Origin of the sequence: Terriglobus saanensis SP1PR4, from assembly GCF_000179915.2 — a bacterium.
Classification (GTDB): Bacteria; Acidobacteriota; Terriglobia; order Terriglobales; family Acidobacteriaceae; genus Terriglobus; species Terriglobus saanensis.
The window spans coordinates 4419568-4649432 of record NC_014963.1; the positions used below are offsets into that span (position 1 = coordinate 4419568).

The 229865-nt window shown below is 57.7% G+C and carries 208 protein-coding genes, 1 tRNA gene and 1 pseudogene (2 of these 210 only partly in view); 92 read left to right on the plus strand and 118 right to left on the minus strand.

Going from position 1 to position 229865, the window contains the following annotated elements; all coding sequences use genetic code 11:
* From ACIPR4_RS18205 to ACIPR4_RS18215, 3 genes are all read left to right on the plus strand, one after another.
* Positions 1-2110, plus strand: the 3' portion of a protein-coding gene (locus ACIPR4_RS18205) for an ABC transporter permease (protein WP_013570137.1). 608 nt of this gene lie to the left of the window's left edge; the window shows 2110 of its 2718 coding nt (coding positions 609-2718); its start codon lies off the left edge, out of view; its stop codon occupies positions 2108-2110.
* 80 nt (positions 2111-2190) lie between these two features.
* Positions 2191-3036: a creatininase family protein gene (locus tag ACIPR4_RS18210; RefSeq protein WP_245536382.1), complete on the plus strand. Its 846-nt coding sequence runs from the start codon at positions 2191-2193 to the stop codon at positions 3034-3036.
* A 99-nt stretch (positions 3037-3135) separates the two neighbouring features.
* Positions 3136-3555, plus strand: a complete 420-nt coding sequence (locus tag ACIPR4_RS18215; protein WP_013570139.1) for a hypothetical protein — start codon at positions 3136-3138, stop codon at positions 3553-3555.
* A 42-nt stretch (positions 3556-3597) separates the two neighbouring features.
* Here ACIPR4_RS18215 and ACIPR4_RS18220 read toward each other — a convergent pair whose 3' ends face one another.
* Together ACIPR4_RS18220 and ACIPR4_RS18225 are read right to left on the minus strand one after the other, a co-directional pair.
* Entirely contained in the window at positions 3598-6303 is a 2706-nt protein-coding gene (locus tag ACIPR4_RS18220) for an ABC transporter permease (protein WP_013570140.1), read from the minus strand.
* A 10-nt stretch (positions 6304-6313) separates the two neighbouring features.
* Positions 6314-6652: a PadR family transcriptional regulator gene (locus ACIPR4_RS18225; protein WP_041586188.1), complete on the minus strand. Its 339-nt coding sequence runs from the start codon at positions 6650-6652 to the stop codon at positions 6314-6316.
* Positions 6653-6867: 215 nt separating this feature from the next.
* Between ACIPR4_RS18225 and ACIPR4_RS18230 the strand changes: the two genes are divergently transcribed.
* Entirely contained in the window at positions 6868-7650 is a 783-nt protein-coding gene (locus ACIPR4_RS18230) for a lysophospholipid acyltransferase family protein (protein WP_013570142.1), read from the plus strand.
* Entirely contained in the window at positions 7651-8769 is a 1119-nt protein-coding gene (locus ACIPR4_RS18235) for a glycosyltransferase family 2 protein (protein WP_013570143.1), read from the plus strand. It begins immediately after the preceding gene.
* Between the two features lie 96 nt (positions 8770-8865).
* Here the strand turns inward: ACIPR4_RS18235 and ACIPR4_RS18240 are convergent, their stop codons facing one another.
* Positions 8866-10632 carry a VWA domain-containing protein gene (locus ACIPR4_RS18240; protein ID WP_013570144.1) on the minus strand — a complete coding sequence of 589 codons (1767 nt, stop codon included), beginning with the start codon at positions 10630-10632 and terminating at the stop codon, positions 8866-8868.
* A gap of 73 nt (positions 10633-10705) precedes the next feature.
* Here ACIPR4_RS18240 and trmFO point away from each other — a divergent pair, with 73 nt between their 5' ends.
* The 6 genes from trmFO to ACIPR4_RS18270 all read left to right on the plus strand — a co-directional run bounded on the left by trmFO (position 10706) and on the right by ACIPR4_RS18270 (position 17707).
* The gene (gene trmFO / locus ACIPR4_RS18245; RefSeq protein ID WP_013570145.1) at positions 10706-12052 is read left to right on the plus strand and encodes a methylenetetrahydrofolate--tRNA-(uracil(54)-C(5))-methyltransferase (FADH(2)-oxidizing) TrmFO; all 1347 of its coding nucleotides are present in this window, start codon (positions 10706-10708) and stop codon (positions 12050-12052) included.
* 266 nt (positions 12053-12318) lie between these two features.
* Positions 12319-13407 carry a DUF7544 domain-containing protein gene (locus tag ACIPR4_RS18250; RefSeq protein WP_013570146.1) on the plus strand — a complete coding sequence of 363 codons (1089 nt, stop codon included), beginning with the start codon at positions 12319-12321 and terminating at the stop codon, positions 13405-13407.
* Between the two features lie 153 nt (positions 13408-13560).
* On the plus strand, positions 13561-14466 hold the full coding sequence (locus ACIPR4_RS18255; RefSeq protein WP_013570147.1) for an ROK family protein: 906 nt from the start codon (positions 13561-13563) through the stop codon (positions 14464-14466).
* A 93-nt stretch (positions 14467-14559) separates the two neighbouring features.
* Entirely contained in the window at positions 14560-15576 is a 1017-nt protein-coding gene (locus tag ACIPR4_RS18260) for a proline iminopeptidase-family hydrolase (RefSeq protein ID WP_013570148.1), read from the plus strand.
* 171 nt (positions 15577-15747) lie between these two features.
* On the plus strand, positions 15748-16548 hold the full coding sequence (locus ACIPR4_RS18265; RefSeq protein ID WP_041586189.1) for a 3-keto-disaccharide hydrolase: 801 nt from the start codon (positions 15748-15750) through the stop codon (positions 16546-16548).
* A gap of 4 nt (positions 16549-16552) precedes the next feature.
* The gene (locus ACIPR4_RS18270; RefSeq protein ID WP_013570150.1) at positions 16553-17707 is read left to right on the plus strand and encodes a Gfo/Idh/MocA family protein; all 1155 of its coding nucleotides are present in this window, start codon (positions 16553-16555) and stop codon (positions 17705-17707) included.
* 240 nt (positions 17708-17947) lie between these two features.
* Here the strand turns inward: ACIPR4_RS18270 and ACIPR4_RS18275 are convergent, their stop codons facing one another.
* Positions 17948-18928, minus strand: coding sequence for a serine hydrolase domain-containing protein (locus ACIPR4_RS18275; protein WP_041586961.1), 981 nt, complete (start codon positions 18926-18928; stop codon positions 17948-17950).
* A 335-nt stretch (positions 18929-19263) separates the two neighbouring features.
* On the opposite strand from ACIPR4_RS18275, the gene ACIPR4_RS23360 reads away from it, so the two are divergent.
* A complete protein-coding gene (locus ACIPR4_RS23360; protein ID WP_013570152.1) occupies positions 19264-19386 on the plus strand; it encodes a hypothetical protein in 123 nt (40 codons plus the stop codon).
* A 380-nt stretch (positions 19387-19766) separates the two neighbouring features.
* Positions 19767-20810 carry a hypothetical protein gene (locus ACIPR4_RS18280; RefSeq protein ID WP_013570153.1) on the plus strand — a complete coding sequence of 348 codons (1044 nt, stop codon included), beginning with the start codon at positions 19767-19769 and terminating at the stop codon, positions 20808-20810.
* A 224-nt stretch (positions 20811-21034) separates the two neighbouring features.
* On the opposite strand, the gene ACIPR4_RS18285 is transcribed toward ACIPR4_RS18280, so the two are convergent.
* Complete coding sequence (locus tag ACIPR4_RS18285) at positions 21035-21778, minus strand: YoaK family protein (protein ID WP_013570154.1); 744 nt, start codon at positions 21776-21778, stop codon at positions 21035-21037.
* Between the two features lie 64 nt (positions 21779-21842).
* Positions 21843-23147 (minus strand): nickel-dependent putative hexonate epimerase, encoded by a 1305-nt coding sequence (locus ACIPR4_RS18290; RefSeq protein ID WP_013570155.1) that lies wholly within the window; start codon positions 23145-23147, stop codon positions 21843-21845.
* Positions 23148-23435: 288 nt separating this feature from the next.
* On the opposite strand from ACIPR4_RS18290, the gene ACIPR4_RS18295 reads away from it, so the two are divergent.
* Positions 23436-24125 (plus strand): OmpH/Skp family outer membrane protein, encoded by a 690-nt coding sequence (locus tag ACIPR4_RS18295; protein ID WP_013570156.1) that lies wholly within the window; start codon positions 23436-23438, stop codon positions 24123-24125.
* A gap of 561 nt (positions 24126-24686) precedes the next feature.
* On the opposite strand, the gene ACIPR4_RS18300 is transcribed toward ACIPR4_RS18295, so the two are convergent.
* Both ACIPR4_RS18300 and lepA read right to left on the minus strand, forming a co-directional pair.
* Positions 24687-28190, minus strand: coding sequence for an outer membrane beta-barrel protein (locus ACIPR4_RS18300; RefSeq protein WP_013570157.1), 3504 nt, complete (start codon positions 28188-28190; stop codon positions 24687-24689).
* A gap of 224 nt (positions 28191-28414) precedes the next feature.
* Positions 28415-30217: a translation elongation factor 4 gene (gene lepA / locus ACIPR4_RS18305; protein ID WP_013570158.1), complete on the minus strand. Its 1803-nt coding sequence runs from the start codon at positions 30215-30217 to the stop codon at positions 28415-28417.
* Between the two features lie 86 nt (positions 30218-30303).
* Here lepA and ACIPR4_RS18310 point away from each other — a divergent pair, with 86 nt between their 5' ends.
* Positions 30304-32178, plus strand: a complete 1875-nt coding sequence (locus tag ACIPR4_RS18310; protein ID WP_425358324.1) for a lytic transglycosylase domain-containing protein — start codon at positions 30304-30306, stop codon at positions 32176-32178.
* Positions 32179-32355: 177 nt separating this feature from the next.
* A complete protein-coding gene (locus tag ACIPR4_RS22620; RefSeq protein WP_013570160.1) occupies positions 32356-33210 on the plus strand; it encodes a hypothetical protein in 855 nt (284 codons plus the stop codon).
* A 104-nt stretch (positions 33211-33314) separates the two neighbouring features.
* Here ACIPR4_RS22620 and ACIPR4_RS18320 read toward each other — a convergent pair whose 3' ends face one another.
* The 8 genes from ACIPR4_RS18320 to ACIPR4_RS18355 form a co-directional block, all read right to left on the minus strand.
* The gene (locus ACIPR4_RS18320; protein ID WP_013570161.1) at positions 33315-33863 is read right to left on the minus strand and encodes a peroxiredoxin; all 549 of its coding nucleotides are present in this window, start codon (positions 33861-33863) and stop codon (positions 33315-33317) included.
* A gap of 39 nt (positions 33864-33902) precedes the next feature.
* Positions 33903-34784 (minus strand): LpxI family protein, encoded by an 882-nt coding sequence (locus ACIPR4_RS18325; RefSeq protein WP_013570162.1) that lies wholly within the window; start codon positions 34782-34784, stop codon positions 33903-33905.
* A complete protein-coding gene (locus ACIPR4_RS23220; RefSeq protein ID WP_049781159.1) occupies positions 34777-35019 on the minus strand; it encodes a helix-turn-helix domain-containing protein in 243 nt (80 codons plus the stop codon). The genes ACIPR4_RS18325 and ACIPR4_RS23220 overlap by 8 nt, the downstream gene beginning before the upstream one ends.
* A gap of 73 nt (positions 35020-35092) precedes the next feature.
* Entirely contained in the window at positions 35093-35461 is a 369-nt protein-coding gene (locus ACIPR4_RS18335) for a type II toxin-antitoxin system RelE/ParE family toxin (RefSeq protein ID WP_013570164.1), read from the minus strand.
* A 38-nt stretch (positions 35462-35499) separates the two neighbouring features.
* Positions 35500-36285, minus strand: a complete 786-nt coding sequence (gene lpxA / locus ACIPR4_RS18340; protein WP_013570165.1) for an acyl-ACP--UDP-N-acetylglucosamine O-acyltransferase — start codon at positions 36283-36285, stop codon at positions 35500-35502.
* Positions 36286-36287: 2 nt separating this feature from the next.
* Complete coding sequence (fabZ, locus tag ACIPR4_RS18345; protein ID WP_013570166.1) at positions 36288-36809, minus strand: 3-hydroxyacyl-ACP dehydratase FabZ; 522 nt, start codon at positions 36807-36809, stop codon at positions 36288-36290.
* Positions 36810-36837: 28 nt separating this feature from the next.
* Positions 36838-37620: a DUF2059 domain-containing protein gene (locus ACIPR4_RS18350; protein WP_013570167.1), complete on the minus strand. Its 783-nt coding sequence runs from the start codon at positions 37618-37620 to the stop codon at positions 36838-36840.
* Between the two features lie 16 nt (positions 37621-37636).
* Positions 37637-38446 (minus strand): SDR family NAD(P)-dependent oxidoreductase, encoded by an 810-nt coding sequence (locus ACIPR4_RS18355; RefSeq protein ID WP_013570168.1) that lies wholly within the window; start codon positions 38444-38446, stop codon positions 37637-37639.
* 195 nt (positions 38447-38641) lie between these two features.
* On the opposite strand from ACIPR4_RS18355, the gene ACIPR4_RS18360 reads away from it, so the two are divergent.
* Positions 38642-38905 (plus strand): DoxX family protein, encoded by a 264-nt coding sequence (locus ACIPR4_RS18360; RefSeq protein WP_245536383.1) that lies wholly within the window; start codon positions 38642-38644, stop codon positions 38903-38905.
* Here ACIPR4_RS18360 and ACIPR4_RS18365 read toward each other — a convergent pair.
* The gene (locus ACIPR4_RS18365) at positions 38895-39323 is read right to left on the minus strand and encodes an MmcQ/YjbR family DNA-binding protein (RefSeq protein WP_013570170.1); all 429 of its coding nucleotides are present in this window, start codon (positions 39321-39323) and stop codon (positions 38895-38897) included. The two genes, ACIPR4_RS18360 and ACIPR4_RS18365, sit on opposite strands and share 11 nt — an antisense overlap.
* Before the next feature lie 292 nt (positions 39324-39615).
* Positions 39616-39855, minus strand: coding sequence for a DUF3253 domain-containing protein (locus ACIPR4_RS23225; protein ID WP_041586192.1), 240 nt, complete (start codon positions 39853-39855; stop codon positions 39616-39618).
* A 40-nt stretch (positions 39856-39895) separates the two neighbouring features.
* Between ACIPR4_RS23225 and tyrS the strand changes: the two genes are divergently transcribed.
* The 3 genes from tyrS to ACIPR4_RS18390 all read left to right on the plus strand — a co-directional run bounded on the left by tyrS (position 39896) and on the right by ACIPR4_RS18390 (position 42396).
* On the plus strand, positions 39896-41149 hold the full coding sequence (gene tyrS, locus ACIPR4_RS18380; RefSeq protein ID WP_013570172.1) for a tyrosine--tRNA ligase: 1254 nt from the start codon (positions 39896-39898) through the stop codon (positions 41147-41149).
* Between the two features lie 139 nt (positions 41150-41288).
* A complete protein-coding gene (locus tag ACIPR4_RS18385; RefSeq protein ID WP_187290211.1) occupies positions 41289-42119 on the plus strand; it encodes an energy transducer TonB in 831 nt (276 codons plus the stop codon).
* 64 nt (positions 42120-42183) lie between these two features.
* On the plus strand, positions 42184-42396 hold the full coding sequence (locus ACIPR4_RS18390; protein WP_041586193.1) for a hypothetical protein: 213 nt from the start codon (positions 42184-42186) through the stop codon (positions 42394-42396).
* A gap of 85 nt (positions 42397-42481) precedes the next feature.
* On the opposite strand, the gene ACIPR4_RS18395 is transcribed toward ACIPR4_RS18390, so the two are convergent.
* The 4 genes from ACIPR4_RS18395 to rpsU form a co-directional block, all read right to left on the minus strand.
* Complete coding sequence (locus tag ACIPR4_RS18395; RefSeq protein WP_013570174.1) at positions 42482-43888, minus strand: ApeA N-terminal domain 1-containing protein; 1407 nt, start codon at positions 43886-43888, stop codon at positions 42482-42484.
* 102 nt (positions 43889-43990) lie between these two features.
* The gene (locus ACIPR4_RS18400) at positions 43991-44890 is read right to left on the minus strand and encodes an MBL fold metallo-hydrolase (protein WP_013570175.1); all 900 of its coding nucleotides are present in this window, start codon (positions 44888-44890) and stop codon (positions 43991-43993) included.
* Positions 44891-44944: 54 nt separating this feature from the next.
* Positions 44945-45397 carry a zinc-ribbon domain containing protein gene (locus tag ACIPR4_RS18405; protein ID WP_013570176.1) on the minus strand — a complete coding sequence of 151 codons (453 nt, stop codon included), beginning with the start codon at positions 45395-45397 and terminating at the stop codon, positions 44945-44947.
* 221 nt (positions 45398-45618) lie between these two features.
* A complete protein-coding gene (gene rpsU, locus ACIPR4_RS18410) occupies positions 45619-45816 on the minus strand; it encodes a 30S ribosomal protein S21 (protein WP_013570177.1) in 198 nt (65 codons plus the stop codon).
* Positions 45817-46105: 289 nt separating this feature from the next.
* Between rpsU and ACIPR4_RS18415 the strand changes: the two genes are divergently transcribed.
* From ACIPR4_RS18415 to ACIPR4_RS18430, 4 genes are all read left to right on the plus strand, one after another.
* On the plus strand, positions 46106-46816 hold the full coding sequence (locus ACIPR4_RS18415; protein ID WP_187290212.1) for a gluconate 2-dehydrogenase subunit 3 family protein: 711 nt from the start codon (positions 46106-46108) through the stop codon (positions 46814-46816).
* Positions 46817-46837: 21 nt separating this feature from the next.
* A complete protein-coding gene (locus tag ACIPR4_RS18420) occupies positions 46838-48406 on the plus strand; it encodes a GMC oxidoreductase (protein WP_013570179.1) in 1569 nt (522 codons plus the stop codon).
* A gap of 22 nt (positions 48407-48428) precedes the next feature.
* Positions 48429-49316 carry a sugar phosphate isomerase/epimerase family protein gene (locus ACIPR4_RS18425; protein WP_013570180.1) on the plus strand — a complete coding sequence of 296 codons (888 nt, stop codon included), beginning with the start codon at positions 48429-48431 and terminating at the stop codon, positions 49314-49316.
* Between the two features lie 178 nt (positions 49317-49494).
* Positions 49495-50628 (plus strand): acyltransferase family protein, encoded by a 1134-nt coding sequence (locus ACIPR4_RS18430; RefSeq protein ID WP_013570181.1) that lies wholly within the window; start codon positions 49495-49497, stop codon positions 50626-50628.
* A 23-nt stretch (positions 50629-50651) separates the two neighbouring features.
* Here the strand turns inward: ACIPR4_RS18430 and ACIPR4_RS18435 are convergent, their stop codons facing one another.
* The 3 genes from ACIPR4_RS18435 to ACIPR4_RS18445 form a co-directional block, all read right to left on the minus strand.
* A complete protein-coding gene (locus tag ACIPR4_RS18435; RefSeq protein WP_013570182.1) occupies positions 50652-51851 on the minus strand; it encodes a glycosyltransferase family protein in 1200 nt (399 codons plus the stop codon).
* A gap of 84 nt (positions 51852-51935) precedes the next feature.
* Positions 51936-52493, minus strand: a complete 558-nt coding sequence (locus ACIPR4_RS23565; protein WP_013570183.1) for an acyltransferase — start codon at positions 52491-52493, stop codon at positions 51936-51938.
* 167 nt (positions 52494-52660) lie between these two features.
* Entirely contained in the window at positions 52661-53995 is a 1335-nt protein-coding gene (locus tag ACIPR4_RS18445; RefSeq protein WP_013570184.1) for a lipopolysaccharide biosynthesis protein, read from the minus strand.
* 179 nt (positions 53996-54174) lie between these two features.
* Here ACIPR4_RS18445 and ACIPR4_RS18450 point away from each other — a divergent pair, with 179 nt between their 5' ends.
* On the plus strand, positions 54175-54642 hold the full coding sequence (locus tag ACIPR4_RS18450; RefSeq protein ID WP_013570185.1) for a cupin domain-containing protein: 468 nt from the start codon (positions 54175-54177) through the stop codon (positions 54640-54642).
* A gap of 236 nt (positions 54643-54878) precedes the next feature.
* The gene (locus ACIPR4_RS18455) at positions 54879-55115 is read left to right on the plus strand and encodes a coiled-coil domain-containing protein (RefSeq protein WP_013570186.1); all 237 of its coding nucleotides are present in this window, start codon (positions 54879-54881) and stop codon (positions 55113-55115) included.
* A gap of 13 nt (positions 55116-55128) precedes the next feature.
* On the opposite strand, the gene ACIPR4_RS18460 is transcribed toward ACIPR4_RS18455, so the two are convergent.
* A complete protein-coding gene (locus ACIPR4_RS18460; protein WP_013570187.1) occupies positions 55129-55641 on the minus strand; it encodes a cupin domain-containing protein in 513 nt (170 codons plus the stop codon).
* Between the two features lie 125 nt (positions 55642-55766).
* Here ACIPR4_RS18460 and ACIPR4_RS18465 point away from each other — a divergent pair, with 125 nt between their 5' ends.
* Positions 55767-56567: a helix-turn-helix domain-containing protein gene (locus ACIPR4_RS18465; RefSeq protein ID WP_013570188.1), complete on the plus strand. Its 801-nt coding sequence runs from the start codon at positions 55767-55769 to the stop codon at positions 56565-56567.
* 10 nt (positions 56568-56577) lie between these two features.
* Here ACIPR4_RS18465 and ACIPR4_RS18470 read toward each other — a convergent pair whose 3' ends face one another.
* Both ACIPR4_RS18470 and ACIPR4_RS18475 read right to left on the minus strand, forming a co-directional pair.
* Positions 56578-57132, minus strand: coding sequence for a sugar O-acetyltransferase (locus tag ACIPR4_RS18470; protein WP_013570189.1), 555 nt, complete (start codon positions 57130-57132; stop codon positions 56578-56580).
* A 285-nt stretch (positions 57133-57417) separates the two neighbouring features.
* A complete protein-coding gene (locus ACIPR4_RS18475) occupies positions 57418-58377 on the minus strand; it encodes an alpha/beta fold hydrolase (RefSeq protein WP_013570190.1) in 960 nt (319 codons plus the stop codon).
* Between the two features lie 815 nt (positions 58378-59192).
* Between ACIPR4_RS18475 and ACIPR4_RS18480 the strand changes: the two genes are divergently transcribed.
* On the plus strand, positions 59193-60281 hold the full coding sequence (locus tag ACIPR4_RS18480) for a PDDEXK nuclease domain-containing protein (protein WP_013570191.1): 1089 nt from the start codon (positions 59193-59195) through the stop codon (positions 60279-60281).
* Between the two features lie 65 nt (positions 60282-60346).
* On the opposite strand, the gene ACIPR4_RS23570 is transcribed toward ACIPR4_RS18480, so the two are convergent.
* From ACIPR4_RS23570 to ACIPR4_RS18520, 8 genes are all read right to left on the minus strand, one after another.
* The gene (locus tag ACIPR4_RS23570; RefSeq protein ID WP_013570192.1) at positions 60347-60784 is read right to left on the minus strand and encodes a winged helix-turn-helix transcriptional regulator; all 438 of its coding nucleotides are present in this window, start codon (positions 60782-60784) and stop codon (positions 60347-60349) included.
* A 209-nt stretch (positions 60785-60993) separates the two neighbouring features.
* Positions 60994-62073, minus strand: a complete 1080-nt coding sequence (locus tag ACIPR4_RS18490) for an alkene reductase (protein WP_013570193.1) — start codon at positions 62071-62073, stop codon at positions 60994-60996.
* Positions 62074-62293: 220 nt separating this feature from the next.
* A complete protein-coding gene (locus ACIPR4_RS18495) occupies positions 62294-63013 on the minus strand; it encodes a dienelactone hydrolase family protein (RefSeq protein WP_013570194.1) in 720 nt (239 codons plus the stop codon).
* 98 nt (positions 63014-63111) lie between these two features.
* Complete coding sequence (locus tag ACIPR4_RS18500) at positions 63112-63861, minus strand: alpha/beta hydrolase (protein WP_013570195.1); 750 nt, start codon at positions 63859-63861, stop codon at positions 63112-63114.
* A 65-nt stretch (positions 63862-63926) separates the two neighbouring features.
* The gene (locus tag ACIPR4_RS18505) at positions 63927-64523 is read right to left on the minus strand and encodes a redoxin domain-containing protein (protein ID WP_013570196.1); all 597 of its coding nucleotides are present in this window, start codon (positions 64521-64523) and stop codon (positions 63927-63929) included.
* Between the two features lie 157 nt (positions 64524-64680).
* Positions 64681-65100, minus strand: a complete 420-nt coding sequence (locus ACIPR4_RS18510) for a hypothetical protein (RefSeq protein WP_013570197.1) — start codon at positions 65098-65100, stop codon at positions 64681-64683.
* Positions 65101-65170: 70 nt separating this feature from the next.
* Positions 65171-65842, minus strand: a complete 672-nt coding sequence (locus ACIPR4_RS18515) for a peroxiredoxin-like family protein (RefSeq protein WP_013570198.1) — start codon at positions 65840-65842, stop codon at positions 65171-65173.
* Between the two features lie 232 nt (positions 65843-66074).
* The gene (locus ACIPR4_RS18520; RefSeq protein WP_013570199.1) at positions 66075-66374 is read right to left on the minus strand and encodes a putative quinol monooxygenase; all 300 of its coding nucleotides are present in this window, start codon (positions 66372-66374) and stop codon (positions 66075-66077) included.
* A 411-nt stretch (positions 66375-66785) separates the two neighbouring features.
* On the opposite strand from ACIPR4_RS18520, the gene ACIPR4_RS18525 reads away from it, so the two are divergent.
* A complete protein-coding gene (locus tag ACIPR4_RS18525; protein ID WP_013570200.1) occupies positions 66786-68519 on the plus strand; it encodes an FAD-dependent oxidoreductase in 1734 nt (577 codons plus the stop codon).
* 113 nt (positions 68520-68632) lie between these two features.
* Here ACIPR4_RS18525 and ACIPR4_RS18530 read toward each other — a convergent pair whose 3' ends face one another.
* The gene (locus ACIPR4_RS18530; RefSeq protein WP_245536384.1) at positions 68633-69598 is read right to left on the minus strand and encodes a LysR family transcriptional regulator; all 966 of its coding nucleotides are present in this window, start codon (positions 69596-69598) and stop codon (positions 68633-68635) included.
* A gap of 231 nt (positions 69599-69829) precedes the next feature.
* The gene (locus ACIPR4_RS18535) at positions 69830-70888 is read right to left on the minus strand and encodes an adenosine deaminase (protein ID WP_342612303.1); all 1059 of its coding nucleotides are present in this window, start codon (positions 70886-70888) and stop codon (positions 69830-69832) included.
* Between the two features lie 169 nt (positions 70889-71057).
* Here ACIPR4_RS18535 and ACIPR4_RS18540 point away from each other — a divergent pair, with 169 nt between their 5' ends.
* Positions 71058-71456, plus strand: coding sequence for a RidA family protein (locus ACIPR4_RS18540; protein WP_013570203.1), 399 nt, complete (start codon positions 71058-71060; stop codon positions 71454-71456).
* Positions 71457-71678: 222 nt separating this feature from the next.
* On the opposite strand, the gene crcB is transcribed toward ACIPR4_RS18540, so the two are convergent.
* The 3 genes and pseudogenes from crcB to ACIPR4_RS18550 form a co-directional block, all read right to left on the minus strand.
* On the minus strand, positions 71679-72062 hold the full coding sequence (gene crcB / locus ACIPR4_RS18545) for a fluoride efflux transporter CrcB (protein WP_013570204.1): 384 nt from the start codon (positions 72060-72062) through the stop codon (positions 71679-71681).
* 39 nt (positions 72063-72101) lie between these two features.
* Positions 72102-72233: pseudogene (locus ACIPR4_RS23240) on the minus strand (CocE/NonD family hydrolase); the annotation flags it as partial.
* A 132-nt stretch (positions 72234-72365) separates the two neighbouring features.
* Positions 72366-73277 (minus strand): LysR family transcriptional regulator, encoded by a 912-nt coding sequence (locus ACIPR4_RS18550; RefSeq protein ID WP_013570205.1) that lies wholly within the window; start codon positions 73275-73277, stop codon positions 72366-72368.
* A gap of 212 nt (positions 73278-73489) precedes the next feature.
* Between ACIPR4_RS18550 and ACIPR4_RS18555 the strand changes: the two genes are divergently transcribed.
* From ACIPR4_RS18555 to ACIPR4_RS18615, 13 genes are all read left to right on the plus strand, one after another.
* Positions 73490-74395, plus strand: coding sequence for an alpha/beta fold hydrolase (locus ACIPR4_RS18555; RefSeq protein ID WP_013570206.1), 906 nt, complete (start codon positions 73490-73492; stop codon positions 74393-74395).
* A gap of 97 nt (positions 74396-74492) precedes the next feature.
* A complete protein-coding gene (locus tag ACIPR4_RS18560; protein WP_013570207.1) occupies positions 74493-75062 on the plus strand; it encodes a pyridoxamine 5'-phosphate oxidase family protein in 570 nt (189 codons plus the stop codon).
* Positions 75059-75826 (plus strand): cytochrome b/b6 domain-containing protein, encoded by a 768-nt coding sequence (locus ACIPR4_RS18565; RefSeq protein ID WP_013570208.1) that lies wholly within the window; start codon positions 75059-75061, stop codon positions 75824-75826. The genes ACIPR4_RS18560 and ACIPR4_RS18565 overlap by 4 nt, the downstream gene beginning before the upstream one ends.
* Positions 75823-77061 carry a molybdopterin-dependent oxidoreductase gene (locus ACIPR4_RS18570; protein ID WP_013570209.1) on the plus strand — a complete coding sequence of 413 codons (1239 nt, stop codon included), beginning with the start codon at positions 75823-75825 and terminating at the stop codon, positions 77059-77061. Before ACIPR4_RS18565 ends, ACIPR4_RS18570 begins: the two co-directional genes overlap by 4 nt.
* On the plus strand, positions 77058-77792 hold the full coding sequence (locus tag ACIPR4_RS18575) for a class I SAM-dependent methyltransferase (RefSeq protein WP_013570210.1): 735 nt from the start codon (positions 77058-77060) through the stop codon (positions 77790-77792). The genes ACIPR4_RS18570 and ACIPR4_RS18575 overlap by 4 nt, the downstream gene beginning before the upstream one ends.
* A 69-nt stretch (positions 77793-77861) precedes the next feature.
* Positions 77862-78551, plus strand: a complete 690-nt coding sequence (locus tag ACIPR4_RS18580) for a TIGR04282 family arsenosugar biosynthesis glycosyltransferase (RefSeq protein ID WP_245536386.1) — start codon at positions 77862-77864, stop codon at positions 78549-78551.
* Positions 78548-79972 (plus strand): MptA/MptB family glycosyltransferase, encoded by a 1425-nt coding sequence (locus tag ACIPR4_RS21895; protein ID WP_013570212.1) that lies wholly within the window; start codon positions 78548-78550, stop codon positions 79970-79972. The genes ACIPR4_RS18580 and ACIPR4_RS21895 overlap by 4 nt, the downstream gene beginning before the upstream one ends.
* A complete protein-coding gene (locus tag ACIPR4_RS18590) occupies positions 79969-80673 on the plus strand; it encodes a glycosyltransferase family 2 protein (protein ID WP_013570213.1) in 705 nt (234 codons plus the stop codon). The genes ACIPR4_RS21895 and ACIPR4_RS18590 overlap by 4 nt, the downstream gene beginning before the upstream one ends.
* 33 nt (positions 80674-80706) lie before the next feature.
* Complete coding sequence (locus tag ACIPR4_RS18595; protein WP_013570214.1) at positions 80707-81837, plus strand: NAD-dependent epimerase/dehydratase family protein; 1131 nt, start codon at positions 80707-80709, stop codon at positions 81835-81837.
* 150 nt (positions 81838-81987) lie between these two features.
* Positions 81988-82332 carry an epoxide hydrolase N-terminal domain-containing protein gene (locus tag ACIPR4_RS18600; RefSeq protein WP_144312486.1) on the plus strand — a complete coding sequence of 115 codons (345 nt, stop codon included), beginning with the start codon at positions 81988-81990 and terminating at the stop codon, positions 82330-82332.
* A 60-nt stretch (positions 82333-82392) separates the two neighbouring features.
* Complete coding sequence (locus ACIPR4_RS18605) at positions 82393-84252, plus strand: DUF885 domain-containing protein (RefSeq protein WP_013570216.1); 1860 nt, start codon at positions 82393-82395, stop codon at positions 84250-84252.
* 96 nt (positions 84253-84348) lie between these two features.
* Positions 84349-84792 carry a hypothetical protein gene (locus ACIPR4_RS18610; RefSeq protein WP_013570217.1) on the plus strand — a complete coding sequence of 148 codons (444 nt, stop codon included), beginning with the start codon at positions 84349-84351 and terminating at the stop codon, positions 84790-84792.
* A gap of 119 nt (positions 84793-84911) precedes the next feature.
* Positions 84912-85502: a DNA-3-methyladenine glycosylase gene (locus tag ACIPR4_RS18615; protein ID WP_013570218.1), complete on the plus strand. Its 591-nt coding sequence runs from the start codon at positions 84912-84914 to the stop codon at positions 85500-85502.
* A gap of 21 nt (positions 85503-85523) precedes the next feature.
* Here the strand turns inward: ACIPR4_RS18615 and mug are convergent, their stop codons facing one another.
* The 3 genes from mug to ACIPR4_RS18630 form a co-directional block, all read right to left on the minus strand.
* Positions 85524-86069, minus strand: coding sequence for a G/U mismatch-specific DNA glycosylase (gene mug, locus ACIPR4_RS18620; RefSeq protein WP_013570219.1), 546 nt, complete (start codon positions 86067-86069; stop codon positions 85524-85526).
* Between the two features lie 30 nt (positions 86070-86099).
* Entirely contained in the window at positions 86100-86510 is a 411-nt protein-coding gene (locus ACIPR4_RS18625; protein WP_013570220.1) for a nuclear transport factor 2 family protein, read from the minus strand.
* Positions 86511-86629: 119 nt separating this feature from the next.
* Positions 86630-87175 (minus strand): carboxymuconolactone decarboxylase family protein, encoded by a 546-nt coding sequence (locus ACIPR4_RS18630; RefSeq protein WP_013570221.1) that lies wholly within the window; start codon positions 87173-87175, stop codon positions 86630-86632.
* Positions 87176-87332: 157 nt separating this feature from the next.
* Between ACIPR4_RS18630 and ACIPR4_RS18635 the strand changes: the two genes are divergently transcribed.
* Positions 87333-87896: a TetR/AcrR family transcriptional regulator gene (locus ACIPR4_RS18635; RefSeq protein WP_013570222.1), complete on the plus strand. Its 564-nt coding sequence runs from the start codon at positions 87333-87335 to the stop codon at positions 87894-87896.
* 258 nt (positions 87897-88154) lie between these two features.
* Here ACIPR4_RS18635 and ACIPR4_RS18640 read toward each other — a convergent pair whose 3' ends face one another.
* The 3 genes from ACIPR4_RS18640 to ACIPR4_RS18650 all read right to left on the minus strand — a co-directional run bounded on the left by ACIPR4_RS18640 (position 88155) and on the right by ACIPR4_RS18650 (position 91153).
* Positions 88155-89741, minus strand: coding sequence for a ParB/RepB/Spo0J family partition protein (locus tag ACIPR4_RS18640; RefSeq protein ID WP_013570223.1), 1587 nt, complete (start codon positions 89739-89741; stop codon positions 88155-88157).
* 84 nt (positions 89742-89825) lie between these two features.
* The gene (locus ACIPR4_RS18645; protein WP_013570224.1) at positions 89826-90242 is read right to left on the minus strand and encodes a DUF6908 domain-containing protein; all 417 of its coding nucleotides are present in this window, start codon (positions 90240-90242) and stop codon (positions 89826-89828) included.
* Positions 90242-91153 (minus strand): ArdC family protein, encoded by a 912-nt coding sequence (locus tag ACIPR4_RS18650; protein ID WP_013570225.1) that lies wholly within the window; start codon positions 91151-91153, stop codon positions 90242-90244. Before ACIPR4_RS18650 ends, ACIPR4_RS18645 begins: the two co-directional genes overlap by 1 nt.
* A gap of 715 nt (positions 91154-91868) precedes the next feature.
* On the opposite strand from ACIPR4_RS18650, the gene ACIPR4_RS18660 reads away from it, so the two are divergent.
* Complete coding sequence (locus tag ACIPR4_RS18660) at positions 91869-93008, plus strand: hypothetical protein (RefSeq protein WP_245536387.1); 1140 nt, start codon at positions 91869-91871, stop codon at positions 93006-93008.
* A 465-nt stretch (positions 93009-93473) separates the two neighbouring features.
* On the opposite strand, the gene ACIPR4_RS18665 is transcribed toward ACIPR4_RS18660, so the two are convergent.
* Together ACIPR4_RS18665 and ACIPR4_RS18670 are read right to left on the minus strand one after the other, a co-directional pair.
* A complete protein-coding gene (locus tag ACIPR4_RS18665) occupies positions 93474-94298 on the minus strand; it encodes an HNH endonuclease (RefSeq protein ID WP_013570227.1) in 825 nt (274 codons plus the stop codon).
* Positions 94298-95791, minus strand: a complete 1494-nt coding sequence (locus ACIPR4_RS18670; RefSeq protein ID WP_013570228.1) for an AAA family ATPase — start codon at positions 95789-95791, stop codon at positions 94298-94300. Before ACIPR4_RS18670 ends, ACIPR4_RS18665 begins: the two co-directional genes overlap by 1 nt.
* Before the next feature lie 512 nt (positions 95792-96303).
* Here ACIPR4_RS18670 and ACIPR4_RS18680 point away from each other — a divergent pair.
* From ACIPR4_RS18680 to ACIPR4_RS18715, 8 genes are all read left to right on the plus strand, one after another.
* Positions 96304-97098, plus strand: a complete 795-nt coding sequence (locus ACIPR4_RS18680; protein WP_013570229.1) for a hypothetical protein — start codon at positions 96304-96306, stop codon at positions 97096-97098.
* The gene (locus ACIPR4_RS18685; protein WP_013570230.1) at positions 97095-97676 is read left to right on the plus strand and encodes a hypothetical protein; all 582 of its coding nucleotides are present in this window, start codon (positions 97095-97097) and stop codon (positions 97674-97676) included. Before ACIPR4_RS18680 ends, ACIPR4_RS18685 begins: the two co-directional genes overlap by 4 nt.
* Positions 97677-101057, plus strand: coding sequence for a UvrD-helicase domain-containing protein (locus ACIPR4_RS18690; protein ID WP_013570231.1), 3381 nt, complete (start codon positions 97677-97679; stop codon positions 101055-101057).
* Between the two features lie 80 nt (positions 101058-101137).
* Positions 101138-101893 (plus strand): multiubiquitin domain-containing protein, encoded by a 756-nt coding sequence (locus ACIPR4_RS18695; RefSeq protein WP_013570232.1) that lies wholly within the window; start codon positions 101138-101140, stop codon positions 101891-101893.
* Entirely contained in the window at positions 101868-103046 is a 1179-nt protein-coding gene (locus ACIPR4_RS18700) for a ThiF family adenylyltransferase (RefSeq protein WP_013570233.1), read from the plus strand. The genes ACIPR4_RS18695 and ACIPR4_RS18700 overlap by 26 nt, the downstream gene beginning before the upstream one ends.
* On the plus strand, positions 103043-103495 hold the full coding sequence (locus tag ACIPR4_RS23575) for a ubiquitination-like system serine protease family protein (RefSeq protein WP_013570234.1): 453 nt from the start codon (positions 103043-103045) through the stop codon (positions 103493-103495). Before ACIPR4_RS18700 ends, ACIPR4_RS23575 begins: the two co-directional genes overlap by 4 nt.
* Before the next feature lie 2 nt (positions 103496-103497).
* Entirely contained in the window at positions 103498-104817 is a 1320-nt protein-coding gene (locus tag ACIPR4_RS18710; protein WP_013570235.1) for a metallophosphoesterase family protein, read from the plus strand.
* Positions 104818-104819: 2 nt separating this feature from the next.
* A complete protein-coding gene (locus ACIPR4_RS18715; protein ID WP_013570236.1) occupies positions 104820-108272 on the plus strand; it encodes an ATP-binding protein in 3453 nt (1150 codons plus the stop codon).
* 137 nt (positions 108273-108409) lie between these two features.
* On the opposite strand, the gene mobF is transcribed toward ACIPR4_RS18715, so the two are convergent.
* From mobF to ACIPR4_RS18815, 20 genes are all read right to left on the minus strand, one after another.
* On the minus strand, positions 108410-111967 hold the full coding sequence (gene mobF, locus ACIPR4_RS18720) for a MobF family relaxase (RefSeq protein ID WP_013570237.1): 3558 nt from the start codon (positions 111965-111967) through the stop codon (positions 108410-108412).
* A 6-nt stretch (positions 111968-111973) separates the two neighbouring features.
* Entirely contained in the window at positions 111974-114010 is a 2037-nt protein-coding gene (locus ACIPR4_RS18725) for a type IV secretion system DNA-binding domain-containing protein (RefSeq protein WP_013570238.1), read from the minus strand.
* Positions 114007-114399 carry a plasmid mobilization protein gene (locus ACIPR4_RS18730; RefSeq protein WP_013570239.1) on the minus strand — a complete coding sequence of 131 codons (393 nt, stop codon included), beginning with the start codon at positions 114397-114399 and terminating at the stop codon, positions 114007-114009. Before ACIPR4_RS18730 ends, ACIPR4_RS18725 begins: the two co-directional genes overlap by 4 nt.
* Positions 114400-114593: 194 nt before the next feature.
* On the minus strand, positions 114594-114920 hold the full coding sequence (locus ACIPR4_RS18735; RefSeq protein ID WP_013570240.1) for a hypothetical protein: 327 nt from the start codon (positions 114918-114920) through the stop codon (positions 114594-114596).
* Positions 114921-114944: 24 nt separating this feature from the next.
* On the minus strand, positions 114945-115889 hold the full coding sequence (locus ACIPR4_RS18740; RefSeq protein WP_013570241.1) for a DNA-primase RepB domain-containing protein: 945 nt from the start codon (positions 115887-115889) through the stop codon (positions 114945-114947).
* Positions 115890-115990: 101 nt separating this feature from the next.
* Positions 115991-116455: a single-stranded DNA-binding protein gene (locus ACIPR4_RS18745; protein ID WP_245536388.1), complete on the minus strand. Its 465-nt coding sequence runs from the start codon at positions 116453-116455 to the stop codon at positions 115991-115993.
* Between the two features lie 440 nt (positions 116456-116895).
* Positions 116896-117864 (minus strand): TadA family conjugal transfer-associated ATPase, encoded by a 969-nt coding sequence (locus tag ACIPR4_RS18750; RefSeq protein ID WP_013570243.1) that lies wholly within the window; start codon positions 117862-117864, stop codon positions 116896-116898.
* Positions 117861-118667 carry a VirB8/TrbF family protein gene (locus ACIPR4_RS18755; RefSeq protein ID WP_013570244.1) on the minus strand — a complete coding sequence of 269 codons (807 nt, stop codon included), beginning with the start codon at positions 118665-118667 and terminating at the stop codon, positions 117861-117863. The genes ACIPR4_RS18750 and ACIPR4_RS18755 overlap by 4 nt, the downstream gene beginning before the upstream one ends.
* Entirely contained in the window at positions 118642-118827 is a 186-nt protein-coding gene (locus tag ACIPR4_RS18760; protein WP_013570245.1) for a hypothetical protein, read from the minus strand. Before ACIPR4_RS18760 ends, ACIPR4_RS18755 begins: the two co-directional genes overlap by 26 nt.
* Positions 118828-119745 (minus strand): type IV secretion system protein, encoded by a 918-nt coding sequence (locus ACIPR4_RS18765; RefSeq protein WP_013570246.1) that lies wholly within the window; start codon positions 119743-119745, stop codon positions 118828-118830. It abuts the gene before it with no gap.
* 17 nt (positions 119746-119762) lie between these two features.
* The gene (locus ACIPR4_RS18770; protein WP_013570247.1) at positions 119763-120011 is read right to left on the minus strand and encodes a hypothetical protein; all 249 of its coding nucleotides are present in this window, start codon (positions 120009-120011) and stop codon (positions 119763-119765) included.
* Positions 120012-120023: 12 nt separating this feature from the next.
* Positions 120024-120809 carry a hypothetical protein gene (locus ACIPR4_RS18775; protein WP_013570248.1) on the minus strand — a complete coding sequence of 262 codons (786 nt, stop codon included), beginning with the start codon at positions 120807-120809 and terminating at the stop codon, positions 120024-120026.
* A 23-nt stretch (positions 120810-120832) separates the two neighbouring features.
* Complete coding sequence (locus tag ACIPR4_RS18780) at positions 120833-121063, minus strand: hypothetical protein (protein ID WP_013570249.1); 231 nt, start codon at positions 121061-121063, stop codon at positions 120833-120835.
* 12 nt (positions 121064-121075) lie between these two features.
* The gene (locus ACIPR4_RS18785; protein WP_013570250.1) at positions 121076-121318 is read right to left on the minus strand and encodes a hypothetical protein; all 243 of its coding nucleotides are present in this window, start codon (positions 121316-121318) and stop codon (positions 121076-121078) included.
* A gap of 26 nt (positions 121319-121344) precedes the next feature.
* Positions 121345-122676 (minus strand): TrbI/VirB10 family protein, encoded by a 1332-nt coding sequence (locus ACIPR4_RS18790; protein WP_013570251.1) that lies wholly within the window; start codon positions 122674-122676, stop codon positions 121345-121347.
* 2 nt (positions 122677-122678) lie between these two features.
* Complete coding sequence (locus tag ACIPR4_RS18795) at positions 122679-123509, minus strand: TrbG/VirB9 family P-type conjugative transfer protein (RefSeq protein WP_013570252.1); 831 nt, start codon at positions 123507-123509, stop codon at positions 122679-122681.
* Between the two features lie 29 nt (positions 123510-123538).
* Entirely contained in the window at positions 123539-125908 is a 2370-nt protein-coding gene (locus ACIPR4_RS18800; RefSeq protein ID WP_013570253.1) for a VirB4 family type IV secretion system protein, read from the minus strand.
* Entirely contained in the window at positions 125889-126152 is a 264-nt protein-coding gene (locus tag ACIPR4_RS18805; protein WP_013570254.1) for a VirB3 family type IV secretion system protein, read from the minus strand. Before ACIPR4_RS18805 ends, ACIPR4_RS18800 begins: the two co-directional genes overlap by 20 nt.
* A 13-nt stretch (positions 126153-126165) precedes the next feature.
* Complete coding sequence (locus ACIPR4_RS18810; RefSeq protein ID WP_013570255.1) at positions 126166-126510, minus strand: hypothetical protein; 345 nt, start codon at positions 126508-126510, stop codon at positions 126166-126168.
* A gap of 121 nt (positions 126511-126631) precedes the next feature.
* On the minus strand, positions 126632-127582 hold the full coding sequence (locus ACIPR4_RS18815) for a LysR family transcriptional regulator (protein ID WP_013570256.1): 951 nt from the start codon (positions 127580-127582) through the stop codon (positions 126632-126634).
* Between the two features lie 380 nt (positions 127583-127962).
* Between ACIPR4_RS18815 and ACIPR4_RS23580 the strand changes: the two genes are divergently transcribed.
* Positions 127963-128190, plus strand: a complete 228-nt coding sequence (locus tag ACIPR4_RS23580; RefSeq protein WP_013570257.1) for a helix-turn-helix domain-containing protein — start codon at positions 127963-127965, stop codon at positions 128188-128190.
* Positions 128191-128201: 11 nt separating this feature from the next.
* Positions 128202-129323, plus strand: a complete 1122-nt coding sequence (locus tag ACIPR4_RS18825) for a tyrosine-type recombinase/integrase (RefSeq protein ID WP_013570258.1) — start codon at positions 128202-128204, stop codon at positions 129321-129323.
* A 65-nt stretch (positions 129324-129388) separates the two neighbouring features.
* Here ACIPR4_RS18825 and ACIPR4_RS18830 read toward each other — a convergent pair.
* A tRNA-Phe gene (locus tag ACIPR4_RS18830) sits at positions 129389-129463 on the minus strand.
* Between the two features lie 161 nt (positions 129464-129624).
* Here ACIPR4_RS18830 and ACIPR4_RS18835 point away from each other — a divergent pair.
* From ACIPR4_RS18835 to ACIPR4_RS18845, 3 genes are all read left to right on the plus strand, one after another.
* Positions 129625-131064 (plus strand): adenosine deaminase family protein, encoded by a 1440-nt coding sequence (locus ACIPR4_RS18835; RefSeq protein WP_013570259.1) that lies wholly within the window; start codon positions 129625-129627, stop codon positions 131062-131064.
* Positions 131061-131372, plus strand: coding sequence for a hypothetical protein (locus tag ACIPR4_RS18840; protein ID WP_013570260.1), 312 nt, complete (start codon positions 131061-131063; stop codon positions 131370-131372). Before ACIPR4_RS18835 ends, ACIPR4_RS18840 begins: the two co-directional genes overlap by 4 nt.
* 79 nt (positions 131373-131451) lie before the next feature.
* Entirely contained in the window at positions 131452-132777 is a 1326-nt protein-coding gene (locus ACIPR4_RS18845) for an alpha-L-fucosidase (RefSeq protein WP_013570261.1), read from the plus strand.
* A 52-nt stretch (positions 132778-132829) separates the two neighbouring features.
* Here the strand turns inward: ACIPR4_RS18845 and ACIPR4_RS18850 are convergent, their stop codons facing one another.
* The 6 genes from ACIPR4_RS18850 to ACIPR4_RS18875 all read right to left on the minus strand — a co-directional run bounded on the left by ACIPR4_RS18850 (position 132830) and on the right by ACIPR4_RS18875 (position 140650).
* Positions 132830-133909: an IS30 family transposase gene (locus ACIPR4_RS18850; protein ID WP_013570262.1), complete on the minus strand. Its 1080-nt coding sequence runs from the start codon at positions 133907-133909 to the stop codon at positions 132830-132832.
* A 126-nt stretch (positions 133910-134035) separates the two neighbouring features.
* On the minus strand, positions 134036-135415 hold the full coding sequence (hemG, locus tag ACIPR4_RS18855; RefSeq protein ID WP_013570263.1) for a protoporphyrinogen oxidase: 1380 nt from the start codon (positions 135413-135415) through the stop codon (positions 134036-134038).
* The gene (gene hemH / locus ACIPR4_RS18860) at positions 135415-136530 is read right to left on the minus strand and encodes a ferrochelatase (protein WP_013570264.1); all 1116 of its coding nucleotides are present in this window, start codon (positions 136528-136530) and stop codon (positions 135415-135417) included. Before hemH ends, hemG begins: the two co-directional genes overlap by 1 nt.
* Positions 136527-137627, minus strand: a complete 1101-nt coding sequence (hemE, locus tag ACIPR4_RS18865) for a uroporphyrinogen decarboxylase (RefSeq protein WP_013570265.1) — start codon at positions 137625-137627, stop codon at positions 136527-136529. Before hemE ends, hemH begins: the two co-directional genes overlap by 4 nt.
* 4 nt (positions 137628-137631) lie before the next feature.
* Positions 137632-137904 (minus strand): oxidative damage protection protein, encoded by a 273-nt coding sequence (locus tag ACIPR4_RS18870; protein WP_013570266.1) that lies wholly within the window; start codon positions 137902-137904, stop codon positions 137632-137634.
* A 64-nt stretch (positions 137905-137968) separates the two neighbouring features.
* Positions 137969-140650, minus strand: a complete 2682-nt coding sequence (locus ACIPR4_RS18875) for a ribonuclease R family protein (protein WP_013570267.1) — start codon at positions 140648-140650, stop codon at positions 137969-137971.
* Positions 140651-140660: 10 nt separating this feature from the next.
* Here ACIPR4_RS18875 and ACIPR4_RS18880 point away from each other — a divergent pair, with 10 nt between their 5' ends.
* Positions 140661-141980 carry a Gfo/Idh/MocA family protein gene (locus ACIPR4_RS18880; protein WP_013570268.1) on the plus strand — a complete coding sequence of 440 codons (1320 nt, stop codon included), beginning with the start codon at positions 140661-140663 and terminating at the stop codon, positions 141978-141980.
* A gap of 56 nt (positions 141981-142036) precedes the next feature.
* On the opposite strand, the gene ACIPR4_RS18885 is transcribed toward ACIPR4_RS18880, so the two are convergent.
* Together ACIPR4_RS18885 and ACIPR4_RS18890 are read right to left on the minus strand one after the other, a co-directional pair.
* The gene (locus ACIPR4_RS18885) at positions 142037-145543 is read right to left on the minus strand and encodes a TonB-dependent receptor (RefSeq protein WP_013570269.1); all 3507 of its coding nucleotides are present in this window, start codon (positions 145541-145543) and stop codon (positions 142037-142039) included.
* A gap of 350 nt (positions 145544-145893) precedes the next feature.
* Positions 145894-146772, minus strand: a complete 879-nt coding sequence (locus tag ACIPR4_RS18890; protein WP_013570270.1) for a glycosyltransferase family 2 protein — start codon at positions 146770-146772, stop codon at positions 145894-145896.
* A gap of 74 nt (positions 146773-146846) precedes the next feature.
* On the opposite strand from ACIPR4_RS18890, the gene ACIPR4_RS18895 reads away from it, so the two are divergent.
* Positions 146847-148190 carry a Y-family DNA polymerase gene (locus ACIPR4_RS18895; protein WP_013570271.1) on the plus strand — a complete coding sequence of 448 codons (1344 nt, stop codon included), beginning with the start codon at positions 146847-146849 and terminating at the stop codon, positions 148188-148190.
* Positions 148191-148194: 4 nt separating this feature from the next.
* On the opposite strand, the gene ACIPR4_RS18900 is transcribed toward ACIPR4_RS18895, so the two are convergent.
* Positions 148195-149301 carry an acyltransferase family protein gene (locus tag ACIPR4_RS18900; RefSeq protein WP_013570272.1) on the minus strand — a complete coding sequence of 369 codons (1107 nt, stop codon included), beginning with the start codon at positions 149299-149301 and terminating at the stop codon, positions 148195-148197.
* 146 nt (positions 149302-149447) lie between these two features.
* On the opposite strand from ACIPR4_RS18900, the gene ACIPR4_RS18905 reads away from it, so the two are divergent.
* Together ACIPR4_RS18905 and ACIPR4_RS18910 are read left to right on the plus strand one after the other, a co-directional pair.
* On the plus strand, positions 149448-150950 hold the full coding sequence (locus ACIPR4_RS18905) for a glycosyltransferase family 39 protein (RefSeq protein ID WP_013570273.1): 1503 nt from the start codon (positions 149448-149450) through the stop codon (positions 150948-150950).
* A gap of 63 nt (positions 150951-151013) precedes the next feature.
* On the plus strand, positions 151014-151640 hold the full coding sequence (locus ACIPR4_RS18910) for a hypothetical protein (RefSeq protein WP_013570274.1): 627 nt from the start codon (positions 151014-151016) through the stop codon (positions 151638-151640).
* Positions 151641-151803: 163 nt separating this feature from the next.
* On the opposite strand, the gene ACIPR4_RS18915 is transcribed toward ACIPR4_RS18910, so the two are convergent.
* Both ACIPR4_RS18915 and ACIPR4_RS18920 read right to left on the minus strand, forming a co-directional pair.
* A complete protein-coding gene (locus tag ACIPR4_RS18915; protein ID WP_013570275.1) occupies positions 151804-153954 on the minus strand; it encodes a S9 family peptidase in 2151 nt (716 codons plus the stop codon).
* A 24-nt stretch (positions 153955-153978) separates the two neighbouring features.
* Positions 153979-154701, minus strand: a complete 723-nt coding sequence (locus ACIPR4_RS18920) for an RNA methyltransferase (RefSeq protein WP_013570276.1) — start codon at positions 154699-154701, stop codon at positions 153979-153981.
* A gap of 63 nt (positions 154702-154764) precedes the next feature.
* Between ACIPR4_RS18920 and ACIPR4_RS18925 the strand changes: the two genes are divergently transcribed.
* A complete protein-coding gene (locus tag ACIPR4_RS18925) occupies positions 154765-155253 on the plus strand; it encodes a DinB family protein (RefSeq protein WP_013570277.1) in 489 nt (162 codons plus the stop codon).
* A gap of 4 nt (positions 155254-155257) precedes the next feature.
* Positions 155258-157036, plus strand: coding sequence for a DNA primase (dnaG, locus tag ACIPR4_RS18930; protein WP_013570278.1), 1779 nt, complete (start codon positions 155258-155260; stop codon positions 157034-157036).
* Positions 157037-157367: 331 nt separating this feature from the next.
* Here the strand turns inward: dnaG and ACIPR4_RS18935 are convergent, their stop codons facing one another.
* Genes ACIPR4_RS18935 through ACIPR4_RS18955 form a run of 5 tightly spaced genes read right to left on the minus strand, consistent with a single transcriptional unit; the run spans position 157368 to position 162201 of the window.
* Positions 157368-158255 (minus strand): DUF3108 domain-containing protein, encoded by an 888-nt coding sequence (locus ACIPR4_RS18935; RefSeq protein ID WP_342612304.1) that lies wholly within the window; start codon positions 158253-158255, stop codon positions 157368-157370.
* 41 nt (positions 158256-158296) lie between these two features.
* Complete coding sequence (locus ACIPR4_RS18940; RefSeq protein WP_013570280.1) at positions 158297-158857, minus strand: methyltransferase family protein; 561 nt, start codon at positions 158855-158857, stop codon at positions 158297-158299.
* The gene (locus tag ACIPR4_RS18945; RefSeq protein WP_013570281.1) at positions 158854-159906 is read right to left on the minus strand and encodes a glycosyltransferase family 9 protein; all 1053 of its coding nucleotides are present in this window, start codon (positions 159904-159906) and stop codon (positions 158854-158856) included. Before ACIPR4_RS18945 ends, ACIPR4_RS18940 begins: the two co-directional genes overlap by 4 nt.
* On the minus strand, positions 159899-160885 hold the full coding sequence (gene lpxK / locus ACIPR4_RS21900) for a tetraacyldisaccharide 4'-kinase (protein ID WP_013570282.1): 987 nt from the start codon (positions 160883-160885) through the stop codon (positions 159899-159901). Before lpxK ends, ACIPR4_RS18945 begins: the two co-directional genes overlap by 8 nt.
* Positions 160882-162201 (minus strand): 3-deoxy-D-manno-octulosonic acid transferase, encoded by a 1320-nt coding sequence (locus tag ACIPR4_RS18955; RefSeq protein ID WP_013570283.1) that lies wholly within the window; start codon positions 162199-162201, stop codon positions 160882-160884. Before ACIPR4_RS18955 ends, lpxK begins: the two co-directional genes overlap by 4 nt.
* Positions 162202-162276: 75 nt before the next feature.
* On the opposite strand from ACIPR4_RS18955, the gene ACIPR4_RS18960 reads away from it, so the two are divergent.
* From ACIPR4_RS18960 to purF, 7 genes are all read left to right on the plus strand, one after another.
* Entirely contained in the window at positions 162277-162981 is a 705-nt protein-coding gene (locus ACIPR4_RS18960) for a hypothetical protein (RefSeq protein ID WP_013570284.1), read from the plus strand.
* A gap of 237 nt (positions 162982-163218) precedes the next feature.
* On the plus strand, positions 163219-163710 hold the full coding sequence (locus tag ACIPR4_RS18965) for a GNAT family N-acetyltransferase (protein WP_013570285.1): 492 nt from the start codon (positions 163219-163221) through the stop codon (positions 163708-163710).
* A gap of 176 nt (positions 163711-163886) precedes the next feature.
* Positions 163887-165185 carry a sensor domain-containing diguanylate cyclase gene (locus ACIPR4_RS18970; RefSeq protein WP_013570286.1) on the plus strand — a complete coding sequence of 433 codons (1299 nt, stop codon included), beginning with the start codon at positions 163887-163889 and terminating at the stop codon, positions 165183-165185.
* Between the two features lie 91 nt (positions 165186-165276).
* Positions 165277-165711 (plus strand): dUTP diphosphatase, encoded by a 435-nt coding sequence (gene dut, locus ACIPR4_RS18975; protein WP_013570287.1) that lies wholly within the window; start codon positions 165277-165279, stop codon positions 165709-165711.
* Positions 165712-165755: 44 nt separating this feature from the next.
* Positions 165756-168182: a phosphoribosylformylglycinamidine synthase subunit PurL gene (purL, locus tag ACIPR4_RS18980; RefSeq protein ID WP_013570288.1), complete on the plus strand. Its 2427-nt coding sequence runs from the start codon at positions 165756-165758 to the stop codon at positions 168180-168182.
* Positions 168179-168592 (plus strand): HI0074 family nucleotidyltransferase substrate-binding subunit, encoded by a 414-nt coding sequence (locus tag ACIPR4_RS18985; RefSeq protein WP_013570289.1) that lies wholly within the window; start codon positions 168179-168181, stop codon positions 168590-168592. The genes purL and ACIPR4_RS18985 overlap by 4 nt, the downstream gene beginning before the upstream one ends.
* Positions 168582-170441 (plus strand): amidophosphoribosyltransferase, encoded by a 1860-nt coding sequence (purF, locus tag ACIPR4_RS18990; RefSeq protein WP_013570290.1) that lies wholly within the window; start codon positions 168582-168584, stop codon positions 170439-170441. The genes ACIPR4_RS18985 and purF overlap by 11 nt, the downstream gene beginning before the upstream one ends.
* Positions 170442-170617: 176 nt before the next feature.
* Here the strand turns inward: purF and ACIPR4_RS18995 are convergent, their stop codons facing one another.
* The 4 genes from ACIPR4_RS18995 to purD form a co-directional block, all read right to left on the minus strand.
* Entirely contained in the window at positions 170618-171517 is a 900-nt protein-coding gene (locus ACIPR4_RS18995) for a VOC family protein (RefSeq protein WP_013570291.1), read from the minus strand.
* 120 nt (positions 171518-171637) lie between these two features.
* The gene (locus tag ACIPR4_RS19000; RefSeq protein WP_013570292.1) at positions 171638-174997 is read right to left on the minus strand and encodes a TonB-dependent receptor; all 3360 of its coding nucleotides are present in this window, start codon (positions 174995-174997) and stop codon (positions 171638-171640) included.
* 69 nt (positions 174998-175066) lie between these two features.
* Positions 175067-176188, minus strand: coding sequence for a glycerophosphodiester phosphodiesterase family protein (locus ACIPR4_RS19005; RefSeq protein ID WP_144312730.1), 1122 nt, complete (start codon positions 176186-176188; stop codon positions 175067-175069).
* Positions 176189-176385: 197 nt separating this feature from the next.
* Positions 176386-177672 carry a phosphoribosylamine--glycine ligase gene (purD, locus tag ACIPR4_RS19010; RefSeq protein ID WP_013570294.1) on the minus strand — a complete coding sequence of 429 codons (1287 nt, stop codon included), beginning with the start codon at positions 177670-177672 and terminating at the stop codon, positions 176386-176388.
* Between the two features lie 87 nt (positions 177673-177759).
* Here purD and ACIPR4_RS19015 point away from each other — a divergent pair, with 87 nt between their 5' ends.
* A complete protein-coding gene (locus tag ACIPR4_RS19015; RefSeq protein ID WP_013570295.1) occupies positions 177760-179100 on the plus strand; it encodes an Nramp family divalent metal transporter in 1341 nt (446 codons plus the stop codon).
* Between the two features lie 40 nt (positions 179101-179140).
* Here ACIPR4_RS19015 and ACIPR4_RS19020 read toward each other — a convergent pair whose 3' ends face one another.
* The gene (locus tag ACIPR4_RS19020) at positions 179141-179428 is read right to left on the minus strand and encodes an antibiotic biosynthesis monooxygenase (protein WP_187290214.1); all 288 of its coding nucleotides are present in this window, start codon (positions 179426-179428) and stop codon (positions 179141-179143) included.
* A gap of 256 nt (positions 179429-179684) precedes the next feature.
* On the opposite strand from ACIPR4_RS19020, the gene ACIPR4_RS21905 reads away from it, so the two are divergent.
* The gene (locus tag ACIPR4_RS21905) at positions 179685-180470 is read left to right on the plus strand and encodes a TIGR03435 family protein (protein WP_013570297.1); all 786 of its coding nucleotides are present in this window, start codon (positions 179685-179687) and stop codon (positions 180468-180470) included.
* A gap of 99 nt (positions 180471-180569) precedes the next feature.
* Positions 180570-181019 (plus strand): RidA family protein, encoded by a 450-nt coding sequence (locus tag ACIPR4_RS19030; RefSeq protein ID WP_013570298.1) that lies wholly within the window; start codon positions 180570-180572, stop codon positions 181017-181019.
* Positions 181020-181091: 72 nt separating this feature from the next.
* Here ACIPR4_RS19030 and ACIPR4_RS21910 read toward each other — a convergent pair whose 3' ends face one another.
* Positions 181092-182720, minus strand: coding sequence for a YXWGXW repeat-containing protein (locus ACIPR4_RS21910; protein ID WP_049781029.1), 1629 nt, complete (start codon positions 182718-182720; stop codon positions 181092-181094).
* A 322-nt stretch (positions 182721-183042) separates the two neighbouring features.
* Here ACIPR4_RS21910 and acnA point away from each other — a divergent pair, with 322 nt between their 5' ends.
* From acnA to ACIPR4_RS19050, 3 genes are all read left to right on the plus strand, one after another.
* Complete coding sequence (acnA, locus tag ACIPR4_RS19040; protein WP_013570300.1) at positions 183043-185883, plus strand: aconitate hydratase; 2841 nt, start codon at positions 183043-183045, stop codon at positions 185881-185883.
* Between the two features lie 102 nt (positions 185884-185985).
* On the plus strand, positions 185986-186702 hold the full coding sequence (locus tag ACIPR4_RS22625; protein ID WP_013570301.1) for a hypothetical protein: 717 nt from the start codon (positions 185986-185988) through the stop codon (positions 186700-186702).
* Positions 186703-186713: 11 nt separating this feature from the next.
* Complete coding sequence (locus ACIPR4_RS19050; protein ID WP_281047469.1) at positions 186714-187148, plus strand: type II toxin-antitoxin system VapC family toxin; 435 nt, start codon at positions 186714-186716, stop codon at positions 187146-187148.
* Between the two features lie 12 nt (positions 187149-187160).
* On the opposite strand, the gene ACIPR4_RS19055 is transcribed toward ACIPR4_RS19050, so the two are convergent.
* Entirely contained in the window at positions 187161-188828 is a 1668-nt protein-coding gene (locus tag ACIPR4_RS19055; RefSeq protein ID WP_013570303.1) for an alpha-L-fucosidase, read from the minus strand.
* Between the two features lie 31 nt (positions 188829-188859).
* Positions 188860-190092, minus strand: coding sequence for an NAD(P)/FAD-dependent oxidoreductase (locus ACIPR4_RS19060; protein WP_013570304.1), 1233 nt, complete (start codon positions 190090-190092; stop codon positions 188860-188862).
* 357 nt (positions 190093-190449) lie between these two features.
* Here ACIPR4_RS19060 and ACIPR4_RS22860 point away from each other — a divergent pair, with 357 nt between their 5' ends.
* From ACIPR4_RS22860 to ACIPR4_RS19070, 3 genes are all read left to right on the plus strand, one after another.
* The gene (locus ACIPR4_RS22860) at positions 190450-190614 is read left to right on the plus strand and encodes a hypothetical protein (RefSeq protein WP_013570305.1); all 165 of its coding nucleotides are present in this window, start codon (positions 190450-190452) and stop codon (positions 190612-190614) included.
* A 64-nt stretch (positions 190615-190678) separates the two neighbouring features.
* On the plus strand, positions 190679-191260 hold the full coding sequence (locus ACIPR4_RS19065) for a TetR/AcrR family transcriptional regulator (RefSeq protein WP_013570306.1): 582 nt from the start codon (positions 190679-190681) through the stop codon (positions 191258-191260).
* Positions 191261-191323: 63 nt separating this feature from the next.
* Positions 191324-192184 (plus strand): SDR family NAD(P)-dependent oxidoreductase, encoded by an 861-nt coding sequence (locus tag ACIPR4_RS19070; protein ID WP_013570307.1) that lies wholly within the window; start codon positions 191324-191326, stop codon positions 192182-192184.
* A gap of 85 nt (positions 192185-192269) precedes the next feature.
* Here the strand turns inward: ACIPR4_RS19070 and msrA are convergent, their stop codons facing one another.
* The 3 genes from msrA to murQ form a co-directional block, all read right to left on the minus strand.
* Positions 192270-192902, minus strand: a complete 633-nt coding sequence (msrA, locus tag ACIPR4_RS19075; protein ID WP_049781033.1) for a peptide-methionine (S)-S-oxide reductase MsrA — start codon at positions 192900-192902, stop codon at positions 192270-192272.
* Positions 192903-193011: 109 nt separating this feature from the next.
* Positions 193012-194424, minus strand: a complete 1413-nt coding sequence (locus ACIPR4_RS19080) for a serine hydrolase domain-containing protein (protein ID WP_245536389.1) — start codon at positions 194422-194424, stop codon at positions 193012-193014.
* Entirely contained in the window at positions 194424-195350 is a 927-nt protein-coding gene (murQ, locus tag ACIPR4_RS19085; RefSeq protein ID WP_013570310.1) for an N-acetylmuramic acid 6-phosphate etherase, read from the minus strand. The genes ACIPR4_RS19080 and murQ overlap by 1 nt, the downstream gene beginning before the upstream one ends.
* 150 nt (positions 195351-195500) lie before the next feature.
* Between murQ and ACIPR4_RS19090 the strand changes: the two genes are divergently transcribed.
* Both ACIPR4_RS19090 and ACIPR4_RS19095 read left to right on the plus strand, forming a co-directional pair.
* Positions 195501-196436 (plus strand): hypothetical protein, encoded by a 936-nt coding sequence (locus ACIPR4_RS19090; protein ID WP_013570311.1) that lies wholly within the window; start codon positions 195501-195503, stop codon positions 196434-196436.
* Positions 196437-196505: 69 nt separating this feature from the next.
* On the plus strand, positions 196506-198791 hold the full coding sequence (locus ACIPR4_RS19095) for a glycoside hydrolase family 31 protein (protein ID WP_483754776.1): 2286 nt from the start codon (positions 196506-196508) through the stop codon (positions 198789-198791).
* 358 nt (positions 198792-199149) lie between these two features.
* Here the strand turns inward: ACIPR4_RS19095 and ACIPR4_RS19105 are convergent, their stop codons facing one another.
* The 4 genes from ACIPR4_RS19105 to ACIPR4_RS19120 form a co-directional block, all read right to left on the minus strand.
* Positions 199150-199593 (minus strand): DMT family transporter, encoded by a 444-nt coding sequence (locus ACIPR4_RS19105; protein WP_013570313.1) that lies wholly within the window; start codon positions 199591-199593, stop codon positions 199150-199152.
* Positions 199594-199607: 14 nt separating this feature from the next.
* A complete protein-coding gene (locus ACIPR4_RS19110; protein WP_013570314.1) occupies positions 199608-201302 on the minus strand; it encodes a GH39 family glycosyl hydrolase in 1695 nt (564 codons plus the stop codon).
* Positions 201296-201910: a YdeI/OmpD-associated family protein gene (locus ACIPR4_RS19115; RefSeq protein WP_013570315.1), complete on the minus strand. Its 615-nt coding sequence runs from the start codon at positions 201908-201910 to the stop codon at positions 201296-201298. Before ACIPR4_RS19115 ends, ACIPR4_RS19110 begins: the two co-directional genes overlap by 7 nt.
* Positions 201911-202175: 265 nt before the next feature.
* Positions 202176-203498, minus strand: a complete 1323-nt coding sequence (locus ACIPR4_RS19120) for a Gfo/Idh/MocA family protein (RefSeq protein ID WP_013570316.1) — start codon at positions 203496-203498, stop codon at positions 202176-202178.
* 129 nt (positions 203499-203627) lie between these two features.
* On the opposite strand from ACIPR4_RS19120, the gene ACIPR4_RS19125 reads away from it, so the two are divergent.
* The 3 genes from ACIPR4_RS19125 to ACIPR4_RS19135 all read left to right on the plus strand — a co-directional run bounded on the left by ACIPR4_RS19125 (position 203628) and on the right by ACIPR4_RS19135 (position 206309).
* The gene (locus ACIPR4_RS19125) at positions 203628-204155 is read left to right on the plus strand and encodes a DUF1440 domain-containing protein (RefSeq protein ID WP_013570317.1); all 528 of its coding nucleotides are present in this window, start codon (positions 203628-203630) and stop codon (positions 204153-204155) included.
* A gap of 98 nt (positions 204156-204253) precedes the next feature.
* The gene (locus ACIPR4_RS19130; protein WP_013570318.1) at positions 204254-205144 is read left to right on the plus strand and encodes a VOC family protein; all 891 of its coding nucleotides are present in this window, start codon (positions 204254-204256) and stop codon (positions 205142-205144) included.
* A gap of 511 nt (positions 205145-205655) precedes the next feature.
* Positions 205656-206309, plus strand: coding sequence for a M35 family metalloendopeptidase (locus tag ACIPR4_RS19135; RefSeq protein WP_013570319.1), 654 nt, complete (start codon positions 205656-205658; stop codon positions 206307-206309).
* 250 nt (positions 206310-206559) lie between these two features.
* On the opposite strand, the gene ACIPR4_RS19140 is transcribed toward ACIPR4_RS19135, so the two are convergent.
* Complete coding sequence (locus tag ACIPR4_RS19140; RefSeq protein WP_013570320.1) at positions 206560-207381, minus strand: alpha/beta fold hydrolase; 822 nt, start codon at positions 207379-207381, stop codon at positions 206560-206562.
* Between the two features lie 125 nt (positions 207382-207506).
* Here ACIPR4_RS19140 and ACIPR4_RS19145 point away from each other — a divergent pair, with 125 nt between their 5' ends.
* Both ACIPR4_RS19145 and ACIPR4_RS19150 read left to right on the plus strand, forming a co-directional pair.
* Entirely contained in the window at positions 207507-207881 is a 375-nt protein-coding gene (locus tag ACIPR4_RS19145) for a RidA family protein (RefSeq protein ID WP_013570321.1), read from the plus strand.
* A 25-nt stretch (positions 207882-207906) separates the two neighbouring features.
* Positions 207907-208422, plus strand: a complete 516-nt coding sequence (locus ACIPR4_RS19150) for a DinB family protein (protein WP_013570322.1) — start codon at positions 207907-207909, stop codon at positions 208420-208422.
* Between the two features lie 20 nt (positions 208423-208442).
* Here the strand turns inward: ACIPR4_RS19150 and ACIPR4_RS19155 are convergent, their stop codons facing one another.
* From ACIPR4_RS19155 to ACIPR4_RS21920, 6 genes are all read right to left on the minus strand, one after another.
* Positions 208443-209171 (minus strand): AAA family ATPase, encoded by a 729-nt coding sequence (locus ACIPR4_RS19155; RefSeq protein ID WP_013570323.1) that lies wholly within the window; start codon positions 209169-209171, stop codon positions 208443-208445.
* 91 nt (positions 209172-209262) lie between these two features.
* Positions 209263-211404 (minus strand): radical SAM protein, encoded by a 2142-nt coding sequence (locus tag ACIPR4_RS19160; RefSeq protein WP_013570324.1) that lies wholly within the window; start codon positions 211402-211404, stop codon positions 209263-209265.
* Between the two features lie 222 nt (positions 211405-211626).
* Positions 211627-211857 carry a hypothetical protein gene (locus tag ACIPR4_RS19165; protein WP_013570325.1) on the minus strand — a complete coding sequence of 77 codons (231 nt, stop codon included), beginning with the start codon at positions 211855-211857 and terminating at the stop codon, positions 211627-211629.
* A 2-nt stretch (positions 211858-211859) separates the two neighbouring features.
* Positions 211860-212480 (minus strand): 30S ribosomal protein S4, encoded by a 621-nt coding sequence (gene rpsD, locus ACIPR4_RS19170; RefSeq protein WP_013570326.1) that lies wholly within the window; start codon positions 212478-212480, stop codon positions 211860-211862.
* A gap of 139 nt (positions 212481-212619) precedes the next feature.
* Positions 212620-213483, minus strand: a complete 864-nt coding sequence (locus ACIPR4_RS21915) for a hypothetical protein (protein WP_222829244.1) — start codon at positions 213481-213483, stop codon at positions 212620-212622.
* 185 nt (positions 213484-213668) lie between these two features.
* Positions 213669-214442 (minus strand): hypothetical protein, encoded by a 774-nt coding sequence (locus ACIPR4_RS21920; RefSeq protein ID WP_049781036.1) that lies wholly within the window; start codon positions 214440-214442, stop codon positions 213669-213671.
* A 225-nt stretch (positions 214443-214667) separates the two neighbouring features.
* On the opposite strand from ACIPR4_RS21920, the gene ACIPR4_RS19185 reads away from it, so the two are divergent.
* Positions 214668-214847, plus strand: coding sequence for a hypothetical protein (locus ACIPR4_RS19185; protein ID WP_013570329.1), 180 nt, complete (start codon positions 214668-214670; stop codon positions 214845-214847).
* A gap of 1 nt (position 214848) precedes the next feature.
* Positions 214849-215670: a septal ring lytic transglycosylase RlpA family protein gene (locus tag ACIPR4_RS19190; protein ID WP_013570330.1), complete on the plus strand. Its 822-nt coding sequence runs from the start codon at positions 214849-214851 to the stop codon at positions 215668-215670.
* A gap of 280 nt (positions 215671-215950) precedes the next feature.
* Here the strand turns inward: ACIPR4_RS19190 and ACIPR4_RS19195 are convergent, their stop codons facing one another.
* The 5 genes from ACIPR4_RS19195 to ACIPR4_RS19215 form a co-directional block, all read right to left on the minus strand.
* Positions 215951-216562 carry a response regulator transcription factor gene (locus ACIPR4_RS19195; protein WP_013570331.1) on the minus strand — a complete coding sequence of 204 codons (612 nt, stop codon included), beginning with the start codon at positions 216560-216562 and terminating at the stop codon, positions 215951-215953.
* A 60-nt stretch (positions 216563-216622) separates the two neighbouring features.
* Positions 216623-217690 (minus strand): sensor histidine kinase, encoded by a 1068-nt coding sequence (locus tag ACIPR4_RS21925; protein ID WP_013570332.1) that lies wholly within the window; start codon positions 217688-217690, stop codon positions 216623-216625.
* A 24-nt stretch (positions 217691-217714) separates the two neighbouring features.
* Positions 217715-218494 carry an ABC transporter permease gene (locus ACIPR4_RS19205; protein ID WP_013570333.1) on the minus strand — a complete coding sequence of 260 codons (780 nt, stop codon included), beginning with the start codon at positions 218492-218494 and terminating at the stop codon, positions 217715-217717.
* Positions 218494-219387, minus strand: coding sequence for an ABC transporter ATP-binding protein (locus ACIPR4_RS19210; protein WP_013570334.1), 894 nt, complete (start codon positions 219385-219387; stop codon positions 218494-218496). The genes ACIPR4_RS19205 and ACIPR4_RS19210 overlap by 1 nt, the downstream gene beginning before the upstream one ends.
* 63 nt (positions 219388-219450) lie before the next feature.
* Entirely contained in the window at positions 219451-219729 is a 279-nt protein-coding gene (locus tag ACIPR4_RS19215) for a hypothetical protein (RefSeq protein WP_041586204.1), read from the minus strand.
* 104 nt (positions 219730-219833) lie between these two features.
* On the opposite strand from ACIPR4_RS19215, the gene ACIPR4_RS19220 reads away from it, so the two are divergent.
* Positions 219834-222542, plus strand: coding sequence for a TonB-dependent receptor (locus ACIPR4_RS19220; protein ID WP_013570335.1), 2709 nt, complete (start codon positions 219834-219836; stop codon positions 222540-222542).
* 229 nt (positions 222543-222771) lie between these two features.
* Complete coding sequence (locus tag ACIPR4_RS19225; protein WP_013570336.1) at positions 222772-223857, plus strand: hypothetical protein; 1086 nt, start codon at positions 222772-222774, stop codon at positions 223855-223857.
* 70 nt (positions 223858-223927) lie between these two features.
* Here the strand turns inward: ACIPR4_RS19225 and ACIPR4_RS19230 are convergent, their stop codons facing one another.
* Both ACIPR4_RS19230 and ACIPR4_RS21930 read right to left on the minus strand, forming a co-directional pair.
* Complete coding sequence (locus ACIPR4_RS19230; protein WP_013570337.1) at positions 223928-225163, minus strand: threonine ammonia-lyase; 1236 nt, start codon at positions 225161-225163, stop codon at positions 223928-223930.
* A 70-nt stretch (positions 225164-225233) separates the two neighbouring features.
* The gene (locus tag ACIPR4_RS21930) at positions 225234-225683 is read right to left on the minus strand and encodes a MarR family winged helix-turn-helix transcriptional regulator (RefSeq protein WP_013570338.1); all 450 of its coding nucleotides are present in this window, start codon (positions 225681-225683) and stop codon (positions 225234-225236) included.
* 38 nt (positions 225684-225721) lie between these two features.
* Here ACIPR4_RS21930 and ACIPR4_RS19240 point away from each other — a divergent pair, with 38 nt between their 5' ends.
* Entirely contained in the window at positions 225722-227302 is a 1581-nt protein-coding gene (locus ACIPR4_RS19240; RefSeq protein WP_013570339.1) for a DHA2 family efflux MFS transporter permease subunit, read from the plus strand.
* On the opposite strand, the gene ACIPR4_RS19245 is transcribed toward ACIPR4_RS19240, so the two are convergent.
* The 3 genes in view from ACIPR4_RS19245 to aroF are tightly spaced (at most 25 nt apart) and all read right to left on the minus strand, a layout consistent with a single transcriptional unit that may run on beyond the window.
* Positions 227299-228156 (minus strand): prephenate dehydrogenase, encoded by an 858-nt coding sequence (locus ACIPR4_RS19245; protein WP_013570340.1) that lies wholly within the window; start codon positions 228154-228156, stop codon positions 227299-227301. The genes ACIPR4_RS19240 and ACIPR4_RS19245 overlap by 4 nt on opposite strands.
* 3 nt (positions 228157-228159) lie before the next feature.
* On the minus strand, positions 228160-228843 hold the full coding sequence (locus ACIPR4_RS19250) for a dienelactone hydrolase family protein (RefSeq protein ID WP_013570341.1): 684 nt from the start codon (positions 228841-228843) through the stop codon (positions 228160-228162).
* A gap of 25 nt (positions 228844-228868) precedes the next feature.
* A protein-coding gene (aroF, locus tag ACIPR4_RS19255; RefSeq protein ID WP_013570342.1) for a 3-deoxy-7-phosphoheptulonate synthase crosses the window boundary here: on the minus strand, positions 228869-229865 show its 3' portion. 32 nt of this gene lie beyond the right edge of the window; the window shows 997 of its 1029 coding nt (coding positions 33-1029); its start codon lies off the right edge, out of view — the gene reads right to left on this strand; its stop codon occupies positions 228869-228871.

A 229865-nucleotide genomic window follows, 5' to 3' on the forward strand; every position in this document is an offset into this window, starting at 1 on the left:
CACCTACTTCCCCATGCTCGGCGTGAAGCCTCTGATCGGCCGCATGCTTGCGGACGACGACGACAGGATAGAAGGCGGCCATCCGGTAGCCGTCATCAGTTATGCGTGGTGGGTGACCAGCCTCGCGCGCGATCCCAACATTCTCAGCAAAAAGGTTAAATTGGGCGAAACAACCTTCAACATCATCGGCGTGGCTCCGCCGGAGTTCTTCGGTACAAAAGTCGGCGAAGCTCCGGATCTTTGGGTTCCGCTCGCGATGATGGAGCAGGTTCCGCCGAACTGGCGCGGCTATAAAGATAACTTCAGCCAGTCGTTGCAACTCATGGGACGCCTGAAACCGGGCGTCACACTGGATCAAGCCACCTCGAACGTAAATCTCCTCTACCAACAGATCCAGCATGGCTTTCCCGATGCCAAGTTAAACCAGCAAACCCTAAAACAACTGCAGGAAGCGCACGTCCCACTGACGCCCATGTCCAAAGGGCTTTCGTACCTCCGCGGCCAGTTCTCTCAGCCACTCCGCATCCTGATGGTCCTCGTTGCGGTTGTCCTTCTCATCGCGTGCGCCAATCTGGCCAATCTCCTGCTCGCGCGCTCCACGGCCCGTATACGGGAGTTCGCTGTTCGCCAGGCGCTCGGAGCCAGACGCTCTCGCCTCATCCGTCAACTTCTCACGGAGAGCCTTCTTCTCGCCTTTGCGGGCGGCGCGCTTGGCATTGCCTTCGCTTCCGTCGCAAACCGCCTTCTACTGCGCATGGTCTCAGGAGGTCCGGAAGATCTGCCTCTGGATGTCTCCATCAATCCGCGCCTCCTCCTCTTCACGCTGACTATCACAGTGCTCACAGCGGTGCTCTTCGGCACCCTTCCCGCACTGCGCGCAACAAAGCTCGAATTGACCGATGCGCTCAAAGACTCTCGGGGTCCACAAACGGGCACGGGCAAAAGCCCCCTCGCGAAAATCCTCGTCATTTCGCAAATCGTCTTTTCGCTGGTTCTCCTCGTCGGTGCAGGGCTTTTCGTACGCACCCTTGTGAACCTCTCGAACATCGACACCGGCTTCAACAAGGAAGACGTTCTCCTGCTCCGGACCGACCCCAGTTCCATCGGCTATAAGGGCGATGATCCACGCGTCACCCGGCTCTATCAACAGATTGAAGAGCGCGTTGGCGCACTGCATGGGGTTACCACGGCCAGTTTCTCCCTCTTCACCTTCAACGAAGGCAGCTGGAACGGCGGCATCACCGTACCCGGAGTAGACCTTGGACGCAGTATTAACGTAAAGCACAACGTCATCGGCAACGATTACTTCAAAGCGATGGGGATTCCACTCCTCGCAGGACGGACGTTCGGACCGCAGGACACAACGACATCGCAAAAAGTGTCAATCATAAGTGAGCGACTCGCAAAGACTTACTTTCCGAAGACCAGTCCGCTCGGCCGTCACTACAGCATCGGCGGCGCGGACAGCCCGGAGAGGGAGATCATCGGCATCGTGAAGGATGTTAAGTTCGGCAACCTCTCCGAAGATCCGGAGACGCTCGACTACGTCTCTTACTCGCAGCGCCCCCAGTACGAAAACGATCTGGTCGTTCGCTATACCGGAGACTTCGCTGCCATCTCCGGTGCAATCCAGCAGGCGATCCACAGCGTGGATCGTAACCTTCCGATTGCAGAGATCACCACGCTCGACGAGCAGGTCGGACGCTCGATCACGCAGCAAAGAACCGTCGCCCAGCTCTCCGCCTTCTTCGGCCTACTTGCGGTCTTCCTCTCCTGCATCGGAATCTACGGCCTGATGTCGTACGTCGTCAGCAGACGCACCAACGAGATCGGTATCCGCATGGCGCTCGGCGCCAGACGCGGCAACGTACGCTGGCTGGTCATGCGCGAGATCACGCTTCTGCTCGGCATCGGCATCGGCATAGGCGTCCCAGTCACCCTCGCCGGAACGCGCATGATTCAGACCATGCTCTTCGGCGTAAAAGGCTCCGATCCCGCCAGCCTCGTGGCCTCCGTCACCCTGCTACTCGCGATCGGCCTCCTCGCCGGATATCTCCCGGCCCGCCGTGCCTCGCGCGTAGATCCCATGGTGGCCCTGCGTTATGAGTAGCTGACTCGATGCTAAAATCCGCGCAGAGAGTGAGCCCCTACATGACACGTACGAGCAAAATAAAATTCTTATCTGCCTCCTTGATCCTTGCTGCAGCGCAACTCGCCCACGCACAGACTCCAAAGCTCTCCGTCCACTGGGAAGAGCTTACCGGCCCGGACTTCGTCACCGCCATTCATCAATCGCAAAGCACCTGCATCCTGCCCATCGGCATCATGGAGAAGCACGGCCCCCACCTGCCCATCGGTTCGGACCTGATCAACGCGCGCTACGCGGCCATCCATGCCGCGCAGCAGAGCTACGCCGTCGTCTTCCCCGAGTATTATTTTGGCCAGATCTCAGAAGCGCGCCACGAACCCGGCACCGTCTCCTACAGCCGCGATCTGCAGCTCGCGCTACTCCAGGCCACGACAGACGAGATGTCCCGCAACGGCTGCAAGAAGATCCTGATCGTGAACGGACATGGAGGCAATACCAGTCTGCTCCCCTACTTCGCCCAGTCGCAACTCGACAAACCGCACGACTACGTCGTCTACCTCTTCTCGCAGCGCACTCCCACATCCGGCGGACCGAAGAAGAAGTCCACCAACGACCAGCACGCAGGTGAAAGCGAAACCTCCAAGCTGATGATCACACGTCCGGACCTAGTTCACCCTGAACGGGCCACGCAGGAATCGGGCGCCGACCAGCACCACCTCAACCTGCCCGAAGGCGTCTACACGGGCATCTGGTGGTACGCCAGCTTCCCCGATCACTATGCTGGCGATGGCTCCGTCGCAACCCACGAGCTTGGCGAGTACCAGATGAAGTGGTGGGTTGACTCCGTCACCAAAAGCCTCATCGCCATCAAGGCCGATGACGTTAGCCTCAAACTCCAGAACGAGTTCTACGAGAAGAGCAGACACCCGCTCGACACCAAACAGTAAGATTTTCTGATTTTGTGGCGGCAAGGAATACCTGCGCGCACTGAGTGTCTTATCTCCCAGCTTATGCAGACAGAATCTGGATAAGCTGGGAGTCTTCGCATGTCCAACGAAGTAGTACGTCAATTCTTTAAGAACTATCTCCTCATTCGAGAAGAGGGTTTCGACTCTTTTATAAGAGAACAATCAAAATTATTCTCCCCTGACCTAATAACGATCGCTTCGGATACCCGAGGCACATTCACTTATTACGGCATTGAGGGTTTCTTTGAAGGCATGGTTGCGTGGTCTAAATATTTTTTCGTAAGTGGTCAGTCCTTTCACGAGTACCTGGAAAAAGCCCCAACACATGTTTTGGTGCGGATGCATGGAGAACTCAAACTGCTGGAGCCTATCCATGGCACAAATGTCAGTAAAGAGGATCAGCATGATTGGACACAAGAATTCGAGCTCTCAGGGAACCTGATTACAAAAGTGACTGTACGGCTCTCGTTCCAATCTCCGGACAAATCCCGGTCATAAACTTGTCGGCTGCCGGACCGTAATCGATGATTATAGGCTTCCTCATTCCCCTCGAATGGCCGTCGCCGGTTCGATCCGGGCGGCCCGGATCGCAGGCAGAATGGAAGCCGCGCTGGCAAGCACAATCAGCGCTGCCACCGATCCCACAAACACCATAGGATCGTGTGCCGTCGTGCCGTAGAGAAAACTTGCCAGCACCTTCGAGGCGAGCACCGCAACGACCAGTCCAGCACCGCAACCCACCGTGGCCACCAGAGCGTTCTCTCGAAAGATCATCGCCACCACACCTCCACGCTCTGCTCCGAGAGCCATGCGAATGCCGATCTCGCTCGTTCGTCGCGCCGTCGCATAGGCCAGCGTTCCGTAGAGACCGATACCCGTCACCAACAGCGCGCAGCCAGCAAAGAAGATCGACAGGATCGCCATCAACCACTCCGCGCTCATTGAATCCGTAATCACCTCGTCCACAGTGGTCAGAACGGGCGCGGGAATCGTCGGAGCCAATCGCGCCGTGAGCGGACGAAGCGCACTTGCCAGCGGTGTCAACGAACCGTTCACGCGCAGTACGGCCGTCAGGGACTGCTTCGGCGCGTCGTCCTGTTGGATAGGAACATAGGCCGCAGGCGGCGCTGGCCTTCGCAGATTGCGGTACTTTGCATCGCCCACCACAGCCACAACTTCCATCGATGCGTGGTCATGTTCTCTAACAACTTGCTTCCCCACTGCAATGCTTCCCGGAAACAGAAGCTTCGCCGCGGACTCATTCAGAATGATCTTCAACCCCGAGCTCTTCGTATCGGTCCATCGGAACTCTCGCCCCATCTCAACGGGAATCCGCATCGTACCGAAGTAGTCAGGCCCCACGCTATTCAGGAATAAAAGCTGCGAGCTTTGTCCCGGTATAGCGAATTTTCCATTCCAGCCTCTGCCAGAGAGAGGCACGATGAACTCGAAGCTGACACTCTTCACATTCGGCTGCCTCTTCAAGTCTTCCCCGAGTTGCTGATACACCTGTGTCAGCGCGTCGCCTTCAAGAGATTGCTTGTCCATCTTGAACGCGACGTTTACAAGTCCCTTTGGATCGAACCCAACACCCGATTGGAAGAGTCGCACCATGCTCGTTGCCAACAGACCTGCGCCGACCACGAGCACCAGAGCCAGCGCTACCTCGGAGGCAAGCAACACCTGCGGCAGCATGCCTCTGCGCTTCTGCCCCTGTGTCGCCGCATGCTGCCCCTTGATGCTCTCGCTTAAATCATTGCCGGTAGCCCGAAGAGCAGGAAGTAGACCTATCAGCACCGTGGCTACGATCGCGATGATTGCCGCAAAAACGAACACCCGCAGATCGAGCGATGTATCCAGTTGCAGCCTGCTGTTGCTCATCGAGTTGCCGCTCATAATCAGTGCCGCCAACGATCGACTCACAGCCGGTGCCATAGCTAGCCCCGCGGACGTTCCCAGAACAGCAATCAACATACTTTCAACCAGCAGCTGCTGGATCAGCCTCCCTCTTGTTCCGCCCACAGCGAGCCGCGTACTCAACTCGCGCTCGCGTGCCGCGCTACGCGCCATCAGTAAACCAGCCAGGTTCAGGCAGGCCAGCAACAAAACTCCTCCGCACATCGATGCCATAGCCACCAGCGGCTTGCGAAACAGCGCCCTTGCGTAAGTAAACCCTCGCGATCCTGTCTCAGCCTCAACACGGAAATGTGCCTTCTCCATCTCTGCAATAAAAGCGCCGTCGGCGTCGCTCTCATGCAAGATCGCCCCGGAGTAAGTGAGTAAAGCAGCGTTGGCTTTCTCCAGACCAACCCCGGGTTGCAGCCGCGCCATTACCGTCAGCCACGAAGTGTTGACCCCTGCATCGATGTGGTTTCTTGGCGCATCGATCACCGGATCGGCGGAGAGAGGCGCGAAGATCTCCGGTCTCAGGGTTGGGTCCGCTCCTATAAACGACTTAGGCATCACCCCAACCACGGTGAACGGGACATTCGCGATCACCAGTTGCTGTCCTACGGCATTCGAAGCTCGACCAAATCGAGTCTCCCAGAAATGTTCGCTGATAACGACAGCAAGCCCCGCGGGACTTCCGCCAGGTTGATCGTCCCCCGGGGTCAGATAGCGACCGAGCAACGGCGCTGTCTCCAGCGCTTGAAAAAACTGGCCACTCACCAGTACTCCGGGGACATTCTCATTGCCGGATTCTCCCCGCACCTGCAGCGTGTCTCCATTGAACGCAAAGACCTGCGAGAAGACCTCGTGCCGCTTCTCCAGGCTGCGGAAGAAGGGCGTATTGAAGTCATATCCCGGTTGCGGCCCGCCTTCCTCATAGCGAAGCACGGCAAGCTGTTCGGATTCTGGCACCGGAAGCGGACGAAGTAATAATCCATTGATCAACGAAAAGACAGCAGTATTCGCACCCACGCCCAGGGCGAGCGTCAGCACGGCAACTGCCGCAAACGCTGGAGCTTTTTTCAGCATGCGTGCGGAAAATCGAAGGTCACGCAACAGATTTTCCACCGTCTGAAACTGCCGCAACTCGCTCAGCCGCTCCTTCCAGCGACTCGGGTTGCCAAAGGTACGGCGCGCCGCCGCGTCCACCTCCTGCTCCGTCGCGCCTTCCCGTAGTAACCGCTCGCGCAGCATCGTCTGGTGAAATGCAAGCTCCTCCGTCAGCTCGCGCTTCAGCTGTTCCCTGCGAAAGATGGACTTCATCCGTCCCGCAACTTCACTCAGATAGCGATTCATAAGGCTCCCTTCAAGACGCCTGCATCACAAATCCAATCGCCGCCGAAAGCCTCGCCCAACGCTGCGATTCGCTCTCAAGCCGCTTCTTCCCTTCTGTAGTCAGCTGATAAAACTTCGCTCGACGGTTGTTCTCTGAAACGCCCCAGTCGGCCTTCAGCAACCCGCGCAGCTCCAACCGGTGCAGCGCGGGATAAAGCGCGCCCTCTTCCACCTTGAGCAGATGCTGCGACGTCTGATGAATCCACTCCACCACGCCATACCCGTGCATCGGCCCGCGAAGAAGCGACTTCAACACAAGCATCTCCAGCGTGCCTTGGATCAGGTCTCCCGCCTCGCTCTTCTTTCCCATAATCATCTTAGGGAAACAATAAAAGAGCTATCCATGATCGTCAAGCAGAAAACGCAATCACATTCGTGGGCTGTGCCCCATTCTTTCGCCAGCTTTACCGGCGAAAGGGTGGGGTCGCGCAGAGCACACAAACCGGATCTCAAAGGACAGCCCAACCCAACCCTCCTCCGAGATCCGCCAGAAGAGAATCCGCAGCCGTGATCTAAACTCATCACATGCCGCAGATCACCCCAGTTTCGAGCACCCTGCGCGCTCTCTTCCTCCCCATCGCAAGGCACAATCTCAAAACATCCTTCCGTTCCGTCCGTCTTGCCAACGCAACGCGCCTGCGCAAAGAAGACGCTCCGCTCGTGGTCACCCTCAATCACGCCTCCTGGTGGGACCCCCTCGCCTGCATGGTCCTCGCGACCAGCCTCATGCCTACGCGAAACCACTACGCCCCAATGGAAACCGCCGCCCTCGACCGCTTTCCGTTCTTCCGTAAGCTCGGCGTCTTCCCGTTGGACCCCGGCACCCCACGCGGAGCCGCCCACTTTTTGCGCACCGCGCAACAGATCGTGCTCGATCGAAAGAATGTCCTCTGGCTCACACCGCAGGGCCGCTTCGCCGACGCACGCCTCCGCCCTGCGGGCTTTGCCAACGGCATCGGAGCTCTCCTCGCACGCAAACGCGAACTCACCCTCCAGCCCATCGCGCTCGAATACGTCTTCTGGAACCAGCGCCTGCCCGAACTCCTCATCAACATCGGCGCGCCGGTCTTCGTCACCCCCAGCGACAAACACACCACGCAGGAGTGGACCGCCCTCGCCGAAGCCGCCACGCTCGCAACACAGGACGAACTCAAAGACCTTGCCCTCACTCGCGACCCAGGCCACTTCACCACACTCCTCGAAGGAACCACCGGCACCGGCGGCGTCTACGGCATCGTCCAGCGGCTGCGCGGTAGACACCTCTCCGCCGACCACCCCGGCGGACCGCCCAAACCGGCCTCAAAGTAGATGCTCGCCCTGTCCATCGCCGCAGCCCTTTGCGCCCTCATTCCGGCAACGATGTTCTGCCTGAACCTCCTCGAGTACCGGACCCCACCACCCTCCGAAACCTGCGAGAGCATCACCCTCATCTTTCCCGTACGCAACGAAGCCGCAGGCATCACCTCAGCTCTGAAACACGCACTCGCGACCACCCACACCACGCTTGAAATCATCGTCCTCGACGACCACTCCACGGACAACACAGCCCAGATCGTCCAAACCCTCGCGCTCACGCACAATCAGATTCGCCTTATTCCGTCAGCCCCACTCCCCACAGACTGGAACGGCAAACAACACGCCTGCTGGCAGGGCGCGCAGCACGCCACGCACGATCTTCTCTGCTTCGTAGACGCAGACGTTCGCCTCTCACCCGAATCGCTTCCACGCATGGCCGCGTTTCTTCAGCAGACCAAAGCAGAACTGGTCAGCGGCTTCCCCCTCCAGCAGACCCTCACCCCGCTGGAGTACCTTCTGCTCCCGTTGATCCACTTCATCCTTCTGGGACTTCTTCCCATGCGTCAGATGGCCCGGAGTACCAGCGTCGCCTACGCCGCAGGCTGCGGACAGTTCCTCCTCTGCCGCCGCCCGAGCTACTTCGCGACCGGGGGCCACTCCGCCATCCGCCAGACCATGCACGACGGTCTTCTCCTCCCGCGCCTCTTCCGCCAGCACGGACACCTCACCCGCCTCGCAGACCTCACCAACCTCGCCACCTGCCGGATGTACACCAACACCCGCGACACATGGAACGGTCTGAGCAAGAACGCCACCGAAGGCATGGCCACCCCCGCACTTCTCCGACCCCTGACACTTCTCTTCGCCCTGGGTCAGATATTTCCTTTACCCCTGCTCGCAGCCTCCCTCTACAAACACAACACCGCAGCAACCATCCTCAGCGCGACAGCACTCGCCCTTTCCTACCTCCCGCGAATCCTCGGCGTCCTACGCTTCCGCCACTCCATCAAGGGCGCTCTCCTCCACCCGCTGGGAATCGGCACCCTGCTCGCCCTGCAATGGACTGCCCTCATCCAAAAGGCCCGCGGCAAAACCGCCACCTGGAAAAACCGCACCTACCCCGCCAACTGATCCGGCCCTCTGTGCCCATTCTTTCGCAGCTTTATCGCGAAAGGGTGGGTCGCGCGGAGCGCACAAACTGATTTATCAGCACTCGACCAAACCCGCTTACGGATGCGCAGTTCCCGTCTTCGCCACAATCAAACTCGCCGGTACCTCCAGCGCGCCTACCCGATCGCTCGCCAGATCATGCACACCGGTTCGGATATAAAAGTCTCCCTTTGCCGGAACGCTGACGTCCAAACCGTACTGCACACCCGCCTTCACCATCTCCGCATACTTCGCCTTCGCCAGCGCCCCTCGCAAAGTCTTGCCAGCCCAAGACTGCAACACACCATTCGCGTCATAGACCAGCGCGACAAATTCAATCCCTACGTTGACCTTGTCCGCCCCATCCGGCAGCGCAGTAATTGAGTTCGGGTCTGCGGTAAAAACCGCCTTGTAAAGCCGATATGGCCCTTTTGCTGCTGAAGTTGAAATGCTTCCCTTAGCCAACACGGGACTGAGAGACTCCTTTCCCCCGGGCACCGTAAAGCTTGTTGTGAAATAGATCTGTGTCGCTTCCGGAGCCCCACGCAGCATGGAACGTTGCATGACAGTATTACCCGCTTTTTCCGCGCTGAAAGCATGGGAGTCGATTGCGACCGTGTGCAGCTTTCCCGCCGCCGCATAGTAGCCCTCCCGGTAGGCTAGGCGATAGCCTCCGCCCTGCACATTCACCTTAATCCGATGAAAGCGACCTTCCTGCTTCTTGTCCGTCGGCGCATACGTCAGGGTGTAGTACGAAGATCCGCTCTGAATCGCATCCGTCACGGCGGCTGTCAGATCGTTCTTGTTCACATAGGCCTTGCCTCCCGTAGAAGAGGCCAGCACGCGCATCGCGGTCTGTTCGGTCGCCGTCTGTTCTGAGAAAGCCTGCTCCTCCGCGACCCGCTCCGGTCCCATCGCGAAGTGGCGCCCTGTGGCATCCGCGATCGGATTGCTAAAAAGCCCTCGGGAGTCTATGGGATAGACCGCAATCTGACTGGTGGCCAATAAATTCACCGTATCGCGGTACTCCTCGGCCATGGAGGGCATGTTAGAAAACGACGTCGAGATATCGCCCTGCGGAAAGATATTTACGGGGAAAGAACCCGTAAACCAGATGAGGTTTTTCCGGCCTGGAAAGCCGGACAGGTAGCGCGAAAGCTGATTGATCGCATCCAGCGTAAGCTGCGTTCGAGCCTGAACCTGAAAATCCTTCTGGTTCGTCGCAATCTCGTCGAGATTTGCCCGAACTTCAGCCTGGACCAGAGGGTGGGTGCTATCCACATCCTGTTTGCTATCGCTCTCGTCATCCGTCTGCGACTGCGGCTTAAGGAGCAGAGGAGGGCTCATGGTCTTTCGCGAAGCGATCGCTCCCCTCAGGATCTCCGGATTGGACGAAAATCCTTGCAACATCATCAGACGAGACGTCAGGGCAAAGATCGAAATCGGCGTCCCGGGCTGGAGCGTCATCACATACTTTTCCAGCTGCTGCCTTGCATACCCCTGATCCAGAAGAGGTGTGTTCAATAAATCCAGCAGCACAATGTTCAGCGGCACATCCTGTCGCAGTGGCACATAATTCGTGAAGGTCCCCGGAGGCATCTTCGGTAACTCTGGCATCCTCTGCGACGCACTTGCAGGATGCTCCTGAAAATTCAGTACCTTCTGCTCCGCGCCTTCGTCCCGCAACGCGAAATCAGTCTCCTTCAGGCCGTGGACAGGCGCACCATTCTTGTCCGTCACCACAACGTCCACAACCACCAACTGGGTCCCCGTCCGCAGCGTGGGTACACTCTGTGCTCCTACGACCGAAGCTACAAACAAAGAGAAGCTCAAAACTCGAAGCATAGGCGGAATCTCCGTGCCAGCAAGTCTAATTGCTGACTGAAATCTTTCCCGTCAATTACGAGACAATAGAAATGTGAAGAAAATCAAAGTTATTGGCGGCGGTCTTGCCGGCCCCGAAGCCGCACTCCAGGCCGCCAACGCAGGCTGCCAGGTCACGCTCTACGAGATGCGCCCCATCAAGTCCACCGAGGCCCATCAGACCTCCGACTTCGCGGAGCTCGTCTGCTCCAACTCGCTCAAGTCCGAATCGGAAAACACAGCCCCCTGGCTTCTCAAGCAGGAGATGCGTCTCGCGGGTGGAGCCCTCATCCGTGAAGCCGGAGCTACCGCCGTTCCCGCCGGGCACGCCCTTGCCGTCGACCGCATCGCCTTCTCGGAGCGCGTCGCCGTCCTCCTCGTGACGCATCCCAACATCACGATTCAGCGCGAAGAAGTCACCACCCTCGAAGAGGACTCCGAAGACACCCTCACCATCCTTGCCAGCGGTCCGCTGACCTCCGCGCCACTGACCGCCGAACTCCAGCGACTCACCGGTGCCGACCATCTCGCCTTCTACGACAGCATCGCCCCCATCGTCGACGCCACCACCATCAATATGGACCGCGTCTACATGGCCGCCCGCTGGGACAAGGGCACCGCGGACTACATTAACTGTCCCTTCACGAAAGAGGAGTACGACGTCTTCCTCGATGCCCTTATCGACTCGCAGACCGTCGAAGAGAAGCAGTGGGAGAAGCTCGACTACTTCGAAGGCTGCCTCCCCATCGAAGTCACCGCCCGCCGCGGCCGCGATACCCTCCGCTTCGGCCCGATGAAGCCTGCAGGTCTTACCGATCCCAAAACGGGTCGCTGGCCCTACGCCTGCGTCCAGCTCCGTCAGGAAAACCTCCGCGCCGATAGCTATAACCTCGTCGGTTTTCAGAACCACATCAAGTTCGGCGACCAGCAGCGTATCCTCCGGCTGATCCCCGGCCTGGAGAACGCAACCTTCCTCCGCTACGGCCAGATCCACCGCAACACCTATATCCATGCCCCCTCGCTGCTCACGGAGACCCTGCAGCTCAAGCAGCACCCCAACATCCTGATCGCAGGCCAACTCTCCGGCGTCGAAGGCTACACCGAATCCATAGCCTCCGGCATGCTCGCAGGGCGCTACGCTGCAGCTCTCGCCCACGGACAAACGCCCACACCGGCACCGCGCGAAAGCGCCCACGGCTCACTGATGCACTACATCACCCACGCCGAAGACATGGGCGGCGGCAAAGGCAAGGCCAACAAATTCCAGCCCGCCAACATTACCTTCGATCTCATCCCCCCACTCGAAGAAGAGCTTCGCAAGAAGATCCGCGACAAAAAAGAACGCCACCGCCTCCAATGCGACCGCGCGCTCGAGGCCTGGAACGCCTGGCTCACCGCCTAAATAGAGATCACCCTGTGCCCCATTCTTTCGCAGCACTATCACGAAAGAGTGGGGTCGCGCAGAGCGCATAAACCAGATCCATCAGGAAGCCAAACAGGGTGCCCCATACATCGCGCTCTTTGCGATGTGTGGGTTATGCGCAAAGAGCGACCAGAAAAAGCGCACAAACCGGATCCCAGAGGAAAGCCACTACCAAAGCTGACTCGCTAACTTGCTGACTCGCTGTCTCCAATGCGTTACCCTGTCTCCTCAAGAGGGAATGCAAAATGCGCCGCTACTCCGCAGCAGAAGCCATTAGCCCCGCCTGGGAACATGCCAAAGCCTGGCTCTGGCAGGGCACTTCCAAAAAGACTTATCTCCAACTGGCAGCCGTAGCCACGCTCGCTGGCACCTTCTCGGCCACCGCTGGCTTTAACTCCGGCAACTTTCGCCAGCGCATGCACAATCTCAATGCGCGCCAGCAAGCCGCCAACCCGCAGTTCGCCCATACGCCCCATTTGCACGGCGCTGCGCTCATCCCGCTCTTCCTGGTTCTCGCGATCATCGGCGGGGTCATTTTCTATCTTTCTGTGCGCTTCAAATTCGTACTCGTCAACGCACTCGCCACGCGCCGCCGCGAAATCCGCCTTCTCTGGGACCTCTACGGCGACATCACCTGGCAGTGGATCGCTCTCACGCTTGTTCTCACCGTGGCCGCAGGTGCCCTCGGATTCTCGGCCTTCTTCGGTCTGCGCCATACGACGCTCGGTCAGGCGGGCAACGCCTCCATGACGGTACTCGGCATCCTCGGGGGTCTCGCCCTCGCCATCGCCGCCTGGATCCTTAGAGACTTCGTCCTTCCCGTCCTGGCCCTCGAAGGTTCTACTATCGGCTTCGCCTGGGAACGCGCCATGAATACGCTCTCCGCGGAACCCGGTGAGTTTGCCCTCTACTTCCTGCTGAAAATCATCCTCTCCTTCATTCTCGTGATCGCCCGCGTGGTTGTCTTTATCGTCGGAATCCTCATTCTTATCATCCCGCTTATCCTCGTCGGCGTCGTTCCAGCGATCTTCCTTCGGCACGCCGGTATGGCGGGAACAGCCATCGTCGCGCTCATCGCTCTCGTCCTCGGTCTTATCTACGTCGCTGCCTCCATCCTCCTTCTCTTCGCCATCAACGGCCCGATTACCGCCTTCTTTACCTCCTGGGGGCTGTACTTCTACGGTGGCCGCTATCCCCTTCTAGGCGAGATGCTCGAACCCTCGATCGCCGTCTCCACCTTTACCCCGCCGCCCTCCTTCCCCTCGCGGGACGAGGAAGAAGACGACCCCGGCAGCGGCCCAGATCTCCCTCTGAACCCCCAACCCGTCACCTAACCCACTCGCGGACTTGCTGCCCTGTTGATTTGCTGAGATGCTGCCACGCCGGGCCACTTGCCCAACCTCCCCTGCGCAGTTCATAATCCGCTCACCACTCTCCCGCCCGATTTTTTTGTAGGCGGAACAACCCGAGCACTTCCGCGAGCCACCATGACCAAGAATGAAATGAAAAACATCGGCCTCACCGTCTCACAACGAATCGTCGCCGGTATTGTCGCGAACAATAAGATCACAAGCGAACTTCAGTGCTTTCCCGCCTCCGAAGAGGAAGAGGACGGCCTCGTCGAGCTGCCCCGCGAGACCCTCATCAAGGTCATGTGCGACGAGATCATCACCCTCGCCAAAACCGTCGAGACTGTCTACTCTGTCGGTGTCGCGCTTCCCGGCATTATCCGCAACGGGATCGTGGAAGATTCGCCCAACTTGCCCCAGATGAAGGGGGCCAAGGTGGAAGAAGAGCTCTGCACCGCGCTTAAAAACCAGGGCATCAGCACGACCGTCAAGGTCGTCAACGACGCCGATGCTGTCGCCGCAGGTCTGGCTGCTGTGCATGGCAAACTGGAAACCGTCGTCCGCATCTGGACCCTGGGGACCGGCATCGGCTTCGGACGCTACCCCCTGACCGAAGGCATCTGGGAGGGTGGACACACCGTAGTCTCGCTCGACGACAAGGAGACCTACTGCGGTTGCGGCGGTCGTGGACACGTGGAAGGCATCATGGGGCACCGCGCCATGCGCCTCCGCTTCCTCGACATGGAGCCCGAAGATGTCTTCGCCGCAGCGAAAAAAGGCGATCCCCGCTGCGTCGAGTTCAAGAAGCTCTGGCACAAAGCACTCGCCGCCGCCACTGCCTCCTCCATTCATATCTCGGGAGCAGGCAAGTTCTACCTCACTGGATACAACGTCCGCTTTGTAGAACTCCCCATGCTGCGCGACTACATCGAACAGATGGTCCGCATGAGTCCGCTGCAGGGCTTCTCCATCGAAACCCGTCCGGAAGACGCAAAAAACGAAGTCCTGGGTGCAGCCGTGCTTGCGCAACAGTCAGCAAAGTAGCTTCGCGTTTTGTTATGGGAATCTTCCTCCACGCACCGATTCGCTGATCGGATTGGCCGTGGATCGAAACGAGAGCTGCGTTAGAGTAATCGCATGTTCACTCTGACGACCATCCTTCCTGCTGTGGTGCAGCGTCTGCGAAACCTCGCTACGTTAACCCTGTTCCTTTCGATCAGTGCAACGGCCCAGGCCGTCCCGTCCACCTACGCCCTGCATGACGGTTACATCAACGCGCACGGCGTCATGATCTATTACAAGACCATCGGCGAACGCGGCGCCGCCACGCCCCTCGTCATTCTGCACGGTGGCCCGGGCGCAGCGCACGATTACTTCCTCCCCTACCTGCTTCCGCTCGCACAGCATCGCCAGATCGTCTTTATCGATGAGCGCGGCTCGGGCCGCTCCCAACGCCTGCAGGACGTAAAGCAGTACACCGCCGAAACCATGGCCGAAGACGTCGAAGATCTCCGCGTCTCCCTGCACCTTGGCAAGATCGACCTGCTCGGCCACTCCTGCGGAGGGGTCCTCGCCGAAGCTTATGCCCTGAAATATCAGCAAAACCTGCAGCACCTCATCCTCGCCGGCACCTTCGCCTCCACCACGAAGCTCAACGAGGTGCTTGCCGCTCTCCGCGATCGCATGCCCGAACCTCAACGCAAGCGCCTCCTCGAACTGGAAGCGCAAGGCCTCTTCGGACACGGCCAGCCCTGGGAGCGTAATCGTTATACGCCGGAGTACGAACAACTCGCCTGGGGCACCGGGTACTTTCCTGTCCTCTACGGCGCACATCCCGACGCCAACTACGATCCGGCCACGGGCAACGCGCCCAGCAACTGGGAGCTCTACCGCGAAATGTGGGGGTCGGACGGCGAGTTCAAGGTCACCGGCAATCTTCGCGAAGTCGAATGGGTTGAACGCCTGAAGACCGTCCACGTCCCCACGCTCGTCATGGTAGGCGATCACGACGAAGTCTCGCCGGAACTCGCAAAGCAGATCCAGACCGCCATCTCCGGAGCCAAACTGTATATCTCGCCCAACTCCGGACACATGCAGTTCGTCGATCAGCCGGACGGCTTCAATTCCACAGTCGACGGTTTCCTTTTGAAGTAGTCGCTACACCAATCTGCCGTCTCCGAAGACGTTCCGCAGTTGCGATCCATCGGGTGCCCCATACATGAGCAGCTTCACCGCTCATGTATGGGTATTCGCGCTTGAGCGAACCAATGCCACATCCGACACCATCGCCACGAAACACTGTATTCCTGTATCCTCTCGGCAATCATGCGACTACAAAAATCTCGTTCCCTTATGTTCGCCGCCCTGGTGATTCTGGCCCTTCCCCTTGCCGCCCAGACACCCGCCGCCCCCAAGCACGAAGACACCGAGGTCTACACCCCCGTCCCTCCCGTCGTAACGCCCGGAGCCACCAACGACGCCCCACCCTCCGACGCCATCGTTCTCTTCGACGGCAAGAGCCAGGACGAGTGGGTCTCCTCCAAAGACCACTCCCCCGCGAAATGGGATGTCGCTAACGGCACCCTGACTGTCAATAAGACCAACGGCTCCGGCAACATCGAAACCAAGCACACCTTCAAGGATTACCAACTCCATATCGAATGGAAGATCCCCTCCAACATCACCGGCTCCGACCAGGCACGCGGCAACAGCGGCGTCTTTCTCGCTTCCACCGGCTCCGGAGACGCAGGCTATGAGCTCCAGGTCCTCGACTCGTACGAGAACAAGACCTACGTGAACGGCATGGCGGGCAGCATCTATAAACAGGCCATTCCCCTCGCCAACGCCGCCCGCAAACCCGGTGAGTGGCAGAACTATGACGTCGTCTGGACCGCGCCGCGCTTCAACGGCGACGGCAACCTGCTCACCCCGGCCTACGTCACCGTCTTCTTCAACGGCATCCTCGTGCAGAACCACTTCGAGCTCAAAGGCGAGACCCGCTACATTGGCCAGCCCTTCTACAAGGCCTACGACAAGGCGCCCATCAAGCTTCAGGCGCACGGCGACCACAGCGAACCGGACAGCTTCCGCAACATCTGGGTGCGCGAAGTCAAAGACTGGAAATAAACCGATGACCAACCGCCGCAGCTTTCTCGTCGCCTCCGGCCTGACGGCCCTCGCCTCCACCCGCGCCTTCGGTGCCAATGAACGCCTTCGCCTTGGCATCATCGGCGCGGGCGGGCGCATGGGGCAGCTGCTCAACGCGGCGGAGAACAGCGGCGTTTCCTTCGAGATCGTCTCCGTCTCGGACGTCTACACGCCGCGCCGCGAAGAGGTGAAGCTTCGCGCCAGCGCCACCAACGCGGCCACGCCAGTGGATTTCCGCGAGGTCCTCGACGACAAGAGCATCGACGCTGTCCTCATCGCCACGCCCGACCACTGGCACGTTCGCACCGCTGTTGCGGCACTCTCCGCAGGCAAAGACGTCTACCTGGAAAAACCCGTTACCCACACGCTCGAAGAAGACGCGACCCTTCGTCACGCCGTCCGCTCCAGCAAACAGGTGCTCCAATGCGGCATGCAGCAGAGAAGCTGGCCGCACTTCCGCAACGCCGTCAGCCTCATCCAGGGCGGTGCTCTGGGACAAGTCCCGCAGGTCCGCACTTTCTGGTGGCAGAACTACGGACGCAACTGGATCCCCAAACCCGTCGACGCTGCGCAACTCGATTGGAAGCAGTGGCTCGGCGGTGCCCCCGACCAGCCCTTCTCCCTGGAAGTCTTCAACCGCTGGCGCTGGTTCTGGAACTTCGGCGGAGGTGCGATGACCGACCTCTTCGCCCACTGGATCGATGTCACCCACTGGGCCATGAAGGCCGACACACCCTCGACCGCGTTCGTGCTCGGAGACAACTACGTCTACCCGCAGTGGCAGTGCCCGGACACCATCCAAGCCGCCTTTCGCTATCCCGGTTTTGACGTCGTCTACGAAGGCATGATGGCCTCCTCTATCGACGACGGAGGACTGGAGTTCCGCGGCACCGAAGCCACCCTCAAGCTCAGCCGCTCCGGCATGTCCGTCTTCCACGAAGGCGTCAAAGCCAACCCCATCCTCCACGAAGAGAGCTTCGAAGACGGCACCATCCCACACATGCGCAACTTCTTCGACTGCATCAAGACCCGCAAAGATCCCAACGCCCCGGTAGAAGCCGGTCTAGCCGCCGCCAACGCCGGACATCTCGGCAACCTCGCCTACCACTCCGGCGGCATGGCAAAGCACCGCGCTTGAATCAACAACTCTGTGCCCCATTCTTCGCAGCTTTATCGCGAAGGGTGGGGTCGCGCGGAGCGCACAAACAGTCCCTCAGGAAACCAGGAACAGGGGGAACCACAAAAACCGGGTGCCCCATGTCCCGCTTTGGGACATGGGTTATGCGCGAAGCGCATCGTTCGCTCAAAGAGCGACCTTGGGAAAAGCAAAAAGCAGATCCCTTCGCTACGCTACGGGATGACAAACCTTTGGCGAATCTCACCTCACCGCCTCCAGAACCCGCAACAAAATCTCCTGCGAACGCCGCTGCCCGTACCCATGCCCATACGCGCTCGACATGATCGCCACCACCATATGCAGCGAAGGCACAATGTAAATCTTGTTGCCGCCATTCCCTGAAGCGAAGTGAACCTCGATCTTGCGCCCGCCCACCGGCGCCGCCCGCGTGTACCACATCCATCCATAGGCATCGGCATACGGATCGCTGTCCGAGATGGCCACCTCGCTGGCTAAACTCTTCGCGATCCACTCGTGGCTGAGCAGACGCCGACCGTTCACTACACCGTCATTCAGCATCAACCCGCCAATCGCCGCAGCATCACGAGCCGTGATCTCCAGGTTCCCCTGCCCCGTCGTCCGGTTCACCGGAACCTGACGCCAGCGAAACTTCGTAATCCCCAGCGGTCCGAAGAGATTGGCCTTGGCGAACTCGTCCAGAGGCATATGGGTCGCGTTCTCCACGATCGCACCCGTAAGAAACGCATTCAGCGAACAGTAGAGATACTTCTCCCCCGGCGCGCGTTTCATCGGAACGGCATAGGCCGCGCGGATCCAGTCGGTGGATTCATCCAGCCTGTCCTCGTTGCCCGGCGAGGTCGCCACCGTATCGTCGGCGTCCAGCCCCGACCGCATCGTCAGCAGATCTTCGACGGTGATCCTCTCCCGGCCATCCTTCGGCAGCCCTGGAAGATACGCGGCAATGGAGTCGTGCACACTGTGCACCATCCCCTTCTGCACCGCGAAGCCCATCAACAGCGACGTAATGCTCTTCGTGGCGGAGCGGATGTCATGCAGCGTCTCGGCGGAGTCGCCGTTGAAGTAGCGCTCGCTCACCACGCGCCCAGCACGCACAATCACAACGCCCTTCAGGTCGTGATGCTCCTCCCGCTCCATCTCTGCGTACAGCGTCTCCAACGCCGCCACATCCACGCCGGCGCCGGCTACCTTAGTCGTGCCCATATGCTGCGCCTGCGCAGATATCGCCAGACCGAAAGACAAAGCCACCCCACCACACAACAACACCGCTCTCCGCATGTCTGAGATACGAGCCGGCCGACTCTTCGGTTCCTTCGTATCTTCAGCCGATTCGAGGAGATAGGTAACGTTACTGACTCCCGGATAAAAGTCCTCAAAAGGTTGCTCGATAAAGGCGAAAGCTTTTCCTATATGGCAAATATGTCGCACAAAGGCAGGCGAAAACGGCCTCGATTTGTGCTATTTCGCCGAAATGTTGGCGCATGAATTGCTTTAGGTATTACGTACGATTTGATTCCTCACTTTGAAGGGAAACCCAAATGATCTCTACCGTCCGTACCCAAATTGCCACCAAAATTGCCGACAACCGCGAATTCTTCTTCATCAGCACGCCTCTCATGGGCGCCTTCCTTCTTGCCTGCGGCCTCGCAATCACTCGTTAGAAGCTGGCTGAAGTAAATCCTTGGATGAGGCGGGGGTGCCCTTCATGACTCCCTGCCTTTGATCTATCTCGCTCTTCCACGCACTAGCCTCGCTGCGCGCTTCCTTCGGCTCCCGCCTCTCACTTAGACAAGGTCGATGCCGAGGAATGCCCCCTCTCTCTTCGTTCTGCACAGCATTCCAGAAGGCAACTGCTCCTTTCCAATATCGACTAAGCGGAAGCGCGTCACGCCGACGAGTGGAAATGCTATGGTCCCGTGACTTTCTCCCTGACGAGCGCCCTTTAAATCTTGCAGTTAAGACAAAACTCGCGCTTGGAATAAAAGTCCTCTCTGGTTGTTATGAAACCAGCAGGGAACGCTCGGTTTAATTGGGTATCTGGATGCGCAAACCGCATATTGCATCGACGATCAAAAGCCTGGCGGAACCTTGGTTTATTGGGAGTCCGCTGGGATTGAAATACGGCATTCTTCTGAACGATGCCCTTGCCCTGAATCCGGATCGGGACCGCATAGAGGAGGCGCTGGCGCTGGGGAATTACACTTGGCATACCCAGTCCAACAAGCATCAGCGGGAGGCGCTGCGGGCCGTCTTACTCGCCTCTTTCCTGATGAAAGGGCAACCCCATGCGTTACGGGACAGCCTATATGCCAGATATAAAGACGAGAATGTAGAGTTTCTGACTCGCGAGTTTAAGCATTTATTTCCTGCAATCGCTGATCTTAACAACAATCGAGATTCGTGGGCACCGCATCATTTCACTGCCCCGAATACGCTAAACGCGTATAGAAGGCCTAGAAATTGGGCCACCGGCGGTGCGCCTCCATATCAATTCATCACTCATGGAGTTCGCTGCAATGTGCCCGTGAACGTTCTGGACAACCCCATCCCTACGCTCTCAGAATGGTGGTGCATTAGCATGGGTGTGCAGAGGGACAGGAAACCGGACAGCTTCTCGAATCACGGCGTGATACTCCGTGTACCCAAAGAAAATATCCTCACCACGTCTCCTACAGATCAATGGTTCGACAATTACGCCGGAACCGACGCAAGTGTCAGAGCGCCCGGCGTCACACTTGTCGACCATATCATTGACAAGAGTCTTCGCATCGGAGGGCTGCTGACTCCAACTCAAATCATCACCCGACAAGGGACACCCGGTGCAATAGCAAATTTTGCTGGCGCTGATCTAACTTCTTACAACGAGATAGTAGTCTGCGGTGTACCCAATATAAAGATGCCATTTGGTGGTGGAACAGGCCCACTGCAATTGCTGGGAGTGTTTATCCAAACGCGGATGGATGGCACTTTGCCCAACTTTTACTTTGGATCCCAAGGCCACTTTCTAAGAGTCGAAACTGCTGCAATGGCGTGCGCTGTTGTTAACAACGTTCCGTTACTCTATTTGCCAAATCCAACCCTCTAATGATTTAGGCGCCCGCTCGGCTCTAACATCGCAAGGAGAAGCGAGGCCGGAATGGCCCAGAGTCGCACGGTTTCGATCCAGGCAAATTCGGTAGCAACTCGGCGAAGGATCTAATCCATTTGAAGGCGAACTAGTTGTCCAGTTAGACAAGCGAACCGGGGCGGTACTTTCGTTCCTGCATACGCAGTAGGCCATAGGCTCTCTTGAGTGTTTCGAAACGATGCTCAGGAAGCCCCAATCCTATAACCTCGCCGCATATCATCCACTACCGGTAAAGCGGCCAGCAAAAACAGCGCCGTAGCCAAAGGAAGCGTAAAGAAGAACCCGGCGTGCTTGAACCCAACCGCGCCAATCACTCCACCTATAAAGAACAGCGCGATCAGCGACGTAAGCAGACGTAGTGTAGCCAGCTCCGGAGCGAGCGTTCCGTGCGCGCCTGCAAACCGCTTCGAGACGATCCTTCCCAGAGCGATTCCGGTATCCGTCACCATCCCCGTGAGGTGCGTCGTGCGGATCACGTTCTTGGAGAGCTTGGTGATGATGGCATTCTGAAGACCCATCGTGAAACAGAGCAGCAGCACCGTGCCCCATACGCGGCCTCCTGCGAAGACTCGCCCCGTAAATCCAAAGAGGATCAGAAGCACCGCCTCTGCGATCAGTGGTAGGGCGTACTCACTCTCCAGGCGGCGGCTTCGCGCCCAGCGGATGAAGAGCGTTGTGGCAAACGCTCCTAGCAGAAACGACATCACCGCAGCGAAGCCGCTCAACGCGACCGTCAAACTACCGACGGCGAAGTTATCCGCCATCGCGGACACGATTCCGGACATGTGGGAGGTGTACTGCCTCACCGCCAAAAATCCACCAGCGTTCGCAGCACCAGCGATGAACGCAAGATAGCGGGCCAGGTGACGATTGCTGGTCTCCGTACGTTTCCTTCCGGTCAGCCGGCGGAGATAGAAAAGCGGCATACCTCCATGATCGCAGGTATGCCGCTTCGTTTGCTCGTTTCTATTTCGTGCGATCGTTTCCGAACTAAGAGAGATCCAGCCGCGACGCATTGTTCAGCTTCGCTTCCGTGGACCACAGACCGGCGGAGGGCGTACTGATGTAGAAGACCTCTTCTCCATCCGGCATGGTGTTCCAGCCCTCTTTCATCGTGGCCGCATCGTAGCGCTTCTCCATCTCCTTCACGTCGGCGTACTGGTAGCCGACCTGTTCGATCTCTTCTTTTGTAAGATGGCCGGGAGCGTACGTGATCGTGAAGCGGCCTTCGCTGGAGCCGTGGATGAGATGCGCTACGCCGTGCGGGATCGCCTGCATGTCCGCTTCAGTCTTGTACAACTCCAACGTGCGCGGCGTTCCCTTGTAGCCATACTTCCGGATCAGCGCGTCCACGTCGGGCTGTTCCCCAAAGCGCTCCACACCCGGAGCGAGGATGAGCAGCTCGCCGCCGTCCGCAATCGCCATGCGTGTGCGGTAGACGGCCTTGTTCGCTACCCAGGTGGCGCGGAACTCGTCCGGCTGCATCACGGCGACGACCTTCTTCAGAGGCTTCTCGAAGGTGATGATGTTCTGCTCGCGGCTCTTGCGCGCGGCCTGAAGATAGGTCTCCAAATCGTCGCCGACGAACAGACCGCTGGTGACGAGCTTGTTGTCCGCATCCCGGTGCATCACGATCTGCACATAGAGGTCAGGAAGGTCTTTCAGATGCTCTTCTTCCGACCAGTTGTAGCAGGCGCGCAGCGGCGTGACCAGGCAGCCGAGGTTGTTCTCGATGCCGTATACGGCAGCCGCGATGTGCGAGGCACAGATGGTGTCCTTGCCGCCGAGGCCGATGTAGTAGTTCTTGTTGTGATTCGCGAAGCCAAGCACTTCATGCGGAACGACGTGGCCGATGTTGACGATCAGGTCCCACTGTTCGGTCATGAGTTTCGTGTTCAGGTCGACGGGGATCTCCCAGTCGGCGGCGCCGTTGGTGGTTTCCTTTACGAGGCTCGCTGGTATCGTTGCCACGTGGGTCACGCCACCGCGCCAGTCGTGCGCGAAGATCCGCTCCTCGGGGATGGAGCCGAACATCCACTTGTTCTCCGCCTCGGTGTGCGGGACGTGCTGTCCCAAAGTGGGAATCAGCTCCACATGCGCGTCGGGCAGGGCCTTGTAGAACATCTCCGTGATCTTGCCCGCGCCTGAGTGGGCGCGTGTAAGATCGGGAGGCAGCAGCAGGACCCGTTTCAGATCTTTATTAATGCGTTTGCGTGCTTCTTCTAACGTGCGCTCCACCGCGCCCTGAATTTGCGCCTCTGTCAGCGCCTCACCCTCGATTGCAAACCACGGCATCGCATTCTCTCCTGGACTGGATCAGTATTGGGGATAAGGGTAAACCAACGGCACCACGGCTGGCAGCAACCCCGGTGGGCTGGGCCCAGGGAATAAATTCTGAGAGCGCAGTTTGACCCGATTTCTGACCGACCCTATACTTTAGAGAGGTCACCGGCCTCTTTCGGGCGCGCTGTTCTTGGCGCGTTCATAGCGGTACCAAAAGATACACAGGCTCACGGACGGCAGAAGCGCTTCGTCCAAGCCATCGGGACCCCCGAAGATCTTCCAAGGAGCTCTACCATCCACATGAATCGTCGCCATGTTGCCTTGCTCTCCGCAGGCATGCTCTCCGTTGTGTTTGCCGCGTCTGCTGTTGCACAGACTGCATCTCCTACGGCTCCTGAACCCACTTCGCCTGCCGCTGCCGCAGTAAAGCCCGAAGCTATCCCTGCCAAGGTCGCACTTGTCGCCTTTGAGCAGGCCGTTTTCGCCACGAACGAAGGTCAGCGCGCTGTACAGGAAGTCCAGAAGAAGTTTGAGCCCCAGCAGACCAAGATCCAGGCCCAGGCTGCGGAAGTCGACAGCCTGAAGAAGCAGTTGCAGGCTGCCACCACGATCTCCGATGAAGAGCGCGCCAGCCGTGTGAAGACCATCGACACCAAGGAAAAGGCCCTGAACCGCGATGGCGAAGATGCCAGCGCAGCCTACCAGCAGGAACTGCAGGAGGCCTACAGCAAGGTGGCCGCCAAGGTGGCCGATGTGATGCGCAAGTATGTCCAGACCAGCGGCTTCACGCTTCTGCTCGATGTGAGCGGACAGACAAGCAGCGTCATGTGGGCAGCACAGCAGACTGACATCACCCGCGCTGTTGTGGATGCTTACAACACCTCTTCGGGTGTTGCCGCCCCGCCGCCATCCGCTCCGGGAGCAGGTCGTCCGGCCACGACGCAGCGCACCACGCCGCGTTCGACCACGCCCGCTGCGCCTAAGAAGTAAGCTCTAACGTATGCAAGAAGGGGGCCTAACGGCCTCCTTTTTTTGTGCGCATAAAATGTGTTTTGCACGGAATACTGTGGAAAAAAATGTGGATTGCGCATCCCGACTACATCTTCAGTGGAATCGATGCCGCGCCCCAACTAGTCTTTCCTTTTTCAGAACTGGCTTTTTCTCTTTAGATTGATAAGGTTAGGCGGAACCACACAGGTTAACCCTACCAAATCAGGTTCGAAATGTGGAAAGCCAGACAAAAACCTGTTTCCACAGACTGAGGTATGTCTCAATCCGGGAAGCCTATGTCTGACGTCGTGCATAATCCATGCATTAGAGAACGGCGAGCCAGGAGGCGAGCCGTTAGAAAGTACGTAGATTGCGTGGTTTTAGAACGCGCAGCAGAGGCTGAACCGCAGTTGCCGCGCAGCGTCGTAGGTGCCGCCTTTGCTGCTAAGGCCAAAGGTTGGTGACGTCGGTGTGGTGGTGGGTATTCGCCGACCATACCTTCTGTACGCAGAACGGCGAGCCTCTCCGGCTCGCCGTTCTGCGTACAGGATTGCGCTGTCTTTAGAAGGCGTAACGCAAGCTGAACTGCAGTTGACGGTCTGCTCCGTAGGTTTGTCCCTTTGTCTTGCTTAGACCAAAGGTCGAAGAGCCTGGAGTGGTGTTCGGATTATCTGCTGTGGGATGATTCGCGAGGTTGAATGCCTCGCCACGGAAGACGAGAGCGTGGTTCTCATGATTTGGTATGAGGTGCATGGTCTTTTGCAGCGCCGCACTGTAGCTTTGGAAGCCGGGACCATAGATCTGGTTCCGGGAACCGCGTGGAGAAAACTGACCAGCGTAGGTTGTGCTCATCTGCGCCGGGCTGGGATAGACAGAGGTATCGAACCATTTATCGGTTCCCGTCTGTCCTGCAAATCCCTTGTAAGTATGGACGCTCCCCAGGTGTCGGTAAAATTGCGTACCGGAACCCTGTCCCACGCCTGCATAGTCGGCACCACTGATGGAGATGTTTTCAGGGGGACCTGTCTGTGCCTGCAGAGTGCCGGAGAACTGCCAGTTCCCTAACGCCGCACGCTCTATGAAGTGAGTCGCATGTGTGCCATAGGGGATGTTGTAGACGAAGTTGGAGACGAAGACATGGCGCGTGTCGAAGTCGCTCGGGCCATAGCTGATGGACTTGTCGAACGCGTTCGTAAGATTGGTCCCGTTGCTGGAACCGAAGTCCATACTCTTGGACCACGTATAGGCAATGCCGAGGAGAAGATTGTTCGTCAATCTACGCTTCAGATTTGCCTGAAGGGAGTGGTACATGGAAGCGCCCTTATTCTGCGTCTCCGTAATATTTGAGAAGCCTTTGAAAGGACGAAGAGCATCTGGCTGGATGCCAGGGTTCGCCTGCGTGGTGCCGGGCTGAAGTTGATTGATATTGGCGAGCTGTTCCAGGTGGATTCCACGCCGTCCGACATAGGCAAGAGTGAACGTTCCAACCTTGTCGAACTCCTGCTCCACGGTGAAGTTCCACGCATAGGCTTCAGGGCTGGGATAGTTGAAGGCCTGAGACGAATAGTTGAAGGGGAAGCTATTCGTTCCGACGCCGCCCGGAGTGTCGACACTGCCATTCGTTACAGTGGACGACGGTTGGAAGGGTGCGTTGCCGCCCGTAAAGACGTTGTCGCTGATACCCAGCCGCTGGAAGTAGCGGCCTCCACCAGCACGCACTACGGTTTTAGGATCTACCTGCCAGGCGAAGCCGACGCGCGGTTGCACGTTCGATTTCACCGTGGGCGAATAGGTGTTGCTGAAGCCACGGAACAAACGGCTATAGGCTCCTCCGATAATGGAAGGATCTACGTGTCCGGCCGCCGAGGAAGGAAAGCCGCTGCCGGGAATGACGACGCCGTTGTACTGGTCTCCGCCCGTAACAGCATCCGTGATCGGGTTGACCGTCACTGCCAGTGCAGGGCTGTAACTACCAGGGTTGAAGACAGACAGGTTGCCCCACTTCGCGTAATAGGGATTCATAATGCTGTAGCGAACACCCATCTCAATCACGAGATTGGAGCGGGCGCGCCATTGGTCCTGCACGAAGCCTTCGTACATGGTGCCGCGATAGAGCGTGTAAGAACGTGTGCCGATTTCACCGTAGGTATCAAAGAGACCCGCAGCCGCGTTGGCTACCGCTCTTCCCGTGGTCGGAGCAGTGCCACCGCGGGTATCCGTAAAGCGAAAGAACCCATTCTGGTTGTTGGTCGCTCCGGGCGTTGTGCTGGAAACACTGATCTGATCGAAGTTGTTTTCTCCGGCGTACTCAAAGTTGAAACCCGCTTTGAGTGTGTGATTTCCCCAGACCTTGGTGAAGTTGTCGGCGGCTCCGTAGACAATACCGCCGGAGCTTGAGGGATAAGGCAGGCCGTCCAAGGTTCCGAAGTTTGAAATCTGGATCGTGGGAATCTTGTTCGGGATCTGCTTCGTTGCTGCTCCATACAGGTAGGGGTAGTTGATGCCATAGCTCGTACGGTCGTAGAGACCGGAAGATCTGTCGATGTTGATCTTCACGTGGTCGGCCGCGGCTGAGACAACGAGTTCATTAACCATGGTGGGCGAGATCGTCCACTGGTAGTGAAAAACCGCAACCTGATTGGGGCGATGGAAGGTCTGCGGCGTGCGGTTGAAATTACCGGAGTGTGGATTGCGGTTGTCGTAATTGAAGTTCAGGAGCGAGAAGCGAAAACGCTGGCTCTCTGTCGGCACGAAATCCACCACAATGGTGTCCTTGCGTTGGGATTCCGTATAAAGGGCCGTATCGCTCCAATTGTACGTAGAAGAGCCGGTTACGTTCGGTAGAGGATATGCGTTGAGAAGACCAAGACCGTTTGCACTCGTACTGCCAGGGACGGTCCGAAGATCGTTATTCGCGTACGGTACTCCAGTCAGCGGATTCTTAATCTGGTTATTGACGCATGTGCCGGTCGTGGTATTCCCACCAGCATCGAGGCAGCTATAGAAGATATTGGGAGAGAGCAACTCTCCGAAATCACCAGTGCGCATGCGCGCTGTTGGAGCGAACTGCGTGGCTGTGTCGTCGTGGTTGTACTTCACAAACTCCTGTCCAGCGAGAAAGAAAAGCTTCTGGCGGCCCGTGTTGAAGTGAGGAAAGGTGACCGGGCCATTGAAGTTCCAACCGAACTGGTTATAGCGAAACGCGGCAGGTTTATTGGGAGTGTTTGTGAGCACCGCGGTCAGCTTGCGTTGCCAGGTATTTGCATTCAGGGCTGTATTGCGGAAAAACTCGTAAACCGAACCGTGAAAGCTGCTGGTGCCGCTTTTGGGAACCATACGGATCTGTCCGCCGGAAGCGCGACCAAACTCCGCTGGGTAGCTGTTGGTGAGGATCTGAATCTGCGAAGTCGAATCAACGTCGGCCACACCGACGCTGGTGCCATTGGAACGCGTACGGACCATGGGAGCACCGTCGAGCGTGAGTACGCTCTCCTGCGAGCGAGCACCGCCAACGTTGATCCCGTTATCGAGCGAGAAGGCAAAGGCAGCCATGGAGTTGTTGCGGACGACGCCAGGCTCCATCTGGGAGAGGTAGAGCGGATTGCGACCGTTGAGTTGAATGCTCTTAACCTGCTCTTGCGTGACGAGCTGACCGACCGAAGCACTCTCAGTCTGCACAGCGTTGGCACCGGCTTCGACGGTGATGCTCGTGCCTGCTTCACCGACCTTGAGGGCAACATCCACACGACGACCGATGCTGGCATCCACCTGCACGTCGCTAACAGAGGCAGTCCGGAATCCTGGACTGGTAACGGTGACGGTGTAACGGCTTGGCCGAACGTTGACGAAGTTGTAGTTGCCTGATTCGTTCGTAGTGGTGTCGCGGTCCTGTCCTGTAGCGACATCGTGCGCGACGACCTTGGCGTTCGGAAGAGCGGCGCCATTCGAGTCTGTTACGGCGCCAGTGAGGGACGAGTTATCTGATTGGGCGGTGATGTTCTGACCTGCGGTCAGAATCAACACGACGAGTGCAACTCTCTTCCAGTGGTTCAAGAAACGGCGCATTGGCTCTCCAAAAACATCGCATAGGGTAAACGTCTTAGTTTTTTAGTTACCGATTGCGGGAGAATTTGTAGGCTTTTGCGGTCAAGAGTGTCAAGTGAAAATTCCGTAACTGAACTTCTCACTTCAAAAGGAACGATTTAGGACGTAGCCTTCCCTCCCTCTCCAGACTGACTGAAGAAGGTGCGTGAGCGGGGAAATAGGGGAGTAACCGCTATCGTAAACGACTAGTCTTCGCCGACCTTGAGGACGGCCAGGAAGGCCTCCTGCGGGATGTCGACCTTGCCGATGCGCTTCATCCGCTTCTTGCCCTCTTTTTGTTTATTGAGGAGCTTCTTCTTCCGGCTGATGTCGCCGCCATAGCACTTGGCGATAACATCTTTGCGGATGGCGGAGACGGTTTCGCGCGCGATGATCTTAGCACCGATGGCAGCCTGCAATGCAACCTCGAACATCTGGCGCGGGATGAGTTCGCGCATCTTGTGCACGAGCGATTTGCCGCGTTCAAAGGCAAAATCACGATGCACAATCACCGAAAGGGCGTCGACCGGATCGCCGCCAATGAGAATGTCCATCTTGACCATGGGCGAAACCCACATACCCGCGAGAGCGTAGTCCAGCGAAGCGTATCCGCGCGAAACACTCTTCAATCGATCGTAGAAATCGAGGACGATTTCGTTGAGCGGAAGCTGATAGGTGAGCAAAACTCGGTTGGAGCTGACGTATTCGAAGTTCTGCTGCTTGCCGCGCTTGTCCTCAACCAGCTTGAGAATGCCACCCACATACTCCTCATTGGTGAGGATCTTTGCGATGATGACGGGCTCTTCGATCTGGGCGATGTTTGTGGGATCGGGCCAGCGCGACGGGTTTTCGACTTCAACCACTTCCCCGCCGGTGAGCGTAATGCGGTACTTCACGCCGGGCGCGGTGGTGATGAGATCGAGGTTGAACTCGCGTTCGAGACGTTCCTGGATGATCTCCATGTGGAGCAGGCCGAGGAAGCCGCAACGGAAGCCAAAGCCAAGGGCTACGGAGCTTTCGGGTTCGAAAGAGAACGAAGCGTCGTTGAGCTTGAGCTTCTCCAGGGCGTCGCGCAGAGCACCGTGCTCGTGCGACTCGATTGTGTAAAGCCCGGCGAAGACCATGCTCTTGATGTCTTCAAAGCCCGGAAGCATTTCCGTGGCAGGCTCGGCGGGATCGGTGATCGTATCGCCAACCTTGGAGTCCACCACATTTTTAATAGTCGCGACGAAAAATCCGACCTCGCCTGCAGACAGCTCTGCAATTTCGACGGGTTTCGGCGTAAGGACACCCATGCTCTCAATATCGAAGACCTTGCCGTTCGACATGAGCTTGATCTTCTGGCCGGTGCGAAGCCTGCCGTTGATGACGCGTGCGAGCACAATGACGCCACGGTACGCATCGAACCACGAATCAAAGATCAAGGCCTGCAGAGGAGCCGAAGCATCGCCTTTCGGCGAAGGGAGCTTGGTGACGATGGCTTCGAGGATCTCTTCTACATTGAGGCCGGTCTTCGCGCTGACCGCAATCGCGTCGTCCGCCGGAAGGCCAACCGTGTTCTCGATCATCTCTTTCGTGCGTTCAATATCGGCACTAGGGAGATCAATTTTATTAATGACCGGAAGGATCTCAAGACCGTTGGAGATGGCCAGATAGGCGTTGGCGAGGGTCTGTGCTTCGACGCCCTGGGTCGCATCCACCACGAGGAGAGCACCTTCACACGAAGCAAGCGAGCGAGAGACTTCGTAAGAGAAGTCCACGTGGCCGGGCGTGTCGATGAGGTTGAGCTGGTAGGTGATGCCGTCTTTCGCCTTGTACATCATGCGGACGGAATGGGCCTTGATGGTGATGCCGCGCTCGCGCTCCAGATCCATGGCGTCGAGCACCTGGGCCTGCATCTCGCGATGGGTCAGCGAGCCGGTGAGTTCCAGCAGGCGGTCAGACAGTGTGGATTTGCCATGATCGATGTGCGCGATGATCGCGAAGTTTCGTATGTATTTTGGATCCATGAAGAGGCGGGATACTCCAGACTTCATCTTAACAGCTACGAGCGGGCAAAGAAGCCAGTCATGGGTTGGGTGACTACAATAAAGAGGTGCAATTGAACCTTCGGACCTCTCCCAAGAACGCTCTTCGCGCCCTGTTGTGTGTGCCCTTGCTCTTTTTGGCGGGGTGTCCCGCGAATGAAGGCGGAGGTACTCCGCCGAAGCAGGCGATGGCGCCTGCCCTGACAGCCTCAGCCGAAGCCGTGAAGGTGGACCCTGCGGCGCAGTTTGCGGAGCGGCAAACCGCCGCCAAAGTGCAGCAATTAATAGGCCAGGTGGACCGTACCTACCAGAGCGGCGTCGAGAACTATCGCTCCGGGCGTCTGGATGCGGCACGGTTGGACTTCGACTTCGCCGTCGACCTCATGCTGTCCAGCGGGATCGACATCAAGACGAATGACGCGCTGAACGACGAGTTTGAGCGCACAGTGAACGCGGTGAACTCTCTGGAGATGGATGCCCTGAAGCAGGGCAATGGCTTCTCTCCACGCATTGAACAGTCTCCGGTCGAGGCTGCGGGCGATCTGACCTTTCCCTCGAATCCCGAATTGACGGCTCAGCTGAACGCCGAGTTGAAGACGACGACCTCCGATCTTCCGTTGGTCGTCAACGATTACGTTGCCGGATATATCTCCTACTTCACCAACAATGCGGGCGGTCACGCCCATCTGGTGCGCTCTCTGGAACGCGCTGGCAAGTATGAAGGCATGATCAAGAAGATTTTGCGTGAAGAAGGTGTTCCGCAGGACCTGATCTACCAGGCCATTGCCGAGTCGGGCTTTCAGCCCCAGGCGTTCAACGCAAAGAGCGGCGCAGGAGGAATGTGGCAGTTCATGCCCTTCCGCGGCGCCTACGGCCTGGACCGCAACGGCTGGTTCGACGAGCGCTTCGATCCGGAGAAGTCTTCGCGCGCCTATGCCAAGTACATGAAGACGCTCTACAACCAGTTCGGCGATTGGTACCTGGTGATGGCTGCGTACGACTGGGGCCCAGGCAATGTGCAGAAAGCTGTCATGCGTACGGGATACGCAGACTTCTGGGAGCTTTACCGGCGCAACGCTCTGCCGAAGGAGACCAAGAACTACGTTCCTGCGATGCTGGCTGCCGCAATCATGGCGAAAAACCCCAAGCAGTATGGGCTGACCTCCATGAATGTGGAACCAGCCGCGAACTATGACACGGTGACGGTGAACTATGCCATGGATCTGCGCCTGGCCGCAGACGTGACGGACTCCACGCTGGCCACGATGGTGGGATTGAATCCTTCCCTGCTGCGGCTCAACACGCCGCGCGATATTTCGTTCGATCTGCACATTCCGGGCGGCACGAAGGAGATGTTCCAGAAGCGCATCGCTGAAATTCCGGAAGAGAAGAGAGCAAGCTGGCGCTTCCACGATGTACGTGCTGGCGAGACCTTGCAGCAGGTGGCGGACCTCTTTCACGTGAAGGCGGACGACCTGGCGACGGCCAACGATCTCTCCGCGGGAGAGGGCGTGGACACGGGCGATGAATTAATTGTGCCGGTCTACACGAGTGTTTCGGCGGCAAGCGCGCATCCGCAAAGGTACACCTCGCGTCGCGGCGATACGTTGGTAACGGTCGCGGATCGCTTCGGAGTTTCGAGCGAACAACTGCGCCGTTGGAACCACCTGAGCTCGAACTCCATCAGCACCGGACGCTCTCTCTACATTGCAGAGCCCGTGCGCCTGGCGCCTTCCGCGCATACGCGCAGCCGTGGTGGACGTGGCAGAAAATCCGCTCGTAGCGCGGGTTTGAGCGGATCGAGGGGAAAGAGCGGGGCACGATCTTCCTCCTCTGGACACGGCCCCACATCGCGTGGATCGAGTTCCACCTCATCCTCAAAGTCGAAGGTGGGAGCGACGTCGAAGGCGACGAAGAAGAGTTCCCCGAAGAGGCGTCGCTGAGCTGAAAAACATCGATCGACGCAACATCGATCGAAACTTCTTTCGTCTTCTTAGAATCTTTCGTCGAAAGTGCTTGCCTTCGCGCGCAGAGAGATGCACCATATTTCTGTATTGCGTGTTGCACTCTTTGTGCATCCAACTAAGCGAACCACCACACGCAACTCCGGAGCGAGAGCAATGAGAGACGAAGCAAACTTCAAACTATATGCCGCGGCCGAAGACGATAACTTCGACCAGGAAGAAGAGCTTGAAGAAGACCTGGACCGGGAAGACGATGAAGACTTCTCCGATGAAGAAGAGGATGAAGTAACGCTGACCTCAGACGACGACACCGACCAGGACAAGATGCTGCATGACAGTCATCACGCGGAAGACGCCTCTGTCTATGGCGCGCCCTCCACGCCGGTCGATCCCTACTCCCCACCCGAGAAGCTTTCCAGCCTGCCCGAGATGAGCGCAGCGGAAGTGCCGGTAGCGAAGACCCTGTCTTCGACGAAGAAGACAACACCGGTAAAGAAATCTGCCCCCGCGAAGAAGACCGCTGCCAAGAAAGTTGCCGTCAAGGCACCAGCAACGAAGGCGGTAGCCAAGAAGGCTCCGGCAAAGAAAGCGGCTGCCAAGAAAGTCGTCGTCAAGAAAGCTCCGGCGAAGAAGGCCGCAGCGAAGAAGACACCTGCCAAAACGGCAGCAAAGAAATCAGCGCCCGCGAAAAAGGCTGTCAAGAAAGCCTCCGCGAAGAAAAGCGCAACGAAGTCTGCCGCAGTGAAGAAGACGACCTCTTCACGCAGTGGAAAGGCCGTCTTGAAAAAGACGTCCGCAAAAAGCACCAAAATAAACCAGCGAGGTAAGACATTGGCTACTAAAAAGGCAGTGAAGAAGGCTCCGGCAAAGAAGGCCGTTGCTAAGAAGGCAGTTGCAAAGAAGGCTGTTGCTAAGAAGGCCCCAGCGAAGAAGACTGTTGCCAAGAAGGCTCCAGCAAAGAAGACCGCAGCAAAGAAGACCGCTGCTAAGAAGACTGCAGCAAAGAAGTAGTTTTACCGTAACAACGTAGTACCGCTGTAAACAGGCAAGCAAAAAGGCCCGGCTCCTCCTTCAGAGGCTCCGGGCCTTTTTGCGTCTGCCGATAAGTTCTTGCGCTATTTTTTCAGCTCGTTGATGGCGGTCAGAACTTCCTCGCTATGGCTGGGAACCTGAACCGCAGGCCAGACCTTCGCGACTTTGCCGTCGGGCGCGATGAGAAACGTCACACGCGAGGCATACTTGATCGGTCCCATGCCCTTGACCGGCACGCCGTACGAATCGACGACCTTGTGCTCCGGGTCAGCGAGGAGCTTGAAGGTCAAGCTCTCCTGCGTGCAGAAGCTCTTGTGGCTGTCCGCGGTGTCCAGGCTGACGCCCAGAATCACTGCGTTGGCAGCGGTGTACTTTGCCAGGTCGCGCTGGAAGTTATGCGCTTCGAGGGTGCAACCCGCCGTTTTATCCTTTGGGTAGAAGTAGAGGACAACCCACTTGCCCTTGTATTCGGAAAGATTCACAGCTTTGTCTTCCTGAGAAGGCAAGGTAAAGCCAGGTGCGGTGGCACCGGGCTGCAACATGTCTCCGCCAGCGGCATACGCCAGCTTCGCCGTCATTCCGCAGGCGACGATCGCCAGCGCCAGAACACTCCATAAACCAAGTCTTTGCATTGCCTCTCTCCTGTACCGCGTAAAACAAGATCCCGTTCGTTAAGACTGGCCCGACGGGGTGGAAGTCTCACCCACAACGCAGATTCCAGCGGCGTTGGCCCGCGCGATCAGCGCAGGTTCATCGAAGAGCAGTGTACGTCCTGCTTCGATGGCGAGGCAGGTCGCACCGGCGGAAATCATCGCTTCGATGGTGGGAAGACCGATCACGGGCACGTCGAAACGCATATCCTGCTTCGGTTTCGCCACTTTTACCACCGTAAGCGAGCGCCGCAGGGTGGAGGCTTCTGCTTCCAGCGTTCGGAAGAGTTCCCCCGCGCGAGCAATGGTGGCGTCCGTGCCTTCCATGGCCTCTATCGCAACGCAGGCCTGCGCGGCGATCACGACCGTCTGACCAAGATCGAAGCCAGCAATCCCACGCGCTACGGTCAGGCCGTAGGCGATGTCCTTCAGCTCTTCTTCGTCAGGCGCACGCTGCGTCAGAACGCCAGCTCTCGCGAGCATCGGTTCAAGATAGGCGGTGGACGAGATCAACTCAATGCCTTCGTCCCCAAGGACCTTCGCCACCGCGCCCAGGAGCATGTCCGTATTGCGCGTGCGGAGGCTCATGAGCAGCTTGGCTAGCTTCCAGTCAGGCCGTATGGCCGAGAAGATCTGTTTGTGCCGCACTTGGCCCGCCATGACGGCTTGCATCACGCCTTCAGCGTGGAACGTATCGATAAGTTTGGAAAGTTCGCCCAGGGACATCCAGTGAACGCGGATGCCGGCGTCTGCTGTGGCGCGTGCGTTCATCTCCGGATCGGTCTCTTCGTGGATCGCCGCAACGACGACTGCGATCCCTCGCGCGCGCGCCGCATCGAGGAGCAGGAAGGGGAAACGGCCGTTGCCTGCTATGAGACCGAGCTTGGACTGGCCTTCAGGCAACGAAATCGAGACCGTTTTTGTCGACCAGCGTGAGCAACTTGAGCGATGCGCCGCTCGGCTTCTTTTCCCCTCGTTCCCACTGGGAGATGAGATTAGTCGAAAGACCGAGATGGAGCGCGAAGACGGCCTGGCTTGCCTCTTCGCGTTTGCGGAGCGCCTCGATATCTTTCGGCTTGAAGTGACGAATGGGCGTGAGGCAGGACTCATCGAACTCGCGCATGGATCTCTTCGACATCACCCCTGCACGATGAAAATCCTGTGCGGTTTGATGGAGAACGGCCGCAATCTTGCTGCGGTAAACAAGATTCTTAGCCGCAGATTTCTTCGAGCGCACCGGCTTCGCAGAGTCTTTCAATATCTTCGTTGGCATATTTGAATGTGTCCTTAGCAAACCTTCTAAACTCAGCCAGGTCCTGCACCGTAATGTTTTGCATGTCTTTCTTCGCAAATCCAAAAATAAAGACCGAGATCTTCCCGTGCTTCAAAAGAACAATCGTCCTGAAGCCACCGGACTTGCCGGCACCGTGGCGGCGAACCCTCTGCTTGTAAACACCGCCACCCAAATCTGCATCAATGAGGCCTCGTTCCATGTCCTTCACGGTTGCGCAGAGGTCATGGTCGGTTATGCCGCTTTTTCTTGCAAATCGAGCGAACAGACGCCCCTTAAACACGCGCATCCAAAAATAACCTAACACTGAGTGCTATAGCTGTAAAGCTACTTGATCACGCCGCGCTCGCTCTTCGCGATGAACTCCGCGAGGTAGGCCACCCGTTCGCCGAACTCTCCGCTGGCCACCTTCGCCTGAATCGCCTCCAGCGCCTGGGTGGTATTCATCTTGGAGGCCTGCAGCATCTTGTAGGCCAGGCGGAGTTGTTTAATCTCGTCCGGCGTAAAGCCCTTGCGCTCCAGTCCGACCTTGTTGAGGCCGAAGGCGCGGTTTTCGCGACGGACGCTGGTCAGCGAGTACGGCATGACGTCCTGCGTAATCGTCGTGCCGCCGCCGATATAGGCGTACTTCCCGATGGTGCAGAACTGATGGACAGGATTTAGGGCTCCGACGCTGGCGTAGTCCTCGACCGTGACATGCCCGGCGAGCGTCGCTGCATTAGCAAGAATGCAACCGTTGCCGATGGAGCTGTCATGGCCAATATGGACGTAAGCCATGATGAGGCAGCCATCGCCGATCTTCGTCTCGCCCCCGCCGCCGTTGGTGCCGCGCGAGATGGTGACGTACTCACGGATGGTATTGCCGTTGCCGACCGTGAGCTTCGTCGGTTCGTTCTTGTACTTCAGGTCCTGCGGGGCGATGCCGAGGCAGGCGAAGGAAAAGATTCGATTGTCTTCGCCGAAGGTCGTATGACCGTCCAGCACGACGTGGCTGACCAGTTCGCAGCGCTCGCCCAGAACCACGTGGGCACCGATCGTGCAAAAGGGGCCAACGGTACAGCTCTCCGGGATAATAGCTCCCTCTGCAACGATGGCTGTGGGATGGATGGCCACGGCTAGACCGCAGCCTCGGAAGCGGCGGAGGCTTCCTCTGCAGGCTTCGGTTTCGGTCTTGCGACGAGCGCGCACATCACCGTGGCCTCGCAGGCGAGCTTGCCATCGACCGTTGCCGTGCCGCGCATCTTGACCGCGCTCGTGCGCCAGTTCAGCACCTTGACCTCAATGCGGAGCTGGTCGCCGGGAACCACCGGTTTGCGAAACTTCGCGCCATCGATGCTGGTAAAGACCATCAGCTTGTCTTCGCGGTCGGGGATGTCATTCAACAGAAGAAGTCCGCCGGCCTGCGCGATGGCTTCCACCATCAGGACGCCCGGCATGATGGGATAATCCGGAAAATGGCCCGTGAAGTGTGGCTCGTTGGCCGAGACGTTCTTGAGGGCGACGATGCGCTGGCGGGGTTCCACCTCGATGACGCGGTCGATCAGGAGCATCGGGTAACGATGCGGCAGGATCGCCATAATCTGCTGGATGTCCATGGTCAGCGGCGTTGCGCTGGGAAGGTTCTTTTCATCACTCATAACCTCCTGATTATAAAGCGATGAAATGTCACTTTTTCTTGGCGTTGTAGGGCTGGTCCGGGTTGAAGAGTATCTCCGGCGTCGCGGAGTTGTAGCTGATCTTCGTCAGGAAGCGCTGTGCGACCATATCTCCGTTGCGATAGCGGGTGATAGAGATAGGCGTCTGGATGCCCTGGTAGACGTGATAGTCAGAGTATTCCTCCTGGTCTTCGTCGTAGTCCTTGTAGACCAGATTCTTGTACTTGAAGGTGCGGCGCAGGGGCAGGTGCGTGTCCGCGTCCAGTTCGATATCCACGGAGTCATTCTTCGAGTTGATGACCGTCACCTTGTCCGCCTGGCGGCGTTGCACGGTGCTGGGCCCGTCGGAGATCAGGATGGTCTGCGGATCCTTCAACCAGACGCGAACGACCTCGTCGATCGTGTGATCGCGGACGCGGAAGTGCTCCTCCACGATGTCCTTCGGCAGAGCGCGCTTGCCCTTGTAGGTCAGTTCCCAACCTTCATCGGTCGTCCAGATCTGGACGACGTCGCGCTTCTTCGTCAGTTCGACGCGCTCCAGCCCCGGCGTTCCGGGAACCACTTTGTGAAAGAGGAAGAATGGCGCGTCCCCGGTGGGATTGCCCTTGAAGAAAGCCGCCGTCCGTCCCTGAAACTCCCACTCGGTGCGTCCCGCCCAGGCGTCACCGCCGAGGGCGACGACCATCTGCTGCAGCAGCGCGCGCGCCTTCTGCTCGCTGGCATCCTGCGCGTGGGTGGGCAAAGTACAGAGAAGAACTGCAGCAAGAATCCAGGCGGCTTTCCAACGGGGCATCGGTGAGACTCCTAAGTTATCCAGCAAGAACGGCACCGCCATTGACGTTGAAGATCTCGCCCGAGATGAAGCCTGCCCAGGGCGTGCAGAGGAACAGGATAGGGCCTGCGATCTCGACTGGCGTACCGACGCGACCCAACGGGATCGCGGACAGCACTGTATTGGACGCATCCGGCGCGCTTAGGGCTACGGCGGACATATCCGTATCCACCCAGCCGGGCGCAACGCAGTTCACATAAATGCCGTCGCGGATGAGCTCCGTAGCCAGCCCCTTCGTCATGCTGATGAGTGCACCCTTGCTGGCGGCGTAGTCGGCATGGAAGGCTTCGCCGCGCTGGCCTGCGGTCGAACTGACCAGAACAATATGCCCGGGCGGGCGACCCTCCGGCTTTGGCCGAGACTTCATCTCGCGGACGGTGGCCTGCACGAGACCGAAGACGCTGTCGAGATTGACACCGAGCGTTCCGCGCCACTGGCTCTCTGCCATCTCGGCGATGGATGCGTCCTGCGGCGGCCAGACACCGTGGTTCACCACAAGACAGTCGATTCCGCCGAGCGCCGCCGCTGCAGCAGCCACGAGGAGACGTCCGTCTTCAGCGCAGGCAAGCTCCTGGCGCAGGGCGACGCATTGGTCGCCGCCTCCACACTCTTCTGCGAGCGATTGGGCCTGGGCCTCCGCGTTGCGATAGGAAAAGGCCACACGTGCGCCAGCCTGGCGGAAAAGACGTACGGCGGCTGCGCCAATCCCGCGCGAGCCTCCCGTAATAAGAGCTGTGCGGCCCGCGAGCGACAACGGAACGCCGGTTGATTCAAAAATAGTCTGCACGTGTTGACGCTAACGCGTACTCTGATCCACACGCAACACCACCCTCCAGTGGAGCAACTATGAAAATCGCTGTGATCGTCGCTCGAATTCTTCTGGGGCTACTCTTTTTAGTCTCCGGATTGAATACCCTCCTTCACTTCTTCCCGGCCCCCCCCTTTGCCGCCCAGCGATTCCACGACGTTCGCGAATCTGCTGATGTCGAGCAAGTACATGACCTTCGTCGCCGTGCTGATGGTCATCGGCAGTCTGCTTCTGCTGGTAGGAAAGTATGTCCCGCTGGGCCTGACGCTGCTCGGGCCTATCATTGTGAACATCCTGCTCTTCCACTTCACGCTGATGCACGGCGGTGCGGCAGGGGGCCTTATCGCTGCAGTCTTTGAGATCTTTCTGATCGTGGCCTATCGCAGGTCGTTCCGCGGCATCTTCGACGCGGACCCGCCGCCTTCGACTACGATTTAGCCGCGGCTTTAAGTTTCCGTGCAGCGAGGATGAGTTTCTTCTGCTCCGTCTTCGTCAGCGCGAGAACGCGTTGGACCTTGGGCGGCAGTTTTTCGCGCGTGAGTGCATGCGCGGCGGCGAGATGCTCCCGCCACTCGGTATCGCGCAGCGCCGACCAGTAGGAGGTCCCTATCCAGAAGATGCGTGCGAAATAAGGCGCGGGCAGCAGACCGTCGAGCTCCAAAAGTTCGGAGCAGCGCTCACGGCCAGCGGCAAATGAGGCGACCGACTTCGCGTTGGCGCTGAGGTCGAAGACCGCAAACATCTTTCCGCCAATTGCCTTGTCTCCCACCCAGAAGACAAGGTTGTCGCCCCACTGGTGGGTCTCGACGACGTCGGGAAGGGACAACAAATATTCGCGGGCCAGTTCAACGTTCATGCGCCCTGAGTATAGCGTCAGGCCTTGTGCTTTTCTCGTTTGCTGGCGGCTGCGGCTTTGCTATCGGCCCCGCGCTCGGACGAAGTCGTGCGGGCCTTCTTTTGCAGCTTCCCTTGGCGCCAGTCTTCGTTCCGGGAACGCGTGTGAATCCGGGCCAGCAGGCCGGGCCTTCACCGGTGGATTTCTTCGAGGATCTTGTTGCAGTCGCCATTGTGTTCGATAGGAGATAGGCCCAGGAAAAATGGGTTCCCGATGCGCGCCGCAGTGTTCCACGTGGAACACAAAAACTACGTTATTTCAAGCGCAATCGAATCGGACCTTTGGCCGTGCGACCGTCGATCACTCTTCCCTTCTGGGTCACGACGATCTGTCCGGCGTCCACCAGGGAGAAGGCGGCTTCACGGGCTTCTTCCATCAGCGGCTCCCAGGCAGAGCGAGTCTCACTCCCCGCAACGGCCCGGGCGACTTCACTGGGACAGATCGTTTTGCCTGCACCACGCTCTTCGAGCAGTCGCAGGATGGTCTTCGACATCGCCTTCACCGGATGTGACCTCCTATACTTGGATGTAGCGATGACAACACAGCACACCTTTCCCCCACCGCAAGAGCAGCTCGACCTGATCACCAAGGGCGCCGCCGAGATTATTCCGGTGGACGACCTGACGCGCCGCATTGAGGCTTCGATTGCCAGCGGAACGCCGATGCGGATCAAAGCCGGCTTCGATCCGACCGCGCCGGACCTTCATCTGGGTCACACTGTGCTGATGCGGAAGCTGCGGCACTTCCAGCAGCTTGGGCACCAGGTCATCTTCCTGATCGGAGACTTTACCGCCCTGATCGGTGATCCCACGGGCAAGTCGCAGACACGCAAGCCCCTGACGCGCGAGCAGATCGCCTTGAATGCAGAGACCTACCAGGAGCAGGTCTTCAAGATCCTGGACCGCGACAAGACGGAGGTCCGTTACAACTCCGAATGGCTGGGCGAGCTGCGGTACGAAGACACGATCCGCCTGATGGCACAGTTCACCTTGTCGCAGATGATCGAGCGCGAAGAGTTCCACAAGCGCTTCAACGCCGAAGAGCCCATCGCCCTCCACGAACTGATGTACCCCGTCATGCAGGGATACGACTCGGTCGCCCTGAAGTCCGACGTGGAGCTGGGCGGGACCGACCAGAAGTTCAACCTGATGCGTGGGCGCGATCTGCAGAGACACTTCGGCCAGCAGCCTCAGATTGTGCTGACCATGCCGATCATCGAAGGCCTGGATGGCGTGCAGAAGATGTCGAAGTCGCTGAACAACGCGATCGGCGTGACCGAAGCTCCCTTCGACATGTTCACCAAACTGATGCAGGTCTCCGATGAGCTGATGTGGAAGTACTACACCTTCCTGACGGACCTGCCGCAATCCCAGATCGACGCTCTGCGCGAGCAGGTAGCCGCAGGCACGCTGCACCCGATGCAGGCGAAGAAGGACCTCGCCCGCACGATCACGGCTGGTTTCCACACCGCAGAGGCAGCTCAGCGCGCGGAAGAGAACTGGTCGACGCAGTTTCAAAAGGGTGGTGTGAGCGACGATACGGAGCGGATCACTGTTCCCAAAAGCGAACTCGGCGTGGAAACGGAGCCGCTCTCTCTTAATGTGGACCGTCTGCTCGTGACCGCAGGGCTGGCGAACTCCATGGGAGAAGCGCGCCGCAAGCGTTCCGAGAAGGCCGTGCGCATTGACGAGGCAGTGATCCTCGAACCCCGCTATGCTCTCGTCACCGATCCGGTCACCCTGACCGTCCGTCTCGGCAAGCGGGTAAAGCTTGTAACCGTTACGTAGATTTTCGAGGGTATAGCAAAATTCGTCCGGGTTGAAACGTTGAGCTGACGTAAGCTCACATGAGTAAAGTTGATGTTCTAAAGGTGAGAATGCATTGCTCTATAAACGCTTCTTCATCCTATCGGTACTTGCAGTAGCCTTGTCGAAAACGGTCGCGAACGCTCAAGTGGCCAAGACGGACTGGAACGCACGCCTGGTGGGCAGACCGCTCTATTTGCGTGGGTTCTGGCATAGTGATCAACTCCGGTTCGATCCATCCGGTAAGCTCATAACCCCATCGGAGCCAGGACCGGTCACGCTGAGCGGGGTAGATGTGAAGTCGGCGAAGGTGAAAAATGGCCTGCTCGTCCTTCAGGCGAATCGCGTGGCGCTGGTGCGGCGTGCTGACCGGGAGCCAGGTCTCGAGCGCCTTCCTATCTCCTCTACCACTCATATTGAGTTCGCGCTTCGGAACAAATTTATCGCGCCGGAAGAGATGAAGATCGTGATCGAGCCGGATACATCGGGAGATTTTGAGGCTGCACTGCGGAAGATCTTCGCGGATGGCTGGGAAGATCTGAAGGCATCAGTCCCGCTGTATTGGAAGTGCTATGCGACGAGTTACTTTACAAACACGATTGCTCCGGATGCCGAAGAAGCGGTGAAGCAATGTGTCACTACGCCAAAGAGTGGTGTTGGGATTGAAGGCACCCGGAATCACGCAGAAGGGATTCAAGCGCCGGTCTTGATCGCTTCACCGCCGCTTCCAGGTCACCCCGGCGCGCGGGGATTTAGAGTGCGAGGGGACGCACTCATTCATCTCCGGGTAACGGCAGAGGGTATGCCAGTAGGCTTGCAGGTCGTTCAAGCGGTCGGTGCTGGCGCAGACGAGATGGCGCTACAGACGGCTTCCGCCTATCGCTTTCAACCGGCCATGCTGAATGGGGTCGCGGTACCGGTGGATTTAAATGTCAATGTTTCCTTTCATTGAAGAGCGAATTCGCTTCGTCGATAGCGTACGAAGAGGGCCAACGATTCCCAAAAACGACTAGGCTTTGAAGCAGAACCGCTCTCTACAAAATGTAGACCGCCTTCTTCTGACCGCAGGACTGGCCAACTCCAAGGGCGAAGCGCAGCGCAAGCGTTCCGAAAAGGTTGTGCGCATCGAAGAGGCCGTGATCACCGAACCTCGCTATATCCTCACCACCGCCCCGATCACCCTGACCGTCCGTCTCGGTAAACGGGTCAAACTTGTGACCGTCACTTAGATTCCGAGAATGATGCGAAGCTCTTCCGGGCGGTTTCCTGAGAAACCGACTTCACGTGACCGGTTACCGGCGAGTAGCGACTCCGTCATCTCCACTTCGTTGCTTCCCTAACGATCAGATCCTTGAATTGGGGCTCAGGGAAGCCAAGATGAAGCAGAAACACACCCCGTAGCAACGCTCGCATTTTCTGACTGAGCAGAAACAGCTCTCCGCCTCTTAGCGGCTCGCTCTTTTCACCCGACGAACCGCCGGCATGAGTAAAAAAGTTTCTGGTTTCCATCACTGACGCTGCGAATGCGTCAGGATCGATCTTCATTTCGCCAAGTGTGGACTGGCTAATGCGGCCGCAAAGCTCCTTCAATCTTGATCTGAACGATATCTGGTTGCAATTAGCCACCGCTGCGCTCACTTTCTTCGCGGTCTCATCGTCAATCTCTAGCTCTTCAAGAAACTTCTCTATCTTTCCACGAAGTGCCTTGAACGAGTTCTTGTCCATTTTCGACTCGTCCCCTCCCGTCGCTCGATGGAAACCCTCAAGCGCTTGAGCCAGTGACAAAAATTCGGTTTCTACAAAGAGTTTTCCTTTACGCAACACCCCGAGCACTAGGTTTTCAATCTCACGAAATCCCTTCGATTCACTAAGCCAAGTCGAGATTGCGAGTGCGAGCTGCGAATTCGAGTGACGCAATGCATCGAGTATCTTATATTTCTCTACAAACGCATGCTGCTTCTTGATTACTGCCCCGCTCTTGTCCTCTCGATAAACGAAGAAGGTCTCCATCCCCAGCGATGTACCCGCCAGTAGAGAGAAGAGATTTTCCAACCGGTTGCCAATGTTCATGAACCACGCTAGAGATTCAGCTTCAGGCGGCGTAACCTCCACGATAGCCACTGTTTTGGTTACCCTTGCTTCTATTTCTTCATCTGTTGTGAGGGTCTGATAGGCCTTGAGTTCAAGATGGATGCCAGTGTCAAGCACCAAATCCAATAGTGGCTTTGGCTCTAATTGAACTTCGATAGTGACGCGTCCTTCCCCCCACTTTTCTGTTGAGGGGGTATTCACAAACTTTGAGAGAGAAGAGAATGTATAGCGGGCGCTATCCAGGCATCTATCGTTCATTGCTCCGGTGCGCATGCCGCTGACGAATATGGACGCGCGTTGAGCCGTAGATATCACTGATTGCTGTTCATCCTCGTACGACGTTAGCCCCGCTTGCTCGACTTCAATGACGTTAAGCAGACTGCAATTCTTGCCTTCAAAGAATCCATGCAAGATGTCAGAGCGGGGGATTGAATTTGAATCAGAATTCCACTGGGTTAGGTCTAGAGGAGGCACCTTCGCCCCTCGAAAGTATTGTGGAGAGGTGACGAAGCGAATTCCGTCATCGTTGATCGTGAGAGTGCCGGTCATCACTTCGTCAGGGCTCTGGGGCTTCCAGAACGCGGCGAGAGAGCTGAATTGTGAGTCCAACCGCAGGTGCTCTTTGCCCATAAATGAAAGCTACCAAGCTCTGCGTTAATTGGGCTAGAGGGCGTCGGCTCGCGCCGACGCCCTCTTCGTCGCTCCGTAATCCCAACTGTCAGTTTCGCAGCGTCATTCCTCTTCAATAAGAACGACAACGCGGCCCTTTTCGTCCTGTCTCAGTTGAGCCATGGGAATATCGTGGTCGTGGGGAAAGAGGACCAGCCAGTTCTCCGGTAGAGCGCGGGCGTAGAAGCGCTTGCGCTCCTCAATGGTGCGGAGCGGGTCGAGGTCGAAGCCCATCGCCCAGCCGAGGTCGAGGTGCGCTGAGGTGGGGATCAGGTCGGAGATAAAGCAGGCGTGTTCGCCCTCGCTCTCGATATGGACCGCCATCGTCTGCGCCGTGTGACCGGGGAAGCACTCCAGCCACACGCCTTCGCAGACGTACGGGTCTGCTACCAGAGAGTCTGCGTCGACAAGGAGCATCTGCCCGTTTGCGAGAAGCGGTTCGTAGTTGTCTGCTACGTAGCTGATGCGGTCGCGCTCAAGTTGCAGACGTCCGTGCTCCACCTCGCCCCGGTGCGCCACGTATTTCGCATTGCGAAATGTTGGCGTAATGCGACCGTCGGCGTGGAGCGTGGTGTTCCACGAACAGTGGTCCCAGTGGAGATGCGTGTTGATGACGAAGTCGATGCTCTCCGGGGCGATGCCTGCGGCGGCGAGGGATGCGGGCAGAAGCTCCTGATTGCCACAGATCTCACGGAGTTTTGGCGAGAGCTTGTTCCCGAAGCCGGTTTCGATCAGCAGCGTCTTTCCCGCGATCTTCACCACGACGCAGTTGAGACCGATAGTGATTCGATTGAGCTCGTCGCTCGCGACTTTTCGGCTCCAGAGTGTTTTGGGCACTACGCCAAACATCGCACCGCCGTCGAAGAGGCAGGTGCCGTCCGTGCAGACGACGATCTCTGCCTTCCCGACTTGCGCATGGCCGCGGATAAGGTCGGTGGAGTTTTCAGCGACAGAAATTTGCATCGTCAGGTGAGCCTAGTTCGCTGCGAGGTCTGACGCAAGTCGCGTGCAGGAATTTCAGGCGTCGCTGGCTTCGGTCCGGAGTATATCCAGACTGGTGGAAGCATCTCCCTGTTCGAGCATCGCAGCAACGGCCGAGACCGCTGCCATCTGAGATAAAGGCGACGGAACGGACAAGGGCGACGAAGCCGACAGCGGCGAAGGAGAGGCTGCCTTCTGCAGGTTAAAGCAGGCACGGCAAAGCACGGGGCGGCCCTGTGTCGGTTTGAAGGGAACGGTTGTGTCGATGCCACAACCGGAGCAGCTGGTGCGGGTCTCAACGCGTCCGAGGATGGATTTTCTGACCCCACCCGCTGTCTGCATGGTAACTGCCCGCTTGGCCTTGCACGCTTTACAGCGCTTAGGGTCGTTCTTGAACTCGCGGTCAGAGAAAAATAACTGCTCGCCTGCGGTGAAAATAAAATCTTCGCCACAATCGGAGCAACGAAGCATTCTGTCGATGAAGTTCATGCGGCTTCTCCAACGTGCGGAAAAGGGAAAAGTGCCTCATCCTTTGGAGGATGTCGGACGGCTGCCGACAGAGGGTGATTTTCTGCGCGGGCCGCGTAGGGGAAGTTTTAAGTGCGGGGGCCCGGTGGTGCAAATTCAGTACTGCGATTCAGTATTGCCGGTAATGCTTTACGAAGTTGGGAGCCACCTTGCGGCAGCTCCCAACCGGTTACATCAGGAGATTAATCCTGTTCCTTGCGAATCTTCTTGCGATTCCGTTTGCGTGCGAGAGCTTCCTTCACGCGCTTCTTCTCGCCGGGCTTCAGGTAAAAGGAATGACGCTTGACTTCCTTAATGATGTCTTCCTGTTGCACCTTGCGTTTGAAGCGGCGGAGAGCGTTCTCTAACGGTTCGCCTTCCTGGACACGTACTTCTGCCAAGGGAAATACACCTCGCCTTCGGGCCAATCAGCCAGTTACCAGAATACTCTGTTTGCTCATAAGCGAGCACATAAAGATGGGACAAATGCCCCATTACCGCAGGCGATAGGCGTCGAAATTCGCAGGTATTCCGGAATTGGGACTTCTGCGTCGCCAAGGTGCCCGGATTCAGCGAGAAACGCCAAGCCAGAGAGATCTGCAGGGGTCTTCTCTGGACAGGAAGGGAGGGTCAGGCCTTAGAATCGTGAGCCGACGGAAGAAGATAGATTTTCAGGGGGTGAAAATGGCCATGCAGCGAAGAGATTTCATGAGGGCCATGCTGGCGGCCACGGTTGTGCCCGCAGTCGCGGCGCAGATGGAGGCGCAGGCGGCAGCACCGACACCCACGAAAGAAGGCCCACCGGCTCCTGGTCCCGTGCCATGGATGCGCGGTCTGGACAGTGCCAAGGTAGACCCGGCTTCGACCATCTCACCGGAAGAGATTGGTCTTGAAAATGTCCGGTTCTTTACGCAGACGCAGATGGACACGCTTCGTCATCTGAGCAATATCCTCGTTCCACCCCTTAAAGGAAAACCCGGCGCGGTGGCCGCGGGAGCGCCCGAGTTTATGGATTTCTATGTCGGCGAGTCCCTGCCCGACACCAAGATGCTCTACCAGGGCGGTCTCGACTGGATCGATTCAGAATCCAGACAAAAGCTAGGTAAACCCTTTGTGCAGACCAACGAGACGGAAGCGAGCGGCCTGATCAAGCCGTGGCTGCGCACATGGATGACCGACCATTATCCGCACCCGGTACATGAGCGGTTCCTGACCGTGGCTCTCCATGACCTCCGCTTCGCCACCACGAACTCACAGGCATGGGCCGACACCGCCGCGAAGAATGAAGAGAAGCCATGGATGGATCTCTACTGGTCTCCGGTGCAGCCGGATATCTCGCGCGACTACTTTCGTCCCGCTCAGCATGTCGTCACGCCCGCCAAACATACTTCGAAGCGCTAAGCCCGGGAGACAGGAAAATCCATGTCGAAAGAAGTAGTCGATGTTCTGATTATCGGTTCCGGTCACTCGGGCGGCATGGCCGCGAAGATGCTCACGGAACGCGGCATCAGCTGCCTGATGCTGAACGCCGGGCCCATTGCGGATGTAACGAAGAACGCAGAAGAGAAACCTGCGCATGCCCTTCCCTATCGCGGCTTCCGCCCACCCAGCAGGCTTCCCCACGTCTTTCAATCGAACGAGTTCAACGCCAATGTCTGGGTGGACGAGAAGGAAGTCCCCTACACCTACGACCCAGACCATCCCTACAACTGGGTGCGCGTGCGTCTCTTCGGTGGACGTTCGCTCTTCTGGTCGCGGCAGTCGTTTCGCCTGAGCGACTACGAGTTGAAGGGCAAATCGCACGACGGTTTTGGCGACGACTGGCCGATCAGCCATGCGGACCTCGATCCCTACTACTCCAAGGTTGAGCAGATCTTTCACGTATCGGGCAACAAGGACGGCATTCCGCAGATGCCGGATGGCGACTTCTTCGCCGACAAGACGCCGTGGACGCCGGCGATGACGCGCCTCCGCACGGTCGCGGAAAAGAATAAATTTCCGTGCGTGAAGCAGCGACGCGCAGAGGGCCACGACGGCCTGGCAAGCTCCGTCAATCTCCTGCTGCCCGCAGCCTTTGCCACCGGCAAACTCAAGGTGATTCCGAACGTCATTGTGCGTGAGCTTTCGGTCGACAAGAACACCGGTCTGGTCAACGGGGCATACTTCGTCGACCGCATCTCGCGCCGAGAGATGTCCGTGAAGGCGCGCGTTGTGGTCCTGGCTGCGGGAACGCTCGAAAGTACGCGTCTGCTGATGAACTCGAAGATCGCCAACTCCAGCGGCGTGATGGGCCACTATCTCTGCGACCAGACGTACGGCGTCGGCGTTACCTGTTCCGTGCCTGAAGCCCGGAACGGCCACAGTGCGAAGATCAGCGGGGGCGGAGCGATCATGCCACGCTTCCGCAACCTCGATACGAAGGCGAGCAACTTCGTCCGCGGCTACGCCTACAACTGTTACAGCAGCACCGGCGCAATGGATGCGCGATGCTTTGCTGCCTACGGGCAGGAGCTCGAAGACAAGCTGGCGGAGTACCACGGCAGCGGTATTACACTGAGCGCAATGTGCGAGGTGCTGGCGCGGTACGAAAACCACGTGCGGCCGAGTACCGATGTTGTGGATGCCTGGGGCATTCCGGCGCTTCACATCCAGGCGCACTATGGCGACAACGAGTTCAACATGGCCCGCGACGCCGCCAACACCGCCGAGCAGTTGGCGCACGAAGCCGGGTTTGAAGTTCTAGCAAAAAACTCCGAACCGAACCCTCCGGGGTACAGCATTCACGAACTGGGAACCTGCCGCATGGGGAACGATCCCAAGACCAGTGTTCTGAATAAGTGGAACCAGAGTCACGACATCAAGAACCTCTTTGTGGTGGACGGCGCAGCATTTGTGAGCGCGGGCTGGCAGAACCCCACCATGACCATCCTTGCGCTGGCGATGCGTTCGTCAGAGTATCTCGCCGAGCAGATGCGGCTTCGCGCTGTCTAACGTTTTTAAGGAGAGTTGTTCGATGGCTACAAGAAGAGAGTTCGTCAAAGCGTCCACCGCCGCGTTGTGTGTCGCAGGGATGTCCCGGGTCGCAACTGCTGCTTCGCTCAAGCTACCCATAGGTCTGCAGCTTTACTCCGTACGCGAAATGCTGCCGAAGGATTACGCGGGCACGCTGAAGCAGATTGGAGGCCTTGGCTACAAGGACGTGGAAGCCGCTGGCTTCTATAACCACAGCCCCGCGGAGGTAAAGCAGGCGATGTCGGATGCTGGCCTTCGTCTCGTCAGCAGCCACCATAACAACGCCGACCTTCATAAGAACTTCGACTCCATTCTGGCCTTCCACAAGGAGTTGGGCACTGAGTACGTCATCTGCTCCTCCACCGGCCCGAAAAACCCGACACCTCCGGGCGAGAAGACCCCGGAGATGACGATCGACGACTGGCACTGGGCCGCGGACGAGTTCAACAAGTTTGGCGAGAAGTTCAGTGCTGCCGGGATCAAGTTCGGATATCACAACCACGTGCACGAGTTCGATAAGATTGAAGGCGGCGTTCCCTTCTACGAGATGCTGCAGCATACCAATCCGAAATATGTGAACTTCGAACTGGACTGTGGCTGGGCGAAAGTCGCCGGAGCCGACCCTGTGGAGATCCTGCGCAAGCATCCGACGCGCATCATCCTGCTGCATGTGAAGGACTTCATTAAGCCTGCGACGCCCTCCACCAACCCGCGCGACTTCAAAAATACGGAGCTTGGACGAGGCTTCATCGACTACGGACCGATCTTCAGTGAAGCCGCAAAGGCAGGACACGTGAAGCATATCTTCGTGGAGCAGGAAGGCTTCGACGTGCCTCCGTTGGAGTCGCTCAAGATCGACGCCGACTACATCCACAATCTCGAACGCTAAATTAACGATCTCGTCAATCAAACAAAAGGCGCGGACAGGAGAACCCTGTCCGCGCCTTCACTGCGTCCTATGCGGGTTATGATGAGGGAATCAACGCCGCGAGATGCCGAAGTTCCTGGCCTGCGGTCATCATCAAGATAGCAACTGTTTTACTCCGGCGAAGCGCCAGGAGGGCTGTTTGAAACGAATCTCGCAACTTGATGGGATCCGCGGAGCCGCAGTGGGCGCTGTGATCCTCCATCACATGGCCTCGATCCTAAATATTGGGCTCGGCAGGAATGTGGTGGTCCTTGTTCTCTATCGCCTGCTGCATGTCGGCTGGTTGGGCGTCGATATCTTTTTTGTGCTGTCGGGATTTCTGATCACGGGCATCATTCTGAAAGACCGACCCAAACCTAACTTCTGGCGTAACTTCTATCTTCGTCGCGCCTTCCGCATTCTTCCCGCCTTCACAGTTGTCTTCGTTGTCACCCTGCTCATGGCACATTATTTGGTGCCCAGCATGCAGATCTCCACCAGCTATGTGCTCGCCGCGATCTTCTTCCTGGCGAACTGGACCATCGTAAACTTCAGCGAAATGCCGATGCTCACGCATCTTTGGTCGCTCGCCGTGGAAGAGCAGTTTTACTTTCTCTGGCCTCAGGCAGCCAAGCGCATGAGCTATACCGCTTTATTCAAGCTGGCACTTGGCCTGGCCCTTGGGAGCGCCTTGCTTCGTACCGCCCTGGCGATGACGCATCTGAATCCATACATCCTCTACAAGATCACACCGACACGGATGGATGGCCTGGCCATCGGGGCCGCGTTGGCCGTGGGTATCCAGTTGCCGGGCGTGCATGCTTTTCTGGCGCGGTGGTGGAAGAGGATCGCGCTTGCTTCGATCGCGATGCTGGTTCTATCGTTCCTCGGTCTGAAATTCAACCTCTTCGCCTTTGATCCATGGAGCCAGGTACTCGCCATTCCGCCCACAGTGATTCTGGTCGCCATGACCATCTACGCCTCAGTGGAAGGATTGCTTCCGCGAGCAGTGGATCTCTTCCTGAAAGGCTCTGTGATCACGCACCTGGGACGACGGAGTTATGCGCTCTATCTGATCCATGAGCCAATCAACGTGGCTGTACACAACAGCCGTATGCACGGACACCTGTCCCATCTGCCCTCGGGCATCGGGGTGAACTTGCTTCTTATGATCGCAGTGGTTGCGGTCTCTCTGGTCCTCACCGAAGTCTCATGGCACCTGATTGAAAATCCCGCTCAAAAATTCCGACACAAACTAGGAACGGCGGCAACCTCTCAAGGTGCTGCCGTTTAGTTAGATCGAATCGTAAGTAGAGATTATGCCGGGATGACGCGTGGAACCGATCGATTGTCTAAACATCCCTGGATTCCATCCCAAAATCTACGCGTCGTCTTTTCTATAAGAAATTCACTTCTGGCCGCATGAAGACCTGCCGTTGCGAGCGAAGTGTAGTTCTTCAGGAGAAGGATGATCCCATCCACGATCGCCTGAGTCTCCATCGTAGAAACAATCTGCGCTGCATTGTGTCGTTCGAGAAACTTGCAGGCAGCCGCATACGATGGGCCGTGATAGAGAATCGGTAAACCAGAACCTAGATATCCAATCATTTTGGTAGAGAGGCTATAGCGTGTAAAAGCTTCCTGGTCCTGACCAAACGGCAAGGGAAGATAAGCGATATCCGCATTGCGCATATCTTCCGCAGTAGGATCGGCTGCCGCAAAGGGCAACTCACTTACAGTTACATTTTTGGAAGAAGAAAACATTCCTACAGAGCCGCAACGTGTAATCAACTCCACTTTCCACTCTGGATGCTCGGAGCCTAGCTGCTCTAAAGCTGAGAGAAGCTGCTGAAAGTTGGCGGTATAACTTTGATGAAACAGTCCCATAAAATAGATGCGGACTTTGCCTTCTACCCGCGCTCTCGGAGAGTCCGCAATCTTTTCCAAACCGTCCGTCACGGGAATGTACTCTCTTTTTCCATATCTCCGTCCGTACTCCTCTCCAATCTCTTCCGAGATAACGAAGCGGACGTTAGATCCCTGCCACATACGCGCAAGCAACTTCTCTGCTTTACCTAGCCACAATTGTCCGTGCATTGCGTAGAGAAGATCGTCATGCACTGTAAGTGCGAAGGGCAGACCCAGGTCTTGAGCCACCTCAAAGGCATCCAGGCAATCCCACGTATGCGCGATCGCATGAATGCACGAGACTTCTTCACGACGCACTAGATTTGTCAGGTTGCGTTGGAAACTTCGACTGAAAAACCGGTTCGAGGAATGGATGAGGGAGTGTAAGCGAGTTTTCTCAAGACGGCCGAGAGTGGGACGTCTTGGAAGATGAAATTCCCGAATGATTGTGGTGGCCTTGGGAGAATTCAAGGTGGTATTGATGCTGATCGCATCGAGAGGAGCATTCTTCAGAAGGGTCTTCAACACCTTCGGACCGCCACCAAATTCAGCCAGGCCAAACGGTTGTACAAACGCCACGCGTTCCAGATGCTTAGCCCCGGCTGTCATCGCTTCGTTTCTCCCTGGAGATGATTCTAGTTGAGGGGATCGCGATGCACTAGGTCACCAAAGGCACATACAAGCGTTGCACCTCTACTGGAATAAACGAGGATAGTGCGCTTGATAGCGCAGGTCCTGATTGCGTTTACCGATGGGGACAGCGGGAATACCGGCCACAACAGTGTAGGGTTGGACGTCTTTCGTAACAACGGCTCCTGCGGCAACAACGGAGCCTTCGCCGAGAGTAACGCCGGGAAGAATCATGGCACGCGTGCCAATAAAAACATAGTCACCGATCGTAACTGGCGACTGCACGCCCGCAAAATCACTGTCTTGAATATCGTGCTGCGCCGTGAGGATGCAGACCTCGGCAGAGATGGAAACATTGTTTCCAATCGTGAGTGAACCGCGACTGTCGAGGCGGCATTGTTGATTCACCACGCTATTGGAGCCAACCGTCAGTCCCCCCGGACAGTCCAGCCATGCGCGCATAAAGATAAGCGAGTCGGGACCGATCTTCGCCAGCATGACTTTGCGATAGAAGAAGAGACGGACGGTATGGCTGGGGATATAGGCGATCACGTTGTTCGCCATCCAGATACGGCCGTCAAGCCATACACGCCGCAGAAAACCAGAGGAACCAGTGCTCATGCCGATGCTCTCTGAAGGATCGTATCCCAAAGATGCTGCCGCTTTTGTTCCACAGTCATCCGCTTCTCCGGGTATAGATCGAACGCATGGATACGTCGGGGTGATCAGGGCAAGTGTATCGCATTGCAAAATTGCCTCGCGTACGAGCCGCACTGAAGCGAATTGAGCTAATCGCTCACTTCAGCCTCAACCGCAGTGAGAGGAAGGCTGTCCTCCCGCACATGCTCATGCTCTTCAATGTCGATGCGCGGGCCTCGCTTGAGGCCATAGAAGAGGTTATAGACCTGAGCGGCGAGCGAGGCCGCTGCGGACAAGCAGCCCATTTGAATGGCACGCATCGGGCTGGTGACGCCTACGAACACGATGAATCCAACCTGGGAGAGGGTGATGAGCACGATGTTTACGAAGGTGGTCTGCCAGAAGATCAAGCGTCGCGCCGAGATCACGGTCCAGGTCATTCCCATCAGGAAGCCGATGCATCCCTGCAGGACGATCCACACCACCTCAAGGCGAAGGTCTGCGTACTTCTTACCTAGGAGTTGAAGCAAGACACCAGGGAAAAGATAGGTGAAGCCAACGAAAGCCGCCGACCCGACCAGCACCATCCCCACAAGCGTGAAGTAACGCTTGACGACGTGGCTGCCATCATCCTTGGCGAACCACGGTTCAACGATGACGCCGTTGATGGAATTAAGAAGAGTGAAGATCTGTCCGATGCGTCCCAGAGCAGAGACCTGGGCGATGCCTTTGTTACTACCAAAAGTCGCGATCAGAAAGATGGAAATCTGGCCTTGCAAGGCAAAGAAAAGCAGCCCCGGAATGTTGGGCATCGCATAGCGCACCATCTGTTTGGTGAACTTGGGGTTGACCTTGCTTGGCTCTTCGACAAGGTCGCGACACGCAGCGCGCAGAGAGACGCCAGTGAGCGCGATGCCCACTACATTGACCCAGGCAGCGGAGACAGAGGTGATCCAGCCGAGTTCGAAGAGGATAAAGCAGGCGACGAGGCGAAAGAGCGCCGTGAGAATAAGGATGCGGTAGTACGTCGTCAGACGGCGGTGAATGATCAGCGGTGAAGTGTAGTACGACTGCAGCCCGGAAACATTTACCGACGCACAGATGGAGAGCAGAAGCAACACCTGCGTAGACACCGGCCAGTGCAGGTGCTTGGTCATGAAGTAGTAAAAGATGGAGACGGTCGGCAGGACAAAGACCATCATCTTGAAGCGCATCCGTCGGCCTGCACGGACGTAGTTGCCGATGATCGTCTTATCGTGAATGCGGTGCCCTACAAGCGCGACGATGGTGCCGGCAAAACCCAGGTCGAGGCCTGCGTTGACCAGCATCTGAAAACCATAGACAAGACCGTACTGCGAGTACTCCGTAATGGGAAGCCAGCGCAGGATAAGCAGACCGCAAAGCAGGTTGAGCCCTTGCGCGGCGCCCTGGCCACCCATAAAGGTGAGGAGAATACGTACTCTACGCTGGAGATTTGGGGACATCCTCGCCATGAAACCGAGTATATCGAACGGATATCAGTCCATCCTGTCGAGACGGGGCTGCTTGCTCGGCGCACATTGACTTTCAAAACTTTCGATTTTTTTCTAACTGCTTGAGAGAGGGGATGGAATAAGCGTCAACGGCCTGTGTCTCTTATAAGGACGACTTATAAGGAATGAATATGACAGAAACCACCACCATCGCAAACGGCGCTCTTACTGATCCCTGGCTCCAGACGAGGCCTGGAGAGCTCTGCGCTATCCGTGTCGATTCTGCCGAAACCAACGGCACTTACTCCGTCGTGGAGATCGTCGCCAGCCCAGGAGACAGTACACCCATTCACGTCCATGCGCGTGAGGATGAGCACTTTGTCATCCTGGAAGGCACAGCGCGCATCGCCTACGGAGAAAAAACGTTCGATGCACCGACGGGTACCTCCATCAGCCTGATGCGTGGCATCTCCCACGCGTGGGGAAATCCTTCTCCCGATTCCAAACTGCGCATGCTGGTCACCTGTACGCCGGGCGGCGCCGAAGAGGCGCTGCGCCTGATTGCCAAAGGTGGCGACATTGACCTGATGGCCATTGCAAAGAAGTCCGGTGTCGAGATCCTCGGTCCCCCTTTGCTCGGGATACCACCCGCGCAGTAAGGCTTTGTTTTGAACGCGAATTACCCTGTTTCAAGCCGGTACGGATCCAGGTAGAGCCTCGGCTCACCTGGATCCGTACCAATTTTTTATTAAAGGGGCTAACCGGCGTTCAGCCGGATGGCAAACCTGACGCGATACCAAAGTAGGGTAGCCGCATCCCCCTTAAGGGACTATGGTCCCGGGTGAAATGGTTTGAAGATTCAGGTGTCGGCCATCCAACTCATGCGAGCCTCCCCATGCAGGAATTCCTCCGTTTCACGCATCCCAAGTACGAACGAATGACCATAGACTCCATGCTGGCGAGCGGCTATAGCCCTTCGGCCTGTGGTCATATCAAAGAGCTTGAGGCAGAAGTCTGCACCTTAAGACAGATCGTCGCCGAACTTCTGGCCAAGAACCAGGAATTGAGAACGCATCCGTTCGCCTTTCCCTATGGAGCGCCGCCCTCTCCGGATCTATTGCGGAAGGTCTAGTCTTCCATCACTTTCACAAGGAAATCCCAATGGCAGCATTTTCTTCGGGGGAGCCCATCCAATAGTGACATTCCGCCGCGGCGGCGAAGAGGCGCTGCATCTCTTCAGGGGACGGGGGCACGGGTATCTGTTCAGGCTCGAAGGGCTTTGCCAGGTTCCGGAAGAAGTTATAAAGCTCCTCCTGCGTCGCCAGGATCGCCGTGACCGGCGTTGACGATGTGTTCCGCAAAGCGTGCTTTACGTCCCCAGCAATCGCTACGGCTCCGCCACCTTGCGTCGTAGACCAACCCTTGGAAGGTCCACTGTCTTGATAAACATCCAAGGCTCCCTCAAGAATGTAAAAAACTTCAGGATCAGGATGACTGTGAAGCGGGACGACGACGCCGGAACGAATGATTCCTTTGAAGAGGCTGATCTTATGCCCCGTCTCATCTGGGGTCACCAGAAAATCGATCAGCACTCCAAACAGGTCAAAGGTTTGGGGTATGGACGATAGACTTGTATTACGTTGTTCGGTTGCGTGCATGGCATCTTCTCTGCCGAAATCTCGGTCTCCTCTTTTCTATTGTTTCCAGACATAGAAGATGTGTCCCGAAGTCCGCACCTGTGTCCATATGTTCGGAAAACTCACTTCGGAGGTACCGAATAGTTATGAGTGATGTAGTCAAAGTAGGTCTACTGCAGGGAACACCGACGCCGGATGCGATCGCTCACATCTTTCCGGTGCAGTATGTCGCAAAGGCCCTGACCGCAGGAAGTGCAGGGATTGGATTGAGTACGCGCGATCTGTCACGCCACCAATTCACACCGGGCGATATCACGCTATGCCGGCGAGACACGAAAGAGCTGGTGCGCTGGAATGATCCGGTGGAAGTGCTGATGATCGAGGTACCGGACAATGCCTTGCGCTCCGCCGCGGAAGAGCTTGGCGCCGATAAGGTGGAGTTTCACGGCACTCCCTACCTGCAAGACCCGCGTGTCTCTGCGATCGTCACCGCGATTGAAGTGGAGAGCACGTTAGGAAATCCGTCAGGTCGCCTCTACATGGATTCTTTGGGTCAGGCGATTGCTTCAGCGATCACTCAGGTGTGCGGCGTGCTTCGCAGGCCGTTTCGGCAGGTCAAGGGTGGCCTGGCTCCTGCACAGTTGCGAAGGGTATCGGAGTATATCCAGGACAGACTGGCTCACGAGCTTACGCTCGTCGAACTTGCAAACGTTGCCGGGCTGAGCCGGGCTCATTTTTCTCAGATGTTCCATCGCTCAACAGGAATCCCGCCGCACAAGTTTGTTACAAATGCCCGGATCGCTCGTGCGAAGGAACTTTTACTGCAGCCCGAACTGCGTGTCATCGATGTAGCGATGGCGTGTGGTTTTCAAACATCGCAACACTTTGCGCGGGTCTTCAAGATGCTCTCCGGAACAACTCCAGTGCAGTTCCGAAGGGCCTGCTGAGGCTCACCTGCTATCCAATGGGACGAAGCACACGGCAGGGATTGCCTACTGCGAGAACGTCGTCTGGAATATCCCGCGTAACGACACTTCCCGCTCCAATCACTGCTCTTGACCCGATGGTGACTCCGGGGAGAATCAACGCACCCGAGCCCACCCAGACATCGGAACCGATTGTGACAGGTGCGCCGTACTCTTGCTTTCGTCTCATCTCTGCATCGAGTGGGTGCAGAGGCGTCAGAATCTGTACGCCCGACCCGAACTGCGTATAGTCGCCGATCTTCACCTTGCAGACATCCAGGACAGTGCAGTTGAAGTTGAAGAAAACGCGCTCTCCTAATTCAATGTTGGTTCCGTAGTCGCAGAAAAAGGGAGGTTGCAGCGATACTGTCTCGCCGCCCTTTCCGAAGATCTGTTTCAGGAGGTTGCGTCGAAGATCACGATCTGACTCTCGTGTGGCATTCAAGGTTTGGCAAAGATCGCGGGCGCGGTCTCTCGCCTGAAGCAGCTCAGGATCAGAGGCATCATAGAGTTCGCCTCCCAACATCTTTTCCCATTCCGTTTTCATCTTCCTCCCAGACCTGCCCCACCATCTGTTTCGCGCCTGTGAATTGGAGGATACTGCTTAGTTGATGGACGTTGCTTTTGAGTCGCCAGGTTGGAGCGAAGCCAAGTCTAATGAATGCCTCGCTTGAATGGAGTGCGCCATCAAAGAAGATCCTTTTGCTCTAAAGGATCCTTACCGAAAAGCAGTGGAACGCCGGCCGCGCGCACGTCCAGAAGGGCCGCAGCTTACGGATCGTATACAGCGGAGAGCTGCAAAATTCCGTAAGGCCACGACGCACTTCTATCTTCAGAGATCCTTTAGAAAATTAATCAGCGCCGTACTCACTTCAGCAGGCTGTTCCTGCTGCGTCCAGTGACCACAATCCTTGAGGCATAGCTTTCCGCGCAGATCTAAGGCACGATTCGAGAGACCCGCGATCGTTTTATCCATGCCGGGAAAACGGCCAACAACATCGCGGTCGCCATAAATATAGAGGGATGGAACAGTTATGTTTGCATTGGCAAACGGCGCAAGCAGTTCCCAATTTCTATCGATATTTCGATACCAGTTCAGAGCACCCGTAAAGCCGGTATTTGTAAATTGTTTTGTGAAGTGATCCAGATCTTGCTCACTTAGCCATGAAGGAAGATTCATCGGCTTAGACATGCCATGTAGCAAACCGCGTGTGGAATCAACCATACCGATTCGATCTGACGGCTGATCTTCGCCAAAGCCTGACCCGAAGATCGTATAAATAGATGCACGAACATCGCGTTCCAGCTCTGATTCGGCTATTCCGAGACTTTGAAAATAGAGGATATACCAGATAAATTCGTCCATACGAGCCATTAAGCTTGTTGGCCGAACGGATGGACGAGGCAGGAGAGGCACACTGAGCCCAGCGACTGCACGAAACAAATCGGGTCTCATGATTGCTGCATTCCAGGCTACGGGAGCGCCCCAGTCATGTCCTACAATTACTGCCTGCTTCTCTCCAAGCGCATCAAGAAGGCCTACCATGTCACCGACAAGGTGAAGCAGAGTATAACTTTCAACCGCCTCTGGGCGATCGGTTTCCCCATAGCCTCGCATGTCCGGCGCAACAGCATGGAAGCCAGCTTCTGCAAGCGCTTTGAGTTGATGACGCCAGGAATACCAACCTTCCGGAAAGCCATGACAGAGCAAAACCAATGGACCTTTCCCTTGTTCGGCGATATGGATACGAATTCCGTTGCTGTCAAGAGTCCGGTGATGGATATCAGTCATATATATACCTTCTGAAGCGCATATCGAATGTGCTCGCGAGTTCTTCATTTGGCGAAATTAATCGTACAGTCCGATAAAACACGTATGTGGTTGATTTATTCCATTTCACTCACATGAACGTGTGGTTCGTCACGGGACTGCAAGCATGGCCCACTAAGAATCGATCTCCTCACACCGACACCGTTTCAACGCGGATCGTCCTTCCTGGAATAGTCCGGAGCGTCAGGGGTTTATACCGATAGGGTTTGATTTGGTCTAGGGGAGCGACATTGAGTACGGGCAAATCTGCAAAGTCGCACCGGCTTCCTGCCGATCCATTGCATTCCCTGCAGAAACGCCACAACTCATTGAATCTAAAGTGGTGGCCAGAGACGGGATCGAACCGCCGACGCCGGCCTTTTCAGGGCTGCCGGACAATTCAGCTAAATGGCCTGGAATCAGCGGATGTAATTGAAAATAAAGATTTTATGCTCTATCAAATTTAGGACCGTTTAGGACAAATTAGGCCCATTTGGGACGCGCATTGTTCGCGTATTGTTCGCGCGAATCGTGCGGAAGCGTGGATGACGAATCGATAAGAGAATTGCTCGGATTGTGCGGCGAGGAGATTACAAGGCTGTTATGAAAGATTCTGTGTACTGTTTTGGCCGGTCCATGAATCCGGAGTGGACGCGCTACAACCGCCCTCCGCTGCTCCTATGTCTCGTCTTTGACACCAATTTGACACCAAGTCCTTGAGCTTTGGGCTGGGGTCGTGGCGGGCCAGCTCATCCCACTTCCTTCCGCAATGTAGAGCACGTAACCTTAGAGACGACATGGATAACCTGCAGTACGGCGAAATCCGTAACGACATCATAGAGCTGCTACAGGCTTCGCGGGCCGCTTCGGCTCGGCGTGTGAATGCGCTAATGACTGCCACGTATTGGGAGATCGGACGGCGCATTGTGGAGTTTGAACAGGAGGGACACGAGCGGGCGGAGTATGGGGAGGCCGTCATCAAGCAGCTTGCCAAAGACCTGGAGCCTCGTTTCGGGCGCGGATTTGGCTGGCGCAATCTCACGCAGATGCGAGCTTTCTTCGTCACATGGCCTCCCTCGAAGATTTTGCAGACACCGTCTGCAAAATCCATTCCGCTTGACGATCTGGCTAAACAATTCCTTTTGCCTTGGTCGGCATACGTCCGCTTGCTCTCGGTCAAGCGGCCTGAAGCCCGCACGTTTTACGAGAAGGAGGCTCTGCGTTCCGGCTGGTCGGTTCGCCAACTCGACCGCCAGATCGGTAGCCAGTTTTACGAGCGTATCGCGCTCTCCCGCAACAAGGCCGCCATGCTTGAGAAGGCGAATATTACCGAATCCGGCGATGCCATCACGCCAGAGGAAGCCATCAAGGACCCATTCGTTCTGGAATTCCTCGGCCTTAAGGACGAGTATTCCGAATCCGAGCTTGAAGAGGGCCTTGTTCAACATCTCACCGATTTCCTGCTGGAACTGGGCGATGACTTCGCGTTTCTTGGAAGACAGAAGAGGCTCCGTATTGATGACACTTGGTTCCGCGTCGATCTGCTCTTCTTCCATCGCCGGCTGCGCTGCTTGGTAGTCATCGACCTCAAGGTGGGGAAATTCGGTTACGCAGACGCCGGACAAATGCACCTGTATCTCAACTACGCTCGCGAACACTGGATGAAAGAGGGAGAGAACCCCCCGGTTGGCCTGATTCTCTGCGCAGAAAAGGGCACTGCGGAAGCTCACTATGCTCTGGACAACCTGCCCAATAGAGTGCTCGCTGCTGAATATCAGATGGTACTTCCTGATGAAAAGATGATTGCGGACGAGTTGCAGCGCTCCCGAGCGCAATTCGAAAAGAGAGTTCTTGGCACAGCGCAGTTGGACGAATTGAAGTCCTAACAATCAACAATGAGTACCCGTAGGAGCTCTGTCCAGTGGTCGGCAGATCTTGGAGAGTTGTCAACTCACTCGGATTGGGTCTCTGAGAAGGGCATCTTTGACAGTTCATCTGAATCGTAGAGCGTGCCCCATTCCGCAAGGTGATCTAACAGCGTGATGAGGGGTTCTTGCATTGCATCTGCGAGTTCGTATTCGACGTGTAGTACAGAACTGCTCAGGTCTCGTCGAAAGATGACTCGCGCAGCTTCAAGGGATCGCAGACTCGCCGTAAGCGCTTTCTTGGATGCTGATGGTATCGCACGTTTAAGTTCACTGAGGCGCACCGGACGTGTTCGCATCGCACAGAGGATCTGAACCGTCCATTTTCCTTGCAACAGCTCGATTACCCGCGAAACATGTCCCGTGTAAGAGGCATCCATTGGGTTTAGCCGTGCCGGAATCCTGCGCTTTCGTTCTTCCCTCAACTCGCTTTGCAAATTGAAACGGTATGTTTTGGGCCGCATGCGAAGCTTCTTCCTGCCGCTTAATCGGTCTGCGGAGTCGCGTCTAGGTACACCCGAGGTGCGGCCCCTTTGTGTGGATGTTAGGCCGCGTCCATTTTGAACCTAATCCCTGCCTTCACAGCCTTTAGCTTGCAATGCCTTGTTCTGTTCAAGGCGTCCGTTAAAGAGAGATTGAAACAATCGGCACCTCCCACCGGATGCTGCATGGATCAGGAGAGCGTGGGATAGCTCGTGTACCCGGCAGCGCCACCTCCATAGATAGTCGCTGGGTCAAGTTCATTGAGAGCAGTGCCGAGTTGCAGTCTCCTTGGCAGATCTGGGTTGGCTAGAAAGGCGCGGCCGTACGCAACTGCGTCGGCATGACCGGCCCGTATCGCTTCCTCGCCCTTAGGTCCGTCATATCCGCCGTTCACGACGTAGACACCGTTCCAAAGTGTTCTAAGGTGTGCCGACAAATTGACAGCCTCCTCGGCGCTCCCTATGCTGTCTTGTGCCTGCTCAACGACATGAAGATAACCAAGCCCATAGCTGTTGAGCTTTTCAACCGCGACCGAAAAGGTTTCGAGTGGATTAGCGTCCGTCATGTCGTTGAAGTCAACTGTCGGAGAGATTCGCACACCGACCTGCCTGCTGCCCCATACTTCAAGCACCGTTTCGACTGTTTCAGCAAGGAAGCGGATTCGATTCGACGCAACGCCGCCATACTCATCGGTTCGCTGATTCGTTCCTGTCCTGAGAAATTGATCGATCAGGTATCCATTCGCCGCATGAATCTCGACCCCGTCGAATCCGGCCTCTTTCGCATTGCTGGCTGCCGACCGGTAGTCGGCCAAAGTCTGTTTTATACCGCTGGCCGACAAGGCTACCGGCTCCGAGACCTCTGCTGAGCCCGTGGCAATGTGGGTATCGGCATTGGCACGGATTGCGGATGGAGCCACGGGCTGCGCGTTGTTTGGCAACAAGGACGTATGAGAGATTCGGCCGACGTGCCACAACTGGAGGAAAATTCGGCCTCCGCTCTTGTGAACAGATTCAGCAATGTGGGACCACGCTTGTACCTGTGCGCGGGAATGAATCCCGGGAGTATTGCTGTACCCCTTCCCCATGGGCGAGATCTGTGTCGCCTCGGTCACGATGAGTCCGGCCGAAGCACGTTGTGAGTAATAAGTCGCTGCGAGTGCGCTAGGAACACCCTCCGCGTCTGCGCGCGTGCGCGTAAGGGGCGCCATGAAGACACGATTTGCCAGAACGAAAGATCCAAGCTGAACGGGTTCGAAGAGAGTAGCCATTCTTGTACTCCTGTTGTTGCGAGACGTGGTGGGCTGCTGGTGATAAGTCCCCCAGAAGGCGCTGGCTGTTTCCCGCGCCGCCACCTGAGACCTCTGAATCTTTCGGTTCCCACGCCGCAGCAAACCAGCGTAGGAACCCCGACTCAACAGAATGCCATCGGTTCGTGATAGCGCGGGCCGCTCGACTGCACCGGCCACCCCCTCCAGGTGAAGAAGAACTTTATGCGAAGACTTCCTCCAGGAAGTTCACCAGAGATTCCCAGGAGCGCTTGTCGGCACTCGCGCTGTAGCGGAGAATGTTGGGCTCGCCGCGGGTATCGGCTTCTTTATTGGTGAAGCTATGCACCACGCCTCCATAAAGATGGAGTTGCCAGTCCACCTTACCTGCGTTCATTTCCTCAGCGAATTTTTGCCGGATGTCTGGGCCGATCATCGGGTCATCTGCGCCGATGCAGACCAACACTTTGGTACTAATGTTCTTGGCATTCTCCGTGCGTGCGGTGGTAAGGCCGCTATGGAAACCGGCAACGCCTTTGACATTTGCACCAAGACGCGCCAGTTCCAGCGCGACGGAGCCACCGATGCAATAGCCGATGGCTGCCACCTTGCTCGTGTCCACTTCCGGCCGCGACGTTAGTGCGTTCAGTCCTGCTTCCGCGTAAGCGCCGATTCGCTCGGGATCCCCCATGAGGGGGCCGACGAAAGCCATCACCTCAGCGAGGGTGCTGACGGTTTTGCCTTCGCCAAACAGGTCGCTGACCAGGGTTACATAGCCCAATGCTGCCAGGCGCTGCGCCTTTTCCTTGGCGTGCGCACTGATGCCGAACCCCTCCGGAAATACAACGACCGCCGGCCGCGGGCCAGTCTTGGTCTCGTCGAAATACAACACGCTCTCCATGTTCAGGCCATTGACTTCATATTTCAGGACTTCAGTGTGCATGCTCTTCTCCTTGTTAGTGGCTGTTGACATCCAACCGCAATACGCGAACCGTTCCTACGAGATTGTTGCTACCGGAACCTGTTCTCAACAGACCATCGTTACCCGGCCACCGCGCGGGCCGCCTGTTTAATTACATCGACCACCACGTCAGGGAAAGTGACGGGGATGGCGTGCGAAGACTTCAACTCGACGACCGTAGAGTGGGCACGCTCTGCCTCGAATTTGAATTCTTCCTGAGGGATTACGGGGTCAAGCAGCGGCCTAATTTGCCAGCTCGGTTTGCTCGTCCATGCAGCCGATGTCAGTACATCGGCAAGCGCTGCAGCCTCGATGGGACGTTGCGTGGCGATCATGAGGGCGAGCTTGCTCTCCGGCACGTCAGCGGCGAGGAGGTAGGCGTACTTCTCGGCCTTGATGAGGATATTCGTGCCCTTGGTTCCGTCGGGCAAGGTATATGGAATCAGATCGGCGGACGACGCGAAATCGCCGCCGGGAAACCGATTGAGACAATCGTTTGTAGATTCGCCTGCCGCTGGCATGGGCGAGCCCGCGTAGATGAGGCCCTTTACCTTCGGATCGTCGCCGCCTTGGGTAATGACGGCCCCGCCGTAGGCGTGAGAGACGAGGAGCACTGGCCCCTCGATCGTGTCGAGCAAGCTACGCAAGTAGGCAACGTCGTTCGGCAGGCCCCGCAAAGGATTGGAGTAGACTCTGACCGGATAGCCGTCGCGCTGGAGGCCTTGGATCACACCATGAGTCCAGAGCGAAGAGTCTTCAACGGCTCCGTGCACAAGCACAATAGTGGGCTTCGGAAAATCGTTATCTGCAGTTTGTTCTTGAGTGGCCATGGTGAGTTGTTCTCCTTCGTATTGATCGGTTCCGGTTTACCTGCTCCTGCAAGACGGGTGGTAGATCACTCCTGCTCGCGGATCGTCTGGGTGTATGTCCTACCGTATGGGTAGAACAAATCCTTGCGGCCTTCCTGCCACGCCTGCTTCATTTCGGGCGTCGTGATGTCCCAATCCTGCCTGCACTTCTTGCTGACGGCTCGCAGATCCTGGCGCAATTCCTCCATGGTCGGCCTTCCAAAGAACCAGTATCCGCAATAGATCTTATGGATGATGAGCCCCGGCTCAAGAACAACAACGTGAGGGATCATGGGATTGTGTAGAGGATCTGTATATTCGGCGATGTCGAGGTCCTTTTGCACAACACGGCCTGCGTCCGACAGAAAGGGCCAGTGTGCTCCGACCCCGCTGCGGTATTCGTTCGTCTCCGTGAGCGTATCCGTGCTGATCGTCACAAGACGGCAATAGCCCACTTCCATCTCGCGATGCAGCTCGATAAGACCTTCATTCTGGCGGCGGTCCTTTGGACAGAAGCCTCCGCGACTTAACACGACGATCATGGGGTCCGTGCCTTGAAGTTCGGACAATTTCCGCCGTGTCGCTGTCTGGTCGGTTAATTCGTAATCAGGAAAACGAGTTCCAGGCACGATGTCGTTTCGCATGTTCTTGAGGGTCTCCCTTCACTGAGTTGAGGGTCACTATGCAGCGTGATCCGTTTTTTGAGCGGGCTTCACGCCATATGTCCGCCACTCATCTTCTTGCCTCTTCCTTGCTTCCGTTTCACGGGCAAACCTGCTCGGCGAGATGAGTTGCCCATTGTTAAGCCTTCTCTGCCTGCAGGTGTTTCCAAACATCGAAAGCAGTGAGCAATCCAAGGAAAAGGATGGCAGTGGGAACAACGGGTGGCTTGATACCGAAAGGAAGAACGTTGGCAGGCACTCCGGGCTGCAGGTGGACGTAGATTGCCACGAACATCTGAATGAGGAGGATGAAGCACGCGGTCAGCAGGATTTGATCCTTGCTTTTTACGGTGAGCGATCTCCGAAGCCATGGCAGGAGGAAGAGAACTCCGACGACCATTTCACTCACTTTGCCTGGGAGAATTAGTTGGTGGGGTAGATGACTCTGTTGAAACTGAACATCAAACCATCCACGGATTGGCTGGAAGAATTTAAGGAATCCGAACATGAACATCCACACTCCCAAGAGCAGGGTTAAAACTTTTAGACGGCCAGGCATACTCTTCTCCTATTTTGTCTTTTGATTTCCGGAGCCATTCCGCGTGCTATCTTTTCGAATCGCCTAGTTACTAGGCGGGCGTTTTTGTATGCTCCATGACTTCTCTTGCGATGTCGAACACTTCTGAAGGTTCGGGGCGGAAACGATAATCAGGGTCTGCCTTGACATCGCGGATCACACCGTTCCCATCAATGAAGAAACGCGCTGGGATTGGGAGTTGCCAGCTACTTGCTTCATTTATCGCCTGAATGTCCAGGTTGAGTACGCTGCTGTAAATCTTCTTAAGATCATCAGGGAAGGTGTAGACCAACCCAAAGGCCTTGGCGATCTCGTTATTGGTGTCCGCTAGCAAGCTGAACTTCAACTTCCCGGCCGTCGCCTGCTTGCGAGTTCTGTCCAGGCTTTGCGGAGAAAGGACAACAAGTTCTACACCAGCTTGCCGAAGCTGGTCATACGCTTCGTTAAGAGCACGTACCTCAGCAGAGCAAAAGGGGCACCAACTCCCGCGCGTGAAACTCACGACAAGCGGACCGCGCTTGATCAAATCGACAGACGATATGTCCTCGCCGTGCTGGTTTATCAATGTGAATGTCGGCGCTTTCGCACCGGGCTTGATGATTTGGTCTACCGCTCCGCTTTTGCGAAGGGATTCGATGTGACCTTCCATAATGGCGGTAGCGCTCTCCGGAAGAATCTTCGCGAACTTGTCCCGTAATTCCACAAGCGTTTGTGCGAGTGACATAAACAATCTCCCTTGTGGCTTGTGTTGGCTCCGACACGCTAGTTGGTCGGTGCATGCATCTTGGGTTAGGTGTCAGAAGGGCCCCACTGAGATCTTGTGGATCTTCTCTGTCAATACTTCTCATCGAAGAACCTGGGCAGCGTTCCGGAACGACACCAGCGATGGACGCAAGAACATATCGAGACGCGCGATCCAACGAAGTGTCTACTCAACAAAACGCCGCCCAAGAACCTTACTTCTGGGCAACCACCTGAAGCTTAGAAACCTTAGGAGCCGGGGAAAATAGTTCGTCCGCCTTGTCCACAAGTTCCTGTCCAGCCTCCCCGTTCAAGTGGGCATCGCGGGCCTCTTCAGTATCGAAAGTATCGAACACTCGATAGACACCGGGCTCACCTTCGATCTTCGCTGCGTGCCACGACAATGTTCCTGGTTCTTTTCTTACCAGTGATGCTTCCTTCTCCAGAAAGGCCTCTACTTCCGATTCTTTCCCTGGTTTTGCTTTCAACTCAACGAGCAACGCGAACTTAGCCATTTGGACAGATCCTCTCTTAAGCAGTTGATATTCGTTACATTCAGTCGCACCTAATCGCGGCTATACCGGCCCGCGCTGACCACTCTGGAAGAGTGGCATCGTGGAGACAGAGAGCCCAGGTGCCGTAGCCGGACGCCCAAAAGCCTTGGCCGCCGACCGTCTGACACCTGTCGATTTGAGCATGGTGAGAGCCAGAAGTATCGCGGTTTGTTCTGCTAGCAGCTATCAGAATTAGCGATGGGACAGAATGGTGTACTGTGCTTTCAGGGTTAAGCTGCGCGCCTCCATCACTGCTGTGCTGTTGTTGCACTTTACGAATTGCGCCGCCATTGGTTAGCTTTCACTTGAAGAGCACAATTTCGACCGCAAGCGCTATTGCAGAGCCCGCGAAGATTCGGAGGGAGGAGCGGCATGGCAGACCAAGTAATGATTGAGAGCAGTGCGTGGACACCGGACTTCAGAGCCGACTTGGCGTTCCAGAAGCTGACCGAAGATATGGTGGATCGCATGCGTGCGTACGGGCGCGAAGAAAGCTTTCCCGCGAATGTAGTGCTTTTTACATATGGCGAGCGGAAGGTGGATCTGTTCGTGGTTCTGGAAGGCGAGGTGCATGCTTGCCTGCCTGCCGGGAATGGCGAGGCGAAGGTGTTCGCCCGTCAACAGAGTCTCGCATTTCTGGGGGAGTTAAATCTCCTGACCTCACAGGGCTCTCTGGTTGAAGCGCGGACCTTCGCGGAAAGTCGCCTCTTGAGGATTTCTCGGGATGAGTTGCAGCGGTTGATGCGGTCTGAAGGTGATATAGCGAACCTTATTGCTTCTGCGACGGTGTGGCGAAGGATAGGCATCATAGGCGAAGAAAGTGCCGGCGTGGCACTCCTTGGCAATAATCGTGACCCGAAGATGACGGAGTTGCAGCGGTTCCTTATTCGCAACAACTATCCACACCGGGTGGTGGAACTGCCAATATCTGAGGCGCCACCTGAGCAGGATCTGTTCGAAGGCTCGGCGCGAACCTCGAACGGAAGATTCCCAGCGGTAACCGTCTACGATGGACGCACGTTGTACCACCCCACAATTGCGGAGCTCGCCGATGAACTCGGCATTACGGAACTACCCGATCCTGAGATGGTCTACGACGTGGTCGTGGTGGGTGCCGGGCCTTCGGGCCTTGCGGCGGCTGTGTATGCGGCTTCCGAAGGGCTCTGCACCATTGTGATCGAAGGAATTGCGCCAGGTGGGCAGGCGGGAACTAGCTCAAAGATTGAGAACTACCTCGGGTTCCCGACGGGTATTTCTGGTCAGAGGTTGGCGAGCCGCGCGCAACTGCAGGCTTTGAAGTTCGGCGTGCGGTTTGCCATTTCTCGGCAGGTGGTGACGGCGGAGCAGGTGGATGGAATTCACAAACTGACGCTCGCGGGCGGGATTCCCGTGTGCTCCCGCGCTGTGGTGGTAGCTTCCGGCGCGCAGTATCGGAAACTTTCAGTTCAGAACTACGAGGAGTACGAGAATCGCGGAATCTATTATGCTGCAACTTCGATGGAAGGTGTCCTATGCCGGGACAAAGAAGTGATCGTTGTGGGAGGGGGAAACTCCGCAGGCCAGGCAGCCGTGTTTCTCTCTGGAATAGCAAAGCATGTGCACTATGTCGTGCGCGGCAAGTCACTGGCAACCACGATGTCACAGTATTTGATATCGCGGATCGAAAGCTCAGCTCATATCACGCTCTACACGGGATCGGAGATCGTGGGCTTGGAGGGCGACGCGGGGCTGGAGTGGGTCACGTGGGCACAGCGTAGAACCGGCGAGACCACACGGAAACGCGTTGGAAGCGTGTTCGTGATGATCGGTGCGGAGCCAAATTCGGGGTGGCTGTACGGAACAGTGAAGCTCGACAAGAAAGGTTTTGTTATAACCGGCGGAGCGGAAGGTTTTAATGGAACTCCCTATGCGACCAGTGTGCCGGGAATGTTTGCAGTCGGGGATGTTAGATCCGCATCGGTCAAGCGGGTGGCGAGCGCGGTGGGTGAGGGTTCTGTGGTGATTTCAGACGTGCACCGATATCTCGCAGACCATCGAAATAGCTTTGCAGCGGAACCGAATTCGACTTTGGAAGCATTACGATTGGCGAGTGCGGCGGCAGAGTAGCAGACTAAAGGGTCCTTGGCTTCTAGTGCGCCATGCGGCGCGGAACAACTGGAGGTCAAGCGACGTCAAGCCATGAGCGCGCGGCTATCACCAAGCGCAATCGCATTTCCGGACTACGGATTAGCTCGTTTGGCTTCCTCGCGCCTGGCGCGCAGAAGGTCTAAGAAGCTGTCCATGATTTTGCTGCTCTCATGTCGACGCCATGCGATGATCGCGTCCACCTTGCAGCGCTTATCCTTTAGTGGGCGAAAGACAACATCATCGGAGCGGAGGTACTGCACAGAAGAGGGAACAATCCCTACTCCCTCGCCGGCTTCGACCATAGTCAGAATGGATTGCCAAGAACGTGGTGTGTCTCCGATCCTGGGTGAAAACTTTGCCTTCTTGCACATCGCTACGATAGAGTCGAACACCTCTGGTGATCCCTCGCGAAAATATAAGATTAGGCGCTCCTTTGCAAACTGATTCAAAGCAACGGCTTGCTCACGGACGAGCGGATGCCCTTTTGGCAGGGCCACCACCAAGGGTTCACTCATAAAAAACTCGTGATTGAGGAGGGACTTTGATTCGACGGAGATTCCGCGCGTAAAAGCAATATCGATATGGCCATTAAGGAGAGCTTCAATTTGTTCCGAAGTATTCAACTCTCGCAGTGCAACCGTAACGCCAGGGAGTTGTTTGCGAAACTTTTGGATAAGTTTTGGCAGAAATACTGCCGTAGCGGGACCGCAGAGCCCGACTGTCAGCGTCCCCGACATACCCTTGGATGATCTGACAGCCAATTCAACGGCCCGGTCAGCGCGAATCAGAATCTCGCGTGCCTCGTGAAAGAAGATAGCCCCTTCGGGGGTAAGTGTCACCTCACGCTGATGACGTCGGAACAGACTGACGCCGATCTCTTTTTCGAGGTCCCGCACCTGTCCGCTGACACCTGACTGGGAGACATTAAGCTGCCTTGCGGCGGTGGTAAAACTTCTGTGCTCAGCAACAGCGCAGAAGTATCTGAGATGACGAAGCTCCATAGTAAAGCAGAATACCACCGTTGTAGTGCTATCGCCTTTTCTGATGGGTAAGATCAAAACATACAGCGTTACTTCTGATGTCGGCGTAGCCCGAATGACCGCCTGTGCGCTGGCTGTCGGAACTCATAACCCCTGAATCGCCGCAGGACCATCTCTTGTCAAAGCGCACACGAGTGCTCGCTTCGCATAACGTTCTTGGGGTAGGTGAGATTTGACTCTTGTATCCGATTGTTCTCGTCCACCAAGACCTCGGGGGCTAATCGGTAGCCAGAAAACGGCTTTGCAGCGTCAACGTTCGGCCAGAAACAAATCGAGGTGACGATTGACGGCATCTACACTGTGCATAATCTCATCCGGCGGAGCAAAGGAACCGAGGAAGCTATTGCGCGCAAGAGCAGCAATATCCTCCGCAGATAGACTCAGGGCCGCGCAACAGGCTTCAAGATTCTCATTGACGTAGCCCCCAAAGTAAGGTGGATCGTCAGAGTGGACGCTCACTCGCAGTCCACGATCAAGCATCGTCTTTAGAGGGTGAGCCTCAAGCGATGGCACACCCTTTAAGCGGAGATTGGAAAGCGGACAGACTGTAAGGGGCGTCTGCTCGGCGGCGAGTCGCTCCATGAGGGCGCTATCGTGGCAGGCGGTGACCCCGTGGTCGATCCGCTCGACCGACAGCATGTCCAACGCTTCCCTGATGTACGCAGGGGGGCCTTCCTCCCCGGCATGGACCGTTGTTCTGTATCCCAGCGCCTTGGCTTTGAGGTAGAAAGGCCTGAATCTCCCCGGGGGGTATCCCACCTCCGGACCGCCCATGCCGACCCCTACAATATGCTCGGACCATGGCCCAATCGACTCAAGCAGGCGTAAAGCGTCCTCTACGGGCCTGTGACGATGGACGCTCAGGATGTATGCTGCGCTAATGGCGCTGCTGGACTGCGCGTCCGCGATTGCACCAAGCACACCGTCCATTATGGCCCCGAGCGGCACGCCGCGCTCGGTAAAACTCTGCGGTCCAAGAAACAGCTCTACTCGGCGGACGCTCTGTTCATTGGCTTTTGCCAGATAAGCCGCAGTCACATCGTAGAAGTCTTTCTCCGTTACAAGAACGCGACATCCCTCAAAATAGAGGGCGAGAAAATCCTCCAGGTTCTCGAATTCGTAAGCGGCAAGCAGAGCTTCCTCAGAGGACCACCGCAAGGCAATCTTATTGCGCTTAGCCAGCCTAAAGAGCATTTCCGGTTCCAGCGAGCCTTCCAAATGCATGTGGAGCTCAGCTTTTGGGACAGTCCCGATAAACTCCCGAATGTGGTTCATCATGTCCACCCTTTCTAACCTTACTTTCCACATCTCCGCTGACTAGGCAAGCCTAGTCTGACCTTTTCGTTTTTTTACATCGATATTGCCACGTTACAACTCTTATGTATGATGGCACGTTTACATACGCGGTCTATGTAAAGTCGGGTATACCAATCAACTCGCTCCAATGCGCGGCCCCTACACAACCTGAAAGGATGTTATGACTCAACGTGATGCCGTATTTCCTGCGGAACCTAATGCCCTTTACGAACTACACGGCTATTCAGCTGCCATCAGATCCGGAAGCCTGCTCTTTGTCTCCGGCCAAGTAGGAAGCCGCGCCGATGGCTCGCCGGAAGCGGACTTTGGGAATCAGGTCCGGTTAGCGTTTGCCAACCTAAAGGCGACGTTGTTGGCAGCGGGATGCGGATTCGATGACATTGTCGACGTAACAACGTTCCACACTGATCCAGAGAAACAGTTTGAAACATTCATGGCAGTTAAGAGGGAGATTTTCGAACAGGCTCCTTACCCGAACTGGACGGCGATCGGCGTCAACTGGCTAGCCGGCTTTGATTTTGAGATCAAGGTGATCGCCCGCATTCCAGAGAAGGCTTAGCCCTAAGCCATGATTCGGACCGAAGTGCCGGACGATTGCATCCTAGAACTCCCGTTGGCACCGTTGTGCGATGCCTGTATCCGCGCCCCACGCTGTAAAGCCATGAGGGCACCGGGGTAGACATGCAACTCCGTGAAAACGCCGTCGCGAATGACCTTTGATATCGGTCCCGTTTTGCAACATCTTGACCTGGATTCGTTCGCTCGAGCCAGCGAAAGTCTCTTACATCTGAGGCGCTGACCGCGCCATAGCAGACCCAACCGCGACCGCTACGAGCCCTGCCACAAGGCTCACCACCATATAAAGTACTCCGATCCAGAAAGCTCCTGAAGTGAAGTCCGTCCATATTTCCCATTCGAATGTTGAGAAAGTGGAGTAGGCCCCGATGAATCCTACTGGAACGAGATAACGCCAAGTCGGATCGATGTTCGCGTGTCGATTGAGGAACTCCACGGAGAACCCAATTAAAAGACAAGCGCTGATATTGATAACAAGCGTACCCACTGGAAAGCGCATTCCGAACCGCTCGGCCGCAAGAGCGCCGACTTGGTATCGGGCAATTGATCCCAGAGCACCACCAATCGCGATGAGCAGGTATCGTTGCAATGTCAATCTCCTTATTTCTATTTGGTTGCGATGGGAAGGCTAATGAAACTTGCTTTGCAGCCGCGCCATGACAACCGTGAATCCTTCATAGGATGAGCCCAACATGCCGACGCGGCCATTGGATTCGGGAACATTCTTCACGAGCAAATCAATCGTGTCGTAGGCATCGGTTGTGTCATCGGCCCCGAGTTATTAAAAGCCTAATCCCACCGGCGGCGGGGTCATCAGGTATACGCCCTCCGAGCCATACGGGGGATTAGGGTAGTCATGGCATTTTCTCTCAGCTGAACAAAATGATTGTCACTAACGCTCGTTGGCACGCTGAAGTTCCGTGCGCTTAGCACGCAGGAGCGCTAGAAATGCGTCCGTGACTGCGCTGCTCTCATGGCGACGCCACGCGAATATCGCGTCTACCTTACAACGCTTGTCAGCTAGGGGCCGAAAAATAACATCGGTGGAGCGCAAATATTGAACGCAGGAAGGAATAAGTCCAACCCCTTCATCGGCTTCCACCATAGTCAAAATCGACTGCCAAGCACTAGGTGTGTCTCCAATCCTGGGCGAGAACTTTGCCTTCTTGCATACCGCCACAATCGCATCGAATACCTCTGGCGCGCCATCGCGACAGAATACAATCAGGCGCTCTTTCGCAAGCCTATTCAATGCGATTGTCTGCTCGCCGGCGAGAGGATGCTCCTTTGGTAGGGCAACTACTAACGGCTCTCTGACAAGAAGCTCGTGACCGACAAACGGCTTAGATCCTGCAGGAATTCCGCGGGTAAATGCAATATCAATATCACTATTGAGAAGCGCTTCAATCTGTTCAGATGGAAGAAGCTCTCGCAGGGCCACCGCGACACCGGGAAATTGTTTGCGGAATCTTCGGATCAGTTTCGGAAGAAACGCAGCCGTAACAGGTCCGCAGAGCCCAACCGTCAGCGTCCCGGACACACCTTGGGATGATCTGCGGACCAATTCAACGGCCCGGTCCGCTCGAATCAGAATCTCTCGCGCCTCATGAAAGAAGACAGCTCCTTCAGGAGTGAGGGTCAGCTGACGCTGATTGCGTTGGAAAAGCACGACGCCAATCTTCTTTTCGAGATCGTGTACCTGCCCGCTAACCCCAGATTGGGAGACGTTCAGCTGCCGCGCGGCTGTCGTAAAACTACCGTGCTCAGCAACCGCGCAAAAGTATCTGAGGTGACGCAATTGCATATGAAGCAGCGTACCACCAATTTTTGCTATCAGGATCTCTGATAGTAGGTATCAAAACAAACGGCGTTACTTCTGGTAGTGACCGTGCTCAAATCAGCGTGTGAGCGTCGGCGCGCCGGACATCGCAGGTACTACGACTGTCTAGCGATTTGCCTATCGCATGGTTGAAATGGTCCCACTTGAGCTTGTCACAGCAACGGAGAGATAACGACATGTCATCGACATATACCCCCACCATCGCCCCGCAGACGGTCGCCTACAAGTCGCTTGAAGTGAATGGACTCAACATAGCCTATCGAGAGGCAGGCAACACCTCCAATCCAAAGCTTGTTCTGCTTCATGGCTTTCCATCCTCGTCACATCAGTATCGCGACCTTATCCCGGCTCTCGCGGATCGCTTCCATGTTATCGCTCCAGACTATCCGGGCTTCGGCGACAGCGATTATCCGGATCCTGACAAGTTTTCTTACACGTTCGACAATCTTGCTGAGGTAGTGGAACGCTTTCTGGAGAAGAAGGGATTTGATCGATACGGCCTGTATGTCCAGGACTACGGCGGCCCCGTCGGCTTTCGCATTGTCACGAAAAACCCCAGCGCGCTTGAATGGTTGATCATTCAGAACACGAACGCCTATGAGATCGGATTTACCGCCGCATGGGGAAGTCTGCGAGGGGATCTTTGGAAGCAACGGACTCCGGCCTCGGAGGCTGCCGTAGCGGGTTTGCTCGCGCTTGACACAGTCAAGGCCATCTATCTGCACGGTTCCACGATTCCCGAACTGATCAGCCCGGACAACTGGAATTCGGACTTCGCATCGCTCCAGCGCCCGAACGCACATCGCATTCAAATGGACTTGTTCTACGACTATCGCACCAATGTTGCCCTCTATCCGGAGTGGCAAGCGTTCCTGAAACAACACCAGCCGGAGACCATCATCTTTTGGGCCCAGGGTGATATCTTCTTCACTCCTGAAGGCGGTGAGGCCTATCTTCCCGATCTCCCCACGGCAGAGATGCATCGGCTGAGTGCTGGACATTTCGCGGTGGAGGATTGCCTCGACTACATCTCCACCCATATCCATAAGTTTTATGACGCCCGTGTCGGGCCGGAGGCCTAAAGGTCGCGCAGTTTGGTGTCCCTACGGGTAGGCTGCGTGACGCTATCGCAACCGACTCGCGACGTTGTGATACGCAATCGGTTGGTGGAGACAATACATGGGACGCCAATTTGCGAAGATCGCGTTTACCCCTCTCGTTAAGAAGCAGCAGGAACTCCACGGCAGTCGGCGGCAATACCAACGGATAGAAGAGATTGGTGAACCGGGCGGCCGACTGGGCGAGGACGAAAGAGAGTTCATTGAAGCCCGCGACGGGTTCTACATGGCTTCCGTGAGCGAAACCGGATGGCCATACATCCAGTTTCGTGGAGGCCTAAAAGGCTTTCTTCGCGTGTTGGATGACCAGACGCTCGGTTTTGCCGACCTGAGAGGCAACAAGCAGTACATCAGTGTCGGGAACCTACAGCACGATGACCGGGTGGCTTTGTTCTTGATGGACTACGTAGGACAACAGCGACTCAAAATCCTAGGGCGAACGAAGATCCTGGAAGGCAATGAAGAGGCTCGAGAGCTGATTGCGAAGTTCAGGACCTCCGAACACAACGCCATTCCCGAACGAGCCTTCGTGATTCATATCGAAGCCTTCGACTGGAATTGTCCTCAGCATATTACGCCGCGTTTTACGGAGGAAGAGGTCAGGGACCTACTCGCAGAGAGGAATGCATGAGTACTGAAAACACGGACGGTACGGCTCCTGTACTGCCCCCGGCGCGTATCCGCCTCGAACGGAAACATCCTCTCGCAATTCGCTGGATGCACTGGGTGAACTTCCCGGTGCTCTTCACCATGATCTGGAGTGGCATCCTCATTTATTGGAATGACTCAGATAACGCTTATCAACATCCCCATGCGATTTACCGCATTGGGATTGGCAGGTTCACCCTCTTTCGGCTGTTTCCTGATTGGTTCTATCAAAAGATGCACGTCCCTTACCACGTAACGCAGGGCCTGGGTTACCACTTCTTTTTCATGTGGATCTTTGCCCTGAACGGTATAGCTTACGTGCTCTACACGGCGTTCTCAGGAGAATGGCGTTTCCTGCTGCCGGAACGCCGAAGTCTGCGCGACGCGATCCAGGTCACACTCGTCGACCTCCATCTACGGAAGGGCTTGCCCGAGCAAAAGAAGTACAACGGCGCTCAACGCATCGCTTACACATCGGTAATCATGATGGGCGCGGGAATGCTGATCACAGGTCTGGCCATCTATAAGCCAACACAGGCGCATTGGCTCACGAGTCTTCTTGGTGGCTATGAGATGGCTCGGTGGCTACATTTTTGGATAACGATGAGCTTCCTGGGGTTTTTCGCAGTTCACGTCCTGCAGGTCGTGCTTGCAGGATGGAACAATTTTCGCGCCATGGTGAGCGGCCTTGAGATTCAGAAGACGGAATCCCCGTCGCTGGAACCGGAACGACGGAGTCAGCCATGAACGATCAAGATCAATCGCCCGAGGAGAAATCTACTCCTCACGTTGCGCCGGTAGACACCGAATCGACAGCGTCCGGCCCTGCACGCGATGCTTCGGTTTCAGATGAAGCAAAAGTCTCAACGTCGTCAGACGAGAAGCCGGCGCTCCCCGAGCCCGACGAACTGGAACCGAAGGAACTCGCTGTTGAGGTCGATCCGCAGCCTAAACCAGATTCGGACTTTGAATCGGAATCGAAGGCCCGGTTGGACGAGGGCGACGCGACCGTTCTGGCGGCATCGCGAAAACATACTCGCCGATCCTTCTTCGTCGCAGCAGGCGGCGCTGCGGCTGGCTATGGGTTGTACCGTTGGATTGACCAAAGCCCAGGCGACGAAATGCAACCCGAACCTTTTCGGCGCACGTTTCAGGCGAATGCCACCGTCGCAAGAGAGGTGTTCAGGGATCATGCGCTCACGCCGACATACCCGCTAAAGGCTGCGAGAGACCTTCGCGTGAACGGCGTCTACGGGCTGAAAAGCATGCTGAAGGCGGAGAGCTGGCGGCTTCAGTTGGTTGGCTCAAGGCATGATGCTGCCCACCTACGATTCACGAGCGATGTGACCGCTTGGGAATACAAGTACCTGAATGCCGATACCCATGAGGACCAGGGTCACGATACCAAGATCGACCCCAACATCAAGACTGCCGAGAAAATGGCACCAGAGCCGATGCTCAATCAAGCAAGAGCGCAGGAAGAGCGCACAGGACGGATGCCCCGTGGCACAGAAGAGGCCGGTGAAAGCGACAGCACACTCCAAGCTGGAACTCCGGGCCTATTGCTCACAATGGAAGACATTCTGAAACTGCCTCGCCACGAGTTGATTACCCAATTCAAATGCATTGAGGGGTGGAGTCAGATTGTTCAATGGGCAGGTGTACGCATGGCTGACTTCATGGAAGCGTATCCGCCCAAGTCTATCGGCGGGCGGGTGCCCAAATATGTCTATATGGAAACCCCAGATGGTGATTACTACACCGGATACGACCTCGATGTATGCCGGCACCCGCAAACCCTTCTAGTGACCGAAATGATGGGCGCTCCGTTAACTCAATTCCATGGAGCACCCCTTCGGCTGCATATGCCCACAAAGTACGGTTACAAACAGATCAAGCGGATTGGACTCATCAGCTATACGAATCAAAAACCCGACGACTACTGGACCAAACTTGGCTATGACTGGGATGCGGGCCTATGATGACGGGTTCACACCGATACGAGCTCTCGGACGAAAGCGCCTCACAGTCCCCGGAAAGCCTGTTTGAACGATGTCACTGGCTATATGCGCTCTGTCGAGAGTATTTTTTTCGCGACCATACACGGGAGATTACCTCTGCTCTCTTTCCATCCGGCAATCCTGCGAACGGGACTAAGCTTCTCGAATTGGGTTGCGGCCCCGGCCTCTATGCGTGTCGATTTGCGAAGGACTTTCCGCAGGTGACCGCGACGGGAATCGATCTATCGAAGCGTCTGATTCGGCGGGCACGAGCGCGGGCGGCGAACCTCCAGTTGCAAAATTGCACCTTCCTTGTGGGCGATGCTCAGGCCTTAAGCCAGCTTGCACACTCGGTTGACGCGGTCATTGTCTCCCGGCTATTCCTTATCGTTCCGGATAGGGAGGCGGTACTTACAGAGATCTTTCGCGTTCTGCGGCCGGGAGGTCGATGCTTCATTGCAGAACCGACATCTGGCATCGTCTCTCGGTTGCCGCTCAGCGCGATGTGGGTGTTGGCGCGTATGACCGCCAGCCCCTGGGAAAAGTTCCGCGAACCTCAGCAAGTCGAGGTGATGCGCCCGGGTGAATTTCTTAAGTTGGTACAGGGGCTACCCTGGGCTTCGGTTGATGTGCGCCGTGACGACTGGTACCAGTATGCGGTCTGTGAAAAGAGCGAAGCCCGAATCAACGAGCAAAGTTGGAGTGCAGCCTAAATGGCGTATCCAATTCTTAACCCTCTATGCAAAGACCCCGCACTTGCATCTAGCTGCGCGCTTGCCGTAATGGCAAAGGCTCCGCGTCCCGGAAAAGTAAAGACGCGCCTATCCCCACCCCTTACGCTCGAACAATCTGCAGCGTTGAACATTGCCTTTCTCAAGGACACCACTCGGAATATTGCCGATGTCGCTGCGACGAGCACCGCCGTAGGGCTCGTCTGTTACACGCCTATCGGGGATGAAAGCCTCTTTGAGGGCATTCTGCCCGAGAGCTTTGCTCTCATTCCCCAACGTGGCGACACCTTCGGGGAAAGGCTGCACGCTGCAAGCGACGACATCCTTGCATGTGGTTTCGGAGCCGTGTGTCTCATCGACTCCGATTCCCCCACGGTCCCGGCAAGTGTCTTTCACCAAGCTATCGACCTATTGGACCGCCCTGGCGATCGCATCGTACTCGGTGGCTCAAACGACGGCGGCTACTACCTCATCGGGCTCAAGAAGCCCCATCGCGAGCCTTTCACAGGTATTCACTGGAGCACCTCGACGGTATACGCAGAAACCGTCTCGGCAAGCAGAGATGCCAAGATTGAGCTTGCCGAGCTTCCAGTCTGGTATGACGTTGACGATGGCGACACTCTGCACATGCTTTGCAATGAACTGTTCGGGGGAATGCCGTTACCTTTTGCTAGTGTTCCGGGATACCGGGCCCCTCACAGCCGCGAATTTCTTCACCGCTTATTTGGAGTGAGCAAATGAGCTTGGCTTCCGCGAGACCCTGGCATCATGCGCGTGCCTGGCAGACCAACTTAGCCTTGATACTTCTCGGATCGGGTCTGTTTCTGCTCACGCTACAACTCATCAGTGAGTACCGCCGCTTCACAATCGGATTCTCTGGCGTCTCCGGATGGTCGGTAGTTCTCTACCTGTCAGCGATACTCATCATACGTTCGCAGCCCGCTGACCGTTACACCTTCGGAATCATTCTGACGTTTGCGATCGCGTTTCGGTTGGTCACATTAGTTCCCGCACCCTATCTCTCTTCTGATATCTACCGCTACGCATGGGACGGAGTGGTGCAACACGCACACATTTCACCGTATCGCTATGTACCTGGAGATCCGGCCCTTCAATTTCTTCGCGGGCCGAACCAAGAGCTTTTTGATCACATTAATCGTCGCGATTATGCCCATACGATCTATCCGCCTGTCGCTCAATTCCTCTTCTACGTCATCACCTTCATCAACCCGACGATGACGTTTATGAAGACTGCAATGATTCTGTTTGAAGGGCTCACGTTGTTCGCGCTCCTGAAACTTCTGCGCGAATTGGGTGTTCGCCGAGAGCAGTCTTTGCTTTACGCATGGTGCCCTCTCCTTGTCTGGGAGATCGGCAGTTCTGGGCATTTGGATTCAGTAGCACTTGCGTTTATGGGTCTTGCACTTCTTGCTCGATATCGCCGACAGCCCATTCTCACAGGTCTGTTTCTGGGACTAGCCATCATGACGAAAATGTACCCACTCGTTCTATTCCCCGCGCTTTTTCGCCGCGGGGAATACAAAATGCCAGCGGCACTTGTCGTCGTTGTAGCCGTGGGGTACGCCTGCTATTCGAGTGTTGGCATGAAGGTCTTTGGCTTCCTTGGAGGCTATGTTCATGAAGAGGGCATGGATACCGGGACACACTATTTTCTTCGAGAGCTAACGCAACACCTGCCGGGCCTGCACACATTATCGGTCAAGTCGTATTTTGTCTTCGTGACCATTGTTTTTACGGTCCTCATCATCTGGTGTTGGCGAACATGCTGCAATCCCGCTTGGCCCAAAGTCAACAGCGCACAAACGCGTGTCTTCGGATTACCTACAGAGGCGGATTTTGTGATCCCCGCCTTCTCTTTGGCATTTACGCTGATGCTGCTGTTTTCGCCTCGTTACCCCTGGTATGTTGCATGGCTGGTCCCTTTCGTCACGATCGTGCCTGACCTTACTGCTTTCGCTTATATCTGCGGACTTTTCTATATGTGCACAACTTCTCTAGCCGTGGGCTCTGGGCCATCGCAATTCCTGCTCAACAAATGTCTTTATGGTGGAGTCTTCTTTGCCTTTTTGCTGGATATCATTCTGCGCCGATGGCCCATTCATCGTCGTCACTTCACGCTCGAACCGGAGAACGTCAGGTGACGAGTCGCAAGAACATCTCGGTCGTTATCCCCGCGCTTAATGAGCAAGAGTCTATTGCCTACGTGGTCGGATCGATGCCCTGGTCGGACATCGCCGAATGCATCGTCGTCGATAATGGGTCCACTGACAGAACGGCAGCAATCGCTGCCTCCGCAGGGGCACGCGTCGTTACCTCATTACGCGGCTATGGAGCTGCCTGCAAGGCGGGCAGTGACGCGGCAATCGATACCAGTACAATCCTCGTCTTTATGGATGGAGACGGTAGCGACGTCGTTTCTGACCTCTCACGCCTTGTTGTCCCCATCGAATCCGATGTGGCCGACTTCCTCATCGGCTCGCGCATCCGAGGTCGGCGCGAACCTGGCTCGATGTTGCCCAGCCAGATTTTTGCAGGCCACTTCGTGGCAATGCTTTTACGCATCCTGCATGGTGCCCGCTACACGGACATGGGGCCGTTCCGCGCCATTCGCAGGTCGTCCCTGAAGAAATTGAATATGACGGAGATGACCTATGGATGGAATCTGGAGATGCAGGCCAAAGCCGCGCGACAAGGGCTTCGCATTCAGGAAATCGCCGTGGACTACAGATGCAGAAGAGGCGGTCTAAGCAAGGTTTCAGGCAATCTCGGAGCTTCTCTGAAAACTGGAGTCCGCATCTTGGCAGTGCTGCTCCGAACTTCGTATCGCAGCAACGCTCAATGAATTCCAATACACAACGGTTTCAAGGATAACCACATGGATACACATCGAAAGCGGGCACTCGTCACGGGCGGAGCTGGTCTCATCGGCTCTCACATCGTTGATTTGCTTGTGAGGGAAGGTTGGACAGTCCGCATTCTCGATAATCTCGAGCCACAGACCCACAAGAACGGCAAGCCGGACTGGGTCAACCCTGTAGCCGAGTTTCGCCAGGGCTATGTGCAGGACTACGAGACGATGCGGGAGGCGTTGACTGACATCGACGTGGTTTTTCACGAAGCAGCATACGGCGGTTACATGCCAGAGATGGCGAAGTACGTCCTCGTCAATAGCTTCGGCACGGCCCAAATGCTGGAGATTATCCGGGATCATCAACTACCTATCCGGAAGGTCTTGGTGGCGAGTTCGCAGGCAGTCTACAGCGAAGGTGCGGCAAATTGCCCGGAACATGGCCACGTCGTCCCCATGCTGCGCCCCGCCGAACAACTTCGGGCTGGTGACTTCAATGTGCATTGTCCAGTCTGCGGCCATCCTACTTCTTCGATCCCAACCCCAGAAGCCACACCGGGAGGCGGCGAGACCGTATACGCCCTCACGAAGGTGGACCAGGAACGTCTCGTTCTGTTGTGGGGCAAACAGATGGGCATTCCGACCGTCGCATTACGGTACTCATGCACGTACGGTCCGCGCCAGTCGCTCTTCAATCCCTATACCGGCGTCATTGCCATTTTCTGCACTCGTCTATTGAATGGGCGACCGCCAATCATGTACGAGGATGGGGCCCAGACACGCGATCTTTGTTTCGTCGAAGACATTGCGCGCGCCAATCTGCTTGCAGCGACAACGGACACGCTCGATGGCTTACCGGCCAATGTCGGCAGCGGGCGCGCTACCAGTGTCCGCGATCTGGCCGAGATCATCGCCGATCAGTTAGGCGTCAAACTTGCTCCGATCGCTAGGGGTGAATTTCGACCCGGTGAGATTCGCTCGCTGATCTCGGACATAAGTCGCATTCGTACAATCGGCTACGCCCCGCAGACCTCAATCGAGGAGGGGATTGCACGTTACGTCAACTGGATCAAAACACAGGGCACAGTCGAAGACTATTTTTCGAAGGCTGAAGCCGGCCTCCGTGCGAAGGGTATCGTACAAAGCGTGCACACTTGATCGAAGCTCCTGCACTGTATGTACTTCTCCTGACACGCATAGGAGCGCCAAGTTACCTTTTGCCTAAGTTGTAACCTTCCGAAGCTGCGCCCATCGAACAAGGCCGATGTGATGCGGATGATTCGTGGCGCCGTGTTCGGTCAAGGAGAAATGTCAATGAGACAGGATTACCTAGCTGACGAGGTCACTGTCGGAACGCAGGCCCGGTCGCGCAGAATGCGACTTCAGGCTGCGCTAGGTGCCTGGGCGCTGGGCTTTGGGCCAGCCGAAATTGCCGCGCAAGGGCCGATCCTGTCGTCGGTTGGTGCCGATCTGCCGCCCGTCAATGACGCCGTGAGCGCTTTCCGCGTCGCTATACCGTCTGACGCAATTGAGGATCTCAGGCGGCGACTCGCGATGACACGTTGGCCCGAGCGGGAGACCGTGGCCGATGGGGCGCAAGGCGTGCCGCTGGCGAGAGCGGGCCCTTATCGAGGACGTTTCGGGCTCTACTAAGTCGAACCTTCACGTATATGAACTCCCTTGTTCTTGGGCTTAGCCTCGAAAGGTAAATGTATGTCTCTGTTGTTGGCCATGCTGCTCTATTCAATACCCGCGTCTTCATCCAGCGTGCGAACAAATGAGTCGCTTTCAGTCCTGCACTATAGCAACCTTCTGACTATAGCCCCCCTTGATCAGGAGACGACGAGCGGAGCAAGTCCGACGGGGCAGGAACTGGAGACGTCTTCCTTGCAGAGGCGGCTGGAGCGGCAGAATCAGCTCTTCAAAGAACAGGCTGCTTCGGACGCAACTCCCACTTCCGGAGACAAGAAGTCCTTGCTCGACGACTTTTCTCTCGCCGCAAGCGTCCGACAGGATGCGATCGACCGCGAATTTCGCACCGAGCTCGCCGCCATCTCTCCCGATGGATTTCCTGAACAGGATCGGATCTCGCACGAGTTGATGCTGCGGGAGTTGGATCAACGGATGACCGACTACTCTCTGAAGATCTATGAGATGCCGCTCACGCAATTCAGAGGCATTCACACCGATCTTGCGGACGTCCCTCGGTCGCTGTCATTCCACTCGGTCAAAGACTATGAAGACTACATTACGCGACTGCATGAGATGCCGCTTGCCTTCGAGCAGACAGTTGAAGTCTTGAAGCAGGGAGAAAAAGACAGGTTAATGCCGGTGCGCCTCCTGCTGGAGCAGGTCCCCGCTCAATGCCAGGGGATCATTGCTGAAGACCCATTCCTCTTGCCAACGACAAAGTTTCCAGCGTCGATCCCAGCCGCAGATCAGAAGCGTCTCACCGATGAGATCGTCAATGCGGCGAACAACGAGGTCTTGCCCGCATACAAGCGTTTTGCGGCCTTTGTCGCAAACGACTATGCGCTGCATGGGCGCACGGCAATCGGCCTGAGTAGTCTTCCAGATGGAGTTCAGCGCTATCAAAATGCCATTCACGAACAAACCACGACGAATATGACGCCAGCTGAGATTCATGCGCTTGGGCTTCGAGAGATCGCTCGCATCAACGGGCTCCTCACCGACCTCGCTCATAAGGCGGGATACCCCGATCTGAAAAGCTTTCGTGCCGCGCTGAACAGTGATCCCAGGTACATCCCAACGTCAGCCGACCAGATCGTCGAAGACTATAGGCATTACGTCAACCAGATGGAACCCCGCCTGCCTGAGCTTTTTCTTAACTATCCCAAAACAAAGCTGGTCGTCGAAGCGATACCCGCATCTCAGCCGCAAATGGGTACGCATCATGTCGATGGGAGCGCCGACGGAAGCACTCCGGGACGTGTCGTCGTGGCTACTTCCAACTACGCCCATCGACGGCTCATAAGCGATGAAACACAGGCTTATCACGAAGGCATACCGGGACATGAACTGCAGGTCACCATTGAGCAACATCTGAAGGACTTACCGGCTTTCAGGTCGCAGATTCGCAACAACGCCTACATCGAGGGCTGGGCCGTGTATGCGGAAGCACTCGGCAAAGAGATTGGATTCTTTCAGGATCCCGCCTCGGATTACGGACGACTAAATCTCGAACTCATGAGGGCTGTTCGCTTCGTTGTGGACACCGGGATCCACGCCGATGGATGGACCCGCGACCAGGCGGTCACTTACTTTCGCGAGAGTGGTGCGGCCGACGAACCCACCATACAGTCTGAGATCGATCGGTACATCGCCCTTCCTGCTCAAAGCCTCAGCTACAAGATCGGTCAACTCAAGATCCGCGAGCTGCGCGCCCGCGCACAGCAGCAGCTTGGTCCACGCTTCGATATTCGCAAGTTCCATGACCAGATACTCAGTGCCGGCAGCTTGCCCATGGACATGCTGGACGCTCGGATCAATGGATGGATCAAGAGCGAACAAGTGACGGGTGAAAAGTCGGTGCAACCGCAGACCGGCTCTTGAGACTCGGCTGCTGGATTGACAGCTCATTTCCCGCCGACCTGATTTCCCATAACGATAACGAACGGTGGCTTGGCCATCAGAAAGTAAAGGTGCAACATGGGACGTTTCCTAACAACTACACTCCTTCTCGCTTCTTTAGCCTCTGCGACGACGCCGGCAGAAAGTCCCTGGACCGGTACCTGGCTTCTCGATGTCGGCAGAAGCACTCCCGGGATCAAGGATCAGGCTGCGGAGGGGTATCGATTTACTCTGCAATCGGATGGGCAGATCAAATGGGAGATTCCATCTCTTGGCGAAGTGGTTACGGGTAAAACAGACGGAGTGCCGATGGAGATCCATAGGACGAAGCCGTCGCCTGGTCTGACACTCAGTGTTACGGCGGAGGGTCCGGAGGTGCTCATCTACAAGGTCGCTCGCAATGGCAAGCCCCAAGGGGAAGGTCGCATGACCTTGGTCGAGAACGGCAAGGCCTGGGTCGATATCTCCTGGCCTGCAGGTCAGCCGCAATACGCGGGCGAAGTTGTATACGTCAAGCAGTGAGTCTGACCCGTGCCTGCTAGACCGGCACAGACTAGAGAATTTGTCCCAATCGCTGCAACAGCGGTACTCAGTAGGTTTGCTTACGCTGCGACTTGGGCCGCTTCAGTAGAAAGGCTTCTATGACACCTTCGACGCATCTGCAGCGAACATTCTATGAAAGACACCCGAGTGTGGTGGCACCGGAGCTGCTAGGTAAGCTCGTGGTGCGGCGCTATCGAAGATGCCCACTTGTCGGCAGAATTACGGAGGTTGAAGCATACCTGGGTTTAGAGGATCAGGCGTCCCATGCCTCTCGGGCGAAGTCGGCGTTCAATGCTGTTCTCTTCGGGCCTGCTGGCTACACTGATGTCTACCTCATCTATGGCTTGCATCACTGTTTGAACATATCTTGTCATCCGGCAGGCCAGTCAGGTGGTGTCCTGATTCGTGCGTTACAACCAATCGTCGGCGTTTCAACGATGGCCAAACTTCGCAAGCTACCGGCGAACGCACCATCTCAGAGGATCTCTGGCGGTCCCGGTCGAGTTTGTCAGGCACTCGGCATCACGCGCGCAAATGTGCATGGGCTCGATGTGACGAGTCATTCTTCCGCTATACAGATTGTCGACGATGGTTGGAACCCTCCAGGTATCCGTGTTACAAAACGGATCGGGATTCGCAAGTCGGTAGATCTTCCACTGCGCTTTCTCGTTGCGGACGGAGAGGTTTGAACGAGCGCTAGCGGGTAGCCCTTAAGGCGCTTGACAAGCTATCTGAAGCTCTCGATAGGCGGACACCAGTGCATCGAGTGTAAAGGCGCGATTCAACCCGCTCGGGTTAGGCAAGACCCAAACCTCGGCACCTCCGAAGCGGACCTGTTGCCGCCCCCAAGCCACCGATCTCTTGTTGAAGATAGCTGCGAACGCAGGCTTGCCTAAAAAAGCGAGAAAGCGTGGATGGTACCGCTGTACCTTCCTTTCCAGCCCATCAGCCCCTGCGCGAAACTCGTGGAGAGCAAGATCGCTAGCCTTGACGGTTGGCCTTTCGACAGCAGCCGTTAAGCCGCAACCGTGGTGAAGAATCGTGTGATCGTCTTCGGGTCGAATTTGGTGCGGCGTGAACCCTGCGAGATGAAGCGATCGCCAGAACCTATTGCTGCGATTTGAAAAGTGGTGCCCTGCATGCGCAGCACTCAATGCTGGGTTTATTCCGCAAAACAACACATCGAGGTTCCCAGCGAGCATATCCGCCAATTGAGTTGGCGTCGCGTCACTGCTTTGAGTCTGGTTCACGCCCATCGCAACCCCTTACCTCGCTATGCTTTTTGTTCAAAGGACGCGGTCCGCTTCAGCAATTGCTAGATCGTTGATGCTAGCCTCGCGGCGCCTCATGAGACCGGAGGGAGCAAACTCCCATAGCTCGTTCCCATAGGATCGGTACCACTGTCCTTGAGTGTTGTGCCACTCGTACTGGAACTTGACTGCCATGCGATTGTCTCTGAACCCCCAAAGTTCCTTCTTGAGTTTGTAGTCCAACTCGCGTTGCCACTTTCGCGTAAGAAACTCAATCACTGCGGCGCGACCCGTAAGAAAGTCGGTGCGATTTCGCCATTGGGTGTCCTCGGTGTAAGCAGCCGCCACACGTTCAGGATCACGCGTATTCCAGAGGTTTTCAGCAAGTTGCACTTTCTGAGCTGCAAGGTCGGGATCGGTGAACGGTGGAGCAATCACAGTACCCATAGGGATTCCTTTCCAAGGTGCGTTATGACGAAGAGGAATGAGTCGCCTTCACGGATCATGACAGGGCGGCGCATAACCGGGGCGTCACGAATCACGCCCCGGCGAATTGGCCTTTCGAGTTAGGCTACTTCAGAGTGCGATACCTTTGGGAAGTCGATGTCCACATCAGCTGCGATGTTGAAGTAGTTTGTGAAAACGTTGAGCGCAACATGCGCGATGATCTCCGCAATCTCACCGTCAGAGAAACCCGCGTGACGCACTTCGGTCAGTTCTGCTTCGCTGATCTGGCCCTTCGTGTCTAGGACATGCTTCGCAAAGGCCAACGCGGCAGTCGTCTTTGGGTTGTTGCCGTCACCGTGACGGCTGGCGACAATCTCCTCGTCCTTGAGTCCGACCAATTTGCCGATCGCGGTATGCGCGGACAAGCAATAATCGCAGGCATTCTCCTGTGCCGTCAGCAGCGCCAGCTTTTCGCGCGTCTTAGCGTCCAAGAGCCCAGCGGCGAGCGCTCCGCTGAAGCCGAGGTAGGATTCAAGCACCACTGGCGAGGTAGCCATCACTTTGGTCATATTGGGGACAATCCCGAGTTTGCCCTTCACTGCGTCCAGCAGTTCCTTGGCTTTTCCGGTGGCGACTGAGGGATCTATCGTTTTCAAACGTGACATGCTGTTTCTCCTTTGAGTGTTGACCGGAACGTGTCAGCCCGGTTCCTTGCCGCAACCATATGATTGCCGACCGTTCGGTAAAGATGCACTATTTGGCGCAAATAAAATTCGGGTCTCCCAACCGAATGTTCGGCATATATTAGAAGAGAGGGTTTACATGGCACACCGCATCGTCAGTGACGAAGTCTTTCTTGCGACAGCATTGGATCTGTTCCGCACCTACGGCTTTGAAGGCGTAAGCCTGAAGCAACTTGCTGATGCGACGGGACTGGAGAAGGCAAGCCTTTACTACCGCTATCCCGGTGGTAAGGACGCGATCGCGATGGCTGCTGCTGGTGAGGCCGTCAGGTGGCTTCAGGCCAACGTTTTCGACCCACTGGCTGGGGGCGGACCTCCACGCAAGCGCGTGTCTCTTGTCGCCGAAAAGCTTCGGGAGTTCTATGCCGGAGGGCTAAAAGCGTGCGTGATGGACGTTCTTTCGATTCGCGGAGGGTCGGAAGAGCTTCAACTTGGCCTTAAGACGGCAATGCAGGCATTGACGAGTGCTTTCGCGCACGTCGCAAAGGAAAGCGGATATGGTGCAGCCGCGGCGCGGTCTAAAGCGGAGGAAGCCGTCGTGCGCCTCGAAGGTTCCCTCATCCTCGCGAGGGTTTTGGGAGATACTGCGTGCTTCGAGCGCGTGCTCAAAGGGCTACCCGATTTGTTGACTGCGCCGTCATAGTATCGGCGTTGGGTCGTCTTCTCAAATAGCATCGCCGAGTAGGCGCAGTAGCGGTAAATGACCGCGTTGCCTCCCTCATAGAGACATAGGGGAAGGTCCAGGAGGAGGAACTCGACTCCTGGCGCGCGCACGGCGAGCGAAGGCCGGTAGTGGGGGGATGAGGGGCCGGGGAGAAACCTGCACGGTTTCTCCCCGCTCGATTTTCGCGAGGAATAAGGACGAGGGGCGGCAGATTCGCCGCCCTCGTTGCATGGATACTTAGGCTGCCTTCTTTGCCGCCTCTATTGCTGGCTGTGCTACCTTCTTCGCCTTCTCCTTCGCGGCGAACTCCTGCTTCACCTTGGCAGAGATGGCATCCGTATCCACCTTGTATGCTGTGGCAGCTTCCTTGAGGATCACGCTCGGATTACCCCGCGAGGACGCCAGCAGGATACTCGACTCGACCAGCAGGCGAGAGAGGGTGCCTTCATCCGCACGACGAACAAAGGCACTCAGCGTCTTGCCGAGTCCTCCATCATCGCGTTTCTGCCGGATGCCATGCTGCCGCGCCAGCATCTCGACGCGGCTCTCGTCCATGACGCTCACCAGCTTCTCGATGATGAACAGCAGGTCACGCTTGAGCAATCGAACCGGAACGGCGGCGCTCACGGCGGCAAGGACACGGAGGCCGGTCGTGTTGGCGACGGCCTGTTCCTTGCGCTGCTTGTCCTGCTCGGCCTTCCACTTCTCCTCGTCTCGGCTGGTTGGCTGCTTCGCATGATGAACGGGGCAAGATGGATTAACGCATACCTTGTGGATGGTGCCAACGTCCGAGCCTTCCGTGATGATGGCCTCGGTGGTGAACTTGCAAACCTTGAATTCGGGGCGCTTGGCGTCGTCTTTCGACTTTGGCTTCTCGTCTCGAATGCTCGTGTACTTGTTGCGTGGCAAGACAGAGCTACCTTCCTTTTGTCCCCCATAGGCGGTGCTGATCTGCACCAACTCCGGCTTCGCCGCTACGGTCTGAGCGACGTGCGCCGAGACCTTGGCCTGATAGCAGTTGGGATCGGTGCACCGGTCACCCTGCCTTCCGAGGTCATCGCCGAACAGCAGCTTGTTATGTCCTGTCCGTTTGGGGCAGTCGGCACAACTGCCAGCGGCAGGGACAAGCTGCGCGTCCCGCTTGTTGAACGGCGCGTCTTTCAGAACCAACAGGATATTGCTGTCAATCCAGAATTGCAGGTTGCGGACGGGCAGCAGGATACGGGAAGGTTTCGAGGCTCCGCTGTATACCTCTTTGAAGCAGGACGAGAGCGCGGCATCCTGTTGGTCGGCGGGGAGCTTCGCCAACAGCAGCGCATGGCCTACACCGATTTCATCGGCATAGAACGCATCGACCGCTGACGGTACAAGGTCAGCCAATTTCAACCTAGAAGCCACGAACACGGGCGATTTGCCCACCTTAGCCGCGATCTGCTCGATGCTGTACTTGGGGTCTTCCAAGTCCAGCAACGCTCGGAATCCTTGGGCCTCTTCCATCGGGTGGATTTCAGACCTGACAAGGTTCTCCACTAATTGAGCCTCTAACGCGGATGCATCGGAGAGATGAACGACGCGGACGGGCACGGTCGGGACTTCCGCCATCTGCGCGGCGCGGTAACGCCGTGCTCCAGCGATGATCTCGAAGCCGTTCTCGGTCAGTGGCCTTACCAGCAAGGGCGAGAGTACGCCCTGGGTGAGGATGGACGAAGCGAGTTCCTTCAAAGCCACTTCCTCGAAGGTGCGGCGTGGGTTGGTCTTGGACTCACTCAGTAGAGCGAGGGATACGTTACGGTACTCCGTGGCATTGACGATTTGGGTTTCCATGATTTGAAGTTCCTTTCGAGCGGTTGCCCTGCATGGGGTTGTGGAGCGTACACGCTGCCCTGTATCCGCTCCGTGGAGAACGGCTTAGGCGCGTGGGGTCTGTTGCCGTGCGAAGGCTTCGGCGAAGCCCTGCAAACGCAGGTTGTTGTCCCACAGCTTGGCGAATCGCTCGTGCTGGTCGTGTAATTGCGTGTGGTAGCAGTAGTGGCCATCCTTGATAAAGCGGCTCCACTGCTCCACGGCGACGTAATCGTTTCGCCAATAGAAGGCGTTTAGGTGCGCCCCTCCCGCAAGTCCAAGCTCGAAGCACATCTCCGGGTCACGCATGAGGTCGCCGTTCTGTTCGCCGTAGTGAAAGACAGAGAGAGCGGGAAGACCACACGGGCCTGACTCGTCGCTCGCCTCGATCACCAACGCCATATAGGGCAGGTTCTCGATTTTGAGGGAGAGGCCGTGGTGCCACCCTCCGGCCTGTTTGAGGATTGCGAGGATGGTCTGCATTACGCCACCCGCGCCAGTTCTGCATCGGGCATCGTCTCTGCGGTTGCAGACGATTCCAAGGCTTCAAGGATGACGGCGGAGGCCTGCTGAATGACTTCCAGCGACTCAATCAGCAACGAGGCGTTGCCATGATAGAGACTGATGTAGTCTGCACTCGCGGTGCCAGCCTCCAGCCCTACGGCTTTGCCAACGACAAAGGCGATCGCCTCGGCCTCCGTCTCGCGCACCACCTTGGTGGTGGCGGTGCGCCGTTCGGCCTTGTGTAACATCTCGTGCGCCAGCTCATGGAGCAAGGTGGCGAAGGTTTCGGCCTTTGATTGTCCGGGAAGAATGGCAATGCGTCCGCCGTAGCTCATGCCCAGAGCGGGAGCGATCTTCTCAGTAAAGACAAGCTCGATGCCCTGACGCTCGATGAACGAAACGAGTCGGTCGTGGTTCTCGCCTACATCGCCGTACACCTCGCGCATGGCTGGAAGCTCGACGCCTTCGGTCTGCTCCACATCGAAGACATAGGCATTCCGAAACCCAACAAGGACGCGGGTATTCTGTTTGGTGATGTCCTTCTCAGCTTCTACGTCTTTCTTGCGCTTGATGCCGATAATAGGAGCGAGGATGCGGATGCCTTTCTCGCCTTTCTTCACGCTGCGGCCAAGCTGATTCCACGCATACATGCCCGCTACTCTTGTGGCTGTCGGGCGTTGTCGCGCGATCTCTAGGACGTTGCCAAACGAGTACGAATGAAATCGGCTCATCGCATTGAGGTAGGCGGTGAGTGCATCGGAGTGTCCGGCCTCTAGCTGCTCGATGAGGCACTTGACGTTGGCGGCGATCATCTCTTTGGTGGTCTGCCGTGGCTGCGGCTGTTGGGGGTTTTCCCTGATGGGGGTGATGGTGCTGGTGGTGGCGTTCATGGGTGGTTCCTCCGTTTTTGAATGGCTGTGCTGTGTTTGCTCACAAACACGCCTTGGCCCTGGCCCACGCCAGCGGAGGCGGCAAGTGCAAGAGGTGGGTTCCCTCCCCGGAATGCAATGGAGGGCGAGCGCAGCGAAGGTCTGCACAAGCGCAGCGCGGAAGATGAGGGTGCCTCTTGCGCGCGCCAGAGGCGGAGCCTCTCAGGAAGGCTTGGTTTCCTTGTGCGTGCGCGTGAGCGCACAGGACTTGTCAGGGTCGCGTTGCGGCAGGAACAGGCCGCTGTGGTGGGAAGCGGAGAATGCGCAGCAGTCGCAGTGCGGGAGGCGACGCCTCCCGTTGAAGGCAGTCATTGCCATCAGCATCGGGTATGACCGATGATGGACATGGGACGGGTACGCACCGTCCTGGGGCGTGGAAACCCCTGTCGAAACTACAGTGTGCCTTTTGCAGGTGCACCGAGAATCCCCTTGCCTTTGCGGTCGGGGAGCCTGTGACGTATGTCCAGGCCCCTAAAGCTAAAGGTCACTGGGACCGTGTTTCGACCGGTTTTCCAACTCCCCGATCATGGGTTATGGGGCTGTTTGCGGGGGCGCACCGCAGATGTTTTCCCTCTCTCCCCGGCGGAGGAGTTATGCTGATTTCTCGTACGATCCCCTGGGAACGGTATCTGCTGGTGTCCAAAAGACACGGATTTGCTTTGCCTTCAGGCAAGCGATGGAGGCATGGCTCTGTGTGCATGAAATTTCCATGTGCGAGAGTGAGAGGGTATCCGCGATGAGCTCCATTCGCGAACTGAACTTCGCCCCCCAAGGGGAACGGCGTCTGCCGCTGCCGGATCGGTGCAGCCTTAATGTCTCCTGCTTTGAAGAACCAGAGGTGCAAGAGGCTCTGGCGATTGCCATCGAAGAAACGCTCTACGTCGTCGCATTTTCCGGGATAGAGTTGCAGGCGCTGGACGGCGTCACAGTCGCCAACGATTGCTGTGCTGCTGCGTGCGCACTCCAAGATCTTCCGCATGGCCAGGTTCCGCTGGAGATGAGTCCTCAGCCGGAGGTCATGGAGATGGCACGGACAGCCGCCGTCCGCCGCGACGGAGACCTGCGATTTCACATCGTGTTGCGTCGCGGCCTCGCGCTGTCGACGCTGTCGCCGGAGCCCGAGATGCAGCGGTTAGCCCTGGCGTGTATCGCTCATGAAGCCGCGCACGTGGAACACGAGAGCCATCTCTACCGGATGTTCCCCGACAGCTATGGAAAACCACTGGAGTGCGGGAACCGGTCGCGCCAGACCTTCTTGAAGGCAATGGATGTCTGGAGCGAGTATGCCGCGTGCCGGTCTTCGGCAACGTTCCGTCCGGAAGCGGTGGAGGAGTTCGAAGGCATTCTCTGCCGCGCGATCGAAGACAGTTTTGCAGCGGCGCTGGAACAAATCAAGGCGCACCGCGAGGGGCGCGGCGCAGGCGAGGTCTTCCGCGAGATCCAGCAAATCTTCGGAGACGTTTTCATATGTGCCGGCTACCTGCTCGGCCACATTCACGGAATGGAACGGAACCTGAAAGATCGTACGCCGCGCCTTGACGAAATCTTCCGGAAGAATCCGTTCGTGGAAGATCTCATGACCCGGGTCGAACGCATCGTGCGTGAACTTTGGCTGCGGGAATTCGCCTGGGACTCCATCGAAGTATTTGCGCCCATCTACGACCTGATCTGCGAGATGATGAGCCAGTCCGGCCTCGTCTTTGCCAAACACGAGGAGGAATGGAGGATCGTGATGTATGAAGAACCCAAGGCGGCCGAAGAAGCTAAAAAGGCTTTGGAAGGATGGACAAGGCCGTCTAGGTCACAAGAGAGCTAGGTATTAATAGCGACTCGCGCCAGTATTGCCGTGAAACTTCTCCAACGGAAACCGAGCTGGAAACGTGCATCGGCCTGTTCTTACCTCTTGAGAACGCCCGGGAGAAAGGATGCCTAAATCACTCGCAACCTGATATCCGCGTCCGCTCGGTAACAAAAGGCATTCCCCCGCACGAATACGTATAGGCTCTTGTAGTTAGTCGGCGGCAAGCCATCCTTCTCCGGAGACGAGTGCGAGGAGTGGTTGGCGTCATCCGCAGCGTTGTGGCAGCTACAAGCATCTCTGGATTGTTACTGCGGACGTTCTCGCCTTTCAGGGTCTTAGCCTTTGCGATTTGGCGCGAGACGCTCGGTGCCGCATGAGAGTGAGTGGCGCCTGCGACGACTGTGACGCACTCCACACCAGCACCACCCTTGCCCGCTGATCCGGGTATCGCGAAACCGGTGGTCCTCAGGACACTTCTGATCAGCTGAACACGTAATTGACGAAGTCCCCAGACTCCGCGAGATGTTGCAAGAGTGCGACTTCCCAATGGTTCGGTGGGCATTGTGTTTTTCTGTCGATTGCCATTTGACGCAGCCTGCGCCGCAATTTGCGGGGACCAAGGTCTAAGCTTGCAGGGCTCTGGAACGTCTTCAGGAGTAGGGCCATGGTGGTCGAGGCTTGCTTCGTGTAGCGTCGCCCCAGATCAAGGGCTTGAAAGTGGCGTTCCAACACCGCGAAACTCTCGAGTGTCCCAGGATTCGCTAACGAATAGGAGACCGTCAACTTGGGAAGATATGTGATATCTACCTGCAACAGTCCGTCTATGCCGCTCAGTTCGGAGAGCGCGTATATGAAAAGCCGGGAGCCTGTCTCGTGGTAACGGGCGAGTTTCTTCCCGTTGCAGGGCTTGCAAATGGGCACAAGATTTCTTGGAAAGAGAGTGAACTCGGGGAACATGCTCTTTGGTAAATAGTGGTCGTGCTCCCACTGTTCTCCGAAATTGCAATAGGGGCATGTACTGTTGCCCGTATCTTCGAAGTGATCATTCAGTGCGTCCCATAACGATCTGAATTTGCCGAGCCGGCTCGAGAAGATCGTAGCTAAGGTTTTGCGGACATCGGGGGACAAACCGATCGGCGTCAACGCGTGAAGGTCGTGCGGTATCGCGGCGGCGAAGTCATCGTACGCCGCTTCGATTTCCGCGAAAGATGCCTCAATCGGTGGTCTATGGATCGGCTTGACGCTTCCCTTGATATCAGTCAGCGTCGGTAGATCGGTCAGCTCTACGGGGGCGACATGTCGCATTATTCGTCAGCCTCGACCGTGAGAGATTCCAGATAGATTTGTGCTGGCAAAGGCAAACCCCGCTCGAACATCGCTTGGATCTGCCCTGCGGTCATGCCTCGGTCAACAAGTCGATCAAGCACCGAATGAAAATCCTGTTCTGGCTCAGCAAGGTCCAGGATATGGCGGGTTAGTTCCCCGAGGTCCTCACCGAACGTTTCAATATTCGGCAACCCGATTGAGGTGCGTGATCCGCGGCGTCTGAGTACCCGCACATATCTACGTGGCACTTGCTGCAGGAGAATGGGCGAATGCGTTGCGATCACCGCGAAGGACTGAAATTCGCGAAGTATCTCATCTAGAATTGCGATCAAAGTGCTCAAGAGGCCGGGATGGAGGTGAGTCTCTGGTTCATCGAATAGCAGGATGCTTCGTTCTTCGATAAATCCGACCACGTCGGCGGCGACCGAGATGATGAATCGCTGTCCAGCACTCAGCAGCGCAAATATCTGATCGCGACTCGCCTTGTCAGCGGCAAAGGGCTCCGCGATCTTGGGACCCAACAGACGGTCGGCCAACCGCTGAAAGATATCAAGACGATCTTCCGAAATGATGGACTTCATGGCACCATCAAGCATCGTCTTCAACTCGCGGACGTCAATGGCACCCTCCGCGTTCCTGAGACCGCAATATTTGTAATCAAACCGCATCTTCCGACCGCGAAAGGGCTTGGGCTTGGGAATTGGGAATTGATCAAAGGCGCTGTAGGAGATCGTGATGATCTTGCTGAATTCTGGGTCTCCTTCGGAGATCTTGGCCGTCCCCAGCAGTTCTTTTTCGTCATCATCCCATTTATCTAGGCCATAAAGGCTCTGCGCGAGATGGGCGAGAAGCTGCGTCTTGCCGGTGCCGTTCCGCCCGATAAGAAGGTTGATCCGATTTGGCAATTCAACGTGGGGTGCGAAGTCTAAATGGATTTCGTGCGGCGCCGTTGAGTTGGGCAACGTCATTTCAAAATGAAAGGACGGGGGATCCAGCTCGTGAACTGGATACCCGACGTAGTGCCCTCCACGTCTCAGACCGTCTCGTGCGCCGCTGTTTCTCAACAACGACTTCTCGAAGCCGGAGTGCGCTTCAAACTTTGCCTGTTGTTTGGGGCGCGACACGATGTCCCGAAGGGACTTCAGGTATTCCTTCCGTACCCCTACCGGCAAGTCATCGCGAAGATGGCGATAATAACGCACCGATTGCCCCAGCGAACAGAAGCGGGGGGCCAAGGTGGTGAATTCATCCTCGATTCTCGGCGTGTAAATTACATCTTCGTCCGATATCTCCAAAATTTTCACTTCGCCCAATTCGATCTCATCGGCATCGGCATGGAGCTTTATGCTCGCTTTGAAGAGCGTGTAGTACCCATAGTCGTTCCAGTTGTCATCAAAGAGATAGACGGCTGGGTACTTGACGTTACTAGGCTTGCGGCGCCGGGACGGACGATAGACGTAAAAGTGAAGCAACTAGCGGGCCTCGTTTGAGTTGACCAAACATAGAACACCGATCGGCCAGTGGTGTCAGCGTTTGGTTCTTGGATGACAACGTTTCTCAAGACGATAACATTCTCCAGATTTATCGCACTTCCGCGTTTCCTTAATCACTGCGCTCAAGCACTTCGTTCGCTTCATGAACGAGAACCTCATGGAGCTCAGGGTCGGCACGTGGATCCCGGTTGGAACTATGTGGGTGGTATGGAACGCGGCGAGCGCAATGTCGCATTAGAGAACAGCGCGAAACTATCCTGATCGAACTCTGGCTGACAAATTTCATACGCGTTCTGTCCGCAGGAATTTCCCTCAGGTATACGCAAACCCAGCGATATCAGCCTCAGAGTCCAACCCATCGGGCTGTCCGCGGTTACTAGTTGATTACAACCGACCGTTTGCCGCTAACGGCAAAACCATGTCGTTCCGTATGATGTATACGGTATTCAACAGCCCTAACAAAAAGAGCTTCAGATGAGCTAGGTGAACTATTGAGCATCCCTCCCCTCAAGAAAAAGACGCTCGCCGGCGAACTCTACACACGCGATGCAGGCATAGAGTCGATGCTGTTCGAACTTTACGCTCTTCCTCGCACTTCGCTAGTGGAGCGCGCACAGATCAGTCGAGCGAGCGACCCTCTCTATATTCCAAGTGAATGCATCGTCCATCTGATTCGTACTAGCCGGGACGAGGTAGACGAAGTTTGGTTTAGCGTGCTTTTCAAAATTCTCAGCAAGCGAATCCTAAATGCATTGCCACGGGCGACCACGCGCGACGGGAAAGACACTTCGCTTACGAAGGAATCCATCCGGGATGAAGCGTTCGGCCGTTTCGTAGAAATTTTATCGAGTGACCGTCAAGGCTACGACGAGCGCCTAGATTTCTTTGAGATCAAGTTCAATGGAGCCGTAGAGAAGCTTCGCCTGACCGCCCAGAAAAGGGCGTGGCTGGCAGAGAAAAGATACGCACCCCTCGAGTCCGATGAGGATGGGGCAGAGCTATCGCCGGAGGTTGAGCAGGCGGCGGGTGCCTTCGATCCCTTCGATGTATCAAATTTGCAGAGCCAGAGTTACCGGTTGCGCCTAGATGCAGCGATTAACCAGTTATCTCCTTTACAGCGCAGGATCATTCACATGTTGAGACAGGGCTTCCAAATAGACTCCAATGACGCCGACACAACGACTATCGTCAAAGCAGTTAGCCGTTCCGAAAAAACCGTTAGAACTCACCGCGATCTCGCCTTCGCCATCATTCGGGACAGCATGAAGGAAGGAGGAACTCTATGAGCGTCCCTGCCAAACCTACGCGCGAAGAGGTTCTAGATGCATTCTCCGTGGAGAAAAAGGCCGATCCAGAGACGCTTGAGCACTACATACGGACGTACCCGGAGTTTGCTGAAGATCTCATCGATCTGTCATGGCAATTGAACAGCGTCACGACACAAGAGGAGGAACACCTTACCTCTATGGACATGGCTAAGATTGAGACAGCGTGGAGCATATACAGAAGTTCCAGCGCTTCTCCCAAGTCGGATCCCTTCGCTGCGTTGTCTGCCACGGATTTACGTTCCGCTGCATTGAACCTTGGTGTCCCACGCCAGGTCCTATCCGCTTTCCGAGAGCATCGCGTGTTGCTTTCAACTGTACCTAAACGTTTCCTGTTACGCCTGGCAACAACCCTGAACACGAGTGTTGAAACAATCTTGTCGCTAGGTTCGGCGTCTTCATTGAATTTAGAGCCGAGTCGAGCTTATAAGGCCGATTCCAAACCGAAGGTCGCCGAGCAGGTCAGTTTTGTCCGTCTGTTGACCGATGCGGGTGTGACGGATGAAGACATCCGTGATTTGACGGTTGACGGAGAGTAAATGGACTCCGTTGAGCTTGCTCGCCAGATCGCCGCTCGACTCCACGCTTGCGCGGTGGCCGATGGGAGCAATCCTTGTGATCCGTACGCCTTTGCTCTCGCTGAGGCAAAGCGCCAAGACGTCGATGTCGAATCAACGGCAAAAGGTGCCGCGATCCTAGATGGGGGACGTGCTGCGATCCTACGGAAGGATCGGCTCATTCTCCATGAAAATTGCGAGTCGTTTTTTGAACGAGCTTTCCTCACTGCTCATGAACTAGGGCACGTTGTGCTGGAGGATGATCTTGCCGACGAATCGGTCCTTGAGATTGATCCTAGCCGACCATCTGAGCCTTCGCCCCTTGGATTCGATAGGGTCGTTGACTACGGTAGAAGGCAGAGGCGTGAAATCCAAATGGATCTCTTCGCGAGGGAGTTCCTCTTGCCCAGATCATGGGTTCGAACGCTCCACTTGGACGATGGACTCACCGCGTCAGAGATATCAGATAAGGTGGGCGCACCCTTCGAGGTAGTGGCTCAGCAGCTACTTGACGCGCTCCTCTTACCAGCCGTCAACCTCCGCCCATTGGAGTGGACGCAAGAAGCACCGCTCAACGAGCTTCAGGAATTAGCGGCCAAGCATCGTGGTGAAGCCTATCTGCTTGAGGCCGGGCCAGGAACTGGGAAGACGCGAACTCTCGTGGCGAGGGTCGAAGGGCTGTTGGCGGACGGCGTTGACCCACGGCGCATACTTGTACTCACATTCTCAAATAAAGCCGCCAGCGAGATGGGCGAACGCATTGCGCGGAAGCACAGAGAGGCAGCCGCGGCGATGTGGGTGGGGACCTTCCACGCGTTTGGCCTCGATTTGGTCCGTCGCTTTTTTACGGAGTTGGGACTTCCACGAGATCCGCGGATGATGGACAGAACCGAAGCTGTTGAGTTGCTGGAAGATCGATTTCCTTCGTTCAATCTCCGTCATTACCGAAACATCTACGACCCGACCCAGATCATCACCGAGATACTGACTGCTATATCTCGTGCGAAGGATGAAGTCGTTGACGCAGAGGAATATGCTCGCTTGGCAGGGTCAATGGGATCAAGTGAGGCCGCAGAGCGCGCCGCAGAGGTCGCACAAGTATATGGCGCTTATGAGCGCCTGAAAAGAGATGCAAACTGCGTTGACTTTGGTGACTTAGTCTTGCTTCCAGTACGGTTACTGGAGACAAGTCCTGACATTCGGTCACACATCCAGTCCCTGTACGACCACGTCATCGTTGACGAATATCAAGACGTGAACCGAAGCAGCACCCGCTTGCTAGCGGCCCTTAAACCGGATGGTCATAACCTCTGGGTTGTCGGAGATGCGAAGCAGTCCATCTATAGATTCCGCGGGGCATCTCCATTCAGCATGATGCGCTTCGGGACTCAAGACTTTCCTGGTGCCAAACGCGAGCGCTTAGGCCAAAACTATCGATCCTCCGCAGAGATCGTCAACGCTTTTTCGACATTTGCAGCCACCATGCGTCTGGGTGCCGGGAGTAGGGCACTCCATGCCGACCGTGGGCCAAACGGCATTCACCCCAAATTGCTTTGCGTACGGAGGGCAGAGCAGCAGGCGGTGGCCCTTGCAGATTCGATTCAAGTGCTAAGAAGCGAAGGCTTGACGTACAGAGAACAGGCGGTCTTGTGCACGGGAAATGAAAAGCTGTCGACGCTGGCGAGAGAGCTCGAGGTTTTAGGCATCCCTGTTCTCTTCTTAGGCAGCTTGTTCGAACGTCCCGAGGTCAAAGATCTCCTTTCATTACTTTCGGTGTTGATCGACCGTCGCGCGATGGGCTTGGTTCGGCTCGGCTGCTGGCCAGAATTCAAAATGCAGTTTGCGGATGTTGCAGCGACCTTGGAGTTCCTTCGCCTAACAGAGGTATCGCCGGGGGCTTGGTTACAGAGCGTCGACGGAATTCCGAAAATAACGGATCAGGGGGCAAGAGCCCTGACATCTTTGGGAGTCGCTCTCCATGGCTTTGATCAGAGTTCATCACCGTGGACAGTCCTTGTAACTCTGCTTCTTGATCACACGCGCATGGCTGCTAGACTTGGCAGCTCAGTCAACATCGCCGATCGCTCTCGTGCCATTGCCATCTGGCAGTTCTTGAACTTCCTACGTGTCCAGCCATCCGGACAAGGCCTGCCAATCACGCGGCTACTAGATCGTGTACGTCGGCTAGTTCGCCTTGGAGACGACCGAGACCTTCGCCAGCTCCCGAACGCGGCTCAAGGTCTTGACGCGGTGCGTCTGCTGACCATACATGGTGCCAAGGGACTTGAGTTTTCCGCTACACATATACCTGGCGTGAACGCAGACACGATTCCTCGCGTTTCGTCAGCCCCAATCTGCCCGCCCCCAGAAGGGATGATTCAGGGCGCAACGGCATCTTCATTGGAAACGTACCGCGAAGGACAGGTGGAAGAGCAGGAATGTCTTTTCTATGTGGCGTTGTCACGAGCGAAAGGCCATTTGCTTTTTTACGCACCAATGGAGAAGAGCAACGGCCATAATCGGCCCCTCTCTTCATTCTTGGATCGCATCGGCACTACGCTAATAAGGACAGTAGTTGTTCCGCAACGTTCGATTCCCGAGGCAGCGGAGGAGGCTGCACTTCAAATAGTATTCGACGGTCCTATGCGATTCGGGGCTCCGCAGATTGCACTTTATGAGAGCTGCCCGAGGCGCTTCTTCTACACCCACATTCTGCAAGTCGGCGGAAGACGAACCTCCACTGCCTTTATGAAAATGCACGACGCGGTGCGGATGATACTGGCCACGCTGATCATTGATGGGAAGCCTGCCGGCCCGGAGGACTTGGAGGATCGCATCGAGGCGGCTCTCAAGACTGTGGAACTTGCTGATCACGGCCATCGAAATGAATTCTCTGCGCTCGCCCTTACGATGCTAAGGTACTTCGTCAGTACACAGGAAGGCTGTGCGAACGAGGTTCCCGTTGCTATCAATCTCAAATTCGGAGACGAAGAGATCGTGGTGCGAGCTGATGACATCCTCATCAGACCTGATCAAAGTAGGGTTGTACGTCGGATTCGGACTGGGCATCTAAGATCCTCTGAAACGAAGGATGTTGGCGCTGCCGCATTCGTACTTGCAGTTCAGCAGGCGTTTCCAGACTCGGTAGCGGAAATCGTCCATCTATCAGACGGCACCTCTCAACGGCTTTTGCTATCCGTGAAGGAGCTACAGAATCGGCGAACGAAGCTCGAGGGCTTCTTGGGTGATATTCGAGCGGGGCATTTCCCAGCGATCACTTCTCCTTTCACCTGTCCCGGCTGTCCAGCCTTCTTTATCTGTGGACCCACGCCCGAGGGGCTCCTGCAGAAAAAATTCTCCTGAGTTTACCGGTCGACCCATGTGCCAGCGATTACTCCTATAGAGCCGAGGCAAAGCCCCGCGCTACGAAAGGATGTGATCCTATGAATACCGAAACCTTCCTCGAGTTTGACGATCTGGGCGTCGCGGTGCGAGAAGGACGACCTCTCTATCCTGCCCGCAATTACCGTTTCCTCTTGGCGCAGGGAAACCTGAACTTCGCCACTCTCACGATCGGCGATCCCATCCCACTTGGCAGCCAGATACTGGAGGCAGCCGGTCTCCTTCCGAGCGATGGCTATAGTCTCTTCGGCATTCTACCGTCGGGAGATTTCGAGGACATTCGTCTCGACGAGCTTTTCGACCTGCGGACGAGGGGCGCTGAGCGATTTGTCGCTTTTCTCACGGACCGCGACTTCAAGCTAACTGTCGATGACAAGCAACTCGCTTGGGGCAAACCGATCATCAGCGGCGCAGAGATCCACAAACTGGCCATGCCCCGGGAGGGCGAATGCGTCTTCCTCCAAGTACGTGGCGGGGAAGATCGAGTCGTTGAGGTCGGCGACTTTGTCGACCTTGCGGAACCCGGAATCGAACACTTCATTACAGCACCCAAGAGGCCCACGAATTACGAGATCATCGTCAATTCGCGGCCACGCATCGTGAATGAGCGTCTCGTCACGTTCGAAGAGGTTGTTCAGCTCGCCTTCCCGGGAGTTCACGAGCCCAATGTGGTGTTTTCAATGACCTACCGACACGCGGCCTCTGCCCCACATGCAGGGGAACTCGGTATCGGGGGTAAGGTTGACGTCAAGCGGAAGGGGACAATCTTCAATGTCACACGCACTGTTCAGTCGTAACGCCGACCTCAAACGTCTCCGCGACGAGGGTTATCTTGTGCACGTGCAGGGTGGCTTCCTCGTCATGGAGGAAGTCCCCTACGTCAACGCGAAGGGAGAAGTCCTCACGGGCCGCCTCATCTCCAGTCTCACGTTGGCTGGAGATGAGACCCGGCAGCCGGACAACCACGTAATCCATTTCGACGGCGACTTTCCTTGCCGCGCAGATGGCGTTCCTATCCAAGCCATTGCGCACCAGACAAACGTTCAGATCAATTTAGGTAATGGCCTGGCTGCCAGGCAGGCATTCTCAAGCAAACCTGATGGAGGATATACAGACTATTACCAGAAGTTCACGAGCTATGCCGGCATCTTGTCCGGTCCAGCGGCAGTGGTAAAACCTGGAATGAGTGCCAGGGTAATGCGGGCGCCAGATGAAGAGGAAGACAGCGTTTTCAACTATATGGAAACGGCATCCGGTCGGGTCGGCATAGGAGCCCTTACCGAACTGCTCAAGGCGGATCGCATCGCCATAATTGGAGTCGGTGGCACGGGCTCTTATGTGCTGGACCTCGTCGCCAAGACCCCGGTGCAGGAGATCAGACTCTTTGATTCAGATCTCTTTCTGCAACACAACGCGTTCCGTGCGCCCGGTGCTCCCGGTCTGGAAGAACTGCGCGAGGCACCTAAGAAGGCTGATTACCTCAAGGGAATTTATTCACGGATGCGTAAAGGCATCACCGCGAATGCGGTGGCGCTCCACGGAGACAATCTGCATCTCCTCGAGGGTGTGACCTTTGCCTTTCTTTGCCTGGACGCCGGCGAAGAAAAACGTGCCATCGTTCAAAAGCTAGAGTCGATGGGTGCTTCGTTCGTGGACGTGGGCATGGGGCTCGAGTTGACGGATGGTTCACTTGGCGGAATTCTCCGAGTCACAGCCAGCACGCCGCAGAAACGCGACCATGTCCATAGCGGCCGCATTTCGTTTGCTGGAGGCGGTCCCGCAGACCTTTATGCCTCAAATATTCAGGTCGCCGACCTTAACGCACTAAACGCGGTGCTGGCCGTTGTGAAGTGGAAGAAGATTCGAGGCTTCTACCGGGATCTAGAACGGGAGCATCACTGCACCTACACCACGGATGGCAACATGCTCGTAAATGGAGATTGCGGATGATTTCCCACAAATATCTGAAGCACCACTTCGTGGAACATATCCCTGAACAACTTGAACTTGGACTGCTCTATATCTCCATACCCTATGCTACTGCGGCCCATAGTTGCTGCTGCGGATGTGGCGAAGAAGTCGTTACCCCATTTACCCCCACGGATTGGAGGATGACCTTCGACGGAGATACGGTGTCTCTTAAGCCGTCGATCGGCAACTGGAGTCTTCCGTGTCGATCGCATTACGTCATCAGCCGAGGAAGTGTAATTGAAGCTTTGCCTTGGACAAAAGATGAGATTCGGGGGGAGCATCACCGGGACAAGACTGCCAAGAAGGAGTTCTACGAACATAGGGTATACGAGCCGGTGCCGCCTCATGTTCAGAGCCCCCGCCTATCGGAAGCGGTAAAACCAAGTCTTTGGGTGCAAGCGTGGCGTTGGATCAGAGAGAGAGGTTGAGCGTGCCTACTTCGAAATCTCAACTCTACCGCGGTGCAACCCTGGACTCCGATTACACTTCTCCGATGCCTACTTTTCGGTTCATCCATGCGGCGGATATACATCTAGATAGCCCTCTACGAGGTTTATCGCGCTATGAGGGACTTCCTATAGAAGAGATTCGCGAAGCAAGCAGGAGCGCTTTCGACAGACTTATTCGGTTCGCTTGCTCCGAAAAGGTCGATTTCGTCGTCATTGCAGGCGATCTTTACGATAGCGACTGGAAGGACATGGGAACGGGCCTGTATTTCGCGAAGGCTATGGGCAGACTCGGTTCGGCCGGGATCCCAGTTTTTCTAATACGCGGCAATCATGACGCTGTTTCGGTGTTGACACGCTCGCTGCCCCTGCCCGAAAACGTCCATGTATTTAGTGATCGAGTTGCTGAAACAAAGCAACTAGAAGCGCTTCGAGTCGCTTTGCATGGGCGAAGCTTTGGCTCTCGAAGAGAGGTCGATGACATCACTCCCAGCTACCCAGAGCCGGTCTCGGGTTTCTTCAACATCGGGATTCTCCACACATCACTCAACGGATATGCGGAACACGAGCCCTATGCGCCGTGCAACCTAGCAGCATTGGAAGCGAAAGGTTACGACTACTGGGCTCTAGGGCATGTCCATGAGCACGCGATTTTGAATACTTCCCCATATGTTGTATTCAGTGGCGTTCTGCAAGGCCGACATATCCGTGAGCAAGGACCAAAGGGAGCCGTCTTGGTGGAAGTCGAAGACGGTGCCGTGAAGCGTGCAGAACATATCCCGCTAGATGTGTTTAGGTGGGCTATTGTCGCCGTCGATTGCACCGAAATCGATCAGCTTGAAGACCTACAAGGCCTCATCCGCAGAGAAATTCGTTCGCACTTAGAGATGTTAGGGACGAACCCACCCGTTGTGATCCAGCTCGTTCTCAAGGGTTCAACACCATTGCATGCGCGAATTATGGAGAGTTCTGGCCAGATTAGAGATGATGCACGGGCAATCGCCGTGGAGCTTTCGACCGACCTTTGGCTGGAAAAACTGAAGATCCAGGTGGAAGCGCCAAAAGAGTCAGCGCCCAATCCTCAAGTTGGAGGACTGGATGAACTCCTCGCTTCGGCAGCATCAGACGATCTCTTGTCCAAGAAACTTCAAAATGAGCTCACGCCGTTCCTCTTAGCCTATCCAAAGCCACCGAGTGAAACTGAGGAAACGGTAGTGCTCTTGGCGCGTGCCGGCAGTTGGAATGAATTAATTTCCTTAGCTTCTAAAACCCTTCAAGCGCGGCTTGTTTCGGCGGAGGATTAGCGATGCGTTTCAATAAACTAAAGCTGTCCAAGTACGGAAGTTTTGATGGTTGCGAGATGACATTTCCTCAGGCAACCAGAGACTTTCATTTCATCGCGGGTCGAAACGAAGCCGGAAAGTCTACAGCAATGGCTGGCGTATCGGATTTACTTTTCGGGTTTTCGCATGCGAAATCACAAGATTACAAATTCGACGCAAATTTATTGCGGGTCGGGGCCTCTCTGAGTCATAACGGAGAAACGCTAGACTGCCAACGCAAGCGGGGTAAAGTTGGGACTTTGCTTGACTCCTCTAGCCAATTCGTCAGCGAAGACCGCATCATTCGGATGCTACAAGGAAGCACACGCGACTCTTTCCGCCTCGGATGGAGTCTAAGCCACCAACAGTTGCGTGATGGGGGGCGTTCAATTGCCGAATCACGTGATGATGTCGGCCAAGCAATTTTCGCGGCTGGCTCTGGGCTCGTGGGCATAGCTGAGACAGTCGACGCCCTGTGTTCGGAGGCTGAACAAATCTGGAAGAAAGGTGCGACAGCGCGCAGATGGAACATCGCCCATCGGGAACTAGTGAGCGCGATCCAGTCGGTGAAGGAAAACAGCATCCGCCCGAAAGACTGGCAGGATGCGCTAGAAAAGAAAGAGCTTCTAGAACTACGTCGGGATGAGTTGACGACAAAACGAGCCCATTTACGCATCGAGGAAAAGAAGCACCAACGGCGCTGGCGATTGGCTTCCAATGTTCGGCGCTTCGAAGAGCTAAAGACGTACCTCTTCAATAGCACGACGAAAGTTCTCTCTCTTTCTGATGAACGAGAGTTTTATGCAGCCATGGAAGCCCTTGCGACCGCACACAGAGCCTGGGACGCTGCGCAAGCACGTCTGCATGATCTGGACGCGCAATTTAACGCTCTGTCGAGAGATGCCGAGATCGTCGAACTGTCCAACGACATTTCGGAATTGCTGGAGAAGAGGGGAGCAGTGAAGCAGGCGTCTGACGATCTGCCGCGGAGGCGTGCGAATCTCGCGACGAAGCAATTACACATATCCAACATCTTGGCCGATGTGAATCTGGTTTCAGATGCCAAAATCGGCGAACTCAGGAAGCATCTACCGTCGCGTCAAACTGTGTCGGCCATCCGCGACAAAGCCAGAAAGCTCGATAGGCTGAGGGAAGCTAAACGCTCCGCAAACGATCGTGTAGTGGAACTGAAGGAAGAAGCTGAATCCATTCTGAGCCAGGGTGCCGAAACAGATGAGCCGGTGTCATTGCCGTCTTTGAGATCGGCTGTGGGCATTGCCAGAAAACAAGGAAAGATTGATCAAGAACTTCGCGCTGCCGAGGTCTCCAAGAAAGATGCCGAGAAACGTCTTGCAGCCCTGATCACGAAACTAGCTCCCTGGAGCGGTGGGATTGAGGATCTATTGATCGTCGATGTCATAGCTGACGGGGTGCTGGAATCGCGGCGACTGCAACTCGAAGACGCACAGCGCAATGTTGCTGAGGAGAAGTCGGCCGCCCGTAAATTAGCAGATGATCGGGAGCAAAAACGCATATCCCGTGCGTCACTTGTCGCTTCGGGGCGCGCAATAACTGCCGAGGAAGTACGTGTAGCCCGGAAGATGCGGACTGACTCCTGGCAACCACTTCGCAATCATCTCTTTGCTCAAGAACTTCTCGCAGACCCCAAATCTTCCGTCTCGCAGTACGAAGACTCGATCTTGTCGGCGGATGGGCTTTCCGACGACCGCTTCTTGTCAGCAAAGTCTTCTGCTGCTCTTGAAGTGCTGGACGCAGAAATTGCTCTACTGGATCTGAAGATCAAGCAGACTGACGAGCGCTTTGAAGAGGCTGAGAGGCTTGTTGCTGAGTTGCTTGTCGCGTGGGAAAAGGAACTCAGCATGAGAACCTTGCCTTCGTTGGACCCACTGAACCTACGAGACTGGATCACAAAACGACAGGCGGCAGTTGACCAGCACGCGACCTTGCTAACCGATTCGGAAGATGTCACACGTCTCAAAGAGGAAAGGGCAAACGCGCTGACTTCATTGCGGAAAGTCTCACAGGAGATGATCCCACTTGAAATACAAATGTTTGCGGAGGCATTAGAGATTGCAGAAGCTCGCTTGGAGGAGTTGGAAGGACAATCCCGCCGGTTCGAGCAGCGTGAGAAGGAGAAACTGGATTTAGCCGTTGCGACGAAACTTGCGGTACAAAAGGCCGACCTGGCGGACAAGGCCTTCAATGAAAGTCTCGCGGCGTTTACCGCGTCAACTTCTGCTGCGGCCTTACCCGACGATATCGACGAAGCGACGTTAGACTTGTATGAGGAATTGCGAAGCGAGTTGGATGCCGCTTTAGATCTCGAACATCGGATCGAGTCAATGGACGCGGATTGCACCCAATTCACTCTAAAAGTTTCCGAACTTGGCGCTCGGCTTGCCGTTACGAACAGCGATCCCATGGATTGCCTGCTTATATTCGATCGCCGTTTGACTGCCGCCAAAATCGTTGAGACTAGGGCCGAGCATTTTAGCGAGCAGATCGCTCAGCTTAAGGATGAAATTGAAGTTGAGGCTGGGCACAAAGAGGCGGCCGTCGCGAGTCTGCTACCAATTAAAAAGCTCTTGCTTGAACAGGACATAGAGAGTCTAAAAAACCTTGTTGAAGAGTCGACTTCCATCCGAGGGCTCCAAGCTGAGAAAGAAGAACTGGCAGCGCGAATTGTCCTGAATGGAGATGGGCTCCCTCTTGAAACACTTCTCGCCGAAGCTGAGGGGGCAGCGTCGGACAAAGACGCCGCAGTCGAAGATGGGATCGCGCAGCAGATTGCTGATCTCGACACACAACTAACGGAAGCTGCCACAGACCTAGGGATTGCCAAAGAATCCTTTCGAGCGATCGATAAGGGCGACGAAGCGGTAAAGGCGGCGGCTGACGTCGAAATCGCACGCGCAAATCTAGCTCTCGAATCAGAGGAGTTTGTCTTCAAGAAGACGCAAGTAATTCTGCTGGAGTGGTTGCTTGAGAAACAACGTGAAGCAGACAAGAGTCCTTTGTTGTCGAGAGCAAGCGATATATTCAAGCACCTGACATTAAGCCGTTACGACAAGCTTGAAGTGGATTCTGATGGCTCGACTCCAAGACTGTTAGGTGTCCTCGCGGACGGTGCGTCAACCGTCCCACTTGATGCTATGAGCGACGGTACGAAGGATCAGCTTTACCTGTCGCTTCGGATTGCCGTTATCGAGCAATCCGTGCGAAGCGGTGTAACGCTGCCGTTTCTCGCCGATGATCTGTTCATCAACTATGACGACGATCGAGCCCGCGCCGGTCTCGAAGTATTGGGTGATTTATCGAAAGTCACTCAAGTTCTTTTCTTCACGCATCATGACCATCTGCTTGAAATCGCCAAAGACGTTTTTGGCGCTGCCGACATGCACCATTGCCAGATCTAATCCGGTTGCATTTGTCAGTCAAATCCTGACCTGCGGGCTTGTATCGCTTAGGGCCAATGGTCCAAAGTGGAGGTCGATCCAGAGACGCTACCATTACATTCGCACCGGTGCTAGCTCCAATCTTCGGAAAGCAATACTTAGAAGCCAATGCCGAAATCATGCTGCTGCTTGGCAGGCTGCGCGAGTTCGGGGCTTGCGATCTCCTTTGTGGGGGAGGAGTCCTGCTGCGGTGCGTTGGTGTACAAAGAGAGGCCTGCTTTCGAGGATGTTCCCTGGAAGCTTTGATGCGTGAGTCTATCGCCAGTCGCGATCACACGTTCTGCGCGAACGTTCTTCAGGCTATCGACGGCGTAACCGTAGTCGATGTGCAGGGCCTTCTCGGGGGAGACTTCGGCAGTCCTGCCGGAATCCATCTTCACGGTCATGGAGTGATCCTGGCCGATGCGGGTGACAGTCCCGAGGTCACCGGAGCGCACGCCAATCTCCTTGTCGTAGGTGGTGAAGCGGACGCGCTCACCCTGAGCGACTTCGCGGGTCTCTTCCTGGTAAACACGGCTCTCGCGCGTCTGAGTGCGGAACTGTGCCGGATTGTAGGAGACTTCTTCGCGGGTCGCGTCGAAACGAACGGAGAGGAGATTACTGCGCGGGGTCGTGGAAACGACAGTAGCGTGGCTGTCGTGAGGAATGCCGTCAAGGCCGGGGCTGCCGGTCTTGTACTGGATCTTGTCGCCAGGCTGGTAGCTCTCGACGCGCATCTTGCTTCCCGTCTCTTTCTCAATGAGCACTGACATTGCCTGGGCGTCGTGGCCGAGTTTCCCGTTCGCGTAGAGGTCGGCGCGGATGATCTGCGTCAGCTTCTCGCGTTCTGCGCGATCGGGCGCAAAGATGATGGAGCGTTCAGGGCGAATGACGTACTCCCTGGTGACGGAGGCAAGCCGCGAATCCGGGTTGTTGTACTCATGCACCACAACCGTCCGCGCCTTCGAAACCTCTTGCGCTGCGGAATGTTCTGGCCTGGCTGTGAAGTCCAGAGCAGCCGTTTTGGTCACATCTGTAGAGAGACGCTGGCCTAGCGTTGCGGCGTCGTTCGTGTAGATCCTCGCATCTTCAGAGGCGCGGGAGATGGCGACATAGGCAAGCCTGTTATTGATAAGGCTGCGGCTGGAATCGGTATCGATATTCGCGATCACACGGTCAGTTGTGAGTCCCTGAGAGCTGTGAGACGTGACGGCGTATCCGTGATCGAACTGGCGGAAATCCGCAGGGTTAAAGCTGACGGAACGCTGCTCTTTTCCGTCCATGAGGACGGTGAGGCGGTCGGGCTCCATCTTCGTAATGGTTCCCATGTCACGGTTCGATATCCCCAAATCCTTATGAATAGCCGAGAATTGGAGCCTGTCACCGGTGGCGAATTCGCGGCTGGTCTCGCGGTAGACGTTCACGCCATAGACCCGCTTGGGGTCGTACTCAACGCTGGAGCCATTGGAGAACTCCACGGTCAAACGATTCGAAGCCGCATCGCTCGACTGCACTACGCCGAAGCTGCCGCGCCCGATCCCCTCAGCCTTGCTGCCGCGTTCGTACTGGACGACATCTCCGGGGCGGTACATCGCCGCCCAGGTGCGGTCGGGACCGGTCATATCGGAACGATGTGACAGCGTAAGGAACTGCCGACCGTCCTGAGCCAACGTACCGTCCTTCAGCAGCTCGCCTCGCACGGCCTCATTGATCTGCTGGCGGCTGCGATTGTCCGGGGAAACGATAAGAGTGTTCTCGGGCCTGGCGGCGTAGTCTCGCGCGATAGCGACGATGCGCTCCGATGCTCGGGCAAGCTCGGTGACACGACCTTGCTGGGAGAGCAGAGCGATCCCTTTCTCGGTTTCATTCGTGGCGAGATACTGTACGGCCCGGAGTAATTCAGGGTCTTTCTGCCGCATGATTGTATCCAGTTTGGAGGTCTGCATTCCCGCCTCCTGCATCTGCTGGAAGGGCCGGCCAGCATCGACGCCCTGATGCTGGCGCGTGTCCCCGATGACGAGAACACGATCCTCTTGGTGTATCTTTTCAAGAAAGGCCCGCATCTGCCTGGTGCTGGCAAGGCTCGATTCGTCGAGCATATAGAGATGTTTGCTGGCAGAGTCGGCGTTTTTCTGCTGGGCGAGGAAGCTCTGAAGCGTGTTTGCCTCGATCCCGGACTCGCGAAGCTGGCCTGTCGCTTTCGAGGTCGGGGCGAAGCCCTCGACCTTGTAGCCACCCTGCTCCGCACCCTCACGGATGGCAGCAAGCGTACTCGTCTTCCCGGTTCCGGCTAGCCCCTGAAAACCGTGTACGCGGTCGGTGCTGGTAAGTACCTCGCGGATGGCCGTCTGCTGCGCCTCGTTCAGAAAATCGCGGGATTTGGCCTGTTGATCTGCGGCGGCGGTAGACAGCATGGGAGCCGCTGCGCCCAGGCCGTCAAGGACGTGCCGCACGTTGGCTCGCTCGTCCGCAATCGTCTCCGGGGTGGTGAAGCTGCGGCCGGAACTATACTTTTGCCCTTGGACGGAACGGAACTCGCCTTCCTCCCTTCGCCGCTGGAACTCGCTTTGGACTTCGGAAAAGCTGACCTCACCCATCCCACGACGCAGCGCCTCGCGCATAATGACCCGCTCATCGGCCACGGCCTCACGCTCGAAAACCTTCTCTTTGGCGAAGGCGACCGCCCCACGCGAGTCCGGCTGCACACCGGTTCCCTGAGCCTGGGTTAAGACGCGCTCGCGTGCGGCGCCGATAACTCGTTCCGGCTGGTTGCCGTACTCAGCCGCCATCTCCTTATGTGCCGCCAACACCCCGGATGGCGTGAGTGTCTGCTTCCGGTCGCGGGTGGCGTGGGCGGCGATTTGCGCCGCCTCTGGCCCCTGGAAACCGGCACGTTCCATCTGTTCTTTGATCTGCTGAGATCGGGGGCTCGACGCATCAAGGTACGCCTGCGAGTAGCCCTTGATCTCCGGTGCGCCGCTCTGCCCAGGCTCGATCTCGTAACCCAGCTTGCGGAGCCGGTGCGTTAGCACCGATTGGTACACGGCGGTCGCATAGTTCTGCGACTCGAAGAATGTCCGTTCCTGGATGGCACGGGTCGAACCATCTTCCCGTTCCGTGACATTAAAGATGATGGCGTGGGTATGGAGCTGAGGCGCGGCGTACCCGTTCACGGGCCGCGCGGTATCATGCTCGAACTTTGCAGCGACGAACTTCCCGGTCATTTCGGCGGGATTGTTGCCGCCGATTCGCGCGTGCGTATACTTCTCCAACTCATCCAGGGCGGTCGTGACGGCGGCTCGGTGTGCCTCTGTCACACGCTCGTCGCCGCCGACCAGCGCGGTCAACGATACCGACTTCGGAGCGGAGAAGGTCGCGTCCCATCCGGCTCGGTGCTCGACAGGTTTGGTGACCGAGCCATCTGCGCTTGTGTACTCCTGTCCCTCCCGGTGCCGCACCATCTGCGCCTCAGTCTGCGGGTGTATACCCTCAGTCAGACGGGAGAACTCCAGTGGAGAAACTTCACCGGAGAGGCCAATAGAGGCGGCAAGTTTTCCCTGCCACTCCCCTCTAACCGTGTCCTCCTGTTTGTAGTAGCTCTGCGCATCGCTGGTGTATTCGAGTTTGTGATACGTCTGAGCCTGAACAGAGCTGATGGCTTTCGAGATGGTGAGCATGGCGGCCTACAGGTTATGCGAGATGGATGAGTTTTGGGTCTGCGCCGCCGGAACCACGGCCTTGGGAAGCTCCAGTTTTGGGATCATTGCCTCGGCTTCTTTGATCGGAGCGCCCTTGCTGGGTGCGGTCTCCTCAGTCGATGGCATGGCCGGTTCACCGGCCACGGCTGTGGGGAGCACCGGCGCGAGCGGGTTGAACCACATTTTGTGTGGAGGAATCATGCGCGGAACCAAAGCCTCTGCGATCTTAGGGAGGCTCATGGGCGGGAATGAAAAGCGCGAGACGTAGTTGTTGATCTTCACAAAGGTGTGCAGGTCGGGTAGACCTTCCACCTCGGACTTCATCACCAGAGGCTCGATCTGCCGGTCAAGAGTGAAGCTCTTGCCTTGGCGCTTGCCGTCCGCAACCGTCTCCCGGACACGTTCGATCTCCACCTCCCCGATCATCTCCGCCGCCCACTTCGCCGCGTTCGGCTCGGCTGTGCGGAGGATGAATTTCGTTGTCGGCTGCGAAAGCATTACCTCGGCAAGATGGCCGTAGATGGTTTCGAGTTGGGCCTTGCCCTGGTAGCCGAAGACGATGGGATTGTCGCTCTTGCGGCCCTTGGTCAGCGCGGTATGGAACTGCGGAAGACGCTGGAGACTGGCCAGCTCGTCGATCACCAGCCATACCTTTTTCTGCCCCGGCTTCGGCTTGGTTAGGAGACGCAACACCAGCAAGTCGATCCACAGTGAGTGCAACGGACGAAGCGCTTCTTGCTCGGCCTCCGTGGACGTAAGGAAGATCCAGCCATCACGTTTGTCGGCCCATTCCGTCGCACACCACTCACGGCCCTGAGCCTCTTCGCGGGTGGGCAGAAGGCGCAAGCTGTCGGCCACAAGGCCAAGCGAACCGAGCACACCGCTCCGCTGCTGCGGCGCATCCTTGGGTGCGAAATTTGCAAGCTCGGTGCCCTTCAAACGCCGATCAATCTCGTCCTCGTCCGACATCCACGCAACCAACTCTTCGGGCGAAGGCTTGTACTTCAGGAGATGGGCAAAGATCTTCTGCGGCGTATCCGTAAAGAACTCGCCCCGCTTATCCTCACGCGGCTGGTACATGGAAGCCGCAATTGTCCGAGCCTCAGCGGGGTTGCGCAACTCGCTGGAAGGTGTCCAGTAAGGTGACCGTGCGTCCAGCGGATTCAGAATCAAATCCCTTCGGCTTTCCTTGTAAAAGCTCTCCGTGAACTCGCCTGCCGGGTCATATACGATGGCGATTTCACCCCGGTCAGCGACTTGCTGGAGGAGCTGTTTTATGAGTGTTGACTTGCCCGTGCCGGTGTCACCCATGATCTGGATGTGCTTCGCCTCAGCACTCCGGGGGATGCGAAGCTGTATCGGCTTGCGGAGATACCACGGCTTCCCAGAGGTCTCGATGGCCAAGCCATCGGCCTTCAGCGCCTTGTTGAACTGGGTCGGCGAAACCATCACCGGTCCCTTCAGGTGGCGTCCGTACTTCAACTCGCGGAAGCGTTTCACGTCTGCACGTCCCGCGAACACGAGAGCGATCACCAGGACAAGAAAGCCCTCTCCCAACGAAGTTGCATAGATAGCAAGCAACCCTTGCCCGTCGAAGTACACGCTGCGAAGCCACCGGCTCAGGGCGGCGTCGTTATAGTCCTTCTCCGTTCCTTTATAGAACAACGCGTAACCCTGATGCCGTGCCGCTTCGGACAGCTCGACGGGAAAGACAGCACCGTTGGGCATCCTGGTTTCGCCGGGAACGAAGTCGGCTGGTAGCGCGAGCCGGGGCGCGGCTTTACCGCCGCCGACATACACCAGCCGATACTTGCCATGCTGTTTGAATGTCGCACCGACGAGCGACTGAATGTAGATCGGAGTATACGTCCGGCGCAACGGCGTCTCCGTGAAGCGGAGAAACTGCCACACAAAAAGCAGTGTTGCGAAAGCACCTACTGCCAGGGCGCTGAAGGTATAGATGGGCGCGTGCGGTGGCCAAACGATGGTCTCTTTGCGGCCCCACTTTTGATTGCCATTCATTGTGCCACCTCTGTCGCTGCGTACTGTTGCATGACTTCCGCTGCGGCCTTGTGCTTGCTCAAACGAATGCCCTGCAACTCGGCCTGGAACGCCTGCGGCGTCATCACCTCGCCGCAGGCCACGTTCCGAAGGGTTGAATTGAGAAGCTGCCGGATCGCCACGATCTCAGTGAAGAGCGGTGTGATTGTTTCGCCTCGTGCCGCTGCCAGAAGCACCTCACGGCACCACTCGCTGAGGCTCTGACCTCTGTGCTTGGCAGCCGCTTCCATCTCGTTCTGCTCGTCGCGCGTGACCCGTGCAGTCGCGCTGATGGTTCGCCCGGTTCTGCCTTTCGAGCGACGAACCCGTGCCTGAAGTCCTAGAAACGATGGCTGCGTTTGCTCTTCCATCTAAGTTTCCTCGATTGACTATTGTTGACCGTTGGTTGACGATAGCCAACCTGTTTTGCGTAAGTCGTTTGTTTGCAGTGAGGTTGACTATCGTCAACCTCAACCGCGTTTTACGACACCCTGGAAGGGATGGAGTGTCATCTTCTTCCGGTGCGCAGCACCGCAGTGGCCCCGCCACCGATGTTGCGGCGGGATCATGCTTTCGATCCCGCTGCTAATGCTGGCGTTTGTACAGGTGAAGTTGCTGCGGATACCGGCTTCTTTACGGTCGGCTCCGCTGCATCATTAGCGGGCGCTCTTCGGATGCGAAGCGTCGAAGAAGCCTGCTTCGCCTGTGGCGTCTTCAGGAAGTCCTGGAAGTCGCGATCCTTTGAGAAGACATACGCAAGCGCCTGCTCCACCACATCGTCTGCCGATGCGTGGATGAAGGCCGCGTACTGATCGACCTGCGTAGCGGTTGAGTCAGTGAGCCGGATAGAGGCGCTGACCTGGCGGGTTTGGATGACTTCGAGTAGTGGCATTGCGTTCTCCTTTGGGTGATGAATTCAGGCAATCTTTTGGCGGGCGATCATGCGCTGCGCCGTGGCTGCAATCTCCCGCGCACGAGCGGAGCAAAGTGTCGCCGGAAGCTCAGGCTTTCTGCGGCTTTCAAGCATCGCGATCACGTTGGCCATGCTTGTGCCTTCTTGTAACCAGAGACGAGCCGAAGCCATGTCTACGGTCCGCTGCGCATAGTAGGTGGGACTGGGCTTATCGAAGCGTCGCGAAGCCAGCTCCAGGGTGAGCGTCAAGGCATCTTTGCCGTGGGCAAGCTCGCCGGAGACCCAGGCCCAATCATGCTCGGAGTTGGTCTGCATATCGCGACGTATCGGCTGCTGCGGGACAGTCGGGATCATGCAGGCTTCGCGCAGGACATACAGGTGAAAGTCATCCGGCTGATAGGTAGCGTCCGAGAGGTATTCGACGGTGACAAGCTGCGCGGGATCGTACTTGCAATTCTTGAATCCCGGGATACGAAGAACCCGGTTGCAGTCGGTGCAGGCGATGTCGCCATGGAAGGCCATCGCAAGATGTTTCAATGTCATCTCCTGCGTGTAGAAATCGAAGTCCTCCACGCGCCACAACACCTGGTATTTGCCCGCCGACGTAGAGACGATCACGTTTGGCTCGGGTACAAGCTCCGAGGCTCGCAGCGCGGCGAGACGGGCCTCTCCATTCACGTCGATGTCGATGTACAAGTGACGAATCGAAGCGATGCAATCTTTGGTGCGCTTCCGGCTGCCGGAGAGTAGTGGATTGGCAGCCACGTAGATATTCGCTCCGTTGTGGTTTTCATGAGCGAGCCAGCCACGGTAACGGGGCGCGAGAGCACGTTCCAAAGGAACGATCCGTTGCTGTGTCTTAGCGATGCTCTCGTTGCGAAGCAAGAGAGCGATGGTGTCACCCGGCGCGAAGCAACGGGTGAGAAAGTCTTTGGCGACTTCATTCATACAACCACCTCCATTCGTGTCTCTGCGAGCGCGATGTCATTGGCCTTTAGCAGCCGAAGAAGTCCGGCTCGATGCCGGACTCTCCGGAGAGAAGAAAGGGCCTATGCGACCTCTCCTTCGGTGGATTCATCCTCGTCTTCCGCCGCCGCTTTCTGAGCCCGATCCAGCTTGAGAATCGAGTTCACCCGGATCTCCCAGATGGTCACTTCGGTGTTGGTCTTCGTGCTGTCGTACTTGCGGCTGCGCAGCTCGCCCTCGACCTGGATATGAGCGCCCTTCTTGAGCGTGGCGGCGAACTCTCCGAGCTTGCCGAAGACCACGCAACGGTGCCATTCGGTGTGCTCGATGTACTTGCCGTCCTTCTTGTAGGAGCTCTTGGTTGCCAGTGACAGAGTGGTCAGGCTGCGGTCGTTGTTGGTGCGAACTTCTGCATCTGCGCCGGTGAATCCGATGAGGGTGACTTTGTTTGAGTACATGGTGGTGATCTCCGTTTCGTTGAAGTTCCCGTATCCTGCTCGGGTCACACAGGCGAAGCCAAGCGAGTGGGCCCGGCTCCCAAGTGCCAAGGAGTGCTTTCTTGGCGGGGCCCGAAAGAAGTTTGTGCGGCGTTTGTTGCCGCGGTTCTCAAACTTCTTTTGGGAGGAACCGAGACCCTGAAAGGGTGGCGAAGCCAAAGCAGAACGACGCCGAGCCGCAGGGCGCCGGTTTGGCCCCGAAGCGTGACCCCGAGCAGAGGACGGGATACGAGGCGGAAGGCTCCCCGATGCACCGAAGTCAAACTCTCGATCTCGGCGCTTAAAGTCCGTCCAACCACAGCTATCTTCCGAGCGGCAATTGCTCCGTAGAAGGACGGCATCGAACACCTGCCGTTACGTTCGCGGCAGCTCTCAGCCGTTACGCTGGGCGCTTTCAGAGACGAGTTGGGCTGTGCAGCCGGTTTGGCAGCATGACGGTACATCGTAGTGACCTCGATTCGGGTTCGATTCTCTAGCTGTATGCCTGGGACTCAGGCGGCGGAAGCACGATAGATGTCCTCCGTCTGGAAGCTCTGGTCCGCATGGGTATATCCGGTTACGGTAATCAGTTCGCGTACTCGGCGACGGCCCGTGACATCGCGCTCGCAGTACAGAACGAAGTCGATCGCCTCCGCTGTCTCCGAACGGATGAAAGCGTGGTTCAAGTTAGCCCGCGCACTCAGGGCTAAATCCGAGAGCCTGTTCAAGGCATCCCATGCGGACTTCGCATGGATGGTGGAGAGCGTGCCACCATGTCCTGTATTCATGGCTTGCAGCAGGTCATAGCCGCACTCGTCACGTATCTCACCCATGATGATGCGGTCGGGACGATGGCGCAGAGCAGCGGCAAGGAGCTGACTCGGAGTGATGCCAACCTGACCGGGAATCGCCTCGACAGCCTCCCACCGGACGGCATTCGGATGCGATACCTTCAGCTCTGCCGGTTGCTCGATGACAACGAGGCGCTCTTGCTGGGGAACGTGGTCAAGCAACGCCTTCATCAAGGTCGTCTTCCCTGAGCTGGTTCCGCCGCTGATGATCCCGTTCTTTCGCTCGTTGATGAAGCCGATAACTTTATCCCGAACTACCTCCGGTAAGCTGCCAGCGGCGATCAGCTCATCGGAGGTGTACCAGCGATTGAATTTGCGGATCGTCAGCGTCGGTCCATTGATCGAAGATGGAGCGCCGACTACCGCCACACGCGAGCCGTCAGGCAAGCGTGTATTCAGGATCGGGTTCTGGGTTGTGAGGTCTTGTCCGAGGATGCGAGCAACACGCTCAATGGCAGCCTGCAGCCGATCGTTGGAATACGGCGTCGCGAGGGGTATATGCTCGATGACGCCGTTCCGGTCCGCATAGACTCCAGTGGTGCCATTAACCATGAGATCGGAGATGGATGGGTCAAGCAGTAACGCCCGCAACTCCTCGGGAAAGAACGGGAGAATCAGGTGATAGCTCATCGCGTTGCTCCTACGGCTGGCGTCACTGGCAACGCCGACGATGGTCCGGCGGTTCCGGGAGCAATGGGATCGACGGAGAGCCGGTTTTCGTGGAACTCCGTAATGGTCAATCCAAGCGGATTGATCGTCTCGAACTGCGGGAAGATGCGGGCCTGGTCGCTCACCTGACTCGGGTTTAGATAGTAGGTAATACTGAGCATCCAATGCTCTGTTCGTGGCTCACGGGAGTTCTGAGCGGAATATGACCTGTCGATGGCTATAAGCGCCGTGCCACGGGCAATACGCGCGTCCTGAACTGTCTCCTCGGACATCGATGTGATCGTGACGTTCTTCACCTGCACGTCGCTGGTTTCGATCTGACCAGCGACTACCTGCGAGACAAGATGATTCCCGTTGTCAGCAGTCATCAATTGCGATGCGAGTGTCTGCGAGAGAAAGTAGTAGTTAAGCGGGTACTTCTTTGCGATGGTGTCCCGGCCAATGGTGTAGCGGTAGTTTGCCCAATCGGTGAGGTACGTCCGTACCTCACCCTCGCGCGGACTGTAGTTCAAATCGCTGTATTGGATCGCCTGAGCGCGGCCCATCTCGTCGATCCGGACGTAGCGATTCGCGGTAGGACGATGTGCAAGCGAGAAGTTAAGCCACATGGAACCCAGTAGCACAACCGTCCCGCAACCGATCACAAGGCGGTAGGCTTTACGCTCGGCATAGTGGGAGGCGTAGACTTCGTTTCCGACGTGGTCGGCAAGCACGGCTTGCTCCGGCGTAAGTGCGCTTTCAATGGGTGCTGTGTGGGTGGACATGAGGGGTCTGGCTCCTTTCCGAGACGGCATGAAAGACGACGTAGGCATAGATGATGCCCGCAGCAAGGCATACCGCAAGAAACATCAGGAAGAGATAGCGAAGAGGTCTGGCCAGCCCTAACCGTTTCAGTGCAAGAACATCCATCAGATACCAGAACATTTATGCTCCTCCCGCAACGGCTGCCGTCGAAGCCAGCTTGCCGACTGCATTTCCGATACTTCCCGCCATTCCCGCTGCACCGCCAAAGATGGCTTGGGTCATGCTCGGAATGAACAGCATATTGATGATGAAAGCGACGAAGACCATTAAGCAAGGGATCAAATTGGCGATCCACATATCCATCGAATAGTTGCCGTTGAAGGTCTGCTGAAGAAAGCCATTCATGAATCCGGCCCATACAAAGATGAAGGCTGCTGCAACTGCACGGATCATAGCGAAGCTAATGAGCACATCGAGGAACTGGAAAAACTTCGCTTTGAAGGTCTGCGTCATCAGCAATGGCACGAAGACAGGGCCGAAGAGTGCGGTCACACCGTAAAGGATGAAGGCGCTGCAATTGATGACGAACAAGATCGCGGAGGCGAGTCCAAGCATGATCTGGACGAGGACGTAGCAGAGGATCTGAACGGGCGCGGTGAAAGACGGCATGGACGTTCCATCGCCAGCGTTCTTGAGAAGCTGGAGCAACTGGTCGAGCGAGTGCTGATCGAACGCCGCAACCATCGCCTGTGCGATGTAGCTGAAGAAGTGATTGATGCCAAAGCTGGCACCGGGAAAGGGATTAACCCAATAGTTCAGCAGCAGGCTGCACACAATGAGCTTGAGTAGGAAGTGGGTAAGATCCCCGGCACGCACGGGATGGTGATGCAGTCGGAACGTCATCGTGGTGGTATTCCAATTGATGACCATGTTCACAAGGGTAAAGAGGGAAATGCAGCTAAGCTCCGTCCAACCGAGCTGGGTCAATGCGCCGCCGTTCTGCGTGGTGAGGTTGGTCAGGTTGTTGGTGAACTGGTAGAGCCAGTCCATGCCCGACGATGTGGACGGCAGTGCTTGTGCGAGGATGACGATGCTCATGGCGGTCTCCGGTGGGATCAGGGGATATAGCTCTTCCAGGTCTTGCCTTCGTTACCAGCGGCAGAGTTGCGCCGCTTCTTGTCCTGCTCTACCTGCTTGCGAAACGCTTCATCGCGGCCTCTTTGCTCCTCTGCGTCGTGCTGTTGCTGTTGAAGGATGGCGGCAGCCTTATGGGCCTCATGGCTCTGGTAAATCACGGCGCTGCCGATGGCCGTCAGCGCCGCAAGGATCGCAAGCAATATCTTGGTGTTGATCGCTTTCAGCATGGCGTCTCCGAATCAGGGAATATAGGTCTGCCAGGTATTGCTTTCATTCGCTGCGCTCACGTTATTGGTCGAGCGCTGCTGCTGAACAAAGGCGGCGGTGTTGAGGTCTTGTGCTGCTGCATTCCGCTGCTGCATGTTCGCGACGGTCATCTGTGAAGCGAGGCAGGCTTGCAGGACGCCCTGCGACTGCATCTCGGACATCTTCTGTGCTTCTGCTGCATTCAGGAGATTGAGCTGTTCGACTTCAGTGTTGGTGCCATCGCTGCTGTCGAACTGCTGCGACGCGAGCGTGTTGTTCGCGGTAACGTTCTGTGTCCTCGCGCCTCTATACTGGCCGACTGCTGTAAGGCAATCGGGAGAGATGGAATCCGATGCCTCGATCATGGCAAGCTGTGAGAGTTGAGCGCTCCCCGGCGTCTGTCCTTGGAGATAGGTGCTTGTGCTTCCACTGACCTTGATTGTCCCGGCAGTCCACGCCGTGGCCGATGCACTGGGCGAGTTCGTATTGAGGGCGATGCTCATACCACTCGTCTCGCCAAACAGATTGCCGACGTTCGCGTTCTTCATGGCATTTAACGTGGTCTGCCATTGCTGTTTGAGAGAGAAGTGCGTGATGTTGTTCTGGAGCATTTTGTACTGCGACTCCAGGGTCGTGAGCTGGGACACAAGACTGGCGTAGCTGGTCGGATCGAAAACAATGTCGCCGATTCCGAAAAGCGCGAAGCTCGGTGTCGCAGTCAACAGGAGCAGGCCGCCGGTCAAAAGATACTTGTTGCGTTTGGTCATCATGAGTTTCATGAGAACTCCTTTGGGTTGAAGGGCTAGAAGCATTGCGGGCAGGTCGGGTCCAACCTGTCCAGGGAAAAGTGACGGATGTTCGTCGCGATCCGGCATGGGAACTCCGTCACAGCATCCACGGTCTGGACACACCAATCGAGTGTGCTGGCGACAGAGCTACGTCCGACAGGCGAGGTGAGAAGAGCGAGAGCCAGCATGGATGCACCGACTGACAGGATGAGCTTGTTGCGTCTCGTAATCGTGAGTGTGTTCATTTGCATAGCCTCCTACTCTTCATCCGCAATCCGACGGGCAACCTGCGGAACCATCGCAACCCACTCGGGACCAGTCCGCTCGATAGCTTCCGCAATGGTGTAGCCCTGCTCCACGAGCCAATCGGCACGATTGAGGACGAGGGCAACCGCGACCTTTTCGCCGGTGGATTGCACGGCCCAGGCATCATGGCCTCCGCGCTGCGCATCCTGCGACTTGCGGAGCAAATGGTCGTATCTCGGATTGCTTTCGTTCATACGGCTTCCTCTCTGGCCAGGACGGTTTACATGGTGGGGTCTACGCGATGCTCCGCGTAGGACGGGATGAGGATGTCGCGCCCGACGTATACGCGGGCTCGGGAGCCTTCCTTAAGCGTGATGATGGGCAGGCGATTTAGGAAGTGGTTCAATACCTGCTCGCCCTCCGTCGCGGACTGCTCGGAGATACCACTGCGTATCTGAGAGGAAGCCGTAAGGACGCTGCCGTTATTGCCGATCTGCGCTAAACCACCTAGACCGCCCACAGCAGCAGCCGCACCAAACGCCATCAAGTAGCCGTGGTCTACCTTGGTGGCGAGTCCGGTGGTGCCCAATGGATCAAGACCGATGTACTTGTCGAAGTCGAGGGAGAACCCATCAGGGCATACAGCGCGATGGAAGGTGACGAACATCTTCCGTTGCTGCGCGTTGCCGACACTCTGCACTGTGCCGATGAGACGTGTGCCCTGGGGCATGAGGAGCTGCTGATGGTCGTGCGAATAGTAATCGGTGGTGAGCATGACCAGAATCGGACCGCTCAACCCACCGTCGATGTGGTTGGTGACAACCCCTTCAAATACCGTGCCCTCGAAGACGCGATAGAGATGACCTTGATAGTTATCGAAGTCGTATCCAGCAATGGCGTCGGTCTTGGAATTTGCTTTCGACGGCTGACCAGAAGCAGACTGCACAATGCCGGGCCGGTCGCTTGCGCCACTGGGAGATGTTCCGGCGATCATTTCCGTAGCTATCTGCGGACGTGCCTCTTCATGCTCCCCTAGGACAGCCGTTGCTGCCTGCGGTGCCACAGCGGCACCGGGCGCTGCGCCAGTATGGGCAAAGTCGATAGCGACTGTATCGCTGTTGATGGCGTCCTGGGCTTGTTTCTCCTTCGCAAGCGCTTTCTGCTTGGCTTCTGCCTGAGCTTGCGAAACATTGGAAGTCCGCTGTGGTGCGTTCGGGCTGTTGCCGTAGATGGCATCGCGCTGTGCTGCCGTCATGGGTTGTGTCCCGGCGGCCTCTGGGCCGGGGACACTCTGTTCCACCTGAAGCTGCTGCAAAGCGGCCGCTAACTCCTGCTGATGCTGGCGTTCTTCCGCGTCCCGTTGAGCCTGCACCTGTTGCTGCGTCGAAAAGCTATTCACCTGTTGAGCATTTGGAGACGCGGGACGCATGGCCATCGCGCTTGTAGGGGCAGCTTTCTTGCTCCCACTCAACAGGCTCGACACATTGGCTATGCCGATAAGGGCAATGATGACAACCAGAACGATCACCATAGGCATACCCTTTTTGAGGGGCGACTTCGCTTCGGGCTGTTCCGGGACGGTTGCGGGAGGGTTCTGATTGGGCGCGGTCATGGCTATTTCGCTCCTCCCACGCGGTGGAACTCTACCTTCTGTTTGCCAATGGCGAGATAGCCGTTGTCCAACTGCTTCGGCACCGTATAAAGGCCAGCGTTGAAATCGAAGTTGATGAGCGAGCCTTTGCCGTCCTTCAACTCATAGAGGGCCGGGGTCTCCTGAAACTGCCCGCGCAGGTACGTGAACTTGTCGTCGCGCCATATCTGTTGAAGGCCAAGAGATTTGCCTTTTGATTGGTCCCATGTGTAGTCGAAGTGGAGGTTTCCGGGATACTGGCTCCGGTACTGCTCCGCTTTGGTCTCTTCGGCCTTCAGCTCCGCTGCCTGAGCTGCTTTGGCAGAGGCGGCCTCCTGCTTGGCTTTGTCCAACTCGGCAGCGGGCACGAAAACCGGAAGCTGTGTCAGTCGGTCTTTTGCTGCCTTGTCGCTGGGAGCAAGGAAGACCTTGGAATCGAAGTGGGCATCGGGCTCACTGGAGATTTCATGGAGCTGCAAGGTGTACTCATTGCCGTGATCGGAGACGATATGAATATCGGTCGATCCATTGGCAACCTTGGGCTTGACACTGATGAACCGGCTCGCAACGTGGCCGCCATCGAACACCCAGTCCACGGTATCCCCTGCAAAGACATTGGCGACCTTCTCCTCGGCGGGAAGGACAATGAGTGTCGATTGCAATAGGCCGGCACGGATCACAGGAGGCGTATCCGCCTCGGACACGGTAACGGTGCGCGGTGCATTCGGCTGTAGAGGATGAGTATCTGCAGCATGGCAAGCGGCAGAGGCCAGCGCAAGTCCGGCGGAGACGACGATGGGGATGATTGGTTTCATGGCACTGGCCTTTCTGGGTTGGGAGTTTGTCACACAGTCTCGCCCTGGGCAAAGCGATCGATGCCCTCGGTGAGGCCGTACTTTTCGATCAGCTTCGACCGGCGCACCCGGTCCTTCGGCTTGGTAGAGAAGATGGCGTAGCTGCGCTTATCGAGGTTCAACGTGACGACCTTCGTGATGCCGTCGCGTCGCATGTACAGGGCCTCGCGGTCCTGCAAGCTTTCAAAGAGTGCGATCTGCTGTTCGTTCATCTTGAACAGCTCGGCATAACGCTTCCGATTGAAGGTCGCATCTTTCAGGAAGAGGAAGGATGTGCAGGAGTTCACGATGCTGTCGGCGTTCGCGCCAAGATCGTCGGCGGACTGACCAATCATCGTGACGCCACCGAGATTCTTGCGAACCGTCTTGATCGAAGCGAGCGCGCCGTCGAGCAATTGCTTATTCTTCATCGAAGAGAAGATCTCTTCGATGAGGATGTGCTTGGGAACACCGAGATTCGCTGGGTTATAAAGCACATCATTGATACGGCGAAGAAGCCAGACCATCAGTGGTTCAATGAGGTCGGCGTACTGCTCGTTGTTGACGCCCTGGAAGTCGAAGCATTGCAGGCGGGAGAGCGAGAGGCTGTCTTCGACGTTGTCGAAGACAGCGTTATAAATGCCCTTGGCAACCCACTTCGACAGATAGCGATCGAGCTTCTTCGGTAGAAAAAGATTCGAGAGACGGCGGTTCTCCGGGTCGAGCAGGTACATATCCTGCACGGCCTTGTGGATCACATCATCGTCTTCCGGCTCCAACTCCGCGCCGCCGTTGGTAAGCAGCAGCTTGATAAATGAGTACAGGAACTTGATGTTGCTTTCAGTGGGCTCCAGCGCGAACGGATTGACGCGCGGGCCGTCTTTGCCCACTCTGTCTACGCGCCCTCCGTACAGTTCCACGACACTTTCGTAGCTGCCGCCAATGTCGAAGATGTAGGAAAAACCGCCGTATTTCTGCTCCAGCGCGATAGCGGCGTTAGCGTGTACCGATTTGCCTGACCCTGTAGGACCGATGATGAGCATGACCCGCACCCCGTCTACATACACATCCTGGAAGAAAGGCGTCCGTGTCCGTGTCTCGAAGATGTTGAGGTACTCGTTATCGAGATCTTCCGAGTGCGGATGGCCTGTGTGTGGTGCGAATACGGAAGAGAGTCGCGCATGATGGTCCTCCGCGAGCCATAGCGGAAAGACGTTGAACTTGTGGTTGCCGGGGAACATCGCATAGAACGCCGACAGGTTGCCAAGCGTCTCCTCCATTGCCTGAGCGCGAGCATCGACGAAGATCCGATGGACCGCCGGGACCGTGCTACGCAACTGCTCCTGGCTGCGCGCCGCGAGCAGCAAACGCAGGGAGTATTCGCCCTGCGCCTTCTTATCAAGTGAGCGGATGACATCGCTTAGGTCATCGACGCTGTTGTTGGCAGCCTTGGCACCCGCCCCAGTTTCGAGCGAAGCGGTATCTCGTCCGCTCATCACTCGTGTCAGTACGCCGACTTTGAAAAACGAGATGAATTTCTCCTGTGCATCGATCTCGCTCCGGGCTGCTGTCGTCGATTTCACTCGCCATGTGGAGCACAGCACACTATCGCAGTCGAGCGTGAGCAGGCCGGAGAAGAGGCATGGCCTTGATGCCTCTGGTGTCGCCTTCAGCGAAAACATCTGCACATGGCGCTTGCCCACCTGAAGGTAGTCGCTGTGCCAGGCAATTGGGCTCTTGACGATCTGGCGGTCCACGCCTGTATCGCTGCGGAGCTGATCCTGACCTGCCCATTCCTCAAGATTGAATAAGTAACTGAAGAACTGGAAGGTATCGGCTTTGCCGAGCAGCCGCAAGCCAAGCGTGCTGCCGAGATGACTCTGAAGAATGGTCGCAGTCTTTTCAAGCTCTGCGAGCATCCGTGAAGTATCCAGGGCGTTCTCCTGCGGTTTGCTCTCAAAGGCTTTCGCCTTCGACGGCTCCAGCGTGAGGCACCAGTGAAGGTCGATCCGCCGAAATGCTGCTGTCTTTTCGAGATGAGTAAGGCGGTCTGTCACGAATACCTCAGTGGCAGGATTCGCGTACTTTGCCTGACGAGGAAGATCGAAGCCAGACATCACGCGGGCATATTGATAGAGGCAGGAACCTTCCGGCAGTCCACGAAGAGCTCCTTCAATCGAGCGCATCCGTGAGTCAAGCTCCAGGTCGGTGACGCCTTCTTCGTCGATGCCGGTCAGAGAGAACAAGCAACCGTAGCCGCCGCCCTTCAACGCGAAGATACTCGGCCCGACGAAGCGTGCAATCGGAACGATGCTGCACGCCGCTCCAGCCTTTGCGAACCACGGCGTATGCTTCGACTGTTCAATGTTTGCGCGGGTCATAGTAGCTCTTCTGGATGAGGCTCAGGCCCCACAGTTGAAACATCTTTGGGTGTCTGCGGACGATGAGCCATGCACCGACAGCCATCGTCGGGAAGCTAATCATTGCCAGCAGTCGGAACCCAACGAGGAAAACCGTTACGTTCACAAACACAATGGCCATCCATGTCGAGAGGTCGAGCCCTAGCTTGGCTCTGGGCCTATTCATGGCCTGATTGATCGGTAACGGTTCTCCACGCTTGGTCATGTCGATGTACCTCCTACATCGACTGTCCGGTCAGAGAGCCGATCCAGCCAGCTCCCCAGCCGAGCACTCCAGCGCCGAACAGCGCACCGAAGAGGCCTGGTATAGCATCTTGAAAACGACCACTCATCATGCGGATTCCCGCAAAGATGAGACCGCCAAAGCAGATGACAGCACCGGCATATATGGCAAACGTTTTGAACGTTGTCATGAGCGTGGTTGCCCCAGAGAAGTCCATCGTTCCCTGGGCATGGGCAACGCCTGCGAAGGCGAACGCGAAAAGCGTCGGTCCCATCACACGTGCCGCGTGGAGTAGCGTTCGATGAAGAGGGTGTGGTCGGAAGCATGAACGAAGTGACATTGGCATTCTCCTGATGGCGTATTCGCGTCGCCATGAGTGAAACCTAAAGCCGCTTCATCGCCTCGTCCAACAGTTCCTTCCTATTTCGCCACACATTTTGTCTATGGCGTTCAATTCGATCTCAACCGAGTAACTCTAATTGTTCTGGCTGCCGCGGCTTCGTCGGACGCTTGCTTCGTCTCGAATCTGACCAGGTCTGCTGAAAGAATCGCTCGATGAATGGGAGCGCAACATGATCCATGTGGCTCGCATGAACGAATGCGGTATCCGCTGTCCAATTGATGCCCGCGAGCGGTCGTGTAATCAAGCCAGGATCCAGAGGCGTTAGCTGATCGATCAGAGCAAGACCATACCGTTCCTTCACCATCCATTGAATCTCTGAGGAAGTGCGGGCGGCACAGGCCAAATGGATCGGGATACCGGCTTCCGTGAACATCTCAACCAGACGCGAATGTGCCGAAGGATGTAGCTCTGGATCGCGGAAGATCGTGATGCGCGCCGCTACCTCATGTATATCGAGTTGCGCTCGATCAGCGAGGGCATCGTCAGAGCGCATACAAATCACCAAGGGAGACTGAGCGATCTGCTGAACACTGTAGAGAGCCGCATCGACGGGCAGCGGCAGAATTGCACAGTCGAGGGTTCGGGCATCGAGCCTTTGCAGGCACAGTAGAGGGTCGCCGCTCATCAGTTGAATCGCACAGCAGGGAAACATCCCTTCATACTTCTCTCGGAATCGCTCAAGCAATTTCGGATTGATGAAGGACGAGAAGCCCAAGCGCAGTGGGGGCACTTCATTGCGCTGAACGGCCAGGGCCATTGTCAGTGTTTGTTCCCAATCTCGCAGGGTGTGCTCTGCATAGGTCGCGACGATTCGGCCTGCTGGGGTAAGCTTCAGACCATTCTGCAAACGCTCGAACATCACAAGCTCGATGTTGTCTTCGAGCTTTCCGATTTGATGGCTGAGTGAAGACTGTGCAACGAATACTTGCTCTGCGGCGCGTGTGAAGTTCAAGGTCTCGGCGGACGCCTTGATGTAGCGAAGAAGACGGAATGTGAGGGAATCTGACATCGGCCTGGTACTCCACTTGGCTCTCGTCGATCCCACAGGCCCTAGCATCGGCTGTGGAAAAACCTGCGCTAAAACCTATTCTTCGGAACAAATCGAAATTGTCAATTAGGCTCCCCCAGGCGACCGGCCTCCTCAAGGTAACCGTCTTCTCATTTCAGAACGCCGAGACATAGATAGAAACTGGGGGGAAATCGAAAAGAAGTATTGGACTGAAGCTTCCGAAGACTTCACGCTCGAAGCTAATCGCTGAGGCGAGCAGCTGCATGGGAAGCACATTCGGGTTCGTTCCATCCATTGATCGTCGCCCCAGCAGCTTCGACGATCGCCCACGCGGGGGTGAAGGAATCTGTTTGCCGTGTCGAGCAACGATTGGAGGCAGAATGCTCTATCAAGAATCGAACGAGTTGGTGTCAAATAGAGGTATTGTCCGGCGGCTCCTGAATGTTGGAGAGACAGCCTTATATCTGGGAGTCAAGGTAGACACCGTCTACAAGTGGTCCCGGATGGGGGTCCTTTCCAAGGTCAAGCTCGGTGGTGCGTTGCGGTTCGATGTGAATGTACTTGATCGATTCATCGAACAACACTCAACCAAAACCATTGACTACTAAGGAGACGCACTATGTCAGTTCACAAGAAAGCAGACGGTCTATTTGAAGTTCGTTGGAGAGAAGGGGGTCGACAGAAAAGCGTAAGAGTTCGTAGCTTCGACGTCGCGAAGAAGGTGCAGCACAAGAAGCTGACCAACCGGGATGAGAACAGGCATCTCGACGTGAAGAAGGAGATCAACTACAAGATGTCTGACTTGATCGATCGTTACTGGACGCACTACGGGAGTAAGAAAGCTTCGGCAGATCGCGAGAAGAGCATCGTGGAAGGGATTCGATCCGAACTGGGTCGCAAGTTCGTACGGGAGGTTGACGGCATAGCCGTTCAACACTGGTACGAAAACCTTACTGGAAAACGCGGTTTGGCGGATAACACTGCCGTGCGCCATTTCAACGTCATGCACCACATGATGGAGAAGGCTTCGACCATCTGGGCCCCGGAGACCGGCATCGACCGGAACCCCGCCAGTCTGATCGAGGTGAGACGTCCAGACGATACAAGGGAGCGCTACCTTTCGGAAGAAGAGCTCCAGCGGATGAAGACCGCCCTGGACGAACGTATCCTCCGAAAGGGAACCAAAGACCCTAATCAGACGAATCGCAGGATGAGGCTCATTGTGTTGATCGCCGTATCAACCGGGATGCGCTCAGCCGAGATTCACCGGCTCCGTTGGACCGACGTGAGGTATGGCGAACGGTTGCTGGCGGTGCGGGCAAAGCTGAAGAAGGGCAAGGAGCGTTTTGTTCCCATGACATCGGAGTTGGCCGAAGAGATCCGGCGATATCCGACAGTGATCGGACAGGATCGGATCTTCCCTCCGAAAGGTGGGCCAGCAAGCAAGCGTCAGAGACTGGAAGGAAGTTTTGAGGACTTGCTCGAAAGAGCCAATATCCATGATTTCTGGTTCCACGATCTGCGTCACACCTTTGCATCCTGGTACATGATGAACGGCGGTGATCTCTACGAGTTGGCAAAGCTCATGGGGCACGCCAACATCAAGATGACCGAGCGCTACGCCAAGCTGGGACGTGCCCACATCTCCAAGACTGGAAACACAGCAAAGGTGATCTGGACCATGATGGACAAGAACGAACCAGTGCAAGAAGAAGCACGCGAAACAGCGAACATCGCGTGATGTTCGCGTATTGTTCGCGCGACTAAAACACTAACTCTTCGGTTGCCGCTAAGTTGTTTACAATGTGGTGGCCAGAGACGGGATCGAACCGCCGACGCCGGCCTTTTCAGGGCCGCGCTCTACCACTGAGCTATCTGGCCTTGGGAGTGTCCGCCCAAAATCGGAAGCTGCTTGCAAAGTTCAACCCCGCAAAGCGCTGAATCCAAGTATAGCAACGGGAAGCCCACACGCCAAACTGCGTAAGGAATCCGTTATTCTAGCCACGTTCCATCATTGTTCCCTTACAGCAGAAAGAGTCTCCATGCGCCTCCGCAGTCTCGCCGCCCTTTCCATGATCGTTTGTGCCTTTGCGCACGCGCAGTCCACTCCCGTTGAACGCGCCTTCAATGCCGCGAAGAAGAATCCCCCCGCCCTGCGTGCTTTTCTGGTGCAGATGCCCAAGGGTGGCGATCTCCACATCCATCTCACAGGAGCGATCTACGCGGAGAGTTTTATCGATGCCGCGGCGCACAGCATGGTCTGCGTGGACCGGACCACGATAACCTTTGCCCCGGCAAAGGGCAGCACGCGGTCTATCCCGCCTCTGCCCGTCTGCGGCGAAGGGCTCATCCCCGCCTCCGCTGCGCTGCATGACCAGAAGCTCTATGACGCCCTCATCGATAGCTTCTCCATGCGTACCTTCGTCCCGACGTCTGGCACGAGTGGACACGACCAGTTCTTCGCGACCTTCGATAAGTTCTCCGCTGGAGGGCGCGGCCACTCCGGCCGCTGGGTGGATGAGGTGGCCGCGCGCGCTGCCTCGCAGAACGAGCAGTACGTCGAGATCATGAACACACCCGACCTCTCGCGCATCCTGGGGATCGCCTCCAAGGTGAACTACACCGGGGATGTCGCAACCGCAAAGGCCTCCATCGATCCGCAGGTATTGAAAGACGCAGTCGAAACCGCACGCAACGAGTTCTCCGCGACCGATGCGGATCGTCTCCAGCGCGAACACTGCGGCACCCCCGAAGCCACACCGGCCTGCAAGGTGCAGGTGCGCTACTTATTTCAGGTGCTGCGCGCCCTGCCGATGCCTGCCGTCTTCGCTCAGACACTCGTCGCCTTCGAGCTGGCTTCCACGGACAGCCGCGTCGTCGGCCTGAACTACGTGCAGCCGGAGGATACCTTCGCCTCCATGAGCCAGTACTCCGATGAGATGAAGATGGTCGGACAGTTCCACGCGCTCTATCCGAAGGCGCACATCTCCCTGCATGCGGGCGAGCTCGCCATGGGTATGGTGCCACCGGACGGCCTTCGCTTTCACATCCGCGAGGCCGTAGAAGTCGCGCACGCGGAACGCATCGGACACGGCGTGGATGTCATGTACGAAGACGATGCCAAGGGACTTCTGGCTGAGCTTGCCGCGAAGCATGTGATGGTGGAGATCAACCTGACCTCGAACGACGGCATTCTCGGCGTTGTGGGAAAGAACCATCCACTGGCGAGCTACCGTGCGGCCCATGTCCCCGTGGCGCTTTCTACCGATGACGAAGGCGTCTCGCGCAGCGACATTACGAACGAGTATCTACGCGGCGCGCTGGAGCAGGATCTTTCGTACACGGATCTGCGCACCATGGCGAGAACCTCGCTCGAGCACAGCTTCCTGAGCGAAAGCGACAAGGCTGCTGCTCTTGCGGAGTTCGACCGCCGCGTCAAAGCATTTGAAGTCACCTTCAATACTGGAGCAAAACGGAAATGAAGCACGTCCTCTCCGCACTCGCTCAAACCATTCTTCTCCTGATTGTGGGAGCAGCCGTCATGCTGTGGCATCCCCTCGGCCTGTCGCACACGCTATGGAAGACCGCAACCCAACAGCGCACCTTTGAAGCCGACTGGCTGGTCGCGGTCTTTGTGGTCTATCTCGTCATCGTGCTCATCGAAGCTCTGCGCAAGCGGCTTCGCGGAGGCATTGCCCCCGCAACCGTTGCCCTGGTGCTGGCCATTGCTTTGGGACTGGCTATGAAGTTCGGCTTCAAGCTTACGGACGTTTCCCATTACGGTTTTTAGTGCTATCGAGCGTTGACAAGCAACCCGTCGCGCAACTACAACCGCTGGTATGAACGAGCTCAGGATCTCCCGTCGCAGTATGCTCCTTGGCGCTGGCGCAGCCGCAGCGTCCCTTGCACTTGAAACGCCTTTGGCTTCGGCAGAGGCCATGGGTCAATACACGAACGGCGGCGCGGCCACGGAAGACCAGGCGCGCCGCATGGCGTGGTGGCATGCGGCGAAGTTTGGTATGTTTATCCACTTCGGTCTCTACTCCGCGCATGCGCGTCACGAATGGGCGATGGAGGAAGAAGCGATCCCCGTTGTCCAATACCAGACCTACACGCAGATCTTTCATCCCAAGCCCGGAGCTCCGGCTGCCTGGGCAAAGCTGGCCAAGGCAGCAGGCATGAAGTACGTCGTGCTGACAACGAAGCACCACGAAGGTTTTTGCAACTGGGACACGAAGCTGACGAACTACAACGCCGTGAATCTGGGGCCGAAGCGCGACATCATCCGCGAGTATGTCGAGGCCTGCCGTGCCGAAGGCTTGCACGTCGGCTTCTACTACTCGCTAATGGACTGGCACCATCCCGACGGCGCGAAGTGCGCGACCGACGAGGCTGCGCGGAAACGCTTTGTGGACTACACCCACGGCCTGATCCGCGAGCTGCTGACGAACTACGGCAAGATCGACGTACTTTGGTATGACGTGAACTGGCCGCTCGACGCGAAGGGCTGGGAGTCCGAGCGGATGAACAAGATGGTCTTCGAGCTACAACCCGAGATCATCGTGAACAATCGCAACGACCTGCCTGGAGACTTCTCCACACCGGAGCAGAGGATCGTGGCAGAGAAGGGTGGCCGTCCGTGGGAAAGCTGTATGACGCTCAACGATAGCTGGGGTTACCAGGCAGCGGACGACAACTGGAAGTCTGCGCGCACGGTCATCCGCAACCTGATCACCTGCTCGCGCGACGGCGGTAATTATCTCCTGAACATCGGGCCGCGCGGTACGGATGGCTCCATTCCGGAAGAGTCCGTGCGCATTCTCACCGAGGTCGGCAAATGGATGCAGACCAGCGGCGACTGCATCTACCACAACCCCGACACGTGCCAGCCGCGCAGTTCGGAGTATGCCAGCTTTACACGGCGTGGTAATCAACTGCAGATGCACGTGCACTTCTGGCCGGGGACAGATGTCTCCATTTCAGGCCTGAAGAACAAGGTGCTCTCCGCGAAGATTCTGAAGACCGGAGCCAATGTTACCGTCACGCAGGATGGCTTCCGCACCCATCTCACAGGCCTGCCGGAGCATGCGCCGGATACGCCGGTGACAACGATTGTGCTGGAGTGTGATGGTGTTCCGATGCAGGATACGGACTACGTGCGGCGAGAGAAACCACGTGCGGGCGTGGGGATTTAGTCAGTCCGACTCTCTTGTCATCCCGTAGCGTAGCGAAGGGATCTGGGTGGATTCAGGATTCAAGTGCAACGTTTTTTACTTTATCTGGGTTTTGCCAGAAGTGTACGAAGTCGAAGTCACCTTGTGGTAGGAAGAGTTCAGCTGGGGCTTTGTTTCCGAGGGATTTTCTGATTCTTGCGTTGAGCTGCATGGCGATTTCGTCGAGTTGCTGCTGGGAGTAGACGCTGAGGTCCTGTCCCTTGGGGAGGTATTCGCGGACCAGGCCGTTGGTGTTTTCGTTGATGCCTCTTTCCCATGGGCTGTGGGGATGGGCGAAGTAGACCTTGACGCCAGACTTCTCTGTGAGGGTGCGGTGCTGGGCCATCTCCCTTCCCTGGTCGTAGGTGAGGGTGAGGCGCATGGGGCTCTGGAAGCGGTTGAGGATGGTGGCGAAGGCGTTGGCGGTGGTCTCGGCGCGACCGTCCTCGAGCTTGACCAGGGCGAGGAAGAGCGTGGTGCGCTCGACCAGGGTGCCGACGCGGGAGCGGTTCATCCTGCCCTTGATGAGGTCGCCCTCCCAGTGGCCGGGAACGAGACGCTCGTCCACCTCGGTGGGCCGCTCGTCGATCAGGGTCATGCCGTCCACGAAGGGCCGCTGGTGGCGGTTGGGATCGCGTGTGCCGCGCTGGGGACGCTTGCGTCGCAGAAGGCGCAGCAGCTCCGTGCGCAGCTCGCCGCGCGGCATGGCGTACAGCGCGGTGTAGATGGTCTCGTGCGAGATGCGCACAGGCTCGGGCATACGTGACAGTGTGGACGCGATCTGGAACGGACTCAAGCGTCTGCGAAGATGCACGCACATCTGGTCCCACAACGGCGTGCCCGGCACCAGCTTCCGCTCCACACGGGGCTTGCGATGGGCCTGCCGCGCCCGCTGTCCCGCCCGCCGCGCAACATAACCACCGTTGCCCCAGCGCCGGCTCTGCGCACTGCTCTCGGAAGGCCGCTTCCAGCCGTTGCGGCGCAGCTCCCGCGTCACCGTCGATCGCGAACGCTGCAGACCGGCGGCGATCGACGCTGGTCTCCAACCCATCTGAAGCTGACTCTGAATCACAACACGCTCAAAATCATCCAGCTGAACATAACAATTCCCCATATACAACACTCCTATCCAGAAATGTTGCACTTGGAGTCTGACACCAGCCTGCTTTTCGGGGATAAGTTCATGGTGAACTTACCCCATTCTTTCGCAAAAGGCCGCGAAGGAATGGGGAGCCAAGCTCTAGGAAATCTGCCTTGCCGCCTCACGTCCATCGCGGATCAGATCCGGCAGACCCACTCCGCGATACGCATTCCCCAGCAGCGTGAGACCGGGCAAGACGTTGAGGCGCTCGTTCAATCGCCGCATGCGATCCGCGTGCCCTACTTCGTACTGAGGCAGAGAAAGCGGCCAGCGGCGGACGATGGTCAAGGCCGCATCAGGAAGCTCGCAACCGAGCACATCGCCCAGCTGTTTCTTTGCAAGAGCGATGAGCCAGCCGTCGCTCTCCCCCTGCAGACGTTCACCCGCGTTGCCGCCAAAGAAGGCGCGCAGAGCGCGTCCATCCTCCGGAACGCGCCCGGCGTACTTTTGATCGCTGAAGGTCGCCGCGAGCAGATCGCTTCCTTCTTCACCCGGCGGAACCAGAAACCCAAAGCCCTGCGGGACACTGAAAGACTTCGCCTGTTCAGCGTTGAAGCCAAAACCAACGATTACTGCCGAACTCGCACCAATCGCCAGCAGCTGCGCAGCCTCTGCATCAACGGAAGCGAGGAGAGAACGCGTGCGATGCACCGGCGTGGCGAGGAAGATCGCGTCGAAGGTCTCGGACGCATCGCCTGCGCATATCTTCCAGAAATCCCCTTCGCGTTCGATCTTATCGACGCAGCTTTGCAGACGAATACTTTCTTCGGGCAGAGCGCTGGTCATTGCGTCGATCAACGTACCCAGACCGCTGCGAAGCGTTGTGAAAATCGCCTTCGCATCTGGCCGGCTTCTTTCGCGCAGCCCAAGAATCAGTGATCCGTGCGTCCGCTCCATCGCCAGAAACTGCGGCATCACCGACTGCGCACTCAGCCGTTCCACATCGCCGCCGAAGACGCCCGCGAGAAGCGGCGCGGCAATCGTACGCGTAACCTCTTCGCCAAAGTGGCGGCGAACGAAACTTGCCACACTCTCATCTTCGGCCATATGGCTCTCCGCGTAGTCCTTCAACTCCTGCGCGCGCTGCGGTTCTTGCTCGTACGCCGCAATCGCAGAAGGAGAGAAGAGCTTTGACTCGCGCAGAGCTTCGAGGTCTGTGGGCACCATCATGCGCATGCCGGACGGAATCGCATGCAACGTACCATCGCGCAGGACGTACGTGACGCGTTCGGTATCGTTGGAGGGGATTAGATCTTCTTCGAGACCAAGCTCGATACAGAGTTCGCGTGCCCAAGGCTTCTCTGAAACCCAGCCATCCGGGCCGCACTCCATCACAAAGCCTTCTTCTCGCGTGGTCTCAATAATGCCGCCGAGACGCGTGGAAGCTTCGTAGAGGATAAATGGGATCTTCCGCTGCGTCAGTTCGTAAGCTGCCGAAAGACCGGCTATGCCCCCACCAACAATCGCTACGCGGGCCATTAAGCGTTCGCCCCGGCTAGCTCTTCGATGGGCGCGAGCACTGTGAGAACTTCGACCTTGCTGCTTACTGCCGCTTGAGGCTTCTCAGCGGAGACACCGTGGAACACTAGATCTTCCAACGCAGAAATGAGCGTAGGCGAATCGTTGAGGCTCTCAGCACGAGAGATCATAAGACCAAGCTCCTTTGCCGTCTGCTGGAAGGCGATATCGATGTCGTAGAGAATCTCGACGTGGTCGCAGAGAAATCCCACTGGCTGCAACACCACATGCTCGTAGCCCTCGGCCTTCAAAGACGCGAGCGTCTCTTCCACCGTCGGTCCGATCCACGGTCCTCCGCTCAGGCCCTGGCTCTGAAAGCTGAAGTACCAGTCGCGCTCGTTGAGAATATCCTGCAACTGCTTTGCAATAAGCTTTGCCGTGGCCTTGCACTCGATCGCGTAAGTGTCCGGCTGCGTGGCCAGCACCATGCCGTGATGCTCCACGGGCTTCACCGAAGCCTGGATGGTGCGGCAAGGGACCGCGTGCGCCGTAAACAACACAGCGACTTTGCCACCAGCGGCCTGATACCGCACACGCTCCAGCGCAAAACGCATCTTCTCCGCAAATGCCCTCGCAAGCAGCGGATGCTCAGCCCACCCGGCAAGAAACTCCACCTGCATACTCTCGCCGACCGCATCCATCAGAGCGCGGCGATAGAGACCGACACTGGTGCGTGAGTTCTGCGGAGCGAGGCAGATGGCCGTGATCTTCTTCACGCCATCCTTCTGCATCTGCGTAACGGTGTCAGCGATAAACGGCTTCCAGTTCCGCATGCCGACATACACGCGCTGTTTCAACTTCTTCTCCAGCAAAGCAGCCTGCAATAGTGTCCAACGCGTGAGGTGCGGACCTTCCGCAGTCGGCTCCTCGCGCAGACCGATCTCCGCATAACGATGCTGCAACTCTTCCACAACGTGCTGCGGTAGCCCGCGTCCGCCGGTGACGAGCTTGAGATACGCCGCCATCTCGCTCAGAACATCGGGTGTCCCATGCGCAAGGAGAAGCACCGCGCTTTCGTTCACGCGCGCGGTCTTCTTTCCGACAAGCAGGCCGACGAGGAAGTAGAAGAGGTTCATCGCGCGCTCATCTCCCGCACCCATCGGGCCACGTTAATGACGTTCTCCACGGGCGTTCCCGGAACGATGCCGTGTCCGAGGTTGAAGATATGTCCGTTGCGATTGCCTGCGGCATCAAGCACTTCCTTCACGCGCTGCTTCAGAAGAGCTTCCGGAGCAAAGAGAGCGATGGGATCGAGGTTCCCTTGCACCGCGCATCCGCTGCCGGCGAGCTTCCAGCCTTCGTCGAGAGGAACGCGCCAGTCGAGACCAAGAACATCCGCGCCCGTCTCACGCATCGTCTTCAGCAACGATGCCGTATCCACGCCGAAGTAAATCACTGGGACACCGAGGGCCTGCACACGCTGAACAAGTTCTTTCGTGATGGGAAGAACAAACTGCCGATAGTCGCTGACAGACAGAGCACCGGCCCAGCTATCGAAGATCTGGATGACATCTGCGCCCGCTTCTACCTGCTGCTGCGCGTACTCCACCAGCACGGAGATGAGCTTCTGCATGAGCAGCTGCCAGGCAGCGCCATTCGAGTACATCAGCTTCTTCGTCTCAATATAGTTACGGGACGAAGCGCCTTCGATCATGTAGCTGGCCAGCGTGAAGGGTGCGCCGATAAAGCCGATGATGCCAAGTTGGTCGCCGTCTTCGCGTGGAGCGCTAAAGTGCGCAGCCACCTTCTCAATCGCGCGCGCCACGTAGCTCAGCTCTTCCGCGCGGTCGGTACGGAGAGCCTGCACCTGCTCCAGTGTGCGAATCGGTGCGTGCACCACGGGGCCTTCACCGTTCACAAACTCAAAGTCCAACCCCATCGGCGTAAAGGGCAGCAGCAGATCGGCGAAGATGATCGCAGCGTCCACGCCAAGGTGCTCCGCTGCGGTGATGGTCACCTCGGATGCAACCTCAGGGTTGCGGCAGATCTCCAGCAGAGAGTGATGCTTGCGCACGGCCATGTACTCCGGCATGTAGCGCCCGGCCTGGCGTAAGAACCACACCGGCGTACGGTCCACGGGTTGGCGCAGACAGGCGCGCACAAAGCGGCTGCCGCCCGCGGCGATCTCTTCCTGCGCGGCCTTGCGGCCAAGTTCAAGCGGTGTCATCGACATGGAATTATGCCGTCGGCGCCACGAACTCCTTGGGCACATCGCCGCCAGAGCCGTAGAAAAAGTCATTCATCTGCTCGACCAGGAACTCCTGTGCCTGTGGCGTCCAGGGCTGAAGCCGGTACTCATTCAGCAGCATCTTCTGGCGCTCAATCCACTCACCCCAGGCCTTCTTGGAGACCGTCTTGTAGATCTTCTGGCCGAAGTCCGAATCGAACGGAGGCTCGTCCAGGCCTTCCATCTCCTGCTTGTACTTTGCGCAAAACACCATGTTCGCCATTGCTGAACTCCTGTCTCTCGATTGTATAAGTTACGAACAATGGGAACGCGCGGTGGAAACCGACCTAGCGGCGCTTGCCTTTGCCTTTTGGCTTTTTCTTGGGCTTTCCGCTGCGGTCGGGGGAAGAATGGCGCGGCGAAGCGGCTTTTCGCGCCACCTTCTCTTTTTTGACCAGGGTCTTGCTGCGGAAGGGCCGCTTCTTCTCCACTGGAACTTCCTCGTCTGTCGGAGGAAGAATCGCGAACTGCAGTTTGCGCTGCGAACGGTCGATGCGATCCAGCAGGACGCGCACCTTCATCCCCAGCCGGTAACATCTGCCTGTGTGTTCGCCGCAGATCTCGCGTTGCTGCTCGCGGAAGGTGTAGCGGTCGTCAGTGAGCGTATGCAGAGGTACAAGGCCTTCTACATAAAGATCATGCAGTTCGACAAATAGACCGTACTTCGTCGCGGAAAGAATCATCGCGTCGAAGTCTTCGCCCACGCGATCCTGCATGAACTTGATCTTCTTCCACTCGATCAACTCGCGCTCCGCATCGGCGGCGCGGCGTTCGCTCTCACTGGTCTCCTGCGCGATGGCCGCGATCTCGTTGAGCGGAACCGGCGGCTCAAGTTCCGTATGACGCGTCTGAGGAGGCGTCACGTCAGACTCCGCCGTGCCTTCGGGGTCTGCGCCTTCATGCAAAAGCGTCTTGAGAATGCGATGCACGATCAGATCCGGGTATCGCCGAATCGGCGATGTGAAGTGGGTATACGCGGGCGCAGCCAGGGCAAAGTGGCCTTCGTTCTTCTCCGAATAACGCGCTTGCTTGAGTGAACGCAGCATGAGGTACGCCAGGATGCGCTCCTCTGGCTTTCCCGCAATCTTCTCTGTCAGCCGCTGGTACATCTGCGGCGTGACATTGATCTGCTCCACGATCTCATGCGTCGGCGCGCGCCGCACACCGGATTGCCCCCGAGCACCGCGTCTCTGCTGCTCGCGGCGGTCGCCCTTCATCTGGATCTTCTTCACCGGCAGATTACCGACGCCGAGCGTGTACCCAAATCCTGCGGCGGTATCTTCAAACTCCACAATGCGCTTGGGGTCTGGCATCTCGTGAATACGGTAGATGCCCGGCACACCCTGCGACTCGATCCATCGCGCCACGCACTCATTCGCGCAAAGCATGAACTCTTCAATCAACCGGTTAGACCACGCGCGCCCCGAACGGACGATCCCCGTCATCGCGCCGAGCGCATCGAACTGGATCACCGGCTCCGGCAGATCGAAATCAATCGAACCGCGCCGCTTGCGCTTCCCGTTCAGCTTGAGCGCAAGACCATACATGCGATCAAACTCCGGCACGAACTCCATGTACTCTTCAAGCGCCGCAGGATCGCCGTCGAGCACGCGCTGCACGTTGGTGTAGGTCATGCGGCGCGCAGAGCGGATGATGCCCTCGCAGACGCGGTATCCGAGCACCTCGCCACGCGCGTCGATCTGCATGATGCACGAGAGTACGAGACGATCTTCATCGGGGCGTAGAGAGCATTCGCCCGTCGACAGCTCCTGCGGCAGCATGGGAATGGCACGATCAGGGAAATAGACACTGTTACCGCGCAGACGCGCTTCCAGATCGAGCGCCGTTCCGGGCAACACATACTCAGCCACATCGGCGATGTGCACCTGCAGCTCATACGTTCCATCCGGAAGGTCGCGCACCATCACGGCGTCGTCAAAGTCCTTCGCCGTCTCGCCGTCGATGGTGACGATCGGCAGACCACGGAAATCTTCCCGCTCCGTAACCTCGTCATCGCGTAGCGAAGCAACGTTATAGGAGGCGCGATCCTTCGCCTCCGCAAGAACCTCTGCGGGAAACGTATGCGGCAGATGGTGCTTGCGAATCACAATCTCTACATCGACACCGAAGGCGTCGGCATCGCCCAGCACTTCAATGATGCGCCCCTTCGCCGGACGCGCAACACCCGGAAAGTCCGTGATCTCCACATCGACTGCAAGGCCGTCCATCTCTTCCGCAGTAAGCACCTCGCCTATGGGAAGAGCGCGCTGCTGGGCGCGAGCCTCGTCGCCCAGGACGCGGTCCGTGCTCACACCGGCACGCACAACCTCCGCCCCAGGAGGAATCAGCACCGGCTGCGACATGCGCTCGTCCAGTGGCTTCACATAATTTCCACGCAGAAGAGGATCGCCATAGCGCCCGCCGCGCGCAACATGAAAGATGCCGACGACGGTAGGGTTCTTGCGTGTCAGCACGCGAACGATGCGGCCAGACCTGCGGCCGTCGTGCGTCGGTGGAGCCTCGTCCACCAGGACTTCGTCGCCCTGCATCGCACTGTTCAATTCGTTAGGAGGAATAAAGAGATCGCCGCCACTGTCTTTCGTGCGCACGAAGCCAAAACCGTCGCGATGGAGATCGAGCTTTCCCGCCACAAGGTTTTCGCGCGTCGCGGAACGTCCGCGCAGAGCAGCGTCACCACGGCGTCCCGTATCGCTCTTTACGCGTTCCGTAGCTGCGTCGGGAAGCGACCACATGTCGCGGTCCACCTTCACCAGCGCGCCACGCGCCGTCATCCGCGCCAGTTGTTCCAGAAGAAGACGTCGCTCGCGTCCGCCGCCCATGCCCAGTTCGCGCACCAGCTGCTTATAACCGGCTCGCCCACCGGGGGCCCGTTGGACGTGGCGCAAAACATCGCGGTCGGTATGCGGATAAGGATGGCCAGACACACAAGCAGAATACGCTGCGCGCATCAAACTTCGCATGGACAAGCAAGAGCTTTCGCCCTCAGACACCTCGGAAACGCTTTCGCGGCGCAGCTTTCTGCGCGCAGCCACCGGCACAGTAGCCGCAACCACGCTGGCTACAGGCGCATTGGCGCAGAACGAAACGGGTGGCACCGCGACTGCCACCATTCCTCCGCAACAAAATTATGTTGATCTCTCGCAAATCCACGGTGAGACGGAAGCGGCGGAACATGCACCCGGTCCGTTCCTTCCTAAAGACACGCGCGTGGGCTATGCCATCGTGGGTCTGGGACGCCTGTCGCTTAACCAGATCCTTCCCGCCTTCGGCACTTCTAAATATGCCAAGCCCGTAGCCCTTGTCTCCGGAGACCGCGCCAAGGCGCAGAAAGTGGCCGCGCAATACGGCATTGCCGACACGCACATTACGGACTACGCCAACTTCGAACGCCTGGCTCAGATGCCGGGCGTTGACGCGATCTATATTGTCCTGCCAGATGGCATGCACAAGGAGTTCGTTCTCCGCGGCGCGAAGATCGGCAAACACATCCTCTGCGAAAAGCCGATGGCCACCAGCGCTGCCGATTGCGAAGTAATGATTGAAGCCTGCAACCGCGCGAACGTGAAGCTGATGATCGCCTATCGCCAGCAGTACGAACCGATGAACCGCTATCTCCAGAAGATGGTCGCCGACGGCAAGCTTGGCAGACTGAACTCCATCCTGAGTACGAACTCGCAGAACACAGGCGACCCGACCCAATGGCGCTTGAAGAAGGCACTCGCCGGTGGCGGCGCGCTACCGGACGTTGGCATCTACTGCCTCAACGCAGCCCGCTTTCTTTCAGGAGAAGAGCCCGACGAGGTACACGCCACGATCCATCAGCCGAAGGATGACCCACGCTTCGCTGAAGTAGAAGCCCGCTGCAGCTTTACGGCACACTTTCCCTCTGGCCTGATCGCCACCTGCGTCTCCGCCTACGATGTTCACCGCTCCGCGATGCTTCGTCTCGAAGGCAGTAAGGCCTGGGCCGAGATGTCGCCCGCCTTTGGCTACCACGGCTCCAAGGTCAGATACAGCATGCTCACCGGTGAAGGCAACGACAAAAAAGATACCACCTTCGAACCCAGTATCGAAGACAAAGACCAGTTCGCCCTTGAGCTGGACCACTTCGCGACCTGTGTCCGCAAAAACGTCCAACCGCACACCCCCGGCGAAGAAGGTCTGCAAGACCAGCGCATCATCGAAGCAATCTACAAGTCCGCAGCTACAGGCCGCACCGTGAAGATCGCTCCGCCCGCAAAACCCACACGCGGTCCCGCCATTCCCGAAAAGATCTAACGTGCAAAGAGAAGGAGCCACGACTGGCTCCCCTCTCTTTGCACCGGGTGGTTATTTTAGAAGAGATACGCCAACTTGAAGCGGACTTGGCGCGCGGACTGGAAGGTGTTTGGTAAACCGTACTGGTTCGAAAGGATCTTCGGCTGATTCGCATTGGAGAGTTTTCCATTCGCCACTGCGGTGTAGTCGAAGCCCGTCATCATCGTGTAGTAGTCTGTGCCCGTTGGATTGACTGCATTCGACGGCGTCGTAATCGTGGCAGCTGCGGTAATGGGACTTGGGTTGTAGGCCATTACGGCATGCTGGTTGAAAAGGTTATTGGCATTCATCTCAGCACCGATCAGACGGTTTTCATGTTCTTTACTCGCATGAATGTAATGGGAAAGGTTGACCCCTGTTTGTGTAAATGCGGGGGTACGTCGGCCATGTGTTACGCCGCTGCTCACAAGGTTACCGCTTGCATCGCGAGAGTAATTAACGAAGCCGCCTTGATCCTCTACGAACTGGCACGCACTAATGCTTGAACCACCAAGCCCCATGCAGGTGGAGACAGGCGAACCGGACGTCGCTACCTGCTGCAGGCCAAAACTGGTCTCTCCCAGAAACGTCTTCAGACGATAACTACCGAAGAGTGTGAGCGCATGAGGACGGTCAGTTGGAAGAAAACCACCAAATTGTTTTCCATATGCGGTGTATTGCATTTGCGGAATATCAAAAGAGCGATTGTTGTTAGGGCTATGACGTCCACCCGAACCATCGGCAATAAAGGTCGACGTAAGTCCCGGGTAGTTACCCGTCAGACGGCTGTAAGTATAAAAAGCTGTACCGTACCACTTTGCAGAGCGCTTCTCTACCCTGATTTCCAACGCGTCATAGTTACGGATAGCCCTTGGTGTAGAAGGGCATTGTGGGCAGATGCCGGTGGGGTTCAGGAAGCCGGTCGCATTTGGGATGAGATTATTCGCCGCCGCACGATAAACGTTTGGCAGGGCACGGTGGAGAAGATCTCCATAGGCCGACCCTGGATTGCCAATGTAATAACCGTAGGTATCATTCAAACCCATATCTTCGGTCGTATTATCGAGCCGCTTCCGTACATATCGTGCATTGAAGGATAGGCTCGGCGTCATAGCCCATTGCGAACCCAGTTCGATTTCATGCTGCGAACCAGGCTTAAGATTTGGATCGACACCAGGATCGTCGGCGCTGTTATTCACAGCCCGATAATCGAGGTTTTCGATAAACCGCCCAACATTGCCGCCAGCGCCGGAGGTATCCGTAGCGGGATTCGAACCTACGCCCGGAGCAAGTCCGCTGACAGGGCAAGAGTGGCGGAAGCCGTCTGGTCCAGCAGGCGCTGTTGGCTGAATTAAATTAAAGTTCGGATTATCCAGCGTATAGACACAATCATGCCAGTAGTTGCCGCCAAACGAACCCTGCGGAAGAGAGAACTTAAGGATGTCGAAGTACTTTCCATAGCTGGCAAAGACTTTCAGCTTGCCGTTATGCAGCACATCGTAAGCTCCACCGATGCGTGGAGCAATCTTGCTGCCCCAGCCGAAGGTCACGCTCGGATCACCCGCAACATAGGGCGGAACATATTCACGGTCGAAGCGAACTCCCGCATTGATCGTCAGGCCAGTATGCGCAACCGACCAGTCATCCTGTATGTACAACCCGTGCGCATTGCTGGAGATTGAACCAAGAACGTCGGTTCCGTCACGCACAATCGCGTAACCATAATTGCCCTGGCAGTTCTTTGTGGCTGAACTCACGCCGTATGCGGCCTGGTTTGCTGCGATGATCGCGTCGCAGGCTGTGGGGCTCGTGCCGGGAGAATAACTCTGGCCGTAGTACAGCAGCACCGAAGCATAGTCGTAGATCATCTTGACGTTATTCCCAGTATTGACGAAAGAGTATCCGCCCTTGATCGCATGCGTTCCGACAAAACCGGTCACGATCTGCGAGAGATCGATCGTAAAACTCTTCCGCGTGTATGTATTGAAAAACGTAGGTTGATTCGCGGCAATATTCGAGAAGCCGTTTGAGTTTTGGAATGCAGTTGGGATCGTTGCGCCGCTCAACGTGGCTGTAGTCGGCGTAGCGGATCCACTGTAGGAATAGCGCAAACCGGAAGCCGTACCCAGAGTATGGGTGTTGCTGAACAGGTAGCCATAGCGAGCAGAAATAAGTGTCTTCGACCCGATGTTATAGTCCCCTCCAAACGAGTAGATAGCAACCGGATTTACAAAACCTCCATCCCCTCGGAAGCTGGAAGGGTTGGTACTGGCGCTTGAGTTAAGCTGACCGAGCTTACTGTCTGGATTCGGAAGCTGACCCACCGCCCGAATGAAATCGTAATTCCAACCTGCGAAGAGGCGGAGCTTCGAGGTTGGTTCATAATCGAGTCGCAAAACTGCATAGTGCTGGTCTGCGGCGTTGTAGTACGTATGTGCACCGGCATTCCCAGAGAATGTAGAGACGGCATCACGGCGCGTGCGCGCGAAGTCGGGCAGATACCCGGCAAATATTTGCACCTTTTCACTAAACAACGGACCACCTACGTGGAATCCCGGATCGACGTAGCGATAGTGATCCTGGCGGGCAATGTAGTACTGTGCCGTGGCATCCACACGCGTCGCCGAGTTTGAAGACGTCGTCGGATCGAGACGAAGGAAGCACGTCGTACTGTAGTTGCACTGATCGTTCGCATCCGTAGCGCTCGATTGATACTTCAAGAGCAAGCCGCCATGCCAGCGATTTGTACCGCGATTCGGATTGACGTTGATCACACCACCGAGGGCGCCACCGTATTGCGCGTCAATCGCGCCGCTCTTGACCGAAACCGCGCTCGAAAACTCCGTCGGGATATTCATCCCGATACCGCCGCCCTGAATATTCGTAATATTGATGCCGTCCGCCAGATAAATATTTTCCGCGTCAGACGCGCCGTCTACCTGAAAACCATTTGCACGGGAACTGCCTCCACCGACACTGGCGTTACCCGCAGCATTAGGGGCGGTCGCCCCGTTCAGTGTTGCGAGGCTCTGCAATGGCTCCTGACGAACGCCAGGTGCAAGAGTCAGCAAAGATTGAAAAGACCGCCCCTTCGGCAGTGAGTCAATCTCCTGCTTTGTAATCACCGTTTCAATTTTGCTCTGTGTTACATCGACCAGCGCGACCGAATCGGTTACATTGATCTCCGTCTCCACGCCAACAATGAGTTTCAGATTCAAGTTCGGCAAGTCGCCTGCACTCAATTGAAGGTTCGTCGCCTTTGCTTTCATTCCGCCCCCCGTTACGGTGATGACGTAGGTTCCAGGAGGCAAAGCGTTTAAACGATAAAACCCATGCGAATCGGTCGTTGCGCTTGCTGGCGTGCCAAGTTGAGGGCTGGATGCCACGACACTGGCATTTGGGACTGCGGCGCCCGCAGGATCTGTAATCGTGCCCTGAATGGCACCCGTTGTTTCCTGGGCCAGTACGCTCATGCTCATTGTGCCGATTAACAGCAGGCTCATTCCCACCGCAAGTGTGCGGAGGTGCGTAAATATCGTATGCATCAGGCTGTGACCTCTCAAAAAAGTAAGTTGCTTGCCAACGGTTGTGGGTAAATCGGTCGGCCTCTTTGGGCCGTTCTCGATGCTGGTGAGTCACACCTTCCCTGCGCACGCGGGAACTCCGTGCGGAAATTAAGACAAAGGAATCCCTTCAGCGAAAACACTGTAAAGCCGCAAAAAAATACGGAGATACGTGATTCTGCCGCCAGATGGCCCATGAAGACTTAAGGCACAAGGCCTATGGAGTTGAACGATTGAAGAGAGATTCTAGGATGTATCGCGCCATGTCAAGACTTTTTACGCCACGCAAGGAACTTTTTTTCGAGTATTGCGTATCCAGTTCGCTATCGGAACTAGAACTGGCTTCGCCGCTCTTTTCGGTACTGGCGAAGCCCCGCAGTAACCGCTCGCAACGAGCGTATCCGGAAGCTCAAAAGACGTCTCAGGATTTTGCCTGCCAGGAAGATTCCCTGTCCCAATTTGGGAAACTGGCCTTGCCTTTCCAGAAAACGAAGCCCACTCACCACAATGATCTGGTCCAACTGTGGCGTGCGCGCTCCGGGTAAGCTTCCGCCTTCGCGATGCAGAACCGCCGTGTCTTCAGCCACCACAACGCTCCAACCTGCCGACCGCGCGCGGAGACAGTAATCGGCATCGTCGAAGTACATAAAGTAGCCTTCCCAGAGAAACCCTATCTGGGCAAAAGCCTCATGCGGAATCAGCACGCTGGCGAAGGTCGCGAAGGTATCCGGCTCCTTGAAGTCTTGCGGTTGATCGAAGTGCGTCGAGTAGCCACTGAGCGTATTGACGCGCCCGCCTCCCCAGGCCTGCACGCGCACCGGATCGTGTTGGAAATACAGCACCGATCCAACCACTCCAACCCCTGGAGCACACTTCCGCACAAGCTTTTCCAAGGTATCCGGAGGACACACCGTGTCATTGTTCAGGAGCCAGAAGAACTCCGGCTCCGTCTCCATTGCTTTACGAAGGCCAACATTTGTCCCGGCGGCAAAGCCGAGGTTCTTGCCGGCCTCCAGCACATGGGCGTTCAGCCGCAGCCGCCGGATCGAGGCGCAGATCTTTGCCACCGATTCGTCTTCGGAACCGTTGTCCACCACGATCACTTGAAGGGGAGAGTAGGTCTGCGTCGCCAGGCTTTCCAGGCACGCTACGGTATCCGACCAGCCGTTCCAGTTCACAACCACACAGCAGACTAGACCAGCATTATTCACGCTCTCCAGAATACACTTCGCGCACAAATAAAAGCGAAACAAAGGCGAATACGGCCTACAATCAGTGCAGGTAAATGAGTACGCATCCCCATCTCGAAGCGCTTCCCTTCGCAGAGGACCGGTTCACGCACCTCCACGTCGACCTGAACAGCTTTTTCGCCTCGGTGGAACAGCAGCTCCATGAGGAGTACCGCAACAAGCCGCTCGCCGTGGTGCCCACGCTCGGTGACACCACCTGCGCCATTGCCGCCAGCTACGAAGCCAAGGCCCTCGGCATCAAAACCGGCACGCGCGTCGGCGAAATGAAGAAGCTCTGTCCCGACATCATTCTGGTCCAGGGCAACCATAGCGAGTACGCCGAATTTTCCCATCGCATCTCCGCCGCAGTCGAACTTGTCTGCCCCGTTGCACATACACCATCCATCGACGAGATGGTCTGCCAACTTCTCGGCCGCGAACAGGAGCCGCCTCGCGCGCGTCAGATCGCCATGGACATCAAGCAGTCCATCAAGGACAACGTCGGTGAAACGCTGCGCTGCTCCATCGGCATGGCGCCTAACCGCTATCTTGCCAAGATAGCCAGCGACATGCAGAAGCCCGACGGACTCATCGGCCTTCTACCTTCGCAGCTTCCTCGCGCCATCGCGCATCTTGACCTCCGCGCCCTTCCCGGCGTCGGCGCACGCACAGAACAAATGCTCCTGAAGAAAAACATCACCACGATGCAAGAGCTGCTGTCGCTCGACCGCAACGGCATGCACGCGCTCTGGAACTCCGTCTGGGGCGACCGCCTCTTCCACTGGCTGCGCGGACATAACACTGGCGACGATGGAGCTCCCATTCCCTCGGATCTTCAGAAGTCTCTCGGCCACTCACACGTTCTTGCACCGGAACACCGCTCTCCGCAGGGTGCATGGTCCGTCGCGCACAAGCTGATCCACAAAGCCACCATGCGTCTGCGCATGGAGAAGATGGCCGCAGCCTCCCTCTCGCTCACCATCCGCTACGCTCTTACGCGAGAACAGGCCGCTACTCTCCCCAAGACCAAGAGGCATCTCTCCGGCATCACGCATACGGGCTGGGCCATGGAGGCGCGCTTCCCTCACTGCCAGGACACACTCTCTATTCTCGAAGCGCTGCAGGCTCTATGGAAACAATCGCCGATGGGTCCGCTCAACCAGAAGCCCTTCTTCGTCGGCCTTGCTCTCGGCCGCCTTATTCCGGAGAATGAGCAACAGCCTACACTCTTTGCCGATCCCAATAACCGCAGCCAACTCTCGACGACGATGGACAAACTGAATCTGAAGTACGGCCACGCCACGTTACATTTCGCGGGCATGCTCGCCGCGCGAGACTCCGCGCCCACGCGCATTGCGTTCACGCAGATCCCGGTCCAGTATGGCGTGGATTACATGTAGCAATTTACGTGGGCCGTTCCTGCGGTTCGGGCGCTCTTTCCCATCGATTCGGCGGCACTTCTGTCGAAAGAACGTGTCTCTGCTGCTTGCCGCTCACCAGCAGATCGAAGTCTTTTTGAGATCCCATGAAGAGCGCACGCGTCCATCTGAATCGCAGCAGAAGCATCGTGAACCCGTAAGAGATCGCGGAAAACAGGACGAGGGCCACCCACGGATGCCTGGGCACCAATCCACCTAATCCCGGAAGAACAGGCAGAACTTTGTGAATGAACATGATGCCCATGGAAGCCGCGCCAAAGCGCTCGACGAATCTTGCAACTGGCGGCGCGAGTCGTAGAAGCTGGCTGGCCTTGACCACCCAGAAGATGCAGCAGAGAGCGAGCGCAAACGAGACGAAGGGAACGCCATAGTCCGCGCCGCGCATGTTATAGGAGAGGGGCATTCCCCGCTTGAGTTCCCATACTGCGAAGCCTACCCCTACAGCGGTGAGAAGAGCGAGCCACCATGCTTCGACCTTCGCACGACGCCATAGATAACCGGTCAGGAAGAAAGGCATCGCAGCGGCACAGACATTCAAATCGAGTGGCAGCCCAAACCAGGGAAAGAAGATGGAGTTCGCATAGCTCAACAGAAGACCACAGAACCCAACGGCAAGCGCAATGGTCAGGCCGCATCGCACAAGGAGCCAGTTGACCACTTGCTGGGTCGCAAAGAGGCAGGTGAGGAACCAGAAGACCCCGTAGAGTCCCTGCATCTGGTTACCGCCCCAAAGCAGCGTGAGCGCGTGGTGTCCCAGGATATGCGGATCGGCCCCGTGCCTGAGGACGTGGAAGACCTCTGCCGGATAGAGCAGGATCAGGAACGAGACGTAGGGAAGCAGGAGATGAATGGTTTTTTTGCGAAAGAAGTCACGAAAGTCCGCCTGCACTGTGTGGAGATATCCGCTCAGGAAGAAGAAGAGTGGCATGTGAAACAGATAAATAGAGCGGTTCAGTAAACCGCCGCTGTCGGTCACATGTCCGAGCACGACCAGCAGAATTCCGATTCCCTTGCACGCGTCGATCCATGGAAGATGCTTCGAGGTGGCAGTATGTGTAGGGTGAGGACTCATAACGTGCAAAACCTCGCTTTTTACGCGATCTTAAGTCATGAGTGCAGTATTTATTGTCGTTCTTAGGCCACATCAGGGAATTTTTTTTCCGCTACTGTCTTAGTTTATAGGACTGCCGGAAGCACCCAGCGTATGCTCACACAACAATGCCCTTCCGAAAGCCAACGACTTCCCTGCGCGCGGACACTGCGCTCCTGAGCACCTTTGCCGCGCTCATTCTCGTGGTGCATTTCCTCATGGGCAACGGCTACGGTTTTCATCGGGACGAACTGCAGTTTCTTGACGATGCCCGCCATCTTCAATGGGGCTTCGTCGCCTATCCTCCGATGACCGCTTTCTGCGGCAGATTCGCCGTCGCGCTCTTCGGTATCTCGCCACAGGTCTTCCGCCTGCCCGCAGCGATCGTCAACGCACTCTCGCTGGTGCTCCTCGGCCTTCTTGCACGCGAACTCGGTGGTCGCAAACCCGCCCAGGTGCTCGCACTCTTCGCGGGCCTGCCCGCCGCGCTCGCCTTCAGTTCGGTGCTGCAGTACAACACCTTCGACTATCTGGCATGGACGATGATCGCCCTCTTCACCGCGCATATTTTGCTCAGCGGAGATCAACGCTGGTGGGTCGCCGTCGGCGCTGCCGCAGGTTTCGGTATTCTCTCGAAGTACGCCATCGCCTTTCCTGTGCTCAGCCTGGTCGCAGCCCTCGCGATGCTCCCGTCGCAGCGCCACCATCTGCGCAGCCGATGGTTCTGGTTTGGCGTACTTGCCATGCTGATCGTGGCCTCGCCCAATCTGCTCTGGCTCGCACGCCATCACTTCATCACGCTGGAGATGGAGAGTTTCATCCACGTGCGCGATGTACGCAATGGCCGCGCGAAAGGTTACTTCACCGACCAGATCAAGTTCACGCTCTTTGCGTTTCCGCTCGCCGTGGCAGGCCTTATCGCTCTTCTGCGCAGTGCGCGGTTTCGGCTCCTCACGGCGCTCTATCTAGGACCACTTGTCCTCTTCGCTCTCGTCAAAGGACGCGGCTACTACCTGATGCCGGGTTACCCGGTACTCTATGCGGCTGGCGCCGTCACGTTTGAGCGTTTCCTCCAGGATCGAGCGAAAACGCTGCGCGTCGCCGTCCGAGCGCTTGTTCTCTCGGCAATGCTTGTCGACGCGGCTGTCGTGGCGTGGGCGTATCTTCCCATTGGTCCCGTCGGGTCTGCACTCTGGAACTGGCAGATGAAAAATAATTCCGACATGGCCGACGAGGTCGGCTGGCCGGAACTCGTCGCCGACGTGGCCCATGTGCGCGACACTCTCCCTAAAGAAGATCTGGCACGCCTCGGTATCCTCGCCGACAACTACGGCGAAGCAGGCGCTCTCTCGCTCTACGGCCCGCAGTATGGCTTGCCTACCCCGATCAGCGGTGTCAACTCCTTCCACGCCCGCGGCTTCGGCCCCTATCCGCCGGAGACCGTCATCGTCGTCGGAGAGAGCTACGCGTCGATCGCGCATCACTTCGAAAGCTGCTCCGTCGCGGGCCACGTGCATATCCCCTACGGCGTGCGCAACGAGGAGTCCGTGGACCACCCCGACATCCTCGTCTGCCGTCGTCTCCTCTACGCCTGGCCGGACGTCTGGCAGAAAAACCAGCACTTCGGCTGATGAAAATACCCGAAGCAAATCCTCCCGCGCTTTTGCATCTAACCGAGGCTGGAGATCCAAAACATGCTTACCAAGACACGTACCTTCGCCGCCTGCGCCGTGCTCGCACTGGCCGTTACCGGCTGCAAAAAGACCGATGACAATCGTATCAACTTCACCATGGCGATTGATAATTACTACTCTGCGCATCCGGTCTGCCTGTGGGAGACTCCGATCAAGTTCCCCGTGCAGGCAGACACCTCCGACGCCAGCAAAACACGCACCTATGACGCTCTCGTAGACCAGGGCCTGCTTGCGCGCACCACGGGCGAGAAGAAGGTGCTCATCATCGCGTCCAAGCAGGTGAATAACTACGACCTCTCGGACAAGGGCCGCTCCGCCTGGACTGCCGATGCTACACAGCCCGGCTACGGCAATTTCTGCTACGGCCATCGCAAGGTCACCAGCATCGACGCCTGGACGCCGACGACGAATCAGCCCGGTGCCGTAACGACCGTGCAGTATCACTACTCTCTGACCGGCGCGCCGGACTGGGCGACCAATCCGGAGACGCAGACCGCCTTCCCCAACGTTCGCACGGCACTCGCCACAGCAGTCGCAGGCTCCAACAAACTCACTCTCACCACCAACGGCTGGCAGATCACCGGAGCCGACATCGCCTCCGACCCCGACGCCAACATCGTTCACTAGAACCCGTGCCCCATTCTTTGCGCAGTCTTATTGCGCAAAGGGTGGGTGGCGCGGAGCGCACAAACCGGATGCATCAGTAAGCTTCGGTCAAAGCAGCAGATCCCTCCGCTACGCTACGGGATGACAAAGAGGAATGAGACAACCAAGGCGCTGCCCGCCGAAACTAACGTCCCGGAACAGCAAGGGGCTTCGCCAGATACTCGTGCGGCCCATCCGCTCCGAGCAGATACTTCACAAAATAATCCCAACGCCGCCGCATCATGTACGACGCCGCATCCGCATAGCCATGATGCACGTTTGGAATCATGATCAGGTCGAAGTCCTTATTTGCTTTGATCAATGCATCCACGACCAGTAACGTGTTGTTCGGTGGAACGTTGTCATCCATGGTGCCATGCGCCAGCAGCAAGTGACCACGCAGGTTCTTCGCCAGCGATTCGTTCGCCTGGTCCTCGTAGTTTTTTCCTTCCAGCAGACCGATCCACTTCTCCGCCCAGTCGTCTTCGTAGACGCGGTTATCGTGATTGCCACTCTCTGCAATGCCTACCTTGTAAAACTCCGGATATCGGAACATCGCATCCGCCGTGGCATTGCCGCCACCGGAGTGGCCCCAGATGCCGACGCGGTCCAAGTCCATCCACGCGTTCTGCGCCGCAAGCTGCTTGATCGCAGCGATCTGATCGGGCAGCGTGTTGTCGCCAAGATTATTGAAGTACGCATCATGAAACTTCTTCGACCGGAACGGAGTTCCCATCCCATCCAACGCAATGACAATAAAGCCGAGTTCGGCCAGCGCCTGGTTGTCTCTGCGAGAAGCGGAAAAACTTCGCGACCCTACAGAACCCGTCTGCGGTCCAGGATAGATGAAGTTCACCACCGGATACTTCTTCGCCGCGTCGAAGTGCGACGGTTTGAACAGCAGACCATAGAGATCCGTCTTCCCATCGCGCGCCTTCGTCACAAACGGCACCGGCGGCACCCATCCCGCAGCCTTCAGGCGCGTGATATCGGTATGCGCGATCTCCGCGATAATCTTTCCAGTGTTGTCGCGCAGCACGATCACCTGCGGTACATCCGGGCGTGAGTACGCATCCACAAAATGCCTTCCATCCGGCGCGAGGGTAATGGCGTGATTCGCATCTTCCGGTGTGAGCAACTTCAATCCAGAGCCATCCAGATTCACCGTGTAGAGATGAACGAAGTAAGGGTCGCGCCCCGGTTCCTTGCCCGAGCCCAGGAAGGTCACCACACGCGTGTCTTCGTTTACGTGAAGCACCTGCGTCACATTGCCTTCGCCGTGCGTGATCTGGTTCTTCAGCTTGCCCGTCGCGGTGTCGAAAAGGTAAAGCTGTCCCCAGTTATCGCGCTCGGAGAACCACAGCACCTCGCTCGACTTCGCAAGATACTTCCAGTTCACCTTGTCATTTCCGCTTTCGAAATACGTGGCTGCCTTCTCCTGCATCACTTCGCGCACATCACCTGTTGCAGGGTCTGCGATGCGAAGATTCTCCTGCCTGTGATCGCGCGAGGTCGAAAGGAACGCAAGCTGCTTCCCATCCTCAGACCACTGCACGTCCTCCCAACCTCCGAAGCAGGAGATGTCATCGCACAACGAGCTGCGATGCTGGTCTGGAGCCATCTTCAGCCGGGTGACCTTTCCACTCGCAGCATCTACGACGACGCGCTCGATCATCGTTACGTCCTTGTCGCCCGGCAGCGGATACTTCCAGGCCTCCAGCTTCGGATGCCCCACCACCGTACTCACCAGGTACATCTCGCCGGTATTGCGCTGGTCCTGCTGAAAGGTCGCAATGGACTTCGAATCCGGCGACCACACCACGATAGGTTTGTCCGTGTGCTTCCAACCGGCGTTGTCCGTCGCATAGCCAAAGTCCTTCACACCATCGTGCGTAAGCTGCCGCTCCTGCTTACTCGCGATATCGCGCACCCAGAGGTTCCAGTCGCGAATGAAAACCGCCCTCTTCCCGTCGGGGGAAAGCGCAGGATCGCGCTCTCCGCCGCGTCGTCCCGAGGCTCCACCCTCTGGCGCAGTCTTCTCGCTCTTAGCGCCTGTGGCAACATCCATAGCAAAATTGGACAACTTGCCACCCGTCCGTTCGCGCCACGTCACCACGCCATTTCCCTGCCAGACCACGCGGTCCACGGCGTGGTCCACAAGGGGAGCCGTGCCGCTCTCCAGCATGGACTCCGCCCGCGCGTAGTCGGCGGCAGTGACGGCGGGAGCCTGCGCAAGGAGAGCAGGCGCAAGCAGTAACGACGAAAATAGAAGGGTGCTCGGAAGGAAAATCCTCATGGCAGCCATCCTACCGGAGCACGTCTACTTCCCTCGGATCTTCCATAAAAACTGCCGAAAGAATCCGAGCCATATCGGGACATCCGCCCCCGGCATCTGCAGCCGTCGCGTCAGAGCGCGCAGCCGGACCTCGCTAGCATTCCCCGGAAACCGCTGCATATAGTCAGCCTCTTCCAGTGCCTCGCGCAAGACGGCATCCAGCAGCCCAAGCTGCTCCGCCGTAGCGGGCGCGGCATCGGTCGAAACCCGCAGCGGCACCGCATTCCCACGCACCAGTTCATACAGAATCACCGCGGCGGCCTGTCCCAGGTTCATCGAGACATTCGTCGCAGACATCGGAATCGTCAGCAACCGCTGGCAGTGTGAGAGCGCCTCGTTCGAAAGGCCCGTCTTCTCCGAACCAAAGAGGATCGCGATCTTGTCCGCTCCTACATGCTCCAGAACGTCGGGCAAGGCATCCACCGGATGCTCCGGCTTGCGCTCGCCGATGGCCGTCGTCCCATAGATCAGTTGGCAGTCGGCAACGGCCTCGGCCACGCTCCCAAACTCCCGCGCTGCCTGCAGTACATGGGAAGCATTCACCGCACTTCGCGCCTCGGCGAGCGGAATGGAGTAGTCATTCACCAGCCGCAGGTCATCGAAGCCGAAGTTGCTCATCGCCCGGGCCACCGCACCGATATTCAGCGGATTCCGCGCCCCCACCAGCACTACGGCAACACGGTCGCGCAATCCAGCCTCACTCTGCATGACTTCCATTCTATGCAGCGGCAGGCAAAGCGCAGGAAACACTCAGAGCGATAGACTGGAAGTATGCCCACGTATACGCAACCCACAGATCCGGCGCTCCTCAATCCCGCCGCGCTTGTGGCCGATCTACGCGCGGAAGTGGAACGCGCCTCCCTTTACTTTGCCTCGCTGGATGAAGCCACGGCTTCGCAGCCGCTGGCTCCCGGCAAGTGGTGTACCCGTCTGACGGTCGGCCATCTCATCGACTCTGCCGGAAACAACCTCCAGCGTGTCGTCCGCCTCAGCATCGACGAAAGCCTCGAACTCCCCGGCTACCAGCAGAACGAGTGGGTCACCGTGCAGCGTTACGACCTCCGTCCCTGGACCGAGATCCACGAACTCTGGCGCGCGTTGAACCTGCATCTCGCCCACGTCATCGCGCAGATCAATCCCGCACACCTCACACGCATCTGGCACTTCAACGAAGGCGACGTCACCCTCGGCTTCATCGTCGAAGACTACATCGCGCACCTCCGCCATCATCTCAACGCTCTGCCGGGGTACCGCGCCTAGTAAGATGGCCGATAACTTCGCACAGACCGTCAAAGCCCAGGCCGACATCGTCAAGATTATTGGCGAGTACGTGAAGCTGCGCAAATCCGGAGCGCAGAACTACTCCGGCCTCTGCCCCTTCCACAAGGAAAAGTCGCCTTCGTTCTCCGTCAACGCCACGCATAGCTACTTCTACTGCTTCGGCTGTCACGAAAAAGGCGACGTCTTCTCCTTCGTGCAGAAGCTGGAAAACATTCCCTTTCCCGAAGCCGTCCGCGTCGTCGCGCAGAAGTGCGGCATTCCTTTGCCGAAGCGCGAGTTCAACTCCCCGGAAGAGGCTCGCGACGCGGGCATTCGCAGGCAGCTCCTCGACATCCACGAAGCCGCAACGCAATGGTTTGAAGGCCATCTCAAAAGTCCTGAGGCGGCCCGCGCGCGCGAATACCTCACCAGCCGCGGCGTTCCCCCGGAGACCATCGCGAAGTTCCGCATCGGCTACGCTCCGGACGACTTCAACACCATGCGCGACGCCATGGCAAAGCTCTTCAACGACGAAGCTATGCGCGCCAGCGGCCTCTTCTCGTCAAAAGAGCAGGACGACAACGGTCGCCCGCGCGGCTCTCTCTACGCACGTTTTCGCAAACGCATCACCTTTCCCATCGCCAACGAGCAGGGCCGCGTCATCGCCTTCACCGCGCGCGCGCTCGATAGCGATGAGAAGTCCGGCGCGAAATATATGAACTCGCCCGAGACACCGCTCTACACCAAGGGCAACGTGCTCTTCAATCTCGACAAGGCCAAGGCCGCCATCCGCGCACAGGACTTCGCGCTCCTCGTCGAAGGCCAGATGGACTGCATCTCCGTCTTCATGGCCGGCGTACAGCCCGTCATCGCCACCAGCGGGACCGCTTTTACCGAAGCGCAGGTGCGGCTACTCTCACGATTCACCAAGCGCGTCGTCGTTAACTTCGATCCAGACACCGCAGGCGCTAACGCCGCCGAAAAATCTCTTTCACTTCTCACCGAAGAAGACTTCGAAGTGAAAGTGGTCACGCTCGAAGGCGGTCTTGACCCCGACCGCTACGTGCGCGAGCACGGCATCAAGGCCTACGCCGACGCGCTCCGCACCGCGAAGCCGCACGCCGAATATCTCATCGAGCGCGCCCGCGTCCTTTATCCGCAAAAAACCGCCGAAGCCAAGGTGAAGGCCGCGAACTACCTTCTCCCGCATATCCGCCGTCTGCCCTCCGCCATCCAGCGGCAGGACTTCGTCACCAACGCCGCGCAGAAGCTCGGCATCGACGACGCCCTGCTCCGCGAAGAGCTGCGCCAGGCCGCCGCTGCGCGCGTAGAAAGCGTCCGCTCCAGCGGACGAGACGCGTTGCATGAGACCGAGCGCATTCTGCTCCGCGCCCTCGTGCGTCCGGAGACTGACCCCGCACGCATCCACGCCGCAACCGAGATCAGCATGCATCCCGAGTGGGTCGAAGGCCTCACCTCCGGCACGCTTCTGGAACGCCTCGCCAACTCCCCCGTCACCGACAACCCGCTCGACGCAGCCAGCGGCGCGGAAGAACACCTGATCCTCGCACGTGTGCTGGAAAACGAAGCGGAGACCGACAGCAATGCCCTCGTCCTCGACGTGCGCAACGCCCTCAACACCTTGGAACGAGGCCGGATGGAGCGCCGCCAGCGTGAGCTCCGCGCCCTGATGGCCGACGCCGAACGCCGCAACGACAGCGAAGCAGGAAAGCAGTTCGCCGCAGAAGCCGCCCAGATCGCCCGCTCCCTGCGCCTCCTGTAAGTCCCGTGCCCCATTCTTTCGCGGCTTCATCGCGAAAGGGAAAGAGTGGGTCGCGCAGAGCGCACAAACCCGATCTCTGAGGAAAACAAAGCAGATCCCTCCGCTACGCGACGATAAAGCTGTCGCTCCGGTCGAGATGACGGAGGACATCACCCACCCCACACCACCACCGTCATTTCGGCCGAGCGCGGAGCGGGAACGGAGAAATCTGCTTTTGTTATGTGCCGAAGGCACATCCGATCGCTACGCGATAGCAAAGCGGATCCCTCCGCTTTGCTACGGGATGACAAGGAAAGTTGGCTGACTTGCTACTCGCTAACCTGCTGACTCGCTAGCTCACCGACTGCAAATGGAACGTAATCGTCCCCCAGAACAACTTCGCCCGGATCTGCACCGGCAGATGCCGCACATCGTCCGTGTACCAGATCGTGATCGTTCCACGGTTCTTCACCACACCCGCATCAGCCGTAGGCTGCACACGCACCGTCTGGAAAGTCCCAGCAGGCGTCTTCACTTCTTCGTGAGCCTCGACCCGCATGGTTACGGCCACCGTGCGCATCGCGTCCGCCAGCGGCAGTTTGATGTCTCCACCAGGAATCAGTCGCTGCGAACCTACATAGAAAATTCCCGAAAGAGAATCCGTAACACAAGCAGGAATCGGAGCCTCAAGCTGCTTCACCGTGCCCTTGCCCAGGTTGCGCTCCACCTGCACCTGCTTGCCAAGCTGCCCAGCGGCTGCCGGTGGCTGGAAGATCAGATCGCTTGAGACCTTTCTCCGACCCTCTTGCGTCTGTTTGCTGAACCCGACTGAGCATCCCGTTTGCGTATTGAAGCTGGATTGAAAGCGGTCCACCACCTGGTAGATCATATTCGTCGCGCCCACCGTGTCCGCCGTCGCCGAAACCTTCGTCACCGGGCCCACCTGCTCCAGCTTGAACACCGCCACACCTGCGGTAAAGACGCGCCAATCCACGGCATAGGTCAGCGTCTGCTTCTGGGGAAAGCTATATCCCGCTGCGGGAGGCTGTAGTACAGGCGCCTGTGCCGGGTCGATCCCACCCTGCGGAGACACGAAATTCGAAAGCTTCTGCGCCAGCGTCGTCTTCGGCGTCACAGTAGCCGCCGTCTGCGCGCGCGCTCCCACCCACGGGCACGCCGCAACCGCCAGCACCGCTCCACAAACCCATCGTTTGCAATGATTCAAACCGTTCAGAAACACGTTCCCTTCGAGAGCAAAGCGGTGCGAAAACAAGATCCAATTCAGTGCGAAAACCACACCATCCGCACCACCAGAGCAGCATACACAGCCACCGCCCCCATCAGAGCATTGTACTCACGATGTTTGACGTAGAGCGCTTTGGAGAAGCTTCCGCCCCCCGAGGTATAGCCCACTCCTACCTTCGCCGGTGTGATCCGCGGTACCAATCTGGGAACGGCCCGCGCGTACTCCTCAAATTCCGGAAAATGCCCGCGCAGAAACTGCTCTTCACCCCGTATCGTTGGCAGGTAAATCGATAAAAACAAAGCACCAAGCGCCACGGCAATCTGCCAGCGCGTACTCGCTCCGGCAAACCCGAAGGCGATCAAAATCGACCCCAGATACAGCGGATTCCGCACGTACGCATACGGCCCCGTCATGGCCAGTTCGGCATTCTTCTTCACGTAACCTGACGCGTATCCGCGCAGCCAGAGTCCCGGCACCACCAGGAAAAAGCTCCACACCAGCGACACGGGCGTAGGCCGGGCCAGCCATAAAAACACCGCCACAAATACAAATCCCAGCGGAACCCGAACCCTCCGCGCAATCTTCTGCCAACTCATTCCTGCTCACGCCCTTCCAGCAACTGCACCGCCGCGCGACTCACATCCGCCACGGAGATCCGCAGCAGACCCGCTTCGGCCTCTTTATATCTTCCATGATCCGTGACGCTCGCGCCGTCCCGCAGGACGACAAACCGTGGATGCGACCCGCGATTCCGGCCTGGATAAGGCCCGTTCCGCGCCGGGTCCGTCGGCCCAAAGACCCCCACCATCGGCACCCCCAGGGCATCGGCCAGATGCAAAGGTCCCGTATCCCCGCCGACAAAGAGGACAGCCCGCCGCATCATCGCGATCAACTGCCGCAGTGTGCACTCCACCGCCTCGGCCCTGCCATCGCTGGCTGTCACCACAGCCGCTGCCAGCAGATCGCCACCCGGCACAGCATTCACCAGAACGCGATATCCACGCTCCAACAGATCGCCCGCAACCGCGCCATAGCGCTCCGCAGGCCACTGCTTCGCTCCCCACCCGGCACCCGGTGCCATCACAACGATCTTCCGTGCATCTCCGGCCAGCAGAATGTGACACCAACGCTCCGCCGTGGCATCCACCGGCAACGCAACTTCTCCGACACCGACCTCGGGAGCAAGACCGCGCGCGATCTCCACCGCCTGATCGATCACATGTGCTTTCTGCGTTGTTACCCAAGAGGTATAAAACCACTGTGCCTGCTTCTCGCGAGGAGCATCAGCTCCGATGACTACGGAAGCCCCGCTCATCCACGCAATCACCGCAGACCGGATCGATCCCTGCAGATCCAAAGCCACGTCATACCGGCAAGACCGCAGCTCCGTGCGCAGACGCAAGATGTCCTTCACTGTCGCAGGAGAAAAAGGCCTCTTTCCCCAGACCTTCGTTGGAGCCAGGTGGACTCGATCTACCAAAGGCATCTCCCCGCTCGCATCCTGCAATAGCGCCGCCCATCGCGGCTCAATCACCCAGCCGATCTCGGCATCCGGCTCCAGCGCGCGCAGACCGGCAACGACGGGCATCGCATGCAGCACGTCGCCCATCGCTCCCACGCGCACGATCAGGATGCGTTTACCCATGCAGGTCTTTCACGATCAACTGCTCCATCTGTTCCAGCACAAGCGCAGGCGATTCGAACTCCACGCGCAGCTCCGCCACCGTCACCGGCCCCACTTCGCGAAGCCGCGCCAGCATAGCCTCGTTCAGCTTCACAAAGTCCTTCGCCGTCGTCACCCAACCGTCGGCGCCCGCAGCCTTCGCCCGCCGCAGCAGCGCCGCCACATCCGCGTCTTTGTAGAGGTGATGATCGCGAAAGGCCATCTTTCCGCCGGCCGCAGGAAGCATGGCAAAGAAATCCTTAGGCCGCGCCAGGCCGCAGAACGCAAACGGCTTCTTCGACTCCGCCTTCAGACACAAGACCCGCCGCGCCACCCACACAAACTTTTCCGGTCCGCAGAGACGCTCCACCACGGGCCGCAGTTCATCTGCCTCGTCCCCGCGCAACAACACAGCACCCGCGCGCGCCAGGTTCTCCAGCGGCTCGCGAAGATTCCCCGCAGGCAGAAGATGATCGCGAAGATCTTCCCGCGTCAGCAGGACGATATCCACACTCCGCCGCAGACGCCGGTGCTGAAATCCATCGTCGAGCAGATGCAGATGGTGCCTGCCCCGTCCACCGCTTCGCTCCGCCAACTCGCCCGCCGTCAGGCGATCCGCACCAACGTAGACCGGCACCTTAGGCAACGTCTGCGCCAGCATCAACGCCTCATCGCCGAATCTCGAAGCTGGCCCGGCCACGTCCACACGCTCCACCACCTTCGAGCGACGCCCATACCCGCGCGTCAACACATCCACCGTATATCCGTTCGCCTGCAACATCTCCGCCAGCGCAGCCACAACGGGCGTCTTACCCGCACCACCCGCAGACAGACTGCCCACACTCACTACCGCTCGCTTCAAACTGAAGACACGGTATGGTTCATGGTCGAACGCATAGTTCCTGCTCTTCACCACCGCGCGATACGCCCACGTCAGCGGCCACAGTAACGGTCTCCTCAAACCTTCACCCCCGCTCGCAAAATCGGCAACAGACGCTCCATCACCCTCTTGGTCGCACCCGCCTGCGACTCGAAAAACTCTTTTCCACGCAAACCCACGCCCTCATCGTCTCCCCATAACAGACGCGTTATCTCCGCACAGAGTTCCTCGGCAGAAACAATCCGCACCGCATCCTCTTCGAGCATGGCATCCACCATGCCACGAAAGTTCGCATAGTACTCGCCCATCATCACCGGAACGCCCCACTGCGCGGCCTCCAGAGGATTGTGCCCACCCATCGGCACAAGGCTTCCACCCACAAACGCCGCATCGCCCAGCGCGTACATCGCAGCCAGATCCCCAATCGAATCCAGCAACAACACATCGCCTCCGTGTAATGTTTCGTGCCCCATTCTTTGCGCAGCTTCATCGCGCAAAGGGTGGGGTAGGGATGCCCCAGGCAAACCAGCACTCTCTTTCCTCCAAGAACTCAACCGAATACACCGCAACCCGCGACTCTCCACCAGCTTCGCCACAGCATCGAACCTCTGCGGATGCCGCGGAGCCAGCACCATCACCGCATCCTGCCCGCGCCAGCACTCCAGCAGCAGACTCTCCTCACCCTCCAGCGTGCTTCCGCACACCAGCACGCGCGTCTGCTCCGTAGGCAAAGCCACTCGCAACGCCCGCACCAACGCGCTCTCTTCCTCCACTCTCACGTCATACTTCAAATTCCCGGTAGTCTCCACCCACTGCGAACCGATCATCCTCCACCGCCACGCATCCTCCTGGCTCTGCGTCAGGATCAAACGCACCTTGCCCAGCAGCGGTTTCCAAAGCCGGCTCAACTTCATATAACGCGGGAAACTCCGGTCGGACACGCGGCCATTCACCACGACAACGGAGACTTTCGCCCGCTCACACTCCACCAGCACACGAGGCCACAGCTCGCTTTCCATCAACACCAACGCACAAGGCCGCAACGCCCGCAGATAAGCCCGCACCGCAAACGCAAAATCCAACGGAAAATAAAAGACCCGCTCCGCTCCGTACTTTTCCCGCGCCAGTTTCTGCCCCGCCGCCGTCGTCGTCGAAAGCGCGACGCGCAGCCCGGACTCCTCAATGGCGGCGATCAACCGTCCCGCAGCCAGAACCTCGCCTACGCTCACCGCATGCAGCCAGACCACCTTGGGCTGAACCCGCAGCCGCGCGGGCACAAATCCCAGCCGTTCCCCTAATCCCTCGCGATACCGCCCACTCGTCAGCATCCGCAGGGCCCACCACGGCGCGCTCACCACAAGCGCCAGCGACAGCCCCAAGCTATAAAGCCACATCATTCTGTACACAAACTCCCGCGCTCACGCGTCCAATCTTTTGCCGACTGCAACAGGGAAGATGATAATCGCCACAACATGAATCTCCGCCGACTTGCCTACCTCGCCGTCCTTCTTCTCTGCGCCGTTACCGCGAACGCGGCCAAGAAAGAAGCGCCTCCCCTCGCCGACATCGCCACCTACCCGATGCTGGAAAAGCACGACAAAGAGCTTGTTACCATCGCCGCCGACCCCTACGACACACGCGCCCGCGCCGACTTCTTCCGCATCGACTACGTCGGCCACAGCATTCTGCCCGTCCGGATCATCATCCGCAACGACTCCGACCATCCGCTCGACCTCTCCGCCGTGCGCATCCAGCTCGAACCCCAGCACGGAGGCAAGCTCCCCGCCGCTCTACCCGAAGAGATCCACCGCCGCGTCTTCCATGTCAAGAACCCAACGCAGCAGAAGAAGCTCCCTTTCCCCACACCCAGCTTCTCCACCCCGGTCGATAAGAAGATCCTGCAGGACGATACCGACTTCAGCTTCCGCACCGCCACCATCGCGCCGCACACCACCGCCTCCGGCTTCCTCTTTTACGACATCGCCGACCTGGACGACGACTACCCCCTCCGTGGCGCGGACCTCTACTTCAAGATGATCAAAACCAGCGGCGGCAAAACAGGCGACGGCAAAGCCAGCACCGAACTCTTCCCGTTCACCCTGCCCTTCGACAAGTACCTCGCCACCAAAACCTCCGCTCCACCCTCCGGCGCCCACGTAGTCAAAACGGAGAAGTAAACCCGTGCCCCATTCTGCGCAGTTTTATCGCGCAAAGGGTGGGGTCGCGTAGAGCGCACAAACCGGATGCGTCAGGAAAATAAAAGCAGATCCCTCCGTTTCACTACGGGATGACAAAAGAGTAAATACGTAGCCCCTGAACCGGGTGCCCATGTCCCACTTTTGGGACATGGGTAATGCGCAAAGCGCATCCATCGAGCGAAGCTCGACCCTCATAATTCACGAGACAATAACCTCGTGCCCACCCAAACCCTGATCCGCGAAGCCACCACGGCCGACGCCCCCGAGATCGTCTCCCTCGTCCGCGAACTCGCCGCCTACGAACACGAACCTACCGCCGCCATCCTCACCGTCGAAGACATCCTCCGCGACGGCTTCGGCCCCGCGCCTTACTTCCACTGCCTCATCGCCGAACAGGACGGAGAAGTCGCAGCCTTCGCTCTCTACTTCTTCCAGTACTCCACCTGGGAGGGCCGACCCACACTCTACCTCGAAGACCTCTTCGTGCGCGAACGCTTCCGCAAACTCGGCATCGGCAAAGGCCTCTTCCAATGCCTCGCCCGGATCGCCCTCGACCGCAACTGCACGCGTTTCCAATGGGAGTGCCTCGACTGGAACAAGCCCGGCCTGGACTTCTATGAGGCCAACGGCGCGAAAGTCCTACGCGAATGGCTGAACCTGCGGATCACCGGCGAAGATCTTAAAGCCCTGGCTACGCCAGAAAAATAAGCGTTTCTGCTTCGAATAGAGAGTGCCATCGCCGATTTCTGAGCGAAATCCAAAGACCACGGATCCGGCGTACCTAAAAAATAAACCTGTCGCGCAAAGCTTATGCCCGAAATGGAACACCCGGATGTCATACTCGTTCCAAGGGCAAGCATCTCGGCCCAAGGCCCGGAGTTCGCGTGAAAAGCGTCTCACCAGCTCTACAGAGTTCGCGAGCGGGCCTCTCTTTCCTTCTGTTTGGGCCCGCCGCGCTCGTACTGCTCATGCAACCCACGCGCCTCTCCGGCCTGGATGCAGCGGCATGGTTAGTGGCTCTCTTCTGCGCCGCACTGCTCATGCGCTTCGCATACATTCTGCGAAAGAAACGTCGCCAGGCCACTATCAGCAACCTTCTGCTTGGACTGCTTCTCTTCTTTGCAGCAGAACGTCTCGCTGGCATCGCTCTCCGCTCGCCACAGCTTTCGTCGCTGATGCCTTACTTGCCCTGGATTCAGGCAGTCACTTCCATCGCCCTTACTTTGTGCGCGATAGCCGCCTTCCCGCGGATTCAGATTGCCCTGGCGCAGGCGGCGAGCGCGCGCAAGGAACATGCGGACTTCGTCGCCGCTGCAGAGAGCAGTCTCGACGACTTCTACATCTTTGACGGCATACCCGATGCCTCAGGCGCGATCGTAGACTTCCGCTTCCGCTATCTCAACGCCAATGCGGAGATGCGCTTGAAGATCAACCGTGAAGACTTATACGGAAAGGTCCTCACCGAGGTCCGGCCCTATATGATCTCCTCCGGCCTCATCCATCACTACCGGGAGATCGTCCGCACCGGCGTACCGTTCGTCGCCGAAATATTCATCGACGACGATAGGATCAAGGCCACCTGGATCAACGTGCAGGCCGTAAAACTCGGCGATGGCCTTGCCGTGACCAGCCGCGACATTACGGCGCGGAAACAGCTGGACGATCAGGTCAGATATCTCGCCCATCACGACCAGCTCACCGGACTTCCGAACCGAACCCTCATGCAGGACCGTCTGAATCAGGCCATCCTGCGCGCTGACAGGAGCAAGAACAAAGTCGCGGTCTTCGTCCTCGACATCGACCGCTTCAAACACGTCAACGATTCTCTCGGCCACTCCTGCGGCGACGCTCTCCTCGTCTCCGTAAGCAACAAGCTGCTCTCCTGCGTACGCAAAAGCGACACGGTCGTACGGATGGGCGGCGATGAGTTCCTCATCGTCATGCCCGAAGTCAAGAATCTGGAAGACGCGATGCAGTGCGGCCTGCAACTTGTAGAAAGAACGGCTACGCCCTCGCTCCTTGGCGACCAGGAGGTTGCGGTCACCATCAGCGCCGGCCTCAGCCTCTATCCGGACCACGGCTCCAACGTGGGGGAACTGCTCAAAAACGCCGACACCGCCATGTACCTCGTCAAGACCAGAGGCCGCAACGGCGTCCAGGTTTACACAGACATCGCTTCCTGAAATGCGACTCCGTGCCCATTCTTTCGCGGCATCTTGCGAAAGAATGGGACACACAGCAGATCGAAGACCCGCACGATATCCTGCAAACAACATGTCCATCGCCATCCAGACCCAGAAACTCCGCCCCGAGGCCAAGCTCCCCAGGTACGCCCACACCGGCCCCTGGGGCGATCTCGCCGCCGACCTCTACTCCGCCGAAGCCGCGGTCATCTCCCCCGGCAGCACCACGCTCGTCCCCACCGGGATCGCCATGGCCTTCCCTGCGGATTACGGCGCGCTCGTCGAAGACCGTAGCGGTCTCGCCGTCAAAGGCATCACCACCCTGGCGGGTGTCATCGACCCCGGCTACCGCGGCGAAATCAAGGTCGTTCTGACCAACGTCAGCAGCGCGCCCATCACCCTGGCCGCCGGAGACCGCATCGCCCAGCTCCGCATCGTGCAGCGCCTGCAGGCCGACTTTGTGGAAGTGGAAAAACTGGACGAAACCACACGCGGAAGTGGTGGATTTGGCAGTACCGGCGCATAATCAGGCCATTCGGCCTAGGCAAGCTACAATTTAGGAAGCGAGCTATGGCCAATCAGCAAGTTCAGCAACAGAATCCCGACGTCCCGCAGCCGGTTGAGATTACACCGGCGATCCTCAAGCTGCATAACATTACGGACGACGAGTACGCGAAGATCCACGCGACACTTTGTCGCACGCCGTCGCTCACCGAGCTAGGCATCTACTCCGTCATGTGGAGCGAACACTGCTCCTACAAGTCCAGCAAGGTCCACCTCAAGCGCCTGCCCACGAAGAGCGATCTCGTGGTCCAGGGCCCCGGCGAAAACGCCGGCATCATCGACGTCGGCGAAGGCTGGGCCTGCGCCTTCAAGATCGAATCGCACAATCACCCCAGCTATATTGAGCCCTACCAGGGCGCGGCCACCGGCGTTGGAGGCATCCTTCGCGACATCTTCACCATGGGCGCACGTCCACTGGCCGTGATGGACTCCCTTCGCTTCGGCCCGCTGGACGCGAAAGATCCCACGGAAGCCGCGAAGAACCGCCAGATCATGGAAGGCGTCGTGCATGGAGTGGCCGGATACGGCAACTGCTTTGGCGTTCCCAACCTCGGCGGCGAAACCCGCTTTGAGGAGTGCTACTCCGGCAATCCCCTGCTGAATGCCTTCGCACTCGGTCTCGTGCGCATGGACGAGATCTTCTACGCCAAGGCCACCGGCGTCGGCAACCCCGTCATCTACGTCGGCGCAAAGACGGGCCGCGACGGTATTCATGGAGCCACCATGGCCTCCGAAGAGTTCACCGAAGGCTCCGAACAGAAGCGCCCCAACGTGCAGATGGGCGATCCGTTCCTCGAAAAACTCCTCCTCGAGGCCTGCCTCGAAGTCATGCACCTTCCCTCGCACGCCGTCCTTGGTATTCAGGACATGGGCGCTGCCGGTCTGACCTGCTCGATCTGCGAGATGGGAGCGCGGGGAGGAGTCGGCCTGGACGTCGAACTCGACCTCGTTCCCCAGCGCGAAACCGGCATGACCAGCTACGAGATCATGCTTTCGGAGTCGCAGGAGCGCATGCTCCTCGTCGCAGAAAAGGGCAAGGAACAGGAAGTCCTCGACGTCTTTGCCAAGTGGGGACTCGATGCTGCCATCGTCGGTACAGTCATTGAAGAAAACCGCATGAAGATCCGCCAGCACGGCGTGCTGGTCGCGGACCTCTCCAACGAATCGCTGACCGACGAAGCCCCGCTCTACCATCGGCCCGTCGGCGTGTGGAAGGCTCCCGTTCCGCTCGAACCGCCCGCGTGGGTTCTGGAAGAGTTGCAGAAGCCGCGCGATTACACCGCGGACCTCAAGAAACTGCTCGCCTCCGGCAACATCTGCGACAAGAAGTACATCTTCGAGCAGTACGACAGCATGGTCCAGACCAATACCGTGCAGGGTCCCGGCGGAGAAGCCGGCATGATCCGCATCAAGGGAACTGGAAAAAACCGCCCTGAAGAGCCGGGTGAAGCCAAACTAAAAACTGAGGACTTGCAACTTGCAACTCCAAACCGCGAACGCGGTCTCGCGATGGCGCTCGCCGGAAACGGCCGCTGGACGTGGCTCGATCCGAAGCTCGGCGCGATGCACGCCGTCGCGGAAGCTGCCCGCAAGGTCGCCTGCACCGGTGCCAAGCCCGTCGCCGCGACCAACTGCCTCAACTTCGGCAACCCGATGAAGCCCGAGATTATGGCGCAGCTTTCGCTCGCCATCGACGGCATCGCGGAGGCCTGCACCGCACTCGGCACACCCATCACCGGCGGCAACGTCTCGCTCTACAACGAGACACGCATCGGCGGCGAAGCGGTCGGCATCTACCCCACGCCCGTCCTCGGCATCGTCGGCATCATCGACGATGTGACGAAAGCGGTTCCAAGCGGCTTTGTTGGTCGCAACGACGAAGTTATTCTGCTGACGGGCGCTTCCTCTATCGGCGAGCGCTCGCCCGAAGATCTCGTCAAGGAACTTGGCTCCACGGCCCTCGCTCAGTCGGTCTTCGGTACAACCTGGGGAACGCCACCGGCCTTCAACCTGCAGGACGAGGCCGCGCTGCACCAGTTGCTGCAGCTCCTGGCGAAGGAAGGCCTGCTGACTTCGGCCTTCGATCTCTCCGATGGCGGTCTGGCCGTCGCTCTGGCGAAGGCCTGCGTGAAGGGCAACGTCGGATGCGAGATCTTCCCGTCCCATCTCAACAACTCCCTGCGGCAGGTCAGTGAACTGTTCTCTGAGACCTCTGCCGTCATCGTCACGGCGCGCCCCGGCACCTTTGCAAAGATCGACGCACACACGGAAAAGGTCGGCACCATCTTCGCCCAGCATATCGGCATCACCGGCGGCGACCGTCTCACCATTCCGTTTGAAGATGCGAGCATCCGCATTTCGGTCAGCGATCTTTCTCTCGCATTCAACGAAAAGTTAGCGGCTGAGCGGGTCGATCAGGTGGTGTCCGCATGATCGACCTCACTGCCTTCCGGAACGCCGTTCAACAGCTCTCGTCCGCAATTCAGGAGCAGGCGCGTGAGCCCGAACGGGTTCTGCTCCGGGCAGGCTTGATCCAGACCTTTGAGTTCACCTATGAGTTGTCACATAAGATGCTCAAGCGATATCTCATGTCGGTTACGCCCAGCCCTGAGCAGATTGATCTGCTTACCTTTGAGGGCTTGATCAGGCTCGGTGATGAAGCTGGTCTCCTCCTTTCGCCTATCGCGGTCTGGAAAGATTTTCGCAAAGCAAGAACAGAAACGAGTCACACCTACAACGAAGAGAAAGCTGTCGCAGTGTTGAACAGAATTCCGGCCTTCGAACAAGAAGCGAAGCACCTGCTCGAACGGCTGCGGGAGAGGATCGAATCCCATGATGAGTAGTACCGGAATTGCAATATCAAACGAGGAAGCTCAAATTGTGTCTTCGATCCTGGCAACGCACCTCCCCGATCGGGAGGTCTGGATTTTTGGATCCCGAGCGAAAGGCACCGCAAGACGGCGGTCAGATCTGGATCTGGCCATAGGCGGAAACGAGCCTTTGCCGCTTAGCATCAGGGCCAGCCTGTTTGATGAATTTGACGCTTCGGATATCCCGTACCGCGTCGATATCCTCGACTTGACGACTATTACACCTCAATTCCGCAAAGCTATCGAGCAGGATTTCATCCCCTTTTCAGAAGCCCTACTTCACGGAGACCCGAACAACATGGAGAACTCCGAAGCTGACGATCACTTCGACAAGCTCCGCGAAGAGTGCGGCGTCATGGCCATATACAACCACTCCGACGCCGCTCGTCTCACCTACTGGGGCCTCTACGCTCTCCAGCATCGCGGACAGGAGTCCGGCGGCATCGCCGTCTCCAACGGCGAAGAGATCACTGACCTCAAGGGCATGGGTCTCGTCTCCGAGATCTTCACCGATCCCGTCCTGGAAAAGCTCCCCGGCCACATCGCCATCGGCCACACGCGCTACTCGACGACAGGTGACTCCGCCCTCCTGAACGCGCAGCCCATCTCGGTCGAGAGCACCAAGGGTCAGATCGTCATCGCCCACAACGGCAACCTGGTGAATCTTGGCACGGCACGCGAGCGTCTGGAACGCGATGGCGCAATCTTCTCCACGACCTCGGACTCCGAGATCATCGTCCAGCTTATCGCGCACTCCAAACACACCATGCTCGTGGACTGCATCGCGGAGTCGCTCTCGCAAGTTGAAGGCGCATTTTCCATCGTCATGATGACGCGCAATCGCATCTTCGCCGCGCGCGATCCACACGGCTTCCGCCCGCTTTCGATGGGTCGTATCAAAGGCGAGAACGGCGCTCCGGACACCTTCGTCTTTGCCTCCGAAACCTGCGCCTTCGATCTGCTGAAAGCCAAGTACGAGCGCGACATCAAGCCCGGCGAACTCGTCATGGTCTCGGAAGACGGCGTCACCTCGCGCTACTTCAACACCGACACCAAGCAGGCCTCCTGCGTCTTCGAGCACGTCTACTTCGCGCGTCCGGACAGCCGCATCTTCGGTCGCTGGGTGCAGCAGAGCCGCGATGAGATGGGCAAGACCCTCGCCCGCGAATCCGGCGTCCCTGCGGACGTCATCGTGCCCGTGCCCGACTCCGGTGTCACCGCCGCGATTGGCTACGCCACGGAATCCGGTATCCCCTTCAACTTCGGCCTCATCCGCAACCACTACGTGGGCCGCACCTTCATCCAGCCGGAACAGCGCGTCCGCGACTTTGGCGTCCGCATGAAGCTGAATCCCGTCCGCGCCCTGCTCGAAGGCAAGCGCGTCATCCTGATCGACGATTCGATTATTCGCGGCACCACCTCACGCAAGATCGTCCGCATGGTCCGTGCTGCCGGTGCCAGCGAAGTCCACATGCGCATCTCCTGCCCGCCGACCATTTCGCCCTGCTTCTACGGCGTGGATACTCCGAGCAAGAAAGACCTCATCGCCGCCAACAAGACTGTCGAAGAGATCCGCGCTTTCATCGAAGCCGACTCGCTCGCGTATCTCTCGCTCGACGGCCTCGTCCACTCCTGCACGGACAAAGATCCGACACCGAACACCTACTGCACCGCCTGCTACACCGGCAACTATCCCACGCAGTGGATCGACGTGAAGGAGATCCTTCCGGCCATCGCACACGCGGTCAAGCCGGATGAGATCATCCACGAAGACGAGGTTACGGAAGAGACCGTCAAGCCACAGAGCCAGCTGGCGTTCTAGAGTCAGCTGGCGCTTTAGGATCCACGGTCATTCCGCAGCCTCCCCTTTTTGTCATCCCGTAGCGAAGCGGAGGGATCTGCTTTTGCTTCCCGGCAGATCTGGTTTGTGCGCTCCGCGCGACCCCACCCTTTCGCAAGAAACCGCGAAAGAATGGGGCACAAGCCCGTTGTCCTCCGCTACCGGTCCCCTGGTGACGGATTCGCCTGCGTAAACTGACTGCAACAAGGCTTCGTATACGGCACGAACTCCATCAGCTCAATCCGGCTGGAATCCGGGTCCCACAGGTTGTACTGGTACTTCCCATCCAGTCCGGCCTGCGGCTTCATCTCGGCACCCTTCGGATCGCTCCACCCATTGGCCTTCAGCTTCGCGATGGCAGCGTTCATCTCCACCACGCCCAGGCTCACATGAAACGCGCTTCCGCGCTGCCGTGCATTGTCATGCGGTGACGGGTGCAGCATGTACTCAATCCACTCATGCGCATCCGGCGTCTGCAGACTCACCCAGTCGGGATCCGTTGCGTTCCCGGCGCGTCCACCGATCCAGTACGGCCTGAATCCCAGAACACTCAGAAATAAGGGATCCTCCTGCGCGCGATCTTTCACCGTGAAACCCGCATGAATGATCTGGTGCGAAACCTCGCGCGATGTATCGTGCACCGGATTATCGCGGTGCTTCACAAACGCAATCCGCGGGGTCGTGCGGTCCGCCAGCAGGAATCCGTCCGGAATCTTCGTGAAGTGCGTCACGCCACGCGACCGAAGATACTGCTCCAACGCCACGGGATCGGACGTCTCAAACCCGATCTCCTCCAGCATCGGCTGATCCGTCGACACACCCGCCTTGGCATCCATCTCAATCCGCTGCGATGTGCCGACGAGGTAAACATCCATCCCCTTCTCGTGCCGCAGCGTCAGCCCAAGCCCATCACCGTAGAGATGCTGCGCACCCGCGCGATCCGTCGTATAAAACCTCACATACGCAATGCCTGTGATCTTCGGCCGTGGCGGAGCAGCTTGCATCAACACCGTGCCGGCCAAAAATAGAAGTGCACCCAGAAGAGAGTTCTTTCTCATGGGCGCACTTTAAAGGAAGCCGATAGCCGTCGTCAAAGCAATCCTGCGGAGTGGCGCTTAACGCACCACCGCCGCGCAGGTGCGGCCCGCGCGGCGGTGGAGTCTCCCAAGTGGACAGCCTTAGAAGGAGACCTTCAAACCAAACTGAACAATGCGCGGATCGAACGTCGACGTGATCGCTCCGCCCGAAGCCGGCTGTACCAGTACCGCCGCCGTCGGGGAGATCGTTCCGCTGATTCCGCTCGGTCCCGCAAAATTCGTGTGATTCAGAATGTTGTAGAGCTCGCTCCGGAACTCGAGCTTGATCCTGTCTCCAGGCAGATCGAAACGCTTATTCACTGCCAGGTTCAGGTAGTTGATATTCGGCGTCCGTCCCGCATCGCGGCGCAGCGATCCGAATGGGCTCAGCGGTGCGCTCGCCGTTCCGCTCGCCGGCAGCGCCAGCGCATTCAGGTTGATGTACTGCAGCGAAGTCGTTCCGTTCGTCCCCGGCGTCTTCGTCAGCGACGTCAGCGGTCCATTGCCCACGCGGTTCGGACGATACAGGTTCGATCCGCGGAAGCTCGAAGCAATATTCGAAACGATGTTCGCACTCGTCGGGCTGTACGTAATGTTGAACGGCAGACCCGACTGCGCCTGGTTGACGGCCGAGATCTGCCATCCACCCACCACCTGGTTCATCACGCCAGCCGAATCCAGGAACTTCTTCCCCCGGCCAAACGGCACCTCATATACAAGGCTCGTCGTATTCACCAGCGGCTGGTCGTACTCCGAGTTCGCATACTCCGCGCTCAGGTTGTAGTAATCCTGCGGAGAAGGCGTATTCGCCTCCAGCGACGCGCCCGCGCTATCCAGCGTGTGCGAGTACGTGAACGAGTTCAGCAGCGTCAAACCCGCCACCATCCTCTGCTCATACCGCACCTGCAGCGAATCGTAGTGCGAATACGCCGTATGCAGAGCGATCGTCACATCGCCGTACGTCGGCAACGGCCGCACCAGCGCTCCACCAATCAACTGCTTCTGGTTGGAGTTCGCAAACTGCGCCAGCTTCAAACCGAAGTTGCCCACATACGCCACATCGATCAGCGTATTCTTCGCCAGCTGCCTCTGCCCCGACACATAGTAGCTATGCACATAGCTGTCGCGGAAGCGGTTCGAATCGATATACGTGATGTTGTCCGTCAGAGGATTGAACGCCAGCGTCCCCGGAAATCCCTGCTCCGTCGTCCGGAACGCGGCAGGCGCAGCCGTCACGCGCGCCGGTGCCTGGCTCTGCGTAATGAACAGCGCCTGCGGTGCGTTGATGGCAAGAATATCGCCCGATCCCGCGCGGCTGTAGTGCACATAGCTGATGCCATAGCCTCCGCGGATCGACGTCTTGTCATCCGGTGAAAAGTTGAAACCGACGCGCGGCGCCCAGTCGTTCTTATCCGAGTCCACCAGCGACCGATTGCTGTCCGTCGCCTGGATCATCGCCGCCGGTCCCTGGCTCGCCAGAGCCGGGTTGAAGTTTGTCTGCAGATTCTTCTGCTCCCAGTACGGAGATCCGTACTCGTAACGCAGACCCAGGTTGAACGTAAGCCGTGGCGTCACCTTCCAGTCATCCTGCAGGTACGCATAGTGCGACTGGTTGCGCAGATGCGCCACGAAGAAGCTCGAGATGGAGTACGAGTTCGGCGTTCCGAAGAGATAATCGGCGACATAGTTATCGGGAGTCGCAGCTTCGTTATTCACAAGCTGATGCGTGATGGGATCGTAGTTGCGGCTGAAGGCGCCGCTGTACGTCCAGCTTCCGTACAACGGATTCGTATCCTGCACTGCCATCCAGATGTGCTGGTACTCATACCCGATCTTGAACGAGTGACGCCCGACCACCCACGAGTAGTTGATCTTCGGATTCAGCAGCGCCGGGTTCTGAAACTGCGGATTCGTCGCCTGTCGTCCAAGCGTGGTAAAGCCGCTGATCGAAGTCGAAGGCAGACCGCCCGCAACCGAAGGATCGGTCGGCAGTCCCGGAAAGCTGAAGCTGTTGTCCCCGATCGAAAGCGAAAACTTTCCAGCCTTCGTTCGCGACAGACCGAAGCGCGCATCCAGGAACTGGTTGGCTCCGATAATGCGCGTCCAGCCCACGGCCACCTGCTGATCCAGGATCCGCTGCTTGCCGTTCGTGCTCCCGTCGATCGAGTTAGCAAAGAGCGGAAAGTCCGTCGCGTTCTGCTTCAGATCGCTCACGCGAACGAAGAACGTATTCTTCGGATTCAACTGGTAGTCCAGGCGGATCGAACCCTTATCCGAAAAATTCTGCGAGCGCTGCAGCGTCGTGTAGTTGTTCGTCAGGTTGTTATTGGTGTTCGTAGGCAGGGCCGCGAGTACACGCAGAGCCGTAGGAGAAAGGTTCGCCGCCGTCACCGGAATCTGCGTCCCCGCCGCGTACGCGGTCCCGCTGATCGGGTCATAGATCGTCTTTCCGAAGACGCGATTCCGCTGGTTCGCCGTCGGCAGAGTCACCGTCGTATTCTGACTGCGAAGCTGCCGGAAACCCTCATAGTCCACGAAGAAGAAGAGCTTGTCGTGCAGGATGGGACCGGCGAAGTTGCCGCCGAACTGGTTCCGGTTGAACTGCGGCTTCACCGCGTTCGCTGCCTTGAAGTATCCGATCGCATTCAACGCACGGTTACGAATGAACTCGTACGCCAGACCGTGATACGCATTCGTTCCCGACCGGTACGCTACGTTGAACGTTGCGCCCGAAGCCCGTCCATACTCCGCGCTCTGGTTATTCGTCACCACCTGGAACTGTGCGATCGAATCCGGCGGAGGATTAAAGATCTGGTTCGAAAATCCCTGGTTACTCTCGCCGTACGCGTTGTTGTCCATACCGTCGAGCAGGAAGTTGTTGAAGATCGATCTCTGCCCGTTCACGTTGTACGCGCCTTCGCGAATCAGGCCCGTCGTGGCCGTCGTGCTCAGCGTGCTCGGTGCCTGGTGAACGCCTGTCGAAAGCGCCAGCAGGTCGGAGTAGTTGCGCGACACCAGCGGGAGCGACGACGTCTGATAGTTCGTCACAATCTGTCCGCGCTGGCTCGTATCCGTCTCCACCAGCGAGTTCACGGCACTCACATCCACGGAGGTTACGGTGTTTCCCAGGTTCAGCGTCAGATCCACGCGCTGGCGTGCAGCAATCGAAAGCGCCACACCCTTCGCCTCCGCGGGTGCAAATCCCTCACCTGTTACCTGGACGTCGTACTGTCCGACGCGAAGTCCGGGAACCTCGTAGTTGCCCTCGGAGTTCGTCGTTCGGTTACTCACCGTTCCGTTGGCCGTGTTCGTTACAGTCACGGCCGCGTTCGGCACCAGCGCGCCGCTGGCGTCCTTGACGGTACCGATGATCGAGCCCGTCTCAAACTGCCCAAACGCAGCAGGAACAAGGGCCAGAAAGGCGATGAGGAGGAAAATGAGCGTAGAAATTCTGAAGCGCATACGGTGTGCACCTTGGGATAAGCGGTATATATTGCGTGAAACAGCCTCTAAAACACGTAAATTCTGCGTTTATTCCGTGTGCCGCAGGGACGCCGGAACCAGCGCGCCACTCAGCATCTTTGGGTTCTCCGTCAGGTAATACGTCGGAATCCTGGGGAACTGCTCTTCCACCAGGATCAACGTGCGGAAGTCGAAGCTCTGAATTTCAGCACGATCTTCCATGTGCTCGCGCAGGATCGTGCCGCCGAGCACCTTCACAAACGTCTCCGGATCCACGGTATGTACCGTGATCTTGCCCGCATCCGGTCGCGTGCTGGTGGACATGCCCTCCGGCACCGACTTCGTTTCGATGTTGAATCGAACCTTTGCTCCATTGGCCGCACGCTCTTTCGCGTGTGGAAGGTCCTTGCCCGCGCCCTTCGAGTAAAACTCCGTGTAGAAACGGACGAAGCGGAACAGCTGCGCGACATACGTCGGCGCATAAGGGCTCGGCATACCCTCTTTCTTCGCAAACGCGACGCTGACCGGTGAAAGCGTCAGGTCATTCGTCTGCGAAGTATCCCCCGGGCTGGAACTAAAGTGGAGCTTGTCGCATACAAAGATCTTCTGTGCGTCTTTGCTCGAAATGTCCTGCAGATACACGCGATTCTCCAGCGTGTACGGCGTGCCATCGGCGTGGCGGCAGCTCTGTGGGTTGTAGAACTGGTCGTGCCAGATGGTGGATTCGTGATCGGTGGAAACGCCGGTATCTGTCTCCAAAGTCGTCGCGCCCTGGTCGATGCCATTCTCGAACGAAGGCAGCGTGTTCTCCGGGCGCAAGCCACGTCCGCCGCGATGCGCGGCCATATCGAACTTCGCCAACCGCTCGCGCTCCGCGGGAGTCTTCGCGCTCGCGCGCGCTTCTTCGACGACTTTGCGCAGAAGATCAGGACGGTCGGAGATGATTCCATCCACACCCAGAGCCATCAACGCGCGCATGCGGTCTGGATCGTTCGTTGTCCACGGCACGACCTTCACGCCCATCGCCTGCAGTTCGGATACCGGCACCAGCGGCATCTCCAACTTCTTGTCGCTGCCAGGCATGGTCCCTAGGACAGTCACATCCACCGGTGACAGTACCGGCACCGAAGCACCGTGTGCCTTTGCATGAGCCGAAGCCTTCTCCATCAGTTGAACGAAGGGATTCTTCATAGAAGTCTGCGCAGGAACAGCGGCAGTAACAATAAAACCGGAAAGCAAGACAGCAGTGGTTTGAAACCGGATCACGAAGACTCGCATGTCGGGCAGAATCCTACGCCTCTGTGACGCGAAATCCTGCCGAAAAATTAGGTTGCAGAGCCATCCTAACCGATTACGTAACTATTGAAAATAACTTTTATAAAGTAATTTTAATTCCCTTCTCGACCGAGCGCCCGATGCCCTATGTCCCGGCGAAACTGCATCTTCTCAAAGGAAATGCCTGCAATTCCTTCGTATGCCTTGCCCAGCGCACGACGAAGATTATCTGCGGTTGCGGTAACTCCAAGCACCCGACCACCCGCCGTGACGACCTGTTTTCCTTCGAATGCCGTGCCGGAGTGAAAGATCTCCGTGCCCGTCGGCAGGTCCTCGTCCAGGCCGCTGATCGGCAACGCGGTCGCATAACTTCCCGGATACCCCCCGCTCGCGGCGATCACGCACACGCTCGCTCCTGGCTTCCACGCAAGCCTCAACCCCTCGGCCTTGCCGTCGACGGCGGCTTCGAAAAGATCCAGCGCATCGCTCTCCAGGCGCATCATGATCGCCTGTGTCTCCGGATCGCCCCAGCGCGTGTTGAACTCCAGCACCATCGGCCCACGCGCGGTCATCATCATGCCGCAGAAGAGAATCCCCTGGAAGGGCACACCCTCTTCGCGCATGCCGTGAACGACCTTCTGTGCGACCTCTTTGGTCATCCAGGTCCGCATCTCCGGCGTGATCAGCGTGTCCGTGCTGTAGGCCCCCATCCCGCCTGTATTTGGTCCTGTATCCCCTTCGCCGACGCGCTTGTGGTCCTGCGCCGCCGCCAGTGGAATCGCGTGTTTCCCATCGCAAAGCGCGAAAAACGAGACCTCCTCGCCCTCCAGAAACTCTTCCAGGACCAGCGTCTGCTGAGTCGTCCCCAGAAGAGAGCCGGAAAAGATCTCCTCCGCCGCAGCCAGCGCCTCGGCGTGGTTCGCCGCCATCACGACACCCTTCCCGGCAGCCAGACCATCGGCCTTCACCACAATCGGCGACGACGGATTTTCAAAGAAGGCCAGCCCCATCCGCACGTGCTCCATGGAGGTGCAAACCCGGTAGCGCGCCGTGGGAATCTCGTGGCGCTCCATGAAATCCTTGGCAAACGCCTTCGAAGACTCCAGCTGCGCCGCGGCCTTCGTCGGCCCAAATGCGCGGATCTTGCGGGCCGCCAACTCATCCACCAGACCGAGGGCCAGAGGCACCTCGGGTCCAACGATCACCAGTCCCGGAGCCTCCGCAACGCACAACGCCACCATGGCCTCCAGGTCCGTCTGCGCCACCGGAACACACCGCGCCACCTGCGCCATGCCTGCATTTCCGGGGGCTGCGACGATCTCCGTCACCCGCGAAGACTTGTGCAGCGCCCATGCCATGGCGTGCTCACGGCCGCCGCCACCGATTATCAAAACCTTCATCTCTGCTGTCTCCGTCCCTCGCAAGGGAATCGTTCGTGGTTACTGCAACCTATCTATTGCACCACAGCCCTATACTGAACGGAGCAGATGCCCCCACTCCATCAGTCAGATTCCATGCAGGAACCGAAGCCTCGCGGAGCAAGCCTAACCTGGCGCGAGATGATGAGCTACTTCGGTCCGGCCTTCGTCGCCTCCGTCGCCTACATCGATCCCGGCAACTTTGCCGCGAATATCGAAGGCGGAACACGCTTTGGATACAGCCTGCTCTGGGTCCTTCTCTGGTCGAACCTGATGGCCATGCTGGTGCAGTATCTCTCGGCAAAGTTGGGCATCGTCACCGGGCACACTCTTCCCGAGAACTGCCGGACACACTTCCCCCGCTGGCTGAACGTCACCGCCTGGGTCGCCGCCGAGATCGCCGCTATCGCCACCGATCTCGCGGAGTTCCTCGGAGCCGCGCTCGGTTTCTATCTTCTCTTCGGTCCCGCCCTGCTGGCGCATGGCTTCGGCAAGACGCACGTGATGCTCTTCGCCGCGCTTGCCACTACGGTCTTCGTCTTCCTGATGCTCGCACTGGAGCAGCACGGCTTCCGCCATCTGGAATGGGGCATCATCGCCTTTGTCTGTGTGATCGGCATCTGTTATGCCATCGAAATCTTCCTCGTTCACCCGAACTGGGCGCTCGCCGCACACCACACGCTGGTCCCCTCACTCAACCGCTCGTCCATCTATATTGCGGTGAGCATGCTCGGCGCGACGGTGATGCCGCACGTCGTCTATCTCCACTCGGCGTTGGTGCAGCCGCGTATCCGCATCTTCCAGCGCGGCAAACTCCGTTCCGCATCCAACTCCGCCGACTTCCGCGAGCGCTATCTCCGCTTCGAGCTCGTGGACATCATAGTCGCCATGAACGGCGCATGGCTGATCAACTCCGCCATGGTCGTCATGGCGGCGGGCACCTTCGCCAGCTTCGCCGCGCGTGGCATGGAGCCCGTCACCACCATTGAAGCCGCGCATCGCACCCTCGGCCCCCTGCTCGGTCCGCTCTCCGCCACCGTCTTTGCCGTGGCTTTGCTGTGCAGCGGCCTCTCGTCCTCCACGGTGGGCGTCATGGCCGGACAGGTCATCATCGAAGGCTTCCTGAATATCAAGTTTCCGATCTACCTGCGCCGCCTCATCACGATCATCCCAGCCATCGCGGTCATCGCCATGGGCCTGGACCCCCTGCGCATCCTCATCCTGTCGCAGGTGGTTCTCAGCTTCGCCCTGCCCTTCGCGCTCATTCCGCTACTCTGGCTGACGAATCGCCCCAAGGTCATGGGAAACTTCGCCAACACCACGCGCGTGCGCATTGCTGGGTACATCACGATCAGCGTGATCCTCGCACTCAATGTGCTCCTGCTCTGGCAGATGGCGACCTCCGCCTAGTCTTCAAACTCCAAAGTAATGCGGCAGGTCGGCTAAAAACCTATGCTTTTTGAGGTCTCTGCGCTACCACCTCGAAATGAGAGGCGCGGTGGTCATAGCGGGCCAACACGGAGGTGATGTCCGTCGGAAGATAACTTGCTTCGCTGTCTTCACCAACGAATGCCTTGATGGACTCTGCCGAATCGAACCACATCAAGGTCATGAACTCGACTCTTTCTGCAGATAGTGGCCGCCGCAGTACATCAATATGCAAAAAACCTGGGATTTTCCGTGCTTCAATCGATGGAATTACCTTCGTGAGAGCAACATTCTGGTAGGTATCTGCCAACTCGTTTTCCGCCTCAGCACGCCATGCTCTGCAAATCATTTCCGTTCCCTTTCATCTCCATCTCCCTATACGGGCACTATGGAATGATGGCCGATAAGTACCAAAACTATAAGAAACGTGAACAGATTATGCTGATAGGAAAATGCCATGTTGGCATTCCGAGCAAATAGCGCCCTTCGCTTGCCATCTTCTCCAGACGGAACCTTCCCGGCGCTTTCTTCGTAGGACACGGAGACAGCAAACGGAGGCAACGAGCATGCAGAGGGCACGAAAAGACACACCAGCCAGGAAAATCTTCTTCCGCAGCGCCCTTGCCTTGCTCGCGATCGGTTTTTTCATTCGGCCAGCGGCGACGCAGGCCTTCGACGTCGCCAGCATTCGCCCCAGCGGCGCCGAAGTGAAGTTCGAAAGAGACGGGAACACCGAAGTCTCCCACGGCACGCTGCGCATGCATGACGTCACCATCAGCACCTGCATCCGTTATGCCTACGGTGTCGCACCGGCACAGATCGTGGGGTATGCCAAGCCGATCTCCGAAGTCCACTACGACATCACCGCCAAGCCCGATGGGGACACCTCGCCCGAACAGATGAAGCTTCGCATGCGCACTCTTCTCGCGGATCGCTTCAAGCTGGCCTTCCATCGCGAAAAGAAAGAACTCAAAGTCTATGCACTCACTGTGGTAAAGAGCGGCAGCAAGATCCATCCGTCAGTATCGCCAGACGGGCCGCCTTCTCATCAGAACAGCGACATCGGCTTCACTGCCCGCTCCATGAACATGTCGGACTTCGCCGACTATCTCTCGGGCGTCATCAACTTCCCCATCACCGACCACACCGCGCTTCCGGGCAGGTACGACTTCGCAGTCGACTTCACACCCTACGTCGATACCCATCAAAACAACGACGACACCGTCCGCCCGGATCCTGTCGTGGTGACAAACGCCGCACTCAAAGGCGACCTTGGGCTTGAAATCTCCTTTCGCAAAGAGGCCGTGGACGTACTGGTGATCGACCACGTCGAGCCGCCCACAGAGAACTGATTACGTCCCTGACGCTTGACGAAAGAGAAGCGCAAATCTCCGTAAGTACGGCTTCGATGCGATACCCTCTCGACAGATTTCCCGACAGAAAGGTCTCTCATGATGACTCGCCGTTCCCTCGCCGCATCCGCTGCGGTTATAGGTTCAGCCGTATTCTCCCCGGTTGTTGAAGCCGCCACAAAGCTGGCGAAGAAGATCTTCGCGGCCGACCCCAACACGACGCCGAAGCCGCCGTACTCTCCCGCGGTCGCCTACGGCAATCTGCTCTTCGTCTCGGGAAAAGCTTCTTACAACGCTCCCAACCCGAAAGACATTCGCTCCTGCGCAACGTACGCCTTTGACGCCGTGGAGAAGGAGTTGAAGAACGCCGGATCTTCGATGGAAAAGGTGCTGAAGGTGCAGATCTTTCTCGCGGACATCAAGGATTATGCGGCGATGAACGAAATCTTTGCCGCGCGGTTTGCGGTAGAACCGCCCGCACGCACAACCGTTGCCGCCATCATCCCGCGTGACTCTCTGATCGAGATCGATGTGGTCGCTTACATTTAGCGGTTGCGTACTGAAAAGAAAAGAGGGACACCCGGTGGGCGTCCCTCTTTAGTTTGGTTATGAAACAACAACCTAGTGGTGATGCTCCCCACCGCCTTCAGGAGCTGCGTGCGGCTGTGGCCCTGCTGGACGCGCTGGCGCCGCCGGAGCGGGGCGAACCTGTTGCTGGTGTTGCACCTGCTGCTGTTGCACCTGTTGCTGCCGCTGAGCATTCTGCTGCACCTGCTGTTGTTGACGCTGCACGTTCTGTTGCTGCCGTTGCGCGTTCTGCTGCTGCACACGCTGAGCATTCTGCTGCGCGCGCTGTGCGTTCTGCTGAACTTGCTGTTGCTGGCGCGCCTGGGTCTGTTGCTGTTGCACCTGCTGGGTTCTCTGCTGCGCTTGCTGACGCTGAACATTCTGCGTTGCCTGCTGGCGTTGTTGTACTTGCTGCTGGCGCTGGGTATTCGCCTGTTGCTGACGCTGCGCATTGTTCGCCTGTGTCTGCTGTTGACGCTGCGCCTGCTGGTTCGCAACCTGCTGGTGCTGAAGTTGTTGCTGTTGTCCCTGCCGCGTTTGGATTTGCTGCTGTTGGCGCACATTTTGCTGATTCTGCTGGTTCGTCGTCACCTGGCGTTGCTGCTGTTGCCGCGTCTGCAACTCGCGCGCCTGCTGTTGCAAAACGGCAGGATTTACTGCCGCAGGCCGCTGAATGCCACGGTCTGCCGCAAGCCCCTGCCGCGCAAACGACGTAGCTGGCTGGCCATGGTTCTGCGAGAACGCCTGCGCCCGGTTCTGCTGCGCCTGCTGGCGAAATTCCATCTGCGAACGCATCGGAGGCGTAGAAGGCTGCCGCGCCGCCAACCGCTCCTGCACCGTGATAGGACGGCGCACTCCACCTGCACCGTAGAAGCTCGTGCGTGTGTCGTTCCGGTAGGAGTTGTTGATCGTCACGTTCCGCACATAGACGTTGTTCTGCACCATGCGTGGGCTGATGTGGTTCACCGCCTGGTTGTACTGGAAGCGATCACGGTTCCAATAGCCGCCGAAGTATCCGATACCGACGTAACCAAAGCCATAGTTAATGCCGCCGTAAAAACCAACGTGCGGAGCCCAGTATCCATGATGGAAGCGGTACTGGTTGCCGTAGTATCCCCACCAGCCGGGAGTCCAAAGCGCGCCCTCGTACGGTGCGGCCACCCATGCACCCGGCACCCAGTAGTACCCGCCGCCGCCGTAGCTCCAGTATCCCGGCGTCCAAAGATAGTTTGGTCCCGGAGCGTCCGGCTGCTCATAGACCGGCAACGGCGGAGGCGCCTGCGCAGCGGGAGGGACAGAGTTGTCGACGTACTGAGCATAGGCGTCCGCGCCATTCTCGTAGGCCGAATCGTCGCCAGACTGCTGCTGCGGGTCGTAACCCGGTTGCAGGCTCTGGTCCTGACCCTGGGGATAGTTTTCGCCGTTCTGCGTGGGCACTTGGGTATAGCTCTGCCCCGCAACCTGCGTTCCCTGCGAAGCGGTTCTCTGCACCGGCGCGCCCGTGGCATCCTGAGGCACCTGCAGCATATTCGCCGCAGCAGGATCGGCTCCATTCGCGGCGGATCCATTTTCGATGGGCGCAGGCACCAGCGGAGTCTGCTGGTGGCATCCCACCAGCATCACGGAAAGTACTATCCCAGCTGAAGCGCCAAAAAAACGAGTTCCAAAAGTCCGACGTTCCATCACACACGCTCCAAAACACTCTGCACGGTAGACAACACGCACAGTGAACATAGATGCACTTTTGCGCAGCATGTTGCGCTCCTGCTCCAATCAAATCTTTTTCACGCCAGACATCCGAAGCGATAAAATGGTTCCATGCACCGGGGTTCTTCCAAACCGAAGCGCTTTCGCCGTGGAAAACACGACCGCGGACGCATCCTCGCCTGATTCCCGCTCCTCCCCCCTGTATCTGCCAGGTTTTACCACTCGCCGCGTGAGGGTTTTTCTCTCCGTCGGCAGAAGACCAGTGTTCTCCAGTCGGTGAACGCCCTATGAGGATCCCATGAGCACGCTCAACACCTTCGACGCCAAAGCCACCCTTGTTTCCGGCGGCAAAAACTACGAAATCTACCGCCTCGACTCCCTCGCCAACAAGGGCATCGAGCTCGCACGCCTTCCCTTCTCACTCCGCATCCTGCTGGAGAACCTCCTCCGCCGCGAAGACGGTGTCACGGTTACCGCCGACGATATTACCTTCCTCGCCAAGTGGGAAGCCAAGGCCGAACCCTCCCGCGAGATCGCCTACATGCCCGCCCGCGTCCTGATGCAGGACTTCACCGGCGTTCCCGCCATCGTCGACCTCGCCGCCATGCGCGATGCCATGAAAACTCTTGGTGGCGACCCCGAAAAGATCAATCCTCTGCAGCCCGCCGAGCTGGTCATCGATCACTCCGTCCAGGTGGACGAGTACGGCACCGCCAACGCCTACGACATGAACTCGCTCCTCGAGTTCCAGCGTAACCGCGAGCGTTACGCCTTTCTGAAGTGGGGCCAGACCGCCTTCCGTAACTTTTCCGCCGTGCCTCCCGGCATGGGCATCTGCCACCAGGTCAATCTGGAATACCTCGCCCGCGTCGTCTTTACGACCCCCGAGAGCGGCGACCACGCCGGTCAGGCCTACCCGGACACCCTCGTCGGCACCGACTCCCACACAACCATGGTCAACGGTCTCGGCGTCCTCGGCTGGGGCGTCGGCGGCATTGAAGCAGAGGCCGCTATGCTCGGCCAGCCGGTCTCCATGCTGGTTCCCCAGGTCGTCGGCTTCAAACTCACCGGCAAGCTGAAGCAGGGCACCACCGCCACCGATCTCGTGCTCACCATTACCGAACAGCTCCGCAAGCACGGCGTCGTGGGCAAGTTCGTCGAGTTCTACGGCTCCGGAATAGCGGAGTTACCACTAGCAGATAGAGCCACCATCGCCAACATGGCGCCGGAGTACGGCGCGACCTGCGGCATCTTCCCCGTCGACAAAGAGACCCTCGCTTATCTCCGCCTTACCGGCCGCAGCGAGGCTCAGATCCAACTCGTCGAGGACTATTACAGCGCCCAGGGTATGTTCTACACCGCCTCCTCCACGGACGCCGAGTACACCTCCTCGCTCGAACTCGACCTCACCACCGTCGAACCCAGCATCGCCGGCCCCAAGCGTCCGCAGGATCGCGTTGCCCTCTCGCAGGCGTCGGAGTCCTTCGCGAAACAGCTTCCCTCGCTTTACGGCCCCAACGCCAACCTCAAGGGCGATCGCCAGATCTCGCGCTGGCAGGGTGAAGGCGGCCACTCCTCGCAGGATGGTTCCATCGAGTCCAACAAGGCCATGCCCGAACCCGGCAAGGACGGTCATCTCACCACCGGCTTTGAGCCCATCGCCTCCATCAAGGAGCGCTTCGGCTTCGATGTAGACGAATACCTGCACCACGGCAGCATCGTCATCGCCGCCATCACCTCCTGCACCAACACCTCGAACCCCAATGTCATGCTGGCCGCCGGCCTGCTGGCGAAGAAGGCTGTCGAAAAGGGTCTCCGCACCCCTCCCTGGGTCAAAACCTCGCTCGCTCCCGGATCGCGCGTCGTCACCGACTACTACGACAAGGCCGGTCTCACGCAATACCTCGACGCGCTTCGTTTCCAGACCGTCGGCTATGGCTGCACCACCTGCATCGGCAACTCCGGCGCACTGCCTACGGATGTCTCCAAGGCCATCGATGAGCACGGTCTCGTCGCCGTCTCGGTCCTCTCGGGCAATCGCAACTTCGAGGGTCGTATCAACTCCGACGTTCGCGCCAACTACCTCATGTCGCCACCACTCGTCGTCGCCTACGCCCTCGCGGGACGGATCGACTTCAACTTCGACACAGAAGCCATCGGCACCGGCAAAGATGGCGAACAGGTCTTTCTGAAAGACATCTGGCCCTCGCAGCAAGAGGTCGCCGAAACCGTCGCTAACTCCATCGACTCCTCCATGTTCCACAAGGAGTACTCGACCATCTCCGATGGCGACGTCAGCTGGCAGAACCTCAAGTTCCCGCTCGGCGACACCTACGGATGGGAGCCCGATTCCACCTACATCCGCAAGGCGCCGTACTTCGACGGCATGCCCGCAACCCCGGCTCCTGTCACTGACATCGCCGGTGCGCGCGTCCTCGCCGTCCTCGGCGACTCCGTCACCACCGATCACATCTCGCCCGCAGGTTCCATCAAGCTGAACGGTCCCGCAGGCAAGTACCTGATCGAGCACGGCGTCAAAGCCACGGACTTCAACAGCTACGGCTCGCGCCGCGGCAATCACGAGGTCATGGTCCGCGGCACCTTTGCCAACGTCCGCCTGAAGAACAAGCTAGCCCCCGGCACCGAAGGCGGCGTCACGCGCCTGCTTCCGGAAGACAAGGGCATGAGCATCTACGACGCCTCCGTCATTTACGCGGAGCGCAACGTTCCGCTCGCCATTCTTGCGGGGAAGGAGTACGGTTCAGGCTCCAGCCGCGACTGGGCAGCCAAGGGACCGCGCCTCCTCGGCATCCGCTTCGTCCTCGCCGAAAGCTACGAACGCATTCACCGCTCCAACCTCGTCGGCATGGGCATCCTTCCCCTGCAGTTCCAAGCAGGCGATAACGCAGAGTCTCATTGCCTCACCGGCGAGGAGATCTACGACGTCCCCGGCCTCAAGGAGATGCTGGATAACAAATTCGCCAGCGGCAAACAGATCACCGTCACCGCAACCGACAAGGACGGCGAAGTGAAACACATTCCCGCCACCGTCCGCATCGACACGCCGCAGGAGATCCTCTACTACCAGCACGGCGGCATCCTGCAGTACGTCCTTCGCCAACTCGCAGGCAAGGCCTAATACTTAGAAGGACTAAAGCGCGGGGGTTATTTGACAAATAACCTCCGCGCTCTTATATATATGAATTAGTTCCACCTATTCTATTGAATTGAGATATATCTTATGGCTTTATCAAGTAACACTCCGGGAGGTCCGGAAGCGACCATCCATGACATTGAGCAGATTGTCCAAAATGGCTTGGAAGCGCTTCGCAACGCACCTCTAAACGAACAGATCACATCGGCTCTAAAGTTCCTAACGCCCGCCGGATATCGGCCCATCGCGCAATTCGAGGAAGACGGGCGAAAAAAGCGAAGTTCGGCGGCTGCCTCCAACTGGAATCCTGAAACTGGCGAAATCGTCATCTATTTCGAGAAGCAGCAAGAACTCAAGGTTGGCCTGGTTAAAAATCCCGGCGAGCTTACCTCCGCTGAACGCCACGCGGATACAAGCTCCAGCATTAAAATTGCGGCGGACGAACGTGAAGTCTCAGAGATAGACCTTCAGCAAATCTGCCTGGCTCTGGCCGATGCAGAGAAGGCGGGCAAAAGTTTCATTGCGTTCAAGTGGTTTCGCGACAACGATCTTACCGAGCGCGAATACCCATGGGTTGAGCCTTTGGAGCGCCGACAGGCCGTACTGAATAAAGCTGTCGAAGTAGGAGCCATTTTCACCTCTTCCATTCCGAATCCCAAGGCGCCACAACACCCAACGACGACCGTGAAATTGAATCGGGAGTCCAAGTTCGCTCAGGCAGTCGCACCTCGCTTCCAACCGATTCGCGCGCGGGGAGGAGAATCTGCTTCGGAGATTCTTCTGCGCGATCGTGGGAGGCTTTAATTCACCACTTCATCGATACAAGTGCACTCGTAAAGCTTTTTATCGCCGAACAGGGTACGAACGAGATGTTGCGATTCGCCAATGCTGAAGATGACCGCAATAAAGTCATCTCCGCCCTGGCACAGATCGAAGCACGTTCCGCGATTTGTCGACTTCGACAGGGTAACTTTATCGACCCTGCCGAAACCGCCTTGGCTCTCAATTCTCTTGCGGATGAGATTCGGCGCGTGATCGAACAGCCTCTCAATCCTCCGGTCATAGAAGCCGCCAGTACGGTGATCGATCGCTACTATCTCCGGGCGCTAGACGCGGCACAGCTTGGAAGCGCCATCGTTGCACGCGATCTTCTCGGAGCGTCGGATATGCGTTTTATCGCATCGGATAAGGCTCTCCTCGAAGCAGCGCATGAAGAGGGATTTGACGTATGGGATCCCGTCAATCCATAGCGCCGCAACTGCCTATTTACAAGGCGTCATCAAAACTACCTCCACTTTCAAAGGCAGCGCAGTCCCCTTCAAGAATGGCTCCTTGGGAGTAATCTCAAACGTTGCATCTGTCCCCACTTCCACCTTCACCACAGTCCCATCCGCAACAGAGACTGTCCGCGCAGCACCCTTCGCTACAAGAGCCGCCGCCCCACTTCCAGCCGTCTTGAAGGTAGCCGCATAACACCCAGCCGCAATCTCCCAACGCATCTTGTAGAGCGTCTTTGGATCCTCATACCCAAAGCCGTTGTAGTTATAAAACTTCTCGGCATTCTGTGCCGTCAGGCGATACGAGCCATCCGTCTCAGCCGCGATCTTCGGCTTTGTCACACGCAACGGCCCGCGATACGTCAGCTTCACCACAGGCAGAAAGCCATGGAACCAATCCGCAGGCTTCTGCACCACAGTATCCGCTCCTTCCGGGAAGATCTTCAGCGCGTGATGATCACCAAGCAAAGTTGCTCCAGTCCACTGGGTCCCGCTGCCACCCGGCAAGCGTAACGGCGCGCCGTCGTTCTTCACAAAGAGATACACGGCATGGTCTCCGAGCGTCACATAGCCAAAATCCAGATCCGGAAACGGCGAAGCCTTCGTCCCATAGATCGCCTCGCCTGTGGGCTTCAGCCATGCACCAACACCGCGCAGCACCTCGGCCTCATACGGCACAACGGAGCCATCTCCCTCTGGCCCGATGTTCAGGATGTAGTTTCCGCCGCGGCTCACCACCTGCACCAGTCGCACGATGTTTTCCTGGATCTTCCCCTGAACGTCGTCTCGCTTCTGCCAGCTCCGGTATCCCCACGTCGCACCGAAGATCGAAGCGGGCGTCTGCCACGGTTCGTCGATGCCGTACTCCGGCACCTCGTTGTCGCCCATCACGGTAAAGTCGCCCTGGTAGTTGAAGACGCGTCCGCTTACCATCGTCTGCGGCTGCAGCGTGTGCACCGTCTCCGCAAAGAGCTTGCTCTGCGCGGGCGTGGGCTTGCCCATGTCGAACCAGATCTCGCTCAGCGGCCCATACGTTCCGCCCAGAAGCTCTTTCAACTGCGCCACGTTGAACTTCGCGTGCGCGTCGCTCAGCGGGTTGCTGTTGCCTTCGATGTAGTGGTCCATCCCAGGCTCATGCCAGTCGATCGAAGAGTAGTACACGCCGAACTTCATCCCGCCGCGACGGCAGGCGTCCGCCAGCTCCTTCACCACATCGCGCTTGTACGGCGTCGCATCCACCACGTTGTACTTCGACTGCGCCGTATGGAACATGCTGAAGCCGTCATGATGCTTCGACGTAATCACGATAAAGCGCATGCCCGCCGCCTTCGCCAGTGCGACGACTGCATCCGGGTCCCACTTCTCCGGATCGAAGCGCTTTGCCACCGCCGCATACTCGTCCAGCGGGATCGGCGCGTTCCCCATGATCTGTTCGCTGTACCCGTTGTCCACGGGTTTGCCCTTCCACACCCCACCCAGCTCGGAGTAGAGACCGAAGTGGATAAACATCCCAAACTTCCGTCCGCCCCACTCCTCCAGAGTAGCTGCCGAAGGTCTCGGCTCGGACAGCGGCAACGGCCTGCCCTGCGCCTTCGTCTGTCCCTGAAAAGAAACTGCTACCCCTAACAACGCCGCGCAAAAAACCTTCTTCATCCCCGGAGAATACACCGATCTCCAGAGGAGATCATCCGAAGCCAAGCGCCGACTTAACACGGCCCATCACCCACTTCGGCACCGAGCTCTTCAGCATGTATCCGCGCAGCTCCTCATAACTCGATGCACCCATGCTGTACCCGATGAACAACTCCGCCAGGCGCGCATCCCTGCCTGCCGCGCGTACCAGCGAGTCGATCCTTCCGGAGTCATTGAAGAGCCGTTTCTGAATATCCACCGAGTGCGCGAGATCATCGCCGATCTCCGCCTTCCACGCCTTCTCGTAACTCGCCAGCTGCGCGGTATCGAAGCGCTCCGCCTTCACGGCCTGCATCGCAGCCACGGCGGCGAGATCGCCCGAGGTCATCGCATACACAATGCCCTCTGCCGTAAACGCATTCACAAATCCGCCCGCATCTCCGGCAAGCAGGACGCGGTCGGCATACGTGCGCGCCAGAGGCCCGCTGATCGGAATTGGAAAGGCCTTATATCCCGCAGGCTGTGTCTCGCCAGAGACAAAGCCCTTCGCCTTCATCTCGTCCACCCAACCCGCGTGATGCTCCTTCCCCTTACCGCGCAACTCCGTCAGGTAGTAGTCCATCTTGCAACCGAAACCAAGATTTACATGGTCTTTCTTGGGGAAGATGTACCCGTAGCCAAACGTCTTCGTCAGCGTAAGAAACATGCTTACCGTGTCGGGACGCGCTGCCTGCATCTCCGCAACGGGCGTCTCTTCCATCATGTCCACGGCGAACTCGTCGCGCGCCTCGCCCACGCGGAGACCGGCATGCCGTGCGATCAGGCTGTTGGCGCTGTCCGCGCCGATGACCATCTTCGCGGTAAACACACGCCCATCCGTAGCTTCCAGCTCCACTCCGTCGGCCTTCACCGTCAGCGTGCGGACCGTCGTCCCCATCTCCACCGGAATCACCGCCGCCGCGCGCCGAAACAACGCTGCATCGAACTCCCACCGCCGCACCAGGTGCATGATCGGCTCCGGCTGCTCATGCACCGCGTTGCTGCCGTCGGGACTCTCGAGATACACGCGACGGATCTGGTTGACGCCAACCTCTTCGAAGACTTCTTTCAGATAAGGAAAGCGCACCAGCACCCGCGAGCTCAAACCGCCACCGCAAGGCTTCTCGCGGGGAAAGGCCTTCGCCTTCTCAATGAGAAGAGCCTTCACGCCTGCTTGCCCCAACCGCAGAGCAGCCGTAGCTCCCGCTGGACCGCCACCCACCACAATCACATCAAACTCAGCCATAGAAAAAGGCTACCAGAGCCACTACTTATCGCTTTTGTGCCCCATTCTTTCGCGGCTTCATTGCGAAAGAATGGGGTCGCACAGAGCGCACAAACTGGATTCTACGGAGACCCGAAATCGGGTGCCCCATACATCGCGTTCTTTGCGATGTATGGGGATAAGCAAAACGCATCTTTCGCCTCGAAGAGCGACCCAGAAAGGCCTGAAAAAGCAGGTCCCCTTCCCTACGCTGCGAGATGACAAGAGGAGGCGAAAAAGAGTCGTGGCGCACTTACCCCACCCTTTCGCATAAAACCGCGAAAGAATGGGCACCCGACCAAGCCCCAGGCGTACTCTAACCACTCGAGGTAGAAAACAATGTCTCAATCGAACGACGCACGCGTCTCCCAAACCACCAACATTCCGGAACACAACGCGGCCACTGCCGCCGCCAGCCACAACAAGGGCGAACACCTCACCGCGCACGAGCAGACCAAGCGCGACGAAGAAGCCGCCCGCCAGCGCGAAGAGCAGAAGAAGTAACTCCTGCAAAAGAAAAGGAGCAAGAGGAGCTTTGTCAGCCAGCGACTGGTAGTTTGGAATGGACATGCCGCGACCAAAAACAGGAGATAAGCGTGCAGACATACTCCGTGCAGCCATCGAATCGATTGCCTCCGATGGCACCGGCACGTCCACAGCCAAAGTTGCGAAGGCTGCGGGCGTGGCGGAGGGAACACTATTCCGCTATTTTCGGGATAAAGACGCCCTGCTCAACGAGTTATACCTTGAACTAAAGCTCGACGTGCGGGTAGCTATGACCGCTAGATTTCCTGTGGCCAGTTCGCTCCGAAGACGCATACAGCATATATGGGACGCCTATATCAGCTGGGGCATGGAATCTCCCGCGAAGCGCAAGGCGATGGTTCACCTCAATGTCTCCGAACGGATCACAGACCAAAGTAGACAAGAGGGACAGGTTGGCTTCGAACACGCCACCGAAGCCATGCAGCAGCTGATCGCACACGGTAAATTAAACGGTATGCCGCCAGGCTTTGCGTCAGATCTTCTACTGGCGATGGCTGAGACGACCATGGTATCCATGACGGTCAGTGCGGCCGATGCAGAGGGCTATCGCAAAACAGGCTTCGAGGCCTTTTGGAGCGCGGCAGCAAAAAGCAGCAAGAAATAATCTTTTGCATTAATGAGTATTCACTCCGCTATGCTGCATCCAATCGGCAGAACGGAGGTTTCGATGTCCAAAGTATGGTTGGTAACAGGCAGTGCAAGCGGGCTAGGCCGCGATATTGCGGAGGCCGTGCTGGCTTCCGGGGATCGACTTCTGGCGACGGCTCGCGATCCGCAGCGATTAAATGATCTCGTAGAGCGATATGGCGATCAGGTACATACGGCCGCCCTCGATGTCGCCGATGAGCGGGCTGCCCAGGTTGCAGTCGCCAGGGCTGTCGATCTCTTCGGACGGTTGGATGTTCTTGTGAACAACGCCGGATATGGAGATATGGCACCGTTTGAGCAGGTAAGCTCAGAGAGATTTCGCGCTCTAATCGAGACGAACTTCTTCGGTGTCGTTTCTATGACGCGAGCCGCAATTCCAGTCATGCGAAAGCAGAAGAGCGGTTGTATCCTGCAGATCTCGTCCGTCGGCGGCCGGATTGCGACCGCAGGAAGCGCTTCTTATCACGCCTCAAAATGGGCCGTGGGCGGCTTCACGGAAGCCATCGCTCTGGAGGTTGCAGCCTTTGGCGTGAAGATATGCGCTCTGGAGCCCGGCGCTATGAAGACCAACTACGGCAATCGGTCGATGAGGGATACCCCTACACTCCTGCCTGAGTATGAGCCGTCTGTCGGCGCCTTGATCAAGGCGCTTAAAGGATATTGGGGACACGAGACGGGCGACCCCGCAAAGGTAGCTCAGGTCGTTTTACGACTGGCTACCGAGGAGCAGCTTCCCACGCATCTGTTGCTAGGCAGCGGCGCTCTGCAGTACTTCCGGCTTGCCGAGGACAGGCGGGAGTCCGATGCCAGGGCATGGCGTGAAGTCAGTCTCTCAACCGACGCCGATCAGTCACACGACCAACCCGACCTAAAGCTCTGAGAAACGAGGGCGTTCGGCGTCTTCCATGCTGAATTCGTGTGTCAGCATGGAAGAATCGACGAAACCGCGCACAATCGAATCCCCTCTATTTCAACCCGTGGTACTCCACAAACAGGTCCGGAAACTCCTTCTTCAACGCCTCAATCTTCGGTCGATCGCAGACCTGGATGTAGGGATTTTCCGGGTTCTTCAACGCATAATCCTGGTGATACTCTTCGCCCTTATAGAAGCCCTTCAGCGGAGTTACTTCGGTCACGATCTTGCGTGGAAACACCTTGGCCGTCTCCAACTGTGCGATGTATGCCTTTGCGACCTTCTCCTGCTCGGGATTCACAAAGAAGATGGCTGACCTGTACGACGTTCCCACATCGGGCCCCTGCCGGTTGAGCTGTGTCGGATCGTGCGCGACGGAGAAGTAGATACGCAGCAGCTCGCCATAGGTGATCTTCGACGGGTCGTACTCCACCTGCACGCTCTCGGCGTGGCCGGTCGTCTCCGTCGTCACCTGCTCGTAGGTGGCGGTGCCGGCCTGTCCGCCCGCATAGCCGGCGTCGGTGTGCACGACACCCTTGACGCGCTGAAAGACCGCCTGCGTTCCCCAGAAGCATCCGCCCGCGAAGACCGCTTTCTCGCGCCCCGGCTTCGTCGCACGAGCCTCATCCACCCCCGCCACGGGCACAGGCCCACGAGTAGCAGCGCTTACATTGGAATTTCGCATTGCGAAAAATACCACCACTAAGACAAGAACTACTCCGGTAACAATCCACGGCAGACGCATCGTAAAAACCTCTGGAGATTAGACGTCCATAGCACTTACTTGGATGGGTTTACTGCCCCTCCAGAAGGAACTGCTCGATCTTGCCATCCGGCATCCAATAGGTGGAGATGCTGACCGACTTCGTCGCATACACCACGGTGTAGACGCGCATCTGCATCCCGCCGCGCAGCAACGTGCGGGTCTCTGTAAGAGACTGGATCGCTCCCAGCGGCGCGAGGCTCGTACGGTAGTCGCCGACAGCCTGCGGCGAAAAATAGAAATTGGCGTTGGACGTAAACAAGGAGCGGTCGATGTCACCCTTTTGGAAAGCCTCCAGTATCCCGCGCACTGTCGCCTTCGGATCGCTCACCGCTGCAGCGGAAGCGCTCGCCGGGGGAAGCAGGATCTGGCTCACCGCTGCGGTGATTAGCCCCGCCGCGCTGCTCGCGTCCTGGTTCGTCAGAACTCCAATCGCAACACCTTCTTTGGGATACCAGAAATTCTGCGCGACAAAGCCGCCAATCTCGCCGGAGTGGTGAAGGACAAGCCGGCCATTCCGAGTGTCCGTCTGCTGTCCCAGCGCATAGTGCGATCCAGTGCCGTCCTTCAGCTTCTGTTCCGCAAACATCTCGTCATAGCTGGCAGGCTTCAAGAGAGTCCGGTTCAGAAGCGAAAGATCCCACTCCATCAGTGTCCGCACCGGCATGGACAGCTCTCCATCCGCGAAGTACCAACCCGGAGCCTCGGGAATCGCTGGCCGCAGCGGGCCGAGCGCGTTGCGTTTGTATCCGGTCGGCTCCATCTTCGCGCGGTCGTAGTCCAGATCGAGAACCTCCTGCAGCTTCAACGGCGTCAGCACGTTTTCCCGAAGAAAGTCGCGGAAAGGCATACCCGCCACCTTCTCCACGATCAACCCGGCCAGAACAAAGTTGGTGTTGCTGTACTGCCACTTCGTCCCCGGCTCAAAGTCCAGCGGCTTGCCCGCCCACTTGCGCACCACCTCTACCGGCTTGGCCGTATGCGTCCATTCCGGGATGGTGTAATCCTGCGGCGCGTAGTCCGAATAGCCGGAGGTGTGCGTCAGAAGCATCCGCAGCGTCACGTCGTTGGCCCGCGTCAGATTCGGAAACCACTTCCCTACCGGATCATCCAGCTTCAGCTTGCCCTGCTCCTGCAGCAGCAGAACGCATGCCGCCGTGAACTGCTTGGAAATCGAACCCACCGCGTAGTGCATCTCCGCCGTCGCCGGAATGGAAGGCTTGCCTTCGTAGGCAATACGCGCTTCGCCAAATGCCGCCGCATAGACCACTTTGCCGCCACGCGCCACGCCCACCTGCGCGCTCGGCACGCCCGTCTCCCGCATCACGCGGCGAATCTCGTTTTCTACCTTCGCTTTGGTCGCAGGATCAAGATCCTGCGCCTGTGCCGCAACGGAAGAGACCGTCAGAAGAATCAAACCGCCCCAACGAAGAACATTCATCATTACTCTCCTAATGTCTTCCGCAGATGCCCCTTATGCGCCGCCAGCTTCTCCTCGGCTGCTTCCCGCGAAAGCCCGAGCTTCTCCATCACGATCGCCACCTTCACCGTCCCCGCAGCCTGCAGCAGTTCCGCCGCGCGCGCGCGCGAGCAACCCGTTGCGTCGACGATGATCCGCTCCGCCCGGTCGACCAGCTTCTCGTTCGTCGTCTGCACGTTGACCATCAGGTTGCCGTAGACGTGCCCCGTCCGTACCATCACGCCGGTTGAAAGCATATTGAGCGCCAGCTTCGTCGCCGTTCCTGCCTTCATCCGCGTAGAGCCGGTAATCACCTCAGGCCCGGACGCTGGCGTGATCGCAATCTCCGCCGCCTGCGCCACCAGAGAACCCGGAACGCAGGACAGACCAATTACCAAGGCGCCCTTCTGCTTCGCAAACTCCATCGCTCCAAGCACATAGGGCGTCCGCCCACTTGCTGCGATGCCCACCAGCGTGTCCACACAGACCCCATCGACGACCTTGCCGAACCCGACAGCGACGAGTTCAGACACACCCAGTTCGCGCGAGTCCTCCGCACCCTCCACCGCTGTCCGCAGGGCCGTATCTCCACCCGCCATGATGCCCACCACCAGCCCACGCGGCACGGAAAACGTCGGCGGACACTCCGAGGCATCCAGCACGCCCAGCCGTCCGCTCGTCCCCGCGCCGGTATAAAAGAGGCGTCCGCCGCGCTCAAACCGCTCCGAAACCGCGTCCACGGCACGGGCGATGTTTGGAATCTCCGCCGCCACGGCACCGGCAATCTTCGCATCTTCGTCATTGAAGACGCGCAGCATCTCCTCTGTGCTCAACGTATCGATCCTGGTGGAGGCGGGATTGCGCGTCTCGGTCAGCAGCGCGCCCAGGTTGGAATTCGGATTTTCGCTCATGAGATCTCCATCATCCGCGATGCAACGTCGCATAAGCAACGCCACCCCTTTCAAAACATTGCGTTAAGATAGAAAGACGCGAACATTTCATGCCGAGCGCATCGGAACCGCCTCGCCACGCGAAGATTTTCAAAAGGACAAACCCAAATCATGGCTCTTGAAACAAAGCTTGCTGAAGACATCCGCTCCGCCGCAAAACAGGCTGGTCTTGAAGTCACCTCCGCCGAAGCGGCCTCCGGATTCAACGGCATTCCTACCGCGAAGTTTACCCTTGCGCTCGCTGGCGACCCCGCCAAGACCGAGACCCTCGAACTCAGCGAAGACTTCGACGCCAGCGATGCCAGGCTCTCCGCGGAGCTCTCCAAGTACCTCCGCGAGAACGCCAAGCGCCTTCGCAACCCGCGCCCGGACTGCTACGTCACCCTCGGCGGCCTCCCGGTGAGCTTCCGCTCCTGGCAGTGGCCCTTCCATCTCTCCACCTCCGGCGCGGACACCTACATCGTCCACGGCGACGCCTTTTTGGAAGACGGCCACACCGCCGCTGACGCGCAGCTTCGCGCCAAGGTCTCCGCATCCATGACCGTGACCTTCGCGGACATCGTTCCCGCCGCCGAGCAGCCCTTCGCCGAAGCCTTCATCTATAACGCCGTTCGCAAGATCATGGACCAGGGACAGATCGAGCTCGTGAAGAGCGGCAACCGCCAGCCCGTCCCCGTGACCACGCGCTACTACTCCAGCAAGCAGGGCAAGTTCGTCTTCAACGACACCACACACGACCAGCGCCAGGACTACCTCGCTGCCAAGGTCTTCTGGCTCTCCGGCGTTCTCGGTGACGGACGTCCCGTCTGGCTCCTCGATCCCCGCGACGCGCAGTACCTGAACACCACCGTGGAAGAGCTGAAGAACAACGTCGATGCCATCGCCAAGGACGGCCTCATCCATCTGCAGCAGGACACCGAGTTCGCCGTTGCGACGGACGCGCTCATGGGCCTCCGCCTCACCTATGAAGAGGAACTCGCCGAAGCACTCGCCTTCACCAAGCCCACCTTTAACGAAGACATGCGCGGCGGCCACACCAATATGTAATTCGCTCGCGAGATTTAGAATGGGGGCCTGTGCGATCTTCTCGCACAGGCCTTTTCCTTGAAAGCAGGGGTGTTGCGGATGCGACGTACGTTTGCCGTTCTCAGTCTGCTGGTGCTTGCCGCCAGCACGTATGCCACAGCGCAAACCGCCGTTCCGGCAGTCCCGTCACCCGCAGCAAAAGACGCTCCCGTCTCCGGGTTTGTACGCCAGGACGCCGACAACCTCGCCTTCACCGTCCCCGGTAAGGTCATCGGCCATGGCACGGACACAGGCCCGATCGTCCTCCTCCACGACTTCACCTTCGACGGCAACCCTGTCGCCACCGGAAAGCTTCACCTCCGCGAGCTTTCGCCCGGCGTCCTAGAGATCACCAGCGTCGCCTACACCGTCGGCGAGTGGGAGTTTCGCGTACACGACACAGCCAACTACTACGGTCTAGGCGAACACTTCAACACCCTCAACCACGCGCACACGATCGTCAAAGGGGCATCGCAGGACAACGGCTACGCGAAGGGGTCCAGTTCGTACAAGCCCATTCCCTTTTTCCTGAGCACGACGGGCTATGGTCTCTGGGTGGACACCACGGCGGAGTCCACCTTCGACCTGAACGCCACAGACAATGGCAATGTCATCGTCACCGCTCCTTCGGCCAAGCTGCGGATCATCCTCTTCACTGGCCCGCAATTCCCCGTGATCCTCAATCACTTCACCGAACTCGCTGGCCGCGCGATCCTTCCACCGTATTGGGCCTTCGCCCCGTGGATCGGTCGCGATTATGTAAAGGACGATACCGAGGTCAAAGCCGATGCCGACCGTATGCGCTCGCTCGGTCTCCCGGCGAGCATCCTCCTGATCGACAGTCCGTGGGCCACAAACTACAACACCTATACTTTCAACCCGAAGCAGTTCACCGACGCACCGGGCATGATCAAGCATCTGCATGAGCAGGGCTATAAGCTCGTCCTCTGGCATACGCCGTGGATCAACACGAAGACTACGACGCCGGGCGAAACCGGCTTTGCCGATAAGATCCCGCCGCTCGCGGAAAACTACGCCGAGGCCGCTGCGAAGGGCTTCTTCATCAAGCAGGCCGACGGCACCCCTTATGTCGGTCGTTGGTGGAAGGGCATGGGTTCGCTCATCGACTTCACCAACCCCGCCGCGAAGCAGTGGTGGCAGGACCAGGTCCGCCAGGCCATCAAGGCCGGCGCGGACGGCTTCAAGGACGACGATGCCGAGGGCAACTTCGTCGGTGGCGACGGTCTACAGGCCAACGTCCTCTTCTTCGATAAATCCGATCCGCGCATGATGCGCAACCGCTTCGCCGTGCTCTATAACAATGCCGTCGAAGAGGTGATCCAGAAAGACCTCAAGGGCAACGGCGTTCTCTTCGCCCGCTCCGCTACTGTCGGCAATCAGAACCTGCCGATCCTCTGGGGTGGCGATAACGAGTCCAGCTTTTCGCCGGAGAACGGCCTGCCCACGGTACTCAACGCCGGTCTGAGTGCAGGCCTCAGCGGCATGAGCCTGTGGACCAGCGACATTGGCGGATACCTCGCTACTGCAGCCACGCCGGACGTGCGCCTCTTCCAGCGCTGGACCGAGATGTCTGCCTTTTCTCCCGCGATGGAGGTGCTCAACCAGAAGAACCTCCTCCCCTGGGACTACGGCGACGCGGCCCTCGCCACCTTCCGCAAGTTCTCGCTGCTGCACATGAGCCTCTTCCCCTACCGCTTCCGCGCCGCGCAGGAGTCCGCCAAAACCGGCATGCCTCTCATGCGCGCACTCGTTCTGAACTATCAGAACGATCCGCACGCACGGGAGGCGAAGGACGAGTTCCTCTTCGGCCCCGACCTCCTCGTCGCGCCCGTCATCAACGAAGGCACGCAGCGCCCTGTTTACCTTCCCGATGGCGACTGGGTGGACTTCTTCACCGGCGCAGAGGTCTCAGGCAGCAAGACCGTCCTCGCCGAAGCTCCGCTGGATACGATCCCGGTTTATGCTCGCGCTGGCTCCGTGATCGCCCGCATCCCCGAAGACGTCATGACCCTCGTGCCTTCCGCCGAGAGCGGCAACAGCACAATCCATACCCTCGACGATCGCCGCGTCTACGACCTCATGCCCGCATTCCGCGGCGACGCCACCACGCAGACCGATTTTGAAGAGCGCACTCTTACCCGCGAGAACCACGCATTCAAAATCACCGGCAAGGAGGCGAAGGTCACCCTGCGCTGGCGCTTCGGTCGCCCTGTCTCCATCACCGTCAATGGCACCGCTGCCCGTGCCACCCAGACTCCGGAAGGCCCCACTATTGAGTTCGCCCATATCGGCACTACAACTGTGGAGTGGCGCTGAGTTTCCGCGCATACCTGCTATAAATTCCCGTAGGGCTCACAATGAGACCCCAGTGAAGGCCGGGATGCCGAACAGCTCCGAACGAAACAGTTTGCGTTACGCTGGCCGGATTCCTCAAGAGACGCTGGACTATCTGGCTTCGAAGAGGCGGTGGGATGCCAGGCCGCGGTGGTGGGAACCTCTACTTTACTTTGTCTTGGCGGCCCAGCTCATTTTCCTGGTGGAGTTCATTCGCAGTCAAAGGACTTTAGCTTCGTTCCTCACCTTGCTGAATATTTTTATACTGTCGGGCATAATACAACGCCAGATTCGTAACAGGCGTGCTTGAATGACACTCGGTCCCCACCTCAGTCCTGCATCAAAACCGCGCCACCAGCCACAATCCGCCGATCATCAGTGCCGCCCCCACCATCCGCATCGGCGAAGCCGTATGCTGCTTGAACCCGACCAGACCGAAGTGATCCAGCACCAGGCTGCACACCACCGCCGCAGTCACATTCACTCCGGTGAAGATGCCCGACCCAAGCTTCTGCGCCAGCAGAAGTCCGCCCATCGTGCCGAAGATGGAGACGAAGCCGCCCATCCACGCCCACCACGGCACCTGTCCGATGAGACTCGCTCCCGGCAGCGACTCGCGACGAAATGCCTGGATCACCAGCAATACCAGAAGACCCGTCACGTAGGTGCAGGTCGCAACCCAGACAGGCTGCATCACCTGTTTGTTCAGCTGCGCATTCGCAGCCGACTGGAACGGATTTGTTAGCCCTGCGAGCACAGCGAAGACAAGCATCAGGATCTGCATGCTGTTTTAGATGCTCACCAACTCAGGCGCAGCAACGACACACTCTGCCGTGGCATCTCCGTTTCCAGCTTTACCACACCGCCTTCAGACTGCACCCATACAGGCGAACCCAGCATCTGCAACTGCCCGGTCTCCTTCAGCCGCGCGATCTGCTCCTCCGTCGGATGCTGCGGCGATCCCATCGCCTTCCATACCGTATAGGCGTTGCTGTGCGTCTCGTCGATGCGGAAGTGCTCCACCAGCACCTTACCCGCAGGCACACCGCGCACCTCCACCGAAGTAGCGGTTGCGGCGGCAGCCGTCGTGTCCGCGTCGTGATAGTTCCAGAGCAGAACGGTAGCCTCATGCGCAGACTTGGTAGCCATCGCGTCGACGTCCGCAGACTCGCGCACCCCTGTTTTCACCATCACGTCCAGGGGCACGCTGCCCGTGCTCGTGGTGCTGACGCGGTCGCCCGCCATCATGCCGAACATGCGAAAGACATTCAGCACCGGCTTGTCGATTCCGTTCGTTGCCAGAGATCGGAAGCCTTCGAAGTAATCCTTGTCCTCAAACTCGAAGGACCAGCTCACCATCGCCAGCAGGTTCACCTTGGACACATCCTGTAGCTCGAACAGTGCCTTATACGCCGCTGCTGTGTAGGCCGGATAGAGCGTCCCGTTTCGATAGTTGTTTGCCGGATTCACCTTCGACGAACACGCCGCGCATCCCTCAGGATCGGCCTCGCTGAGGATGATCGGCAGCTTCGCGAACTGCGGATACTTCGCTACCACCTTGAAGCCGTTCTCCGTCGTCTTGAGTTCACTGGAAATCCCCATCGTCACGCGGCCGTCCACGATCTTCGGACTTCCCTTGGGATGGAATGAGATGAAGTCCAGCGGGATGCGTCCACCATCCGCCGCGCTCTTGTCGTTCGCCACGTGCTCCAGAAAGTTATCGAGAAACGTGATGGCATGTTCGCCGCCCGGCCCCGTGCTTGCGGGTCCGCCCACCTTCGCTCCGGGGAGCGCCTTACGCACATTCGAGACGGTAAAGTCGTAGAGCTTCCAGTACTCCTCGGCGGTGCCATGCCAGTACTTGATGTCCGGTTCGTTCCAGACCTCCCAGTACCATGTGCTCGTCTCCGCCCTGCCGTAGCGCTGGACGAGGTGCTCTGTGTACCGGCGCACGAGTTCGCCCCACATCGCATAGTCCTTGGGAGGATTGTTCGCCGAACCCGCCAGCACATCGCCCGGATAGTGCACCTGATACGTGTCCGCACCCTTCACCGTCGCCGCGAGGTCCTTCGGCATAAAGCCGAACTCCACCATCGGCTTCACGCCCGCCTTCTTCCACGCATCGAAGGTCTGGTCCGTAATCGTAAAGTCGTAGACGGGCTTGCCCTGCGCGTCGAGCGAGAAGACGTTCGACGAGCTCCACTTCAACTCCGCCACACCGTTGCCGGAGGTCAACAGATGGTGCGCCCGGATATACACCGGCACAGCACTGAGATCGTGCAGCTCGCGCAGCAGTTCCTTGCCATGCGGCATGGTCGTGTAGTTCGATTCGTCATACCCAAACCAGCTGTAGATCGGCTTGTAGGTTCCTACGGACTTCGCCAGGTTTACCTCAATACGCACTGGCGACTGTCCCGCCATCGGAAGAGCCACGCTGCAGACCATTGCAAATAAACCGGCAGCTCTCCGGATCGAACCCATTGCCTCTAGCACTTCTCGTACCTCCAGTTGCGTTTCTTTCCTTCGGCGATCCATCCGATCGCCTCGGCCACACGCTTGGCGCGCGTCTCTTCCCGCTTCGCTTCGCCAATCCATTCGGAATACTCGCTTCGGCACGACGGCGCAAACGCGGCAAAGTTCTTTGCCGCAGTCTTGTTCTTCGCGAGCGCCGCGCTCAGCGCCTTCGGCACCGGCAACTCCGGCTTCGGCGTAGCCCTTTTCTTCGGCCCCGCTGCCTTCGCTGCGAGTTGTGCCTTCGCAGCTTCCTTGATCAGCGCCACTAACGCACGTTCAGACGGTAGGTCTTTCAAAGAAGTGATCTTTCCCAGTGCCCCAGCGCTGCCGTCGGGATCGTATCCCATGGCACGCACCTTCTCCTTGATCTCACTGCCCGCAATCCGAAAGGCACAATGCGCCTTGAACGCCCCCATGCCACAGACGATCTTGCCGTCCACGAGAAGCGTGGGGAAGCCCCACTTGATCTCTTCCACCGCGTCCGGCAACGCCTTGTGCGCGACGTCGCGCAGATGTTCCAGGATCGGCTTTGCAAAAGGAGCCGCTGAAGCAATCTGCGCATCCACCACTGGATTCCTTACGCCCATCGTCCCCTCCAGAAGATCCTGCAGACGCAGTGTAAGTCAGGAATCTGCTTTTTCCGTGAGGAACCTTGTGCCCCATTCTTTCGCAGTCTTATCGCGAAGGGTGGGGTCGCGCGGAGCGCACGAACCTGATGCGTCAGGAAACAAAAAGGGACAGCAGATCCCTCCGCTTCGCTACGGGATGACAAAGGTAGAAAGGATAAGAGCTAAGGAGAGCAACAAAACCGCCCCGAAGAGATCTCCGGGGCGGTTTTGAATTGAATAAAGTTTAGAGGTGAGGCGTAAATCCCTTGTCATACGTCCGCTTCCGCTTCGCCGTCGCCGCTGGATCGTTTTTGTAGGTTCCATCCGGATTCATATGGACGGGCCGTCCAAGCTCCCACGCATAGTTGCTCGTCTGCAGCATGGTCACAGCGACATTGCCCTGCGACACCGGCTGGTTCAACTTCACGCCCGTCCGGATCGCGGCGATCATGTTCGCGAAGTGAAGGTCCGTCATGGAATCCGCGCCGACCAGATCCGCCGAGCTCGTTCCCTTTTCCTTCTTCACCGAGAACGAATCGATCACCTTGTCGCCCAGGTCATAGATCTCATAGCCATCGCGATCCACTACGACTGTTCCCTTGGGGCCGTGAATCGCAACGCCGCGATCGCGGCCGAAGGTCTTTTTGCCCGTGATGCAATCGCACTCCCACGTCAGCAGCTTGTCCGGATAGGTGAAGCTCACGTTCATCGTGTCCGCATACTGCCAGTCATCCTTCGCCGCGTAGCGTCCACCGTCGGCGGTCACCATCGTCGGATACTCCACGCCCAGCAGCCAGCGCGCAACATCTACCTCGTGCGTTCCGTTGTTCAGTGGCTCGCCCGTGCCCCACGTAAACCGCCAGTGCCAGTTATAAGGATGCATGTTGTCGCGGTACGGCTCGCGCGGCGCCGGTCCCTGCCAGAGGTCCCAGTCCAGCGTGGCCGGAACAGGAACGACTTTGCCGATGCCGATGGGTTTGCGGCGATTCGCGTACCAGGTCTTCGCCCAGTAAGCCGGTCCAACCACGCCGTCTTTAATCTTCTGTGCAATCTCAATCGTGTGCGGAGAAGACCTCTGCTGCGACCCCATCTGCGCCAGCTTGCCATACTTCTTCTGCGCGGCGATCAACATCTCGCCTTCGTGCGGGTCGTAGCTCATCGGCTTTTCGACGTAGACGTGCTTGCCCGCTTCCAGCCCCATGATGGCCATCGGCGCATGCCAGTGGTCCGGGGTCGCAATCGTCACCACGTCGACATCCTTCGACGCCAGCGCCTTGCGGAAGTCCTGGTTCTTCGTCACCGAGTAGCCCAGCGACTTCTCCGCGCGTCCTGCGAACCGGTCCAGAATGACCGTATCCACATCGCACGCATAGGTTATGCGGGCGTCCTTGGCATTCGCCTTCAGCGAAGACAGATGCGCGTAGGCACGACTGTTCAGACCAACCACGGCGAAGTTCACTCGCTCGTTCGAGCCCACAATCTGGGCGTAGCTTTTGGCGGTGGATGCTACGACTGCGCCAGCTCCGACAATGGCGGCGGTGTTCAAGAATTCGCGACGGGTGGTCATGGAGTCTCCTGTGTCCGGGAATTGTAGCGGACTCGAAGGAATTCTGGCGATCTCTCCGAAAAAACTGCGCCACCCACCCTTCTCTAATCCCGCACCACGCATCTCTCTTATAAGTAGGAGAAGAAAGCCATGAGCAAAGAGAAACATCTCTTCCGCGGAATCCTCGCAGGTGTAGCCGGTGGTCTCGCCGCCTCGTGGGTCATGAACGAGTTCATCGCTGGCCCCGGCAAAAAGCTGCAGCAGTCTCTCCAGACGCCCGCAGAAAACTGGCAGCAGGAACAGCAGGCGCAGAGCGGCGAGGAAGACTCCACCATGAAGGTGGCCGATGCCCTGACAGCCACAGCCACCGGCGGCCAGCATCTCACCTATGCCCAGAAAGAAAAGGGCGGCCCTGCCGTCCACTATGCCTTCGGAGCTGTCATGGGCGGTCTCTACGGCGGCCTTGCCGAATACGCCCCCGGCGTCCGCTCCGCCTTTGGCACCACCTTCGGCACCGCCCTCTTTACCGGGGCCGACGCCATCGCCGTGCCTGCGCTCAAACTCGGTCCGCCAATCACCGAAGAGAAGGCCGGATCCACCGCGAACCACTACTTCGCACACGTCGTCTACGGAGCCACCACCGAACTCGTCCGCAGAATCGTCCGCGCCGTCCTTTAGCCCAAGACAAAACCGGGTGCCCCGTGTCCCGCTTTTGGGACATGGGTTCGCATCCAGAAGCACGACACCCACCCATTCCACCCGCTATAGTTCCTCCCATGCGAACCGCAAAGCTTCTGGCTGCTGTCCTTCTCCTCCCTCTCGTCGCAGCAGCGCAGCAACGCCCCCACATCACCGGCATCGACCACGTCGCTTTCTTCGTCTCGGATCTGCCCAAAGCCCTTCTCTTCTGGCATGACCTCCTCGGTTATGAAGTCGTAGGAAAACCGAACCCCACCAAGGCGACCCTCCAGATCAACGATCACGAGCGCATCGAGATCTCCACTGAAACACCGATCACGCCGCGCAATCAGTTCGACCACCTCTGCCTCATCGTCGACGACATCGACCAGATGCGCGCCTACCTTAAAGCGCAGGGCATCGCGAGCAAACCCGCAGGCATCGCCCTGCAAGTAATCGACCCCGATGGCACGAGAATCGAATTCATCCAGCCCAGACCTTCCCCAACGCCCGCAAAGCTCTCCCCCAACCGCATCTCAGACGCGATCTATCACGTCGGCTTTATCGTCGGAAACACGGCGAAATCGATAGACTTCTACAGCCGCATCTTCGGCTTTCGCGAGACCTGGCGCGGCACCCCGCCCGCCAAACAGGACCTCAGCTGGATCAACCTGCAGGTGCCCGACGGCGCCGACTACATCGAGCTGATGCTTTATCGCGCGCCCGCGACCCCCGATACCTGGGGAAGCAGCAACCACGTCGCGCTCTCCGTACCGGATATTCACGCTTCCCTCACTAAGTTGAAGGCCAGTGCTGCGGTGAAGGGTTACACACGTCCCATGGAGATCCGCACCGGCGTCAACCAGAAGCGCCAACTCAACCTCTTCGATCCTGACGGCACCCGCGTCGAACTGATGGAGCCGGTCACGATTACTGGCAAGCCAACGCCCTCTTCAACGGCACCTCCGCCACCACCTGCACTCGATTAGCTGTTTGCCCTTCCGCTGATGGCTGCTCACGGCGCCATGCATCGCAAAGAACGCGATGTATGGCGCACCGGTGGAAACTGGATCGAGCTGAAGAGCAGTCACTGTATTGCAGGCAAATTAAGCACAATGAGACGGCAATTCATTTCCCTCAGAAGGAATATCTGAGGCGGGTCAGTGTTCTTATAAATGAGTAACAGCTTTGCACTCCACTCTAGACGTGGCTCTTGGACGCGTAGGAGAAGAGGCGCGTTATCTAAAGAATGCCGCAGGTGAGCTACGAAGGGGTTCGCTGTGCCAGCGTGATTAGCATGAAGTCTCCCAGGATCGCATGGGTGCCTTCGGATGCATGCGAATGCACCATTCAAACGCCCAATGAGGGCAAACTCCGGAGCGCAAGGTGTTTAAGGAAATCCGGCGGCGGTACTTAATAGCATGTGTTTTTATTGTTTTGGAGTACAGGAACATCAGTCGACTTACTAACTTGCAAAGGTCAGCTGCTAAAGGACTAGAAATGAACAAAGCGCAACGAGAGCAAAAGATTAATGACATGCTTCTAAAGATTCGCCGTGATCTTCAGAGAATGCAAGATCTTCTCAACCCGCGATTAGCGCCTCATGGCGAAGCTCTCATCTCGAAAGCGTATCTTGACCGGCAGGTTGGGAAATACCTAAAGCCACTGACCAATTCCGAAGTTCGCGAGCATATACAAGATCTTATGCAGGCACTTCAAATCCCACCACTCTTGAACGTTCCTGATGGCTCCGGTGCGGTTCCATACAAAAAGCCAGTTTGGGATACCGAGGGGGACGGACCGGAACACTTGGACTGGCGAACGCGGGTCGCTTTCGGATGGGCCTCTGTGGGGAAGATGGGAGGCCACAAAATCCGCATCACAAAGCGGGCATTTTTACTTTTCTCCGACACAACGCTCAGAGGCGTTATGTTGCATGAGGCGACACACTTCGCTTTAGACACAGACGATATCCATTATTCTTCGTTTCATCTGAACAGTGTCTTGAAAGATTTGCCCAACGGACATAAGAACGCCGACAATTGGCGGATCTTCTATCAGAAAATGAGTAAACACTTCTCGAGTGGAATTAAGGAAGAAGCACCCCAATTAGCCCCACCGGTTTTGGGGCCACCATTCAAGCTTAGATTCTGAGATTCGTAGTCTATGCTGCCAGAGGGTGTATCGACATACCGGTCTGCTATGTTGCCCTCAGCATCAGGGTCTGTCAGCTCAGGCATTGCTTCGTTAAACTCCGATGCCTGACCGCCAGTTGGTCGGAAGGCAACCGCGACGCTCGGGGTAATCCGCCCGGCACATACCCGAGCGGATTACCCACAGCACACCGCTCACGAAACGATAATTGTCCTCCACAAGACGCACCACCGTGCCGGTCCGCGACGAACTAACTTCGCAGGAACGCCAGCAGATCTTCGTTCAGTTGATCCGGGATGGTTGCCGTAAATCCATGCGGCTCGCCCTCGTACTCAATCAACACCGCACCGGGTACAAGCGCCGCCGTGCGACGTCCGGAGACGTCAATCGGCACCGTCTTATCGCCCGTTCCGTGAAGGACTAGCGTGGGCACGTCAATCTTCGCCAGATCCTCTCGGAAGTCCGTTGAGCTCCACGCCTTCGCGCATTCGATCGTCGCCACCGGAGAGGCGCTCGCCGCCTGTAGAAAATGCCAGTGGAGAACTTCGTCCGAAACACCGTGGTTCAGCAACGTCCGGCCGTAGAAGCCCTTGGCAAACTCTGTCGTGAAGGCGAAGCGATCCTTTTGCAGGCCTTCCAGAACACCGTCGAAGACGGACTGATCGACGCCGCCGGGATTGTCCTCCGTCTTGAGCAGAAAGGGAGTTACCGCACCCACGAAGACCGCCTTCGCCACACGCTCCGAACCGTACGTTCCCAGGTAGCGTGCTACCTCGCCGCCACCCATGGAGAATCCGACCAGCGTCACGCCGGTGAGGTCCAGCGCCTCCAACAGGTCATTCAGATCCGAGGTCAACGAGTCGTAGTCATATCCGTCATAGGGCCGCTCACTGCGTCCGAAGCCTCGACGGTCATACGCGATCACGCGATAGCCGTTGTCGGCGAGAAACCTGGCCTGGTACTCCCAACTGGTGGAATCCAAAGGCCATCCATGAATCAAAACGACCGGCTCACCCTCGCCCCAGTCACTGAAATAGATCTCCGACTCGTCCTGCGTCTCGATATAAGGCATCGTTTTCTCCTTGTGCATCTGCGATGTGAGATGACACCCAATTCAGATGCCACCGGAAGCGTCCGCCAAAAGCCGAGTCTCAGGATGGCGCGCTCCCCTACAATAGACTCGGAGAAACTGGTTTCATGAGCCGCAAATATCTCAGCAGCAATCCCGACCTTCCCTTCGCCGACGCCGTCCTCGTAGACAACAAGACACTCTACCTATCCGGTCGCATCGGTCTCCTGGAAGGCCAGTTCGCCGTTCCCGAAGACATCGAGGAAGAAGCGCACCGCCTCATGCAGGACCTGCAACGCATTCTGGCTTTGGCCGACATGCAGATGAGCGACCTCGTGCAGCTTCAGATCTTTTGCAGCGATGTCTCCTTGTGGGAACGCTTCAACGCCGTCTACCGCACCTATTTCACCACACAGCTTCCGCCACGCGCCTTTATCGGCAGCGGAGCGCTACTCTTCGGAGCACGCTTCGAGTTGCAGGGTGTTGCGGTGAAGGAAAGCTAGAACAGTTTCCTTCTGATTACCTTCGATGATCCAAGAACTCCAAACTACCTTCACCCAGATCGAACAACAGAAGAAGAACCTCTTGGCCTCCATCGCAGACTGGACGCCGGAGCGCCTCGCGCTTCAGCCAGGCGAAGACGCGTGGTGCGCGACCGAAGTCATCGATCATCTCTGCAAAACCGAAGCACTCATCCTCTCCGTGCTGCCCCAGGGGATGGAAGATCCTCAACCCATCGACAAGAGGGACAGGGTCAACTTCCACATGCTCGAACGCCTCTTCCGCTCTGAGAAACAAGTGAAAGTTCCCACGACCGCCCATGCCACTCTTCCCGCCATGAATTTTCTGCATCAGGAAGTCGTGCAGCGATGGGATCGGACCCGCACCGAGTTGGCACAGTTATTGGATGCGATACAAGAAGATCAACTCAAAGGTGGCATCTTCAGACACCCTCAAACGGGGTGGCTGTCTCTCCCACAGGTTCTCACCTTCTTCTCCGTTCACATGATCCACCACACCTATCAGATCAAGCGGCTCGGCTAAAGACCGCAGCTTCTACCGCATCACGGTTCATCCTGAAGCAGCTCTTCGAGGAAGCTCTTTCTATGGCTCGTAAAGCGGCGAACGATCTGCACCGGTGGACATTCGTCATACGCAATCTCTCGGATAGCGCCATCGTCGAACGACAGGATCTGCGCATCGGGAAAGCCAAGCAGGATCGGAGAGTGCGTGGAGATGATGAACTGGGCCGAACCATGCGAGCGCAACACATCGTGCATCAGGACGAGCATGGAAAGTTGGCGCTGCGGCGAGAGCGCGGCCTCAGGCTCGTCCAGGAGAAAGAGTCCGTTCTCGCGCATGCGGTACTCCAGCAGCGTGAAGAAGCTCTCTCCATGAGACTGTCGATGCAAACTTGTTCCGCCATAGGAACTCACCACGCCGATCTCGTCGATGTGCGTCGCTACATTAAAGAAGCTTTCGGCCCGAAGAAAGAAACCGGCACCTGTGCGCACACTGAAGGCGAGCCGAAGTGCGCGAGAGAGCGGATCGATAGCTGCGTTGTTCTCTGTACTGTCGTTGCGGAAGTTCCGGTTGCCGCCCTCCCGGCCAAAGCCGTAGTGCGAGGCAATCGCTTCCAGCAGGGTGGATTTGCCGGTACCGTTTTCTCCCGTAAAAAAGCAGACACGTTCCCGGATTGCCAGCGTTCGCAGCGAGTTAATCGCAGGCACGGAAAAGGGATATTCGTTCCAGTCCGACACGCGCTCAGGGAGAAGAGAGACCGTCTTCAGCACAGGTTCATTCTAAAACCGCAAAGAAAGAGGCCACCCAGTTGGGTGGCCTCTTTCTTTGTTTTGCGCGAAGCGCGTCTGCGGCATGCAATGCTTAGTCGCCGGCAACGGTCTCTTCATCGCGGATGCTCGTAACCACCTGGGCAGTCGACTTCACCGGAGCAGCGGGTGTGATGCCACCCAGACCACCGATGTCGCCGATGGCAACGAAACCACCGGGAAGCTCAGGCTCCTTGAGGATTTCCTTGCGATACAGCTTGGCCATACGAGCGTTCTCGGCATCCATCTTCAGCTTTGCGTCACGCGCCATGACCTTTTCTTCACGCGCATTCTTCGCAATACCGGACTTCTCGAACGTGTCGTTTGCCGCTGCATTGACGTGCTCATCGTTCAGAACCAGGTCATACTTCTCCTGCTTCTCGATGGCGACCTTCTTGCCGCCGGCAAAGATCTCATGACGTCCATGCTCCTCGTACCACTTGGTGAGCGTGGAGGTCATGTGCATCTTCTCGATGATGTTTCTCCAACCCACACCGGTGTTGTAGGCGCAGAAGCTGATCTCGCCTTCCTGGGTCGCGTACGGAATGATGCACTGCTCCGTGCGGCGGAAGTCGTAGTTGAAGAGATCCTGGAACCACATGCCTGCGATGAACAGGAAGTTCCAACGATCGGCGCGACGCATCTTGATGTCTTCCATCGTGCGGTCCGCCGTGACCTTGCCGTAGTTGCGGCCGGTCGCGCCGAAGCACTTGTCAAACTTCTGCAGAAGATCGGAGATCTTGAAGTGCGTCGGAGCCTTGGAAGGATCGTAGTTGCGCAGCAGGGCCAGCGAAACACCGAGGATCGAGAGGAACTTGCCGCGAGCAGCATCGTTCACCTTGGCTACATCCTTCGCCAGACGATCGGCGTTGATGAAGGCCGTTACGGGAACAGCTTCCTTCGTTTCCTTGTCGATCATCAGCGCCATACCGATACCGCAGTTCGGATGGCAGCCGCAGGAGAGCTGGCCCCAGTCCGTATCCGGTCCGTGCACCAGATCGGCCCAGTCGGAGAAGGTGCTCATGAAGGAGATTGGGAACCAATCGCGGGTGGATTCGCCAAGACCGGTCTGCGTGCGGACGTCATGCGCGAGATGCGACAGCGTGTAACGCTGTGCCGCGCGACGCTCGTCCGAAACCGCCTCATCACGGCCGGTAAACGAAACCGGCTGGAACGAGAGAAAGTTGATCTTCTTGGGGTTATCGAGAGCGAACTCGATGATGCGTCCAACCTGCTCATTGTTGATGCCGTTGATGATCGTCGTTACGGGAACGATGTCGACGCCAGCCTCGTGCAGGTTATGGATGGCCTGAAGCTTTACGTCGAAGGCGTTTCCAACCTTGCGATGCGAGTTGGCTGCGTTGCCGATACCGTCGAACTGCAGGTAGGCATAACGCAGACCCGCTTCCGCAGCGGCCTTGGCGAATTCCTTGGACTTTGCAAACTCGATACCGTTCGTCGCAGCCTGCACCGAGTTGTAACCCACCTTGCGGGAGTAGGCGACGGCGTCGAGGAAGTAAGGCGAAAGCGTCGGCTCACCACCGGAGAACTGTACCGACATCTGGCGGCGGGGCTTGATCTGGATCGCGTTGTCCAGCATGGTCTTGATCTCGTCCCACGTGAGTTCGTGAACGAAACCGACCTGGTTGGCATCCATGAAGCAGGGATCGCACATCATGTTGCAGCGGTTCGTCAGATCGATGGTCAGAACCGATCCACGTCCGTGCGTCACGGTCGAGGTGCCGTGGTTGTGCAGCTTCTCGTCGTTGTGAGCGCGGATATCGCGGCCCGGGAACACTTTCTCCAGATGCGCCATCATCTCAACGTCGATCGACATGAGATCTTCAAAATGTCCGTGAATCGGGCAGTCCTTCACCATCAGGATCTGGCCGTCGCGCTCGATGATCTGCGCCTTGATCTCGCCGACCTTCTCATTTAGAAGGATCTCGTGCGGCAGCTTGCCGTCGATGATCTGCTGGCGGATCTCGGGGATACACTTAGGGCAGAGAGAGTCCGTCGTGCGGGGCCATCCAAGGGGGGGCTTCTCTTTCTGGTAGCTCTTCAGAAGGGGCTTATCGCTCCATCGCGGCGTAAAGCTTGCGTTGGGGCTGATGCTGTTCAGCTTTTCAAAGATGGCCCAACCGGCCTTTGCCGTTAGCGTGAGGCTCTGCTCTACTAGTTTCGAAACTTTCGACATTGCTTCTCCTGAGGAGTAGATGGGCACCTGCCACGTTCGCAAGGCTCCAACCTTAGATTCCGCCGCCTGGAAGAAGCTCCATAACAAAGCATGGCAACCAGATCCATCCAATACAGCGGGATTACAGTTTCCAAGGCTACGCCCGCCACTCCCCGGACTAAACCAGGAAGTGGCGAACGGCGAGATCCTGCAGCGAATGGTTCCATAGAGAAGCGAATGGGCTCAATGCGTTAGAGGACTAAGCGGCTGTGGCTCGCATAACGAAGGATCCTGGGCGATCAGGTGCAGGGCTTCCCGGCACATCGACATCATCTGGACGAAAGCCTCCGGGGCCATTCGTACCGTCACGGCGCCCACGGCCAGATGCACTGTGCCGCACGCACACAACGAGACGCTGCCGAGTCCCGGCAGGTCAGAAAGTACCTTGCGCTCCTCCGTTATCGCTCCCAGCATGGCTAGACTCCTCGCTTCGCGTAGTACTCCGCCACCTGGCGAATGTTGAACTCGAATGGAATATGCTCCGACCCCGGCAGCGACATCATCACGCCGTGGTGGTTCACAGAAGGTTCTGGAAACTGCAGGTAACTAGGAAGCGACAGTCTGGGAGCCGAACGCGAGGCTTCGGTCATCTCTCCCGCGGCATAGTCGGTTAGACCCACGGCGTCTCCCAATCGCAGCACGACGCTGCCGATGGAAACGGGACGTCCGTTTACCAGCACGTGGCCGTGGGAAACAAGCTGCCGGGCCGCCGCCATGCTGCGGGCAAAGCCGAGCCGGAAGACAATATTGTCCAATCGCCGCTCCAGCAGGCTGACCAGGGTCTCGGCCCAGTTCGTCGTGGAACGTCGTCGGGCGTCCCGTACAAACCGGCGCAACTGCTCTTCACGCAGACCGTAATGAAAGAGCAGTTTTTGCTTCTCTCTTAACTGCAGCGCAAATTCCGTGGGTTTGCTTTTGCGTGCCTGTCCGTGTTGGCCGGGAGGATAGTTGCGTTTTTCGAGGGCCCCAGGCTTTCCCAGACCTGGCAGCTCAATACCTAAAGCACGTTGAATCTTGAATTTACTGCGCTCACTCATGAGGGCGCGTCTCCTTGAAGAAAGTCCACGGCCCTCACCGCTGAATGAAGACTAGATCAGTCCGATATACAGATTCAACCAACTTTCAGCGAATGGGGATTCCTGCAACCTGAATGGAGTGACTTCGCAGGGAACCGTTTTAAGGAGTCGCTGCTTCCTGGGAAGTCGTCGGCTGGAGCGCGATCTTGGTCAGGATCTGTTGAAAAAAGACACTGCGTATATGAATTCGCCGAGCCACGTCCGGCAAAAATTCTGAGATCAGATTGCTGATCGGATCCGTTGCATAGCTCAACATCACACGTCTGCCGGTCGACTTCGCATCGCTCTGAACCCCTGGCACGTACAGATTGCCAATCTCAATGGCAATCGGATACGTCAGTAGAGTGGAATAGTTCGGCATCGTCTCGCCGTGATCTCCCTGGGCGATGATGGTTCGCGACAACGCATGCACGATACGCCGCGTGACAGTTCCTTCCGGCATACGGTGATAGCGGGGGTCCTGGTGCGTGAGGGCGGGAATGGCAAAGACCCCAAAGAAATTTCCCGTTAGATCGCCGGTCAGCGCCACGCCGACGTTGCGCCCAAATCCGGCCATTCCTGGACCATAAGCGCTCCGGGAATCCGCCGCCACGGCAATTCCAGACGAAAGTCCAATGACCGCCAGATTAAAGGGATCAATAAAATTTCGTCCGGCAAGCTCCAATTTCTGCGATGGGCTTAGTACCGGATCGGGAAAACGTGAGTTCAGGATCAACTGCCGTGGACTGGTTGGACTGCAGCCTATGCCTCCTCCTGGACAGGGAGTCAACCGCATCGCCACCGGGATCAACGGAGGCATCGGTGTTGCAGTGACCTGCACCGACTGCCAGACGGTCGAGGGAGCGTCTGGAAAGATGGGGATCAGCGGGATGGGTTCGACCCCCATCACCTGGCCGCCGCCCGTGGGCCGTTCTATTGCGGGGGCAGTCGGCTGTGGAATCACGGCGGGAGAAGGGCTTTTCACATCCTGCGCCAAAACCACACAGCACCATCGCGGCGTGAGACATAAGACCGCCACATACACATACCTGCGCGAGCGCCCCGCTGCTGTAGTGGTGCGGTCTAGAACCATATTTTTAGAGACGCTCAATTCGCAGAAGAGTTACGCACGCGGCGCAAAGAACCACGTTACGTATGATGGAAAGGGCTTTAGTGCTTCAGATGAACCGCACGCAGAGCGTCGTGGTAAAACTCGCTGACTTCGAAGCTTAAAACCGCGCCGCCCAGGGAGGTCAGGAAGTTGATTCCCGTCTCCTTGGCGCCTCGGTCAAACGGCGGGTAATAGGCGTTATTCACGCCCGCAGCCACCGCATATCCCGCGATCAGAGGGGCATTGAAGCGATTGTTTCCTTCATCGGACCGCACCACTACCACACGCGTTGCCGCATAGAAGACGCGCGCAAAGAACTTGTGCTGATTTCCCAGCACGTAATAACGAGGATCATCGTGAAAGAGAGGAGAGAAGACTCCATCCGTCATCACAGCCTGCGTGGTCTGACGAGCATAGGCTGCGCCGAATCGCTGGGCAAAGGCCTCTTTGTTATGACCATAGTGGGGCGAGGAGTCCAGCCCGTGAGAGAGCCCCGCCGAGAACGTCGCTCCAATTAATGAATTGATGGACGCCTGTTCGCGGAAGGAGTATGCCAGCTTCTGCATGCCTGACAGACGTTCCACGCTCTGCCCCGGATCCACAATCGTGGTGTACTTGCTCACCTTCGCAGGCTGGTTGTAGGTCGCGGAGGATTGCGGCGTTCCCAGTGGCGAGGAAAGATCGACTCCAGTACCTTCGGCAGCCGACACCGACGAACTCGGAGCTTCCGGAAGCAGGGCGTCGTTAGCGGATCGAAGAGCCAGTTGCTGCCCGAAAGCAGATCCAGCCACAATCAAAGCTGCGCCGAAGGTGAAGTAAGTTTTTAGGGACATGCGCAATAGAGTAGTGCCTCCGGTTCGCCCGTACAAGACCCGTATGCGTCAACCTCTCCCTTAGAAGCAAGCAGGCATCCACAAGTTGCACCACTCTTTTGGGCTCCCTTATCCGATCAACAAGCTGTGTCCCAAGTTAACCATTTCGACACGACGAAGCATTTCATCTTGCCGACCCACCTTCCACACCCCTCTAATTGATAGGGAAGTATCTTGAGGAAGCCTATGTCCGATTGGAAAGAGCAGATTCACGACACCGCTGCCAAAGCCGAAGAGGAAGTCAAACGTCTTATTCAGTACATGAATGATGAAGTCGTGCCGGACGTCCGTCGCTCCTCCAGCGCTGCGCTCAAGTCCGCCGCAGAGCAACTTCGGATCCTGGCGGAAAAGATGGAGAAGCATTAAGTTGTTTTTGCGGGCGAAGACCGACTTTGCAAACCGGTGCCCTTTGGCACCGTCGCTGCCCCGCATCGCAGTTTTGCTTTCGCTCACCCTTGTACTCTCCGGCTGCCATAAAAAGCAGCAGCATGTCGCTCGTCGTCCACCGCCACCACCGATCACGAGTCAACGCTATCCCACGGTCGCACGACGCCCTGTGCCTCCCGTCATCCTTCACGATCCTTCGGAAGATTCGAACCCCAGCGGCCACGCTCCACAACCGCACGTAGACAACAACAGCGTCTCCTCTTCCGAGACCGGCCTGGCTAGCTGGTATGGGCCGCCGTACCATAACCGCACCGGAGCCAACGGCGAGATCTACGACCAGAACGCCATGACGGCCGCGCACCGCACACTGCCCATGGGCACCATCGTGCGCGTGACGAACCTTTCTACCAATCAAAGCGTCACGGTGAAGATCACCGACCGAGGCCCCTTCGTACAGGGACGGATCATCGACTTATCCCTGGCTGCCGCGAAAGAGACTGGTCTCTACCGAATGGGCGTGGCAAAAGTCCGTGTCGAAGTCTTCGCCGCACAGCGTCCGCTTACCGGCGGAAAGTGGTGCGTGCAGGTGGGCGCCTTTCAGAACGAAGGCAATGCCAATAAGTTGAAGTCCGATCTTCTTCGTCGTTACGAGACGGCCAAGGTCATCGAATTTCCGGGACCCACCGGCCACTGGGTGCGCATCAATCCTGCACTGAACGACCGCGCCCATGCCACCCAGATTGCCGACAACATCCGCACCGCCGAACCCGACGCGCAAGCCTACATCGTTCGCCTGGATTAGAGGTTCTTCGGAGAAACAGATCCCTTCGCTACGCTACGGATGACAAATACTGGGCTGCACCGCTAATTTGTGCCCCATTCTTTCGCGCTCTTTGCGAAAGGGTGGGGTAAGTTGGTCGCTCTTCGAGCGAACGATGCGCTTTGCGCATACCCACACATCGCAAAGAACGCGATGTATGGGGCACCCGGCTTTGAGTTTCCTAAGGAATCTGTTTGTGCGCTCCGCGCGACCCCACCCTTTCGCGATGAAGCTGCGAAAGAATGGGGCACAAATCCTACAGCTACAGCCACCCCTTGGCCCGAGCCATCCTTGCCGCATCGATCCGGTTCACCGCACCCAGCTTACTCATCGCCTCGGAGAGATAATTCCGTACGGTCCCCTCACTCAATCCCAACTCCCGAGCCACCTCTGCCGTCGTCCGCCCCTCGCCCGCGCGCAGGAGAATCTGCCGCTCCCGCTCTGTCAGCGGATCCACCTCGCTCCCCCAGGCCTCCGCGGCAAGATCCGGATCGATCACGCGCAGACCGCGATGCACACGCCTCACCGCGTCCGCCAACTCAGCCGCCGGTCTATCCTTTAGCAGATAGCCGAGGACACCGCTCTCCATCGCACGCCGCAGATAGCCTGCGCGCGCAAACGTCGTCAGCATCACCACGCGCGTCTTCAATCCCGCTTCGCGTACCGCCGCGGCAAGCTCCAGCCCCGTCATCTCCGGCATCTCGATATCGGTCACCAGCACATCGGGCGGCTCCTTCAGCATCATGCGCAGAGCCTCACGGCCATTCGCCGCCTGCAGATGCACCTCGATATCCGCCTCTGCATTCAGCAACGAAGCCAGAGCCCCACGTACCATACCCTGGTCTTCCACCAACATCACACAAATCTTAGGCACTGAACCCTCGCTGTCTACTCAACCAAGCCGACTTGCTAACTCGATGACTACTGACTCGCTTCAAAGCGGCATCTCCACAACGAGACGCATACCACTCGCGCCATCCAGCAGCAACTTCCCGCCCAGCATCTCTACTCGCTCGCGCATGCCCTTCAGACCAAATCCGCCATGACCATCACCACCCACACCATCATCCGACACGATCATCCGCACCGTCTTGCCCGCAACGTCCACGCGGAGCGAACACTGCGAAGCATGCGAGTGCCGCACGACATTGGTCACGGCCTCACGTACACCGAGCGTTAAAGCCATCTCCTGTTCACGCGAGAGCAGAGTCGGGAGCGTCACGGGATCCATTCCCTGCTCGCAGGCAATGCCCGCGGAACGCAAGACATCTTCGGCCTTCTCCAACTCCGCTGCCAGCCCATGCGAACGGAAGCCGAGCACGGCCTCGCGTACCTCCGCCAAAGCCTGACGCGCGGAGGTCTGAATCTGTCGAACTTCCTCTGTGGCCTTCTCGGGATCTGTCGCAATCAAGCGCTCTGCAACCTGCGACTTCAGCACGACCAGCGTGAGCGTATGCCCGAGGACATCGTGCAGATCGCGCGCGATGCGTTCCCGCTCCGCCGTCTTCGCCAGACGCTCCACTTCGCTCTGCGCCATCAGCAGCTTGCGATCCGCTTCTGCCTTCTGCGCGAAGTGCAGATTTGTCAGAGTCACGATCACCGTGAAAAATGTACCCACGCCAAAGTTCCACGGGGACAGGCCCAGCACAAGCCCCTCACTGACAATCAGGGCCACCTGCAGCAGCAGAATCCTGATCACCGCATTTGCGTCTTTCATGATGAAGGGCAAGGACGCCAGCGAAAAACAGAACATACCCGAGGCGCTCTCGCTGAAGGGCACATACAAAAACGGCAGAATAAACAGTGCCACGAGCACCGCGATCCGCACGTGCCCGCGCACAAACGGCACCGCAACATACAGCGCAAGAAACAGCACATACACGAGCGCAAACCACATCCAGTGCGTCACAGAATGCCGCTCAATTGGATCGATGAAAAAGAACAGCGTGTAAGCCAGCGCCAGATGACGCTGGAATAATCCGCCTTTCTTTTTCTTCTCCATGTCGCACTCACTCCCTACCATCGACTACCCTTTCGCCGCGTTCCGCCGGAACATCACCGCCGCCAACACCAGTGTCACCACACTAAACGCTGCGAGCCAGACCCAGTGCATAAGAATGCTATCGCTACCCGGTAGACCGTCGTAGTTCTTCAACGGCGAACCCGCTGCAAACAACTCTACCCGCGCCAGGTGATACGTCGGCCACATTGGTGCAAGCTTCTGCAGACCCGTCGGAAGATTCTTCAGCGGCATCCACAACCCGCTCAGGAAACTCATGGGCAGATAGATCAGGTTGACCACGCCCGTAGCTGAGTTCGGCGGGATGATCATCGCCAGCAACAGCCCCAGCGACGCAAATGGCACCACGCCGCCCATCACCGCCAGCGCCATATGAAAGACCTGCGTTCCCGTCAGCACGACTCCGCCCATCGTCTTGCCGAGTGTCAGCAGAATCGCAAAGATGATCAATCCAAATGCCATCGCCGTCAGGAGCTTCGCACAGAGATAAGTCCAAGCTGGCATCGGGCTCGCCTGTTTTAGCTCCAGCCATCCCAGGGTCCGTTCACTCGCCAGCGTTACGCTGACCCCAAACAGCGAGCACCCCACCAGGCCGAAGACCGTATACGTCGCGAGCAGATAGCGCGCCACCTGTTCGCCACCCAGGCCATGCGAGTTAACGATCCCGAAGAGCAGGTAAAACATCACGGGGAAACCGATCGTCGCGAGCGAAAAAGACTTTGCACGCGCCAGCCGTAGAAACTCCACCTTCGTTTCCATCCCGAAAATCGTCGCAGCACTTGCCATCACAGCACCTCCTTCTCAGCCGTCAAAGCCAGGAACGCATCTTCCAGTGCGGGACTTGAGACCTCAAGTCCACTCAGGCTCGCATCTTCCGCGAGCATCCGCCGCAACACCTCTTCGGCCGCCAGCGTCGTTACCACGGTTACGGTGTCGTGCATCTCGGCTTCGGTCACAGCGGGCCATCGCTTCAACTCGGCTACGCTCAACCGTGTCACGCACTTGATTTTGCGTCCAGCTACATTTCCTTTGATCTCGCGCGGCGTTCCCTCGGCCACAATCTCGCCTGTCCGAATCACCACGATCCTGTCCGCGAGCGAATCCGCCTCTTCGAGATAGTGCGTCGTCAACAGAACCGTCTTGCCCGCATCGCGCATGCGGCGGACCTCAGCCCACACTGCATGGCGCGCCTCGATGTCCATGCCCAGCGTGGGCTCATCCAGAAAGATAAGATCCGGATCGCCGCACATCGCCAGACCGAATAAGACTCTCTGCCTCTGTCCGCCGCTGAGCGAACCGAGTAACTTGTTCTCAATCCCCTTCAGGCCGGCGCGCTGGACTATCTCGTCGTAGGCCATCGGCTTCGGATAGTAACAACGGAATAACTCGACATACTCGCGCGCTTTGACTGTATCCGGCACCTTGGAGACCTGTAACATCGCGCCCATACGCATGCGCGTCTGCGCTACTTTGGGCGAAGCTCCAAAGACTTTCGCCACACCTGTCGTTGGTTGTAACAAGCCCAGGAGTAACTTGACAGCTGTTGTTTTACCCGCCCCATTCGGTCCCAGCAGGGCGACAACCTCTCCGCGCCGCAACGTTAGCGAGACATCCCGCAACGCTACATGTTGTCCGTATCTCTGGGTTACACCCACCAGCTCCGCCGCCACATCCTGCATCGCGAACCTCCATCCAGCGTTTTTATCTTCCCACTAGCGTTTCGCGCATGACAGTGCATTTCGTCACGGATCGCGCATGACATTTGTCAGGCTTTCCGCCTTTGTGCCCCATTCTTTCGCAGCTTCATCGCGAAAGGGTGGGGTCGCGCGGAGCGCACAAACCGGATCTGTCCGGAAAGCAAAAGAAAGCGGATCCCTTCGCTTCGCTACGGGATGACAAAGAGAGGCAATATCAGTCGCGCCATGTAAATCAGATATCTCCCAAATCAACTTCGCTTTTCGTCCACAAATGATGGAACCGAGAAACAAAACTCTGCGTACATGACGAATGTCATCTTCCATTCCTGACATTTTCCACTGTTGTGCTCCGCCACTGTTCCGCATTCTTAGGAAATAAGGACACCGCCGTGAAACTTCCAAACCATCACGCAGTCCAAAAGGCCACCATGAACAAATTAGCCATTGCATTCCTTCTCTTCTCTGCCGCCGCATCCGCGCAAAACTGCGCACACCTTACTGGCACTGTGCGCGATGGAAACGGAGGAGCCATTCCCGGCGCCGCACTTACGCTCGATGATGTGGCGATGAGACCCGCTGATGATGAGGGCCGCTACACTCTGCCGTGCCTCACTCCCGGCAATCATCATCTACACATCGTTGCCGACGACTTCGCGCCTTCCGACGTCACACTTACCGGTCGCGCCACGACGCTCGACATCGCTCTGCGCCTTGCTGAGGTCGACCAGTCCATGGAAGTCGGCGAGAATACCGAGTCCGGCCTTAATAACCAGGAGACGGGCGGCTCCAAGACACTGAGCAAAACCGATCTCGCTGGCTTGGCCGATGATCCCGACGACTTCAAGCGCGAACTACAAGTACTCGCTGCAGCCGGCGGCGGCAACCCCGGCAACGCGACCATCTCTGTCGATGGGTTCCAGGGCGCGGCTGCGATGCCCCCCAAAGGCTCCATCGCCTTCATCCGCATCAACCCCGATCTCTTCTCTTCGGAGTACGGCAGTCCTCCTTATGAAGGCGGACGCATCGAGATCTTCACGAAGCCCGCCGCAGGGCGCATCCACGGCTCATTTTTTACCACGTTCTCGCAGCCCTTCATGAATGCCAGCGACCCCTTCGCCACGTCGAAGGCGCCACTGGGCAAGCACCGTTATGGCTTCGATCTCTCCATGCCGATCAAGCCCAACAAGTTTGACCTATCGCTTAACCTGGAAAAGCGCGATATCGATACCTTTGGCGTCGTCAACGCCGTCACGCTCGACGCGAACAAGAACATCGCCACGACGATCTATAACGTCCCCACGGCGCAGCATCTCTGGATCGCCTCCGCGCGCTCCGGCGTGCAGTGGAACAAGCAGAACCTCTCCACCTTCAGCTACTCCGCCAACGTCAATCACTTTGAAAATGTGAATGCCGGCGGTACCGTTCTGCAGGAGGCCGGATACGACAATCAGCGCTCCGATCACTCCATCCGTGCCACGCTCGTCTCCACCCTTTCACCGCGCATGGTGCACGAAGGCCGCATCGCCTTCAACTTCGGCACCACCACCAACACGCCGAACTCCACGGCCCCCGCGCTCAACGTCGCGGGCGCTTTCACCGGCGGAGGCGCTCCCGCGGGCCCGAGTCGCCTGACGGAAAACAATCTCGAAGTCAACGACGATGTCCTCTACTCACGCGGCAAACACAGCTTCAAAGCGGGCATCATCTCCTTCGTCTTCTTCGATCGCAACAGCATGCCCTCCGGCTTCAACGGAAGCTACACCTTTGGCGGAGGAACGGCGCTGCCGCTCGACGCCAACGGCAACCCCACCAGCACAACGCCCGTGCAGATCACCGGTCTCGAACAGTATCGCCGCGCTCTCCTCGGCTACCAGGGCGGCGCTGCCACCATCTACACCGTCACCACAGGTTCTCCCATCGTCAACTTCACACAGGTGCGCTCGGCCATCTATCTGCAGGACCAGTGGAAGGTGACGAACCGCTTTCAACTCGCACTTGGCCTGCGCTACGCTATTCAGAACGACCCCAGCACATGGAACTCCCTAAGCCCGCGCGTTGGTATGTCCTGGTCGCCGGACAAGAAGCAGAAGCTCGTCCTGCGCGGTCGCATAGGCCTCTTCGCCAGTCCCTACCGGACGGATGTGCCCACGCAGATCATTCGCCTGGATGGCATACGCCAGACTCCCGCCACCTTTTACAACGCAACGTATGGCAACCCTACCTCGGGTCAAGCGGGTGCGTTGATCTCCACCCGCTACACGATTCCGCAGCACATGTCCCAGGCACCCTCCGTGCAGAGCCACGTTGCCGTGGAGTATGAGTTTCCCCGCCACTGGAACTTCCAGGCCAACGAATACTTTGTCCGTGGATGGGATATGACACGCATTCGCAATATCAACGCGCCCATCAATGGTTCGCCCACCGGGCCACGTCCCTTCGGCGCCGATCAGAACATCTATCAGTATCAGCAGAGCGGAGTAATGAAGGGGACTGTCACCTTCCTCGGTCTCGATCAGCACTCTCTCAAGCGCCTGCAGATCTTCCTCGGCTACCTGCGCCTGGATCTTCGCTCCAACGCGGAGACCACTTCCACCCAGCCCCAGTCCACCTACTCCGACGCAGGCGAGTTCGCGCGTCCCACGTGGTTGAATACGCATCGCATCTTCGCGATCAATAACATCAACCTCCCTTACAAGCTCGCGCTCTCGAACCAGTTCAACGCGACCTCCGGCGGCATAAATAACATCCTCACCGGTGCGGACAACAACGGCGACGGCGTCTTCAACGACCGTCCCAACTATGCCTCCGGCCCCGGCACAGGCGTCTACGCTACCCGCTTCGGTCTGCTTACCGCACCGAATAGTCCGCTGGCCACTGGCACCGCAGTCAATCGCAACCTCGGCACACTTTCCTGGACGATCAATCTCGACACGAACCTCAGCCGCACCTTTGTGCTCAACTCCAAATCCGCACAGGACCACCAGCAGAGCATCGCCTTCAACCTGCGTTCTGCGAATCTTTTGAATCACACGAACGTCAACGCAGCAGGCAATGTCATCGGCTCGCCGCTCTTCGACAAACCTCTCCTCGCCGACCCCGGACGCCGCGTAGAGGCCGGCATCCGCTACAGCTTCTAAGAAAAACCGTGCCCCATTCTTTCGCGGTTTCATCGCGAAAGGGTGGGGTCGCGCGGAGCGCACAAACCGGATCTACAGGGGAACCAACACCAGAAGCAAAAGCAGATCCCTTCGCTACGCTACGGGATGACAAAGATTGAAGACTGAGGGACGCGAAACCCTCATCGAACACTACCGGATTTCAAAGGTAAAGACATTCGCACCACCATGATTCAACGGAGAGCAAACCATGCGCAGCCTAGCCACAACGATCCTCCTTGCAGCACTCACAGCCTCAGCTCAGAAGCCCGCTCCACCCATTACCCCGGTCCAGATCTCGTACCGCTACTGGCCTGAGCAGTTCGTCCAGTTCGTCACCGGAACCGAAACGCCATACTCCATGTTGGAGTTCGACGTCGATCAGAAGACCTACGATCTCGTCCTCACCGACCGAGCGACGAAGAAGCGCATTCACTACGCCAGCGATGAGACCATCGCCGCGCAGGACCGCGTCTCCGGCGATGAAGCCTATGTCACCAAGGTCCTCTTCGAACGCCCCGAAAACGCGGGTAAAGACGCTACATATAACCTGCGCACCGTGCTCCACGACAACAGTCCGCTGGAGTGGCGCTTCATCCAGGGCTCCGAGATGATGGAGCAGGGCGGTGGTCTTTCGAAGCTCGCCGAGATTCCCGTTCCCGTGCTTGCCTATCGCGAACAGAGTGCCGTCGCGGGAGACGGCACCGCGCTCGTCGTCGGCAAAGCCGTCTCTCCTGCCGAGATGTGGACCGAGATCTCTAAGCCGCCCTACTTTGTCGCTTGGCGTGGGGCGTATTCCATAAGCGCGACTACTGTCTCCCTCGTCCCCGGTAAGCAGACATGGAAGATCGACAGCGCACCCGACACCATCGCCAGCGGGGCCGTCTGGAAGCTGAGCAATGACGCGGGTCGCACGCGCACCCTCACCATCAAGAAGCTCGACGGCGCCAACGCCACCATCCTCGATCAGGACTCGGCTGTGAGCACGTACAGCCGGATCGTCACCGCAACGACAACGCCCACCGGTTGGCAGATCAACAGCGTCCACTACATTCCCCATGATGAAGAAAAGCATGCGTTCACCGTGAGCTTCACGCCAGCGCTTGGTAGCGGTACTTCCACTGCGGACTTCGTCCTCGGCAAGAAGAACAAGATTGCCACGGCCACTGTCGAAACCGCCGCCACCTCCTCCAACCTCACGATGAAGTCTCCGGACTGGATCAAGGGCAAGGCCATCTCCACGCAGATCATCCCCTCGGATGGCGCCGTCACCCTGGTCTCGATGCCGAAGAAATAAAACTTTCGCAGAACGAAAAGAGCCGCCTCAGCAACGGAGGCGGCTCTTTTATTTATTTCTTACAGAGAGATCAGATCACGCGGCTATGCCGGTATCCACCGTCGTCCAGAGCGGCAAGAAGCTGTTCGATCTGCTCCTGTCCGCGTGTCTCCATCGTGATATCGATCGTCGTATCGCCGAGATTCACACCGTAGTACGCGCGGTTATACAGCGTGTCCACGATGTTCACACGATGCGCCGCAATGAGCCGCGTCAGCTCCTGAAGAGCGCCGGGCTTGTCCAGAAGATGAATGCGCAGGCGGATCAGACGGCCATCCTTCACAAGACCGCGCTCGATGATGCGCGAGAGCAGCGTGACATCGATGTTGCCGCCGCAGACCAGAACGCCGACGTGCGCGCCTTGAAGGCTCGTCTTCTTCTGCAGTAAAGCAGCCAGCGCCGTAGCGCCAGCGCCTTCGGCCAGCGTCTTTTCGCGCTCCAGCAGAACAAGAATTGCGGACGCAATCTCATCCTCATCGACGGTTACGATCTCGTCGACATACTTTTGCACCAGCGGAAACGTGACGTCTCCCGAACGCCGCACCGCGATGCCGTCCGCAATCGTCGTCGCCGCCTCCAGCGTCACGGGATGACCCGCCTGGATCGCGACCTGCATCGACGCCAGCCGCGCCGTCTGCACACCCACGACGCGAATCTTCGGATTGCGCTCCTTCACCGCGCACGCGATGCCCGAGATCAATCCCCCACCGCCGATGGGCACCACGATCGCTTCCAGCTGCGGCACCTGCTCCAGCAACTCCAGCCCGATCGTTCCCTGTCCGCTGATCACGGCCGCATCGTCGAAGGGATGAATGAACGTTAGCCCCTCCGCATCGCAGAGCCGTCGCGCCTCGGTATACGCAGCATCGTAATTCGCGCCATGCAGAATCACGTTCGCGCCAAAGTTTCGCGTCGCCGTGACTTTCACCAGAGGTGTCGCTTCCGGCATCACAATCGTGGAGGCAATGCCCCGCGCCGTCGCGTGATAGGCCACGCCTTGGGCGTGGTTTCCCGCACTCGCGGCAATGACGCCGCCTTTTTTCTGCGCCTCGGTCAGTGTCAGAATACGGTTGAGCGCTCCACGCTCCTTGAACGCACCGGTCATCTGCAGGTTTTCCAGCTTGAGATACACCTGCTGCCCCGTCAGATCCGAGAGCATCTGCGAGTGCGGGCACGGCGAGTAATAGATCGATCCAGCGATGCGCGCGCGCGCCGCCTCTACGCTTGCAAGCGTGACGCCTGCCTGGTCTTGCTCCTGAGAACTCATCCTCTAACGATAGGCGGCTTTCGTCATGATTGCCACTCGTGGGACTCTCACTCTGCAACAGGAACGCGCTTTAGACCTTCGCGTTCGCGAGGCATCGCTCCATATATCCATTCATCTGGCGGATCTCGCTGAGCTTCATACCTGCCCACAACCGCTCCCCGATACGCGCTGCCGCGGCCTCGCCACGCGCCAGCAGGGCCTCTCCCTTCGCCGTCAGTTCGGTCGTCACAATGCGGTCATTCGTGGCGGACTTCGCGCGCCGGATCCACTTCTCCCGTTGCGCCCGCGTCAGCAAAGTCTGGGCCGTCTGCGGTGTGACTTCGCACATCCTGCTTAGCTCCGCGGCAGAGACGCCCGACTTCTGCCTTACCGCATGCAGCAGCCGTAGCTGCGCCAGGGAAAAATCCGTATCGCGCAGCTCCTCTTCCAGCAGTCCGCGATACGCCACAAGGAACGACCGCATGGCCTTCGTGCATCGCCGCGTCTCTTCTGCCCGTGTCTGTGTCTTTGCTTTACCCATTAGATCAGCTTACTGATACTCTATATCAGCTATCTGATATGGCAAATACCCTGACAGAACCCGTCTGGAAACCGAAACATAACCAGTGGCTCATCGCGCTCACGGTGACGATCGCGACGTTTATGGAGGTGCTCGACACCTCCATCGCCAACGTGGCGCTCCCGCACATCGCGGGTTCGGTGGGTGCCAGTTCGGAAGAAGCGACATGGGTCCTGACCAGCTATCTCGTCGCCAGCGCCATCATTCTGCCCATCTCCGGCTGGATCTCCAATCGCATCGGGCGCAAGCGCTTCTACATGACCTGCGTCGTCATCTTTACCATCTGCTCCGTGCTGTGCGGTCTGGCCAACACGCTTCCGCTACTGATCGTCGCGCGCATCCTGCAGGGGTTGGGTGGTGGTGGTCTCGCTCCAAGCGAACAGGCCATCCTCGCGGACACCTTCGACATCTCGAAACGCGGACAGGCCTTTGCCCTCTACGGCACCGCTGTCGTCATCGCCCCGGCCATCGGTCCCACGCTGGGCGGATGGCTGACGGACAACTTCAGCTGGCACTGGATCTTCTTCATCAATCTGCCCTTTGGCCTGCTCTCGCTCTATCTCAGCAACATCATGGTGGAAGATCCGCCAGAGATCACAGCGCGCACCAAGCGGCGCGACCCCATCGACTTCGTCGGCCTCTTCAGCGTTGCGATTGGCGTCGGCCTCCTCGAGTACACACTCGACAAGGGACAGCAAAAAGACTGGTTCAGCGATCCCTGGATCCGTACCGCCGCTATCTCCGCAGGGGTGCTACTCACTTTCTTTGCGTGGTGGGAGTGGCACCACCCGGACCCTGTCGTGGATCTAAAGCTGCTGAAGAACCGTAACTTTGGTACGGCTGTCTTTCTCCAGCTCATCCTTGGCATGGTGCTCTTCGGAAGTACGGTGCTCATCCCGCAGTATCTGCAGAGCATGCTGGGATACACTGCGGAACGTGCGGGCATGGTGCTATCCCCTGCAGGCTTCGTGATGATGGTGATGATGTTCGTCGCCGGTCGCACGCTGGGCAAGGGAGACCCTCGCCTGATGGTGATGCTGGGATACATCGCCACGGCGGCGGGGCTCTACAACCTCACGCGGCTCGACCTGACCACCAGCTTTAATACCGTCACGGTCTGGCGCATGTTGCAGGTCGTCGGCCTGCCCTTCATCTTCATCCCCATCAGCACCCTCAACTATGTCGGCGTGCCACGCGAAAAAAGTAACCAGATCTCGTCGCTCTCCAACTTTGCGCGAAATATCGGCGGCAGCGCGGGCACTGCACTTCTGACGACGTTCATAGCACGCCAGTCCCAGATCCACCAGATGCAGCTCGCCTCCAACATCTCCGCAGGCGGCTACGCGTATCAGGCTTTCGTCGCCCGTTTCCAGGCGGTAGCCAGTGGAACCGCGGGCACAGCCCAGGCCGCGATGGGGCAAGTCTATCAACGGATGATCCAGCAGGCGACGATGCTCGCCTACCAGAACGCGTTCTATGTCCTGGCCGTCACCGTATTTTTCCTGTCACCGCTTGTATGGATCATGCGCCTGCCGCCCAAGACAGCCAAGATCGATCCAGAAGCTTTGGGCGGACACTAGCTCCGCGCGCGGAAGCGGTTCGCCTTCAGGAACTCTTCGCGCAGCTCAGGCGTTCGCAGATTCTCGCGCATATGCTGCAGCCGCTGCTCCAGCGCCAGCAGCGTATCCGCAATCGGCTTCTGGTTCGTCATCGCAACATCCCGCCACATGCTGAACGGGCTTGCTCCCAGTCGTGTCATCTCACGGAGAGCCCGTCCACCAATGGCGCGCAACGCTTCATCGTCGCCGATCTGGTCCTCAAGCACAGCCGTCATCGCCGTTGAGACCATCTGCGGCAGATGTGAGACCCATGCGCACAACTCATCGTGGCGCACAGGATCGATGTCGATCGGCTTCGCGCCAAACTTCTCCACGAGGTCGCGCCAAGTCGTCTCCAACGGAGTCGGTTCATGCAAAGGGGTAAAGATCCACGGCGCATTTTGAAATAAATTCGCCTCGGCGAGAGCAGCTCCGCCTGATTCTTTCCCAGCCATGGGATGGCCGGGAAGAAACTGCTTCGGAAACAGTGATACTCCACGCGCGGCGATCTGCGCCTTGGTGCTTCCCGTATCAGTCACCATCGCATCGGCGGAGAGATGCGGCTGAATGCGCCCCATCCAATCGAGGATCGCCAACACCGGCACAGCCAGAACGACGATCTGCGAACCGGCAATCGCGGCAGCATGCGCTTCAGGATTGCGCGCCGTTGCAGTGATGGCACCGATGCGCTCGGCGGTTTCAAGTTCTGTGCCGCTCGCATCGATGCCTGTAATCGTTCCCGTAAATCCTGTGGCGCGCAACGCCAGCCCCACCGAAGCACCGATCAGACCGGTGCCGATGAGGGTAATGTGTTCGACCTGAAGCGTTGCGTCCACGAGTTAAAAGGCCAGATGCTGCTGGAAGAACCGCAGCGTACGCTGCCGCGCTTCATGCGCCGCAACCGAATGGTAAGCCGTCGGATCGACGTCGCGATTGAAGGCATGGCCCGCACCCTCATACGTGAAGAGTGGGATCGTCGGATGCTTCGCTTCAATCGTATTCACGATCGAAAGCGGAATATGCTCGTCCAGCTGACCGTAGTGCAGCATGACGGGGCACTGCGGCTTTTCGTCGAGGAACTTCGGCACCGCTGCGCCGTAGTAGCCGACAGCAGCACGCACGCTCGGCAGACGGCACGCGGAAAGCCACGCCACCGTTCCGCCAAAGCAGAAACCGACAACACCAATTGCGTTCGAGGTCTCAGACTCCAACCAGTCGATCGCTGCCTGCACGTCCGCCATCGCAAAGTCTAAGTTGATCTGCGACGCAAGCTCCTTCGCGTGCTTCCAGCCCGCTGCATCGTAACCAAGTTCAACGTTGCGTTCGTACCGGTCGAACATCGCGGGCGCAATCGAAAGATAGCCTTCGCGCGCATAGCCATCCGTTACCGAACGGATATGCTCGTTGACACCAAAGATCTCCTGCACTACGACAAGCGCGCCTCTTACTTCACCGGCGGGCCGTGCCACGTAACCCGAGAGTTCGTGATTATCCTCTGTGATCAGTTCGACGACTTCGGACATATTGTTACTCCTAAAAACTGTTGGACTACTTCTTACTGTTAACGTTACGTCCCACGATGGGAGCGAGCTTTTCCAGTTGATGGACGAGGTCCGTCAGCTGCTGCGGGAAGAGCGATTGTGCACCATCGCTCATCGCCTTGTCCGGATTGGGATGCATCTCCATGAGCAGACCATCCGCACCCGCAGCCACCGACGCAAGCGCCATTGCAGGAACGAACTCACGCTTTCCGACACCGTGCGAAGGATCCGCAAAGACGGGAAGATGCGTCAGCTTCTTCAGAACGGGGACCGCCGAAACATCCATCGTATTGCGCGTATACGTCTCGAAGGTACGGATGCCACGCTCGCAGAGGATGAGGTCGTAGTTGCCGCCGGAGAGGATGTACTCTGCCGAGAGCAGAACTTCTTCAATCGTAGCGGCGATGCCGCGCTTCAACAGTACCGGCTTGCGCACATGGCCAAGCTCGCGCAGAAGATTGAAGTTCTGCATGTTGCGCGCGCCCACCTGGAAACAATCGATGTACTCCAGCATCGGCTCGATCTGCGAGATCTCCATGACCTCGGTGATGACGAGCAGACCCGTCGCATCGCCCACTTCGCGTAACAGCTTGAGGCCTTCGATACCCATGCCCTGGAAGCTGTAGGGCGAAGAGCGCGGCTTGTACGCGCCGCCACGGAGGAACTTGCCGCCTGCGGCCTTAACCTGCTGCGCGGAGAGCAGGATCTGCTCGCGTGACTCCACCGAGCAAGGTCCAGCCATCACGACGACTTCTTCGCCGCCGACGACCACACCGTTGGGAAAGGTGATCTTTGTGCCTTCGGGGCGGAAGTTGCGACCCGCAAGCTTATACGGAGAAGAGATGCGATAGGCATCCTGCACGCCGCCGAGCACCTTGAACTCGTCCACTTCAAACTGCGCCGGGGTGCCGACACCGGCGAGGATAATCTGGGTCGCGCCCGTTGTGCGATGCACGTTGAATCCGAGCTCCACCATGCGCTCAATCACGGTCTGGATATGCTCT

Bases quoted from the DNA above. Each gene is read 5' to 3' on its own strand.
- ACIPR4_RS18945 (WP_013570281.1), bottom strand. From the start codon at position 159,906: ATGGGTAAACGCATCCTGATCGTGCGCGTGGGAGCGATGGGCGACGTG.
- ACIPR4_RS18840 (WP_013570260.1), top strand. From the start codon at position 131,061: ATGAAGCACGTCCTCTCCGCACTCGCTCAAACCATTCTTCTCCTGATT.
- ACIPR4_RS22860 (WP_013570305.1), top strand. From the start codon at position 190,450: ATGTCTCAATCGAACGACGCACGCGTCTCCCAAACCACCAACATTCCG.
- ACIPR4_RS18350 (WP_013570167.1), bottom strand. From the start codon at position 37,620: ATGCCCCGTTGGAAAGCCGCCTGGATTCTTGCTGCAGTTCTTCTCTGT.
- ACIPR4_RS19105 (WP_013570313.1), bottom strand. From the start codon at position 199,593: ATGCAGATCCTGATGCTTGTCTTCGCTGTGCTCGCAGGGCTAACAAAT.
- ACIPR4_RS23360 (WP_013570152.1), top strand. From the start codon at position 19,264: ATGATCTCTACCGTCCGTACCCAAATTGCCACCAAAATTGCCGACAAC.
- ACIPR4_RS19055 (WP_013570303.1), bottom strand. From the start codon at position 188,828: ATGAAGAAGGTTTTTTGCGCGGCGTTGTTAGGGGTAGCAGTTTCTTTT.
- ACIPR4_RS18660 (WP_245536387.1), top strand. From the start codon at position 91,869: ATGGAGGCATGGCTCTGTGTGCATGAAATTTCCATGTGCGAGAGTGAG.
- ACIPR4_RS18500 (WP_013570195.1), bottom strand. From the start codon at position 63,861: ATGGCCACTCAAGAACAAACTGCAGATAACGATTTTCCGAAGCCCACT.
- msrA (WP_049781033.1), bottom strand. From the start codon at position 192,902: ATGCGAAATTCCAATGTAAGCGCTGCTACTCGTGGGCCTGTGCCCGTG.
- ACIPR4_RS19240 (WP_013570339.1), top strand. From the start codon at position 225,722: ATGGCAAATACCCTGACAGAACCCGTCTGGAAACCGAAACATAACCAG.
- ACIPR4_RS18920 (WP_013570276.1), bottom strand. From the start codon at position 154,701: ATGCAGAGTGAGGCTGGATTGCGCGACCGTGTTGCCGTAGTGCTGGTG.
- ACIPR4_RS18260 (WP_013570148.1), top strand. From the start codon at position 14,560: ATGTTCACTCTGACGACCATCCTTCCTGCTGTGGTGCAGCGTCTGCGA.
- ACIPR4_RS18420 (WP_013570179.1), top strand. From the start codon at position 46,838: ATGTCGAAAGAAGTAGTCGATGTTCTGATTATCGGTTCCGGTCACTCG.
- ACIPR4_RS18460 (WP_013570187.1), bottom strand. From the start codon at position 55,641: ATGCACGCAACCGAACAACGTAATACAAGTCTATCGTCCATACCCCAA.
- hemE (WP_013570265.1), bottom strand. From the start codon at position 137,627: ATGTCGATGACACCGCTTGAACTTGGCCGCAAGGCCGCGCAGGAAGAG.
- ACIPR4_RS18645 (WP_013570224.1), bottom strand. From the start codon at position 90,242: ATGCAGACCATCCTCGCAATCCTCAAACAGGCCGGAGGGTGGCACCAC.
- ACIPR4_RS18470 (WP_013570189.1), bottom strand. From the start codon at position 57,132: ATGAAAACGGAATGGGAAAAGATGTTGGGAGGCGAACTCTATGATGCC.
- ACIPR4_RS18850 (WP_013570262.1), bottom strand. From the start codon at position 133,909: ATGGGGAATTGTTATGTTCAGCTGGATGATTTTGAGCGTGTTGTGATT.
- ACIPR4_RS19225 (WP_013570336.1), top strand. From the start codon at position 222,772: ATGCGCAGCCTAGCCACAACGATCCTCCTTGCAGCACTCACAGCCTCA.
- ACIPR4_RS21895 (WP_013570212.1), top strand. From the start codon at position 78,548: ATGAGCTTGGCTTCCGCGAGACCCTGGCATCATGCGCGTGCCTGGCAG.
- ACIPR4_RS18640 (WP_013570223.1), bottom strand. From the start codon at position 89,741: ATGGAAACCCAAATCGTCAATGCCACGGAGTACCGTAACGTATCCCTC.
- ACIPR4_RS23220 (WP_049781159.1), bottom strand. From the start codon at position 35,019: ATGTCGAAGAGATCCATGCGCGAGTTCGATGAGTCCTGCCTCACGCCC.
- ACIPR4_RS18365 (WP_013570170.1), bottom strand. From the start codon at position 39,323: ATGAACGTTGAACTGGCCCGCGAATATTTGTTGTCCCTTCCCGACGTC.
- ACIPR4_RS18275 (WP_041586961.1), bottom strand. From the start codon at position 18,928: ATGGGCACGACTAAGGTAGCCGGCGCCGGCGTGGATGTGGCGGCGTTG.
- ACIPR4_RS18510 (WP_013570197.1), bottom strand. From the start codon at position 65,100: ATGCCTGGCCGTCTAAAAGTTTTAACCCTGCTCTTGGGAGTGTGGATG.
- ACIPR4_RS18905 (WP_013570273.1), top strand. From the start codon at position 149,448: ATGCCCTTCCGAAAGCCAACGACTTCCCTGCGCGCGGACACTGCGCTC.
- lepA (WP_013570158.1), bottom strand. From the start codon at position 30,217: ATGGATCCAAAATACATACGAAACTTCGCGATCATCGCGCACATCGAT.
- ACIPR4_RS18550 (WP_013570205.1), bottom strand. From the start codon at position 73,277: ATGCAATTGCGTCACCTCAGATACTTTTGCGCGGTTGCTGAGCACGGT.
- ACIPR4_RS18685 (WP_013570230.1), top strand. From the start codon at position 97,095: ATGAGCGTCCCTGCCAAACCTACGCGCGAAGAGGTTCTAGATGCATTC.
- ACIPR4_RS19210 (WP_013570334.1), bottom strand. From the start codon at position 219,387: ATGCAGGATGTGGCGGCGGAGCTGGTGGGTGTAACCCAGAGATACGGA.
- ACIPR4_RS19145 (WP_013570321.1), top strand. From the start codon at position 207,507: ATGAGCCGCAAATATCTCAGCAGCAATCCCGACCTTCCCTTCGCCGAC.
- ACIPR4_RS18825 (WP_013570258.1), top strand. From the start codon at position 128,202: ATGTCAGTTCACAAGAAAGCAGACGGTCTATTTGAAGTTCGTTGGAGA.
- ACIPR4_RS18770 (WP_013570247.1), bottom strand. From the start codon at position 120,011: ATGCTGAAAGCGATCAACACCAAGATATTGCTTGCGATCCTTGCGGCG.
- ACIPR4_RS18750 (WP_013570243.1), bottom strand. From the start codon at position 117,864: ATGAGCTATCACCTGATTCTCCCGTTCTTTCCCGAGGAGTTGCGGGCG.
- ACIPR4_RS18635 (WP_013570222.1), top strand. From the start codon at position 87,333: ATGGCACACCGCATCGTCAGTGACGAAGTCTTTCTTGCGACAGCATTG.
- ACIPR4_RS18395 (WP_013570174.1), bottom strand. From the start codon at position 43,888: ATGGGCAAAGAGCACCTGCGGTTGGACTCACAATTCAGCTCTCTCGCC.
- ACIPR4_RS19000 (WP_013570292.1), bottom strand. From the start codon at position 174,997: ATGCGCTTCAGAATTTCTACGCTCATTTTCCTCCTCATCGCCTTTCTG.
- ACIPR4_RS18265 (WP_041586189.1), top strand. From the start codon at position 15,748: ATGCGACTACAAAAATCTCGTTCCCTTATGTTCGCCGCCCTGGTGATT.
- ACIPR4_RS18515 (WP_013570198.1), bottom strand. From the start codon at position 65,842: ATGTCACTCGCACAAACGCTTGTGGAATTACGGGACAAGTTCGCGAAG.
- ACIPR4_RS18730 (WP_013570239.1), bottom strand. From the start codon at position 114,399: ATGGAAGAGCAAACGCAGCCATCGTTTCTAGGACTTCAGGCACGGGTT.
- ACIPR4_RS18910 (WP_013570274.1), top strand. From the start codon at position 151,014: ATGCTTACCAAGACACGTACCTTCGCCGCCTGCGCCGTGCTCGCACTG.
- ACIPR4_RS18960 (WP_013570284.1), top strand. From the start codon at position 162,277: ATGAATCTCCGCCGACTTGCCTACCTCGCCGTCCTTCTTCTCTGCGCC.
- ACIPR4_RS22620 (WP_013570160.1), top strand. From the start codon at position 32,356: ATGAGAGACGAAGCAAACTTCAAACTATATGCCGCGGCCGAAGACGAT.
- ACIPR4_RS19220 (WP_013570335.1), top strand. From the start codon at position 219,834: ATGAACAAATTAGCCATTGCATTCCTTCTCTTCTCTGCCGCCGCATCC.
- ACIPR4_RS23580 (WP_013570257.1), top strand. From the start codon at position 127,963: ATGCTCTATCAAGAATCGAACGAGTTGGTGTCAAATAGAGGTATTGTC.
- ACIPR4_RS19165 (WP_013570325.1), bottom strand. From the start codon at position 211,857: ATGCTGGGAGCGATAACGGAGGAGCGCAAGGTACTTTCTGACCTGCCG.
- ACIPR4_RS19205 (WP_013570333.1), bottom strand. From the start codon at position 218,494: ATGGCAAGTGCTGCGACGATTTTCGGGATGGAAACGAAGGTGGAGTTT.
- ACIPR4_RS18415 (WP_187290212.1), top strand. From the start codon at position 46,106: ATGCAGCGAAGAGATTTCATGAGGGCCATGCTGGCGGCCACGGTTGTG.
- rpsD (WP_013570326.1), bottom strand. From the start codon at position 212,480: ATGAGTGAGCGCAGTAAATTCAAGATTCAACGTGCTTTAGGTATTGAG.
- ACIPR4_RS18435 (WP_013570182.1), bottom strand. From the start codon at position 51,851: ATGACAGCCGGGGCTAAGCATCTGGAACGCGTGGCGTTTGTACAACCG.
- ACIPR4_RS21920 (WP_049781036.1), bottom strand. From the start codon at position 214,442: ATGTCCCTAAAAACTTACTTCACCTTCGGCGCAGCTTTGATTGTGGCT.
- ACIPR4_RS19140 (WP_013570320.1), bottom strand. From the start codon at position 207,381: ATGCCTTATATCGAGACGCAGGACGAGTCGGAGATCTATTTCAGTGAC.
- ACIPR4_RS18465 (WP_013570188.1), top strand. From the start codon at position 55,767: ATGAGTGATGTAGTCAAAGTAGGTCTACTGCAGGGAACACCGACGCCG.
- ACIPR4_RS18690 (WP_013570231.1), top strand. From the start codon at position 97,677: ATGGACTCCGTTGAGCTTGCTCGCCAGATCGCCGCTCGACTCCACGCT.
- ACIPR4_RS19060 (WP_013570304.1), bottom strand. From the start codon at position 190,092: ATGGCTGAGTTTGATGTGATTGTGGTGGGTGGCGGTCCAGCGGGAGCT.
- ACIPR4_RS18475 (WP_013570190.1), bottom strand. From the start codon at position 58,377: ATGACTGATATCCATCACCGGACTCTTGACAGCAACGGAATTCGTATC.
- purF (WP_013570290.1), top strand. From the start codon at position 168,582: ATGATGAGTAGTACCGGAATTGCAATATCAAACGAGGAAGCTCAAATT.
- ACIPR4_RS18785 (WP_013570250.1), bottom strand. From the start codon at position 121,318: ATGAACGAAAGCAATCCGAGATACGACCATTTGCTCCGCAAGTCGCAG.
- dnaG (WP_013570278.1), top strand. From the start codon at position 155,258: ATGGCCGATAACTTCGCACAGACCGTCAAAGCCCAGGCCGACATCGTC.
- ACIPR4_RS18445 (WP_013570184.1), bottom strand. From the start codon at position 53,995: ATGTCCCCAAATCTCCAGCGTAGAGTACGTATTCTCCTCACCTTTATG.
- ACIPR4_RS18900 (WP_013570272.1), bottom strand. From the start codon at position 149,301: ATGAGTCCTCACCCTACACATACTGCCACCTCGAAGCATCTTCCATGG.
- ACIPR4_RS18450 (WP_013570185.1), top strand. From the start codon at position 54,175: ATGACAGAAACCACCACCATCGCAAACGGCGCTCTTACTGATCCCTGG.
- acnA (WP_013570300.1), top strand. From the start codon at position 183,043: ATGAGCACGCTCAACACCTTCGACGCCAAAGCCACCCTTGTTTCCGGC.
- ACIPR4_RS18250 (WP_013570146.1), top strand. From the start codon at position 12,319: ATGCGCCGCTACTCCGCAGCAGAAGCCATTAGCCCCGCCTGGGAACAT.
- ACIPR4_RS18735 (WP_013570240.1), bottom strand. From the start codon at position 114,920: ATGCCACTACTCGAAGTCATCCAAACCCGCCAGGTCAGCGCCTCTATC.
- dut (WP_013570287.1), top strand. From the start codon at position 165,277: ATGTCCATCGCCATCCAGACCCAGAAACTCCGCCCCGAGGCCAAGCTC.
- ACIPR4_RS18480 (WP_013570191.1), top strand. From the start codon at position 59,193: ATGGATAACCTGCAGTACGGCGAAATCCGTAACGACATCATAGAGCTG.
- ACIPR4_RS18800 (WP_013570253.1), bottom strand. From the start codon at position 125,908: ATGACCCGCGCAAACATTGAACAGTCGAAGCATACGCCGTGGTTCGCA.
- ACIPR4_RS21910 (WP_049781029.1), bottom strand. From the start codon at position 182,720: ATGGAACGTCGGACTTTTGGAACTCGTTTTTTTGGCGCTTCAGCTGGG.
- ACIPR4_RS18870 (WP_013570266.1), bottom strand. From the start codon at position 137,904: ATGGCGAACATGGTGTTTTGCGCAAAGTACAAGCAGGAGATGGAAGGC.
- ACIPR4_RS18790 (WP_013570251.1), bottom strand. From the start codon at position 122,676: ATGACCGCGCCCAATCAGAACCCTCCCGCAACCGTCCCGGAACAGCCC.
- ACIPR4_RS18805 (WP_013570254.1), bottom strand. From the start codon at position 126,152: ATGACCAAGCGTGGAGAACCGTTACCGATCAATCAGGCCATGAATAGG.
- ACIPR4_RS19215 (WP_041586204.1), bottom strand. From the start codon at position 219,729: ATGGAAGATGACATTCGTCATGTACGCAGAGTTTTGTTTCTCGGTTCC.
- ACIPR4_RS18700 (WP_013570233.1), top strand. From the start codon at position 101,868: ATGTCACACGCACTGTTCAGTCGTAACGCCGACCTCAAACGTCTCCGC.
- ACIPR4_RS18630 (WP_013570221.1), bottom strand. From the start codon at position 87,175: ATGTCACGTTTGAAAACGATAGATCCCTCAGTCGCCACCGGAAAAGCC.
- ACIPR4_RS18715 (WP_013570236.1), top strand. From the start codon at position 104,820: ATGCGTTTCAATAAACTAAAGCTGTCCAAGTACGGAAGTTTTGATGGT.
- fabZ (WP_013570166.1), bottom strand. From the start codon at position 36,809: ATGAGTGATGAAAAGAACCTTCCCAGCGCAACGCCGCTGACCATGGAC.
- ACIPR4_RS18455 (WP_013570186.1), top strand. From the start codon at position 54,879: ATGCAGGAATTCCTCCGTTTCACGCATCCCAAGTACGAACGAATGACC.
- ACIPR4_RS18925 (WP_013570277.1), top strand. From the start codon at position 154,765: ATGCCCACGTATACGCAACCCACAGATCCGGCGCTCCTCAATCCCGCC.
- ACIPR4_RS18895 (WP_013570271.1), top strand. From the start codon at position 146,847: ATGAGTACGCATCCCCATCTCGAAGCGCTTCCCTTCGCAGAGGACCGG.
- ACIPR4_RS19135 (WP_013570319.1), top strand. From the start codon at position 205,656: ATGAACAAAGCGCAACGAGAGCAAAAGATTAATGACATGCTTCTAAAG.
- ACIPR4_RS23570 (WP_013570192.1), bottom strand. From the start codon at position 60,784: ATGCGGCCCAAAACATACCGTTTCAATTTGCAAAGCGAGTTGAGGGAA.
- ACIPR4_RS18290 (WP_013570155.1), bottom strand. From the start codon at position 23,147: ATGCCGTGGTTTGCAATCGAGGGTGAGGCGCTGACAGAGGCGCAAATT.
- ACIPR4_RS18405 (WP_013570176.1), bottom strand. From the start codon at position 45,397: ATGAACTTCATCGACAGAATGCTTCGTTGCTCCGATTGTGGCGAAGAT.
- ACIPR4_RS21925 (WP_013570332.1), bottom strand. From the start codon at position 217,690: ATGGAGAAGAAAAAGAAAGGCGGATTATTCCAGCGTCATCTGGCGCTG.
- ACIPR4_RS19015 (WP_013570295.1), top strand. From the start codon at position 177,760: ATGCCCCCACTCCATCAGTCAGATTCCATGCAGGAACCGAAGCCTCGC.
- ACIPR4_RS18230 (WP_013570142.1), top strand. From the start codon at position 6,868: ATGCCGCAGATCACCCCAGTTTCGAGCACCCTGCGCGCTCTCTTCCTC.
- ACIPR4_RS23225 (WP_041586192.1), bottom strand. From the start codon at position 39,855: ATGTCGAAGACCATCCTGCGACTGCTCGAAGAGCGTGGTGCAGGCAAA.
- ACIPR4_RS18780 (WP_013570249.1), bottom strand. From the start codon at position 121,063: ATGAACACACTCACGATTACGAGACGCAACAAGCTCATCCTGTCAGTC.
- ACIPR4_RS18845 (WP_013570261.1), top strand. From the start codon at position 131,452: ATGCTCCTTGGCGCTGGCGCAGCCGCAGCGTCCCTTGCACTTGAAACG.
- ACIPR4_RS18555 (WP_013570206.1), top strand. From the start codon at position 73,490: ATGTCATCGACATATACCCCCACCATCGCCCCGCAGACGGTCGCCTAC.
- ACIPR4_RS23575 (WP_013570234.1), top strand. From the start codon at position 103,043: ATGATTTCCCACAAATATCTGAAGCACCACTTCGTGGAACATATCCCT.
- ACIPR4_RS18615 (WP_013570218.1), top strand. From the start codon at position 84,912: ATGACACCTTCGACGCATCTGCAGCGAACATTCTATGAAAGACACCCG.
- ACIPR4_RS18610 (WP_013570217.1), top strand. From the start codon at position 84,349: ATGGGACGTTTCCTAACAACTACACTCCTTCTCGCTTCTTTAGCCTCT.
- ACIPR4_RS18215 (WP_013570139.1), top strand. From the start codon at position 3,136: ATGTCCAACGAAGTAGTACGTCAATTCTTTAAGAACTATCTCCTCATT.
- ACIPR4_RS18490 (WP_013570193.1), bottom strand. From the start codon at position 62,073: ATGGCTACTCTCTTCGAACCCGTTCAGCTTGGATCTTTCGTTCTGGCA.
- ACIPR4_RS19160 (WP_013570324.1), bottom strand. From the start codon at position 211,404: ATGTCGAAAGTTTCGAAACTAGTAGAGCAGAGCCTCACGCTAACGGCA.
- ACIPR4_RS18985 (WP_013570289.1), top strand. From the start codon at position 168,179: ATGATCGACCTCACTGCCTTCCGGAACGCCGTTCAACAGCTCTCGTCC.
- purL (WP_013570288.1), top strand. From the start codon at position 165,756: ATGGCCAATCAGCAAGTTCAGCAACAGAATCCCGACGTCCCGCAGCCG.
- ACIPR4_RS18875 (WP_013570267.1), bottom strand. From the start codon at position 140,650: ATGCGCGCAGCGTATTCTGCTTGTGTGTCTGGCCATCCTTATCCGCAT.
- mobF (WP_013570237.1), bottom strand. From the start codon at position 111,967: ATGCTCACCATCTCGAAAGCCATCAGCTCTGTTCAGGCTCAGACGTAT.
- ACIPR4_RS21905 (WP_013570297.1), top strand. From the start codon at position 179,685: ATGCAGAGGGCACGAAAAGACACACCAGCCAGGAAAATCTTCTTCCGC.
- ACIPR4_RS19070 (WP_013570307.1), top strand. From the start codon at position 191,324: ATGTCCAAAGTATGGTTGGTAACAGGCAGTGCAAGCGGGCTAGGCCGC.
- ACIPR4_RS18885 (WP_013570269.1), bottom strand. From the start codon at position 145,543: ATGCATACGATATTTACGCACCTCCGCACACTTGCGGTGGGAATGAGC.
- ACIPR4_RS18235 (WP_013570143.1), top strand. From the start codon at position 7,651: ATGCTCGCCCTGTCCATCGCCGCAGCCCTTTGCGCCCTCATTCCGGCA.
- ACIPR4_RS18695 (WP_013570232.1), top strand. From the start codon at position 101,138: ATGAATACCGAAACCTTCCTCGAGTTTGACGATCTGGGCGTCGCGGTG.
- ACIPR4_RS23565 (WP_013570183.1), bottom strand. From the start codon at position 52,493: ATGAGCACTGGTTCCTCTGGTTTTCTGCGGCGTGTATGGCTTGACGGC.
- ACIPR4_RS18580 (WP_245536386.1), top strand. From the start codon at position 77,862: ATGGCAAAGGCTCCGCGTCCCGGAAAAGTAAAGACGCGCCTATCCCCA.
- ACIPR4_RS18240 (WP_013570144.1), bottom strand. From the start codon at position 10,632: ATGCTTCGAGTTTTGAGCTTCTCTTTGTTTGTAGCTTCGGTCGTAGGA.
- ACIPR4_RS18225 (WP_041586188.1), bottom strand. From the start codon at position 6,652: ATGGGAAAGAAGAGCGAGGCGGGAGACCTGATCCAAGGCACGCTGGAG.
- ACIPR4_RS18280 (WP_013570153.1), top strand. From the start codon at position 19,767: ATGCGCAAACCGCATATTGCATCGACGATCAAAAGCCTGGCGGAACCT.
- ACIPR4_RS22625 (WP_013570301.1), top strand. From the start codon at position 185,986: ATGGCTTTATCAAGTAACACTCCGGGAGGTCCGGAAGCGACCATCCAT.
- tyrS (WP_013570172.1), top strand. From the start codon at position 39,896: ATGACAACACAGCACACCTTTCCCCCACCGCAAGAGCAGCTCGACCTG.
- ACIPR4_RS18255 (WP_013570147.1), top strand. From the start codon at position 13,561: ATGACCAAGAATGAAATGAAAAACATCGGCCTCACCGTCTCACAACGA.
- purD (WP_013570294.1), bottom strand. From the start codon at position 177,672: ATGAAGGTTTTGATAATCGGTGGCGGCGGCCGTGAGCACGCCATGGCA.
- ACIPR4_RS18535 (WP_342612303.1), bottom strand. From the start codon at position 70,888: ATGTGGAAAGTAAGGTTAGAAAGGGTGGACATGATGAACCACATTCGG.
- ACIPR4_RS18320 (WP_013570161.1), bottom strand. From the start codon at position 33,863: ATGCAAAGACTTGGTTTATGGAGTGTTCTGGCGCTGGCGATCGTCGCC.
- ACIPR4_RS18540 (WP_013570203.1), top strand. From the start codon at position 71,058: ATGACTCAACGTGATGCCGTATTTCCTGCGGAACCTAATGCCCTTTAC.
- ACIPR4_RS18725 (WP_013570238.1), bottom strand. From the start codon at position 114,010: ATGAATGGCAATCAAAAGTGGGGCCGCAAAGAGACCATCGTTTGGCCA.
- ACIPR4_RS18625 (WP_013570220.1), bottom strand. From the start codon at position 86,510: ATGGGTACTGTGATTGCTCCACCGTTCACCGATCCCGACCTTGCAGCT.
- ACIPR4_RS18995 (WP_013570291.1), bottom strand. From the start codon at position 171,517: ATGAGAAAGAACTCTCTTCTGGGTGCACTTCTATTTTTGGCCGGCACG.
- ACIPR4_RS18570 (WP_013570209.1), top strand. From the start codon at position 75,823: ATGAACGATCAAGATCAATCGCCCGAGGAGAAATCTACTCCTCACGTT.
- ACIPR4_RS18335 (WP_013570164.1), bottom strand. From the start codon at position 35,461: ATGCGCGTGTTTAAGGGGCGTCTGTTCGCTCGATTTGCAAGAAAAAGC.
- ACIPR4_RS19115 (WP_013570315.1), bottom strand. From the start codon at position 201,910: ATGGGCGTAAGGAATCCAGTGGTGGATGCGCAGATTGCTTCAGCGGCT.
- ACIPR4_RS18765 (WP_013570246.1), bottom strand. From the start codon at position 119,745: ATGAGCATCGTCATCCTCGCACAAGCACTGCCGTCCACATCGTCGGGC.
- ACIPR4_RS19005 (WP_144312730.1), bottom strand. From the start codon at position 176,188: ATGAAGAATCCCTTCGTTCAACTGATGGAGAAGGCTTCGGCTCATGCA.
- murQ (WP_013570310.1), bottom strand. From the start codon at position 195,350: ATGAGCGAAAATCCGAATTCCAACCTGGGCGCGCTGCTGACCGAGACG.
- ACIPR4_RS19080 (WP_245536389.1), bottom strand. From the start codon at position 194,424: ATGATGAATGTTCTTCGTTGGGGCGGTTTGATTCTTCTGACGGTCTCT.
- ACIPR4_RS18955 (WP_013570283.1), bottom strand. From the start codon at position 162,201: ATGATGTGGCTTTATAGCTTGGGGCTGTCGCTGGCGCTTGTGGTGAGC.
- ACIPR4_RS18605 (WP_013570216.1), top strand. From the start codon at position 82,393: ATGTCTCTGTTGTTGGCCATGCTGCTCTATTCAATACCCGCGTCTTCA.
- ACIPR4_RS18760 (WP_013570245.1), bottom strand. From the start codon at position 118,827: ATGTTCTGGTATCTGATGGATGTTCTTGCACTGAAACGGTTAGGGCTG.
- ACIPR4_RS18505 (WP_013570196.1), bottom strand. From the start codon at position 64,523: ATGCGAAACGACATCGTGCCTGGAACTCGTTTTCCTGATTACGAATTA.
- ACIPR4_RS18285 (WP_013570154.1), bottom strand. From the start codon at position 21,778: ATGCCGCTTTTCTATCTCCGCCGGCTGACCGGAAGGAAACGTACGGAG.
- ACIPR4_RS18650 (WP_013570225.1), bottom strand. From the start codon at position 91,153: ATGAACGCCACCACCAGCACCATCACCCCCATCAGGGAAAACCCCCAA.
- ACIPR4_RS18560 (WP_013570207.1), top strand. From the start codon at position 74,493: ATGGGACGCCAATTTGCGAAGATCGCGTTTACCCCTCTCGTTAAGAAG.
- ACIPR4_RS18495 (WP_013570194.1), bottom strand. From the start codon at position 63,013: ATGCACACTGAAGTCCTGAAATATGAAGTCAATGGCCTGAACATGGAG.
- ACIPR4_RS18915 (WP_013570275.1), bottom strand. From the start codon at position 153,954: ATGAGGATTTTCCTTCCGAGCACCCTTCTATTTTCGTCGTTACTGCTT.
- ACIPR4_RS19230 (WP_013570337.1), bottom strand. From the start codon at position 225,163: ATGAGTTCTCAGGAGCAAGACCAGGCAGGCGTCACGCTTGCAAGCGTA.
- ACIPR4_RS19250 (WP_013570341.1), bottom strand. From the start codon at position 228,843: ATGTCCGAAGTCGTCGAACTGATCACAGAGGATAATCACGAACTCTCG.
- ACIPR4_RS18815 (WP_013570256.1), bottom strand. From the start codon at position 127,582: ATGTCAGATTCCCTCACATTCCGTCTTCTTCGCTACATCAAGGCGTCC.
- ACIPR4_RS18795 (WP_013570252.1), bottom strand. From the start codon at position 123,509: ATGAAACCAATCATCCCCATCGTCGTCTCCGCCGGACTTGCGCTGGCC.
- ACIPR4_RS19130 (WP_013570318.1), top strand. From the start codon at position 204,254: ATGCGAACCGCAAAGCTTCTGGCTGCTGTCCTTCTCCTCCCTCTCGTC.
- ACIPR4_RS18360 (WP_245536383.1), top strand. From the start codon at position 38,642: ATGTCGAGCAAGTACATGACCTTCGTCGCCGTGCTGATGGTCATCGGC.
- hemG (WP_013570263.1), bottom strand. From the start codon at position 135,415: ATGGCCCGCGTAGCGATTGTTGGTGGGGGCATAGCCGGTCTTTCGGCA.
- ACIPR4_RS19065 (WP_013570306.1), top strand. From the start codon at position 190,679: ATGCCGCGACCAAAAACAGGAGATAAGCGTGCAGACATACTCCGTGCA.
- ACIPR4_RS18740 (WP_013570241.1), bottom strand. From the start codon at position 115,889: ATGAATGAAGTCGCCAAAGACTTTCTCACCCGTTGCTTCGCGCCGGGT.
- ACIPR4_RS18400 (WP_013570175.1), bottom strand. From the start codon at position 44,890: ATGCAAATTTCTGTCGCTGAAAACTCCACCGACCTTATCCGCGGCCAT.
- ACIPR4_RS18940 (WP_013570280.1), bottom strand. From the start codon at position 158,857: ATGAGTTGGCAGAAGATTGCGCGGAGGGTTCGGGTTCCGCTGGGATTT.
- ACIPR4_RS18270 (WP_013570150.1), top strand. From the start codon at position 16,553: ATGACCAACCGCCGCAGCTTTCTCGTCGCCTCCGGCCTGACGGCCCTC.
- ACIPR4_RS19125 (WP_013570317.1), top strand. From the start codon at position 203,628: ATGAGCAAAGAGAAACATCTCTTCCGCGGAATCCTCGCAGGTGTAGCC.
- ACIPR4_RS18300 (WP_013570157.1), bottom strand. From the start codon at position 28,190: ATGCGCCGTTTCTTGAACCACTGGAAGAGAGTTGCACTCGTCGTGTTG.
- ACIPR4_RS19150 (WP_013570322.1), top strand. From the start codon at position 207,907: ATGATCCAAGAACTCCAAACTACCTTCACCCAGATCGAACAACAGAAG.
- ACIPR4_RS18775 (WP_013570248.1), bottom strand. From the start codon at position 120,809: ATGAAACTCATGATGACCAAACGCAACAAGTATCTTTTGACCGGCGGC.
- ACIPR4_RS18425 (WP_013570180.1), top strand. From the start codon at position 48,429: ATGGCTACAAGAAGAGAGTTCGTCAAAGCGTCCACCGCCGCGTTGTGT.
- mug (WP_013570219.1), bottom strand. From the start codon at position 86,069: ATGGGCGTGAACCAGACTCAAAGCAGTGACGCGACGCCAACTCAATTG.
- ACIPR4_RS19185 (WP_013570329.1), top strand. From the start codon at position 214,668: ATGTCCGATTGGAAAGAGCAGATTCACGACACCGCTGCCAAAGCCGAA.
- ACIPR4_RS18520 (WP_013570199.1), bottom strand. From the start codon at position 66,374: ATGGCTAAGTTCGCGTTGCTCGTTGAGTTGAAAGCAAAACCAGGGAAA.
- ACIPR4_RS18810 (WP_013570255.1), bottom strand. From the start codon at position 126,510: ATGTCACTTCGTTCATGCTTCCGACCACACCCTCTTCATCGAACGCTA.
- ACIPR4_RS19120 (WP_013570316.1), bottom strand. From the start codon at position 203,498: ATGACCACCCGTCGCGAATTCTTGAACACCGCCGCCATTGTCGGAGCT.
- ACIPR4_RS18835 (WP_013570259.1), top strand. From the start codon at position 129,625: ATGCGCCTCCGCAGTCTCGCCGCCCTTTCCATGATCGTTTGTGCCTTT.
- ACIPR4_RS18880 (WP_013570268.1), top strand. From the start codon at position 140,661: ATGGACAAGCAAGAGCTTTCGCCCTCAGACACCTCGGAAACGCTTTCG.
- ACIPR4_RS18755 (WP_013570244.1), bottom strand. From the start codon at position 118,667: ATGTCCACCCACACAGCACCCATTGAAAGCGCACTTACGCCGGAGCAA.
- ACIPR4_RS18565 (WP_013570208.1), top strand. From the start codon at position 75,059: ATGAGTACTGAAAACACGGACGGTACGGCTCCTGTACTGCCCCCGGCG.
- ACIPR4_RS19030 (WP_013570298.1), top strand. From the start codon at position 180,570: ATGATGACTCGCCGTTCCCTCGCCGCATCCGCTGCGGTTATAGGTTCA.
- ACIPR4_RS18595 (WP_013570214.1), top strand. From the start codon at position 80,707: ATGGATACACATCGAAAGCGGGCACTCGTCACGGGCGGAGCTGGTCTC.
- hemH (WP_013570264.1), bottom strand. From the start codon at position 136,530: ATGAACCTCTTCTACTTCCTCGTCGGCCTGCTTGTCGGAAAGAAGACC.
- ACIPR4_RS18575 (WP_013570210.1), top strand. From the start codon at position 77,058: ATGATGACGGGTTCACACCGATACGAGCTCTCGGACGAAAGCGCCTCA.
- ACIPR4_RS18600 (WP_144312486.1), top strand. From the start codon at position 81,988: ATGTCAATGAGACAGGATTACCTAGCTGACGAGGTCACTGTCGGAACG.
- ACIPR4_RS18665 (WP_013570227.1), bottom strand. From the start codon at position 94,298: ATGCGACATGTCGCCCCCGTAGAGCTGACCGATCTACCGACGCTGACT.
- ACIPR4_RS18220 (WP_013570140.1), bottom strand. From the start codon at position 6,303: ATGAATCGCTATCTGAGTGAAGTTGCGGGACGGATGAAGTCCATCTTT.
- ACIPR4_RS21930 (WP_013570338.1), bottom strand. From the start codon at position 225,683: ATGGGTAAAGCAAAGACACAGACACGGGCAGAAGAGACGCGGCGATGC.
- ACIPR4_RS18295 (WP_013570156.1), top strand. From the start codon at position 23,436: ATGAATCGTCGCCATGTTGCCTTGCTCTCCGCAGGCATGCTCTCCGTT.
- ACIPR4_RS18525 (WP_013570200.1), top strand. From the start codon at position 66,786: ATGGCAGACCAAGTAATGATTGAGAGCAGTGCGTGGACACCGGACTTC.
- ACIPR4_RS19090 (WP_013570311.1), top strand. From the start codon at position 195,501: ATGGCTCTTGAAACAAAGCTTGCTGAAGACATCCGCTCCGCCGCAAAA.